We start from the raw sequence: 227217 nt of genomic DNA, 5'->3' as shown, positions 1-227217 counted from the left end.
ACCACGGCCCCATGGCCCAGACGTGCCCCGCCGCGCATTTTCGGCAGGACATAAGGCGCGTTGGTCATGCTTTCCATGCCACCGGCAACCATCACATCGGTATGGCCCAATGCAATCTGGTCAAAGCCGATCATCGCCGCCTTCATCCCTGAACCACACATTTTGTTCAGCGTCGTGGCGGGCACCTCTTCGCCCAGCCCCGCCGCGAAACCAGCCTGACGTGCCGGTGCCTGCCCCTGTCCCGCGGGCAACACACAGCCCATCAAGACCTCTTGCACCGTTTCGGTTTTGGCGTTGTCCAACGCAGCCTTGATCGCATGGCCACCAAGCGCGGAGGCGCTAAGCCCCTCAAACGCGCCCTGAAAGCCCCCCATCGGCGTGCGGGCCGCCCCGGCAATAACGACGTTTTTCATTTCGCTCTCCTTTGGTGCAGTTGCTCATCAGTTGGTAAGAAATTGAGCTTAGGTCTTGTACTATCGGTCAGGTATGCGGGATTTTTTTATGGAACTACAGATCAAAACAGAATCCGACGTGTGTATCGTCAGCATCCACGAAAGCCGGATTGATGCCGCCGTTGCCTTGGATTTCAAGGAGGCGGTGCGTCAGGGCACGCTGGATGCCCCTGCCGAGGTGGTACTGGATCTGACGCAGGTCGGGTTTGTTGATTCAAGCGGTTTGGGCGCGATTGTCGCGACAATGAAACATCTGGCCCCCGAACGCCGGTTGGTTCTGGCCGGGCTGACCCCGCCGGTGGAAAAGGTGTTTCGCCTGACGCGGATGGATTCGGTTTTCCAGATCCATCTAACCCTTGAAGATGCCCTGCGTGCGCAATGTGAGTGAGGCACCCCAGATGTCGCTGAAGGTTGCACAGGCCGATATGCTGGAGCCCTTTGATGTGAGGGTCACCAGCGGTCCGCTGGCCGTCCGCAAAGCCCTTGAATTGGTTTTTGACCGGCTTTCCCCGCTGACCCTGGATGTCGAGGAAACCAGCACGGTTGAATTGGTACTGGCGGAGGCGCTGAACAACATCGTTGAACACGCTTATCCACCAGCCGATGCCAGCGGGCCGGTGCATATCAATATACGGCACTGCAAGGATGGTCTGCATGTGCAACTGCGTGACCGGGGCCGTGCAATGCCGGATCACAAACTGCCCAAAGGTCAGCTTCATAGCTGTGACGTTGATTTCAGCGACCTGCCGGAAGGTGGCTTTGGCTGGTTCCTGATCAAGGACCTGTCCAGAGATGTGGAATATACCCGCCTCGACGGGGAAAACCGACTGAAGCTGCGGATTGCGGTGGCGTTTCGCCGCTGACAACAAATGCTCAGCAACAAATTTCGACAGGCTCCTGCGTGCGGCCCGCACCGTTAAAAGAGACATTTTGACAAGAAATGTCCCTGCCGCATTGCTGCCCCGAAGTTTCCCGAAATCGCCGCGATCAGATCATAAAGCGGCCATGCTCGGCTGGCATGAAGGAGCCTGTAGCTGCATATGGCTTCCCTTGGTACCGCGTTTAATAGCCCCCACCCAGTGCGCGGTGCCAAGGAACTTCCTCCCCAAAAATTAAGCAATACACCGGATCAAACGCCTGAAAGCGTTGGGTGCGCAAGGGTTGGGCGTTGGGCGCGAACTGCCTGATAAGAAAAGGCTTGGCATGTCAGATGGGTGCGAACGGTCATAGCCCCGGCGCGGCAAGCTGCGCAGCGCTAGTTCAGCTGGAAATGCAGCGGATAGGCACCATCGGTGAAGGGGCCAAATAAATCCGGGATATCGGGGTGTTCCACCGGTTCGCCGGAGTAATCCGCGACCAGATTCTGTTCGGACACATAAGCCACGTAATAGCTTTGATCGTTTTCAGCCAGAAGATGGTAAAACGGCTGATCCTTGACCGGGCGGCTTTCCTCTGGAATCGCCTCGTACCACTCGTCTGTATTGGCGAATTCAGGGTCAACGTCAAAAATCACCCCCCGAAAGGGATGTTTCTTGTGTCTGACCACTTGGCCCAGATGATATTTTGCGCGTGTGCGTAGCATAACTTGCAGCCCCTACCTTTCGTTAGTAACGGGTTCAAGGGGCTTTTGTCCAATCAAGTCACACTATTTAAAGGAAACAGACTGTTGACCCTTATTTTCACTGTGCTGGAAATTGTCGCGCCTGTGTTCCTGCTGGCCGGTATCGGGTTCGGTTGGGTTAAGCTGGGTTTTGAATACCGGCTGGAATTCGTTACCCGCCTGGCAATGACGCTGGCGGTGCCCTGCCTGATCTTTACAGCACTGGTCAACACCACGCTTGATCCGGCCGCCCTGACCACGCTGACGCTGGCCAGTCTGGTGGCCTATGGCGCAGTATCGGTTGGTGTGCTGGTGCTGATCCGGGTGCTGGGGATGAACCAGCGCACGTTTGCCGCTCCGATGATTTTTGGCAATACCGGCAACCTTGGCCTGCCGCTGGCGCTGTTCGCCTTTGGTGAGGTCGGGCTGGAATATGCGGTGGTTGTCTTTGCGGTTATGGCGATTCTGTCCTTTACCTTCGGCATCTGGCTGGTGGCGGGTGCCGGATCTTTTGGCAAAGTCCTGAAAGAACCGCTGGTCTGGGCCACAGCTGGTGGTGCGTTGTTTCTGTGGCAAGGTTGGGGGCTGCCCACCTTTCTGGACAATACCTTGGGGTTGATCGGGCAAATGGCGATTCCGCTGATGTTGATCACCCTTGGCGTTGCAGTGGCGCGCCTGTCCCCCAGTGGGATTGGCCGCGCAGTTATCCTGTCCGCCCTCAAACTGGTGATTTGCGTAGGTTGTGCATGGCTCGCCGCCGACTTCTTTGCGCTGGAAAAGACCGCCTTTGGCATTCTTGTTCTGCAAATCGCCACCCCGGTTGCGGTTACATCCTATATGCTGGCGGCGAAATACGGGGCGGATGCAGATTCTGTTGCGGGGCTTGTTGTGGTGTCGACCCTGATGTCGATCGGCGCATTGCCGCTGCTTTTGGCGGTTTTGTTGTAAAAATTGTGATGTGACGTGGCTGAGAAATAGGCTAAACTGCCCTCAAAATATAATAACGAAAGCGAGAGGCAGATGAGCAGAACCCTTCGCGCCCTGATACTTGTGTTGCTGGTTGGATCCTGCGGCGGTGGACAATCCTCTGCCCCGCGTAATCTGGACAATGCCTGCAGCCTTCTCAGAGAGCGCCCGCAATACCTGAAAGCGTTCCGAAAGGTGGAACGCAAATGGGGCGTCCCGATGCATGTGATGATGGCCACGATCCATCAGGAAAGCAAATTCGTCGCAGATGCCCGCACGCCGTTCCGCTATGTGGCGGGGGTGATTCCGATGGGCCGTCAATCCAGCGCTTATGGCTATTCGCAGGCTCTGGATGCTACATGGGACGAATACCGCGCGGATCAGAACCGCCGTTCAGCCAAGCGGAACCGGATCAATGATGCCACTGATTTTATGGGCTGGTACATGAACCAGACGCGGGATCGCAATGGTGTGTCCTTGTCAGATGCGCGCAACCAGTATCTGGCCTATCACGAGGGCCACACCGGTTTCCGCAAACAGACTTACAATCGTAAATCATGGCTGGTGGGCGTCGCGGGCAAGGTTGATGCCCGTTCGCAAATGTATCGCGCACAGTTGGCGGGGTGCCGCCTGCGTTAGCGGTTGGCTGTGCTGCCGGGGCTGCCCACGTTGAACAGACTGTTGGGCAGGTTGCCGCCCTTTTGCAGATCACCCAGTACCACGGTGGTCTGCGAGCCATTGCCGTCGTTGATCACCCATTGGCGCAGTTCAACCGGGTTGCCGGTGAATTTTAGCTGGATATTACCATACTGCGGGTTTTCCGGGTCCTGTGCCTTGACCACTGTTGCGGTGCCATCAAAGCTGTGGCCAGTGACCATATTCGCCTTACCCAGATCGACGTTACGCGCCAGAATGATCGACAACGGCGTGCGCGCCAAGGGATAGCTTTCGGCAGGCTGGTTTGATTTCTTGTCAAAGATCACAACCGTGTTGCTGCCCGCCACAACCAGCGCAGTTTCGGGTGGATTATATTCAAACCGTACCTTGCCGGGGCGTTTGATATAGATGGTGCCCGTGCTGATCGACCCGTCATCATTGATCTGGGTGAATTCACCCTTGGCGGTCTGCAATTTGTTCAGATAGGCTGAGATGTCATTTAACGGCAGCTTTTGCGCCGCGGCGGCCAGTGGGAGAGCCAGCGCCAAGCCAATGGACAGAACGGCGGTTGAGAGAATACGCATGATGGTTACCTGTTTGTCTGTGTTGCATCAGACATAGGGCGTCAGTCCATGATATGCGATATCATGCGGCGGTTTATTGCTAACAGGCTGTGATTTTTCAGTATTTTCAGGCCGGAACCTTCAGTTTCATCACCTCTTTGCGCAACAGCTGCGCCTCTTTCACCTCTTTCTTCATCTCTTTCCACACCTTCTTCAGCAGGCCCTGCGCCTTTGCTGTGCCCGCTTTTGCCCCCGTGACCTCTGTGATCCACGAGAAAATCATGCGCAGTACGCTTTGGAAGGTCCCGATGATGGAAAAGACCGTGCCCAGGATATCAAGCTCTTGGATCAGGTTTGTGATATAGACGAATATCTGGATCAACATTCGCACATAGCGCGCGAACAGCTTCTTCAGCGCCACGATAACCGCTTTCGGGTCCAGCGCTTTCTTGATCACGGCAATGATCCTTTTGCCCAAAAGCAAAGTCGTTTTCAAAAGGATGGGAAGGGCCGTGATCGTCGCTTCGACGACCTGACCGGCGCGCAGCACCTTGTCGACCACGGATTTTCCAACGGTCGCCGCAATTTCCTTGGCGACATTCACAACCTGCCTGATGAAGGACACCATGGATTTCAGATGTGAGGATACTTTTTTGAAAACGACTTTCCAAAGTTTGTGCAGTCGTTCCTGAAACTTCTCCGTTGCATCCAAAAACTTTTTGGTCGGGTCTTGGTCATCGGCCATGTGAATGTCCTTTCAGCCTGCCAGCATGGCCCTGGATGTGCTGCGCAGTGTCAGGAATAAAGTCACCCAAACCTTTAAAAGCGCAAAAAACTCCAGGGGTCTGACAAATAAGATTGTGCAAAATAGCGTTCAAAGAAATGATTCTACGGCCCGCGAAATAGCAGCCAGTGTGAAAACGCTAGCCGATTTTGCACAGATTGGTCCAGACATTTGCAGTCGTCTGTTGATCTGAACAGTGACCACCGGACGAAAAAACACCGCCGGGAGGGAGGGAGGGCCCGGCGGTGGCGGTGTGCATCTACAGGTCAGAGGAGGTAAGCCTTAGCCCTGTTCCGGCACCAGTATTTCGCGTTTGCCCACGTGGTTGGCCGGAGAAACAAGACCTTGTTCCTCCATCTGCTCGACCAATCGCGCGGCTTTGTTATATCCAATTGCCAGCTTGCGCTGGATGTAGGAGGTCGAACACTTGCGATCCTTGATCACAATCGCAACGGCAGTATCATACAGCGCATCTTCGCCATCGGTGTTGCCGCCAAGGCCAAGCACCGCATCAATGTTGGCCTCATTGTCATCGCTTGGGCCGTCGACAACCCCGCCGACATAATCCGGTTCGCCAAATTGCTTTAGGTGATTGACGATTTCCTCAACCTCTTCGTCGCTGACAAAAGGCCCGTGGCAGCGGGTGATTTTCGCACCACCCGCCATATAGAGCATATCGCCCATGCCCAGCAGTTGCTCAGCACCCATTTCGCCCAGAATGGTACGGCTGTCGATTTTAGAGGTCACCTGAAACGAGATCCGCGTGGGGAAGTTCGCTTTGATCGTACCGGTGATCACATCTACCGACGGACGCTGTGTGGCCATGATCAGGTGGATGCCCGAGGCTCGCGCCATCTGTGCCAGACGCTGAATGCAGGCTTCGATCTCTTTGCCCGCAACCATCATCAGGTCGGCCATTTCGTCAACAATCACGACGATATAGGGCAGTGCCTCTGGTGTGTTCTCTTCCGTCTCGAAAATCGGCTCCCCAGTGTCGTCGTCAAAGCCGGTCTGCACCGTACGGCTGAACATCTCACCCTTGGCCAGCGCATCGCGCACGCGGCCGTTATAGCCTTCGATGTTGCGCACACCCATTTTGGACATCTTGCGATAACGCTCTTCCATCTCGCCGACAGTCCACTTCAAGGCAACAACCGCCTTTTTGGGATCCGTCACAACGGGGGACAGCAGATGCGGAATGCCGTCATAGACTGACAGTTCCAACATCTTGGGGTCGATCATGATCAGGCGACATTCTTCCGGCGTCAGCTTGTAAAGCAGGCTCAGGATCATCGTGTTGATCGCCACGGATTTACCAGAACCTGTGGTCCCCGCAATCAGCAGGTGGGGCATCTTGGCAAGGTTGGCGACCACAGGATCACCGCCGATATCCTTGCCCAAGGCAAGCGGCAGACGTTGGTTACCATCGCCGAAATCACGTGAGGACAGGATTTCGCGCAGGACAACCTTTTCGCGGTTTTCATTGGGCAATTCGATGCCAATGACCGAACGTCCCGGCACAGTAGAAACACGCGCAGAGAGCGCCGCCATGGAACGTGCAATATCATCCGCTAGACCAATCACGCGACTGGCCTTAAGACCCGGTGCCGGTTCCAGTTCGTACATGGTGACCACAGGGCCGGGCCGCACGGCGACGATTTCACCCTTCACGCCATAGTCATCCAACACGCTTTCCAGCATCCGTGCATTTTCTTCCAGCGCTTCGTCGGACAGGTGCAGGCGCTGCACATCTTCTGGGTTTTCCAGCAAGTTTAGTGGCGGCAGTTCGAAACCGGGATGGGTATCCTCAAAGCTGAGCGCGGGCTGTGCCTCTGCGATGGCCTGTTTGGAGGGGGGCGTTGGTTTGCGGGTTGGTTGCTGCACAACCTTACGCGGTTCCGCAACTGGGATCGGGGGCACCACGGGTGCCGGTGCCTCCTGAAGTGGCAAGGGCTCCACCACAGGTTCGGCCGCTTCCGGTGCCGGCGCTGCAACAGGCATCGGAGCCACAGGAATTGGGGCTGACGGGGCCACAGTGTTGATCGACAGACGCGGCTCAACCCGTGGGGCTGGCGCGGTCAGGGGCGGTTCCGGTGGCAGTTGGCTACGTGGTGTGGTGTCGAGCAACAATGCATCCGGGCCGCGCCCGCGCCCTTTGGTCAGGGGGGCGGTGACCGGCGTATGCACAGCAGTGGCAGTGCGCACGCGGTTCTTGATCACATTGGCGATTTTCGACTTGATACGCTCTTCGCCGGGGGCCTCTTCAACAACGGCTTCGCTATAGGTTTCAACCAGTTCCGGTTCCGGCATGGCATCAGGGCGTTTGATCAGCCCGGGCATGCGGGCCAGCAAACCAGTTTTGGCCTCTGGCGCTTCGGCAGTGAAAACAGGTTCGGGGGATACTTCTGGCGCAGGCGGCGCGTTATATGCCGGTTGGTTGGCCTGCCACTCGGCAAGCTCTTCAGCCTCAAGCCGACGCTGCTCACGACGCTCTGACTGGCGCGCCTGTAGGGTCTGTGCAGCATGAACGGCACCGCTGGCACCGCGTCCGATCAGGTTCATGAACATCGCGTAGGCCATGATCACCCCCACCAAAAGGAAGCGCGCCAGACGCTGCAATTCAACCTTGGTGAACCCCAAGACAAACGCGCCAAGCGCTAGGATCGCTACGCCCATCAACAGCGACATCAGCTTGACCGTGAAAGAAGATCCAATCGGCAGGATCGTCAGGATCGCGCCCATGACGGTATCGCCAAAAAGCCCGCCCAGACCAAAGCTATGGGTTTGCAGCCATTCCGGCCCCGGTGCCAGGGTTGCCGCATAGATCGCGCCCAGAGCCACCGCAATCGGGGCAAAGATCAACCGGCCGACCGCGCGATCCTGCCCCCGGTGCAGTGCAAAACGTACCCCCCAGAACAACAGCACAATCGCCACGCCCCAAGCGCCCCAACCCACAATCATGAACAAAGGCGCCGCAATGGAAGCACCCATCCGGCCCATCCAGTTTTGCACCGGCGCATCGGTGGACACCATCCAGTTGGGATCATCCGGCGTGTAACTCAGGATCATCATCGCCGCCATGACGCCCAGCAGGATCAGCACCAGCCCCAGCAATTCCTTGCCACGTTTTTCGATGGCTTCTGCCATATTGCTGTCCAGCAATGGATCGCGTCCGCGTGTCTGATAAGCCATGCTTCGTCCCTCGTTCTTAATCGGCATAGAGACAATCGCGGATCAATTGCAGCCCGCGCTCTGTCTCTTCCTTGGGGGCCACAAGCGCCACCCGTATATACTTGTTACCGGGGTTCTCCCCGTCCGTGTCCTGGGCCAGATAGCCTCCCGGCAATACTTTCACGCCGGTTTCGCGCCACAGCTTCACCGCTGCGTCTTCGTCATTTTCCACCGGCAACCACAGGAAGAACCCGGCCTCGGGGCTGGCATATCCGGCCACATTGCCAAAGATGCGATCCGCCATGTCGAATTTTTCCTGATAGAGGGCGCGGTTCTCAATCACATGTGCCTCATCGTTCCATGCGGCAGCAGCAGCCTGCTGCAAGGGCAGCGGCAAAGGCGCACCCGCATAGTTTCGCAGCTGCTTGATCTCGCGCATGGTATCCGGGCCAGAGGCGGCAAAGCCTGACCGCAGCCCCGGCAGGTTTGATCGTTTGCTCAGCGAATGGAACATCACAATCCGGTTGCGGTCCGCACCCAGTTCATCGGCCACCTGCATCGCACCAACTGGCGGTGTATCGCGGTAAATCTCGGAATAACATTCGTCGGCAAAAATCTTGAAATCGTATTTTTCCGCCAGCGCAATCAGCGCCGTCCAATAGGCCCGGTCCGCCACCGCGCCCTGTGGGTTGGCAGGCGAACAGATATAGGCCGCCGTGGTGCGTTTCAGCGTCTCTTCCGGCACTGTGCTGAAATCAGGCAGATGGCCGGTTTCACGGGTCGCGTTCACCATCACCGGATCAGAGGCACCGGAAATAGCGCCAATCATATAGACTTGGTAAAACGGGTTCGGCATCAGGATCGCCGGTTTTTGCCCGTTCTTGGTTTCAGGGCACAGCGCAACAACTGCGTTATACAACCCTTCACGGGTGCCGTTCAGCGCCATCACTTCGGTGTCGCCGCTCATTTCGATGCCATAACGCTGTTTGATCCAACCGGCGATGGCGGCCTTGAGTTCGGGAGAGCCGTCATTGGGTGGATAGCTGTTAAATCCGGCAGCATTTTCAGTGATCACATCAGTGATCCACGCCGGAAACGCATGTTTCGGCTCGCCTATGGTCATTTGGATCAGGGGGCCACCACCCTTATGCACGTCCAGAAGGGCGCGCAGGCGCGGCCACACATGAGCCGGAAGGTTCGAAAACCGCTCTGGGTAAAACATCTACAACTGCCTCGGTTCGGGATCATTGGCGCCCCGTTACTTCCAAAGTACCGAAGCCCCCGCGCCCCGTCCAGAAAAACCGGACTGCTCCCAAGGGGTTGTGGCATTTAGGCCAAAGTCAGCACAGCGCCTCTTCGACGGCTGCCCCCAATCTGAGCAGCAGTTCTTCCATATCTGGTGGGCAGGACAGCATCAAACCACAAGAAGCCGTGTCTGTGGGCAGGGTAAGGCTGCTAAGCCCCATAAGATTACCAACACGCGTGTTGCGCAGCGCCAACAGGTTTTCGGAAAGATAATAGTCATGATCTTCCTCAAGCCTTGCCAAATTCGGCGGCAGGGTCGGTGCCGTTGGGGACAGCACCGCATCAAATCCGCTGACCGCTGCGTCATATCCCGCGCGCAAAGCGTCCAACTTGGCACAGGCAGCGATGTAATCAGCACCAGAATGCCCCCCGCCCAGACGAAAACGCATCAGGATCTCGTGGTACATGGCATCCGGGTTGGCCTCGATCACATCGCGCCATAACCCGTAAGCCTCTGTTGTGTATAGGCAACCGGAAAGCTCCATAGCTTCTGCGACTTCCGGCACCTCGATTTCCTCAATCACTGCCCCTGCCGCACGCAGCTTGCCCAATGCCGCGTCAAAACCCGCGCGCGGGGCGTCACGCAGATCGTCCATCACAACGGTTTTCAACACCGCAAACCGTCGCCCTTCCAGCCCGGCATTGCGCAAATCCGCAGCCGCAGTACCCTCAAGCGCGGCCAGCAACAGACCTGCATCCTCGACCGAGCGGCACAGCGGGCCAATTGTGTCGAACTTCATCGCCAAGGGTACAACCCCTTCAAGGGTCAAACGCCCGGATGTGGTTTTCAGCCCCACCAGATCATTCCACGCCGCCGGTATACGCACAGAACCGCCAGTGTCTGATCCAATCGCCGCCGCCGCCAGATGAAACGCCACCGAAGCCGCCGCGCCTGAGGAGGATCCCCCCGAAACCGCATCCGCATCATTTACACAGGGTGGTGTGGCGGTGCTGGGATTATGGCCAAGGCCGGAAAACGCCAGTTCGCTCATGTGGGTTTTGCCCAGACAGACCAGACCGGCAGCTGTGGCATTGGCCAGCACAACCGCATCGCGCTCCGGGACGCGCCCTTCCAGCAGTTTCGATCCCGCCTCGGTCGCTGTGCCAGCCGTATCAAACAGGTCTTTCCACGAAATCGGCACCCCATCCAAGGGCGACAGCCGGTGTCCGGTTGCGGCACGCTCCGCCGAGGCCGCCGCCTCGGCCAACGCCCGCTCGGCGGTGACCCGTGCGTAGATACGGTCCCGCAGGGGGTGGGCGTCAATCGCGTCCAGATAGGTTTGGGTCAGGGCAACCGGATCAATCTCGCCCGCGCCAATCCCACGTCCCAAATCCGCAGCGGTCATTGTCAGCCAATCTTGCACGGCACGTCCCCTTTTCCTGATTTTACGCGAAGGTAGCGACGCTTGCGCACATGGACAATCCCCGGCGGCCCGCCATATTGAGCAGTATGGATTTTGACACAGATATCGCAATCATCGGTGGCGGGCTGAACGGCACGACGCTTGCCTTGGCTTTGGCGCAGGCAGGACAACGGGTGAGCTTGATCGATGCCCAGCGGGCAACGGTTTGGGAAGACCCTGAATTTGACGGGCGGTCTTATGCTCTTGCGCTGACCTCGACCCGGCTGCTGGAGGCGGTTGGCGTTTGGGCAGATGTGGTGCAAAACGCACAGCCCATGCTGGAGATCAAGGTGACGGACGGGCGGGCCGGTGAAGGCCCCTCCCCGATGTTCATGCATTTCAACCACGCCGAAATCGAAGAGGGCCCGATGGGGTTCATGATAGAGGACCGGTATTTGCGGCAGGCCCTGCAAGCCGCTGTATCAGCGACCAAGGCGATTACGTTGCTGGATGGTGAAACCGTTGTGTCACAGGATACGGATGTGTCCGGCATCTCGCTGACGCTGGCCTCCGGCAAAACACTGCGGGCACGGCTGGCGATCGGAGCCGATGGGCGCAACACCGGCACGGGTGAACGCGCCGGGATCAAGCGGATCGGCTGGAGCTATGGTCAGACGGCGTTGGTCTGTGCAATCGAACACAGCCTGCCACATGATGGTGTTGCGCATCAGTTCTTTATGCCGCCGGGGCCGCTGGCGATCCTGCCTTTGACCGGCAATCGCTCCTCCATCGTGTGGAGCGAGACCGATGTGAACGCCAAGGCAATTCACGCGCTTTCGGATGACGCCTATCTTGACGTGCTACGCCCCCGTTTCGGAAGTTTTCTGGGTGAGGTGGCGCTGGCCGGTAAACGCTACTGCTATCCGCTGGGTCTGTCGCTGGCACATGAGATGGTCGCGCCACGTGTTGCTTTGGTGGGCGATGCGGCCCACGGCGTGCATCCGATTGCAGGCCAGGGCCTGAACGCAGGGTTGCGTGACATTGCCGCTTTGGCAGAGGTCATCGCAGATGCCGCGCGGCGCGGCGAAGACATCGGGTCGGACGCGGCGCTGGCCCGCTATCAGGAATGGCGGCGGTTTGACAACACCACATTGGCGCTGGCCACTGACAGCTTTAACCGGTTGTTTTCGAATGATAACCCGCTGGTGCGCATGGCGCGTGATATCGGCATGGCCGCGGTTAACGCCCTGCCCGGCCTGCGCCGCAGGTTCATCCGGGAGGCGGCAGGGCTGACCGGCGATCTACCACGGCTGATGCAGGGCAGACCGCTTTAATCCAGCACCCGCGCTTCGTCGATCAGCATCACGGGAATGCCGTTGCGGATCGGATAGGCAAGCCCGGCGGTTTTCGACACCAGCTCCTGACGCTCGGCATCGTAACTCAGCGTGGTCTGGCTGCGCGGGCAAATCAGCGCATCCAACATGCGACGATCAAATTTGACAGTTGTGTCAGTCATTGCATAAATCCTTCATCCAGCCCGCCGCGCAGCGAAAATTCAATCAGTGTGATCAGGGTCTCGCGCCGGGTCTCAAGCGAAGGGGCCTCAAGCAACGCCTGTTTCCCTTCCTGATCAAGATCCAGCATCATCGACAGCGAGTTGATCAACAATTCGTCGTCGGCCTCTTTCATCGTGTCCCAATCCGCCGAGAGCCCCTGCGCGTCGAAATAACGGCCCAGCAGATCTAGAAAAGCCTCGCGTTGGAAACCGGCATCTTGTTCATCACTGCCAAGATCACGTTCAAACCCATCCCAGCAGACGTCGCATTTGCGGTAAGGGCTGAACCCTTCGACTTCACTCACAACACGAAACCGCGACATGCCACCCAAGGTGATCATATAGCGCCCGTCTTCCGTTTCGGAAAACTGGGTAATGCGACCGGCACAGCCGATGGTTTGCAACCCGGTTCCCTTGCGCGCTGAAGTTTCATTCGGCTGGATCATGCCGATCAACCGCTCATCGGTCTTTAGTGCGTCTTCGATCATTTGAAGGTAGCGCGGCTCAAAGATATGCAGCGGCAACCTTGCGCGGGGCAGCAACAATGCACCGCCCAGCGGGAAGATCGATATGGTATCCGGTAGGTCAGTGTTCTTGTTCATACCAAAGGATCTAGCGCGGGGCACACATCAGGCAAATATCAAAGAGCTAAGCTTGCGCCGACCGTTCAAAACCGCCGGATCTTCCGGCTTGAGCGCGTCAAAGATCGTGAACAACTGGGTCTTCGCCGCCCCGTCATTCCACTCCCGATCCCGCCGAAACAGTTCCAGCAGATGATCAACCGCGCCCTGTGCATCCGCATTGGCATAAAGCGCCTGCGCCAGATCAAACCGCGCTTGCAGATCGTCGGGTGCCGCTTCAACGGCGGCGGTCAGGTCGGCCACCGGTCCGGCGTCCGCCGCCTGTCGCGCCAGTTGCAACTGGGCATGGGCCGCTTCCAGTTCAGGTGCCTTGGAAATCTCAATCGGGGCACCGTTCAACAGGGCCTCTGCCTGATCCAGCTCCCCCATCGCGATAAGGGCGCGAACCTGCCCACCGTAGGCTTTGGCATTGTTGGGGTCTTCGCCCAACACGGCAGCAAAGGTCTGTGCTGCATCTTCAGCCGCACCTTCGCCCAGCATTTCCTCTGCCGCATCAATCGCAGCGTCCAGCCCATCGTCAGGCGCTTCACCGCCAGAGGCTTTGATCACCCGGTCAATGAAATCCTTGATCTCTGACGGGGGCACCGCACCTTGGAAACCGTCAATCGGCTGGCCTTTGAAAAAGGCATAGACGGTTGGCAAGGACTGGATTTGCAGCTGTCCCATGATCATCTGCGCCTCGTCGGCGTTGACCTTGACCATTTTGACCGCACCTTTGGCGGCTTTCACAGCTTCTTCCAACTGTGGGCCAAGCGTTTTGCACGGGCCGCACCAAGGGGCCCAGAAATCAACGATGACCGGGGTATGCTGGGAGGCATCCACCACATCGGCCATAAAGCTGGCTTCGTCGCTGTCCTTGATCAGGTCGTCGTCGGTCACACCGGTTAGGTTCAGTTCCATGTCTTATTCCTCGCTTGGTCGCGTTTGAGGGTATATGGGCGCTTTGCTGCCGGAATCAAAGGCCAATCAAAGATCAAACGTGGCAAAGACCGGCGCGTGGTCGCTGGGTTGTTCCCAGCCGCGCACCGCGCGGCCAATATGACTGGAGTGCGCCGCATTCGAAATGTCGGGCGTGGCCCAGATATGATCAAGCCGGCGGCCCTTGTCAGCCGCATCCCAATCGCGGGCGCGATAAGACCACCAGGAATAGAGTTTACCCTCGGGGATGTCCTGCCGGGTGATATCAACCCATCTGCCAGCGTCCTGCGTTGCGCCAAGGGCCTCGACCTCAACAGGTGTGTGACTGACCACTTTGAGCAGTTTCTTGTGATCCCAAACATCATCTTCACGCGGGGCGATGTTCAGATCGCCAACAAGGATGGATTTCTCTGGTTTCTCTGCATGGAACCAGTCGCGCATTTCGGCGAGGTAATCCATTTTCTGACCAAACTTTTCATTGATGGCGCGGTCGGGTTTGTCACCACCCGCAGGCACATAGAAGTTATGGATCGTGGTGCCATTTTCCAATTGCGCAGCAATGTGGCGGGCATGACCCAATTGCGCGAAATCCTTGTCACCTACGTCTTGCAGCGGCAATTTCGACAGGATCGCAACGCCGTTATAGCCCTTTTGCCCACGTGCGACCATGTGAGTGTAGCCAGCTGCCTTGAACCCTTCGAGGGGGATTTTCTCAACTGGGCTTTTACATTCCTGCAGACACAGTACATCCGGCCCATGTTCGGCCAGCATCCGCAGGACAAGCGGCTCGCGCAGGCGAACCGAATTGATGTTCCAGGTGGCAAGCGTGAAAGGCATGGGGATCTCCGCAAATTGATTTAGGCGAACCTTACCGCGTGCCCGCCCCCGCCGCCACGAAGAAAGGCACGGCTGCCCAGCGGGCATGCCTGAAGCGCGGTAAAATTTGCCGTTTTATAAAGAAAAAATGGCCGGACGCTGAGGTCCGGCCAAGTTTAGCAGGCAGGTATGTGTCATTACCCGGACACAAACTTCGGGATCAATGCGGAGCGGAAACTCATGAAAAAAGCGCTCCGACTGATCAACCTCGGGTCGGGAAATTGGTTCCCGACTTATGTCATTAATCTGTAGCCACCCGATTCGGTGACCAGCAGACGGGCGTTTGAGGGATCCGGCTCGATCTTTTGACGCAGTCGATAAATGTGGGTTTCAAGGGTGTGGGTCGTAACACCGGCGTTGTAGCCCCAAACCTCATGCAGCAATACGTCGCGCGGCACCACGCCATCGGTTGATCGATACAGAAACTTCAGGATGTTGGTTTCTTTCTCAGTCAGCCGCACCTTTTTGTCGTCTTCGGTGATCAGCATCTTCATTGATGGTTTGAAAGTATATGGCCCCAGCTGGAAAATCGCATCTTCGGATTGTTCATGCTGGCGCAGTTGTGCGCGGATGCGGGCCAGCAGAACCGGGAATTTGAACGGCTTGGAGACGTAATCATTTGCGCCGGCATCAAGACCAAGGATGGTGTCAGCATCGCCATCATGCCCGGTCAGCATCATGATCGGGCTTTTCACACCTTGCTTGCGCATCAAACGGCATAATTCGCGCCCGTCCGTATCGGGCAGCCCCACATCAAGGATCACAAGATCATACAGGGCTTCCTTGGCGCGGGCCATGGCATCGGCACCGTTGCCAGCTTCGAATACATCAAAGTCCTCGGTCATGACCAGCTGCTCGCTCAACGCTTCACGCAAGTCTTCGTCATCATCCACCAGCAGAATCTTCTTGAGCTGTGCCATAGTCGGGCTCCTTATCCGTTGTCTTACAGATGTAGTTCCACAGCCCCTAGGACAAGGTTTCACCACCCTGTTTCACAGGCGCGTGTGCAAAACCGGTTGAAATGTTTCATTTCCGGCTTCACTGACATAGATATCCCTCAATCCATTCGCAAAGTTGTAACACCTTCATGAGTCTCGCCCCCGATATCACCGAACAACTTGCCCGCGCCCGCGCTGATCTTCGCATGGGTGTGCCGGTGGTGGTGACCGGTGTTGCACCGGCGCTTGTGATTGCCGCCGAAACCCTGTCACCGCAACGTCTGGCGGATATCCTTGCGCTCGACGGGGACCCGGTGCTGGCCATCACGGCCCGTCGTGCCGAGACGCTAAAGGCGCGGGTCTATGACGGTGATCTGGCGCGAATCGCCCTGCCAAAGAACGCCACGCTGGACTGGGTACAAAGCATCGCGGACCCGGCTGACGATCTGCGCACCCCCATGAAAGGCCCGTTTGCCTGCCTACGTTCCGGGGATGCCGCGTTACATCGCACGGCTTTGCTTTTGGCCAAAACGGCGCGGTTGTTGCCTGCGGTTGTGGTACTGGAAATGCCCGACGCGGTCGAATTCGGCAGGGCACATGCCCTGACCCAGATTGATCTGGCGCGGACCTCCGCCGAACTGTCGATCCGCAGCCCGCTGCACCCCGTGGTTCAGGCCCGCCTGCCTGTGGAAGTTTCGGAAGCCGGCAAGCTGCATATTTTCCGACCCGAAAACGGCGGTGAAGAACATTACGCGATGGAGATTGGTCGCCCTGACCGCAGCAAGCCGGTATTGGCGCGGCTGCATTCCGCCTGTTTTACCGGTGACGTGATGGGCAGTCTGAAATGTGATTGCGGCCCGCAGTTGCGCAGCGCCTTATTGCAGATGGGCACCGAGGGACAGGGTGTCCTGTTGTATCTAAGTCAGGAAGGGCGCGGGATCGGCTTGGCCAATAAGATGCGGGCCTACTCCTTGCAGGATCAGGGGTTTGATACGGTGGAGGCCAATCACCGGCTGGGTTTTGAGGATGACGAACGTGATTTCCGTCTCGGCTCTGACATCTTGAAATCGATGGGGTTTTCCACGGTGCGCCTGCTGACAAACAATCCGCGCAAGGTCGAAATGATGCAGGCCAGCGGAATCAAGGTTGCCGAACGTGTACCGCTGCGGGTGGGCGAGAATGTTCATAACGCCGGTTATCTGGCGATCAAGGCGGCCAAATCCGGGCATCTTTTGTGACGCGCATGGCGGGCGCGCTAGACATGGTATTGACCCCGAAAGGCTTGCGCTTTGGCGGGCGGATGTACCCCTGCACCATCGGCAAAGCCGGAATCACAAGCCACAAACGCGAAGGGGACGGGGCCACGCCACGCGGTGCTCACCGGATCGTGGGCATGTTGTTTCGCCCGGACCGGATCGTGCAACCGACAGATTGGGCGGTTCCAATTGGTCCGGGTGATCTGTGGTCGGATGATCCCAAAGACCACGCCTATAACACGCTGGTTCAGGCCCCCTATCCGCACAGCCACGAGGTATTGCGCCGCGCGGACCCGCTTTATGATCTCGTGTTGTTGACCGATTGGAACTGGCCGGATGCAGTGGCAGGGCGTGGATCGGCGATTTTCATTCACCAATGGCGCTGCCCGGGCTATCCCACCGAAGGCTGCATCGCCCTGCGCCGCGTGGATCTATATGCTATCGCGTGTAGAATCACCCGGCACACAAGGTTGATCGTCCCGTAGGGCGGGCTTCACATCGCTGTCCACCCCATTTCATCCAGTGACACGTTCACCAAAGATTGCCGACCCGACCCGTACATGGGTCGCACCCAGGGCAATTGCCCGTTCAAAATCGCTGCTCATGCCCATCGACAGCCCGGACAACCCGTTGCGGGCGGCGATCTTGGCAAGCAGGGCAAAATGCAAGCTTGGCTCTTCGCTCACCGGCGGGATACACATCAGCCCTTTGACAGGCAAATCCAGCGCCAGACATTCCTTGATAAAGGCATCTGCATCCGCTGGCAAAATTCCCGCCTTTTGCTCTTCTTCGCCGGTATTCACCTGCACAAAAAGGTCCGGGCATTGCCCCTCTTCCTGTGCAAGACGGGCAAGGGTGTTGGCGAGTTTCGGACGGTCCAGAGAATGGATGGCATCAAACAGACCGATGGCCTGCCGTGCCTTGTTGGTTTGCAAGGGTCCGATCAAATGCAGATCCACCGCGCCAAAACTGTCACGGAAGGCCGGCCATTTGCCTGCAGCTTCCTGCACTTTGTTTTCGCCAAAACAACGGTGACCCTCGGTCAGAACCGCCTCTACCCGCGCGTTTGGCTGCACCTTGCTGACCGCAATCAGAGTGACAGAACCGGCAGCGCGGCCCACATCTGATTCGGCTTTTGCAATGGCGGTCTGAATGTCGTGCAGGCTCATGCGTGGTATCCTCGGTTGTTGCGTTCGGGATAACATCGGCATGGCGCAAAAGAAAAGGGGCAGGCCAAAGGCCCACCCCAAATCGTTTGGTTGTTGTTCAACTTAGAAGTTGAAGCGAACACCCAGATCGGCGCGTGTGTCGCCGTTCAAACGCTTCGCAACACCACCACGGATGGATGTACCGCCACCCAGGTCGTGGTTGAAGTCAACACCGTAGCCTGTGTCGGAACCCATGTCCGCATCAGCAACGTAAACTTCTACGTTTGTTGCTGCGCCTACGTCAAAACGACCGGCCAGAACGATGTGATCGCCTGCTGTGCCGTTGTCTGCGTATGCCAGAGTGATGTTGGCTGGGCCGATGGAACCGCCAACAGATGCTGCGAACTCAGTGTCCGCTGCGTTGTCGGAGTCCTGTGCACCCAGAGCAACTGTCCAACCGGAGAACGTGTACGCAACGTGTGCTGCGATACGGTCGGATGTGTCAGAAGCAGAAACGTGTACGGACAGGTCGCCTGCGGAGTACATTACTTCAACACCGTTGGAACCAGCTGCGCCGTTGCCGCCGGAGGAGTATGCGTCGCCGCGGAAGTTGTACGCGGTGTAGTCATAGCCCAGACCGGTCAGACCCAGGTCGATTGGGTACATGCCAGGCATGAATTCCAGAGCGCCGAAGATGTTACCAACACCGACTTCCAGACCACCGGAACGTGCGAAGAAACGAACGCCGTTGATGCCTGTACCGGCAGGGGAGCCAGCGTTGTCTGTGTTGTTCTGCTGGATACGAGCACGTGCACCGAATGTGACGCCTGCGTCAGATTCTGCTGTTGCGTCGATCTGCAGGCGGAAACGTGAAGTCACGTCTGTGGAGTCGCCAGCGGCTGTGTCGTTATAGATGATACCAAAGCGACCGTAGCCGCCGAAAGTAACGTCTGCTGCTGCAACGCCGGCGGTCGCAACCAGAGCTGTTGTAGCGAAGAGAACTTTTTTCATGAGTTTACCCTCGGTTTATAATTCACATGCCCAAGCCGGGGAATCCGGAAAGGGTATGAAGGGTGTTTGCCCCCGATGCCCCTTCATTGGCAAGAAGCCAGAAACGCTTCGAGACATTGCCCTGCCCAATGGTGCAGCTTTGCCACAGTTTTGACATCGGCCCGGCACATCGGATCCCCGGATCGGCCCCGGACAGGGGTTTTCCTTGGGAATCGCCCCTCTACATATGCCTTGCTCAGGCGGCAGAGCTTGGGTAGACCATTGCAAAACAGGCAAAGGATCGCAGGCATGGCCCGTATAACCATATGCAAAATCGCCCTTATTACTGCCCTGGTGGCGGCACTTGGCGGCTGTGGTGCGCTGCGCAGCCTCGGCGGCGGTGCAGATGAGCCTTCTGCCAGTGTGAACAATCCGAACATCCCGAGCAATATTGAGACCAACACAGACAATACCATCTGGTCGATCTTCAATCGCAAGACCAGTGACAACACCATCGCGGTAAACAAATATCTCTGGTCCGCGTCGCTTGAAGTGCTGTCGTTCCTGCCGGTGCAATCGGTTGATCCTTTTACCGGTGTGATCGTCACCGGTTATGGCACACCGCCCGGTGGTGGCAGGGCTTACCGCGCAACTGTGCTGGTCGATGATCCCGCACTGGATGCACGTTCGTTGAATGTTGCGCTGCAAACCCGTGGCGGCCGCGCCGTCAGCAAGGCGACCGCCCGTGCTGTCGAAGATGCAATCTTAAGCCGCGCGCGCGAGCTGCGCATCGCGGATAACAAATTCTGAGCCCATACTCATTCACGCTATTTCACGCCGGGCCCTGTCGATAAACAGCCCGGCGTTTTCCATTCTAAAGGGCCGCAAGCCCCATTCGTAAAGGTCCAAACGATGTCCCGATACACCCCTGCCGAGATTGAAGCCCGCTGGCAGCAAGCCTGGGAAAAAGACGAAATCTTCAAGGCGGTTCGCTCTGCCGACAAGCCAAAGTATTACGTGCTTGAGATGTTCCCCTACCCATCTGGCCGCATCCATATGGGCCATGTGCGCAACTATACGATGGGCGATGTGATCGCGCGCTATAAACTGGCGACCGGGCATAGCGTACTGCATCCGATGGGCTGGGACGCCTTTGGCATGCCGGCGGAAAATGCCGCAATGGCGATTGGCGGCCACCCCAAGGATTGGACCTACGGCAATATTGCCGAGATGAAAAAACAGATGAAACCGCTGGGCCTGTCCATCGACTGGACCCGCGAATTTGCCACCTGTGATCCTGAGTACTACGGCCAGCAGCAGGCGCTGTTCATTGATTTCCTTGCCGAAGGCCTTGTGTATCGCAAGAACGCCATCGTGAACTGGGATCCGGTGGATATGACCGTGCTGGCCAATGAGCAGGTCGAGGCAGGGCGCGGCTGGCGCTCTGGTGCCTTGGTGGAACGGCGCGAGCTGACGCAGTGGTTCTTTAAAATCTCTGAACATTCCGAAGAGCTGCTTGACGCACTTGATTCGCTCGATAACTGGCCCGCCAAGGTCAAACTGATGCAGGCCAACTGGATCGGTAAATCGCGCGGGTTGCAATTTGCTTTCTCCACGGTGGATGCCCCCGAAGGCCATGACCGGATCGAAGTGTACACGACCCGCCCCGACACCTTGCTGGGCGCATCCTTTGTTGGTATTTCACCGGATCACCCGCTGGCCAAGCAGCTTGAGAAGGACAATCCCGAGCTTGCAGCCTTCTGTGCCGAATGTCGCAAAGGGGGCACCACGGAAGAAGCGATCGAAACCGCTGAGAAGCTGGGCTTTGACACTGGCATTACCGTGCGCCACCCCTTTGACACCGCACATGAATTGCCAGTCTATATCGCCAACTTCATTCTGATGGATTACGGCACGGGCGCGATTTTCGGCTGTCCGGCACATGATCCGCGCGACTTTGAATTTGCCACGAAATATGAATTGCCGATCATCTCGACCTATCTGCCCAGCGAAGAGAGCGCGGAAGAGCTGAGCGAGGCCTTTGTCCCCGCCAAGACCGACAAGGTGTTCTACAACCGCGGCTTTGCGGGCGAACAATGGCAAACCGGCAATGAGGCCATCGACGCCGCGATTCGCTTTTGCGAGGAAAACGGTGTTGGTCAGGGTGTCACCAAATTCCGTCTGCGCGACTGGGGCCTGTCGCGCCAGCGTTATTGGGGCTGTCCGATTCCTGTTGTGCATTGTGATGCCTGCGGTGTGGTGCCGGAAAAGAAAGAGAACCTGCCGATCGAGCTGCCCTATGACGTGAATTTCGACACGCCCGGCAACCCGCTGGACCGGCATCCAACATGGCGCGACTGCGCCTGCCCGTCTTGCGGCAAACCAGCCAAACGCGAAACCGATACGATGGACACATTTGTCGACTCGTCGTGGTACTTCGCCCGTTTCACCGCGCCCGACGCTGAAACACCGACAAACATGGAAGACGCCAAATATTGGATGAATGTCGATCAGTATATCGGTGGCATCGAACACGCGATTCTGCATTTGCTGTATTCACGCTTCTTTGCCCGTGCGATGCAGATCACCGGACATCTGCCGGAATCTGCGATTGAGCCGTTTGATGCGCTGTTTACCCAAGGCATGGTAACCCACGCGATCTATCAAACCCCCAAGCAGGACGGACGCCCGACCTACCACTACCCCGAAGAGGTTGAGCTGCGCGAGGGCAAGGCGTTCCTCAAGGAAGACGGGCGCGAGGTGGAGGTGATCCCCTCCGCCAAAATGTCCAAGTCAAAAAACAACGTCGTGGACCCGCTGAACATCATTTCAAACTACGGCGCGGATACCGCACGCTGGTTTGTGCTGTCCGATTCGCCCCCCGAACGGGACGTCGAATGGACCGCCTCGGGTGCAGAAGCCGCGTTCAAACACCTGAACCGGGTCTGGAACATCTGTGACCGGATCGGCGCGATGGACAAGGATGCGGCAGGGTCCGGCGACGAAGATCTGCTGCGCGCCATGCATAAAACCATCCATGATGTGACCATGGGTGTGGAATCCTTTGGGTTCAACGCTGCCATCGCCAAGCTTTATGCTTTCACCGCAACCTTGCAGAAATCCAAAGCGGGTTACGCGGCACAGCGCGAGGCGGTGATGACCCTGGCACAGCTGATGTCGCCGATGACACCCCATCTGGCAGAGGACATCTGGGCGCATCAGGGCGGCGAAGGGCTGATTGTCACGGCCCCATGGCCGCAGGCAGATGACAACATGCTGGTGGATGACACCGTCACCCTGCCGATCCAGATCAACGGCAAACGACGGGCAGAAATCAACGTACCGGCAGATATGTCGAAAGAAGAGGTTGAAAAAATCGCCCTCGCCCATGAAGCTGTTATTCGAACCCTTGATGGTGCGACGCCCAAAAAAGTGATCGTTGTGCCCGGACGGATTGTGAATGTTGTCGCTTAACCGCAGACTGATGCTACTTGCCCCGCTGGCCCTTGTGGCCTGTGGGTTTGAGCCGGTCTATGGTCCGGGCGGGTCCGGGGCCGCCCTGCAAAACCGCGTTGCGGTCGATCCGCCGGGCAGTCAGGACAGTTATCTTCTGGTACGCGAGCTTGAGAATCGTCTGGGCCGCAGCACCGATCCGGCTTTTGCCCTGTCGATGGTGATCAACACCTCGCAAGCGCAGCTGGCGATTGACCGCGAGGGCGACACTGGCAGGTTCAACCGCATTGCCAATGTGCAATACAGCCTGCGCAGTCTGGCAAATGGACAAATCCTGACCTCTGGCAAGGTCGAGAATTTTGTCGGCTATTCTGCAACCGGCACCACAGTCGAAACTCTGGCAGGTGAACAGAACTCTCAGGAACGGCTGATGACAATCATCGCAGACCAGATTGTCAGCCGCCTCTATGCCGCTGAAATAAACGTATGAAGCTCAGTCCGCGTGATGCTAACGCCTATTTCAAACGACCGGATGCCGATAAAACCGGCCTGTTGATCTTTGGCAGTGATGCCATGCGTGTGGCGCTGAAACGTCAGGAATTCCTAAAGGCCCTGTTGGGTGCGCAGGCCGAAGAAGAGATGCGCCTGACCCGTATTCCCGCCGCCGAACTGCGCCGTGAGCCTGCGATGTTGCTGGATGCGATCAAGGCCATCGGGTTTTTCCCCGGACCGCGTGCGGCATTGGTGGAAGACGCAAATGACAATGTCGCCAAGATATTGCTCGACACGTTGAAAGACTGGCAGCAGGGCGACGCACAGATTGTCGTAACCGGCGGCGACCTCAAGAAAACGTCAAAAATACGCAAGGCGTTTGAGGCGCATCCAAACGCCTATGCGCTGGCGATTTATGACAACCCGCCGGACCGCGCCGAAATTGAACGGATGCTGGCCGAGGCCAGGCTGACGCCGGACAATGACGCCATGGCGGCACTGGTTGATCTGGCCCGCGCCATTGATCCGGGCGATTTTCGCCAGACGCTGGAAAAGCTGTCGCTATACAAACTGAACGATAGCACCCCGCTTGGCGCAGATGACATTGCCGCCTGCGCCCCCACCTCAACCGAAGCGGATGTGGATGACATCCTGCATGTGGTGGCCGAGGCCCGCGCGCGTGACATCGGCCCGGTGATGAGCAAACTGCAGGCCCAAGGCGTCACCGCCGTCACCCTGACCATTATGGCGACCCGCCATTTCCGCACACTTTACCGTATCGCCGCCAACCCCGGTGCGCCGGTTTACGGGGTGCGCGACCGTGATCGCGTGACACGCCAGTCCAGCAGCTGGGGTGCGGCCAAACTTGAAACCGCCCTGTCTGTCCTGACCGATACCGACCTGACGCTGCGCTCTGCTGGGCAAAACGCCCCGGCGCTGGCATTGGTGGAACGTGCCTTTATCCGCCTTGCGATGCTGGGTGCTCAAAGAAACCGTTGAAAGGGAAATCCATGTATACTGTTGTTGGTGCCACCAAATCCCGCGCCTTTCGCGTCATGTGGATGCTTGAGGAGCTGAGCGAGGAGTATACCCAGATCGCCGCAGCCCCGCGGTCACCCGAGGCGAAAGAGTTTAATCCCACCGGCAAGATCCCCGCGCTGCTGGTCGGGGATGAGGTGCTGACCGACAGCGTTGCGATCATGACCTATCTTGGTGACAAACATGGCAAGCTGACCGCCCCCGCCGGCACCATCGCCCGCGCACGTCAAGACGCGATGACCTTTTGGCTGATCGATGAATTCGACGCGATCCTTTGGGCGGCAGCAAAACACAGCTTTGTTTTCCCCGAAGACCAACGCGTCCCCGCGATCAAGGACAGCCTGAAGGGCGAATTTACCCGCGCCGCTGATCTGCTTACCCGACATCTTCAGGGGCCGTTCCTGCTGGGTGATCAGATGACCCATGCGGATATTCTGGCGGTACATTGCATCAACTGGTCAATTGGCGCGGGATTCCCGCGGGTCAATGACGAATTGGGCCAATGGGCCGCGGCCATGCGCCATCGCGATGCCTTCAAAGCCGCGCAAGCCAAACAACCCACCTAGGGCCGGGGTTACCGCGCCGCTTCGGCCCATTCCGCCGCATGCTGCCCTGCCCAACGCCCTGTCGCAAGGCAGGCCGTGATCAGATAGCCGCCCGTCGGGGCCTCCCAATCCAGCATTTCGCCCGCAGCAAACACGCCGGGGATATCACGCAGCATCAACCCCTGATCGAGGGCTGCGAATGATATGCCTCCAGCTGTCGAAATCGCCTCGTCCATCGGGCGCAGCCCTGCGTTTTTGATTGGCAGTGCCTTTAGCAGCCGCGCCGTGGCCCGCAGCCGGTCCGGCAGGGGCCGCGCCATTTCCTGCACCACCGCAATTTGCGCCGGTGTCAGACGCAATGTCTTGCGCAGATGGTTGGACAGGCTTGCCTTGCCACGCGGCGCTTGCAGTTTGCTTGTGACCTGCGGCACGGTCATATCGGGCAGCATGTCAAGGAAAAGGTCATGCCCCTCGCGCACACCGCGCGACACGGAATAGATGCCACCGCCCTCAAGCCCTTGCGCGGATAGGGTTGCCTCGCCGCGCGAGTGATAAGGGCCCGCTTGCCATGCCACCCCTTTCAACGCCGTGCCTAGATGTTTTGTCATATGATCTGACCACGGCACCTGAACACCTGCGTTCGATCCCGCGAAAGGGGCAAGAGCCACGCCTTTTTCCGCCAGAATATCCGCCCATTTCCCTGTCGCGCCCAGCCGTGACCAGCTGGCACCGCCCATGGCCAGAACCGTCACATCGGCGGATAAGGTCTGCACACCCTCGGGCGTCTGGAACGCCAGTGCAGCGCCATCCCACCCCTGCCAAAGCCAGCGGGTGTTAACGGTCACGCCCAGATCGCCCAGCCGCCCCATCCACGCGCGCAGCAGGGGCGAGGCTTTCATCGCCTTGGGAAACACCCGACCCGTTGTGCCGGTAAACACCTCTTGATCCAGACCACGCGCCCAATCCTGCACCGCGTCTGATCCGAAACTTTCGATCATCGGTGTCAGCGGGCTGCGGGCTTCGGCGAAGACTTCCATAAAGGGCACAAAGGCTTCTTCCTTGGTCAGGTTCAACCCTGACTTCCCTGCCATCAGAAACTTGCGACCGACCGAGGGTTTCCCCTCGCAGATCGTCACGCGCAAACCCGCCTGCGCCATGACTTCGGCCGCCATCAACCCCGCAGGGCCTGCGCCAATCACCACAGCATGTTTCATGTATCGACCTTCGGCAAACCGCCCTTGATCTCGACAACCCGCTGAGGATAGGGGATTTCGATGCCCGCGTCTTTCAACGCATTCCAGATCAGGAACAACACGTCCGATGTGTATTTATTCGGCCCGTCGTCCAAGCCGTTGACCCAGAATTCCACTGCGAAATCAATCCCATTGTCGCCAAATCCACGCAGCTCGCAATCGGGGGGATAGGGCAGATCCAGCACTTCGGGATGTTTGGCCACTGCGGCTTCGATCAGCGACGGGACAAGGTTGATATCGGTATCATAGCTGACGGAAAACGGGGCCTCGTAGCGGTTGGCCGAACCACTGTCGGAATAGTTGACCACCCGTGTGGTGATGAAATCCTCATTCGGGACAACAATCCAGCGGCCATCGAAAGTTTCTAGAATCGCGGCGCGGGCCATCATCTTGACGATCTTGCCCTGCTCGCCACCGTCCAGTTCCACGTAATCGCCAACCGTCGCCTGCCCTTCGACCAGCAGGATCACACCGGAGATAAAATTCGACGCAATCTTTTGCAGGCCAAACCCAAGGCCAACACCAATCGCCCCGCCCAGAACCGCCAGCGCGCTTAGGTTGATGCCCATGATGTTCATCAGCAACAGGAAGGCGATGGCAAAGATCGAAAACTCTGCGGTCTTGATCAGCAATTGCCGGATCGAGGGGCGCATTTCCTCGTTTTTGGCAATCAACGCCGTGGTTTGGGTGTTCGACCACTGTCCCAACCAGAACAGCAGCGACCCTGCAATCAGGCCGCGCACCAGCGTCATCAGCGAGAAACGGATATTGCCGACACCCACAATGGTTTCGGTCAGCGCGGCGCTGGCGACATCCAACAGACCCAGCGCATAAACCGCCATAATCGGCAGCAGGATATAGCGGCCCAAAAGTTTGAGAAACGAATCCTTGATAATGTCACGCACCAGCGCACGGGCCGCCAAAAACAGGAACAGGCGTTTACCAAAAGCAATAACCGCACCGGAATCAAACAGTGAGCGCACGATGCCTTCGCCAATCCCGGTCAGCGCATAAGCCAGCAGCGGCGAGATCAACGCCAGGTAAGGCAGAATAAACCGGCGGGGCGTCGCGAACAGGTTCTCGCCCTCACCCGGATCAATCAACGCGTGCAACGCAGGTTTCAATTTGCGGGCGATCACCCCCGCCAGCAACCATGCCAGCACCAGCAGCGCGAATTGAGACCAAGCGGCAGGGCTTAACAGCCAGCTGAGGGCCAGCTCCCATCCCTGCACTGCGTAGCCATAAGCCTGCTGCACGATTTCCGGTTGGGAGGAGAGATCAAATTGCATGGTATCGCCTTGTTTTACGCACCTGTCGCGCAATGCTCTTGCCTGCCTTGGGCCCAAGGTTCAAGTTTTTTGCGATATACCGACGGTTTTGCCCGAAAAACCGCGCAAGTTGTGGCCCGGCGATGTCTTGACGCGGCTTGCCCCGGAGCAGAGAGTGGCGAAAAACAAAAAAGAGGCAATCGATGCGTATTCTCCTGACCCTTTCCGCCCTGCTGGTCCTTGCCGCTTGTGACGTGCCATTTGTGCCGCTGATCTAGGGGTTACACATCCGTTTAATTTCGGCAGCAATCTCCGGTTTGGCCGCAACGGTCAGGGCGCTGATCTCCTGTGCATGGGCAAGCAAATCCGCCCCATCAACAATCCGGTCGATCAACCCAAAGGTCAGCGCCTCTGGGGCTTCAATCTTTTGCCCGCCCATCAGGATCAGCTTGGTCCGCGCCGGGCCAATCAACGCCGCCATGCGTTTGGGATCAGAGGGCTGCGGCAGAAATCCCAGCTTCATCACCGGATAAAAGAACTTTGCACCCGGCACAGCGATACGCAGATCGCAGGCCAGCGCCATGCCCATGGCCCCGCCTGCCAAGGTGCCATTCAGCGCGGCGATGCTCAGCCCCGGTAAGGCGGCGATGGCCCCGGATAGGCGTTCCCAGACGTCAGAGGTTGCAAGCCCCGCCACTGCTTCTTCCAGATCAGCACCGGCGCTGAATACCTTACCGCGAGCGGTCAGGATCACAGCGCGGGCGGATCCGGCACTTTCCATAATCTCGGCCAGTTCGGTCAGCATCGCATGGGTCAGCGAATTGGCCTTGTCGGGCCGATTGATTGTTACCGTCCAGACATCCGCGTCCTTATGCAGCTCGATCACGTCAGGCCCACCGCACGGCGGATGCCTTCATCGCGCAGCGAGATTTCCTGGCCTTTGAAACCGTCTGCCTCAGGGCTGCACATCCACAGCAGGCATTTGGCAGGCCAGTCCGCAGGCACGTGATCCTCCCACGCCAGCTTGCTGACCGGGTTGATGCCCGATGCCTTGATCTCGCGCTGCATCTGGGTGGCGACCGTGCCCGGTGACAGGCCGATGGCGCGGATACCGTTTTCGGCCTCTTCCAGATCCACACATTTGGTCAGCATATGCACCGCCGCCTTGGACGCACAATAATGGCTCCATGCCTCTACCGGCCCATGCGCGGCACCGGATGAAATGGTCAGGATTGATCCACCCCCCTTGGCCTTCATCACCGGCAAGGCGGCATGCATGCCGTTGAACACGCCCTTGAGGTTAATGTCGATCACTTGCCCCCATGCATCAGGGTCAGCATCCCCCAGATGCGCCACAGGTTCGATCACACCGGCGTTGTTGATCAGCACGTCCAGACCGCCAAAGGTCTGCACGGTCTTTTCCACCGCCGCTGCCATATCGGCGTAATTGGCCACGTCACAGGGAATCGCGATGGCGGCTTTGCCGATCTCTGCGGTCAATTCTTTCAACGCCCCTTCGGAGCGGGCCAGCAAGGCCACATTCGCCCCTGCCTCGGCAAAAATCCGCGCGGCTTCGGCCCCAATGCCCCGGCTTGCGCCAGTGATCATGACGGTCTTGTTCTGCATATCCATGGTGCGGTATTTCCTTTATTGCCTGTGCAGCTTTTTGCAATTTCCTTGACCTATGTGGTAGTGTTCTGCCGAAGATTGGTCCACCCCCGACCACATGGCTTGACCTTGTCCAGCCTTTCAAAGACTTTGCGCAGACATTGCCAAAAGGAATTACCCATGTCCCGTTTCACGCCGATTGCACTTGGCCTCGCGCTGCCCTTTTCCCTTGCCACACAAGCCGCTTGGGCGGACCTGACACCGCAGGAAGTCTGGGGCGACTGGCGGGCCTATATGGAAGGCATGGGATATGAGATCACAGCAACCGAAACCGCCAATGGTGATGATCTGACGGTCAGTGATCTCAGCTTTAGCTTTGCCATCCCTGAAAGCGATGGGGCGATGTCGATGTCTTTGGGGTCCCTCGCCTTTAACCAGAACCGCGACGGCACGGTTGCAATTGTCATGCCCGACACGGTGCCAATCACCGTGACGGGCGAAGATGCGGCAAACGGCGGTGAACCTTTTACGGTAACGGTCAACTTTACCCAAAATGATCACGCAATCACGGTCAGTGGCGATCCCGAGGACATGACTTATCTTTACACCGCGCAAAACTTTGCGATGGACATGACCCGGATGAAGGTCGGTGACAAAGAAATGTCCGGTGACGACGCACGGATAAACTTTTCTGGCACCAACCTAAGCAGCACAACCTCCATGACCATCGGTGACATGCGCGGATATGATCAAAACGGCAGCATTGAAAGCATGGCGTTTGATCTGTTTGTAAACGACCCCGACAAGGCGGATGCCCAAGGCGCAATCAAGGGCACCATGGGCGGCGTCACCTTCACGGGTCAGGGTGAGCTGCCGCTTGAAGTGGCCAAAGGTGCCGATATGTCCACGCTGATGGCGGGGGGTTTTGATGCCACTGGTAGCCTGAGCTATGCATCGGGGAGTTCCGAATTTGACATCAAGGATCCGGAGAATGGCAACTATGTGATGAACACCACATCTCAGGGCGGCGATTTCGGCTTCAAGATGAGCGCAAACGGGCTGGCCTATGATGTGGCCCAGCGTGACGTGAACATTGGGGTCACCATGGAAATGATGCCCTTCCCGTTTGAGATCAAAATGGCCGAAAGTGGCTTCAACCTTGCCATGCCCGTCAGTAAATCCGACGAGGCACAGGATTTTGCATTCGGTCTGAACCTCAGCGATTTTACCATGTCCGATATCATCTGGAGCATGTTTGACCCCGCCGCACAATTGCCGCGCGATCCGGCGACAGTTGTATTGGATCTGACCGGCAAGGTAAAAATGCTGGTCGATTGGATGAACCCAGAGGCGGCGGCACAGATGACAGGCTCTCCCGGTGAGGTGAAAGCCGTGAACCTTGGCACATTGCTGGTCAGTGCCGCCGGTGCGAAACTGGAAGGTGCAGGCGACATCACCTTTGACGGGGCCGCTGGCGGTCTGGTGCCCGGTGCAGGCAATCCCATTGGGGATGTGGATCTTGCGCTGGCAGGAGGCAACACCTTGCTGGACAAACTGGTCGCAATGGGCTTGCTGCCGCAGGATCAGGCGATGGGTGCGCGGATGATGATGGGGCTGTTCACCGTGCCCGGTGATGCGCCCGACACGTTGAAATCCAAGATCGAATTTACCCCCGACGGTCAAATTCTGGCAAACGGGCAGCGCCTGCGTTAACCAGCGCGGTAGCTGCAAAACTTTGCATTTGCTACAGGGGCGCGGCATAGGCTGCGCCCTTTTTACATGCCTCCCTTGTCCTTTGAGGGGGCGCAGGTTACCTCCTTAGGCACAGGACCCAAACCGGAGCTTTCCCTTATGTCACTGCCCCTGGACGCGCTGACCAAATCGCTTTTGCAGGCCGCCACCAAAGCCGGTGCCGACAGCGCAGAAGCCAAGGCGGTGCAGGCGACATCGGTTTCTGTCGACGTGCGCGGCGGTGCGCTGGAGCAGGCGGAACGCGCGGAAGGTGTCGACATCGGCTTGCGGGTTTTTGTCGGGCAACGCGCGGCGACCGTGTCGGCCTCTGATACCTCAAGCCGCACCATTGAAGAGATGGCGGTGCGGGCGGTTGCCATGGCGCGCGAGGCCCCGGAAGATCCCTATGCCGGGTTGGCCACGCCGGACCAGCTGGCACAGACTTGGGACATCGACGCGCTGGAGCTTTATGACCCCACGCCCGAACCGTCGCCCGAAGACTTGCAAGACGATGCCGCCCGCGCAGAGGCAGCCGCCCTTGGCATCCAAGGGGTGACACAGGTGCAATCCGCCAGTGCGGCCTATGGCGCACAAGAGGTTTTCACCGCCATGAGCAACGGTTTTGAAGGCGGGTATTCGCGCACGGACCGTGGGCTTTCCTGTGTGGCCATTGCCGGCACTGGCACCGGGATGGAGCGTGATTATGATGGTGACGGGCGCATCTTTCAAAGTGACCTGCGCAGCGCCGAAGATATCGGGCAATCCGCCGGAAACCGTGCGGTGGAGCGGATGGATGCACGCAAACCGCCAACCGGTGCCTATCCGGTTTTGTTTGACGAACGCATTTCCTCCAGTCTGATCGGTCACTTGCTCTCTGCCGTAAACGGCAGCGCGGTGGCGCGGGGCGCCTCCTTTCTGCGGGATGCCATGGGCGAGGCCGTACTGCCCGACCACCTGTCCCTGATCGAAGACCCGCACCGTCCGCGCACCAGCGGCTCGCGGCCCTTTGATGCCGAAGGTCTGCCAACACAGAAACGGCTGATAGTGGAAAACGGTGTGCTGCAAGGCTGGACACTTGATCTGGCCAATGCCCGCAAACTGGGGCTGAAGGCCACCGGCAACGCGGCGCGTGGCACCTCCTCTGCGCCGGCCCCGACGAACTGGAATGTGGCCCTGACCCAAGGCAGCCAAACCCGGGCCGAGCTGATCCGCGAGATGGGCACCGGCCTGCTGGTCACCTCGATGATCGGATCAACCATCAACCCCAATACCGGTGATTATTCACGCGGGGCTGCCGGGTTCTGGATCGAGAACGGCGAAATCACACATACGATCAACGAATGCACCATCGCGGGCAATCTGCGTGACATGTTGCGGGTGATGGTCCCTGCCAATGACGCCCGCACCCACCTCAGCCGGGTAGTGCCCTCGCTGCTGGTCGAAGGGATGACACTTGCCGGCGCATGACCTGCCCTTGCTGATCGACGCCGCGCGCATGGCGGGACGGGTTGCGACCAGCTTCACCGGACCCACGGCGCAGCGTTGGGACAAGGCCGATGACGCGGGGCCGGTGACCGAGGCTGATCTGGCAGTCAACGCACAGCTTTTATCGACCCTGCGACTGGCGCGGCCCGACTATGGCTGGCTGTCAGAAGAAACCGAGGACAACGCCGACCGCCTGTCACAAGACCGCGTGTTCATCGTGGACCCAATTGATGGCACCCGCAGCTTTGTCGAAGGCTCCAACACCTGGGCGCATTCCATTGCAGTGGCGGAACACGGGGTGATCACAGCGGCAGTTGTTTACCTTCCACTAAGGAACAAGCTTTATGCAGCGGCCAAAGGCGGCGGGGCCACCTGTAACGGGGTGCCGATCGTGGCATCCGAAAAGGCGCAGCTTGAGACATCTTCGGTGCTGGTGGCAAAGCCCGCGATGCAGGGAGATCATTGGAAAACCAACATCTGCCCCGACTTCAAACGCAGCTTTCGCCCCTCACTCGCCTACCGTCTTGCCCTTGTCGGCGAAGGCCGGTTCGAGGCGATGCTCACCCTGCGCAAAAGCTGGGAATGGGACATCGCCGCCGGCGCGCTGATCGTTGCCGAAGCGGGCGGCATCGCCCTTGACCGAACCGGTGCATCCTTGCGGTTTAACAACCCCGACCCGCGCCTGAACGGTGTGGTGGCGGGGGGCACACCGGCCTGCGCCGCTTTGATCGACGCACTTGCGTGAGAACTCTCATCTGGGTACGCAGCTGTAACGCTTGCCCGCATTAACAAGGATCCTGATATGACCCAACGCTTGCACCTCGTCTTTGGTGGCGAACTGGTTAACCCCAGCGAAAACGTCTTTAAGAACGTCGATGACATTCATGTCGTCGGCATCTTCCCAAATTACGCCAGCGCTTTTGATGCTTGGAAAAATGAAGCGCAGCGCACCGTAGACAATGCGCATATGCGCTATTTCATCGCGCATTTGCACCGCCTGCGGGATGAAGAGGCTGCGGCATCCTCTACCGAAGAACTGGGCTAAACTCCTATGGCGCGGTCGTCTTTGGGGTTGACGGCCTACCGTGCGTTGACACGGCATTCCACAATGCTGCCCAAGGACACGCCGCTGCGTGCCCGCCCCAAAGGAGAGCTGGTCTGGATACATGCAGGTGAACCTGGCAATCTTCTGGCGGTACAGGATTTTGCAATGCGGTTGATTTCGTCGCGTGAAGGTTTGCATGTTCTGATCACCCTGCCAGAGCAGGCAGGGGCACAGCGCCCCCTGCCCGCCCGCGCCGACACCTCTTTGATTCAGATGAATGTGCCCGGCGAACACCCCGAGGTTGTAAGTGCCTTCCTCGACCATTGGCAGCCGGACAGCTGCATCTGGATCTGGGGAAACCTGCGGCCCAATCTTGTTCTAGAAGCGGCTGATCGGGGCTGTCCCATGTTCCTGATTGATGCGGATGCCCGTGGTTTTGACGGACGCCGTGACCGCTGGCTGCCCGCCTTGGCGCGCCGATTACTGTCGAAATTCGATGCGGTATTTGCAAGATCCGCCAATGATTACAAACGACTTAGCCGTCTAGACTTGCCTTCATCCCCCCTGAACCAGACCGGCCCCCTTCTGGCCGGAGGGCAGGTGTTGCCCTGTGTCGACAGTGACCTGAATGATCTTTCCGCCGCCGTGGGCGGGCGCCCCACATGGTTTGCCGCGGGTGTGACAGAACGGGAAATCGGTATGGTCCTTGGTGCCCATAAACAGGCGCTGCGCCTGTCGCACCGGTTGTTGCTGATCCTGCAACCGGATGTGCCCGAGAAAGTAAACGAGGTGTTAAGCCAAGCGGCAAGCCGTAACATTACCACCGCGCAATGGGACGACGGGCAGTTTCCCGATGACACCACACAATTGCTGATCTCCAGTGATGCCGCTGAACGAGGGCTGTTTTTCCGTCTGGCCTCTGTCTCCTTTCTGGGCGGCACGCTGATACAGGGACGCAGCGGCGGGTGTGATCCGTTGGAGGCCGCCGCCTTGGGCTCTGCCATCCTTTATGGTCCACGGTTGCGCCAATTCATGCCCTCCTATTCCCGTCTTGCCGCTGCCGGTGCTGCGCGGATCGTCAATGATGTGGATGCATTGGGCACCGCCGTATCGCGCCTTATTGCCCCCGATCAGGCCGCAACCATGGCCCATGCAGGCTGGGATGTGATCAGCCAGGGGGCCGAGTTGACCGACCGCATTATCGACCTGATACAGGATGCGCTGGACAGGGAGTTGAGTCGCACATGATCCGCCCTCCCGCCTTCTGGCACCTGTCCGACCCGGATTGGCGTGCAACCGCGTTACGCCCTCTTGGCGCGATCTATGCTGCCGCCACAGCCCGACGTCTGAAACAGGGGCCACACCATCAGCTGGATATTCCTGTGATCTGCATCGGGAACATCAATGCAGGTGGCACTGGCAAAACCCCTACAGTGATGGCCGTCGTTGAGCATTTACGCGGGCTGTTTCACGAACCACATATCGTTTCGCGCGGGTATGGCGGTACTTTGGAAGGACCGGTGCAGATTGACCCCACGCGCCACAAGGCAGCCGATGTAGGGGACGAGCCGCTGCTGCTGGCCGCCTTTGCAGAAGTATGGGTAGCGAAAGACCGCGCAGCCGGGGCCAGGGCAGCACAGGCGGCCGGGGCCAGCGTGGTCGTCTTGGATGACGGGTTTCAGAACCCCGCATTGGCCTATGATCTATCCGTGATTGTTGTGGATGCAGCGCGCGGATTTGGCAACGGCTTGTGCCTGCCCGCAGGGCCGCTGCGCGAACCGGCGGCAATCGGGCTGGCCCGCGCTGATCTGCTGCTGTCCATTGGTGAGGATGGCGCACAGGACAGTTTTGCCAGCCGCACAGCACGGCCCAGCGACCTGCCACATGCACGGGCCAAACTCGCCCCATTGCAAACCGGTATGGATTGGTCAGACAGCCGCGTTCTGGCTTTCGCCGGTATCGGTCACCCAGAGAAGTTCTTTGCCACCCTACGCGATCTAGGGGCACAGATTGTCCATGCAGAGGCGCTGGATGATCACCAGCCACTCACCTCGGCCTTGATGGCACGGTTGGAAGCGGATGCGGCGGCACGTGGCGCGCAGCTTGTGACCACAGAGAAGGATGCCGTGCGCCTGCCTGCCAGTTTCCGCAGCAAGGTGATCACCCTGCCGGTGCGGCTGGCGCTGGCAGAGGACAACCCGCTGTTCAAGGCGTTGGACGCGCTGCCCAAACCAGCATAACGCGGAAACTTTTAAAGCCTCCGGTCGTTTGCCTCAGTTGTCTTCGCCCAGTTTCGGGGCCGGGCGGTGCAACGCCAGTTCAGCATCAGAGAACCGGAAGGGCGAGCGTAACCCCGGCACACCATCCAATTCGATCTGCATGCCACGGGCAACCACTTGCGGATCAACCATCACATCATCCAGATTATTGATCGGACCGGCTGGCACATTATGCGCCTCGCAGGCGGCCAGCAAATCATCGCGGGTGCGTTGTGACGTGGCCCCCTCAATCCGGCGGTTCATTTCCGGGCGGTTCGCCACGCGGTCGGCGTTTTTGGCATATTCCGGCGCGGTCGCCATATCGTCCAGCCCCAGCAAACGGCACAGGCGCTGAAACTGCCCGTCATTGCCGGTGGCGATGATGATGTGCCCGTCTGAAGTTTCAAAGACCTCATAGGGTGTCAGGTTGGGGTGTGCATTGCCCATACGGGTCGGCGCAATCCCCGTGGTCATATAATTCATCGCCTGATTGCCCATTATTGCCACCGCGCAATCCAGCAGGGCCATATCGATATGTTGGCCACGCCCGGTCTGGCTGCGCTGATGCACAGCAGCCAGAATGGCAGTGGTGGCGTATATGCCGGTAAACACATCGGTGATCGCCATGCCGGATTTCTGCGGCTGGCGGTCCGGTTCGCCGGTGATCGACATCAGACCGGACATGCCCTGAATGATAAAATCGTATCCCGCACGGTGGGCATAAGGGCCAGTGTGGCCAAATCCAGTGATAGAGCAATAGATCAGCTGCGGAAACTCCTCGCGCAGGCTTTCATAATCCAACCCGTATTTCGCAAGTCCGCCGGTTTTGAAATTCTCAATCACGATATCCGCGTCGCGCAGCAGCTCTTTCAACTGCGCCTGACCTGCGTCGGTGCGAAAATCGATGGTCACGCTGGCCTTGCCGCGGTTTGTTGAATGGAAATAAGACGCCGAAACATCCTCATCCCGTGTCACAAAGGGAGGCCCCCATTGGCGCGTATCATCACCTGCGGGGCTTTCGACCTTGATCACTTCGCAGCCCAGATCGGACAGGGTTTGACCGGCCCAGGGGCCGGCCAGAACACGCGCCATCTCAACGACCTTCAGACCGGCAAGAGGGCCCGCGTTCCCATTGCCCATCAGCTGCCCAACTCTGCGTCGATCAGTTCCTTCATTTCGCCGTACGCCATGTTGGAATGTTTATTCCCGTTGATCAGAAAGCTGGGTGTAGAGGTGACATCATCACGGTTCTTGTTTTCCTCGAACCAGGCCACCAATGTCTGGGCTTTCTCCGCATCTTGCAGGCAGGCCTCAATGGTATCGTTGTCCATCCCCGCCAGCCGCGCAATCTTGCGCAGCTCGTCAACAATCGCGGCAGGCTCGCCCGCGCGGGCCCAGTTGGATTGACCTTTGTAGATCAAATCAACGATTCCAAAAAACCTCTCCTGACCGCCGCAACGCGCAATCATCGACGCCCACAGACCCGGACGGTCAAAATAGACTTCGCGGTAGACAAATTTGATCTTACCAGTGTCGATGAAATCAGCCTTAAGCTGTTTGAATGCGCCGCTATGGAAGGCCGCGCAATGCGGGCAGGTGAAGGAGGCATATTCAACAACAGTCACTGCCGCATCGGGGTTGCCAACGACCATCTCGGTGATGCTGGACGTATCGAAATCGCCCGAAGTTGTCTGCGCATTTGCGGCACCTGCCAGATTTGACAACTCTGTTGAGCCGCTGCCGCCGCCCATGTTGTTGGACAGCGCCCAGCCGCCAAGGCCAAGCACGGCAAAGCCACCAAGTATCATATTTCTGCGTTGCATCATGTCGTTCCTTTGCTGCTGTTCAGCGTTTTGTTTTGTTCAATATGTTCTCGCCCAGACGCGCAAGTGCATCGCGCAGACCTTGATCTGAAACGGGCTGTGCCGCCGCTGCCGCCATTTGTCGCAGGGCCGGATCGGGGGCAGCTTTTGCAGCCGGCTTCTTGGGGCTAAAGGCGACCTTGCCATCGGCAAACCCGGTAGAAGCTGTTTGCGTGATCCGCACACGGGCAATCGCGTTATAGCCATAGACCGCATTCACCTTGGCGCGCAGCTGTTCCTTTTGCATTTCCAGCATGGGCGCATTTGCCCCGTTGGTCAGCAAAGTCAGGGTCGCCCCCATACCGCCCCGGCCATAGCTGATTTCAACAGGCCGGGCGATGCCGGCAATGTCCTGACCGGCGATTTCGCCCCATTGGGTCAACAGCCGCGATTGGGCAAAACCACGCGTTTCCGACGCGCGCCGGATCTGCCCCGACAACAGGCTGTCGGTGCGTTTGAACCCTTTTGTACTGGTGCGCCTTGGCGGCATGGCTATGTTCCCTTTGGGCCCTATCTATACAATAGTCTGCCAGCGCTCCAGCACCAACCAAAGCAAGCATCGGAAGTCATAAACATTGCGTGATACGCCCGACATAAACACCCTGCCCGGTCTTTTGCTGCATTGGTACGATGTGCATGCCCGCGAAATGCCCTGGCGTGTGGGGCCTGCCCAACGCAAGGCCGGGATTTTGCCCGATCCCTATCGCATCTGGATGAGCGAAATCATGTTGCAGCAAACCACCGTTGCAACCGTGCGTGACTATTTCCAGCGGTTTGTGACCCGCTGGCCAACGGTGCGTGATCTGGCGGCGGCACAGGATGCCGATGTGATGGGCGAATGGGCTGGATTGGGGTATTATGCGCGTGCCCGCAATCTGCTGAAATGCGCCCGCGCAGTTGTGGATGAACATGGTGGCGTGTTCCCGGCAGATCATGACGCATTGCTGAAATTGCCCGGCATCGGGCCCTATACCGCTGCCGCCGTTTCCTCGATTGCATTTGATCTGCCCCACACTGTGCTGGACGGCAATGTCGAGCGGGTGATGGCGCGGCTTTATGATATTCACACCCCCCTGCCTGCAGCAAAACCTTTGCTGATGGCACAGGCGCAGGCGTTGACCCCTGCACAGCGCCCCGGCGACTATGCTCAGGCGGTGATGGATCTGGGTGCAACCATCTGTTCGCCGAAATCACCCGCTTGCGGGATTTGCCCGTGGCGCGATCCCTGTGCTGCACGCGACGCAGGAACGCAGAACCTGCTGCCCAAAAAGACACCGAAGAAACCCAAACCTGTGCGCCACGGCACAGTGTACCTAGCCCAACGGGATGATGGTGCGTGGATGTTAGAGACTCGGCCAGAGAAAGGACTGCTTGGCGGGATGTTGGGCTGGCCCGGTTCGGACTGGCTGGATATCAGCGAACCCTTGCCCGAGGGCACACCACCGCTGAAGGCCGATTGGCAAACCCTTGCAGGCGAAGTGCGCCATACATTCACGCATTTCCACCTGATCCTGACCGTTAAGTTGGCGAAAGTCCCTAATGACACCGCGGGCAGCTTCGTCACGCGCGCGCAGTTCCGCCCCTCGGACCTGCCCACAGTGATGCGCAAGGCATACGATTTGTCGCAGACCTAGGGCTGTGTCACCGCTTTGCCCGTTTGGCGATCTGCGATAAAGATAGCCAAGACACACCGTCAAAGGTCCAGCCATGTCACAACAACCCGCCCCGATTCCTCCGCGCGATCTGCGCCGACTATCCCGCGCCCTGCCGTTCTGGCTGTCGCTGGGTCTTATTCCGCTAACATGGATCTGCGCGGCGCATGGCGGCTGGAGCATCGCCCTATTGCCACTGGTCACCTGGTGCCTGTTTTCACTGTTGGATGCGGTGCTGGGGCTGAATCTTGATAATGCCGATCTGGAGGCAAGCGAAGAGGATCTGTTCTGGTATCGTTTGGTCACCCTGATTTGGGTCCCGGCGCAATTCCTGACACTCTTCGGCCTGATCTGGTATGTGCCGCAGGCGGAACATCTGAGCCTTTTTGAACGCATTGCCCTGTTCTTTGGCGTTGGCGTGATCACCGGCACCATCGGCATCAACTACAGCCATGAATTAATGCACCAGAAGAACCGGCTAGAGCGGTTTCTGGCAGATGTATTGCTCGCGATGGTGCTGTATTCGCATTTTCGTTCCGAACACCTGCTGGTGCATCACCGCTATGTCGGCACGCCCCGCGACCCGGTGACGGCGCGGTATAACGAAGGGTTTCACCGGTTTTATCCGCGCGTTTTGCGCCAGAGCTTTCACTCTGCCTTCAAGGCCGAGGCTGATATGCTGGCCCGCAAACGCCTTCCTTGGCATAACCGCAGCAACCCGTTCTGGAAATATTGGGGTATGCAAATTACCTTCCTCGCCCTTGCATTGATCCTTGGTGGCTGGCTTGGCGTGCTGCTGTTTCTGGTGCAGGCTGGGGTCGCAATCTGGCAGCTGGAGCTGGTCAATTACATCGAACATTACGGACTGACCCGCGAACATCTGGGGGATGGCAAATATGAACACGTCAAACCGCATCATTCGTGGAACGCGGCGCATAAGGCGTCAAACTGGCTGTTGATCAACCTGCAACGCCATTCTGATCATCACTATAAACCCGACCGCCGGTTTCCCGTGTTGCAGAATTACGGTGCGGATGAGGCACCGCAACTGCCCTTTGGCTATCCGGTGATGACAATGGCCGCGATGTTCCCGCCGCTATGGCGGCGCATCATGAACCCGCGGGTGCGCCAGTGGCGCCGAACCTACTATCCCGAGATCACTGACTGGAGCGCGTACAACAAGCGGCAAACGCCGATGCCGCGCTGACGCTCATGGTATCTTAACGCTTCCATGACACCTCTTTGGCGACAAAAGAAAGGTGTCAATTCATGCAAACGGGCGCGCATCAATCATCGAAGTATCAGCCCCATCAGACCTGTCTGATTGTAGAGGACAGCGAATTCGACCGCCAGAAACTGACACGGATCATGAATAAATCGCGCCAGCCCTTTCATATCGAAGCGGCGGCAACCTTGAAATCAGCGCGCCGCGCGATGGAAAAGGGACCGGTCTCCCTGATCCTGCTGGACAATAATCTGCCGGATGGATTGGGCGCGGATTTCGCTCTTGAACTGGCCCGTGATCCGAATTTTTCGGATATTCCGGTGATCATCGTCAGTGACTGGCCCTCGCCCTTTATGTGGGAAAAAGCATCCTCTGCCGGGGTGGCCTTTGTGTTAAGTAAAACAGAATTTGACGGGCGCTATGTGCAGGCGGTCCTGCAAAAGAACCGGTCAGATCTGGTAAATTGAGGTGCACCTATGCGCCTTGCCGCCATGCGCGATAGAATAGCCCCGATATCAACAACTCAACCAGAATCGCAATCCAGATACCCGGGCCGACGGATCCCCGCCAAAACTCATAGATCCCAAGCGCGGCCATCGCACCCATTGCGGTCATGACGGTCACCACCACCACCCGTTGCACGTCAGGTATCACGGCATCTCGCGCCATAAAACAAAGCACCGAAAATCCCAGAAACAACACGCCAGCACGTTTGGCTAAAATATCGCCAACCTCCGCTTGCTTCAGCGAAAACAACCAATAGATCAATTCGGGGAACATAATCAGGGTGAGGCAAAGCGTGCCAAAGATCGCGGCGGTTGCACGGCTTATTGTTCTAAAATCCATTGATTGACGCTCCACTGACCTTCCAACCATCACGCGGTTGTTGCACGGGGTCGATGTGGCTTTTTTACGCAGTTCAACCTGCTTGGGCGGCAAACAAAAAAGGCCCCGCCACAAGGGCGGGGCTAAGGTGAGTGCCTATCTAGGCAACCTTCATAAGGAAGGCCGCAGGCACCGGCGGTGTTCTAGGATGTTTCCGGGTTTCCCTTTGCCAAGGCATCCTTGCAGGGCCCGTGCGACCAAAGGGGTCGACAAGACAGGTTTCGCATAGCGCTTCCCGGAAACAACAATTCTCAGTTGGCCATTTCGGCCCTTATCTGCTGGCGCAGAAGGTCAATCGGCACACGTTTACCATCCTTCTTGAAGCACCAGTAGGTCCACCCGTTACAGCTGGGCGCTTTTTCGTAAGCAGCGCCAACCTGATGGATTGATCCTTTGATATCCGATCCGATCAATGTGCCGTCGGCACGGACCTTGGCCTTGTGACGCCCATTAAGGGAATAGAGTTCTTCACCCGGACGCAGCATGCCACGCTCAACCAGCTGACCAAAGGGCACCCGTGGCTCCGCACGTTTCGACGTCGTGGTTTGCAGCGCCTCGCGGTCAAACTTGCGCACTTTGCTCAGACGTTTCAGCGCAACCTTGCGATAGGCTTCCTCGCGTTCAATCCCGATGAAGTCGCGGCCCAGCATTTTCGCAACAGCCCCTGTGGTGCCTGTGCCAAAGAACGGATCAAGGATCACGTCACCCGGATTACTGGACCCGACCAGAATACGGTGCAGCAGGCTTTCGGGTTTTTGTGTTGGATGGGCCTTTTCGCCCTCTTCGTTCTTTAACCGTTCATGACCAGTGCAGATCGGCAGCACCCAATCGCTGCGCATCTGGATACCTTCGTTCAGGGCTTTCAACGCCTCGTAGTTAAAGGTGTATTTGGAGTTCTCGTCCTTACCGGCCCAGATCATCGTCTCATGAGCGTTGGTAAAGCGCTTGCCGCGAAAGTTCGGCATCGGGTTGGATTTGCGCCAGACCACATCGTTCAGGATCCAGAAACCGGCATCCTGCAGCGCTGCACCAACCCGGAAAATATTGTGATAGCTGCCAATGACCCAGATTGCGCCATTTGGTTTCAGCAGGCGACGGGCCGCTTTCAGCCAGGCACGGGTGAATTCATCATAGACCTTGAAGCTGGCGAATTGATCCCATTCATCGTCAACCGCATCCACCTTGGAATTGTCGGGGCGCATCAGATCGCCACGCAATTGCAGGTTATATGGAGGGTCCGCAAAGATCAGATCAACGCTCGCCTCCGGCAGGGCGTTCATCGCCTCGATACAGTCGCCATCAAGGATCGTGTTCAAAGGAAGCACCGCGGTGCTTTTTTCTATCGTCTTCATCAATTTTCTGCCTCTGGTCCCCGGCACATTTTGTGCTCGTTTGTTGAGATCAGGATGAGTCAAAGACGATTCGCGGTCAATTTGTTTTTTGAATCAATTGGTTAAGAAAAATTGTTGCTACAACATATTGTGTACGGGTTTGAACGAACGTCTATGGTGTGGGGTTACCCCAAGTTCTTGAAGCGCCTCTATGTGTCTTTTTGATCCATATCCCATGTTGGTTTCCCAGCCATAACCGGGGTGCTGTTGCGCAAGGGACAACATGACACAATCTCGACAAATTTTGGCCATAATTGAGGCAGCTGAAATGCTCTGCGAACGGCTGTCCCCCTTGATGATGGTCTGCGCGGGCAGGATCAGATCACGGGGCAACATATTCCCATCCACCAAAACATAGTCGGCCGGCGTCTTGAGCCCCTCAAGCGCGCGCATCATCGCCAGATGGCTGGCGCGCAGGATGTTGATCTCGTCGATTTCCGCAACCGTGGCATGGGCGATGCTGACCTCGGCCACTTCCATAATCTCTTCATACAGGCGTTCACGGGCTTTCTTGGTCAGCTTCTTTGAATCATTCAGCCCCTCGGGGATACATGCAGGATCTAAAATCACCGCCGCCGCCGTCACCGGTCCTGCCAAAGGGCCACGGCCCACCTCATCCACACCTGCAATGCGGGTGTAGCCCTGCGCCATGGCGGCGCGTTCAAATTCAAAATCCGGTTTCATACCCCCTCAAGACCGCAATCCTGCCCAAGGCTCAATATAAAAAAGGGAGGATGCCCGAACATCCTCCCCAGTCTTCCGGGTGAAGGGACACCCACCCGGATCACAGCGCGATGTTATCCTCGCGCCAAACGGAACCCGTGTTCACGCAAGCAGCGTGCCTCATATCCACGGCGGTCGCCGCGACGGGTGTTAAAGGTATAATTGCACTGGCGCGGCAGACGGTGTGTGTAGCTGTAGTTGCGTTGCAGACACCGGCTGGCGAACATGCGCACATGGCCACGATGGGTTTTTACCCGGCGCAGGCATTTCTGCGGCAAAAGCTTGCGGCTCACACGGTCGGGCAGCGGGCGCGGCTTGGGCTGGCCATACCGCGGCGGCTGATAGGCGGGCGCACCGTAGGTAGGCTTCTGGCGGATCGGCCTGTCATAGGTTGGCGCGCGATACTCCGGTTTTGACTGATGGTGGCTTGCCTGCTTTTTCTTGTCATTCCTGTCGTGGATGATCTTGCCCACAACAGCCAGCCCCACAATCGCGGCAATTGTATTGACGGTGCGGCGGTCACCTGCGGCGGCGGGCAGCGCGCCCAATATGGTCAACGCAATAGATGCGGCGGCTACGGTTGCGATAAACTTGCGATACATAACTGTGATCCTCTCTGTTGCGCGGTGCGGGACAGCCCGTGCTTTTGTGGGATCAGATTGGGTCGGGGCCTGTCAGACAGGCAATAACACCCCCCCGCTATCCGATAACAACGGGGCTGAGGGCGCGTGGTTATTGAATATCGCCGCGCAAAGGCTCAAGGATGGGGGCATGAAACAGTTTTCTCTTCCCCTCGCCCTCGGGCTGTTGATCGGCTGTGCTCTGCCCGCCCATGCGGCAGGCTGCTATGCTGATTACAAGGCCAAGCAGGATGACCCCTTGCGCCTGCATTACGGTGTCGCACAGGTCAACGGGCCCTGTGATGTCGGTTCAGCCGCCGCTGAACTAACCCCGCGTCTTGCCGCCCAAGGCTGGACGCTGCTCAATGTCATCTCCACTTTCGGCGACGACGGACTTGATCAAAGGAAAGACAGTGCCGGACAAAACTACCTCCGCTTCTGATCTGCGCCGCTTTGTCGGCTTTGGCATTGCCGCAATTGTCACCCTGCTGATCGTCGGGGCAATTGTGTTGTTCTGGGCTTTACCGGACGCAAACCTGTTCAATGCGCAGGTCGAACGCATTTTTGTCGAGAACGACGATTTGACCAGCGGTGCCACAATCAAACTGCTGGAGATCCTTGCGCAATCAGGCACCGCGTTTTCCGACACATTGGCCAGTTACCGCATGGTGATCTTTGTGCTGCTGGTGTTCGCTGCGGCAATGCTGGCCGCTGCGCTGGTATTTCTGATCATGTTGATCACCTTCAACCGCCGTATGGCCCAGATTGAACGGGTCGGCATTCAGGTGAATTCACTGTTGATCAGCCGCGAGGAAAACACCGTCTACCTGAACAACCTTGGTTTCAAGCTGACTGATGCCGCGATGGAAACCATGTCGGTGCTGGCCGAAGCACGGATGGATGATGATGTGATGTCCGGCTCTGAAATCGAAGGGGTTATTTCGGGTCGTCTGGCCGCTGACTGTGACGAAGCGGCGGGGGCGACACGCATCAAACGGTTGCGCGACACGCTGGGCAACCAGATCGTCAGCGAACTGTTGGTCAAGAACATCGCGCGGCGGGGATATATGCTGGCCATCGACAAGGATGTGATCAAGGTGATTTGACACAGGGCCTCTGGTCATTCTCCCCCGCCCGGGTCTAGGCTGCGCCAAACCCCGATCAAGGACATGTCAGATGCCAGCCCCGCAAAACCCGTTCAAGAAAGCCCTGTCCGAAGGGAAGGTACAATTCGGCTGCTGGCTTGGCCTTGCCGATACTTTCAGCGCAGAGCTGATGGGCACCACCGGATTCGATTGGTTGGTCATTGATGGCGAACATGCGCCCAATGATCTGCGCAGCATTCTTGCACAGTTACAGGTGCTGGAAGCCTCGAACAGCCATGCGGTTGTGCGCCTGCCGGTTGGTGAAACCTATATGATGAAACAGGTGCTCGACGCCGGGGCGCAAACCGTGCTGGTTCCGATGGTGGAAACTGCGGATCAGGCGCGCCAGCTGGTGCGTGATGTGACCTATCCGCCGCTTGGCGATCGCGGTGTCGGCTACGCGCTTGGCCGGGCCTCGCGGTTTTCGCAAATCACCGACTATGGCACCACGGCGGATGCGCAGATTTGTCTGCTGGTGCAGGTTGAAAACCTGAAAGGGCTTGCAGCCCTTGATGACATCCTTGCAATCGACGGGATTGACGGCGTGTTCATTGGTCCTGCAGATCTGGCCGCCGACATGGGGCATATGGGCAATGCGTTGCACGACGAGGTGCAGGCCACAATCATGGAGGCGCTGGCGCGTATCCGTGCGGCGGGCAAGGCCCCCGGTATCCTGTCGACCCATGACCCGATGACCGAGGCCGCGCTGGCCGCCGGTGCACAATTTGTCGCTGTGGGGGCGGATGTTTTGCTGCTGACACGCACCGCGCAGGCGCTGAGCGCAAAGTGGAAAGACCTTACATAATATGAACGCAGGTATCTTTTTGTTGGGGTTGGCCTATGTGCTGAGCCAATTTTTCCGCGCCTTTCTTGCGGTACTCTCCGAAATTCTGGAACGTGATCTGGGGGCTCTGCCGGACGATCTGGCGTTTGCGTCGGGACTGTGGTTCCTGACCTTCGCCGCCTGCCAAATCCCCATCGGGGCCGCGCTGGACAGCATCGGGCCACGGCGCACCGCGGGCTGGCTGCTGCTGGTCGGTGGTGCGGGCGGTGCAACGGTTTTTGCCCTTGCCAGTTCGCCCGTTCATATCAGCATCGCCATGGCCCTGATCGGGGTGGGCTGCGCACCAGTGCTGATGGCCTCCTACTATATATTTGCGCGGGAATACCCGCCTGCAACCTTTGCCATTCTCGCCTCTGTCATGGTTGGCGCGGGCAGTCTGGGCAACCTGGTTGCGGCCTATCCAACAGCCCTGGCTGCGGAAATTTTGGGCTGGCGCAACACACTTTGGGGGTTGGCGGGGCTGTCCGGTCTGGTTGCCCTTGGCACTTTGGTCTGGGTCAAGGATCCGCCACGTGTCACCGATGGGGTCAAGGGATCCATGTCCGAACTGCTGCGCATCCGGGCGCTTTGGCCGATTTATCTGCTGATCGGGGTCAGCTATGCCTTTCCCGGTGCGGTACGCGGGCTGTGGATCGGGCCCTATCTGGCGGATGTGTTCGGCACCGACACTGCGACCATCGGGCAGGCCAGCCTTTTGATGGGGATTGCGATGGTGCTGGGCGCGCTGGCCTATGGCTTTGTGGACAAGATCAGCCCCTCGCGCAAATGGATGATCGCAGGGGGCACCGCACTGGCTATATCAGCGGGGGCCGCTCTGGTCGCTCTGCCTGCCAGCAGCATTTCCTTCAGCGTGTTTTTGATGTGCGCCATTGGCTTTTTCGGGGCGGGCTATCCTGTGCTGATGGCTCATGGCCGCAGTTTCTTGCCCAGTCATCTGATCGGGCGCGGGGTGACCTTGCTGAACCTGTTCAGCATCGGCGGCGTGGGAATCGCGCAATTCCTGTCCGGCCGTGTCTACCGTGCAGCCCTGCCCGGGGATACCAGTGCCGCACCCTATGTCGCGGTTTTCGCCATGTTCCTGATTGCGCTTTCCATCGGTTTTACCGTCTATCTGTTCAGTAAAGACAACTCAGACTGAACGTCCCTTCATGCGGGCAGCGGCCAGCGTATAGCCGCCCGCACCACCATCAATGAAATGCACATGATCATCGGTCATGATCGAGGGCACGATACAGGTCATCATCGCCGTGTCCTGCGTGGCGGTGCCATAGTCGATATGACCCTGCGCCTTGGCCGCACTTAACACCGCCTCAATCTGCGTCTGGGTGGCCGGATCACAATCCAGCGTCATTTTCAGACCGTCATCCCGTTTGCGAAAATCCGCATTTTCTCCGACCATACGGGCATAGCGGCGGGCATCGAAACCGCCCAGTTTGATACCCGTGCGGATCAACAGCCAAGCCACAAAAGCCTCAAACAAAACCTTGCGCCGCGCACTGCCCAACGACCCGGAGCCATGGGTGGCATGCGCCTCAAGCGCCGCCCCCTCGGGCGGCCAGGCGGTCCCCGGTCCCTTGGCCGGTGCCGGGTGTCCCCCCCGTTCCAACCCCTGTGCAAGGGTGACAATGCGGTCATAGACCTGTGTGACAACTTCGTCGCTGGCCCCTGCAACCGGTGAAACAAGGATCGAGAGAATCGTGCCATTGCGCGCCGGCATCGGCGACCAGCGGCATGACAGCCCGGTCAGGTCCGGCTGGCTGCCCTGTGCCGCAGGGGGAATTGCATATGCCCCCGCCTTCATCTGCGCCTCCGCCCAGTTCACCCCCCCGCCATCGAACATGGCATAATCAACACCGTCAGAAACCTGAAACCGCGCCACACGCACATCCTGCCCGGCAGCCCGTACATCCGTGACCGGCACCAAGGCAACGCGCATTTCGATGCCAAATTCGGCCTGCGCCCAGACGGCGACCCGCGCCAGCGCTTCGCGCGCGGCAGCTTCATCCTGTGGTGGTACCGCAAATCCGGCACCATCCCCACCGAAGACAAAGGGAAATGCCGCCCCTTTCAACGCATTCATCATCGCAGAAATGACAGCCGCGCCCACCATATTTACGGTCTTATACTGGCCCGCCTGCACCAATCCTGTGGAATTGACGATGTCCGACACGCCAACAAACCAATCCTCTGGCAGAGGGATAAACCGATCCGTCTGCGTCAGCTGGTCAAACTCCCTGACACGGCTCAACTGATCGTAAAATGGGTCCCTTTGGGTCATGTGGCCTGCCTTCTTGATCGTCACAAGCATAACACGCGCCACGTTACACAAGCCAGTCCTGCCAAGCAGGGGTCTTTCCTCGGGTCGGCAAGCGGTGTATGTGCGCCGCACCACCCCTTATATAACGGAGAAATAAGATGGGTTATCGCGTCGCCGTCGTGGGCGCCACTGGCAATGTGGGCCGCGAAATGCTGAACATCCTGGCTGAACGCCAGTTCCCTGTGGACGAGATCGTGGCCTTGGCCAGCCGTCGTTCCCTGGGTACGGAAGTAAGCTTTGGCGAAAAGACGTTGACGTGCAAAGACCTGGACACTTTCGACTTCACGGGATGGGATATTGCGCTGTTCGCGGTTGGCTCGGATGCGACCAAGAAATATGCGCCCGGTGCCGCCAAGGCGGGCTGCGTGGTGATCGATAACTCCTCGCTTTACCGCTATGATTCCGACGTGCCGTTGATCGTACCTGAGGTGAACCCGCAAGCGGTTCATGATTATGCCAAAAAGAACATCATCGCGAATCCGAACTGTTCAACCGCGCAGATGGTTGTGGCGCTGAAGCCCCTGCACGACCGCGCCACGATCAAACGTGTGGTGGTCAGCACCTATCAATCGGTGTCCGGTTCTGGCAAGGAAGGTGCGGATGAACTCTGGGATCAGACCAAGTCGATCTATAACCCGACATCGGACGTGCCGCCGAAAAAATTCACCAAGCAGATCGCGTTTAACGTGATTCCGCATATCGATGTGTTCATGGAAGACGGATCCACCAAAGAAGAGTGGAAGATGGTCGCCGAGACGAAAAAGATCGTCGACAAGGACATCAAGGTCACCGCGACCTGTGTACGCGTGCCGGTATTCGTCGGTCACTCCGAAGCGATCAACATCGAATTCGAGGATCATCTGGACGAGGATGAGGCCCGCGACATCCTGCGCGAAGCGCCCGGCATCATGGTGATCGATAAACGCGAGGACGGCGGCTATGTCACGCCTGTTGAATGCGTCGGTGATTTTGCGACCTTCATCAGCCGCATCCGGCAGGACAGCACAATCGACAACGGTCTGAACCTGTGGTGCGTGTCCGACAACCTGCGCAAAGGTGCGGCATTGAACGCGGTGCAGATCGCCGAATTGCTGGGCCGTGAGGTTCTCAAGAAAGGGTAATTTCCCTTTCAACATCATGCCTTACCAGGCGCCCCTGCCCAGCGCGGGGGCGTTTTACTTTTCAGATGGCAAGGGACGCCATTCGGTATCGATCACGTCGCACTCCGACGTATCCACGTTCTGGATCACAGGGTTCCTTTTAAGCCACTTCTGGCCGTGCCGATGACCGGGCATCGCCGCGCCAAACCGTTTCACCAGCTTGCGGTATCGAAACCCAACCGTTGCCGTATTGCAGAGGTGCCGCCCGTCTTTCGCGCCATATATCGCCAGCCCCGTACCCTGCGGGCGCAGGGTATAGCCCCGTTTTCGCAAGACTTCCGTAAGCGACGCCCAGTCAGGTGCCGCTTCAAACAATACCGCCAAATGGTGTTTCTCTCGTTCTTTGTACGCAAAATCCGCCACCTTGCCCTTCACAGGGTCCACCGCAAAACACATGCCCAGATCACCGTGGGGATGATCCGGCATCGTCATACGAAACCGGCGCAGCAATGTGGGATAGGCAAAACCCAGCTCGGAGCCTTTGCACACACGGGTGCCGCAGGATCGTTTGTGCAGCGCGATGCCACCGCCCGCTGGACGCAGCGTGTACCCGTGCCGGGCCAGCCGTCGGTCAAGGTCATCCCAGCCCGTTGCCTCAGCCATATCGCGGGCGAGGAGCGCTTGAAGAGCAACGACAAGCGTTTCATCCGCCCGGTTTGACATCTTCGGATGAAGGCGGCGCTGAACTTCACGGGCCAGCAATTGCCGCACCAGATGGCCGATGGTCACATCCTGCCCCGCGGCAACAACACCTGCCTCACTTAGCAGTCTGGGTGGCAGTTTCAGGGTTACGGTTTCCAGTCTCATCGTCAAAGACTGAAAGCGAATCGGTTAATGCCGCGTTAAAACCGTTCTGCACGCAGCACGTCGCAATCACTGACCGAAACCACACCGATATGACGCTCCACCACCGCGAAAGCTCCCTCCAGCAGGTCATCCAGACGCTCTGGCCGGATAATGCAAACCACCTGCACCATACCAGATGCCCGGCTGACTTGGCCGGATCTGCTCCATGCCCCGGACCGGCCTGACCCGCCCAGCACCGGCAACACGGTATATCCGGTCACACCCGCCTTGCTCAACGCATCGGTCAGCCGCGATTGCATCACCGATTCAATGGTAATCTCTACCCGTTTTGCACGATGGGTTTGCATGGTTCAGCCTCCGGTCATGGCTTGGGACACCGCCACATAAAGCGGAATACCAAGGGTCAGGTTAAACGGGAAAGTCACGCCCAGCGACAGTGTCAGATACAGCGAGGGATTGGCCTCTGGCAGCGCCACGCGCATGGCCGCAGGCACCGCGATGTAAGAGGCTGAGGCGGATAACACCATCATCAGGGCCATGCCGCCGTTTGACAGCCCCAAGGCCAGGGCAAACCCCAGCCCGATGACCGATCCAATCAACGGCATCAGCACGCCAAAGGCCAGCACCGCAGGGCGCAAGATCTTGCCGCCTTCACGCAGGCCCCGCCCTGCGACCAACCCCATGTCCAGCAGGAACAGACACAATACACCTTTAAACGGTGACACAATGAAACTGGAGATTTCCGCCAGCCCGTCTTCACCCGTGGCCCAGCCGATGAAAAACGATCCCACCAGCAAGACGATGGAACCGTTCAACATGATCTCGCGCAGCAGGGCGCTGTCCATGCCTTTTGTGCCATCACCGCCACCTTTTGCGACCAGCCACAGCGCTGAAAGGATGGCAGGGGCCTCCATCGCGGCAGCAACCGCGACCATATAGCCCTCATAGGCCACGCCACGGCTGTCCAGAACCGAGGTCGCCGCCACAAAGGTCACAATTGAAATCGACCCGTAGTGGGCCGCGACCGCGGCCGCATCCAGTCGGCTCATCTGTGTCATCACCCGCAGCAGCGCAAAAGCAACCAATGGCAACAGCGCCGAGAGGACCACACCAGCCAGCAATGCCAACCCAAGGGTCGCGTCAATGCCATGGGCCGCCACGCTGACGCCGCCTTTAAAACCGATTGCAAACAGCAGATAGATCGACAGCCCCTTGGCCACCGCTTCAGGGATGCTGAGATCAGAGCGCGCCAATGACGCCGCAACCCCCAGCACGAAACACAGGATGATCGGCGAAATCAGATTCTGTCCCGCCAATGAAAGCAATTGATCCATCGTTACCCCGCCTTAAACGACGTGGAACTTTCCCGTTTCGGGGTTGTAATGTTCCAATCCGCCCTCGCCGATATCTGTCCACAACCCATGCAGGCTAAGCGTGCCTTCTTCCACCTTTGACGCAAGCCAAGGGAAGGTCATCAGATTTTCCAAAGAGGTAACCACCGCCTCTTTCTCGAACGCGCGGGTTTGTTCTTCGGTGTCTTGCATATCAGCAACCACCTCGAAGCGCGGGCGCAGAATGTCCATCCAGCGGCCAACAAAACTATCCTTGGCCTCCAGCTCGGGCGCATGACCCTTGCACATGTCGATACAGCCCTTGATGCCGCCACAGTTGGAATGGCCCAGGATCATCAGGTTGCTGACCTTCAACACCCGCACCGCATATTCCACCGCTGCGGATGTGCCGTGGTGATCACCGTCCGGTTCATAAGGCGGCACAAGATTCGCGATGTTACGGTGAATAAAGAACTCACCCTGATCCGCGCCAAAAATTGACGTCACATGAACACGGCTGTCACAGCAGGAAATCACCATGGCACGCGGGTGCTGCCCATCACTGGCAAGCCGTCGATACCAAGTTTTGTTATCGGCATATCCGGTTGCTTTCCAACCGTGATAGCGTTGCACCAGATAGTTAGGTAACGGTTTAACCCGATCCAGCATTCACATCATCCTTGTGTTCGTTCGCAACTGGTTATCCCAAACTTTCTAAAAGTTCGAGAGAAAAGACGTGGCCGCCTCAACCATTTCATCATCACTTGCGGGCAAAACCCCAGCAGCCGTGGGGGCTGAATTAGGGGTGAGTATAGATGCAGGTTCTGCAAATTAGACCGACAGAAAATGTAAGCGTTGATCAGGATCGGCTGGGCGCGCTTTATTCCCAGCTGGGCGCTGCCGGTGCCGAGGATGTCGTCTGCCGCGCGCTGGAAGAGCTGGCGCTGCGCATGTCGCATTGCGAAAAACTCTACCGCGAGGGGCATTGGGAGGAATTGCGCAAGAACACCCGCTCGCTGATCGCCATCGCTGATCAAATCGGCATGCTGGCGCTCAGTGATGTCGCGGGCACTGTCACCGACTGTATTGATCAGGGCAATGGTGTGGGTGTCGCCGCCACCCTGTCCCGGCTGATGCGGGTTGGCGATGGATCGCTATCGGCGGTTTGGGACATTCAGGATATCACCATCTGATGATCCCGCCCTGACCCATTGCGGGGACCTGTAAAAAGCGTAGGTTACGCGAAGCTGATTTCAGATACAGGTCCAACATGCCACTTTCTTTTGCCCCCTCCGGTACGGCCACCATTCCCCTGCATATCCTCGCCGAGGACCAGCTGGAGGCTTGGCTGGATACACAGCCCGATGCCACCCGAAACGCGCTGACATCCCAGGGTTTTACCGGTGCATTGGGGCAGACCGTCAGTCTTGCCGACCCGGATGGTGCGCCCGCGCTGGCTGTTGCGGGCTATGGCACAGCTGCCACGCGCCAGCGTGGCCGGTTTCACCTGGCCGCTGCCGCCCCCAAACTGCCCGAAGGCGACTATCACCTCGTCAGCGATCTGGACGCCGATGCCCTCTCTGCCGAAGCTCTGGGCTGGCTCCTCGCGAGCTACAGGTTCGACCGTTATCGCAAACAATCCCCGCTGCTGGCACGGCTGGTTGCCCCGCAGGGCATCGACGCCCCCCGGATCGAGGCACAGGCCAATGGGGAAGCCCTGGCCCGTGATCTGATCAATACACCTGCCAACGATATGGGGCCGCCCGATCTGGAACAGGCCGCCCGTGATCTGGCAGCGCAACATGGGGCCGACATCACTGTCATCACCGGCGACGACCTGCTGACACAGAATTTTCCACTGATCCATACCGTGGGCCGTGCTGCCGATCGCGCGCCGCGGCTGATCGATCTGCGTTGGGGCGATGCGGGTCCAAAGCTAACGCTGGTAGGTAAAGGGGTCTGTTTCGACACCGGCGGGCTGAACCTAAAACCCGGTGCCTCCATGGCATTGATGAAAAAGGACATGGGCGGGGCCGCTGCCGTTCTGGGGCTGGCCCATATGATCATGGCAACCGGGGCCACGGTTCAACTGCGCGTCCTGATCCCGGCGGTTGAAAACGCAGTTTCGGGCAATGCCTTCCGCCCCGGAGACATCCTGACTTCACGCAAGGGCCTGACGGTGGAAATCAACAATACCGATGCCGAAGGGCGGCTGGTGCTGGCCGACGCACTGGCCCTCGCGGATGAGGACGATCCCGATCAGATCGTCTCGATGGCCACGCTCACCGGGGCCGCCCGTGTGGCCGTAGGCCCCGACCTCGCCCCTTATTTCAGTGACAACCCCGCCTTTGTCACAGCCCTGGAAACGGCTGCTGCGCGGGTTCAGGACCCGGTCTGGCGGATGCCTTTCCATACCCCTTACGAGGCGATGATCGAACCGGGTATTGCCGATCTGGACAATGCGCCGAAAGGCGGATTTGCCGGGTGCATCACCGCCGCCCTGTTCCTGCGCCGCTTTGTGACCGAAAGCCCTTATGCGCATTTTGACATTTACGGCTGGCAACCCACCGATGCTCCCGCCCGTCCGAAAGGCGGCACTGGTCAGGCCACCCGTGCGCTGCTCGCAGCCCTGCCCGCGCTCCTGAAATCATGAGCGATCCGCGCCTGACCCCCGATCCGTCAATCATCACAACGGATCAGCCTGCGCAAATCACCCTGCCGGTGGTGGACCTTTGTCGCTCCCCTTCCGACCCACGCGACCGGCAGTTGCTGTTTGGCGATGCCCTGCGCCTACTCAACTCCTCCGCCGGCTGGTCCTATGTCCAATCGGAAAAAGACGGCTATTGCGGCTATATCCCTGCAGACAGCCACGGCCCCGCTGCCGCCCCGACCCATAAGGTCAGCGCTTCCGCGACCCATGCCTATACAGGCGGCGATTTCAAATCCCCCGACCAGATGCGCCTCAGCCATGGGGCCCGCGTCACCGTCATCGGCCAGGACGGGAAATTCGCGCAGACCGCCGCTGGCTTTATCCCCGCCCAACACCTGATGCCGATAGATCAATTCCGGAACGACCCGGCCACTATCGCCGCCCTCTACCTTGGCACGCCGTACCTCTGGGGCGGTAACAGCCGCGATGGCATCGACTGCTCCGGCCTTGTTCAGGCGGCGCTGCTGGCCTGCGCCATCCCTTGCCCCGGTGACAGCGACATGCAGATGGCCCTCGGACAGGAGGCCACGGCCCCCTATCAACGCAATGACCTGCTGTTCTGGAAAGGCCATGTGGCGCTGGTGACTGACAGCGACACCCTGATCCATGCCAACGCCAGCGCAATGGCCTGTACCTATGAGCCAATCACAAACGCCATTGCCCGCATCGCAACACAGGGCGACGGCCCTGTCACGGCACATCGCAGGCTCTAAACCCTCTTTCCCCTCTTTTTGGCCTTATATACTGTCCGCACCCTCGGCCGGGCACCGTCTTTGGCGTTTTGGAACCCACAGCACAGGGTCGGGACCCTAATCCAAATCCACCGCCCGGATCAGCTTGCGCTCCAACACACGCAGCACAGCACGCAATTCGCTGCCGCGTTTCAGCACCTGCCCGCCGGTCCCGATCACCGCGTAGATGCCCTGTTTGTTACGCAGTTTGGGACGTTTTTCGATACGGTAGAGCGGCACCTCGGCGGTGCGGCGAAACACTGAAAACACCGCCACATCCCGCTGATGGGAAATGCCGTAGTCACGCCATTCACCGGCGGCAACCATACGACCGTAAAGCGACAGGATCACCGACAGTTCGGTCCGGTGAAAGGCCACTTGTTCCAGCGGGCGCTCAAAAGGCGTGGCATTCGGCGGGAGATGCATTGTCATATCTCCACAGTTGCGCCCTTTGCCAAACAGATCAAGAGTAAGCCTTAATCAAATTTGTTGAAAGCGTTACAGGAAAATGCAAGTGTCCCGCTTTATGAAACATGAAAGCCTCCGCAGATGACCCCGCAAGAGCGCGCACGCAAATGTGCCGACCTGATGTTTGCCGCCGATTCCGCGTCTGCTGGGCTGGGCATGACAATCGCATCCGTTGGACCCGGACAGGCGGTGCTGCGGATGAAAGTGCGCGACGATATGTTGAACGGGCATCGCATCTGCCATGGTGGCTTTATCTTTGCACTGGCCGACAGCGCCTTTGCCTTCGCCTGCAACAGCTACAACCAACTGGTTGTCGCCCAGCAAAACCAAATCACCTATGTCGCCCCCGGCCAAGACGGCGAGATGCTGACGGCCAGCGCAACCGAGACCTCCCGCAGCGGGCGCTCTGGCATCTATGACGTCACTGTCACCGGCGAGGACGGACGAACCGTTGCATTATTTCGCGGCCTGTCACGCACAGTAAAAGGCCAACACTTCGACGAGGAAGGACCCTCCGCATGAAAGACCTGACCCCCGCCCGCAACACGTTGGATTCCATCGAAATCGCCAGCCGGGACGAAATTGCAGCCCTGCAACTGAAGCGCATGAAATGGTCTCTGCGCCACGCCTATGACAATGTGCCGTTTTATAAGAAAAGTTTTGATGATGCGGGTGTGCATCCCGACGATCTGAACGATCTGTCCGATCTGGCAAAGTTCCCTTTCACCGTCAAAACCGATCTGCGCGACAACTACCCGTTCAAAATGTTCGCCGTGCCGCGCGAACAGGTCGCCCGCATCCATGCCTCTTCGGGCACCACCGGCCAGCCAACCGTCGTGGGCTATACCCAGACCGATCTGGATAACTGGGGCTCCGTCGTGGCACGCTCCCTGCGGGCTGCCGGTCTGAAAGCCGGCGACATGCTGCACAACGCCTATGGCTATGGTCTGTTTACTGGTGGGTTGGGCATCCATCTGGGGGCGGACGCGCTTGGCCTGTCGACCTATCCCATTTCCGGCGGCATGACCCCGCGCCAGGTGCGGCTGATTGATGATTTCAAACCCAAGGGCATCACTGTCACGCCGTCCTATTCCCTATCCATTTTGGATGAATTCGCCGCCCAAGGGCTGGACCCGCGCGACTGCTCGCTTGAGGTGGGGATCTTCGGAGCGGAGCCCTGGACCAACGCCATGCGTCAGGAGATTGAGCAGGCATTCGACATGCATGCCGTTGATATCTATGGGCTGTCCGAAGTCATGGGGCCGGGCGTTTCTATGGAATGTGTCGAGACCAAAGATGGGCTGCACATCTGGGAAGATCACTTTTTCCCCGAGATCATCAACCCCGAAACAGGTGAACCCGTGGCCGAAGGCGAACAGGGCGAGCTGGTCTTTACCTCGCTTACGAAAGAGGCCTTTCCGATCATCCGCTACCGAACCCGCGACCTGACGCGGCTATTGCCCGGCACCGCACGTTCCATGCGGCGGATGGAAAAGGTGACGGGGCGCAGCGACGACATGATCATCCTGCGCGGCGTCAATGTCTTTCCCACCCAGATCGAAGAGGCTCTGATGGCGACCAAGGGCCTTGCCCCGCATTTCCAGATCGAATTGTCGCGCCCGGGCCGGATGGACCAGATGCAGGTGCTCTGCGAATGTGCTGATGCCAACATGAGTGACAAAGACCGTCAGGCAGCGGTCAAGACCTTATCGGCCCTGATCAAGCAAACTGTCGGGATCAGCGTCAAAATCGAGGTGGCCGATGCGGGCGGCGTCGCCCGATCAGAAGGCAAGGCCGTGCGGATCGTCGACAACCGTCCGAAGGATTAACCGCCATGGATGCCAAGTTGGGTTTATTGGGGCACGAACTGTAACCAGCCTACAGATCCTGCCAGAACCAGAAACCCAACAAACAATCCCAATGCGACAATCCAATGGACAAATGTCTTCATTCGTTTGCCCTCTGTAGGGAACCAGCTAAACTTTCGCAGCCATCCGAGGATGATATCCATGAACATAAGGGAAAAGAGGAAGTGACGGAAAAACAAATAGATAAACAGCCCGGCAAGAATGATGCCAGACAGGTTGCCAGCGGGTGAAATATCCCAGCTTTTGCTGCTCGTTGAACTGAGTATCAAACTTGTCATCCAAGTTGCCCTTTTCGACTGCGGCGATGTACTCCAACGATATCCTACACGAAGAAACCGGCACCGCAAAACTGCTGCGTCGCTTTCCCCGGTCCCGGTTCACAATTCTCTTTTCGCGTCTTGCTGACCTTAGCCGCAATCAATCGCAATGATAGTGTCAGTGTCATCCAGTTTGATGTTCAGCCGTGCGGGGTTGAAATCCAATGTCACCGGGTCGCCCAGACGATAGGTCCGTTTGGGATCTGGCAAGGACAGGTCAACCACCGCATCCTGCCCCACCAGATGCTGATAGGCCGCCGCATTGCAGGTGTCCGGCCCGCTGGCCGGTTGCGTTGTGCCGGCAGGTTTCGACATCGGTGCCCCGGTGCATCCTGCCGCCAAGAGAAGTGCCATCAAAGGGCCTGCGTAAGTAACTTTTTTCATTGGTTCTTTCCTTCTTTCAGGTCCCGTAACGGGCCATGAACATATCAACCGCACCATCAACCACGCGGGTGATCTCTGCCTCGGTCACTGATTTGCTGACACCAAAGATCAGCCTAGGCCAGATGTCAGTCTTGCATAAATCCCCGAACTGATCAGCGGCAAGATCATAGTCGTCAATTTTCAAAACGCCCCGCGCTTCGGCGCTTCTGAAATACTCCGCCATCTCCTGACGCATCATGGCAGGGCCGGAATTGTAAAAACTCTGGCCGATTTCCGGGAACCGGTCGGATTCGGCCACGCAGATACGAAAAATCTGCAATCCGAAGGTCGACGTGATGAACCGCAAGAAATGATGTGCCGCTTGCGTCAGCACCTCGCGCGGTGCGGCGTCCATGTCTATATAATCCATAGCTTCCTGTGCCTGACGGCCACATTCAGCGTTTGCAACTTCCATAAACAACAACCGCTTGTCCGGGAAATAGCTGTAGAGCGTTGCCTTTGAGACAGAGGCCACCCGGGCAATTTCATCCACGCTGGCCCCTTCGAATCCATCCGCCATGAACACAGTTCGCGCGCCTTCAAGCACCTGATCAAACTTGCGGCCTTTGCGGACCTGGGGGGCGTTAGGGGTCATGAATTCTCCGACATGTGAAACACGCAGCGTATAAACCGTTTCGTTCAGTTCCAAGCCTTAATCCTGCGTCAGCCCCTTGTAGCAGCGAAAATTTAACTTTAGAATGATTCTAAACAAGGGGACTCCCGATGCGTTTTGCCTTTAATAGAAAACGGTTTTCTGACCTGAGCGAACAAGAGGTCCTCGCCCTTGCGATCTCCTCCGAAGAAGATGACGCGCGTATTTATCGCGGCTATGCCGAAACTCTGCGGGCCGAGTTTCCCAGCTCTGCAGCGGTATTTGACGGCATGGCTGCCGAAGAGGACATTCACCGTCAACGGCTGATCGACCTGCATATAAAGCGCTTTGGCGAGGTGATACCCCTGATCCGGCGTGAACATGTCTCGGGGTACTACGCCCGCCGCCCGGTCTGGCTGATCGAAAACCTTGGGCTGGAACGTATCCGAACCGAGGCCACCGCCATGGAGCGCGACGCAGAACGGTTTTATCTGGCAGCCGCCGCAAGCACCAAAGACGCAGAAACGCGCAAGCTGCTGGGCGATCTGGCCGCCGCAGAAGCTGGCCATCAGAACACGGCAACCGACCTTTCCGCCCGACATCTGGACGCCGATAGCATCGTCGCCGAGGATGATCAGGAACGACGGCAGTTTCTGCTGACGTGGGTTCAGCCGGGGTTGGCCGGGTTGATGGACGGCTCTGTCTCTACCCTTGCGCCGATCTTTGCTACCGCATTTGCAACACAGGACACATGGACAACCTTCCTTGTCGGGCTGGCCGCCTCCGTGGGTGCCGGCATTTCGATGGGGTTTACTGAAGCCGCCTCTGATGACGGGTCCCTGTCGGGGCGTGGCTCTCCCTGGAAACGCGGCTTTGCCTCCGGCATCATGACCACCTTGGGGGGTTTGGGCCATGCGCTGCCCTATCTGATCCCGGATTTCTGGACCGCCACAACTGTGGCCTTTGTCGTGGTCTTTATCGAACTCTGGGCAATTGCCTGGATTCAGAACAAATACATGGAGACCCCGTTTTTCCGCGCCGCCTTGCAGGTTGTTCTGGGGGGTGCCCTTGTCTTTGCCACCGGGGTGCTGATCGGCTCGGGATAGGCTTGCAAGGGTGCGGATTGCTGGCTACTGCTAACCCATGCTCGCGATCTTTCTGAAAACCCTGCCGTTCTTTGCCTTGATCGGGTTGGGGTTTTGGGCTGGCCGAACGCGGTTCTTCAGCGCCGAGGCCACGGCGTATCTCACCAAATTCGTGTTCTATTTCGCTCTCTCCGCCATGCTGTTCCGGTTCTCGGCAAACCTGTCCCTGGCCGAGCTTTGGGACACACGCCTGTTTGCCGCCTATCTTTGGGGAACGGCCTTTGTTTATGGCATCGCCACCATCGCGGGGTTCCTGCGCGGTCTCGACATTCCCACCACCGCCATCGAGGCGCAATGTGCGGTGATCGGCAACACCGGATTTCTGGGTGTGCCGATGTTGACCTTACTATTGGGTCCAGAAGCAATTGGCCCCGTCTTATTGGCCTTGGCCATTGATCTGATTGTATTTTCCAGCCTCATTGTGATCCTGATCACCGGCTCACGGGACGGGCAGGTCAGCCTGCGCATGCTGCGCAACATCGCCTTGGGACTGGTGAAAAACCCGATGATCGTCGCGATCTCCCTTGGGTTTCTCTGGTCCGGACTGCAGATCCCGATCCCGGATCCGATGAACGATTTCCTTGCGATCCTTGGCGGGGCCGCCACTCCCGGCGCGCTGTTTGCCATCGGGGCCTCGCTGGCCCTCACCGCCCCTGACAAACTGCCTGTTGCCGGTTGGCTGACCTTTTGCAAACTGGTGCTGCACCCGCTGTTTGTCGGTTTTGCCGCCCTGTTCCTGTTTGGCGTTGATCCTTTCAAAGCGGGCGTCATCATCGCCGTGGCGGCCCTTCCCGTTGCCGGCAATGTCTATATGCTGGCCCAGCACTATGGTGTGGCACCGGTGCGGGTTTCAACCGCCATCCTTGTCTCGACCGCCATCAGTATTCTGACCGTCAGCCTTGTTATCGGCTGGATCACCACCGCCTGAACCGCATTTCCGCAAAGGACCATCCGATGAAAACCATATCCGAAAATGCCAGCTTTGGCGGCACTCAAGGCGTCTATTCCCATGCCTCGACCACCTGCAATTGCGAGATGACATTTGGTCTGTTCCTGCCCGCCGAAGCCCGCGATGGTCCGGTGCCGGTGTTGTGGTATCTCTCCGGCCTGACTTGCACCCATGAGAATGCGATGAACAAAGCTGGCGCACAGGCCTGGGCGGCGGAACATGGCATCGCGGTGGTCTTCCCCGACACCTCGCCGCGCGGTGAGGATGTGGCCGATGACGAGGCCTACGATCTGGGCAAGGGCGCGGGATTCTATGTAAACGCTACCCAAGACCCGTGGAAGCGGCACTTCCAGATGTGGGATTACATTGCCGAAGAGCTTCCCGGTTTTCTGGGTGAAAATTTCGCATTGGATATGGATCGCCAAGGCATTACCGGCCACTCCATGGGCGGGCATGGTGCCTTGACGCTGGCGATGAACCTGCCCGGACGGTTCCTGTCGGTTTCCGCCTTTGCGCCCATCGCCAACCCCACGGGCAGCGATTGGGGCCGCAAACAGCTGACCGCATATCTTGGCGAGGATGACGCCAAATGGGCCAAACATGACGCCAGCCTGTTGATGGCCGATGTCGGCTTTGACGGGCCTGTCCTGATTGATCAAGGGGCCGCTGACCAATTCCTTGACTTGCTAAAGCCCGAGGCATTGGCCGCCGCCCTCGCAACGAAACGCCAGAACGGCACCTTCCGTATGCAACCGGGATATGACCACAGCTATTTCTTTGTCTCCACCTTCATGGAAGACCACGTCGCCTTCCACGCTGAAGCGCTTTATGGGGGCTGAACCATGACTGCGCTCTACATCGACGCGGATGCCTGTCCGGTCAAAGCCGAAGCCGAACGTGTCGCCACCCGCCACAGGATCCGCATGTTTGTGGTGTCAAACGGCGGGCTGCGGCCCTCACAGAACCCCTTTGTGGAAACCGTGATTGTGCCTGATGGCCCTGATGTGGCGGACATGTGGATCGCCGAACGCTGTGGCACCGGCGATGTGGTGGTGACCGGCGACATTCCACTGGCGGCAAAATGTGTAGAGGCGGGTGCCAAGGTACTGAAGCACAATGGCGAGGCGCTGACGGCGGCGAATATCGGCAACGTGCTGGCAACCCGTGACCTGATGACGGACCTGCGGGCCGCTGACCCATTTCGCCAAGGCGGCGGCAAAAGTTTCACCAAGGCGGACCGCTCGCGGTTTCTGGATGCGCTGGAGCGTGAATTGCGCGCAGCAGCGCGATTGTGATCGTCTTCTTTATAAGAAAACAGCCGGAAACTTTGAAAATTTCCGCACCGATACGGAGATGACAAAATGACACCCCAAGCCGTGGTATTCGACATTGGCAACGTCCTTATCGAATGGCAACCGGAGCGCTTCTTCGACGGTATCATCGGCGCGGACCGTCGCCGTGCCATGTTCGCCGCCGTCGACCTTCATGCCATGAACGACCGTGTGGACAGCGGTGAAACCTTCCGCAATGTCATCACCGAAACCGCGCAGGCCACGCCGGAATGGCGCGATGAAATCATGCTCTGGCATGACCGATGGCTTGATATGGCATCGCCTGCGATTGACCATTCCGTCCGCCTGATGGCCGCGCTGCAATCACGCGGTGTGCCGGTGTTTTCCCTGACCAACTTTGGCATCCAGACCTATGATCTTGCCGCCACCCGCTATCCGTTCCTGCGTCAGTTCGACCGCGATTTTATCTCTGGCCATCTGGGCATCATCAAACCAAATCCCACCATCTATGCCACAGTTGAACAGACCAGCGGCATCCCCCCGCAAGCCCTGCTGTTCACCGATGATCGCGCCGAAAACATCACCGCTGCGGCCAAACGTGGCTGGCAAACCCATCATTTCACAGACCCGCAAGGCTGGGCCGACAGGCTGGTTACAGCGGGCCTGCTCACCAAGGACGACGCACAATGAGCATTCCCATGATCCCCTTCACCGAAGGCGAGGCCGTTCTGGACTGGATCGGCCTGACCGATGCACTTGCCAATGGCCACACCCTGCCGAAGGCAGAAATTGGCGATACGTTCCTTTACCGGGGCAAGGATACCCTGCTCAGCCGTGCCGCCTGGATTGACGGGTTGGGCATGGCCGTCAAAACCGCCACTGTCTTTCCCGATAATCCGGCCAAGGATGTGCCGATGATCAACGGCGGGTTGAACCTTTATGCCGACGGCGACGGCACGCTTGAGGCCATTGTCGATTTCCACCTTGTGACCAAATGGAAAACCGCTGGCGACAGCCTGCTTGCCGCCCGCCGCCTTGCCCGCCCTGACAGCCGCGAGATACTGATCGTGGGTGCGGGCAATCAGGGCCGCGCCCTGCATGCCGCCTATTCCGCGGCCTTTCCGCAGGCCCGATTCACCCTGTGGAACCGCAGCCGCGCCAATGCCGAAACGATGGCCAGCGAATTGCCCGGCATCACCATCGCGGAAGATCTCGAAACCGCCGTGACACAGGCCGACATCATCACCAGCGCCACAATGTCCACAGATCCGCTGATCAAAGGTGCATGGCTGCGCCCCGGTCAGCATGTGGATCTGATCGGTGCCTACCGCCCCGACATGCGCGAAGTGGATGACGCGGCACTGTTACGCGCCCGCGTATTTGTCGACAGTTTCGACACCACCATCGGCCATATCGGCGAAATCAACATCCCGCTGGAGGCCGGTGTCATCACGCGCGACAATCTGATTGCCGATTACTACAGCTTGGATGCTTTCAAACGCCAAAGTGATGACGAAATCACCCTGTTCAAGAACGGCGGCGGGGCGCATCTTGATCTGATGACATCGCGCTACATTCTGGACCGCTGGAACGCGCGGTGGTGATCCAGCAGGTCAGGCCGTCTGCAGACCCTCAAGGCGGCGTTCACGCACAGGCAAATGCACCACCGCGCTGAACGCCCCGATGCCGACACCAATCCACCAGACCGCCGTATAGCTACCGAAAGCGTCATACATCCGACCGCCCAGCCAGACGCCCAGAAAGCTGCCCATCTGGTGGCTGAAAAAGATGATGCCATAAAGCGTGCCCATATAACGCAACCCGTAAATATGCGCGATCAACCCAGAGGTCAGCGGCACCGTCGCCAGCCATAGCGAGCCCATGGCGACAGAGAATACAATCACCGTCACCGGCGTCATTGGCAGCAGGATAAACAGCCCCGCAACAACCGTGCGCGCCGCATAGATCCCCGCCAGCAGATACTTCTTCGAATACCGCTTGCCAGCCCAGCCCGCCGCCAGCGTTCCCGCGATATTCGCCAGCCCGATCAGGGATATCGCAACCGCACCAAGGGCCGATGTAGTAGTGATGCCAATGTTATGCAGCACCCCACCGGCAAGGATAGGGCCGCACATCTCGGTCACAAATGCCGGAAAATGCGCGGTGATGAACGCCAGCTGATAGCCGCAGGAAAAGAACCCCAGAAAGATCAGCGTATAAGACGGATCCTTGAAGGCTTTGGTCAAGATCTGGCCAAGGCTCTCTTCCAGTTCGGCCTTGCTGGCCATTGCCGGTGCCCGCATCAGCGGCAAGGTCAGGATCAACGACAGAATCACAGCGGCGAAGACAAGGAAGGTGTTTTGCCATGACAGAAATGTCAGCAGCCATTCCGCCACAGGGGCGCCGAATACCTGCCCGGCACTGCCCGCCGCCGTCACAATCGCCAGCGTCATCGAACGGTTCTCATCACTCGCCGCGCGGCCCACAACCGCCAAAATAACGCCAAACCCCGTGCCCGCGATGCCAAAACCCACCAGCCACGCATAGGCCTGATGTTCAATCGGCGTGGTCGAATTGGCCGATAGCACCAGCCCCACGGCATAGACAACCGCCCCGATGATGATCGCCCGCTTGTCTCCGATCTTTTCTGCCATCGCCCCGAAAATCGGCTGGCCAATCCCCCAAGCCAAATTCTGAATCGCAATCGCCAGCGAAAACTCGGCACGCAGCCAGTTGAATTCCTCGGCAATGGGGATCTGAAAAACACCAAAAGAGGCGCGCACCGCAAAGCTGACCATGATGATGATGCAGCTGACAATCAGAACGGGGGTAAACATTGGGGTGCGCTGCGGCATGGTCACTTCCTTGGGTTGGTCGCGCCACGTTAGACAAATGCCGTCTGCGGTCAAATCAACCCTTGTGATGGCAGGACCACCCATCGTGATGAGAACCGCTTTCCAAGCCGTTCAGATTTGCGCTATGGGGGGTGAATGACCAGCTTGCGCGAGACCTATGACAGCTTGATCGCCGCCGGCACGCTTCACGCCGACCCGGCGCAAGAGGCCGTGCTGCCCGAGTTTGATCGCATCCGCGATGCCCTGCTTGTCCCGGCGAAAAAGGGGCTGTTCCGCAAGGCCCCCGAGCCGCCGCAAGGCTTGTATCTCTGGGGTGGTGTAGGGCGCGGGAAATCCATGTTGATGGATATGTTTGTGGATCATCTGGAGGGTATCCCGGCGCGGCGGGTGCATTTCCATGCTTTCATGCAGGAAATCCACAGCGCCATGCATGAGGTGCGCAAAACCGGTGTGGACGATGCGATTGCCCCCGTTGCCGCAGATGTGGCCGCCTCTGTGCGCCTGTTGGCCTTTGATGAAATGCAGATCACCGACATCACCGATGCGATGATTGTGGGCCGGTTGTTTCAGGCCCTGTTCGCCGCCGGTGTGGTAGTGGTGACGACGTCAAACCGCCTGCCGGATGAGCTCTATAAGAATGGATTGAACCGCGATCTGTTTGTGCCCTTCATCGAATTGATCAAAGAGAAAATGGTCGTGCATGAACTGGCCAGCCCAAAGGACTACCGGCAGGACCGTCTGGCAGGCACGCAGGTCTATTTTTCCCCGGTGAACGCCGAGGCGCGCAGCGCGATGGATGCTGTCTGGAACGACCTCGCTGGCACGGAGGGGGCGCCACTGGTGCTGCGTGTCAAAGGACGCGATGTGGAAATTCCACATTATCACAATGGCATGGGCCGTGCGCGGTTTCACGATCTCTGCGGCACCGCTTTGGGGCCTGCGGATTATCTGGCGCTGGCTGATGCGGTGCGGGTGCTGCTGCTGGATGACATTCCCACCCTGGGACGCAGCAATTTCAACGAGGCCAAACGGTTCGTAACGCTGATTGATGCGCTTTATGAGGCAAAGGTGCGGCTGATCTGCTCTGCTGCGGCGCAGCCGGAAATGCTGTATCTTGAGGGCGAAGGCACCTTTGAATTTGAACGCACCGCCTCACGGCTGCGTGAAATGCAGGCCGAAGGCTGGGGCGATTAAGGCCAAAGGGCGAGAGCGGTCAACTTCCGATCAACGGAGTACTCTCGCGGGTCACCTCATCTTGCGGATGATACGGCGCGTTACCCATATATAACGTCCAGATCCCGCCAACGATAATCGCCATGCCGATCAGCACAAAAACGATCTGCGACACAGCGCGGCCATCGGCCGTTTCCGACGGTTCTCGGGCAAACTTTTCCTGTTGGTCCATCTTGCTCTTCCTCATGGATCATCAGCTGTCACACCGTGTTGGTGCGCCTGAAATTGCAAGAATCCTAACCGAAACCAGCCGTTTTGTGCAAAGAAACTGCGTAAAATTATCCGTTCTGACGCAAAACGGCACCAGCCAGATAAAGTGATCCACAAATCAATACCTTCGCCTGTGGATCAGAGGCCAGAATGTCCCGTAGGGCCGCCTCAACTGTCTCCGCTTCAAAGGCTTCGATCCCGACAGCACCTGCCGCAGCGGCAGTTTCCTTGGCCGATAATGTCGCCGCTTCACCCGGAATCGACACCGCATGCAGGCTTTGCACATGCGGCGCCAGCGGGCGCATGTAACCGGTGACATCCTTGGTATTCAACATACCGCAGATCAGATGTGTGGCACGGGCGGCCCCCTGCGCAAGAACCGCCGCAAGCGCATGACCCGCCGCCGCGTTATGCCCGCCATCCAGCCAAAGCTCCGCCGTGCCTGCAATCTCGACCAGGGGTCCGGTTTTCAACCGTTGCATCCGCGCGGGCCAATAGGCTTGCGTCACCGCCGCTTCGCAGGCTTCCGCATCTACGTCAAAGTGGCGCAGGGCCGCCAATGCAGCACCGGCATTTTGCACCTGATGCGCGCCCAGCAGATTGGGCATCGGCAGGTCCAGCAGGCCGCGTTCATCCTGATACACCATGCGTCCCGCTTCGATGCCCACATGCCACTGTTGCCCATAGGCCAGCAGCGGCGCACCCTTACGCGCGGCGGTGGCTTCGATCACTTCCAGCCCGGCCTCGTCCTGCGGGCCCACCACACAGGGCACCCCGCGTTTGATGATACCTGCCTTTTCACCCGCAATCTCTGCCAGCGTTTCGCCCAGATATTGCTGATGGTCCAGTGACACAGGCGTGATCACGCTCAGCGCCACCTTGTCGGTCACATTGGTCGCATCCAACCGCCCACCCAGCCCGACCTCAAGCAGGGTGAAATCAGCCGGGGTGCGGGCAAAGGCCAGCAGGGCCGCGGCGGTGGTGATCTCGAAATAGGTGATCATCTTGTCGTCATTGGCGACGTAACATTCATCCAGAAATGCCGTCAGCGCCTCTTCGTCAATCAGATCGCCGGCCAGCCTGATCCTTTCGTGAAACCGTGCCAGATGTGGCGAGGTATAGGCATGCACCGACTTGCCTGCCGCCTCCAGCCCGGCGCGGATCATCGCCTGCGTCGACCCCTTGCCATTGGTCCCAGCCAGATGAATGACCGGCGGCAACTTCTCCTGCGGATTGTCCAGAGCTTCAAGCAGGCGAAACATGCGATCCAGGGTCAAATCCATGACCTTGGGATGCAGGGCCATCATCCGCTCAAGGATGACATCCGATGTTTGCTGCGTCATTTCTTCTGGGCACTTTCGGCCGCTTCGCCATCGGATAGGGCATGATCCAACTCGCCCCCCTCCTGCGGCGCGGGCAGATCACCGCGCACGGCAGGTGGCAGACCCAGCAACATGCGGGTGATGTTGATCAATTCATCCCGCAATGCGTTGCGCGGTGTCACCCGATCCAACATCCCGTGATCCAGCAGATATTCCGCCCGCTGGAACCCATCAGGCAGTTTCTCGCGAATCGTCTGTTCAATCACCCGTGGCCCGGCAAAACAGATCAACGCATTGGGCTCCGCGATATGCACATCCCCCAGCATCGCGTAACTTGCCGTCACACCACCGGTGGTCGGATGGGTCAGCACCACGATATAAGGCAGATTCGCCTCTTTCAGCATTTGCACAGCTACAGTTGTTCGCGGCATTTGCATCAGCGACAGGATGCCTTCCTGCATGCGGGCACCACCCGCAGCGGAGAACAGGATCAACGGCCGCTTCAGTTTTACCGCCTCTTCAGCTGCGGCAATGATCGCATTGCCAACATACATGCCCATCGATCCCGCCATAAAAGAGAAATCCTGACAGGCCGCAACAATCGGCGTGCGCCCCATGTCACCGGTCGCAACCAGCATCGCTTCGGATTCGCCGGTGGCCTTCTGCGCCGCTTTCAGGCGGTCGGGATATTTCTTCTGGTCGCGAAAATGCAAGGGATCCGGGGTGGGTGCCGGCACCGGAACCTCGACAAAGACACCGCCGTCAAACAAAGACGTAAATCGCTCACGCGCACCAATCGGCATGTGATGCCCACAGTTGGTACAAACGTTCAGGTTGTCCGAAACCTCGCGGTGAAACAGCATGGTGCCGCATTCATCACATTTCGTCCACAGGTTGTCGGGAGTCTCCCGGCGCGAAAAGATCGAGTTGATCCGTGGGCGGACATAGTTGTTGATCCAGTTCATGCGGCGGTCCCTGATACCTTGGTTTGCACTCAGATAAGCGTGCCGCGACAATATTGCAATCAACGCCTGATGGCCACCCGCGCTGCAAGCCACAGCACCAACATCATTGCAAAATCCACGGGCAACCATGCGCGCAGCGCCGCGGTGTCATCCATGCCGAAGGGCGCAAGGTAAAGCGCCAGACCAGACAGGTCACCCGGCAGGGAAAGAACCGCCATAGCCGCCACATTGTTCCACAGATGCACAGCGATGGCAGGGCCAAGCGACCCGGACCGCGCCGTCAGATCCGCCATAAATATGCCGAAGACACCGGCCCAGACCACAATCAACAGGGCGTTCTCCCCTGCTGTCTCAGGCTGATAATGTGCAATCGCGAAGAGCACAGAGGGCAGCACCATCCACACCCATGGTGATCGAAACCGCGCCGCCAGCTGTTGCTGGACATAGCCGCGAAAGACAATCTCCTCGGCACTGACCTGAAGCAGGATAAAAACCAGCGAAGGCACCAGCAGGGTCAGCCACCGGCCAAGCGCCATATTGGGCACATATGGCTCCCCCATGTCCCAGGGCGGCAGCACAAGAACCAGCGCCAGAACCGACAGAACCGCAAGTGATACCAACCTGAAATCACGCCTTAACAGCGGCAGCGGGCCAAGCAGGCTGAGGAACGAGCGATCTTGTAACAGGCGCGCACTGATCCCCACACCCACAGCCATGAAAACAAAGCCGAACAGCAGAATATACATCGTTAGTGGCGTTGATCCGGTCATGATGTCAGTCAGAAACTGTGGGTCATTGGAGCCAAGCCCAAGCACCGTCTGAAAATAGATCTGGTTCAACGAGAGATAGACAAAACCGGCCACGATCAGGCCCACCCCGAAACGCCAGAACGCCGGATGTCGTCGTGCGGGGGCAATGAACCCCTCGTGCAGGCGATAGGCAGACATCACGGACCCTCGGGTGGCGATGCAGGGGGTGTCGGCGGGCGTAGGTCGCGGGGTATTTCCATGTTTGAGGCAATCAACAGTTCAGCAGCGCCGGTCAGATACCCCGCAACCGTGCGCAACAGGCTAAGCAGAACAACCCTGTCGCTTTCGATGACAGAGCGAAACTGCTCTGCTCCAATACGCAAAAACCTGACCTCTTGGGTGGCGATCAGGTCCAATTGGCGCGGCTCGTCCAGAATGACTGCCAGATCACCGATCAATCGTCCCGGCGTCACATCCGAGACATGGCGCATCTTCCCGTCGTCATCCACATTCCCCAATTCGGCCAGCCCCGACAAACACAGATAGACCGCATCCGCCCGTTCCCCGGCAGAGAATATCCGCTGCCCCGCCTCTGCCGTGTACCACTGCGCGGCAAAGGCCAGCAGACGCTGATTGCGCCGGTCAAGCGAGGCAAACAGATCGTTGCGCGAAATGATCCGCAGCTTGCGGCGCAAGTCATCCGACCCTGAATCCGCCTGATCAAGCTGATCTGCGGTTTCGACCCCGTCAATCTGGCCATTGTTAATCGCGACATGCATGTCGAAATCCTGCGGCGCGGCAAAGGTGTCGTTGATGTAAATCTGCGTGGTTTCTGGCAATAACACTCTCAGGCGGTCACGAATGCGGGCCTGTGCCTCTGCGTCTTTGCCAACCAGCAACTGGTTCAAAACCAGCACATCCGGGCGTTTGATCACAGCCCGACCAAAGGCCGCACGTTGCTGGAAAACGGCGGGCAAATTCGCCCCCCCAATCGCCGTGGGTACGTCAAACAGGTTTTGCGAAACCAGCCTTTTCAGATCATGTTCAGACAGGACATCCGTCACCACATCGCGCACTAGATCCGCCTGCAACCCGGCCATGGCGGAGAACCGGCCATAGATCAGATTCTCCAGAATTGTCAGCCGGGGCAGATAGTTATCCGGCGTGACCGGCACAAACATCTCTTTCGCCTGTTCACGCAGCTGGGCCCCTTTGGCTTTTCGGATGCGCAGAATCTCATGTTTGAAACTTTCGGGAAAGGCGGCCCCGATCTGCTCGGCGGTCAGCGCGAAAGGCACCGTCAACAGCAGCGCAAATTCCTCTGTCGACAGGGCCTGATCCCCCTTGTCGCGGCGGCGATGAGCAATATCCACCAGTTGTTCATACAGCTGCTCCTCGATGCCCAGCGCGACAAACAGTGGATGGTCGGTGCCATCCCGGCCAAAGGTGCGGTGCAACATCTCGACCAGTGTCTGCGAAATCGCAATGCCCTGTTCGGCCAACCCCTGATCAATGATCATCGCCAGAAACCCGTGCTCGGCGGCCAGACCCACCTGGCTGATGTCGCGGCGTGGAGCTGCAAACATCAGGTTGCCGCCCAACGGGACCGCCGGGTTGAACTTTTCGGGATCAAATCGATGGATTGCCTTGTCCAGCCCCTTTGCAACCAGCCGGCGATGCACCTCACCGCGCAAGGCAACGATACGGCGGGCCAGTTCCGGATGTTTCTCCACCTCCATGCGGGCATCCAGCATCCGTTCGAATATTTCATCCGCTGTGCCCAGCGCCTCGGTGATCTCATACCAAAACGCAAAAATATCCTCATGGGTGTCCAGATCCGCGATCTCGGGGTCCAGCCAATTGGCGCGGGTGCTGTCAGGGCTGTTGCCAGAACGGCGCGCCTCAACGGTGGCGCGATCCTTGTGGCCGGGGTCCCATAACATGGTCTTGGGACTGGTGCGCAGCGGCATCAACAGGTTGCTGCCAATGTCGCCCTGAAACAAATAGGGCTGCGCCTGCGCATAACCGATCCGCGCGGCTACCACCGCCTGATGCAGACCGGACAGGTCATGCCCAGCAATGGCAATCTGCCCGCGTGACGGGTTGATCTCGCGGGTCAGCACCTCGGACAGCAGCGTCCGTTCGGTCTGATTGGTGACCTCCAATGCAACTGTGCTGCCCGCCGGAATTTTCAGGGTAATATCGCGCAAAACCATGTCACCGCTGTCATTTCGAACAGAAACATTGGACAGTTCGATATCCCCGCGCAGATGCGGCATCTCCTCTGGGGTGCCTTCGAACAGGGCTGTGTCGATCATATTTGTCGGGGCAAAACGTTCGTTCACCACATCCCAACGCAGGGCCATATCCTGTGTCTGATTGTAATAGGCCAGCAATTCCTTCCACGGGTTGCTGAGGTCCTTATAGGCCGCAAGCGCCGCCACCAACGCGCCCACAGTGATCTCTCCCTTGATCGCCAGATAACCACCCACAGCATAAAAGAAAAACGGCGTCAGCTGGGTGATGAAGTTGTTGAGAAACTTCATAAAGAACTTCTTCTGGTAGATCCGGAAGCGGACCTCGAACAGCCGCCCCAAACGATCCGTGAACCCCGCCAGCCGATACCGCCACCCACCATTGGTGCGCAGATCCGTGATCCCTGCCGCTGTCTCGCCGATCTCTGAGGCGAAATGGCGCACCTCTTTGATACGTTCCTTGTTCAGCAGATTGATCTGGCGTTGCAGCATCGGGATCAGCCAGGCCTGCAAGGGGATCAGCGCCACACCAGCCAGCCCGAACCACACCGATTGCAGGAACAGGAACATCACAATGATCAACATCTGCCCTGCCTGAAACACCGGTTGTGCCACCGCATCCCCCATCAGCCCGCCCATCGGCTCGGCCTCAGAGGTCACCATCGACACCAATTCCCCTTGGCTGGTGTTCTGAAAATAACTGCGCGGAAACCGCATCATCCGGCTGATCAACTGATAGCGGAACCGGCGCAGCAACCGCTCGGCCAGCACACCTTTCATGGTGTTTAACCGCATCTTGAGCACGCCATGCACCAGCACCGCACCCAGATAGCCGAAACACAAAAGCATCAGAAACTGCACCTGACTGACCGGGGTGCCAAAAACCTCGATCATCCCGGACTCTGCCCCGATAGCATCATTGATGATACGTTTGGGCAGTTCCAATGTGGCGTAAAGAAACGGAAAGGTGAAAAGCGTAAAGGCCAGCAGGATCATCTGTTCGCGGCGCGAATACTTCCAGATAAAGGAAAAGATGCTGCGTTCCATAAAGGGGTCTTTCGCTGGGGCTTTCCAGTAACTAGGCCCGCCGCCGCGTCATTACAACATGACCACTTGGTCTTGCAGCACCGCCGCCACCCGACTATTCCGGTAAAAACGACTTTCAGGGAGCCAGGCCATGTCCACCAACCAACGTTTTGACAAATCCAAATTACCCAGCCGCCACGTCACCGAAGGGCCCGCACGCGCGCCGCACCGCTCGTATTACTACGCGATGGGCATGACGGATGTAGAGATTCACCAGCCTCTGGTCGGCGTGGCCACCTGCTGGAACGAGGCCGCCCCCTGTAACATCGCCCTCAACCGTCAGGCACAGGCCGTGAAGGTCGGCGTGAAACAGGAACAGGGATCACCGCGCGAATTCACCACCATCACCGTCACCGATGGCATCGCGATGGGCCATGAAGGCATGCGCTCTTCGCTGGCCTCGCGCGAGGCGATTGCCGATACGGTTGAACTGACCATGCGGGGCCACTGCTATGACGCGCTTGTCGGTCTTGCCGGATGTGACAAATCCCTGCCCGGCATGATGATGGCGATGATCCGTCTGAACGTGCCTTCCGTTTTCATGTACGGTGGTTCGATCCTGCCGGGCAAAGCGCCCGAAGGCGCGGATGTACCTGCCGCCTTTGCGGATCGCGACCTGACCGTGCAAGATATGTTCGAAGCGGTTGGCAACTGGCAGGGCGGCACCATGACCGAGGCCGAGCTGGAAATCCTTGAGCGCGTCGCCTGCCCTTCTGCCGGTGCCTGTGGTGGCCAGTTCACCGCCAACACCATGGCCTGCGTATCAGAGGCAATCGGCCTTGCGCTGCCCAACTCCTCCGGCGCACCTGCACCTTACAAATCGCGTGACGAATATGCCGTGGCCTCTGGTGCTGCGGTGATGAACCTGATCGAAAAGAACATCCGCGCGCGCGACATATGTACCCGCGAAGCCTTTGAAAACGCGGCCCGCATCGTCGCCTGCACCGGCGGCTCTACCAACGCAGGTCTGCACCTGCCCGCCATGGCGCATGAGGCTGGCATCGAATTCTTCCTTGAAGACGTCTGCGAAATCTTCCGCGACACACCGCATTTCGTCGATATGAAACCCGGCGGTGCCTACGTGGCAAAAGACCTTTATGAGGCAGGCGGTGTGCCTGTGGTGATGAAGGAACTGCGCAAGGCGGGTCTGATCCACCTCGATTGTCTGACCGCAACGGGCTATTCCATGGGCGAGGAACTTGACCGGATCGAGCGCGAGGCAGACGGCAAGGTCATTCACGCCATCGACAACCCGATCAGCAAAACCGGCGGCGTTGTGGGTCTGAAGGGTAACCTTGCCCCCGAAGGTGCCATCGTGAAAATCGCTGGCATGGCAGAGGACGACATTGTCTTTACCGGCCCTGCACTGGTGTTTGAATGCGAACAGGATGCCTTTGAAGCGGTGCAGAACCGCACCTATTCCGAAGGCGATGTTTTTGTGATCCGCAACGAAGGCCCACGTGGCGGCCCCGGCATGCGCGAAATGCTGGCGACCACGGCGGCGCTCTCCGGTCAGGGCATGGGCAAAAAGGTGGCGCTGATCACCGATGGTCGTTTCTCCGGCGCGACCCGCGGTTTCTGCGTTGGCCACGTTGGTCCAGAGGCCGCGATGGGTGGCCCCATCGGTCTGCTGAAAAATGGCGATATGATCACCCTGAACGCCATCGAAGGGTCAATCTCGGTTGATCTGTCGGACGACGAACTGGCCGCCCGCAAGGCGGCATGGTCCGGTCCGCGTGAAACCAACTATGCCTCCGGTGCCTTGTGGAAATACGCTCAGCTGGTTGGCCCGACCTATCTTGGTGCGGTCACACATCCCGGCGGCAAGGCGGAAACCCATGACTACATGGACCTGTAAAGGCGCCTTTGCGCTCCTTGCCCTGATCAGCCTCGCGGCCTGCGAGGACGGTCAGGGCGGAGCGTTCCTGCAAGGGTTGGACGGCAATAGCTCCAATAAACCCGTGGCCCTGTCTCAAGCCAAAATGGCCTTTGGGACCGTGACCTTGGTTGCACCAGAAGGTTTCTGCATCGACAAAAGCTCGCTTAAGCAGAATTTTGCGCTGATGGCGCGTTGCGAAAGCCTTGGCGCGCCTTCGGCAGGGACTGGCGCGCCGCTCGGCATCCTGACCGCCAGCTTTTCCGCCGCCAGCGCAACGATTCCAACACCCGGTGAAACCGCCGCGGCCCTGCGCCTCGACGCGATCACCGACCCGGTATCGAAAGACCACAGCGTGACCTTTCGCGCCAGTGGTTCTCCCCCCGCCCAAGGGCTCAGCAAGACACATTGGCGCGGCACCGCCCGTGTCGGCTCTCAGATGATGGCGCTGGCGTTTTATGGTCCAAACGGCGGACGGGCCGTTGGTGCCGAAGGGCGCAGCGTTCTGAACCGGGTGATCAACAGCCTTACGGACGGCTAATCGTTTCGCAATCCGCAACACCTGTGGTTTTTGCCGCGGATTGTTGCCAATCTGTTGAATGCACGGTGTCGTCCCGATAGAGTCCTTACAAAACAACACAATCCACCAAGGCTCGCACAAACATGTCCAAAATCTCTTTCAGTTTTCTGGACGGCAAGGTTTTCTCACGCAATTTCCAACGTTGGGCCAAAGCCGCGCGGCGGGCCTCCGAGACAGAGCTGCCGTTGCTGCGGCGTCAACGCACGCGGGCGCGCGCCCTGCGCACCCATCTGGACAAGCTGATCCACACAGCGGACGAACGGCTGGCCCTGCCGATGATCGGCTCCACCAGCTTTCCCAAACCGCATAACACCGATTGGGCCTGGCGGCCCGAGTTATGGCGCGGGCCACTGCCCACACCTGGGCTTTCGGCGGTGCAGACCAAATCAATGTTGGGGGATGAGGTCACCCTGTTTCACGACTGCGAATTTTCGGAACTGACCCTGCGCCAGCTGCGCAACCTGCGAGAGGCGGACCTGGCACCCTATGGTCTGCGGTTGGATGTTTTTCAATTCGACGGCTCGTTTTTATCGCTTGTTGTCGATCTGCCGGAGGATGGCACCAACGGATTGAAACGCACCCATCTGCTGCGCATGGATGCGATTGTCGAAATGGAAAAACCATTGGAGATCTTTGCCCGCCTCAACATCAAACACGGGCCGAACACCGAACAGATCGTACGCGAACTGCCGCTGAACGAAGAAAACCACAGGGTCGAGTTTGATCTGGCCTATTCCAACCTGAATGAAAAACGGGTTGAACGGGCGTGGATTGATCTGATCTTTGAGGGTCCACAAATGAATCAGGTGATCCTGCGGGATCTTACCTTCTCGCGCCGCCCGCGCGCGCATCTATAGGAAGGGCCGCACCCCATGTCACAGCTGCAACTGACCAAAACCAAAATGAAAGAAGGTGTCTGGCAAGGCATCATCACCGGCGGTGTGGACGAGGACAAACCGCGCATCGAGGTGACACATGAAAGCACCAAGATCACCGATTTTGTGATGACCCATAACCAAAGCGCGGATCACTGGACGCTGTCCGTTCCGATCCCGGCACAGGCGATTGCCGACGGGGTGCAGACGCTGATCATCCGCGACGTAGAAGCGAATGAGAAAATCGGCCACATCACCCTGATCGCGGGCGAGGCGCTGGCCGATGACATTCGCGCCGAGATGGACCTGCTGCGGGCGGAGCTGGACATGCTGAAAAGCGCCTTCCGCCGCCATTGCGTCGAAACCACCTAAGCCCTCAAACCTAAGCCGCCGCTTTGGCCTGCTTGCGCCAACCCGATGGGGTCTGGCCGGTCACCCGCGCAAACTCACGGTTAAAGTTCGATTTGGTCGCAAACCCTGCCTCAAGAGACACCTCAAGCACGGTTTTATCTGTCTCCAGCAACAGCCTGCGCGCCTCATCCACCCGGAAATCATTCACAAATTGCGACAGGTTCACACCGCGCAGCCGGTTGACCGCATTCGACACCCGTCGATCCGGCAAGCCCAGCCGCCGCGACAGTTTGCGCAGGCTCAGCTCTTCGTTGCGGTGCAGCCCCTCCTGCTCGAACAGCGCCGTCAGGCGGGCAATAATCTCGCTGTCTTCCTCTGTGGCTACCGGCGGTTCCGGCAGGGCATCCTCTGGCGCGGGCTCTGCCGCCGCACTCTGAGCAAAGGCGGCGGAGAGGCCAATCACAAGCACAAACCCGGTCTGCACAAAAGTGACAATCAGCGCCGCATGACGCCCCTCGTTCTGCACAAAATCATAGATCAGATAGATATCGGTCACACTGGACGCGACCAATGCCAGCCCGGTCAGCCGCATCGCGTATAACACCCCCGTTGCATCCGATATCCGCGACAGCGGCAGGGCATCACTACCGCCCCATGACAACCGCAACAGCAAGACACCAAACCCCAGATAGGTCAGCAGGATCGGCACATCGACCAGCATCGGCTGCACCAGCCAGATCAGCCAATTCACCGCAATCACCCCCAGCGGCCACAGGTTGCGCCGCGACAGCGTATCCGCCAGCGACAGATAGGCAAGATAGGCAAAGACCGGCAAACAGGGCGCCAGCAGCGCAATCAACGGCGCGACACCTTCAATGTCATACCCCCAACGCAGGCAAAGCAGCAGCGACTGCACCGTATAAAACGCCACCACCAGCGCAAACAAGCGATGCGCCGTCACCGTCATGTCGCGGGTGACCCACAGCCGGACAAGGACAAAACACAATGCAAAAGTAGCAAATAACGGCAAGGGCACAAAAAGCATGGCAGCGGATCATCCATCGGGTTTCACCCCCTGCATATCCTTGATCGTGATGCAGGACGACCTGAAACGCGTTTCAGGACGCCCGCAACGCCCCCTTTCCCTAGGTCCGGTGCATCACTTCCACTTTCGCCAAAAGGACCACGATCATGTTCAATGTCAAAACACTCGCCAGCACCGCCGCCATCTTTGCCGCTTTGGGTGCCGCTGCATGGGGAGGCTATGAAATCACCCGCCCGCCTTATGCGGGCACAACCGGTTTTACCTATGGGGCCGCTTTTGCTCCGGTGCGCGAGACAGAGGTGGATTTTCACATCTGGTATCCTGCTCAACCGGGCGGGCGTGCCGTCACCGTGGGGGGCAATGGCGTGTTCCACGGCACGCCGGCTGGCCGCGATGCGCCCCACGCCGGCGGCAAACATCCCTTGGTGGTGATGTCACATGGGGCAGGTGGCAATGCGGGACAATTCGGCTGGATCGCGGCGGCCTTGGCCAAGGCGGGATTTGTTGTGGTGCTGCCAAACCACCCCGGCACCACAACCGGCAATGCCTCTGCAGAAGCGGCGGTACGGGTCTGGGAGCGGCCCAAAGATGTATCAGCCGTTCTTGATGAAATCACCGGCCACCCCGACGCCTATCCTTTCATCGACACAACCCGCATCGCCAGCTTGGGGTTTTCAGCGGGCGGATATACCGCAATGGCCCTGTCCGGCGCGCGGGTGAACCCCGATCTGTTACAGCGTTTTTGTGACGAAACCGATCACGGCATGTCCGATTGCGCCTTCCTTGCGCATTTCGGGATTGATCTGCACAAATTTGATCTATCACCTGCCGCACAGGACCTGACCGATCCCCGCATCAAGGCGTCTGTGATTGTCGATCCGGGCATCGTCGAAACCATGACGCCGGAAAGCCTGCAACAGATCGAGACCCCGATGTTTGTGATCAATCTCGGGGCCGAAGAAACCGTGCCTCTTGGCGTTTATGCCAAAGAGGCCGCCGCGCTGATCCCGCAGGCGCGTTATGCAGCGGTGTCCGATGCGGTCCACTTCAGCTTTCTGGCACAGTGCAAAGCCAAGGGCGCTGCAATTTTGGAGGATGAAGGCGAGTTGGACGCCCTGTGCGACGACGCAGGGGGCCGCTCACGAGCAGAGATCCATGCGGAGTTAACCCAGATGATTGTCAGCAACCTGCAATCGGTATTTTAGGGGCAAGCAAGAAAGTAAAAAGGCGGCAAGGGTAACACCCTGCCGCCTTTTTTGTTTTTAGTATTAGATCACAAGGATCACTCTTTCGGCCCCAATGCGGACAATCCCTTGAGAATATCAATCGCATAGGCCAGTTGATAATCCTCTTCGCGCAGATCCGCCGCTTTCTCGGCCTTGGAACGGTCTTCAAGGATCTGTTTGACCTCATCCTCTGTCAGGCTGTCATTGTTCAGACTGCCCCGCAAATCCGCCTCAGAGCGGCGCGGGCGCAGAAGGCTTTCTTCCTCTTCATCCGCTTCCGGTTTCAAACGCGGCTGCTCCACGACGATGTCAGGGGATACGCCCAGCGCCTGAATCGACCGGCCTGACGGCGTGTAATACCGCGCCGTGGTCAAACGCATCGCGCCGTTGCCCCGCAGCGGCATCACCGTCTGAACAGATCCCTTGCCGAAACTCTTGGTCCCGACAACAATCGCGCGACGATGATCCTGCAAGGCACCGGCAACAATCTCAGATGCCGACGCGGACCCGCCATTGATCAGAACCACAATCGGCTTGCCTTGGCTCAGATCACCGGGGGTTGCGTTCACACGGTCGCCATCCGCCAGCTCGCGGCCACGGGTGCTGACGATCTCGCCCTCCTCAAGGAAGGCATCCGAAATCGCGATGGCCTGATTCAGCAACCCACCGGGATTGTTGCGCAGATCCAGCACGATACCGTTGATATTCTCGATACCACCCGCCGCTTCAACCTGCGCCTCAAGGCCCTCCTTCATCTTCGGATAGGTCTGTTCGTTAAAGGTGGTCAAACGCAGCACCGCCGTTTCGCCCACGGTGCGCGCTGTCGCCGCGGTCAACTGGATCGTGGCGCGGGTCAGCGTCACATCAAACGGCTCGGCTTCGCCCTCACGCACCACGGTAATGACAATTTCAGACCCCACCGGTCCACGCATCAATTCAACCGCATCATCCAGCACCAGACCCAACAGGGTCTCGCCATCCACATGGGTGATGAAATCGCCCGCTTCGATGCCCGCTTCATCGGCTGGCGTGCCGTCAATCGGCGACACCACTTTGACAAAGCCCTCTTCCTGCGTGACCTCAATACCCAGACCGCCGAACTCGCCACGCGTCTGTTCCCGCATCTTGGCCGCGTCCTTGGGCGACAGATAGCTGGAATGCGGATCAAGCGAGGTCAACATGCCGTTGATCGCCGCCTCGATCAGCTCGCTGCTATCAGTCTCTTCGACATATTGGGCGCGGATGCGTTCAAAAATATCGCCAAACAGGTCCAGCTGCTCATAGACATTCTCTGTCTTGGCACTTTCCTGCGCCAACAGCGGGGCCGCAATCTGGGTCGTGGCAATCACCCCCAGTACCGTGCCCCCAAGGGCCGCCATTACAAACTTCTTCATCTTAACTATCCATCCTCGTCCGTTCGGAACCATAATGCTGGATCCTGTGGCGTGTTTTCTTCTCTTACTTCTATATAGAGCGTTTCTGAACGCTCTGTGCCAGACCCTTCACGAAGGGGTGACAATTCTTCGCCGATTTCAGCGGTTGCACCCCCCATCAGCCCAATTGGTGTGCCTCCCGCAATCACCTGCCCTGCCTCACCGTAAACCACATCCAACCCCGCAATGACAAACAGCGTATTGGCCTGCGGTTCAAGAATCACCACATTGCCGAAATCCAGCAACCCGCCGATATAGCGGATCGTCGCGGCGGTCGGGCTGGTGACGATGGCGCCCGGACGCGTGGCAAGGATCAGACCGGGGCGTTTGACACCTGCCGCATCCGCTTCTCCCGCGCGTCGCAACACCAACCCTTGCGCCGGCAACGGCAGCTCCCCGATTTTCCCGTCCAACGTCACAGGGGCCGGTTCAACCTCATCCGTCACAATTTCGGACAAGCCGCTGGCAAACCCGTCCAGCGTTTCAGTCGAGGCGATCAGAATACCGGTGCGCACCGGGTCTGCGGTAAACCGCTTGGGCAAATCGGTACGCTCTGCCATTGCCTGATTAAGCGCAGTGCGGGCGGATTGCACTTCGGTCAACCCGGTCTGAAGCCGCTTGGCGGCATCGGTCTGCAAGGCCCGCAGGGTCTGCACATTTTCCAGATCCTGGCGCAGGGCATCCGCCCGCCGGTTCAACGCCGGTGTCAGCTCTGCCAATAACATGCCCGCCCGGGCGGTGCCGGTTGGCCCTTCGGGATGCAACAGGATGACGGGCGACGGCACCCCGCCCATGCTTTGCAATACTCCCAGCAGATCCGCCACTTCGCCATCGCGCGACGCCAGTTTGGCGGTCAACTGCGCCTCATTGATCGCCGCTTGACGCAGCCCGGCCCGCATCGCACCCAAGCCGGTTTCAAAGGCCTGTATGGTCTGGGTCAGGGCCCGCACCCTGTCGCGCGCGCCATCCGCCTGATCCAGCATACCCGATGCCGCTTCCAATGCGGATACCGCCGCGCGGGCCTGCTCCTCAATGGATTGCGCCGCCAGCGTGGCAGGCCAGAACAGCGTCAGAAGGAGGGCCAGATACTTCATTTGATCAAGGACACACCCGTCATTTCATCTGGCTGTTCCAACCCCATCAATTCCAACAGGGTCGGGGCCAGATCGGCCAACCGCCCGTCCCGCAAAACCGCGCCGTCAGGGCCACCAACCAATATAACCGGCACGGGATTAAGCGTATGCGCCGTATGCGGCCCGCCGGTTTCAGGGTCGATCATCACTTCGCAATTGCCGTGATCCGCGGTCACAATCATCGCGCCCCCCGCCTTTTCCAGCGCCTCCAGCGCACGCCCCAGCCCCGCATCCACCGCGGCGCATGCGGCCATCGCTGCTTTCAGATCACCGGTATGCCCGACCATATCGGGGTTGGCATAATTCACGACAATCAGATCATAACCTTCTTCAATCGCCGCGACCAAATGGTCACTCACCTCACCGCAGGACATCTCGGGTTGCAGATCATAAGTCGCGACATTGGGTGATTTCGGCATCTGGCGGGCTTCACCCTCAAACGCGACCTCCTCACCCCCGTTCAGGAAAAACGTCACATGGGGATATTTCTCTGTCTCGGCCAGACGGAACTGGCGCAACCCCTGTTTAGCCACCCAATCGCCCAAGGTATTGGCCAGCTCGGGCTTGTGATACATCGTGCTCATATAGGCCGCATGGGCCGTTGAATATTGCGCCATCCCCATCAGCGCCGCCCATTCAGGACGTGCACCAACTGCAAAACTGTCAAAGGCAGGATCGCCCAAGGCCGCCAAGATCTCGCGGGCGCGATCGGCACGGAAGTTCAGACAGAACAACCCATCACCATCCTGTGCGCCACCATATCCGCCCAGCACAGTGGCCTGAATAAACTCGTCATCCTCGCCCCGCGCATAGGCCTGATCCACCGCCCCCTGCGCCGTATTTTCGGGCAAACCTTCGCCGCGCAAAATCACCTGCACCGCTTTTTCCACCCGCTCCCAGCGGTTGTCGCGGTCCATGGCAAAATACCGCCCGGTGACCGTGACAACTTTAACACCCGCTGGCAGGGCCGCCTCCAACGCTTCGAAATACGCTTTGGCGGATCGCGGGGCCACATCGCGCCCGTCCGTCACCGCATGGATCACAAGCGGCACACCGGCATCATCCAGCGCACGCGCCGCCGCGATCATATGGCTCACATGCCCATGCACCCCGCCATCAGACACCACACCCATCAAATGGGCCGTGCCACCGCTTGCCTTCATCTTGCCAATAAACTCAAGCAAGGCTTCCTGCCGCGCAAATGTGCCTTCTTCAATCGCAAGGTCGATCTGCCCCAGATCCATCGCCACCACGCGCCCGGCACCAATATTGGTATGGCCCACTTCGGAATTGCCCATTTGCCCACGCGGCAGACCCACATCGGGCCCGAAGGTGGTCAATGTCGCATTGGGACATTCCCGCATGATCCGGTCCATTGTCGGCGTTTGCGCCAGCAAGGGGGCGTTGCCCTCGGACCGAGGGCTCAGACCCCACCCGTCCAGAATGCACAGAACCACAGGTTTAGGGATGTTCATTATTTTGCGCCTCAGCCGTTTTCCTTGCGCCTTTTACCCCCTTAGCTGCGTGGCGTGAACCGCTTATCCGAAGGTTGCGCAAGAACCGGATTGGCCGGGGCTGCGGCTTGTACAACAATCAGCGGGTTAAAGGAGTTCAGACATGCAATTCACCGCCCTGCCCACCGCCACCGTCAGCGCCCTGCAAAGCGACGCGACCGACGCTTATAACATGCCCTGCGAACGCAGCATCTCGGACGGGGCGGGCAATCCCTGCCGCCACTGCCTGTGCAACATACCCGAAGGTGCCCCCATGCTGATCCTTGCCCACCGGCCCTTTGACAGGCACCATGCCTATGCTGAAACAGGACCGATATTCCTCTGTGCATCCGATTGCCCCCGTGGCGGCGGAGGTGCAATGCCCGAGATCCTGACCACCTCACCCGATTATCTGCTCAAGGGATATTGCGCGCAGGACCGCATCGTCTATGGCACCGGCAAGATCGTCCCATCCGCCGATATCCCCACCTATGTCGAAGCTGTTTTTACCGATCCCAGCGTCGCCTACATCCATGTCCGCTCTGCCCGGAACAATTGTTATCAGTTGCGCATCGACCGGGGCTAACCAACCCTTGCCGCGCCAGCGCTGTTTGGGCATAACGAGGGGCAAGAAACAGCCTAAGCCAAGGACATCCCCATGAGCCAGCCCGCGCCAGAAACCAAGGTCGTGAACACCTACCGCATCGCCTGTGACGGCAGCGAAGGGGCGTTGGGCCATCCCCGTGTCTGGCTGCAAATCCCCAAAGACACCGGGTTTGTCGAATGCGGCTATTGCGATTGCAAATTCGTACATGCGGATTTTGAAGGCAAAGTTTAAGCGCTGAACTCATCTGCCTGCGGGTGGCGCGACGGCGGATGCGTTTATTGGCAAGATGAAGCCGGGGGTCGCGGATAACCTTGCTGGCAGCGCCTGTCGCTTCGTGGCATTAGGGGACATGCACCAGAGGAGATTTGCGCATGACATTCGGCAAAGGCCACCACCTGCATCTGATCGATGGTTCTGCATTTATCTTTCGCGCCTATCATGCCCTGCCGCCCCTGACGCGCAAGTCTGACGGCTTGCCCATCGGCGCGGTTGCCGGATTTTGCAACATGTTGCACCGCTACGTCGAAGGCAACACCGGCCCGGATGCCCCCACCCATGTGGCGGTGATTTTCGACAAGGGCAGCCATACCTTTCGCAACGAAATGTATGATCTGTACAAGGCCAACCGGGACGCAATGCCAGAGGATCTGCGCCCGCAGATACCCCTGACGCGCAGCGCAACCGAAGCTTTCAACATTGCCTGCAAAGAGAAAGAGGGCTTCGAGGCCGACGATATCATCGCCACCCTCGCCGTTCAGGCCCGCGCCGCCGGGGGGCGTTGCACGATCATTTCATCCGACAAGGACCTGATGCAGCTGGTCGGCGATGGCGTTGAAATGCTGGACGCGATGAAGAACAACCGCATCGACCGCGAGGGCGTATTCGCCAAATTCGGCGTCTATCCCGAACGGGTGGTTGATGTGCAGGCGCTGGCTGGCGATTCGGTGGACAATGTGCCCGGTGCCCCCGGTATCGGCATCAAAACCGCGGCACTTTTGATCAATGAATACGGCGATCTGGACGGGCTGCTGGAACGCGCCGGCGAGATCAAACAACCCAAACGCCGCCAAACCCTGATCGACAACGAGGAACAAATCCGCCTCTCCCGCCGTCTGGTGCAGCTGGATGAAAACACCCCGCTGGATTTCACCATTGATGACCTTGAGGTGCGCGACCCCGATCCTGAAACCCTGTTGGGTTTTCTTGCCGAGATGGAATTTCGCACCCTGACCAAACGCATTGCCGACCAGATGGGCAAAGAAGCACCGGTTATCGCCGATGCCCCCGCCGCGCCTGAGGCGCCGCTGGTTGCGGATATCCCGTTCGACGCTGAAAAATATGAACAGGTCAGCGATGCCGACGCCCTTCAGCGCTGGATTGATGCGATTTACGAGGTTGGCTATGTCGCCGTCGACACGGAAACCACCGGCCTGAATGAAATGACCGCCGAGCTTGTCGGCATATCACTGGCCACCGAAGCCGGTACCGCCTGTTACATCCCGTTAATTCATAAGGCCGGTGCCAGCGACGATCTGTTCGGCTCTGACGATCTGGCCGAAGGGCAGATGAAGGTCGAAGACGCGCTGCGCATGTTGACCCCGATGCTGGAGGATCCGACGATCCTGAAAATCGGCCAGAACATGAAATACGACGCCAAGATTTTTGCCCAAATCGGCATCACCGTTGCGCCCTTTGATGACACCATGCTGATGTCCTATGCACAGCACGCAGGGCTGCATAACCACGGCATGGACACCCTGTCGGAACGCTATCTGAACCACACACCGATCCCGATCAAACCCCTGCTGGGGTCAGGCAAATCGGCCATCACCTTTGACAAGGTGCCGCTGGACAAGGCGGTTCAATATGCGGCGGAGGATGCGGATATCACCCTGCGCCTCTGGCAATTCCTGAAACCACAGCTGCACAGCGCGCAGGTCACCAAAGTCTATGAAACGCTGGAGCGTCCGCTGGTGCCTGTCCTTGCGGCGATGGAACGTTCCGGAATCAAGGTGGACCGCGACACGCTCAGCCGGATGTCCAACGCCTTTGCCCAAAAAATGGCCGGGCTGGAAGACGAGATTTACGAGATTGCAGGCCGCAAGTTCAATGTCGGCTCTCCCAAACAATTGGGCGAAATCCTGTTTGATGAAATGGGGATCGAAGGCGGCAAAAAGGGTAAAACCGGGGCCTATGCCACCGGCGTTGATATCCTTGAGGACCTAGCCACCGAACATGAATTGCCCGCACGCGTGCTGGACTGGCGCCAGCTCAGCAAGCTGAAATCGACCTATACCGACGCGCTGCAAACCCATATCAATGCCGACACCGGTCGCGTGCACACCTCCTATTCCATTGCGGGAGCCTCTACCGGACGCCTTGCCTCAACCGATCCGAACCTGCAAAATATCCCGATCCGGTCAGAGGAAGGCCGCCGCATTCGCGAGGCCTTTATTGCAGAAGAAGGCAAGACATTGGTTGCCCTGGATTATTCCCAGATTGAGCTGCGCATCCTTGCCCATATCGCCGACATTCCTGCGCTCAAGGAAGCCTTTGCCCGTGGCGATGACATTCACGCCATGACCGCCTCTGAAATGTTCGATGTGCCGATGGACGAAATGACACCCGACATTCGCCGCCGTGCCAAGGCGATCAACTTTGGCGTGATTTATGGCATTTCCGGTTTCGGCCTCGCCCGCAACCTGCGTATTCCGCGCAGCGAAGCCCAAGGGTTCATCGACCGTTATTTCGAACGCTTCCCCGGCATCCGTACCTATATGGACGACACCAAGGCTTTTGCCAAAGAGCATGGTTTTGTGCAAACCCTGTTCGGGCGCAAAATCCACACGCCCAATATCACCGCCAAGGGACCACATGCCGGTTTCGCCGCCCGCGCCGCGATCAACGCGCCGATTCAGGGCACAGCTGCCGATGTCATCCGCCGCGCGATGATCCGCATGCCCGAGGCAATCAAGGATCTGCCCGCCACGATGTTGCTACAGGTCCACGACGAACTCTTGTTCGAGGTGGATCAGGGACATGAGGAGGCGCTGATTACAGCCGCCCGTGATGTCATGGAAAACGCCAATGATCCTGTGGTCAAGCTCGCCGTCAAGCTTACCGTTGACGCAGGACAAGGGGCCAATTGGGCAGAGGCGCATTAAACATCATGCTGCCGATTTTCTATTCCTTTCGGCGGTGCCCCTATGCAATGCGTGCCCGTCTGGCCATCGCCAGTTCTGGCATTCGGGTCGAGTTGCGCGAGATCCTGTTGCGCGACAAACCGCAGGCCTTCCTTGATACCTCGCCCAGCGGCACGGTCCCTTGTTTGTCAGTGCAGCCCGTGTCAGTGCAACCCGGCTTGGTCACGGACGCCCGTGTCATCGACGAAAGCCTCGACATCATGCTGTGGGCACTGAACCACGCCGATCCACAGGGGTGGCTGAACATGCCCCCGGACGGTCACGCCCTGATCGCCCGTGTGGACGGGGAGTTCAAAACCGCCCTTGATCGCACCAAATATGCCACACGCTACCCCGATGAAGACCCGCAGGAACACCGCGCCATCGCCGCCGGTTTCCTAGGCGAGCTGGACCAACAAATTGACGGATACATCTACGGCAAACCAACGCTTGCCGATTTCGCGACCTTGCCCTTCATCCGCCAGTTCGCCTTTATCGACAAGCCGTGGTTTGACGCGCAGCCATGGCCGAAGCTTCAGGCCTGGCTTACTGCATTTCTGGACTCTGCCGCCTTTGCTCAAATCATGTCAAAATACCCTCCTTGGCAATCCGGTGACGCGCCGCTCTATTTCCCGGAATAAACCACCGAGCGTTGACATGTCGTTAACGCAACACCGACGCACGCCGGGTTAACCCCTGCCCAAAACCGCAAAAGGTGCACCGCAGGGTGTATCGGGGGTGCACGGGGGGTGTACACATGGCACAGCCGATTCGCCCTTGAAAACAAGGGCGTTAACCAATTTCAGATTGAGGCTCTCTCTTGGTGGTCGGGTTAGCGGAGCATCCAGCCCAAACTCTCCTCGCTCGGCCCATTGGGAGAATATTCACCACTGATCCAACCAGCATATTCTGCCGCCCTGATCCGTTCAAACAGCCCGTCAAAATCCACCTCACCGGTTTCCGGTGCCCCACGATCCGGCGAGTCCCCGATCTGGATATGCCGGATCAGCGGCAGGTACTGATCAAACACCGCCACCGCATCACCATGGATCATCTGCGCATGATAGCTGTCGTATTGCAGCCCCACATTAGGCGCATCCACCGCCGCCAGCACCTCTGCAGCCAGAGCGTAATCGTTCAGGAAATACCCCGGCTGCGCCACCGCGTTCAGCGGCTCCAGCGTCAGGGTCAGCCCCTCGGGTGCTTCTGACGACGCCCATTTCAGATTGTCGATCAAGGTCTGTTTCGCCGCGTCCCCTTCGGCCACGCCGGTCATCACATGCACAAAAGGCACTTTCAATACCTCAGCATATCGAAAGACACGCTTCATATCATATTGAAAACGCTCCACCATTTCCGGCTGTGCCGCAAATCCGCGAGCGCCACCGGTGTAATTCGGCGGCGGCGCGTTGATCAGCACCAGCCGCTGACCGTTGGCAATCAGCGCACGTTGGATTTCCTTGGCTGCAATGTCATAGGGAAACAGCACTTCAACCGCTTCAAACCCCGCTGCGGCGGCGGCCACGAAACGCTCCAGAAAAGGCAGCTCGGGCCATAAGTGACTAAGGTTGGCGGCAAATTTCAGTGACATTCAGGCCTCTTGCGGCAATTCATCTGACGCTATGATGCCAAAGAATTCACCCTCTGACCACAGCCCAAACCAGCCGTCATGATGCACACCCAATTCAACCAGACGATAGAAGCTCTTGCGGTCAATCAGCGCCTCCAGATTGCGCCGGATCAGAACATAGGGGGCGGGCTCTCCGGTTTCGGGGTCACGCTCAACGCGGATCGGGTTGGATGGGCCCGCAATCGCAACATCACCTACATTACTGATAAAGCTAAGTTTTTGCGCATCACCCGCGCCATCCGCCTCAAAATCCACCGCCACAAACGGCGCATCCTCAACCGTGATACCAACCTTCTCAACCGGCGTGACAAGGAAATACTTGTCCCCTTCCCGCCACAGAATCGTAGAGAAAAGCTTCACCAGTTCGGGCCGACCAATCGGCGTGCCCTCATAGAACCAGGTGCCATCGCGCTTGATCTGCATGTCCAGATCACCGCAAAAGGGCGGGTTCCATTTCTCCAACGGCGGCAATCCGCGCGTTTTCGCCGCACGCGCAGCCTCTGCCAGTGTATTTGCAGTCGGGGTAACGGTTTTTTGTCCGCTCATTGCTTTTGCCATTTCCTGTGAAAGAGGTAGGTTAGACTAAACCGATATAATCCTTAGGAAGCAAATGTCATGACCCAAGCCGACGACATGGTGGCCCAGATTGAAACATTGGGCGAAAAGCTGGGCGAAGCCAAACGGTCCATCACCAACCGCTTTATCGGGCAGGAACGGGTGGTCGACCTGACGCTGACCGCGCTTTTATGCGGTGGACACGGCTTGCTGATCGGCCTGCCCGGTCTGGGGAAAACCCTTTTGGTCGAAACCCTTAGCACCGTGATGGGCTTGGACGGAAACCGTGTTCAGTTTACGCCGGATCTGATGCCTGCTGATATTCTGGGATCAGAAGTATTGGATACTGCCCCCGACGGCAGCCGCGCCTTTCGGTTTATTGAAGGGCCGGTGTTTTGCCAACTGTTGATGGCCGATGAAATCAACCGCGCCAGCCCGCGCACCCAATCGGCCCTGTTGCAGGCGATGCAGGAAAAGACCGTGACCGTTGCAGGGCAGGATCGCACCCTTGGCATTCCGTTCCACGTGCTGGCCACCCAGAACCCGATTGAGCAGGAAGGCACCTACCCCCTGCCAGAGGCGCAATTGGACCGCTTCCTTGTGCAGATCGACGTGGCCTATCCTGACCGCGATACAGAACGTGACATCCTGCTGGCGACCACAGGTGACACCGATGCGCAATCCACACAGGTCTTCACCGCGCAGGAGCTGCTGGACGCGCAGCGCCTGCTGCGGCGCATACCGGTGGGTGACTCTGTGGTAGAGCTGATCCTTGATCTGGTCCGCGCGTTCCGCCCCGAAGAAGACGGGGCCAGCGAGCGGGTGCGCAACACGGTTGCATGGGGCCCCGGCCCACGTGCGGCACAGGCGCTGATGCTGGCGGTCCGCGCACGCGCCCTGTTGCAGGGGCGACTGGCCCCCTCCGCCGAAGATGTGCTGGACATGGCACGCCCTGTATTGTCACACCGCATGGCGTTGAACTTTGCCGCGCGCGCCCGGGGTGACAGCCTGCAAGGGTTGATTGATGAAACCGCCATCAGCCTGACCGGAACGAAAGCAGCCGCGTGAATACCCCCGTCACTCTTCGCGCCACCGCCGAGGATCAGGCCGCCCGCCTGCCTGCGCTGCTGGCCCGTGCCGAACATCTGGCTGGGGCGGTTCTGCTGGGCGCACATGGGCGCAGGCGGTCAGGTGTAGGCGATGATTTCTGGCAATACCGCCCGGCACAGCACGGCGATAGCCGGCGGATGATCGACCATCGCCGTTCGGCCATGGGGGATCAGGAATTCGTACGCGAACGCGAATGGCAGATTGCGCAATCGGTGATGCTCTGGGTCGATCAGGGGGCCTCCATGCGGTATACCTCTGATAAGGGTCTGCCGGAAAAGGCGGATCGTGCCCGTGTGCTGGGCCTGGCCTTGGCCATCCTGCTCTTGCGTGGTGGCGAACGGGTCGGCCTGACCGGCACCCGGCTGCCCCCGCGCAGTGGCAATCCGCAGGTGCTGCGGCTGGCGGAAATCTTCTGTCAGGATGATGACACCGACTACAGCCCGCCGGAACATCGCGCCATGATCCCGCATGCCCGCGCGGTTTTCATATCCGATTTCATGGGCGATCTTGACGGGGTGCAAACCGCGCTGACCAAGGCGGCAGACAGGGGTGTGCGCGGGGTGATCTATCACCTGCTTGACCCTTCGGAAGAGCTGTTTCCCTTCACTGGCCGCACAATCTTCGAAAGTGTCGGCGGCACCTTGCGCCATGAAACCCTTAAGGCAAATGACCTCAAAGCGCGGTATTTGGAGCGTCTGGCGACCCGCAAGGCAGAGTTGCAGCGCCTCTGCACCCTGACCGGCTGGCAATACGGGCTGCACCACACCAATAACTCTGCGCAATCGGCACTCTTGTGGTTATATGGGGCGCTGGACGCCCGCGCAGGGGTGGCCGCGTGACGGTTCTGGGTAGCATCGGGTTTACCGCGCCGTGGCTGTTGCTGGCGCTTTTGGCGCTACCGATCCTCTGGCTGATCCTGCGCGCGGTACCGCCTGCCCCGATCCGCCGCCGCTTTCCTGGCGTGGCGCTGTTGCTCGGGCTGAATGATGATGAAACCGTGTCAGACCGCACGCCATGGTGGCTGTTGCTGCTGCGTATGCTGGCCGTGGCCGCGATCATTCTGGGACTGGCCGGACCGGTGCTGAACCCGCAGGCCGATCAGACGTCCGGGAACGGTCCCTTGCTGATCGTGCTGGATGGATCATGGGCAGGGGCAACGCGCTGGCCCGAACAAACCGCCGCGATAGAGGCACAGCTGATCCGCGCAAGCCGCGCCGAACGCACCGTTGGTTTCCTGACCCTGACCCGGCCCGATGCACCTGCATTCCAATCAGCGGATGTCTGGCGTTCCCGGTTGGCCGGTCTGGCCCCTGCTGCATGGCAGCCCTCCTCCGCCGATATCACCAAAGCTGTTGAGATCATGGAAGGTCTTGGCGGGTTTGACACACTCTGGTTCAGCGATTCGCTTGAATTTGAGGGGCGTGATGCGCTGTTGGACACGATGCAGGCACAGGGCGCGGTTGAGGTCTATCAGACGGCTGCCAATGTGCTGGCCATTGCACCTGCAACCTATGAGGACAGTGTGGTCAAACTCTCGCTGGCCCGCGCGATACCCGGCCCGGAACGGGCCGCGGTAATTCAGGCCGAAGGGCGTGACCCCGCTGGCAATGCGCGTATTCTGGCGACTGCCGAGGCGGTGTTTGAAAGCGGCGCAACCACGGCCCGTGCTGAACTGTCCCTGCCCGCAGAGCTGCGCGCGCGGATCACCGGATTTGCCATTACCGGACAACGCTCGGCTGGGGCAATCACGCTGGTCGATGACGCCCTGCGCCGCCGAGAGGTTGCCCTGATCGGCAGTGACAGTGACCGCGAAGGCCTGCAATTGTTGTCGCCGCTGCATTACATCGAACAGGCCTTGGCCCCGACCGCGGATCTGATTGACGGTTCCATTGCCGATGTGCTGCCTGCCAATCCTGATGTGATTGTGCTGGCCGATGTGGCGACCTTGGCCGATGCAGAAGCAACCCCGCTGCTGGAATGGATCGATCAGGGCGGTATGCTGGTGCGCTTTGCCGGTCCGCGAATTGCCGCCAGTGACATCAGCCGGTTTGACGAAGACCCGTTGATGCCTGTGCGCCTGCGTGCCGGGGGCCGCAGCGTGGGCGGCGCGATGAGTTGGGGCGAGCCGAAATCACTGGATACCTTCAAGGACACATCCCCGTTCTTTGGCCTGCCCATTCCCGATGATGTTGTTGTCTCAGCGCAGGTTGTGGCACAGCCCGATCCAACCTTGGCCGCACGTGTGATTGCGTCACTGAGCGATGGCACCCCATTGGTCACACGCAAAAATCTGGGGCAAGGGCAGATCATTCTGTTTCATGTCACCGCAACGGCGGAATGGTCGACGCTGCCGCTGTCCGGCTTGTTTGTGCAGATGCTTGAGCGGCTTGCCCTGTCGTCTGCTGCGGCCACGCCGGAAGCCGGTGATCTGGCTGGCAGCACATGGATACCACAGCTGGTCATGGACGGGTACGGTGCCTTGTCGGATGCGGGCAACCTTCCCGGTGTGGATGGTGGTGATCTGGTCAGCGCACCTGCCGGTCCTTCCCTGCGCCCCGGCATCTACAGCAGCGGCGAAAGACGGCTGGCACGGAATGTCTTTACTGCCGACAGCAGTCTGATCCCGGCGAGCTGGCCGCTGGACGTGCCGGTGCGTGGTCTTGCCGTGGCCCCTGAGCAACCGATCGCGGGATGGCTTCTAAGCTTGTCGATCCTGTTACTTTTGGCCGATATTGTTGCCTCTCTTGCCCTCTCGGGGCGGCTGTTGAACCGCAGCAATGCGGCGGTGGCTGTCCTGTTGGCGCTGCCTTTCCTTGGTGTCGCAAGCCCCGGACAGGCGCAAAACGATGCTGACAGTTTCGCCCTTGCCGCCACCACCGAGGTATCGCTGGCCCATGTCATCACCGGCAACCCGCAGGTTGATGAAATCGCGGCGGCGGGTTTGGAAGGGCTGTCCGATACGCTGTTCTTCCGCACCTCCATCGAACCCGCACCGGCAACCTCTGTTAATCTGGAAACCGATGAGCTGGCGTTTTTCCCGATCCTCTATTGGCCGGTCACACCCGATCAACCGCGCCCCTCTGCCGAGGCCTATGTCAAATTGAACGATTATCTGCGCTCTGGCGGATTGATCCTGTTTGACACCCGTGACGGCAATATCGCCGGTTTCGGCACCGCCAGCCCGAATGGTCGCAAGCTGCAAGACCTTGCCGCGCCTCTGGACATTCCACCGCTGGAACCCGTGCCCGATGATCATGTTTTGACACGCACCTTCTATCTGTTGCGTGATTTTCCCGGCCGCCACACCAGCCGCGACATCTGGGTCGAGGCCGCTCCGCCCAATGCCGAACAGATCGAGGGCATGCCGTTTCGCAATCTGAATGACGGTGTGACGCCCGTGGTGATTGGTGGCAACGACTGGGCCGCCGCCTGGGCCGTGCGCCCCGACGGTGCGCCACTTGTGCCCATCGGGCGCGGCTATGGCGGCGAACGCCAGCGCGAGCTGGCCAACCGGTTCGGGGTGAACCTGATCATGCATGTGCTTACAGGAAATTATAAGTCGGATCAGGTGCATGTGCCTGCTCTGCTGGAACGGTTGGGCCAATGACCGCAACACTTGTATATGATCCACTGATCCCGGTTTCCCTGCTGATTGTCGTGACCATCATCGCGCTGATTGGGCTGATCCTTGCGATTCTGCGCGGGCTGAACGGCTGGGCCTTGCGCGGGCTGGCAGCAGCGGTTGTTCTGGGTGCCTTGGCGAACCCGTCATATCAACAGGAAGACCGTGCACCGCTCAGCGATATTGTGCTGTTGGTCGAGGATGAAAGCGCCAGTCAGAAATTGGGCGGGCGGGCGGATCAAACCGCCGAAGCGGCGCAAGCGCTGGCGGCGCAGATCACGGCGCGCCCAAATACCGAAATCCGCCGGATTGCGGTGTCCGATGGTACCGGCGACGCAGGCACGCGGGTGATGACGGCCATCACCGATGCACTGGCCGAGGAACCGCAAGCACGGATCGCCGGCATTCTGGCGATCAGCGACGGGCGTGTGCATGACGCTGATCTGCCCGTCGATCTGCCCGCGCCGATGCATCTGTTGATGACAGGCAAAGACGCCGACTGGGACCGGCGTTTGACGGTCAGCAACGCGCCCGCCTTTGCGATCATCGGCGAGCCGGTCACCCTGACCCTGCGCATTGACGATCTGGGCAATGCCCCTGCGGGTGAGACGCTTGCCCCGCTGGATATCTCCATCGATGGCGAACCGGCACAGACGTTTCGTGTGCCAATTGGTCAGGATCTTGAGCTGCCCGTCACCCTGCCCCACGGCGGGCGCAATGTGATCCGCTTCTCCCTGCCCGAAGCAGAGGGGGAATTGACCGATCGCAACAATGCCGCGCTGATCCAGATGAACGGGGTGCGCGACCGGTTGCGCGTGCTGCTGGTCAGCGGGGAACCACACCCCGGCGGGCGCACATGGCGCAACCTGTTAAAATCGGACAGCTCTGTCGATCTGGTACATTTCACCATTCTGCGCCCCCCGGAAAAGCAGGACGGCGTGCCGGTGACAGAACTGTCGCTGATCGCTTTCCCCACACGCGAGCTGTTCATGGAAAAGATCGAGGATTTCGATCTGATCATCTTTGACCGCTATCAGCGGCGTGGCATCCTGCCCGCGCTTTATCTGGATAATGTCGCGAATTACGTGCGTCAGGGGGGGGCGGTTCTGGTCGCAGCCGGACCCGATTTCGCAAGTGCCGACAGCATCTACCGCTCCCCGCTGGGGTCGGTCATTCCGGCCACACCTACCGCACGCGTGCTGGAAGAACCCTACAGCCCGACAGTGACAGATCTGGGCCAGCGGCATCCGGTGACCACCAATCTGCCGGACAATGGCGATTGGGGCCGCTGGTTGCGCCAGATTGAAGTGGCCGAACCGCAGGGCAACGTGGTGATGGAAGGCATCGACGGGCGCCCCTTACTGGTGCTGAACCGCGTCGATGAAGGGCGCGTGGCACTGCTGGCCTCTGATCATGCATGGTTGTGGAGTCGCGGCTATGAAGGGGGCGGGCCGCAGTTGGAATTGCTGCGCCGTCTGGCCCATTGGATGATGAAAGAGCCCGAACTTGAGGAAGAGGCACTGGTTGCCACCGCCGAGGGGCAAAGCATGCGGATCACCCGCCGCACCCTTGGCGAAACAGTGCCGCCCGTGACGGTGACAACACCGGATGGTCGTACCGTTGAGGTGCCCTTGGATGAAGCAGCACCGGGCATATTTGAAGGGGCGTTTGAAGGGCCGGAAATGGGGCTTTACCGGCTTGATAATGGCGATCAGACCTCGGTGATCGGCCTTGGCCCTGCGGCACCGCGCGAATTCATCGAAACCATTGCCAGCGGTGAGACGCTGGCACCGCTGGTGACCTCCCTGCGGGGCGGTGTGGCGCGGCTTGAAGAAGGCTTGCCCCGATTGCGCAACGTGCGCCCGGGGCGCCCGGCAGCAGGGCGCGGCTGGCTGGGGATCACCCCGCGCGGGGCCTATGAAACCCGCGATATTCGCCAGACGGCGATCCTGCCGGGATGGCTGGTTTTACTGCTGTCCGCTGGTCTGATCACTGCCGCATGGCTGCGCGAGGGACGCCGCTAGGCGCAGGACAGGCCAAAGCAGTGACGGCACGGCCGCTCTGTCATTTGGAAACAACGGTAAGGGAAGGGGCCAGGCTAAAGCGCGCGCAGCAACAAACCACCGGCAAGGAAAGCCACGGCAAGCCCGGCCAGGACTTCCAGCACGGCCACCATTTTGGCCATCTTCGGCGAGCCGCTGAGGCTGGCCAGGATGCCACCGCTCAATCCGCTGGCCAGAAGGCCGACCAATATCGTGACCAACGCAGTCCCAAACGCCATGGCAAAGGCCCCCGCAATACCAAGACCCCCGATGCCCATCTGCCATGTGATGATCAGAACAAACAGCGCGCCGGTACAGGGGCGCACAGCAATCCCCGCGATCAACACCAAAGCCTCGCGCAGGTTTGACACGTTTTCCACCTGATCCAGCGAGGGGCCATGGACGTGACCACAGCTTGCGCAGTGGTGGTCATGACCTTCATGGGTATGATCATGCGTGTGACTGTGGTGGTCGTGGTCATGATCGTGAGCTTGGGGCCGCAGCGATAGTTTGCGCAGGCCCCGCCACATCAACCAAAGCCCGATCAGGGCAATGGCACCATAGCTGACCGGTGCCATAATCGCCTCGGTCAGATTAACCATCGCTTCCTGACCGATGTTCAACACCAGCACACCGGCATAGACCAGCACCACCGCAGTAACCGCCTGCCCCAAGGAGGCCGCCAGGGCAATCAGCGACAGGCGCAGCATTGGCACCTTACGGGCAAAACCATAGCCCCCAATCAACACCTTGCCGTGCCCCGGCCCCGCCGCATGGGCCAAACCATAGGCAAAGCATCCTGTCAGAACACCAATAACCGCCGCAGTTTCGCCAGAGCGTACAAGGCGCAGCGCGCGGGCAATGGCGTTTTGAAATTCGCGTTGCTGGCTGGCGGCCCAAAACCCCAGCTGATCAAAACCGCCCGCATACCAAAACCAGCCCAAGGCGACAAAAACCGCACAGGCCGCAAAACTTAAGATAAATCGCATGTCACCCGTACCGTGGTCGCCAGCAAGATCCCGATGTCGGGGGTATTTTCATCAGACATTTCATCCATCGCGGCCAGTTGATCACTCAGCTTCTGTATCTGTGCCTGAACGTCGGGGACGTCAAACGACTTTGCGCAGGCAGCGTTGCCTTCAATCCGCACAGGCAGGGTGACGTCATAGGCGCTGTAGTAAGTCGGATCATAGGGTTTGATCTCTATCGGGGCACCCGCCGCCTGATCCTGTATCACCTGCCGCACGTGGGTCGTGGTGATCCGCGCGTTTTCATAGACAGCGGTGGCCTGCATCGGCGCGGATAGCGTCAGGTTACGCCCATCCTGAGTGATCACCAGATCACCGTTGAATCCCTCTGTCCACTGCATGTCGAACCCTTGCAGGTCAGCCTGTTCCGCCTCGGTCAGGACACCGTCGAAATCCGGGTCAAGACCGCGGTCCTCGGTGATCAGCAGGGAATAGAATTCGTCATAAGCCCAGGTGACGCGCACCTCACGAAGCCGCCCTGTTTCGTCAAATTGCAGATCCAGCCCGGTATCCACAAAGATATGCGGATGCGCCGCAAGCGGCGCGGCTGACAACAGGGTAAAGGCAAAGGCAAGAACATGTCTCATGATGTCTCCGAAATAGGGCATTGCAGCGCCGTCAACAAGATCACCTTCACTGCATCCTGATCTGAACACTTGCCGATTGTCCCCGCGCGTCAACCACCGATATCCGTGAATAGCCCTGAACAAGCGGCGGGAGTTGCACATCGCGGCGGTTCAGCCCGGTCAGAACCGGCACGCCATCAACAAGAACCATCAGCGGAAAGACGCCAGCCGCCAGTTTCAGCGGCAGGCTGTCGCCCGTGGCCCGTAACACGGCACCATCAGGGGGGAAACGCACCTCGGGCGCGTTTGCAGCCTTGCGAAACACCGCATCGCGAGGGCGGAACCGTTGCAAGGGCAGTGGCAGGGCGGCTGTGCTGACAATCAGGGTTTCCGGTGGCGGTGCTTGCAGGGGTGCGGGTGTCGGGGTGAGACGGCCAAAGGCTTCGAACAACACAGGCGCGGCCAGCGCACCGCCAAAGGCCCCCGGTACCGGGGTGCCATCGGGCCGGCCCAGCCAAACACCAATCACATGCGCCCCGTCAAACCCCACTGCCCATGCGTCACGATGGCCGTAGGATGTGCCGGTCTTATAGGCAATATTGCGTGCATCAGCCGCACCTTTCGGTGGGGCGATACTGGCTAGGATATGCGACACCTGCCAGGCTGCCGCCCGCGAAAAGATGGGTTTTGGCGGCTCTGTCCCGCCGCGTTCCCAGATCAACGGATGTACCACACCGCCCTGCGCCAGCCCGCCATAAAGCTGCACCAGATCGTTCAGGGTCAGCCCCACACCACCCAGCGCCACGGCCAACCCCGCCTTGCCGGCAAGCTGTGGTTTCGCCCCACCTTTGCGCATCATCCCCATCAGCCGCGCTGGCCCCAGCTCCTGTGTCAACAGCACTGGCGGGATGTTCAGTGACAGTTGCAATGCCTCGCGCACCGTCACTTCACCGCGAAAGGCACCGTCAAAATTTTGCGGGGCGTAGCGGCCAAAGGCCACGGGGGAATCGTCGATCAATGTGTCGGGGTGCGCCAGCCCCTGATCAAATGCCATGGCATAGATGAACGGTTTCAGGGTTGATCCGGGAGAGCGCAGCGCGCGTGTCATATCGACAAAGCCCAAGGTGCTGCCCCTGCCGTCGTAAGCAGGTGAGCCGACCGAGGCCAAAACCTCCCCACTGCGGTGATCCGCCACAACAATCGCGGCAGAGACACCTGCCGCCTGTCCCTGTGCCGCGCGGGCGGCAAGGGATTCCATCTGCGCTTGCAAATGCGCATCCAGCGTCAGGTCATGGCGCAAGGCCACAGGGTTCTGCGCATGCAGATGATCCGTCAGATGCGGGGCAAGGCGCACGAGGGGCCGCATTTTTTGCGGGATTGCCGCCATGCGAAGCTGATCAGGGGCCATGACCCGTGCCAAAACCCGCGCACGGGCCGTTTCTGCGGCCTGTGGATGACGGTCAGGCCTGCGGGCTTCGGGCGCTTGCGGCAGGGCGACCAACAAAGCCGCCTCTGGCGTGGTCAGGCGCCGTGGCTCTTTGCCGAACCATGCCAGACTGCCCGCCCGCACCCCTTCCATCGCCCCGCCGTAAGGCGCATGGGCAAGGTAAAGCGTCAGGATTTCATCCTTGCCAAGCTCTTGTTCCAATGCCAGCGCCAGCCTGATCTGGCGCAGCTTGCCCGTCCACCGTCCGGTGCCGGAGTTTTCCAGCAGCCGCGCCACCTGCATGGTCAGGGTTGACCCGCCGGAAACAATACGTCCCGACAGCACCGCCTGCCCCGTGGCCCGCAGCAGTGCCAGCGGGTCAACGCCACTGTGATGGTAAAACCGCTTGTCCTCATATGCGATCAGCATCGACAGATAGGCAGGGTCCACCTGATCCAACCGCAGTGCCAATCGCACGCGACCATCCTCAACCGGGAACACCCGCACCAGACTGCCATGCCTGTCGCGCACCTCTACCGAGGTTTCGACCAATACGGGCGGCAGAACAGTTGCAGCGACCCAATGATCCAAACCATCGCGCAGGGCGGCAGCACCCCAAAGGGCCAACACCAGCACAAAGGGGACAAGCCGGCGGATCATGGCGTGACAGTCACCGATCCGGTTGCGGTATTGGCGCGGTATTCCGGGCGGTACATGTCTTCAACCGTGGCGGCGGGGTGATGATAAACCCCCGGTGTCACCGCCCGTACAACATAGGCCAGTTGAAACGGCTTGGCCTCGCGATGGTTCACTGCCGCGATAAAACGGTCACTGCGGAATTCGGCGTTTTCGCTCTCCTTCGTTTGCAGCCAGTCAAGTGCGCCAATCTCGCCACTGCGCAAGAGATTGGGGTTGTCGATCTCAAAGCCTGCCGGCAGTGGATCGTCAATAATCAGCCGCGCGCCAACCTCCTCAAAAGGGGTGACTTCCAGCACAACAACCAGCCGCGTGCCGGATTGGACCGCCCCGTCAACCAGCGCCCCTTCCATTGTGAAACTGCGACGGGTGATTTGATAGCCGTACCCACCCGCATCGGGGGCAACTTCTGGCACACCGTAGGCCGTCATCGTGACATCCATCGCAGTGGCGCTGATGTTCTCGATCTGCGAACTGCCACCGGTGCGCGCGCTCAGCCGTTCCACCACCGGACCGCTGGCATCCACGCCATCCACCCTGAGCTTCGCCACCACATCAGGTGCGTTTAGCGCATGGGCGGCCAGCACAACCTGCGCCGCTTCCTGCGTGGAAAGGCGGCTGGTGCCAGCATGTAAGCTGGTGGTCAGCGCCACGGGGTCAAGCGCGTCACTGCCCGCTTCGGCGCTGAGTTTCAGCACAGCAGCGGTGTCACGCAGGGGGGTGCCAAAATCATCGCGCCAGCGCTTGTGCGGGGTCTGGGCGTTCAGCATCACACCCGCCTTGCGGAACATCGTATCGGCGCGCAGCGGGTCGCCATAAGCGGCCAATGCCGCCCCCAGTTGGGCCAGCGCCAGTGGTGTGGCAAAATCCTGTGATTTGGTATCTGCGTAATACCGCAGATCCCCCATGCTGGCGGCACCGGCACGGGCCAGCACCAGCAGCGCATAGGCGATATCTTCACCCCCCTGATCAAAATCGGGGGCATAGCTGATCCGGTTGCGCAGATTGTCCATCGCCAGAGTATAGGCAAGGTAAGGCACCGCGTGGCCCTGCGCGCGCGCGCGGAACAGGAAATCGGTGACATAGGCATCCAGCCAGAATTCACCCGAGTCCGCCTGCCACAATCCAAAGGCCCCGTTGCTGGACTGACGGGTCAGGATCCGCGCAATGGCCTGCGTGATCTTGTCGTTGATCTGCGCCGGTTCACCCAGCCCCGCCGATTGCGCAACCGAACTGAGGTACAGCAAAGGCATCGCGCCGGAGGTGAGTTGTTCGGTGCAGCCATAGGGGTAGCGGTCAAGCTGTTGCAGCAAACCCGGCACGTCAAACCGCGCCAGCGGACCGGCGGTCAGGGTCGCCGTGCCCGTGCCCACGCGCAGACCGGCAAAGACATTGCTGTCAAAGGTGAAACTTTCACCCGCCCCCAGCGAGAATTGTCGCGTCAGCGCCACCTCTGGATCATTGTCACGCACCGGCATGTTCAACACCTTGCGCAGCTCGGTTCCATCCGGCGTGGTCAACACAACAGTGATCAGATGGTCACCAATTTCGCGCGCTGTGACGGGTATGTCCAACCGCGCGCTGGCGTTCTCATCCAGACGCACCGTGGCTGGCATATCGCCCAGTGCAACACCGGCATCCGCATGGATTTGCAGGGCAGCATCGCCCGCTGCGCCCGACGCATGAACCAGTTCCAGCAACAACCGGCTGCTGTCTTGCGGCGCAAGGAAACGTGGCAGAGACGCGGTGACGACAACGGGATCCTTGGCGACAATATCAACGGCCGCATTGCCCACGGCATCCGGCGACCAGGCAACGGCCATCAGCCGGATCGTGCCGTTGAAAGCGGGTTTGCTGATCTCAACCTTAGCGCGGCCATCCGCGCCAACCACAACGGGCCCTGTGAAAAACGCCATCAGCTTTTCGGTCGGTGGCGGCGATTGCACCTGCACGCTGACCGCCGCATCGCCGCCAGAGCGGACCGTGCCCAAGGCCCCGTTCATCCCGTCGATCAGCCGCCCATAGATATCGCGCAGCTCAACCCCCAGACGCCGCTGACCAAAGTAGTGATCATTCGGGTCTGGCGCGGTGAAACCGGTGAGATTCAGAATGCCCAGATCCACAGCGGCAAGGGTTACATAGGCGGTCTGCCCCTCGGCAATGCCTTCGACCAACACGCTGGCCGCCACCCTGCCCGCCTGCCCGTCAACCTGTTCCGGCACATCGAAACTGACGCTCAGTTTCTTATCAGCCGGGGCAACGGCGGCATGAACCAATCCCAATTGGCGGCTGGGGTTCATCCCCGCCGCGACATCCATACCGCGCAGCACAGAAGCGGTGACATAGGCACCCGTGCCCCAATCCGCCCCCACCGTCAAAGCCACCGTATTTTCGCCTGCTGTGACCGGCACAACACGGCGTTCAATCACGCGGTTGGACAAGACACTGATCATCGCCACACCTTCACCCTCGGCCACAAGACGCAGGGTAGCCGTATCGCCGGTTTCATAGGTTTCCGCGTCAAGCGACAGGTCCAGCCGGTCAGGCGTATCCGTCCCGCCATCCCCACCATACCAGCCAGAGGCAAATTCAACCGAGGAGGCCGCATAGGGGCCGCCGATACGTTCCACCACAAGTTCGTAACTGCCCCATTCAGTCGGGGCAGTGATACGCGTGGCGGCGGCACCTAATGTCACATCAGCTGTTGCAACACGGATGCGGCGGGTGACCGGCTCCCACCCCCAATTGCCGTAAAGCTGATACCATTGATAGCGTGTCTCGACCTTGTTCACGGTCCAGCGCACCGGCATGTCGGCGGCGGTGCCATCGGGGTTCACCGCGATCAGGTCGAAAGTGGCCTCAGCCGCTTCGGGCAGCACGTCCTCAAACGCAGGCTTGATCCCGATCATGGCTGACGCAGGTGTGACCGCCTTATCAATCCGGCGCTCAACCGGACGGCCTGATCCTTCGGCGACACGCAGTGTTACTGCGGCCCGCAATGGGGTTTGTGGCACCTCGCCCAGTTGCGGCAGACGCAGGGCCAATGTGGCGCGCCCCTGCGCATCTGTCGTGGCACCGGCAATCACCTGTGTCTGTCTGCGAAACCCCGTGTCGTGGCGGCCGAACCTGTAGCCGTCCCAACCGGCAATCTCACGTGTGGGCGCAAGCCGCACATCCCCCTCAACCTTCAGGTTCGCCCCCGGTGCACCAAACAGATAGCGCACATCGACACTGAGCGGCGGAGTTTGATCAAGGCGCAGTGGTGCATCGGGCAGGCCGATGTCAAAGTCGATCCGCTCTGGCAGGAAATCCTCAACCAGCACGGTCTGGCTGGCCAGTGCCGGGGCTTCAAGATCACTGTGAATATCCACCCGCCATGCCCCACGCGGCACATCCGCCCCCAGTGGCAGGGCAAAAACATGACCGCCCGCCTTGCTGTCGCGGCTCAGCTGGCGACTGTATTCAACACCGTCCGGGCGTTTCAGAATGGCCGTGACGGGCAAACCCTCTGAGGCGCGGGCCCGACCATCGCGGGTCAATACCGTGGCATAAATCACCTCTCCCACGCGGTAGGCCCCGCGATCCGTGGTGAGGAAAGTATCAATCGGCGGGGCGGGCGGGTGCCCTTCAACGCCCCTGTCGGACAGATCAAACGCCGGATCACTCAACGGCAAAAAGGCCACATCTGTGTCGCCCTCTTCTGCCATCAAAAGCGCAGGCCGCGCCGCACCGTTGCCGCGTGTCAGCCCCACTGGAAATTGTGCAAAACCCTCGGCATCCGTTGTCACAGTGCCCAACACCGCATTGGCGCGGCTGATCAGGCTGATCTTGATCCCCGCCGCCGCAGTTGCATCGCCAAGGCGGCGCACTGCAATGTGCATGCCATCCGTCCCGGCCCATGTCGAAAGACCCAGATCGGACAGCACAAACCACTGCAACGCGGCAGGGTTCTCGTAACGATCCTGCCCCGGCACCGCAGCGCTTAGCGTATAGATACCCGCTGGCTGACCTGCCAGCGCCTCGGCGAGGGGCAGTCGGGTGGTCATATCAACATTCAGCTCGTTCTGCACTGTGGCTTCACCGGTCCAGACCTCATTGGCCAACGCATCCGTGAAACGCTCATCCTCATTAGCGCTTAGCGGACGACCGAAATAGCTTTCGCGGATGGCACGCACCAGATTGCGGTCACTGACCCGGCGCAGGGACAGATCAAGCATGGTGGCATTCACAGTCTCGACTGGCAGAGCCGCCTCTGTGCTGCGCGGCAGAACATAGGCGCGGCCCGCAAATCGGACAGAAGAGGCGCGATCCCGCACGTAAAGTTGCAGGGTCACATCCTTTTGCAGCACCTCACCACTGGCCGCAGGCAATCCCGCGCGCAGGGTCACGGTGTAGCGTGCGCCATGTTCAACACCGTCAACACAAAGCTGGCTGTCGTCACTTTGCACTACCAGACCGCGCCCCTCGACTCGTACAAAGGGTTCGTAATCCACGCCTGCCTGCACCAATTGCTCGGAAAACTCGGCGCAGATGCGCGGGGCGGCAGCATTATTGTCAACGCGGTGTTCCGTGACGCGGAACCCGTATTTACCAATGGCCTCCTCAAGCGCGGCTTCCAGATCGTCGCGCGGGGTGATGTCCAGCGCCAGACGCAAGGCCGGTATCATGTCGCGGCCACGGTTGTTGACCTCAAGCGCTTGCGCCATCAGCCGCAGCGCCTCGACACGCAGCCCCGGTTGATCAGCCCGCAGATACCCGTTGATCGCGGCCTGCAACGCGGCACGGCGCAGCTTTCGGCGTTCGTTGTTGTTCCCGCCCCCGGCCCGCGCCAACGCCCGGCCCGCATAGGCGGTCCATAAATCCGCACGGTCGGATAAGGCCACGGCCTTGCCCGCCCAGCGGTGCGCCGCAGCGGTTTCTCCCGCCTGATCGGCACGGATCATTGCATCCATCAGATCTTCAAGCGTTTCACCGCTAAAGCTGTAGCTGGCAACGTTTGACGCAACCAAAGCACGGGCGGCGTTAAAATCATCTTCTGCCAGAAATCCCAAATCATCCTGTCGCGTGGCTTGTGCCCCTAGAACCCCGGGATCCGTCGCAACCTTTTGCGCCGAAACAGCCCCCGCATAGGGCTGGCGTTCACGGATTGCCGATTTGGGGAAACAGGCATTGTTGCGCGTATTAAACGTATAGGCGACGCAAGCGTCTTGGGCAGAACAGGCCCGGGCGCAAGCCGTTTGCGTGGTGTCAAAGAGGTTGGTCAAATCCTCGCCATAGAAATCCATATCGCGGGTTTGCAGATACCGGTGTTCGGGCAAGGCCCCCTCGGCCAATGCCGCTACTGCGCCAATTGTCAAAAGCGCCCACGCCAGTCCCGCCGCCCAAACCATCCGCATCGGAAATCTCCTTCTTTTTAATCCTCTCAGCCTGACATGCTGATGGGGGCGCGGGCAAGTCTTGGCCTCCGGGTTTAAGGCGTTGTTCACCCGTTTGCGCCAATCTACGCCGAAAGAAGGGTCCGATCGGAGCGCGGATGAGCCTTGCCAACAAATTAACAGAGGAACGGCGCAACCGGCTTGCAGCCGAGCGTATGCTTGAGCTGAAAAAGGCGGAACTCTTTGCCGCCAACCGGAAATTGGGCAAACATGCCCAGCAGCTGAGCGAAGAGATCGTCGAAACCCGCGCACAGGTGGCAACGATCCGGGGGGAAAACCAGCGGGTCAAATCAGACCTGAACGTCGCCAATGAAAAGATCGCAATTGCCGAGCGACGCCTCTGGCATTCCATCGAAACCATCAATGACGGCTTTGCCTTCTTTAATGCCGACAATGAAATGATCATGGCAAACCGTGCCTATCTGGCGATTTTCGAGGATCTTGAGGTCATCTGTCCGGGAGTGAATTACATCACCATCCTGCAAGTGTTGACGGATGAGGGGATCGTCAACACCGGTGATCTGTCCACCGCCGACTGGCGCCGGATGATGGCGGACCGCATCCAGCTGCCCGATCCAGAACCGATTGTGATCCAGCTTTGGAATGGCAGTTTTGTCAAACTGGTGGATCAACGCGGGCCCGAGGGTGACATGGTTTCGCTGGGTCTCGATATCACGGCAACCGTGAAATATGAGGAGCAGTTGAAGGAAGCCCGTTCTGTGGCGGAAAGCGCCAGCCGTGCCAAATCCGCCTTCCTTGCCAACATGAGCCACGAAATCCGCACCCCGATGAACGGTGTGATCGGCATGGCGGATCTGCTGGCAGAAAGTGATCTGGACGAAGAACAACAGCTGTTTGTCGAGACCATCAAAAACTCCGGCGAGGCCTTGTTGGTGATCATCAATGACGTGCTGGATTATTCCAAGATCGAAGCCCAGAAACTGGAGCTGCATCCACAGCCCTTTGATCTGGAACGGGCCATCATTGAGGTGTTGATGCTGTTGCAAACCTCGGCACAGAACAAAGGACTTCCACTGCTGCTGGATTACGACCTGTTCCTGCCGACGATGATGGTGGGCGACCCCGGTCGGGTGCGGCAGGTGATGACCAACCTGATTGGCAATGCGATCAAGTTCACCAGCAAGGGGCATGTGCTGATCCGGGTGACCGGCGTGCCCGATCCGGCACTTGGCACGCTGTCCCTGCATGTGGTGGTTGAAGATACCGGCATCGGGATACCGGATGATATGGTTGGCCATATTTTTGGGGAGTTCAATCAGGTCGAAAACGAACGTAATCGCCAATTTGACGGCACCGGGCTCGGGCTTGCCATCTCGCAACGGCTGGTCACCATGATGGGCGGCGAGATCTGGGTAACCTCGGAAGATGGGGTTGGGTCCTGCTTCGGCTTTCGTGTGGAAATGGGCCTGACCGACGAAGGGGCGATCCCGCGGTGGCACCCGCCAGAGGGGCTGCGCCATGCGCTGATCGTTGATGATGTGGACGTGAACCGCGCGATCTTACAGCGGCAATTGACCCAGCTTGGCCTCAAGGTCACGGCCTGCGCCAAGGTCAGCGATGCCGAAGCTGCGCTTGGCAACACCATCGACCTGTTGCTGGCCCATCAGGACGCTGCGCCGGCGCTGTTGTCTGTGTTGCAAGCGCGTGGCCTGACCCTGCCCGTCATCGTCCTAAGCCCGCATCCAAGCAAGGCAATCGAGGCTTTTGATGATCGGGTGAACGATATCCTGCTGCACCCACCGGCGCGCCAGAACCTGTTTGACACTTTGGGTGGGTTAACCTTTGCCACCCCTGCCATGGCAACGCAGCAGACCCCGACAGCGCAGCGGCGCATGCGCATCCTCGCCGCCGAGGACAACAAAACCAACCAGCTCGTTTTTCGCAAGATGATCAAGGATCTGAATGTCGACCTGACCTTCGCCGGGAATGGCGAAGAGGCATTGCGCCTGTTTCAGGACATTGCACCCGATCTGGTCTTTATGGATATCTCCATGCCCAAGATGGACGGCAAGGAGGCGACCAGCGCCATTCGCGCCTCAGAGGTCGGGACACCCACGCCGATCATTGCCCTGACCGCCCATGCGATGGACGGGGATGATGCGGGCATCTTGGCCGCCGGATTGGACAAATACCTGACAAAACCCCTGCGCAGAGCCTTGATCATGCAGGAAATAGAGGCCGCGCATGGCGGCAGGTTTGCCCCCTTACTGCCCGCTCAGGATGACGGATAGTCGCGCAGGAACACAGGTTTCTCCGGCGTCGAGATATCCGGCTGATAGGCATAACCGCCGGTGTCAAAATCCTTGATCGCCTCGGCATCGGTCAGCCGTTTCTGGATGATAAACCGCGCCATGGCACCACGCGCCTTTTTGGCGAAAAAGCTGACGATCTTGGGGCCTTTGCCGTCGCGTTTGTCTTCCATAAATTGTGGCGTGATGATCTTCAGCTTCAGCGCCTTGGGGGCAACAGCGCCGAAATATTCCTGACTGGCGCAGTTGATCAATACATCACTTCCAACCGCGGCACTTTGCGCGTTCAGCGCCTTGGACAGATCATCGCGCCAATAGTCATACAGATTGGCCCCGCGGCGCGTCTTTAACTTGCTGCCCATTTCCAGCCGATAAGGCTGGATCGCGTCCAATGGGCGCAACACCCCGTAAAGACCCGACAAAATCCGCAGATGATCCTGTGCCCAAGCCAGTTCATCCGCATCCAGACTGCCCGCTTCCAACCCCTGATAGGTATCCCCTGCAAAGGCCAGCGCGGCAGGGCGTGTGATCTGCGCTGACGGCTCTGCCTCAAACGCCTGAAACCGGTCCCGGTTCAGCCGCGCCAGATCGTCACTGAGATGCATAAGGTCTTTCAGCTTGCCCAGGGTCAGATTGCGGGCTGTGGTCGCCAGCCGTACCGCATCTTCCTGAAAATCAGGCTGCGTTACCTCTACATCCCGCGCATCCCAGTCCAGCTTTTTGGCAGGTGAAATCACAACCAGCATCTTGGTCCCCCATTTTGAATTGGTTCAGAGATAACGCCGTGGCACGAGACCACAAGGGGGGATCACCCCGCCTCGCGCAGTACGTCCAGAAACGCAGGGCCAAACCGTGACGCCCGGCGTTCGCCCAGCAGGCGTTCAATCGCGGTTTCATCCGCATTGCGCAGCTGTGCCACCTTGGCCAGAAGCGAGGCGGAACAGCTCAGCGGTTTGTCACCGCCCCCCTCGCCACGGGTCAGGTCGGCCTGTACCTGCAACAACTGGTCATAGACATTGCCTGCCTCACGCCCCGCCAGCTTGCGCCGTGTCGGATGCATGCCTGTAGCTTCACCGTTGATCACCTCAAGAAAAGCCAGCCCGTAGGTGTCCAGCTTTTTTGCCCCGATGCCGCTGATCCCGGCCATCCCGTCCAGATCTCGCGGGCGTTTTTCGGCCATCTCGATCAGGGTGCGGTCGGTAAAGATGATATAGGCGGGCACCCGTGCCGCCTCTGCCAGACCGCGCCGTTTGGCTTTCAGCGCCGAAAGCAGCGGCGCGTCTTCCTCGCTGACCATCTGTTTCACCGCAGGGCGGCGGCTGGCCCCTGCGGTTTTGATGGAATCGCGGCGCAGGCTGATCTTGGCCTCATCCCGCAGGATCGGCAGGGCAGCATCGGTCATGCGCAATGCACCGTGGCGTTCGGGGTCTGGGCGGATCAGGTCATGACCCATCATCTGACGAAACACTGCCTGCCACTGACGGCGGTCATATTCGCCACCCACACCAAAGGTCGGCAGGCTGGCGTGGCCCCGCGCTTTGACCTTATCTGTCTCAACTCCCAGTAGAATATCAATCAGATGCCCCGCACCAAACCACTCCTCTGTGCGCAGAATGGCCGACAACGCCTTGCGCACCGCCGTAGTCCCGTCAAACACATCCGCAGGCGTGTCGCATAGATCACAACGCCCGCAGGTCACCTCGGTCTCGTCAAAATATCCCAGCAGGCTTTTGCGCCGGCATTCTAGTGCTTCTGCCAAACCGAGCAGCGCGTTTAACCGCCCGTGATCCGCCGCACGGCGTTCGGGCGGGGCCAGCCCCTCGTCAATCTGGGTGCGGCGCAGGCGAATGTCATCAGGGCCATAAAGCGTCAGTGTTTCCGCCGGTGCCCCGTCACGGCCAGCGCGGCCAATCTCCTGATAATAGGCCTCGATACTCTTGGGCAAATCCGCATGGGCGACCCAGCGGATATCGGGTTTATCCACGCCCATCCCGAAAGCGACTGTGGCGCAAACGATCAGCCCATCCTCCTGCTGGAACCGGCGTTCAGCAATGCGGCGGTCGTCGGCCTCCATCCCGCCATGATAGTGGATTGCCTTTTGCCCCGCCTCGCGCAGTGCCCGTGCAATCCCTTCGGTCTTGGCGCGGGTGCCACAATAGACGATACCGGATTGTCCTTTGCGCGCGGCGGCAAAGTTCAGGATTTGGTCGCGTGGTTTGTTCTTCGCCTGAAACGCCAGATGAATATTGGGCCGGTCAAAACCACCCAGAAACGCCGTCGGATCAGTCCCGTCGAACAGTTTCTGCACAATTTCAGCACGGGTTTCCGCATCTGCGGTGGCGGTAAAGGCGGCCAGCGGCACATTCAGATGACGGCGCAGTTCACCGATGCGCAGGTAGTCGGGGCGAAAATCGTGACCCCATTGGCTGACGCAATGCGCCTCGTCCACCGCGATCATATTGACGCCCACACGTTTCAACATGCCGGTGACAGATCCGGCGGCAAGGCGTTCGGGTGCCATATACAGCAGTTTGAGCGTGCCTTCCTCCAGCCCTTGCCAAACCGCGTCTGTCTCTTCCTCGGTATTGCCAGAGGTCAGGGCACCGGCTCCCACGCCTGCTTCTTGCAAGGAACGCACCTGGTCGCGCATCAGGGCAATCAGAGGGGAAATCACCACTGTCACCCCGTCGCGCATCAGGGCAGGCAGTTGGAAACACAGGGATTTACCGCCACCCGTTGGCATGATGGCCAGCACGTTTTCACCGGCTGTGACCGCCTCGACAATCTCTTGCTGGCCGGGGCGGAACCCGTCAAAACCAAAGACATCACGTAATAGCGTGGCAGCGCCTGTCATGCGGGAACCCTGTATAATTTTCTGCTCTTTTTATGCAGAATCCCACACTAACAATCGATGAACAAGGCTTAAGACCAGTTGGCCTATCGCAGTTCGCGAAAACTTGAATCACACAACGCCGCCTGAAATCGGTGGTTTCAGCGCGTTGCGTGATGCTTTCTGAAACGGGTTTCCGTCAAAACGCTTTAGTAGAAGGCCGCCGCGTTGTTTACCAGAATGATCCGTGCCACGGCAACGCCGATCAGCAGCACCAGTGGAGCCAGATCAAGCCCGCCCATTTGCGGCAGAAAGGACCGCAGGCGGCTGTAAATCGGTTCAAGCAGGCGGTTCAAGCCATCCCAGATTTGCGCAACCAAAGGCTGGCGCAGGTTCAGCACCTGAAAATTGATCAGCCAAGACATGATGACATGTGCAATCACGATGAAATAGACGATGTTGAGCAACAGCATCAGAATTTGAAAAATCGAGGTCATGTCGCGCCCTTCCTGTGAACCACTGACGTTCAGTTAAGCCCGCCATCAAAAATCCGCAAGTGCGCAGCAGGGATCAGGGTGAATGCGCGCCCCTCTGCACCTGAAACCTCACAGTCTCCCTTGCGTGAAGGCGAAACGCCTGCTCTACCTGACGGCGGGTTCAACGGGGGCAGGACAATGGCAACAATCACGGCACGCAAACGTATCTGGGGCTGGTATTTTTTCGACTGGGCCAGCCAGCCCTATAATACGCTGATGTTGACCTTTATCTTTGGTCCCTACTTTGCCCAGACCGCTACCAATGCGCTGGTCGAAGGTGGCATGGCGGTCGATGCCGCCAAAGCGCAGGCGCAAGCCTATTGGGGCTATGGATTGACTGTTGCGGGTATTTGCATTGCGCTGCTTGCGCCGGTTTTAGGGGCTGTGGCGGACAGCACGGGCAAGCGGATGCCATGGATATGGCTGTTTTCGGTGCTTTACGTGATTGGCTCCGCTGCGCTGTGGTGGACGGCACCGCAAGGGTTTTCAGTTGTCTGGGCCTTGTTCTTTTTCGGCATCGGCCTGATCGGGATGGAGTTCGCCACGATCTTCACCAACTCCTACCTGCCAGAGCTGGACCCCGACCCGGCAGAACGCGGGCGCATTTCCGGGTCCGGTTGGGCCTTTGGCTATCTGGGCGGGCTTGTTGCGCTGATTGCCATGTTGCTGTTGTTTCAAGCTGGCGAGAACGGGAAGACCATGGCCGGGCTCTCTCCTCTGCTGGGGCTTGATCCCGAAACCAAGGCGGATACCCGCATTGTCGGCCCGCTTTCCGCGGTTTGGTACGCGCTCTTTATGATCCCGTTTTTCCTCTATATCCGTGACAACCCTTCCGCCCCCAAATCTGGCGTCAATCTGGGACAAGCCCTGCGCGATCTTATGCAAACCCTGCGCAATCTGCCGCGCCACCCCTCATTGATGGCCTATTTAGGCTCGTCGATGTTTTACCGCGATGCGCTGAACGGGATGTATACCTTTGGCGGGATTTACGCGCTGGGTGTGCTGAACTGGTCAATCCGCGATATCGGTATTTTCGGCATTCTGGCGGTGCTTTCTGGCGCTGTCTTTTGCTGGGTGGGGGGCCGGGTGGACCGGCGGATCGGTCCGATGCCAGTGATTGTGTTTTGCTGCGTCACCCTGATTGTAACCGCAATCCTGATCATATCGCTGACCCCGACATCGGTGATGTGGATCGCCGTGCCGGACGGATCTGCTGCACCTGACATCGCATTTTTCATCGCCGGTGCCTTGATCGGTGCGGCGGGTGGCGCGCTTCAGGCTTCCTCGCGCAACATGTTGACTTATCAAGGCAACCCGGAGCGCATGACCGAAGCCTTTGGCCTTTACGCCCTGTCCGGCAAAGCCACATCATTCCTGGCACCGGCGCTGATCGCCATCACCAGCGACATGACCGGCAGCCAAAGATTGGGCATTACACCGGTGGTAGGTCTGTTCATCATCGGGTTGATCCTGTTAGCATGGGTGAAACGAGATGGAGATTTTGCCAAATGACCCTTTCCCGCGTTCTGATCAGTGCCGCTCTGGCGGTTGTCCTTGCCTCTTGTGGTGGGGGTGGCCGTGACATCAGCGGGGCTAAACAAGTTTTGCCGACCATTGGCTCCTCTGGCGGTGCGCTTAGCAAGGTGCAGGCGAAAAAGCTGTTTGGCGCGAAATCCTTTGCCTCTTCGCAAAGCCCTGCCGCCTTTGGCAGCTATGCCAAGGGCTGTATGGCGGGAGGGGTACAGCTGCCCGAAACCGGCCCGACATGGCAGGCCATGCGTCTGTCACGCAACCGCAACTGGGCGCATCCTGAAACCGTCGATATGGTCAAGAAACTGTCAGCCTTTGCCGCGACCCAACCCGGTTGGGAAGGGCTGTATGTCGGGGATATGAGCCAGCCACGGGGTGGACCTATGCTGACCGGTCACCGCAGTCACCAGATCGGTCTGGATGCCGATATCTGGATGCTGCCACCCAAATCGCTGGGACTTACTCGCAAGCAGCGCGAAAATATTTCGTCAATTTCCATGCGTCGCTCCAAAGGGGCTTATGTCAACAGCTCCTGGACACGGGCGCATCATAACATCCTGAAAGCCGCGGCCAAAGATCCGCGCACCGCACGGATCTTTGTCTTTCCCGGTGCCAAGGTGCAGATGTGCAACGATGAAAAGGGCGACCGCAGCTATCTGCGGAAAATCCGTCCCTGGTATGGGCACCACTACCATTTCCACGTCCGCCTCAATTGCCCCAAAGGGGCACGGGGCTGTGTCAACCAAAAGCCGCCACCCGCCGGTGATGGTTGTGCAGACGCGCGTCAGTGGCAGGCGAATATCCTGAACCCGCCCAAACCGAAACCGAAAGACCCGAACGCCAAGCCCAAGCCGCCCCGCCGCGAGTTGGTGCTGGCGGACCTGCCGGCACAATGTAAGGCGGTACTGGACAACTGAGACGCCTCATTTGTGCTTTGATGGTGGTGCTATGGGGCACCACCTTGCCCGCCCGCGCGGAGCCTTCCCTGCGTCTGGTCTCCACAGTCACATGGGAATGGGACGCCGCGTGGTTTGGCGGGTTCTCCGGGCTGGAGTTGTCACAAGATGGCCGCTTGATGACCGTGCTGTCAGATCGCGGGACGCTGGCGGAGGTCACATTACTTCGGGAAAACGATGTGATTGTCGGGCTTGCCCCGCTATCGAACACCCTGTTGTTCGGTCAGGATGACCGCCCCCTAAAGCCCAATTCGCGCGATGTTGAAGGATTGGCGATGGCGCGGGATGGCACGGCCTATGCGTCATTCGAACTTGAGCATCGCGTTGCGCGTCTGAACATACAAACCGGTGTCACCAACGACCTACCGAGCCATCCCGATTTCGGGAAACTGGGCAAGAACACCGGACTGGAAGCCCTGGCGATCCACCCCGACGGGCGACTTTTTACCCTTTCAGAGGCGGCTGCGGATGCGACCGGCATGGTGCCACTCTATGCCTTTGACAAAGACCGCTGGCAGATCACCCACCGCGTGCCTTTGCCCGGTCCTTTCCGACCTGTAGGTGCCGATTTCGATGACCAAGGGCGGCTCTATCTTTTGGAGCGCACGGTGACGCCGCTGGGGTTTCGCACGCGGATCAGACGGTTGGATCTGAACGCCGAACCGATCAAAGCCAAGGTGTTGTTGACCAGTTTTCCAGCAGCCTTTGACAACCTCGAGGGATTAAGCGTCTGGCGGGATCAATCCGGTGCCACGCGGTTGACCCTGATCTCTGACGACAACTTTTTCCCACTGCAAACCACACAGATTGTCGAGTTTACTGTGCTGGAATGACTTGCACCGCGCGGCACTTCGGCCTAAAGCGCCCAAGTCTGCGATACCCGCAGGCCAAGTCGCCGCACCCTTGCACAAAACGGTTTTATATTATGACACGCAACACCCTCCCCGGCATTATTGCCATGGCCGCCATCGTTGTGGCCTCCAACGTCCTTGTTCAATTTCTCTATGGTCAATGGTTGACCTATGGCGCCTTCACCTATCCGCTGGCCTTTCTGGTCACCGATGTGATGAACCGCGTTTACGGCACCGCTGCGGCGCGCCGAGTGGTTCTTGTCGGCTTTGGTGTCGGGCTTGTCTGCTCGCTCATCGGGACGCAGATCATGGGCGAGTTCGGCCCGCTGGTCACTGTCCGTATCGCCATCGGATCGGGCCTTGCCTTCCTTGTCGCGCAGCTGCTGGATGTGTCGATCTTTGCGGCGCTGCGGGGCGGCACATGGTGGCGTGCCCCGCTGGTCAGCACCCTGATCGGGGGTACGCTGGATACCGCGCTGTTCTTCTCCGTCGCCTTTTCCGGCGCGCTTAGCTTTATCCACCCCGCCACCGATGTCAGCTGGGCTGCGGAAATGCTGCCACTGCTTGGATCAGGGCCGGTTGCGCCGCTTTGGGTTTCGCTGGCTGTGGCCGATTGGGCTGTGAAAATCGGCATTGCTTTACTGGCGCTGATCCCCTTCCGCTTCCTGACATCGCGGATGCTGCGCACAGGCTGATCCTGCGGGATAGTGACATTTAGAACAAAAAAGTTCTTTGCGTTTTGAAAAACCTGTGCAACGATTCAGGTGAGTTCAACAAATGCAAAGGAGGTGATCTAGTGTCAAGAAAGGTACTGGAGCGAGGTGTCGGAACAGCTTGGGAGGTATCCCGTTAGGGCAGCCCCTGACGGTTGATCAGCCCGAGTGGATTTCGGTCTAACCGATCCCCTCCTTAAGCCATTCATTTGGGCCGCTCCGGCATACGGGGCGGCCCATTTCGTATTTTGGGCCTGCCGCCCTGCCAATGTCAGCGCCGGTGGTGTTTTGACCTTCGCCGCACAGAATGCAACAAAGGCCCCATGTTACGCATCAACGACACCATCAGCATACAGGACTGGGAACTTTCCGAGCAGTTCATGCGCGCCTCCGGCCCGGGCGGGCAGAATGTGAACAAGGTTTCCTCGGCGGTGGAACTGCGGTTTGAGGCGGCGACCTCGCCTTCCTTGCCAGCCCCTGTAAAGACACGGCTGCGGCGGTTGGCAGGGCGGCGTTGGACCAATGAGGGCGCGATTGTCATTCAATGTGACGAAACCCGCAGTCAGGCCCGCAACCGTGACATTGCACGTGACCGGCTCGTCGCCCTGATCACGCAGGCGCTGACCCCGCCGAAACGGCGGATTGCCACGCGCCCGACGCTGGGGTCAAAAAAACGCCGGTTAAAGGCCAAGAAGGTGCGCGGCGATATCAAGGCGATGCGTGGCAAGGTCGATCCCGACAGCTAAGGCCGGGCGTTGCGCCGGTTCCTACACCCTGCGCAGAATGTAGATGTCCATGATCCAGCCGTGGCTTTCCCGTGCCTCTGCCCGCATTTTGACAATCCTCTCGCCAACCTCGGCCAAGGGCCCTTCACAGATGATTTGTTCTTTCATGCCGACATATCCGCCCCACCAGATATGCAGCCCTTCAGGCGACAGCGTCTGGAACGCGCAAGCGCCATCCAACATAATCGCCAGCGTGTCCACACCCGTCGGCCAGCCCTCATCACGCAATCGCCGTCCCGTGGTCACTACAAAAGGCGCGCCAATGTCGTTGATCGGAATTGCATGGGCCGCCGTCAGCGCCTGCAAGGATGTGATGCCCGGGATCACCGTTATCTGCGGTGCGGGATTCAGCCGCGCGGCAATCCGCAACGTACTGTCATAAAGCGATGGATCACCCCAGACCAGCAGCGCCACCTTACCCACAGGCGTGCCGCCCATCGCCTCCACCCAGGCCAGTGCAATTGCATCATGCCAATCGTCCACGCGTTGGCGGTAATCCGGTGTTGCCTCATCCCGCACGGGCAGATCGAATTCGACAATGCGGGTACTGGTATTCGTCAGAACCTCATCACAAATCGCGCGCCGCAGCTCTGCCAGATCGGCCTTGCCCTCCCCCTTGCGCGGGATCAGGATCATATCCTGGGCATTGATCGCACGCACCGCCTGAAGCGTCAGATGCTCAGGATTGCCGGTACCGATACCGATAAGGGTCAGCTGCATCATCCTACCCCGGTATCCGCGCAATGGCTTTGCTGCGCAGGCTGCCCAACACACGGGCATCGGCAAAGGTGCCATCCTCGGACGCAGCATAAAGGGAGATGAAATTCTGCAATTCCGCCAGATCATCGCGGGTCAGATCACCAAACAGATAGGCGACCTTGCCGCTTTCCCGAAAGGCAACCGTCTGGGCGCGGGTACAGCCTGACATACAGTCCACGCTTTCCACCTCGACCCCCTGCAACCCGTCACGCAGGAAGTCAACAAACCGCGTTTGCGGCGCGCAGGAGCGACAGACCGAAACCTTCATACCTCTGGCTCCGCCAGAGGGCCGTAAAAGATCAACGCAGGTGTTGTGCTGCTGGTCGTTTCCAGATGTGTGGCAAGGCTGGTGATGGTGTAACGGGTCAGTTTCTCGGCAGGGGTCGATACCGCCTCTGCCAACATTGCGGGGGTATCACCGGGCAACCCGTGTTCAACCAGCCGCGCGGCCAGCCCGGCAAAGGTACGTTTGCCCATATAGACCACCGTGGTGGCCGCCGGATCTGCAAGGGCGGCCATATTCACATCACTGGGCAGATCGCCGGTGACATCAGCACCGGTGATGAACTGCACGCGGCGCGCAGTCAGTCGGCGCGTCAGTGGCATGCCCGCTGCTGCCGCCGCTGCCGATGCAGAGGTCACGCCGGGGATGATCTCAAATTCGATACCGGCGGCCTTCAGCGCGGTGATCTCTTCCTCAAGTCGGCCGAACATGCCGCTGTCACCCGATTTCAGACGCACAACCCGCAGCCCCGCCTTGGCGTGATCCACCAGAACCTGCGAGACATGGTGCTGCTTGGGTGAAGCCCGCCCCGCCCTTTTGCCCACGCCAATCAGATCCGCCTCTGGCCCTGCATGTTCAAGGATCGGTCCGGCGCTCAGGTCGTCAAACAACACCACCTCGGCCTTTTGCAACCGGTCAACCGCCTTAACCGTCAGCAGATCAGGATCCCCCGGACCAGAGGACACAAAGGAGACAAAGCCGCTCATCCTTCTTCGCCGATCATGTGAAAGAACGTACCGGTTGCGCGGCCCCCGCCCTCAAACTTGCGGACGGATCCGGTTTCTGCGACCTCCAGATCATTGCTGTCACAGATTTTCGCCAGCGGCGCGTCGGGCTCATTCAGGATGGTGGCATAATGGAATTCATGCCCACGCAACTGCGCCAAAGCGTCAAAACCGGGGATCGGCGCGTTCAGGGTGGCCTTACGATAGCCAAGGTGGAATTTACGTTTCTCAAAAGAGGTTTCCAGCCCCAAAAGCCCTGTCATTTCATGACGTTGGCCTTCCTTATCAACCAGCCCGGCCCCCATCGCCATATAGCCCCCGCATTCACCATGCACCGGCTTGCTTTGCGCAAACGCCCGGATGCCTTCGCGAAAATTCGTGGCCGCCGCCAGTTTTCCTGCATGCAATTCGGGATACCCACCGGGCAGCCAACAGACATCCGCCGAAGGGTCCGGTGCCTCATCCGCCAGCGGCGAAAACGGTAGCACCTCTGCGCCAGCCACACGCCAGCCCGCCATAAGATGCGGATAGACGAAGGCAAAGGCCGCGTCCTGCGCCAAGGCGATACGCTGGCCCGGTGGGATGACCGTTGCGGGTGGCGGTGCATCTTGCAATGTCCCCGCAGCGGCGGCGCGCAGGGCATCAAGATCAACATGTTCGCTGACAAAGGCCGCAGCACCGGCAAGGATATCGGGCAGATTTTCCTGCTCACCGGCCTGCACCAACCCTAGGTGCCGTTCTGGCAGCTCAATCTCTTTGCGCCGCGGCAAGACGCCCAGGACGCGCACACCTACCGCTTCCATTCCGACCCGCACCAAAGCCTCATGACGGGGCGAGGCGACACGGTTCAACACCACACCGGCCAAGGTCACATCGGGGCGCATCATCTTGAACCCCAGCGCCGTTGCGGCCACCGATTGCGCCGCGCCGGACACATCCAGCACCAGCACCACAGGCCAGCCCATCAGCGCCGCAATATCCGCGCTTGCGCCATTGCCACAGGCCCCGGAGATCGCCACGCCGTCAAACAATCCCATCGAACCTTCGGCAAGGATCAGATCCGCACCGGTGGCATTGCCAACCAAACCGTCGATTGTCGGCCGCGCCATGGACCAACTATCAAGGTTGAAAGAAGCTCGACCAGAGGCAGCCGTATGAAACGCCGGATCAATATAGTCGGGGCCACTTTTGAACGGTTGCACCTCGACGCCCCGCGCACGAAACGCGGCCAAAAGGCCCAGCATCAGGGTGGTTTTACCGGTGCCCGAGGCGGGCGCGGAAATCATCAGGCCGGGGGGGATCATTCTGCGCTCTCCGGGAAACGGGGTTCGGTGCCGACGGGGCGGAAACGGCGGTCATAATCCCCTGCATAGAGCCTGCTTTCGCCAAAATCTTCTGCCCCGATCGCATGGCCGACAAGGATCAGCGCGGTGCGCTCCATCTCTGCCCCAATGGCGGTTTGCAGGGTTTCAAGCGTCGCCTTGACCACCCGTTGATCCGGCCAGCTGGCCCGCCAGACCACTGCCACAGGGCACTCCGCCCCGTAATGCGGTGTGAGGTCGGCCACCACTTTTTCCAACACATGCACCGACAGGTGAATCGCAAGGGTCGCGCCGGTCTTGGCAAAGTTTTCCAGCGCCTCACCTTCGGGCATCGCCGTGGCACGGCCAGAAGTTCGGGTGAGGACAACCGATTGTACCACACCGGGCAGGGTCAACTCAGCGTTCAGCGCCGCGGCGGCGGCAGCAAAGGACGGCACACCGGGCGTCACATCATAGGGAATATCAAGAGCACGAAGGCGGCGCAGCTGTTCACCCATGGCGGACCAGACCGACAGATCCCCGGAATGCAGCCGCGCAATGTCATGGCCCGCGCCGTGGGCGGCGCTAATCTCGTCAATGATCTCATCCAGCGACATCCGCGCGGTATTGACGATTTTCGCATCCTTAGGGCAATGCGCCAGCAGTGCCTCGGGCACCAGTGACCCGGCATAAAGGCAGACCGGACAGGCCGCAATCAGGTCGCGCCCGCGCAGGGTGATCAGGTCCGGCGCACCTGGGCCAGCGCCGATGAAATGGACGGTCATATTTGGTTTTCCTCAAGGTTCTGCGCGATGGCGGCGGTGGCTTTACCATCCCCCGAGACGACGCGCGGTGCAACCAGTCGCGCATTTGGACCGGCGGCAGCTAGGGCGGCGGCCTCGGCCAGAGATCCGGTACCGAACCTGTCCTGAATGCGTTGCGATTGGGTGGGGGTGATCATCTGTTGCAGGTCCGTCTGGGTGATGCCAAGGCCGGGAATGCCCATCAGGCCGGCCAGTTCCTGAAACACGATCTCGCGCGATTTCGCCGCCTCTGTCACCAGCGCATCAATCTTTGTTCCGCCCGCGCCCTCAAGCGCCAGACGCATCGCATCTTGCAGGCTGGCCAGATCAGCCGCCGCGCGAAAACCAAGACCCATAACCCTCATAGCGTCACACTCCACTGCACAACGGGGCGGGCGGGTTGCCAACCGCGCATGCCACCCAGTGGCCGCGCCTGCGCCAATTCAATCCGCAACAGGCTGCCGCCCTTTTCAGCGTGAAGGGTGGCAAGCAGGGTTTCGGTTTCCAGCGTCACACCATTGGCCACAAGGCGGGTCCCCTTGGGCAGGATCGCAAAAAGCTGTTCAAACAGGGCGGCCGTACCGCCGCCGCCAATGAATACGGCATCGGGGGGCGTCTGATTCTCAATTGTCTGCGAGGACGTCCCTTCGACAACTGTCATCCGGTGCGCCAGCCCGAAGTCACGGATGTTTCGCGCAATGTTTTTGACACGCTCGGGCCTCAGTTCAAAAGCTGTCGCACGCCCACCGGCAAGGCACCATTCCACCGAGATAGAGCCTGATCCAGCCCCAATATCCCACAGGGTTTCACCGGGTCGCGGGGCAAGTGCGGACAAGGTAAGCGCCCGCACCGGACGCTTGGTGATCTGCCCATCATGGGCAAAACTATCGTCTGGCAGGCCTGAGGCACGCGGCAGGCCCACATTGGCAGAAAGCGCAATGGCGACGGCCACAGGGGCGGCGATGGCATCAAGGTCAAAACCGGTAGCGGTGGTTTCGCGGATGCGCTGGTTTGCCCCCCCCATCCGTTCGCAGACATGCAGGGTTGCCGCGCCTGCCCCTTGTTCGGTCAGCCATTTCGCCAACGCGGCAGGGGCATCCCCGTCCCGCAGCAAGCAAATCATCTGTCCCTGCGGGGACAAAACCCCGCGCAGCTGTTCAAATGGGGCGGCATGCAGACCGTGACAGGTGAGCGTTTCCATCCGCCAGCCAAGATGACCTGCCACCAGCTGAAAGGTCGATGGCGCAGGCAGGACCGTCCATTCGCCGCGCGACAGATGCACCGACAGGCTGCCCCCCGCGCCGAACCAAAACGGATCACCAGAGGCAAGAACAACACAAGGTTTGCCCCGCGCGGCCAGCACCGAATCAACGCTAAACGGGATCGGCCAGGGCTGACCACGCCCCCCCGCATCAACCAATTCCAGATGGCGCAGCCCGCCAAAGATCAGTTCCGCCTGCGCAATCGCATCACGGCTTGCCGGCGGCAAGGCGCTTGCGCTATCGTCCGGCATTCCGATGATCGTCAGCCAAGGATTATCCATCATGCGCATCCTTTTGCTGGGGGGCACAACGGAGGCCAGCCAGATGGCCAAAACCCTCGCCGCAGAAGGATTGGATGCGGTGTTTTCCTATGCTGGACGGACGGCCAAACCGGTTGCCCAACCGCTGCGCACGCGGGTAGGCGGATTTGGTGGCGTGGCGGGTTTGACCACCTATCTGAGCGCCAAAAACATCACCCATGTCATTGATGCGACCCATCCCTTTGCGGCGGGAATGAGCCGGAACGCCCATGCCGCATGCAGGCGCGCAAATGTGCCGTTGATCCGTCTGGAACGGCCCGCCTGGGCACCGGCTGAGGGCGACAGATGGACGTCGCTGCCCAGCATCGAAGATGTGCCTGACGCCCTGCCTGACACACCGTCGCGCATTTTTCTGGCGATTGGCAAACAACAGATCGGGTTGTTCGCAGCCAAGCCACAGCATCACTACCTGTTGCGTCTGGTGGATCAGCCAGAGGCCGGTTTGCCGCTGCCTGATACGGCTGTTGTAATCGCGCGTGGACCGTTTGATATCGCGGGTGACGTGGCGCTGATGCGGGAACATCGGATCACCCATGTCGTTGCCAAAAACAGCGGTGGACAGGGTGCCCAGGCCAAGCTGGACGCGGCGCGAACTCTGGGCTTGCCGGTGCTGATGGCCCAGCGACCCGTCTTGCCCAGTGGCGATGTGGCCAGCACCGCCGAAGATGTATTGCACTGGCTGGCTCACGAGGCCGACCGGGGCGTATAGACGTAGCGTCCGACAAATCTGGTCGCGGAATTGCCGACGATGACAACCGTTTGCATATCTGCCATTTCCGGCGTCGCGTCGGCCAAGGTAACGGTCACCAACTTTTGCTCTGGCTTGCTGACCGCGCGGGCGAATGTGATCAGCCGGTCGGGGCCACATTCCTCGCGCAGCACTTCCAACGTTTTTTCAAAACCATGCGGGCGGGATTTGGAACGCGGGTTGTAAAACGCCATGGCAAAATCACCACGGGCGGCCATGCGCAACCGGTGTTCAATCACCTCCCATGGCTTGAGGTTATCGCTAAGATTAATGGCACAGAAATCATGACCAAGCGGCGCACCGGCAGCAGCGGCGGCGGCCAGCATGGCGGTGATACCGGGCAGGACGCGAATATCGGTTTCGGTAAATTCCGGATGCGCCACAACCGCCTCGAACACGGCTGAGGCCATGGCAAACACACCCGGATCACCAGAGGAGACAACCACAACACGCGCACCTTGCGCGGCCAGTTGCAAGGCATGTAGGGCGCGGTCCAGTTCGACACGGTTGTCGGTGGGGTGCAGGTTCAATCCGGCGCGCGGCGCGATACGGGCGACATAGGGAATATAGCCAATGATGTCTGTGGCTTGGGCCAGCGTTTCGGTGACCTCTGGCGTGACCAAGGCGTCATTCCCCGGCCCCAGACCGGCAATGGTTATCCAGCCCGTCATTCTGCGGCCTCTGGGCGGCGGCCCTGACCATGCACCAGCACAATCGCGAAATAGGGGCAGTCGTCCTCGGCCACATCAGCCAGTTTTGCGGTGCGTTGATCCGGCATCGTGCCCTTTTCAACCAGCCATGCATCGTCCAGCCGCCCTGCGGCGGCGAGGGCGCGTTTGACGGTTGGCAGGTTACGCCCGGTTTTCATCACCACCAAGGCATCAGAGCGTTTCATATGCTCGATCAGGTCAGCTTCGGGCAGGGTGCCCATCAATACGGTCATCACGTCGTCGCCCCAGGTGAAGGGCGTATCAAGCGCATTCCAGCAGCCCACCATGCCGGGGATCGCGGGCAACACCTCTACCTCCGCACGGCCTTGCAGGCGGGTGTGCAGGTGCATGAAAGAGCCATAGAAAAACGGATCACCCTCGCAGAGGACAACAACCTCTTCGGTCTTTGCCAATGCCTCCAGCCTGTCCGCCCAATCAACGTAAAAATCCACCATCAGCTGGCGATATTCCTCACTGTCAAAGCGCAATTCAGTGGTGACGGGGTATTCCATCGGGTATTCGGTTACATCATCGCGCAACATGCCGTTGACGATTCTACGGGCCTGACCCGCACGGCCTTTTTTGCGGAAATATGCCAGATGTTTGGCACCGCGAATGGCGCGGTCGGATTTCACACTCATCAACTCGGGGTCGCCGGGGCCAAGGCCCGCGCAAATGATCCTGCCCATGGTTATTCCACCCTGCTGGCAAGGGCGTTCACCGCGGCCACAGTAATGGCCGAACCACCCAGACGGCCCTGCACAATCATCGATGGGACGGGAAGGTCCTGCATCAACGCTTCTTTGGATTCAGCCGCCCCGATAAAGCCGACAGGACAGCCGATGATCGCAGCGGGCCGCGGGCAATCGGGGTCTTCCAGCATGTTGATCAGGTGGAACAGGGCAGTCGGGGCATTGCCGATGGCAACCACCGCGCCTTGCAAATGGGGACGCCAAAGTTCAAGCGCGGCGGCACTGCGCGTGTTGGACATTTCTGCCGCCATATCCGGTACACGCGGGTCGCGCAGTGTGCAGATCACCTCGTTCTCACGCGGCAGGCGTTTGCGGGTGATGCCCTCGCTGACCATATAAGCATCACACAGGATCGGCGCGCCATCTTCAAGGGCGGCACGGGCCTTGATCGCCATCTCGGGTGAAAACTGCACATGTTTCTCCAACCCGACCATGCCGGCGGCGTGGATCATGCGCACGGCGACGATTTCTTCTTCGGGCGTAAAGCGGGCAAGGTCCGCCTCGGAACGGATGGTGGCGAAAGACTGGCGGTAAATCTCGGCACCGTCGGTAATATAGCTATGGGGCATTCAGAGCGCCTTGATTATGTCAGTGGAAGTAAGAGCGGTTTGGCGGGGTGTATCCCCTGCCCGTCCGTTGCGGACAAGGTCAAAGCCACAGTTTGTCGCAGTCAGGGTTACCGCAGCGGGTTTGGGATGCGCACAGCCTTTGGCGCAACCGGATATATGAAGTGTCTGACCCGGTTTCAGATGTGGTGCCAACGCCCGCGCAAGGGGGCGGGTCGGTGCCAAGCCCTGCGTGCAGGCGGGCGCGCCGGTACAGGCGGTAATGCGCAACAACGGATCTGCGGGATCAGTGATCAGCCCGTCAAGCGGCGGCGGGGTATGGACGCCCTCGATCAGGATCATGCGCCAAGGTGTCAGGCGGATGTCCCCGAGCGTGGAAAAAGCCCCAGCCGTGACATGCCCAAACGCGATACCGGCAAGCATACCCTGTGATGTTGGGCCGGGCGCGGGCCCATAGGTTTGTGTTTGACGCACTGTGGTGAAACCGGCTGGCGGCGGCGTACCATCGCCCAGCAGCTTTGCCATGCGGTTATGTGTGCCACGGGTGTCCATGAACCACTGCGCCAGCGCGAGGGCCTCTTGGATGCTGTCTTGGGCTTTGACGGGTTTGCCTGTGTGCATTCCATCCGCAACAAGGATCAGGCCACCGGTTGCATCACGTTCCAGCCGGATGTCAGCGGGGGCGGATTGCAGCACGGGTTCGGGGCCTATGTCGATGGCGAACCCGAATTTATGCGGCAGCGCAGGTGCGTCAGGCTGGCCCAGTGCCTGCGTCAAAGCGGCAGCCTCGACAGGGGTTTCGCCAAAAGGCATCACGAGGATGTTCCGCCGGCTTTCAACTGTTTCAGATGGGTCGATCAACGATAGGTCGCGCAGGGCGTCGATCAAGGGGGCATGGGTGTCTGGCGTCACACCGCGCAGCTGGACATTGGCGCGGCTGGACAGATCAATAACTCCGTTGCCGTAGCGCTCAGAAAGGGCGGCGATGCCTTGGGTCTGCATGCGGTTGAGGCGGCCGTTGTAGGGGCGGATGCGCACAACCAGACCGTCCCCGGACATCATCGGGCGTAGGGCACCGGGACAATACCCCTTGATCTCGGGCGCAGGGGGTTTGGGCGCAGTCATTCGGCGGCGTCCATTGCAGCGCTGATCGAATTGCGCCGTGTCACCCAAAGCCCCGCATCGCGCAATGCGGCAAAGCGGTCTTGCATGGCCTTCAACGCCGCCGGATTTTCACGCTCCATAAAGGCCACCAGATCATCGCGTCCGAGGGTCGCGTCATAGTAAAGGTCAAACAAATGCGCGGGCACTTCGCGCGTCAGATGTGCGAAGGCGGCAAGGTTATCCAGGGTCGCGGCAATTTCGGCGGCCCCCCTGAACGCGTGGCGCATCATACCGCTGGCCCAATCGGGGTTTGCAGCACGGGCACGGACGACACGGGCGATTTCCTCTGCCATGGTACGGGCGCGGGGGGAGCCGATTTTTGTGGTATCAACGTGGTACATGGCGGGCTTGGATGCACCCAAATGCGCCATGGCAGCGGCAAAGCCACCCTCGTGACTGGCGTAATCGGAGGCAAGCAGCACATCGGATTCAGTGAGGTCCTGAATATGGGCAAAACTGTCTGCGTTTTGCAGCCGGTTTTCCAGCGCTGCGCGGTTCTGATGCGCCTCCCCTTTGGCATCAACAGACCATTCAGAGGCTTTCAGCCATGCTTCGCCCGCTGCGGTCCGTCCCTCTTGCGAATAATCCAGCATCGCGGCTTCCATGTTCATGCCGTAAAGGCCCGGTTTGGGGCCAAAGACGCGGGGGGTTTTTACCTTGTAAGGGTTCATATCCGCCGCCTCTTCCCGCTCTGACAGGGCAAGGGCACCGGCCTCAAACAGCTGCGAAAGCGCGGGGAAGACATCGCGGAACAGGCCGGAAATGCGCAAGGTCACGTCGATACGTGGGCGGTTGATCAGGGTTAGAGGCAAAACCTCAAAGCCGCTGACGCGCTCGCTGCCTGCGTCCCATTTTGGCGAAAGCCCCGCAAGGTGCATTGCCATGGCAACTTCTTCGCCTGCGGTGCGCATGGTGGCACTGCCCCAAAGGTCGACGACAAGGCCCTTGGGATAATCCCCTTCATCCTGCAAATGGCGGCGGATCAATTCCTCGGCCAGTTTGACACCCTGCGCATGGGCCGCACGGGTCGGCACGCTGCGCGGATCAACGGCATATAGGTTACGCCCTGTTGGCAGAACATCAGAGCGACCACGATAGGGTGAACCAGAGGGGCCAGAAGCGACACGTTCACCGTTCAGCGCGGTAAGCAACCCATCGGTTTCGCCCGCTCCAAGGCCATAGGTATGCAACCCGTCGCCGTATTGCGATTCCTTGATGTCACAGACAAAGCGGTCGATGCGGGTGATCGCTTCGGCCATGCAGGTGTCATCGGTGATGCCAAGGTCATCAGCCACACCGGCGGCGCGGGCCTCGTCCCGGATGGTGTCGATCAAGCGGTCGCGGCGGGCAGGGTCCAGACCGTCAGCCGTGGAATATTCATCCAGCAGGCGCTCCAGTTGCAGCAGACCATTCGGCGTTGCGCTGTCTTTCATCGGGGGTGGCAGATGGCCAAGGGTCACGGCACCGATGCGGCGTTTGGCTTGGGCCGCTTCTCCCGGATCATTGACGATAAACGGATAGATCACCGGCAGATCAGCGGTCAGCGCCTCGGGCCAGCAATCGTCGGACAGGGCCACGGATTTGCCCGGCAGCCATTCCAGCGTGCCATGAGCACCGATGTGAACCAGAGCGTGGATACCTTGGGATCGCAGCCAAAGATAGAAGGCCACATAGCTGTGGCGCGGGACACGGGCGAGATCGTGATAATCGGTTTCGCGTTGGTCAATCGCGCCGCGTTCGGGTTGCAGGGCCACAAGGGCATTGCCACAGGCTTGAGCCGGGAAATGAAAGGCCCCGTCTTTAAAAAGCGGGTCCGTGGTGGGATCGGGCCATGCGGTTTTCAGATCGGCCTGAAGCTGCTGCGGGAGGTGACCAAGTGCTGCCTCGTAGGCACTGACTGGCCATGCGATGGTGGTATGGGGCAGCGATTTGCCAAAGCCGGTCTGCGGGTGAACCGTGTAATCCGCCCCTGCAAGCGTCAGCAGCATATCCTCTGCCGAGGCCAGCGCATCAAGACCAACCGCATGGGCGATCTGATCTTCACGGCCCGGATAGGTGGACAGGACAAGCGCGATTTTTCGGTCGGTGGTGGGGGTTGTGGCAAGGCGATGCCAGCCCGCGATCCGGTCAACAACGGATTTGATCCGCGCGGCGTTGGCGCGGTGAGAAAAGCGGGAATATTGAAGATGCGGATCTTTCTTCTCGGGCGCTTTAAAGCTGACCACACCAGAGAAAATCCGCCCGTCGACCTCTGGTAGAACCACGTGCATAGCCAGATCGGTTGGGGAAAGGCCACGCTCGGAGGCGGCCCATTCCTTCTGGCGTGCGGTGGACAGGGCGACTTGGAAAACGGGGCAGCCGGGGGCGTCCAGTGGCGAAGTGCCGTCCGCGCCACGACCGGAAAATGCCGTAGCGTTGATGATCGCGGTTGGCGGGTGTTCCAAGAGGGCGGTCGCGAGAAAGGCGCGGCCTTCAGGGTTTTTCAAGGAAGGCACGAAGAGGCCCATGGCGTTAAAACCACGGGCGCGGATTTCCCGGATCAGGGCATCAACCGGTGCCGTATCGGCGGCGGTCAGATAACTGCGGTAAAAGGTGACAGCGATCAGCGGCAGTTCGTCAAATGTGGCGCGCGGACACTGTGAAAGGATGCCATGATCTGGATCGTAATACCCCGCCGTCGGAACGGTTTTGGTGCCGGTAACGGGGCCGGCGTAGAAACCGGCGGCAAGCGCCAGCTGTGCGAGAGCGGCCTGCGCGGCCACAGCCCCGCCAGCGTCACACAGATGCGAAAGACGGCGCAGGGTCGAAACCGGCAGAGTTGAATGTTGATCAAGCGCCGGATCTTCGCGGCCATCAGCTGGTAGAATGGCAAGCGCAATATCATTGCGCCGGGCAAAATCCTGCACCTGCATGATGCCGTAGGGCCAGTAGTTTTCACCGCCAATTAGGCGGATCAGGATGCCTTTTGCCCCGGTTAGGGTCTGTTCGACATAGTTATCGACGCTCGCCGGATGGCGCAGTGCCGTAAGGTTGCACAGGCGCAGCGTTGGCAGTTTGCCCTCTGTCCCGCCGCCGCGATGCCAGCCTGCCGCGAAAGCGCCAAGGTCACTGTCAGAGAACGACAGCACCACCAGATCAGCGGGGGTTTGGCCCGGATCGAATGGTGCCTCGCTATCCTCTAGCCCATGGCTTTCGCGGAAGACGACATGCATTTTATCACGCGCCCAGTGTGGCGCGAATGGCGGCGGTGTCGATGTGATCGTGTTCCGCAATCACTACCAGATGCCCCTGACGCGCATCGCTGCCCCAAGGGCGATCAAACTGCTGACGCACGCGGGCACCGACGGCTTGCACCAGCAGGCGCATGGGTTTGCCGGTAACGGCCACATAGCCTTTGACGCGCAGGATGTGCTGTTCGTTCGCCAGCTTTTCGATAGATGCAACCAATGCCTCTACGTCATCGACTTCCGGCATTGGCACAACGATGGTTTCAAAATCGTCATGTTCGTGATCATCGTGGCCGTCATGATGTGAGGGGCGCGCGTCAAGGTCGTCTTCGGCCTTTGCGTTCAGGCCAAGCACCACATTGGGGTCAATCACACCTTCACTCATCGACAGGATCGGGATGCTGCGCGGGCTTTCGGCTTCGATCACTTTGCGGGCAGCATCAAGGCCGGTTTCGCCAGCAAGATCGGCCTTGGACATCAGGATGATGTCGGCGCAGGAAATCTGATCTTCAAACACCTCGGACAGAGGTGTTTCATGGTCGATGCTGTCATCAGCCTTGCGCTGTTCATCAACCGCATGTTCGTCAGCGGCGAAGCGACCGGCGGCAACGGCTTCGGCATCGGCCAATGCGATCACGCCGTCAACGGTGATTTTGGAACGGATCGCAGGCCAGTCAAACGCCTTGAGCAGGGGTTTGGGCAGGGCCAGACCGGAGGTCTCGATCAGGATATGGTCGGGTTTGGTCGGCAGCGCCATCAGCGCCTCAATCGTCGGGATAAAGTCATCCGCCACGGTGCAACAGATACAGCCGTTTGCCAGCTCGACAATGTTCTCAGCAGGGCAATCAGGGATCGCACAGGACTTAAGGATATCGCCATCAACACCCACGGTACCGAATTCGTTGACCAGCACGGCCAGACGGCGGCCACCTGCGTTTTGCATCAGGTGGCGGATCAGCGTGGTTTTACCGGAACCAAGGAAGCCGGTAATCACGGTGACGGGGATTTTGGAAAGGTCGTTCATGTCAGTGCCTCCGAAGGCATATTGAAAGGGGGGACGCGGGCCAGGCTTTGTTTGCGAAACACAACGGGGCGTTCGCGCCAGGGGACCAGCCCGTCTTTGGATGCGGCATAAGCGGCGGCACCAGCGAGAATGTCAGGGGCGTTTTCATGGGTCATACGTCCGTAGACATAGGTCCATTTGCCCGGTTCCGACAGGGCCACAGCGGCCCCTTGAGAGCAGGCGGAAAGACAGGACACACCGACAATCTCAACGTCGTCGGGTGCCGCTTCCTGCGTCAGCGCCGCATGCAGTAAAGCGCCAGGGCGCGGCGCGTCTTCGTCAAGGGTTTCACCCGCGCGGCAGGTGGTGCAGACGTAAAGGGTTGCGGTCATCTGGCGGGCCTCATTCTACAGTGATCATCTGCAAGGCCGAAACGGGGGTGCCGTTTACCGCCAAGGGACGATGATCATTGGTGTTGAGGGTGACCCTGACTTCGACCTCGCCTTTCGGCAGCCCGGCAAGATGCATCCATGGGTTATAGAGGCGGCCCAGCTTTTCACCGTTGATATAGACATGCGCATGGCCTTCGCCGGTGACATTGGCGAGGCTGGCGCGTTCCGGTGAAAAGGTGAAATTCTCGGTCATCACATGCAGGTTGTACCCGGCCATCGGGTCCGGTGTGATCATCACCGACAGGCCGGGCGCATCTGCAGCGGGCACATCGACCGGGGTGTCATGCATCGCACTGTGATCCATGTTGCCGTGGTCCATACCGGCCAGATGCGTACCGTGGTCATGACCATCAAAGGTCACGCCATTGCCTGCGGCGATGGTAAAACCAATGCCACCGCCAAAGACCAGGCCGATGACAAAAAGCGAAAGGGAACGATTCATGCCCAGGCCCTACGCATTGGCCGTGGCATCAGCATGGGCACCTTCGCGTTGCCAGAAATAACCGGCGAAACTTCCCAGCAGCACCCATGCGGCAAGGCCGACGCCAAAGGCGCGGGCCGCGAAGAGTGCACCGATTTCAGTGGGAACAGGGCCGGTAAAGACATCCGGTTCCGGCGCGCCGATCAAATGAGGTGCCATCAAAAGAATCGCGGCAACACCCCATGCGGCCCAGTTGCGACCAAAGGCGATCAGCCAAAGCGCGACACCGGCTGTCACAACGGTTGCAAACCACCAGATCTGGCGGGCAGAGACATCTGCGGCGGCGACGCCGGGCACTTCAGGGGCCAGTGTAAAGCCAGGCGCGAAGTGAAATGCGACGAACCCGGCAACACCCCAAAGGATGCCGGAGCGCGCGTCGATCTGTGCGCCACGATCTTCGGCAATACCCATCAGGGCAACCATGATCAGCGCATAACCGGTATAGGTCAGCATGGTGAAAATCAGGCTGAGACCGTCACGCATGGCGTCGAAACCGGGCAAATCAGGGTGGGCCGACACGGCAGCAGCCCCGAAGTGAACCAGCTCGCCGGACTCATACAGTTCGGCATGCAGCAGAACCGGCTGGACAAAGATCAACTGAAGGATGCCAGCGATCAGCCCTGTAGCGGCACCAGCAAAAAGGGCGGAAATAATGAAACGAGAATACATTGGATGAACTCCTATGCTTGAAACTGCAGACAAACCGCGTTCAGTCGCGAACGACGAACACCGCTGCTGCCAAAGGGGCAGTTGGAAACACATGATTGTGAGGCGACGCCAAAATGCCAACAGGGCGCGTCGCATCGCGACACACCCAGGACAATGTTTCCGGCCCGGTTAAGGCAGTCTGCTTAGTGGCAGGGGAAGCCTGTGGCGTGACGCACATCATGGGCGGCATCATGCAGAGCGGCAGCCTGAACGTGGCCGGTCAGTGAAATAACTGCAAACCCCAGCGCCAAAGCGAAAAGGGCGGGCATCATGCGCAGCTTGCTGCGGGTCATTGTCTGTGTCGTCATGTCTTCTCTCCTTACCGTCACACCCGACGGTTATTAATTCACATTCGCCTGGCAGGTCTCCTGGCTCGCGGGTCGTGGCCGTTTCCCGCCTTCCCTGCCGTGGATCAGATCCGGTCGGCAAGTGGCATATCGGGTCGGGCTCACCGCTTACAGTCGCGGGGGCGGCTTCAGCTTGGGGCGGATGCCTTGACTGAATTCCCTGTTAGGTCCCGCATGAACAACGCCCATGCATCGGGACACCAAGCCCCTCAGACTTCGCATTTCACCTTTGCCAACGCAAGTCGGATTTACGACAGAATAGCATCCCAAAGCGCGCAATTGCTGGCATATCTGGTGATTAGCACACATAAACTGGCGCAGGAGCTGTTCGGTTGACGAATCTCTGAAATCCATCGGAGCATCCTTATGCCGCTGAACAAGACCACCCTTGCGATACTTTATTCGCTCATCGCCATTGTGTTTTTTGATGCCATGGGCCTGCTGATCAAATATCTGTCAGCCTCCTATACCGCCGCTGAATTATCCGCCTATCGCAACCTCTGCGGGTTGATCCCATCAGCTCTGGCGTTATGGGGATCAGCGGCGTGGCATCGCGAAGGGCGGTTCCTGAAGATCAGGCAATGGCGGTTGGCACTGCTGCGTGGTGTGATGCTGACCTTTGCGCAGCTGACGTTCTATATGTCGCTGGGGTTGCTCAGTTTTGCGACGGCCTCCACCATCACCTATGCCAATGCGCTGTTTCTGGTTGCGCTGGCCGTGCCGTTTCTGGGCGAAAAAGTTGGCATGATGCGCTGGAGTGCCGTGCTGATCGGGTTTGTAGGGGTTGTTCTGGTTGTCGGGCCAGGGCGGGATACATTCTCAAATGCGGCTTTGCTGCCCCTGTTTGCCGCATTTTGTTATGCCTTGGTTGGTGTCTCCGCACGGATGATGGATGAGGATGTGCCAACGGCACTGATCAATCTTTATGCTTCGATTATTGCGGCCGTTGGCGCTTTTGCGCTGGTGCCGCTGCTTGGCGGGTTCTCACCGCTGCGCGCGCCATCTGATCTGTTGGCGATTGCAGGCATGGGGGTGTTTGGCGGGTCCGCCGTCTTGCTGATGATCACCGCCTACCGGATGGCAGATCAAAGTGATCTGGCACCGTTCAGCTATTTCGGCATTCCCGTCGCCTTTGTCCTTGGCTGGGTGTTTTATGACGAAGCCCCCTGGTCGGAGTTGTTTCCCGGTGCATTGTTGATCATCCTTGGCGGGCTGATCATCATCTGGCGGGAACGCCGGCTGCGCGCCGGCTAAAGCCCGCCCCTAGACCTCCACCTCATGTGCCTCTTGTTCGCCCACACCGAACACCCGCTTGTAACGGGCGATTTCATCCGCGGGACCCATGGCTTTCCTCGGGTTGTCGGAAAGTTTGACGGTCGGATTGCCATTTGCCGACACCGCCTTGCAGACCAGTGAGAAAGGCGCAAGGGCATCATCCGGCACCAGTTTGCGGAAGTCGTTTGTCAGCAGCGTGCCCCAACCGAAAGAGACATTCACCTTATCGGCAAATTCGCGGTGCAGGGTCTTGATCTTATCCACATCCAGCCCGTCGCTAAAGATCACACGCTTTTGCGCCGGATCCTCGCCACGTGACTTCCACCAGTCGATGGCGATCTGCGCCGCAGTCGCGGGATCACCGCTGTCCACGCGGATGCCGGTCCAACCGGCCAGCCAGTCAGGGGCGTTTTCAAGGAACCCCTTGGTGCCATAGGTGTCGGGCAGGATGATGCGCAGGTTGCCTTCATGTTCATCATGCCAGTCCTGCAAAACATCATAGGGTGCCTTTGCAAGGGCGGCATCATCAGCGGCAAGGGCCGCATAAACCATTGGCAATTCATGCGCGTTGGTGCCGATCGCCTCTACCTCGCGGCTCATCGCGATTTTGCAATTTGATGTGCCGGTAAAAGCGCTGCCCAGACCTTCGCTCATCGCTTGCACGCACCAGTCCTGCCACAGATAGGAATGCCGGCGCCGGGTGCCGAAATCAGCAATCGACAGATCGGGGACCTCGCGCAATGTCTCTATTTTTTCCCAGACGCGGGTCATGGCCCGCGCGTAGAGCACTTGCAGTTCGAATTTGCCCATCGTGTCCAATACGGCGCGGCCACGCAGTTCCATCAGGATCGCCAGCGCGGGAATTTCCCACAACATGACCTCGTGCCATTTACCTTCAAACGTCAGTTCGTATTGATCGCCCTTGCGTTCCAGATGGTAGGGCGGCAGGCGCAACCCCTCGAACCATTCCATGAAATCAGGGCGGAACATCTGGCGTTTGCCGTAGAAGGTATTGCCGCGCAGCCAGGTGGATTCGCCCCGGCTGAGGCTGAGAGAGCGCACATGATCAAGCTGTTCGCGCAATTCGCCCTCGTCGATCAGTTTGGCCAGCGGCACGTGTTTGGACCGGTTGATCAGGCTGAAAGTAACCTGTGTATCAGGTTTATTGCGGAAAATAGACTGACACATCAACAGCTTATAGAAATCCGTATCGATCAGAGACCGCACAATCGGGTCGATCTTCCATTTGTGGTTCCAGACGCGGGAGGCGATATCGACCATGAGCGGTTCCTTTAGTGTTCAGGCCTTTGTGGCAAAACTGGCAAGGGAGGGGCAAGGGCGATTTCATTTACGCCATAAGCTTGCCAATATTGATCCCTATCACCGGTCGGGCATAGATGGAGACCCCCGTGACACCAATTGAGATCCTTACCCCCGTTATTCTACTGCTGGCTTTTGTCGGCTATGTCTTTTGCCTGTCGCGGATCTTGTGGGTGACGCTGGGGCTGACAGCCGCGATTGGGGCTTATTTCTTGCGTGGATATCCGTTTGAGGGGGCCAACCTGTTTTACTGGGGCGTGGCGGGCGGTGTCATATTCACCGCGTGGCTGGCCGCAATGGCGCTGCGGCGGGCAGAGCCGGTGACCAAGGCCCAGCTGCTGGCAAAGAAACCCAAACGCAAAAACGATCTGCCCGGTGTGGTGATTGACGGCACCAATGTGATGTTCTGGGATGGCGAAGCGGACCTGCGCACATTGCGGGCGGTCGTTGATAAACTGCGGGCGAAAAACTTGTCCCCTTTTGTCTTTCTTGATGCCTCGTCGCGCCATCATCTGGGGGATAAATCGCTGAACCAGAACGGCTTTGCCAAGGCGCTGGGGGTGACCCGCGATCAGATCATGGTCTGCCCTGCACAAACCGAAGCGGATGCGTTTTTGTTGAAATTCGCCAAGGAAAACAGCATGCCCGTTGTATCAAATGACCGTTTCGGGGATCGCGCGGCACAGGCCAAGGGGTTGAAGCTGATCAAAGGGGTGATCGCGGGCGGCAAGCCGGTATTGCAGGGGTTGTAACGCCGCCATCTCCCTTTGCCCAGTTTTCGCCAAATTTTAACGGTATGCTGCCCCAATCCGAAAGGGGCAGCCCATGACGTTATGCTATGATATCGACATTTCCTACCTGTATCCGCCAGAGGTTTTCGATGACCCTGCACAGGGGGCTTTGCTGCGCCGCAACGGTTTGCAGCCGCATTCCCGTGCCAACTATGTAGCAAAGTTTCGCGACCAGCGCACGGCGCAGGCGCTATGCGGGGCAGCGGATGAAGTAAGAGCGTTTTTCCGCGATTGCGGATTTGCATTTGCCCCGTCCGGTGTGACCTTACCGAAGGGCAAACTGGATCACAGGTTTCAGAACCATCTGACGGATGTTGCGGACCGTATGCGGGAAAATCTGGCTATCTATGATCTTTCCAAGCAGGATTTAAATGGGCTGGACATTGAGGCCTGCACAAGGGCGATCACCGCTGCGCAACCTGTTACACCCCCTGTACGCGAAGTGGCCCATCGCATCGGCAAAGGAAAGTCCAAGGTATTTTTGGCGTTCCTGTTGCGCCCTGCGCTTGCCCTGCCTGCACTGGTGCTTGCCATGATATTGACCCTTCAATTCATGACTGGCACGCAGCGCACGGTGGTCTCCTCAAACCTTATCGACGCCAATGTCACCCTTTTGATGCCCGCCGCACGGTAGGCTCAGGCGAGGGTGACACCCGCTGCCCTCATCCCGTCAACCGCCGCGGCCAGCGAACCGCCCATATCAATGGCGCGACACAGATCCTGCTGCACGGTCACCTCGAACCCCTGCCGTGCGGCATCAACCGCAGAATAGTTCACACAGAAATCCAATGCGAGGCCAACCATCGTCACCCCGGTGATGCCACGGGTGCGCAAGTACCCCTCAAGGCCGGTGGGTGTTTTATGGTCGTTCTCAAAGAAGGCGGAATAGCTGTCGATGGCCGGGTTATAGCCTTTGCGAATGATCAGATCGGCACGGTCCTGATGCAATTCGGTGTGAAACTTTGCCCCCATGCTGCCGATGATACAGTGGTCGGGCCATAACATCTGCGGGCCATAAGGCATGTCGATCAGATCCATCGGGGCCTTGCCCGCATGGGAGGATGCAAAAGAGGAATGGCCCGCCGGATGCCAGTCCTGCGTCAGGATCACCGCGTCAAACTCGTTCATCAGCGCATTGATGCCTTGCACGATGTCATCGCCACCTGCGACGGCCAAGGCACCACCCGGGCAAAAATCATTCTGGACGTCGATCACAACAAGGGCTTGCATGGTGTTTCCTTATGAGCAGAAGTGTCGCACCGGTTTTAACCCAGCGCCCCCTTGCAAAATAGCCCCTTTGGGGCCTATTTCAGCGCCCATGTACACAATTGCCGCCTTATATCACTTTACCCGCTTTCCCGACCCTGCCACGCTGAAACCTGCGTTGCTGGATCTTTGTCTGGCACAGGGCGTCAAAGGCACCTTGTTGTTGGCGGGTGAAGGGGTGAATGGCACGATTGCGGGGTCGCGCGCAGGCATTGACGCGGTGATCGCCCATCTGCGTGCCCTGCCCGGTTGCGCCGGGCTGGAATGGAAAGAGGCCACCAGCGAAACGCCGCCGTTTCCGCGCATGAAAGTGCGATTGAAGCGCGAGATCGTGACCATGGGGCAACCTGATGTCGACCCGGCCAGCAAGGTGGGCAACTATGTCGCCCCTTCCGATTGGAACGAGTTGATCAAAAGCCCGGATGTTGTGGTGATCGACACCCGCAACGATTACGAGGTGGAGATTGGCACGTTTGAAGGCGCGGTTGATCCGAAAACCAAGACCTTTGGCGAGTTTCCCGAATGGTGGGCGCAGAACAAGGATCGGTTTCACAACAAACGTGTGGCGATGTTCTGTACCGGTGGCATTCGCTGTGAAAAATCAACGAACTACCTGTTGGGCCAAGGGGTTGAGGATGTGTTTCACCTTAAAGGGGGTATCCTGAAGTATCTTGAGGAGGTGCCGCAGGAAGAAAGCACATGGCAGGGTGATTGCTTTGTCTTCGATGCGCGGGTCAGCGTCGGGCATGGTTTGGTCGAAGGGGAGCATGTGTTGTGCCACGGCTGCCGCCAGCCGATCCTTCCGGAAGATATGAAGCGCCCCCAGTTTGAGCAGGGTGTGAGTTGCCACAAGTGTTTTGATCAGACCACGGATTGGGACAAAGACCGCTTTCGCGAGCGGCAAAAACAGATCAAGCTGGCAGAGGCGCGGGCGCAGAAGTAGGGCGCGGGGCCCGTGGTTTGCTGCGCAGTAACAGCCACAGCATGATCGCGATGTTAAAGCCGTTCCAGATGATGCCATTGATAAAGGCCCATTGATAGGATCCGGTCCAGACATAGATCTGCCCGGACATCCAGCCGCCCAGCGCCATGCCCAGGATTGTCGCCATCAACACGAACCCCACCCGCGCACCCGCTTCTTTGGCGGGCATATATTCGCGCACGATCAGCGCATAACTGGGCACGATGCCGCCTTGGGATAAGCCAAAGACAAGGCTGACGATGTAAAGCGAGACCAGCCCGCCTGCGGGCAAGTAGAGGAAAAGCGCGAGGCATTGCAGGGTTGAGCCAATCAACAACGTGCGCACCCCGCCCAGACGATCCGCCAGCACACCCGAGACAATGCGCGATCCCACGCCACCCAGCAGCATCAGAGACAGCATTTCTGCACCGGCAGCAGGACCAAACCCCATATCCACACAGAGCGAAACGATATGAACCTGTGGCATCGACATGGCCACACAACAGGAGATCCCCGCAAACCCAAGAAGATAGGCCAGCACACGCGGGCTGACGCCTGAGGATTGGGCGTTCAGGGTCGAGGCCATTTGTGCAGCTTCGCGGGTCACATCCGAGGTGGAACGGCGCAAGAGCAGCGCCAAGGGGATGACGCCCGCAAAAGTTGCCACGGCAAGCACGGTATAGGCCGCCCGCCAGCCGTCGCTTGCCAGCACGCCGGCCAAAACCATCGGCCATATCGCACCTGACAGGTAGTTCCCGCTGGCCACCAGGGCGACGGCGATCCCGCGCCGGCGCACAAACCAATGCGAGATATCTGCAATCAACGGCCCAAAACCGACAGCCGACGCAAGACCCACAATCAGCTGAGCAATAGAAAGCACAACAATCGAATGGGACAGGATCGCGAGAACCAGCCCCGCAACAATGCCCAAGGCCGCAAGGATCAGAGACAGCGTCACGCCAAAGCGGTCCAGCGCGCTGCCAATGGCGAAATTGCCCAACGCGAAGCCGATCATGTTGAGCGTATAGGGCATGGAAGCCGCCGCGCGGCTTGCGCCAAACTCAGCCTCGACCGCAGGCATAATGACGATAACCGCCCACATCCCTGCATTGGCGATAACCGCGACCAGAACGGTCACACAAAGCCTGAACCATGAATATCTGCTGTCGGTTTCTATCTGATCTGTCACAGGTGGCCCCTTTCGAACGGCATCAAGCGCCATTCCGCGATGCCCTGCAAGGGCGAAGAGGAAATACAAGCAATTGAAACTGTTAAGCTCCCCTTAGCCCCCTGTCTGCTAACCCTGCATCTGGGTGAAAAAGGGTGATGAAGATGGGTGCGCAAGCAAATGCGGCACCAGTCATTATCAAACGGAAAAAGGTTGTTAAGGGCGGTGGGCATCACGGTGGTGCCTGGAAAGTCGCCTATGCGGACTTCGTGACTGCGATGATGGCCTTTTTCATGTTGATGTGGCTGCTGAACGCAACAACCGAACAGCAACGCAAGGGTATTGCAGATTACTTTTCGCCGACGATCCCGATCAATCGGGTTTCTGGCGGGGGCAGCGGTGCCTTTGGCGGAAGCAGCATTTTCTCGGAGGAGGCCCTGCCGCAAACCGGAACTGGCGGCATTTCGGCCGGCAATACGGAAGGGTCAGGTGCAGATGAAGCCGCAGGGGCCGAGGAAGAGCTGAAAGCCATCGAAGAGCTTTTGATGGGGCGCGGGGGCGAAACCATGGTGATGGAAAACGCCATGCGCCATATCGTAACACGGATCACCGATGAGGGATTGGTCATCGAACTTTTCGAACTGGAGGGCATCCCCCTGTTTGATCCGACCACCGATGAACCGACACAGCTGCTGCGCGATCTGACAACGCTTATTACCGCAACAGCCAAGGTTGTGACCAATAGCATCGCGATTGGCGGACATGTTGCCTCTGATCCGGTCGTGTTGGCCCAAAGCCCGGTCTGGGAGAAATCGGCGCAACGTGCGACTTCTGTACGTCGGTTGCTGGAAAATGCTGGCGTTGCGCCGAAACGGATCGAACGGGTTACCGGCCATGCGAACCGGAAACCGGTGCAGAAAAATACGATGGCCAAGCGCAACAACCGGATCGAAGTGATCCTGCTACGCAATACCTCCAGGTGACTCATAAGTAATGAAACGGACCACCCCAGGCATTTGCTCTGGGGTGGTCCGTTTCAAATAGGGATCATTTTATCTGTTAGGCCGGAGTTAAGTCAGCGCGGTTTATGAGTTGGTTCAAGAGCAATGATACAGCAAAAAGGCGTGTCTGATTTATGACCATTTCTTCTTCGCTTAATGCCGGGGTGGCGGGCCTGTTGGCGAATGCCACACGGTTGGCAACCATCTCGGACAATATCGCAAACTCTTCAACCTACGGCTACAAAAGGGTTAGTACGGATTTCCAATCCCTTGTTATCGGCTCTCGCGGTGGTGGCTATTCCGCCGGGGGCGTGCGGGCCGTCACCGAACGGCTGGTGGATCAGCGTGGATCAATTGTACCAACAAACAATGCAACCGATCTGGCGGTGCGGGGGGGTGGTTTTCTGCCCGTGACGAAAGCCACGAAGGTGCAGGTCGCCAACGGCGATACGCCGATGTTCCTTACCACAACGGGATCATTCCGAACCGACTCTGAGGGGTATTTACGCACGGCATCCGGTTTGGTCCTCATGGGCTGGCCAGCGCAGCCGGATGGCACAATCCCCAGCTTTCCACGCGATACGGCTGGCGGGCTGGAACCCGTACAAATCAACGTCAATCAGTTCTCGGGAGAGCCTACGACACGCATGACGCTTGGGCTGAACCTGCCTGCAACCTCGACGGATGCAGGCGGCGACGGTGATCCAAATGAATTGTCCGTTGAATATTACGGCAACCTTGGCACCTCGGAGAACATCAACGTGGTCTTTACCCCCACGGTTCCGGCAACCGGGTCATCGAACACTTGGACCCTTACCATGCGGGACGCGACTGATCCTGCTACAATTATCGGCGAGTACACACTTGAATTTTCCGACGACCGCACCTCCGGCGGCACGTTATTATCGGTGACCTCTACCGGTGCCGGAGGCGGTGCCTATGATCCGGCAACCGGTACGGTGATTGTCAACGTGCCCGGTGGACCGATCGAAATCGACATTGGCCAAATTGGTGAAAGCGATGGGATCACACAGCTGTCCGACAGTTTTGCCCCGCTGAATATTTCCAAGGACGGATCGCCGGTTGGCAATATGACATCGGTTGAAGTTGATCCGAATGGCTATGTCTATGCGTATTTTGATACGGGCGTCACCCGCGTCATTTATCAGGTACCTTTGGTGGATCTGCCAAATCCAAACGGCATGGTCGCATTGGATCAACAGATATACCAACCTTCGGTCGAAAGCGGCTCTTTCTTTCTATGGAACGCGAGTGATGGGCCGACGGGTGATGTCCTTTCTTTCGCGCTTGAGGAATCGACAACAGATGTGGCCGGCGAACTGACCGCGATGATCCAGACACAGCGCGCCTACAGCTCGAATGCCAAGGTTATTCAGACGGTTGACGAGATGCTTCAGGAAACCACCAACATCAAACGTTGATCTGAAACAGATTGACCAAAAGGGAACAGTGCCGTGACAATCTCTGGAGCTTTAACCAATGCCCTATCGGGCCTACGCGCCGCCGGGCGCGGGGCAGAGGTGGTATCCGCCAATATTTCAAACGCCCTGACGCCCGGCTATGGGCGACGGGTCTTAGCGTTATCAGCGATTGCAACGGGTGCATCGGGCGGCGTTCGCATTGACGGAATCCAACGTGTGGTTGACGCAAGCCTTGCCGCGGACAAACGCTTGGCCGGTGCGGACCAGCTGCACGCACAGGGTGCCGCCGATTTCTTTCATCGCACAGAGCAACTGCTTGGCACGCCGGATGATCCCACCTCGATCTCGGGACGGCTGGCGGGATTGGAACGGTCATTGATCACGGCGGCAAGCCGACCGGATGCCACCGAACGACTGGATATGGCCGTATCAGAAGCACAGGGGTTGGTCACAAGCCTGCGCCAAGCTTCAGCTGGCATTCAGGAGGCACGCGGTGCGGCGGATCGCACGATTTCCGAACAAGTGGACCGATTGAATGTGTCGTTGGAACAGATGGTTTCCCTCAATACCCTCATAACGGCCGAACTTGCACGGGGTCGCGACACCTCGGGGCTTGAAGATCAACGGCAGGGGTTGGTCGACAGCATCAGCAACATGGTTCCGGTGCGCGAGGTACCCCGCGACAACGGGCAGATCGCTCTGTACACGACCGGCGGGGCCGTATTGCTGGATGGCACAGCGGCGACATTGGCGTTTGACCGTTCCAATGTTGTGACGCCCTATATGTCGGTAGATATGGGCACATTGTCAGGCCTTACGCTGAATGGCACCCCCCTGCGTACCGGATCGGAGAACGGACCGATGCGGGGTGGCTCCATCGGTGCGCAATTCATGATACGGGATGAATTGGCCGTGACCGCACAAGAGCAGGTGGATGCAATTGCGCGTGATCTTGTCACGCGCTTCCAGGATTCAGCGGTGGATCCCAGTCTGGCAGCCACTGATCCGGGCCTGTTTACCGACAATGGTGGGGCTTTTGACCCGGCCGACGAGCGCGGGCTTTCTTCCCGGCTGGAGTTAAACGCAGCAGTCGATTCCGATCAGGGTGGTGCCAGCTGGCGATTGCGTGACGGTCTGAACACTGCAACCCCTGGCCCGGTTGGCAACCCAAGCCTGCTGCAAAACCTGAATGGTGCATTAAACGCTGCCCTCGTTCCGGGAAGCGGTGGCTTTTCTGGTGGTGCATTTACCCTTCCCGGTCTTGTTTCCGCCGTCACGTCAAGCATTGGCACATCGCGCAACATTGCTGAACAGGAACTCAGTTTCGCCTCTGCCCGGTTTACCGAACTTACAGAACGGCAGTTCGCGGAAGGTGTAGATACTGATGAAGAAATTCAACGCCTTATGATGATCGAACAATCCTACGCCGCCAATGCGCGGATGATCGAAGCCGTCGACGAGATGATGCAAACCATATTGAGGCTATAAAGTTATGCCAACGACAACTTTGGGTGACCTTTCGCAGTCCTATTCGATGCGGCTGCGCAATTTATCGTTACGACAGGATATTGACCGGCTGACCACAGAACTTGCGTCTGGACAGGTGGCCGACGTGCGGGATGTATTGGCAGGAAATTACAGTTATCTATCTGATATTGAACAACGTTCCAGCAATCTGCAAGGGTATGCTGTGGCTACCACCGAAGCCTCTCTTTTTGCCGGTGCGGTCCAAAATGCCTTGGGCGCAGTCGGGCAATTTGGCGCGGATCTATCCGCCAGCCTGCTGATTGCAGGAAACAGCGCCATCGGTGTGACCGGATCAAACACAGTGGCAGAGGCCAAGAATGCGTTAGAAGGGATGATCGGCGCGATCAATACAGATTCTGCCGGGCGATATTTATTTTCCGGCGCGGCGACAGATCAGCCGCCTTTGGCAGATGCAGAAACACTTTTGACCGCGATGCGCACGGCGCTTGCCGGTGCTGCAACGCCGGATGACCTGCTTGCGGATGCTGAAACATGGTTTGCCGATCCCGCCGGGTTTGAAGCAACAATGTATCAAGGGTCCTCCGACGCTATTGGGCCGTTCAACCTGTCCCAATCCAGCAAGGTTTCGCTGGACCTGCGTGCCATCGATCCGAAACTGCGCGAGGTTCTCAAACTGACTGCGGTCGCCGCATTGGCGACAGACCCCACTTTCGGCTTCACCGTTGAAAGCCAGTCAGAACTTTTCGACAAAACTGGTCAGGCCTTGATGGCAGGTCAGGAAGGCGTTATCGCGTTGCGCGCCAACGTTGGGTTTATTGAAGAACGTATTGATCAAGTGGCCAGCCGAAACGCGGCGGAACAGACGGCACTGGACTTCGCAAAAGTGGATCTGTTGAAAATCGACCCCTATGCGGCGGCAACACAGCTGCAAGAGGCGCAGTTCCAACTCCAAAGCCTGTATTCCGTCACCGTGCGCATGTCGCAGCTTTCGCTGGTGAACTTCCTGTGAGGTCGTTGGGCGCAGCAATCGTCGCTGTTTTGCTCTGCATGCAGATGGCTTGGGCCAGTCCGGTGCGGATTAAGGATCTTGTGGATTTTGACGGCGTGCGCGGCAATGACCTTGTCGGCTACGGTTTGGTTGTGGGGCTGGACGGCAGCGGTGATGGCCTGCGCAATGCCCCTTTTACCGAAGATATCATGACCAACATTCTGGAACGGCTTGGCGTCAATGTGACCGGGGAACAATTTCGCCCTAAAAACGTGGCGGCGGTATTGGTGACCGCAACGCTGCCCCCTTTTGCCCGAGCCGGTGGGCAGATTGATGTGACAGTTTCCGCAATTGGGGACGCCAAAAGCCTGATGGGTGGCACCCTTGTCATGACACCAATGAACGCCGCTGATGGTGAGATTTATGCGGTGGCGCAAGGGACCATCATCGCTGGTGGCGCAGTTGCAGAGGGGGATGCCGGTCAAGTGACGCAGGGTGTGCCGACGGCTGGATCCATCCCGTCCGGCGCACGGGTGGAGCGTGAAATTGGCTTCAATCTCAGCACCCTGAACGATCTGAGATTGGCCCTGCGCGAGGCCGACTTTACCACCGCCGGGCGGATTGAACAGGCGATAAACCGGAACTTTGGCAAAAGGGTTGCTTTGATGCTGGACAGTGGCACGGTGCAACTGGACGTGCCCGGTATGGGGATGCGATCAGTTGCACATGCGCTTGGGCGGATAGAAAACATTGAGGTGGAGCCGGAACGCAAGGCGCGTGTGGTCGTCGATCAGCGGTCCGGCACGATTGTCATGGGCGAAGATGTGCGCATCTCCCGCGTGGCTGTCAGCCAGGGCAACCTCACACTTCGCATTCAGGAACAGCCGCTGGTGGTGCAGCCCAACCCGTTTTCCGAAGGCGAATCCGTTGTTGTGCCCCGCACCAATGCAGCCATCGAAGAGGAAGCAGGAATTTCGCTGGCCGAGGTGCAGCCGGGGACGTCATTGGCTGAAGTCATTGCCGGTCTTAACGCCTTGGGCGTAGCACCGCGCGACATGATTGATATTCTGAAAAGCATCAAGGCTGCGGGTGCCCTGCATGCCGAATTTGTGGTGCATTAGCCCATCAGTTGATTATCTCCCGACGTTGATATCAGACGGGCCATGGCGGCAAATACATCAAGCCAAGTGGGGATTGACCGCTGACGTCCTTGGCAAAGCGGCCGTATCAGTGTCGCCCGCGTACCCGTGGCATCGCCTTCAGAATAGTTTGATCTGGCGCAGCAGAAGGGCGGTAAGCCCGGGCCAGACACCTGCATGGCGCACAAGCAAAACGGCACAAGCTGCGGTTTTGAGCAATTGCACCACGGCAAAACACTTGGCCAAAAGAAGTGCATCAGGTTGGGGAACGAACAGGATTGCGCTGGTGAAACCACCAACAGCAACAAGATCTGAAAGCAGCAGTAAATTCCGCTTTTTAATCATCTGTAAAAGCGCTTCTGTGGCCCCAAAAATCGATGGTGCGCAGGCCCCCAATACAACCCAAAGCAGAACGGCCTGAAAATCGGCACCTGCTAAATGAAACACCTTGGCCACATAGGGACCGACAGTAAGGGCAGCAATCCCTGCGCTGCCCCCGACCAGAAGAAACCCAAGGTTAAGCCGTGCAGCAATGGTGATAAACTTGGATTGGTTTCGTGATTGCCCCGCGGCAAGCAATGCAGGCATCGCGCGCGCGCCCAGCTGGGCCAATACCCCGGTGACCACAATGCCCAACCCGCGTGCCGCGATGTAAAGCAGCGCCTCAGTGCCGTTTAGTAAAATCGGTACCAGCAAAAGATCCGCATGGGCTGCCAATACTTGCAATGGCGGGACATAAGCCGATGGCTGCAATGGACATCTAGGCTTGCGTGCAAGTAGCACGACGATCAGCAACGTTACCAAATGGCTTAACACAAGGCTTGCCAAGAAAAGGCCCGGAGTTGCGCCACCAATCCGGTCAAGGACGATAGCAAGGGCCGTTGGCACAACCAGACGCATCGCTTGCAGAAACCGAGCCAACGGATGCGCCTTTGCGAAATGTTTTAGCAACACAAGAACCAGTGTCAGGGCAAGCAAACAGAGCATGGCGGCCGGTTGCCCCTGAAAGAAAGATATAAGCCCAAGGTGAAACAGCAGGGCGAACTGGACGCAGAGTAGGACCCACCCCAGCAACGCACCGGCCAAATCGTCTTGATCTGCGCGGGCCCGTGCGGGCGCGTTTGGTAACGCGCGTATCGATATCAAGGCGCTGAAACATTCTGCGAAAACGACAGTCCCGAGTGTAAGCGACAAAGCGGTGACAGGGAAAACCTGTGCCAAGGAAACTGCAAGCATGCTCCAACCCACAGCCAAAAGCGCAAGCATTTTTGCGGAACCTGTCATTTTGGTATCACTCGACACCGGCTTTGTGAAATCTTTGCCACCTGCACATGCTCCCCCAGCTGCGCGGCAAGCTAGCAACACCCCCCTTGCCCGGCGGTTAATGCCCGAACTGGATGTGACAGCGATTTAATTCAAAAATAGCTTCTCACCAAACTGCCGGCGATCAGGCTCCACCCGTCAGCCACAACGAAGAAGGCCAATTTGAAAGGCAAGGATACAATCGCTGGGGGCACCATCATCATGCCCATCGACATCAAAATAGCCGCAACCACCAGATCGATGATCAGGAAAGGCAGGAATATCAGGAAACCGACCTGAAAGGCGCGGGAGACTTCGGACAGCAGAAAACTGGGCACCAGTACCGACAACGGGGCGTCCGCTACAGGTTTGGCATTGATTGTATCCGGGCGCAGGTCAGCCATTGCGAAAAATGTTTCCGGGTCAAGACGTGCCGCCATAAAGGTGCGAAATGGCTCTAGGGTTCGCATAAAAGCAGTTTCAGCATCAATTTCTTCGTTGGTAAGTGGCCTGATGCCATTGTCCCAAGCCGCGGTAAAAACCGGTTCCATCACAAAATACGTCAGGAACAATGCCAGGCTGACAATCAACATATTGGGCGGAGATTGCTGCAACCCAATGGCTTGGCGCAGAATGGACAAGACCGTCACCAGAAATGGGAAACAGGTGATCATGATTGCCAGTCCGGGTGCAATGCTGAGAACCGTGATCAGCGCAAAAAGCTGAATCGTGCGTGCCGATAGAGAGCCGTCATCCCCTAGCGAAACAGAAAATTCCTGCGCTCCCGCCGCAGCAGGACAAAAGGTGGCGGTCAGTGCCAGGATCAGCAATATGGGGGTGGCGCGCATATGCGTCACAAGTCCGGCTGCAATTTCATAATTTCGGTCAGGCGCACAACCAGCTGGCCGTGCGGATCATCCTCTTTCTCCTCCAGCAGCCCACGGGCAATCAGCCGTTCACCAACATATAGTTCCACCGGATCGTCAACCCGCGTGTCCAAGGTCAAAAGCGCGTTTTCCTCCATCGCAACCAACTCTCGAATAAGGGGCCGTGCCTTGCCCACACAGACGCTGACCTCAATCGGAACCCCGGTAAACGGGTTGCCAGGGTCCGCGGCAGGATTTTTCTCCGATGCCGGTTCATCCATGTTTGTTCTCCTGTTCTACAGTGTGAAAAAAGGCAACCAGCCCGCTTGTTATGCCCTCAAGGACAGCATCAAGGTTTATCTCGCGCTCGGTTTGTCCTGCCCGCAAATAAACTTGGCCGGCGCTTAGCGCGGGTTCGGCGACAACGGTAAAGGGCACCGTTTCCTGTTCTTTCAAAAGCGCTTCAATGACGGGCTGCTTGTCGGGTGCAACCGCGACCTCAACCAGAGTGTCGCTTTGATCTTTGATAAGGGTTTCGAATTGCTCGATGATCTGCGGACCCAAACTTTGCGCCGCAACCTGTGGCAGCAGCTTTGTTACGATCGCAGACATCAAGGGTTTCATGCCAACGCTCAACTTGCTGAGCGCCTCGTGATAGGTGAAGGAAAGATCCTGCAAATTTTGCAGAAACTCCTCTGTCAGCTTGTTTTCCGCATCACCCTGCGCCTTCAGCGCATCCTCCCAACCGGCCTGGTATCCCGATTCAAAAGCATTGAGTTTGACGTCTTCAAATTCATCTTCTGCTTGCTCTGCCTGTTGCGTAGGAGACGCCGCACGACCGCTGAAACTTTCATAGAGGTGTGACACAGACATCAAACACTCTCCTCTTTATCCTCAAGCCAGCCGCGCAGGATCTCGACGGTTTCTTCTTGCCGTTCACCGATCATGTTGCGCAATCGGGCCACCGGTTCATCGCTGCTGTTTCCCCCCATCATCGGAAGGTCGGGCAGCCCGCCCAACTCTTCCGAAAACCCGTCGCCCATGTTCAGGGGGGGCAGGTCAAAAGCAGGGTCCGGCAGTTCGCCATCAAGCGCCGCGGCAGCTGGCGGGCCGTCTGCCTCGCCACGATCAGCCATTGGCGCTGGCAGGCCCGCCGGGGCGTCGGTGACCGGCCGCGACAACACGGGCCGCACAACAAAAAGCCCCAGAATAAGTGTGACCAGTGCGAGGATCGCCATTTGAATGGCTGACATCAGATCAAGGTCAAAGCGGCTGAGAAGAGAGGTTTCGGCAATCGTGCCAGTGGGTGGCACCGCGAGCAACGCCATTGATTTCAATGTGATTATGTCACCGCGGCTTTCGTCAAAACCGACTGCCGAAGATACTAATTCGCGCAGCGCCTGCATCTCTTCCTCGCTGCGCGGTTCAGGCACCTGTGCGCCAGTTGCATCTGTGACCAATGGCTCGTTCACCAAAACAGCAACCGTTACCCGTTTGATTGCACCCGGCGCACGCAGGATTTCACGTTCTGTTTCAGACACTTCATAGTTGACCCGCTCGCGTGTTTCACTGTTTTGCGACGACGAGCTATCGCCCCCTCCGCCGCCCTCCTGATCGGGCAGATTGCTTGCGACGGTCACGTCCCCACCGCCAGCATCCTTCGAGGTATTAGTGCGTTCCTCTGTGTCCGTGCTGATTGCGACCCGGTTTTCGGGGTCGAATGTATGTTCGCGGATCGATTCCGTTTCCGTGACCGTGTCAACGCTGACTTCGACCACCGCGTTGCCAAAGCCCACCCGCGCCTCAAGCAGACGTTGAACGCGGTCACGCAGGACCTGGGAAATATCGTCGCCGCCAATCGCCGGTGCGGCATCATCCGTTTGGCCAATCAAGGCCCCGTTTGCGTCGATGACCGCAACGTCATCCGGTGAAAGGCCAGCCACAGCAGAAGCAACGAGATAGCGCACCGCCTTGGCCTGCTGGCCCGTGACGCCGCCACCATTTGCGGTGATCGACACAGACGCCTTGGGTGTCACCCCTCGTTGAAAGGGGTTGGAGCCGGTCGAGGCGATATGGACCCGGGCCATCGCGATCTGGGGATTTGCAACAATTGTCCGGGCAAGCTCCCCCTCTTTTGCGCGCCAATAGGCGGCGTCAAACATTTGCGACGTCGTCCCGAAACCGGTAAGATTGTCGAGAAGTTCATACCCCCGATTGCTGTTTGCAGGCAGCCCTTCACTGGCAAGAGTCAGCCGCAGCTGGTCGCGTTCCTGAGAATCGACAAAGATGCTGCCACCCCGCACCTCAAAGGCGATTCCGCGTTGCTCCAGCGCCCGCACCACATCACCCGCTGCGCCGTTTTCCAGACCCGCGTAAAGCAATGTCATACCGGGTGCTGAGGCCATGCGGGACATGGTGATAACCGTAAAAAACATGGCCGCCGTCGCCAGAATAACGATGATCTGCCGGCGCAATTCGAGCTGCATCCAGACTTTTAGTAATTGCTGCACAATCGCCTCCGTCGCTCCCAACTTTCTGTCAGGACATGAGGCACAGATGAACGATCAGGCTTAACATTCGGTTAGTGCAATTCCGCCTATAAGAGGTGCAACGAAGGAATTGGATTTTAGATGTCAGACACTCCTACCGACGAAGAAGAGGCCCCGCCGAAAAAGTCGAAACTACCCCTGATTATAGGGTTGGTATTGGCATTGGTCGGCGGCGGTGGCGGCTTTTATGCCACCTTCAGCGGGATGATTCTTGGGGGGGACGACCACGTAAACGACGAAAAAGCCGAAATGCCACCTGCGGTGACAGGGCCAGATGTGGATTACGTCGCGGTTGACCAGTTGGTCATTTCGATGCGCGCCCCTTCCAACGCCAAACATCTGGTGTTTCGCGCCCATCTTGAGGTCGCGCCTGCGGCAAAAGAAGAGGTCGAGAAACTGCTGCCCCGGGTGGTTGACGTGCTGAACAGCTATCTTCGCGCATTGGAACCTGCGGATCTGGAGGATCCTTCGTCATTGACCCGTCTAAGAGCCCAGATGCTGCGAAGGGTTCAGGTTGTGACAGGTATCGGCAAGGTGAACGACCTGCTGATTATGGAATTTGTACTGAATTGAGAGGCTCGATATGGAACTGATCGCTGACATTTTCCTAGGCGCGGGTGCCATTGGTGCCGGGTTTTACTGCTTTGTTCTGGGCCGTAGGTTGAACCGGTTCAACGACCTTGAAAAAGGCGTTGGCGGGGCGGTTGCCGTCTTGTCGGCACAGGTGGATGACCTTGGAAAAACGCTGACTGCCGCTCAAGGCGCTGCAACGAAATCGGCGCAGACCCTCACGGATCTGGTGGAACGGGCCGAAGACACCGCGCGTTGTCTGGAGATGCAGATGGCATCCCTGCACGACTTACCCGGTACACCTGCTGCCGCAGCGAAAGAAGAGGCAAGTAAGGAAACCACGCCGGCACCTCCGGCAGCACCGCAGGATCCAAACCAGCCCATGTTTGTCAGACGACCCGCTTAAGCAGTCTGACAAATTCGAACCGCATTGGTGCCACTCATTGTCAGGAGACCGATATGAAGAAGAAAACCCGCAAATTTCGCCGAACCGGGCGGGGTGCCATCCTATTGCTCACCGTATTGCTTGTATCTTCTGCCATTTTGCGAGTCGGTTCCGGCACAGGTAAAGCCTTTGCTGAGGCGATGAAGCCCGCCCCGGTTGAAGCAGAGGTACAGAGCGAAGAAACAAAAAACGCGCCTCAAGGGATCGCGGATATATCCACGGATCGCGCCGAGGTTGGTAAACTGGTGAAAGCACTGCGTGCCCGCGAGGTTCGCGTTAAGGAACTGGAAAACCAGATCGCAATGCGCAGCAAAGCCTTGGCGGTGGCGGATCAGGAAATCACAAAACGATTGGCCGTTTTGGAGCAGGCCGAAGAGAACCTGCGCCAGACGATCGCCCTGGCAGATGGCGCGGCGGAGGACGATCTGACCCGTTTGACAACTGTCTATGAAAGCATGAAGCCAAAAGATGCGGCCAAGTTATTTGAAGCGATGGAGCCGAAATTCGCCGCCGGTTTTCTGGGGCGGATGCGCCCGGATGCAGCCGCAGCTATCATGGCAGGGCTCACGCCGGAACGCGCATATTCCATCAGCGCAATATTGGCAGGGCGCAACGCCACGGTGCCAAAAACCTGAAGATCACTGAGACTTTTTTAACGCCCCTCTGCGAGGGTACCCCATGGAATAGAATGTAATGGAGTTCCCATGATTGGTATCATCGGCATCATCACGATTTTCATCATGGTTTTCGGTGGGTATGTTGCCGCAGGCGGCAAGATGGGCATCATTATCAAGGCGTTACCTTTTGAAATGATGATGATCGGCGGCGCGGCTGTCGGTGCCTTTCTGCTTAGTAACGATGGTGCCGCAGTCAAGCATACCATCAAAGACGTCGGTAAGGTTTTCAAAGGCCCGAAATGGAAGCCGGATGATTACCGGGACCTTCTCTGCCTGCTTTTTGAATTGATCCGCCTCGCGCGCCAAAACCCGGTCGCGATTGAAGAACACATCGAAACGCCTGAGGAGTCTTCGATTTTCTCAAATTATCCAAAAATCATGACAGATAAAGAAGCTGTCGCCCTGATCTGTGATACGATGCGGTCTGCGTCAATGAACTATGACGACCCTCATCAGGTTGAGGAGGTCCTGGAAAAACGAATGGAGGCGAATGCACATCACGCGCTTCATTCCAGTCATGCCCTTCAGATGGTGGCGGATGCCCTGCCCGCGCTTGGCATTGTTGCCGCTGTTCTGGGTGTTATCAAAACCATGGCTTCGATTGACCAGCCGCCAGAGATCCTGGGCAAGATGATCGGCGGGGCTTTGGTCGGTACCTTTCTGGGTGTTTTCCTTGCCTATGCCATCATTGGCCCTTTTGCTGAAAAGGTAAAAGGTGTCACCGAAGATGAGTCAAACTTCTACAAATTGATCCGGGAGGTTTTGGTGGCAAACCTTCACAACCACGCGACCAACATCTGTATCGAAGTCGGACGTCAGAATACGCCGTCCCACAGGCGGCCAAGTTTTGCTGATTTAGAAGAGGCCTTAAAAGCACTCAAGCAAGAGGCTGCTTGATGCGTCACTTTCTTTTCATCGTGCTGTTGTTATGGCTTCCGCTCGCAGCGCAGGCACAACAGGCAATGGTTCGTTCAGGAGAACATGAAGGATACAGTAGACTGGTCGCTCCTCTGCCCGGCTCGTTGGATTGGAAAGTTATGCATGCCGGTCAGGATGTTACCTTCACTGTCTCTGGCTACGATAAGGGTTATGACGTAAGCACCGTCTACAACTTTATCTCACGAGGTCGGGTGCAAGACATCACCCCCCTCCCAAACGGTTTTGTCATCCGCTTGGGGTGTGACTGTCGGGTCGCGTCATTTATTGATAAAAAGCAGTATGTTGTCCTTGATATTACCTCGCCAGGTGTCAAACGGTCGGTCGCCTTTATCCCCATGAACACTGTCATCGATCAGACCCCGGAAACGGCAGATACGGCCGACCCACAAGCAATGGACGTGGCCCTGCCGCTTGCCCAGGTAAAACCGCAGAGCAGAATCAAACCCGTTGATTCGCCCACCCTTGCCCGTGCCCCCCTTTCCGAATCCGAACAGGAGTCGCTGGCAGAGGTGCAACGCCGTCTGACACGCGAGCTGAGCACTGCAACAACCCGCGGCCTGCTAACCCCCGCACCGGGTCCGCCGCTACCCCTTGGCCGACGGGCACAGGTTGACTTGAGCGCAATCACACTTCCCGACGCGCCGCCGCCGATACCAAAGCCGGTGCCACCGGATGATGTGGTTAACAACATGCGGGTTACTTCCAGCATGGATGTTCCCGGTATTGCCCTGAAGGCCGATGACGCTCAATCCCTCTCCGGGTTAACCTGTCCAGCGAATACCTCTCTGGATATCGTGAACTGGGCCGACAACCGACCCTTTCACCAACAAACCGGCGATCTTCGACGGGAATTATATCAGGAGTTTGACCACCTTAACCGGGAGGCGGCGCTGAAATTGGCAAAGCTGTACATTCACTATGGTTTTGGTGCGGAGGCCCGGCAAATTTTGCTCTTGGATGATGAATTGCGTCACTCTCAGAAAATGTTGTTGGATATCGCATCCATTTTTGAAACCGGTATTGCGCCGCCCGACAGCATGTTGCACGCACTGATGGATTGCGAAACCGATGTTGCGCTCTGGGCCATGCTTGCCCGTCAGGATCTTGGCGTTGAGCATACAGTTGATCCGCGTCCGGCTTTACTGTCGCTCAACAAGCTGCCGATACATCTTCGCAACTTTCTTGCACCTGCCCTTAGTCGACGATTGCTGGCACATGGTGATGCGGGTGCTGCCGCGACAGCCTTGCGCAGCTTGGAACGGCTGCCGGCAACACTGCCAAGTTCCGCGAAACTGGCCCAGGCAGAAATTGCGCTGGATGAAGGGCATGTGGAAAAGGCCACTGATGGCCTGGCGGATGTAGCTGATGACAACGCGGAGCACTCGCCCGAGGCGCTCGTTGCTTTAGTAGATACCCGGATCGCAGCGCGCCAACCAATTTCCCCCGAAACAGCAAATCTGGTCGAGGCTTACGCAAAGGAGCTTAGCCAAACCGAATTGGGTCCTGAGCTTAGGCGGGCACATGTTCTGGCACTTGCAAGGTCTGGTCAGTTTGACAACGCATTTGCGGGATCCAAAAAGCTGGATGTAGAGGATGCGACCAAATTACAAATGCGCCTATTTGAGGAGCTGACCGCATCAGCGGAAGATGTTGTATTTCTCGAATATGTATTGGAGCGGTCACCACAAGATTTCACCAAATTGCCTAAATTTCAAAAGGTGGCTCTTGCCGCGCGATTGTTCGATTTGGGATTTGCTGAACAGGCTCAAACCATCCTGTCTGACATCGCTGATCAGCCACGAAGTGACACACGGCAATTGCTTGCCGCGCGGATTGCGCTTGACCTGTCACAACCGATGCGCGCCCAAGCTGAACTAATTGAAATAGCGGGTGAAGAGGCGGATCTATTGCGCGCGAAGGCGAAACAAATGGCAGGTGCCCATGCAGAAGCACATGACCTTTACCGTTTGGCAAATAACGACGAAGCGGCGGTGCTGGCTGCGTGGCTGGCTGACGATTCTGAACGTTTTGCCCTTTCAGACAATACAATCTTCGGGCCGGTTCTGGCCTTATCAGATGCCGCGGTTGCGGTTCCTCCAGAGGTTGACGGTATGCTGGCACGTGGCGAGGCGGCATTAACCGAGAGCAGTGCCGCGCGGCAAACGCTTTTGGATCTATTGCAAGCCCCTGAGCTGAATGTTGATCTGACCGACGTCACCCAATGACATGACAATCCGGCAAAACCGCGTGGCAACCGCGTAAAAGTTACGCTTAGTAAAGGAAGCCTGAGTAGCGTCCTCCCATCACTGAAGGTGATTTGGAGCGATGCAGAATGCAAAAAAAACGACGACCTCTCTTCGGCTTGGCCTTTGTCATCGCAGCCCGGTTGATGCGGTTGCGGTTGGTATACTTGCACCTGCCTGGCCCGGCAGAAGTTTCGAAAAACCCCTCACAACCTGATCGTGTCGAGCCCGCGCGCCATGCCGGAAAAACGGCTTGGCCTTTGAAGGCCTCGCAAGGAGGTGCAGCGAAATCGATCAGCGGTTTCGTGAAACACCCCTTTCCAGGCAAGAGTGCATTGACCCATTTCTGGCCAACAGGCCCAAAACGACAGGTCGCAATTTCACTTATCACGCGGAGGGGTAGACATTGAAACCGCTTTCGGCGCAGGACCTGTTCAGCCCCACAATCCTGCTCGCTGTTGCGCTGATGGCGGTGATTGTGATGATGATCCTGCCGATGCCAGCTTGGGTCTTGGATGCTGGTCTGGCGCTTTCATTTGCACTGGCAATCCTAATCTTTACGGTCACACTGTTCATCGAACGACCCTTGGATTTTTCCGCCTTTCCTACGATCCTTCTGGCGTCGCTGATGTTGCGATTGTCCCTGAACGTATCCTCGACCAAGCTGATCATCGGCGAGGGGCACACCGGCACCAATGCTGCCGGAGATGTCATTGAAAGCTTTGCACAATTTGTGATGGGCGGATCTGTCTTTCTGGGGCTTGTGGTGTTCTGCGTTCTGTTGATTGTGAATTTTATGGTCATCAACAAGGGTGCCACACGTATGGCTGAGGTCGGCGCACGGTTTGCCCTGGACGGGATGCCGGGCAAGCAGATGGCGATCGACAGCGATATGGCGGCCGGGGCCATCACCCATGAACAGGCCAGAGACCGGCGCGAACGCGAACAGCTGGAAACAACCTTTTTCGGCTCGCTTGATGGTGCTTCTAAATTTGTCAAAGGGGATGCCATTGCGGGCTTGCTGATCACGCTGTTGAACCTTGTCGCCGGGTTGATCATGGGGATTGTCGTACACAACATGCCCCTTGGCGCGGCTTTCGAAACCTATGCCATTCTCACTGTGGGTGATGGTCTGGTCTCGCAGATTCCCGCGGTGATCATCTCGATTGCATCCGCCCTGCTGCTGGCGCGCGGAGGTGCCCAGGGGGCGACGGACCTTGCGGTGTTTAGCCAGCTGGGCAAACACCCGTCTGCCTTGGCCACCGTGGCCGTTCTGATGCTGGCATTTGGCATGTTTCCAGGGCTGCCCTTTATGCCCTTTATGATCGGGGGCCTGGGTCTGTCTGTCGCGGCATATATCACCTATCGCAACGCCAAACGGGCAAAGACAGAGATTCCCACCACTGATCCTGCCGACAGTTTACCGCCGGAAAAATCAATGGGTGATATATTGGAGCTGGACGATATCCATGTGGAATTTGCACCGGATCTGGTCAATATGGTTCTGGACCCCGGCACAGGATTGGATTCACGTATTTCAAAGATGCGCAATCATGTGGCCTCGGTTTTTGGACTTATTCTGCCAGAGATCCGGTTGACCGATAATTCTGCGCTGGGGCCAGGCACCTATGTGATCCGCATTCAAGGTGTCGAACAGGCCCGTGCAGAGTTAAACCCGGATCAGATTCTTGCCCTTGCCCCGGAAGACAGCAATGCCCTGCCAAACGGAACAGATACGACCGAACCGGTCTATGGTGCCCCCGCAAGATGGATCAATAGCAAGGATCAGGAAACAGCTGTACTTGCCGGTGTTACCCTTGTCACCCCAACGGAAATTCTTGCAACCCATCTGCTGGAGGTGGTCAAAAGCAATTTCAGCAGGTTGCTTAGCCTGAAATCCCTACGGCGTACATTGAACGAAATGTCCAATATTTCCAACCCGGTGCGGGCCGAGGCGAACCGTAAACTATTGGATGAAATGATCCCCGATAAGGTGCCGATTGATGTCCTGCACACGGTTTTGCGCCTCTTGCTTGATGAACAGGTCTCTATTCGTAACCTGCCGCTTATCCTTGAGGCTGTTGCCGAGGCGCGCGGCCAAAATGCCCAGCCGGAAGCCATCTGCGAACATGTGCGACAACGCCTTGGGTTTCAATTGGTGGCAGAGATGCGGCGGGCTGATGGGACCTTGCCCCTGATCCAGCTTGCCCCCGAGTGGGAGGATACATTCGCCACCTATCAGGTCGAAAGCGACCGCGGATTTGACATCGCCTTGCCGCCTGAATTGTTCAATCAACTGGCAGAACGCGCTTCAGAAAAATTAAATGATGCGGGGAACAATGGTATCTATCCCGCTTTGGTGACCAACACCCGGCGGCGGCGGTTTTTGCGAACGGTGATGCAGGCCAAGGGTATTTCAACACCTGTGCTGTCCTTTGAGGAAATCGGCCTTGATGCACGGCCCTCTCTGGTCGGGGTGATCGCGGCATGACACCCGCCCTGGCAGAGCTTTTGGACATCGCAAACCGGTATCTCTGGCATGGTCTCGCGGTTTTTCTACGGGTCGCTCCAATTGTCTCCATGCTGCCCGCATTTGGCGAGCGTACGGTGCCCGCGCGAGTCAAACTGGTGATCATATTGTGCTTTGTGCTTATCATCGCACCGGCTGTGCCCGGCTTTGCAATGCCCATGGGGTTTGACGCCTTGACCCTTTTGATTGGTACTGAAACCGTGGCCGGGCTGACGCTTGGCATTGGTATTCGGCTGTTTATTCTAGCGTTGCAAACTGCGGGTTCAATCGCAGCGCAATCCACATCCCTTTCCCAAATTCTTGGCGGCGCTGCCGCGGATCCACTGCCAGCCATGGGCTATATTCTGATCATCGGTGGGATCGCATTGGCGGTGATGTCTGGCCTTCATGTCAAGGCTGCCGCATTGGTCATCCTGTCATATGAAATGCTGCCGATGGGTCAATTTCCCGGTGCGCAGATTATTTCGGAATGGGGCGTGTCCAAGGTGGCAGAGGCCTTTGCCCTGTCATTTACGCTTGCGGCACCCTTTGTCATATTATCGGTCGTCTATAATCTGGCGCTTGGTGTCATCAACAAGGCGATGCCACAGCTTATGGTCGCCTTTGTCGGCGCGCCACTGATTACCGCCGGTGGTCTGCTGGTGCTTCTTCTTGCATCGTCATTCATGCTGGAACGCTGGCTGGAGGCATTGGATAACTATCTTGCCAACCCCTATTGGACACCAAGATGAGCGGGCAGGAAGACAACGCCTCAAAAACCTTTGACGCAACGCCGCAGAAACTACTGGAGGCGCGCAAGAAAGGGGATATTGCAAAATCAACCGACCTGTTGACCGCCGCATCTTATGCCGGGCTTTTGCTTGCCCTTCTTATGGCCGGGGCCAGCGGCATCCGTCAGGCGGGCACATCATTGATGGTCATGATCGATCAGGCCGGCACCCTTGCCCCATTGTTTTTCAGCGACGATGCGCGCGCACCTATGGCCGGTATGATATTGCCGATTGCCTTTGGTCTTGGCCCATTGTTTGCCTTACCTGCTGCCGCCGTCATTCTGGCCGTTTTTGCACAACGCGCCTGGGTTTTTGCACCCAGTAAACTCGCCCCGAAGCTCTCCCGCATTTCGATCCTGTCAAATGCCAAAAACAAATTTGGGCGGGACGGGTTATTTGAATGGCTCAAGAGCTTCACCAAATTGACGCTATATTCGGTTGTGCTTGCCCTCTTCATCAAAAGCCGTATAGCCGATATGATTGGAGTCCTGCAAACCTCTCCACATCTGGTTTTGCAACTGCTTGCGGAGCTTTGCATCACCTTTCTTTTTGTGACCGTCCTGATCTCCGGTGCCATTGGTGCGGTGGACGCAATGTATCAACATTTTGCTCACCTACGCAAAAACATGATGTCTCACAAAGAGATAGCCGACGAAACCAAGAATGCAGAAGGCGATCCTCATATGAAACAGGAGCGCCGGCAACGTGCCTTGTCGGTATCGCAGAACCAGATGATGGCCGATGTTCCGAAGGCGGATGTGGTGATCGTGAACCCGACCCATTATGCCGTGGCCCTGACCTGGAGCAGGCGGCCAAACGAGGCACCAATCTGTGTCGCCAAAGGCGTGGATGAAATTGCAAAAGCCATCCGCGAGGCCGCGCAAGAGGCAGCTGTGCCGATCCACAGCGATCCACCAACCGCCCGGTCTTTACATGCGACAACCGAAATTGGCGAGGAAATCGCTCCGGATTTCTATCGTGCGGTTGCTGCTGCAATCCGCTTTGCTGAATCCATGCGCCAGCGTGCGAAAGGAAAAGTATGACCGACTTGGAACAGCTGCTGATGGTCAGTACCGCGCAATACGATCACCAAAGGCAGGTCTTTGCCAAAGTTGTCGCTGAAGAGAGCGCATTGCGCCAGGAACTGCGGCGTCTCAAAAGCCTCGATCAAGCAACCGATATCGAGCGTGATTCTGTTTCCAGCATGCGGGCGATCGGGGCGGATGTGTTATGGCAAGGATGGCTCAGCCGTTCGCAATCAGCGCTTAATATGCAATTGGCCCGTGTTCTCGCGATCAAGGAACATGAACAGGGTAAAGTACGAAAAGCCTTTGGCAAGGTTGTCGCCTTACAAGAACTGATTGGGAGTGAAAGGAAAACGCAGCGCAACAAAGCGGCAAAGGCCAGGCTGCAGACGGCAATTGATCTGGCGCTGCAGAAGTCAAAAGTGACGGATCAATAATCCTGACGCGCGATTTCAAGGATCAACACATCTTTGATTACCTCAACCCCCATTTCTTTTTGCCCCACTTCCCGCAGCGCATTGCGCAACACACCCAGATTGTTTGCTTCGGTAAACGCCCCGTCAAAACCACCGATATTCGCATGATCAAACAGCACTTGCAGAAAGCTGTCGCGCAGCTTTGGCTCACGCCGGAATACCGCTTCCTTACTGCCGAGCGGCACTTCCAAGCTTAGCGCAAGAACCACAAGCGCCACCACGACGCGGTCCTTCACAATCGGAACAACAAATTGATTGTTCAACTTGACGTAATCCATTTCCGGGGCTGGATTGTCCGGGCCATGTGGCTCCTCTTGCACCTCCGCTTTTGCTGCCTTTTCTGCATCCGGCATTTCCTCTTCAACCACTTCGGGCACAGGGCGCAGAGCCATACCGGCCCCAACCCCCACACCCGAACCGATAAGCAAAAACACAATTGGCAGGATTTTCTTCAACATTTCATATTCCCTAGAAAGGCAGAACAGCGTCTAGAATTTGCTGACCATATCTTGGCTGCTGTACATCCGTGATCTGTCCCCGCCCGCCATAGGACACCCGCGCAGAAGCGATTTTGTCATAGGTAATTTCGTTCTGACGCGAGATATCTGCGGGTCGCACATAGCCAGTCACCAAAAGCTCGCGCAGTTCGAAGTTTACCCGCAACTCCTGCGAACCGGAGATCGACAGCACGCCATTCGGCAGTACGTCAACAACCGTCGCAGCCACCCTCAAGGTGAGTTTTTCCTTGCGTTTGACCGACCCGTCGCCGCCAGAGGATGACGATGTGTTGATCCCGATCAAACTGTCAGGATTGGCACCGGGAAACCGGTTTCCCAACCGCTGCGGAAAGCCAATAAACTCCGGCACGCCAAAATCTTCTGAACCTGAGCGGGAACGATCTGAGGCGTTAGAAATTTCGGCCTTTTCATCCACATCCACAACGACCGTCAGGATATCCCCGCGTTGCAAGGCCCGCCTGTCCCCCAAAAGAGACTGCCGCGTACCTGACCAAAGCGACGCCCGGTCGACCAAACGTTTTTCGTCAACTTTCAAGGGCAGGCCGGGATTGATCATGGCCGAATGCTCAACCGTTTCGATCGCCGGGTTAAAGGATGGCGGTTTTCCGATTTGGTTTGTGCTTGAACAGGCCGAAAGCAACATTGACACAAGCGTGATAGCGGTGAAAATCTTCATGGGGAGGCTCCTATTGGCTGACATTTATGCTGCCGTCAGGCTGCACTTGGCCAAAAACAGTGGCGCGGGAAGACAGGTTCATGACGCGGACACGGTCACCGATGGCACCGCGTTCAAGCGCACGCCCCTCGGTGACGATTTGCAAACCGCTTGTGGAAAAAGAGACTTTGACCAGCTGGTTCCGACGCACGATTGCAGGGGGGCCGATGTCGTCAATTCCAATCGGTCTGCCGGGATAAAGCGCAACGCGCGCCTCTTGCCCAACCACATCGGAAAGGCGCATGTAACCGCTGTTTTGCAAACCTGCGCGCAGCGTGACATCCGTTTCCAGAATGATCGCGGCGGCCCGAATTGTGCGGGTGGGCACCACGCCGTCAGCCCATGCCGGTAGCGCCAGCAACCCGGTCAAAAGGATCCAGCGCGCCATCACCGCACCTGCGTCGTTGCGCCCATCATCTGATCGGCGGCTGAAATAACCTTGGCGTTCATCTCATAGCCGCGTTGGGCCTCGATCAGCTCTGTGATTTCACGGACAGCGTCAACAGAGCTGTCCTCAAGATACCCCTGTCTGAGTGTGCCCAGACCATCAATGCCAGGCGTAGAGATTTGTGGCGGTCCAGAAGCTTCGGTTTCAGAAAACAGGTTACCGCCCAGCGCCTCAAGACCCTTGGCATTGGAAAACCCGGTCAAATTGAATTGACCCAGTAACTGCCCCGCCGCGTTTTCTTCGAAATAGGCGTACACCTCTCCGTCAAGGTTGATTGAAATGTTGCGAGCATCGTCCGGGATCACAATTTCTGGCGCAACCGGATAACCGTCCGAGGTAACGATCAGCCCCTCGCCCGTGCGCTTCAACCCGCCATCCCGGGTATAGGCCGTCTGGCCCGACGGCAGCGTCACCTCAAGAAACCCTTTACCGTTGATCGCAACATCCAGATCACCGCCCGTGGGTGAAAGCCCGCCTTGGGCAAGCTGTACCGAGATCGCAGCAGGGCGCACACCCAGCCCCAATTGGACACCGGTTGGCAATACCGTTCCATCCGAGGCATTGATCGCCCCGGCCCGCGACATTTGCTGGTAGTGTAGATCGGCAAATTCTGCCCGGCGGGCATTATAGCCGGTGGTGGACATGTTCGACAGGTTGTTCGAAATCGTTTCAACCCGCATTTGTTGCGCCATCATACCGGTGGCAGCTATTTTCAGGGCACGCATAAAACGCTCCTATTTCAGGTTAAGTCATCAAAGATTTCATCGCCGTTCGAATCCGTTCATCCTCGGTTTTCAAAAAGCTCTGGCCCAGCTCATAAGCGCGCTGCACCTCGATCATGCGGGCAATCTGTGCGATGGGATTCACATTGGAATTTTCGACAAAGCCTTGCAAAACTCTGGCTGTATCCGAGGGTTCAGTTCCCGCATCCACGCGAAACATCACGCCATCCTCACGGATCATTTCGCCCCCCTCCACCGGGCGGACCAGCCCAACTTGGCCCAGTGGATTACCATCAGCGCTAAGGGTACCGTCAGATGAGATGGCAATATCCGCACCCTGTGGCACAAAGATGGGCGCACCACCTGCATCCAGCACACGATACCCGTCATAGGTGACAAGATCACCTTCCGCCGAAGGTGAGAAGGCACCGGAACGCGTCAATCGCTCACCACCCGGCGTTTGCACGAGAAAGAAACCATCCCCCTCAATAGCAAGATCAAAGGTGCCGTTGGTTTGGGTCAATGCGCCCTGCACAAATGAGGTGTTGCGCACGTTGCCCTGCCCCATAGACAGGGAGGCACCCCGTTCCATCGGTTTGACATATTCGGAGAAAATCAGCCCCTCTGACCGGAAGCCGGTGGTCGCAGCATTGGCAATGTTATTTGCGACAATTTGCATTTCCCGTGCGAGCCCTGATTGGCGGCTTAACGTCGTGTATCCGGCATGCTCCATTCTATCCTCCGATCACAAGCGGGATGATGCGATCATGGAAAAACGACACCAAAGTCTGGGTCATGTATCCCATTGAAAGCCAGAAAATGGCACCAATCGCCGCCAGCTTTGGCACAAAGGTCAGCGTCATCTCCTGAATGGAGGTCAATGCCTGTATCAAGCCGATGGAAACACCAGCCAGCAGCGCCACCGTCAGGATCGGAAGTGAGATGATCAAGCCAACCCACAACCCCTGCCTGAGCGTGTCAAAGAACAGCACCTCATCCATCATCAGACAGGCATCCTCAGGATTTCCTGATAGGCCTCGACCACCTTGTTGCGCACGGTCACTGCGGTTTCGACCACCAGTTCCGTCTGCGCCAAGGCAGTTACCAGAGAATGAGGATCCGCATTGCCGATCATCGCGGCTTTGGCGGTTTCCTCTCCCTCGGCCAATGCTGTGGCGAAATCAAGCGCGACATTTTTCGCCGCGTTTAATACGCCCACATGTTCTTCTGGTTCTGTCGCGGGCCGTGCTGCCGCATATTTCTGTGCAACTGAAAGTCCTTTGATCTCCATTCTGGATCTCCTTTGCTGTGAATGATCTGCTCAGCCGGTTTTACCGTCTCAACAGGTCCATAAGTCCCGACGACATCTTTCGGGTCTGTTCAAAAACTTTGAGGTTTGCCTCGTAGCTGCGCTGCGCCTCGCGCGCGTCGGCCAGTTCAATCAACAGATCGACGTTTGATCCGTCGTAATGCCCTGTGTCATCCGCCATCGGATGGGTCGGGTCGTGAATTTTCTCCAGCTCGGACTTGTCCAATCGCACCCGCCCGGGCCTGACTTCACCGGCATCGGAACGTCCTGACACCTCTGTCTCGAAGGAGATTGTCTTGCGTCGATATCCCGGCGTATCCGCATTCGAGATGTTTTCGGACAGGTGGCGCAGCCGGGCCGCCTGTGCGCGCAAACCACTTGACGAGATACTAAGTGCATTAGAAAAATCGCTCATCTATCCAGGCCCCTCAGGTTGTGCGCAGGGTGCTGCGCAGCACGCCAATGGACGTCTTGTAAATGGCCAATGCACGATCATGCTGACGCTTGGCATCCACCGATTTCAGGATTTCCGTTTCAAGTGAAATTTGGTTGCCATTCGGGCTGGACTGCTCCCTTACATCCTGCACTTCAGGTAAACCGGCGCCATCCGTGCTGCCATGTAGATGCCGCGTCCGTGTTGCGCGTTGCGCGCCTGATGTATCCGCCGGCAAATAGGACGTTTTAAAGTCCGGCATTTCCCGCGCGCCATACCCCGGCGTATCCGCGTTTGCTACGTTCTGCGCCACCACGGCTTGCTGCTTTCCAGCATGGCGCGCCATGGCGGCGGACATGCGAAATATATCTAGGTTCTCAAACATCGGGGCTTCTCCCTCGACCGATTTCAATCAAGGCTTAACTCCGATTCCTTTAGAAAGGGTGAGCGCCTTTGGAAGGATTGTCATGGAATCGCCCACACAGATCAGCGGCCTGCGTGCCGAGATAGAGTCCCTTCACCCGGTGCGCCCGGTTGGTCGGGTAACACGGGTCAAGGCGGGTATCATCGAGATTGCAGGATTGGCATCAATTGCCCGGATTGGCGATTGGATCACGGTGCACCGGGAAGGCCAGCCTCCTTTGGGAAGCGAGGTTGTTCAGCTTCGCTGCGACACAATCATTGCCTTGCCAGAAGCAGTGCCCGATGGCGTTGCCCTCCAAAATCGCGCGGTCCTTTCGCATGAGGGTGTCATCGCACCTGCAGATACTTGGATGGGACGGATCGTTGATCCCTCTGGTCACCCGCTGGATGGCTTACCCCTGTTGCGCGGCCCACGGGTTCGGCCCTTGCGCTGCGCGCCGCCTGATGCGGCAAAACGGCGGGCGTTGGGTGCGCGGTTAAGCACCGGAATGGCCGTGACCAATACGTTGTTGCCCTTGGTAAAAGGCCAGCGGATGGGCCTTTTCGCCGGTTCTGGTGTGGGCAAAAGCAGCCTCTTGGGCCGTTTGGCCAGCCGTGTTGATGCGGACGTTGTCGTCATTGCATTGATTGGTGAGCGCGGTCGGGAATTACGCCATTTTGTCGAGGAAGTGATCGGTGAAGAAGGATTGAAACGCACGGTTGTCATTGCCGCAACATCCGACCAATCCGCGCTCAAACGCCGCCGCTGCGCCTGGACTGCGATGGCTGTCGCTGAACACTTCCGGGATCAGGGCAAAAATGTTTTGCTGCTTGCCGATTCGATTACCCGCTTTGCCGAAGCCCACCGCGAAGTTGCAGTCGCCGCTGGTGAGGCACCGGTACTGCGTGGCTACCCCCCCTCCACCTCACATATGATCATGTCCTTATGTGAACGCGCTGGTCCCGGGTTTGGCAATCAGGGGGATATCACCGCCCTGTTTTCTGTACTTGTTGCCGGTTCGGATATGGATGAACCGATTGCGGATATACTGCGCGGGGTACTGGATGGGCATATCGTGCTGGACCGCGCCATTGCAGAGGGCGGTCGTTACCCGGCGATTGACGTACTACAATCCGTTTCACGCAGCCTGCCCAATGCAGCCACTGTTTCTGAAAATGTCCTTCTGCACCAAACACGCCGTTTGCTGGGGCTTTATGACCGGAACTCGGTGATGATCCGGGCGGGTCTGTATACCCAAGGGGCCGACCCAGAGCTGGATCAGGCCATCGCCTTATGGTCAGATCTGGACGATTTCCTGGGTCAGGAGGCCCCACAAGACTGCACCCATAGCTTTCAACAACTGAACCTCATTCTACGCCGGGCCAAAGCTGCCGCCAAACCCTCACACCGGCCACAGGCCACAGCGGTCGAGGGCGGCTAGGGCAGTCTAGAACCCCTGCAACAACGTTAGAGCGATAGAGCCGCCAGACATCCCGCCGTTTACACCAATCTGGTCACGCACGATGAATTTGGTGACGGCCTCCTGCACCAAATCAGGGTCCTCAAACAGTGACAGATCATCGCTGCCAAAGACTGAAACAGCGCGGTCTTTGAAAACTCTCAGTTGCTGGTCAATGTCGATCGAGCCAATCGACTCTGGCAAATTCAGAGCTTTTTCGAACAGTTGACGCAAAGGTGGGTCGCCCATGATGGTGAACCATTTCGCATTTGTAGATTCATCCCCCGCAGCCAGCTGCGACAATTCCCGCTCTGCATAAAGTGCAACACGCATCGCGCTGTTTTGGTCGCCGGCCGCCACTTCAAAACTGTTGGATTGAAATCTGGCGATGATGTTTTCGGCAAAGCCAGCCTCGCCTACTTGTTTGTCCGCAACAGGGCCAAAACCAAAGGCGGCTGACAGTTTGCGATACCGTGTGTCAGACAAACGCATCGACAATGCATCATCGCTGTTTGTTCCCTCTTCCAGAATTTTCTGGATGAAGTACCGGTTATTGATGTCATCCTGAAGACCGAAGGCCCCCAGCGCGACGGTCAGCAAACGACGGTCGGAAACCAGTTCTTCAGCTGTTGTCACCTCAGAAATCTTATCCGCAAAATACTCTGTATCGCGCTGAATGACTGTAGATCTGTTAAATGCCTCGGCCTGCACCTCATAGGTGCGCTGCAAAAACCGCCAACCTGACAGGCCGTCCGCAGGAACAATAGGTTGAAACATCAGCTTGGCCGAACCGCCAAAAGGCGGTCTTCTCTGGGGATCATGCTGCGCAACGCCTTGAGCGCGCGATAGTGCTGTTCTTCAATGATTGCCGTGCTGGATTCTGCAAGAATGCGGCGGCTATCCCTATCCTGAAAAACCTGACTCAGATCTTCAATTTGACGCAAAAGGTCAGAGTGCGCCTTGCCCGGATCCCTGTCTCCCGACAGCACCAATTGGACGGCAAAACACAAGCGCCTTACAGGTGTGGTTGCTTCCTCTGGGTGGACCGCGTCACGCAAACGCAAAATATGCGCGTCCGGCGTCATAATGGACAGCCGACTGCGGCGGTCACCATTTTCGATCACTGCACCATTGATCAAAACACGTTCCTTCGGGCTGAGCTTAAGAACAAGCCCGCTCATCTGTCCAACCCCTGTGGTTTAAGTCCCCTCAGGACCGCTGTGTTTACTTCAAGCAGGGGAATGGCAGAGCCCTTCCTGCTGATGACCTTGCTGGTGTGATGATCCGTGAATTCCGCAAGATAGAAAAGCCGGGCTCGCAAGTCCTTTGGCAATTGATTTTCGGGAGAGGCAACATCGATTGCCAAAACACGCCAAAGGTTGCGGTTCTCGTGCAGAGCTTCGACCAGCGGGCCGAACTCACCTTGCTCAACGGCTTTCTTAAGTCGAAATGTGATGCGGGCAATCACATCGTATTCAATCCCGCGATTTGACCGAATGGGCGCAGATGTCGGGGCATAAGCATGCCGGGCTTTTAATGATGCGTTCACGTTAAACCTTACCTATTGCTGGATGGTATGCGGATACCGAGGGCGGGCCAGTCCCGCCCCCGATCCAATGGTTTAACGGAAGAGTGACAGGATGGTCTGCGGTGCCTGATTGGCAATCGACAGGGCCTGAACGCCCAGTTGCTGTTGTGTCTGCAAAGCTTGCAGACGGGCGGAGGCCGCCTCCATATCCGTATCGACCAAGGCACCAATGCCGGACTTCAGGGAGTCCGAGAGCTTGGAAACGAATACCCCCTGATCTTCAACACGGCTAGCTGCCGAACCGATTGTTGAGGCACCAGCCAGTGCAGTTGTCAGCATGACCTGAATTTCACCAAACGCAGTCGCCGCACTTGCCGCATCGGTGATTGCGGTCATGCCAGCCGTGTCAATGTTTGCTTCAAAATCCAGGTTTGCCACTGTGATCGTGTCAGTTGTTGCTGCCGCTGTGCCAACGCGGTTAACCGACGAAACAACTGTTAAACCGGCACCGGCAGTAGAAAGCAAGTTAACGCCGTTGAACTGCGATGCTTCGATCGTATCAGCGATTTGCGCTACCTTTTGCAGCATTTCAGCCTGAATTTTGGTGAAATCCGCCGTCTCACTGCCGCCGGAGACCGCCAACCCTTCCATTTCCTTCAGCGTCTCGACGATAGATTCCGCACCGGCAGACGCAACGCCAAGCGTCGCCTCGCCCACCGCCAAAGATTTCGATACAGCGTCAAAACCGGCAACATCGGCTTCCATTACTTTGGAAATCGCCCAGATCGCAGAGTTGTCCTTTGCAGAGCTGATTTCCTTACCCGTTGCAATTTCGTTTTGGGTATCGGAGAGATTTGAATTAATGGATTTCAATGTCTGCAAGGCAACCATTGCGCTGTTGTTCGTGATGATGCTCGACATAAGCATGTTCCTTCAGTCATAGACGCTTTGCGTCCGTTGTGTCCCACCCCCCCCTGGGGCTGGACGGAATGTCATTCTGAACTATGCATGCTTTTGTTCCAAAAGATGCGCCACCCGACCTCGGATGCACGCTCAGATTTGGCGCAGTTGTCTTAACGAACTCTGAATCAGGCCAAGCCAAGTCACAGGGTTTTTAATCAACTGCTCAAACCCGGTGTTCCACAGAACTGTCGATATCCAGCTGGATGTCATGACGTTTCCCGTCCGCACCATATGTCTCCAACGCACCTTTTACTTCGCGCAGGCGGGCCATACGGGCCGCCACGGCGCGAATGCCCTCAAGTGCACCATCCAGCAACAATTGGTTGCGCTTTACCTTCTTGTCCAGCATTTCCATCGTGGTCAAATCGGTTTGAGGCACTGCATTTACGGCTTCGATCAGCAACTCCTTGGATACCAGCAGCGCATTCAGTTTTTCCAGATCGCCCTTCAGCAGGGCCTCGCGCTCTGCGTCCAATAGGTCACTCAGTTCCTCAGTTGTGGTCGCATTACTATTCGCCGTCATCGTTTCTCTCCTTGAGTGCTTCATAAATCGATTCGCTTAGCCCAATCCCCCCGGCTTCAACCATGGCTTTGGCTTGTTCAGCGACAAGGAAAGAGGCAAACTGATCCTCGCCTGCCCCCCCACCGAACCCTTCAGGTGAGGCACCAAGCCCCGCTGATTTAAGCATTTCTGCAAGAAAGCCGGCCTCAAGCTGCTTTGCAGCTTGGCGCAGGGCCTTATCTTCATGCGGCTGCGGTACGGAGGTCGCAGCGGGGCGGATCGCGTCCATGGCGGAGTCCTTAAATTGCTGTCTACTTTGCCGAACATGCGCCGATTTCAGTAAACAACTGGTAAGGATGTTCGCGCATAACCGTCCCAATCGGAGAAGAAATCCCGGAGGACATCGTGCATTCCATTTTGACTCAAAGTCTGTTGCCGGCAAAAGGTGCAGGTCCTCATCCCGCTTCCGCCGGAGAGATCGAAAACGCAAAACCGCCAACCGACCGCAAGGCGCAGCCTGAACAAAAGGATCAAAGCTTTATCGCTATTTTTACTGGGCTTTCTACTGTGCCCAGCGACGAAAAGGTCAAGGCGTCCCCGATTGTCCCCACGGATACTGAGGGCGCGTTAGAAGCGGATGTAGCGGAAGGCCAGCCAATTCCTTCCGAAACGGAAAAACCACAAAAGTCAGAAAGCCCGGCTGTGCAGAAAGCCGAGTTTGCCACGGTGGGTAGAAATGAGCTGACACTGCAGGAAGCAAAATCTGTTGGAAACGGTGAGCTGCAAGTTACCCCGCCGCGCCCCGCAGATGTGCAGGTGCCAGCGGGAGCAATCCATGGAGCGAAACAGACGGTCGAACCACCGGTTGCAATAGCTAAAATATCAACAAAACCGCTACAGAGACACAATATGTTATCGGAGAAGGCTTCGGTTGATACACACGTTGAGCTTTCCCAGAAACCGTCACGCATGATCACATCCCAAGTGGCGCAGCATGCAGTTCAGGGAGAAAAATCTGCATCAGATCTGCCACCACCCCTGTCACCAAGAGGCTCTGCATCAGACCAATCATCACTGGCAGAGCTGCCGCGTTCCACTGCGCCTCACACCCCTGCCGCTCCGCAGAAGAGCGCGGCCCAAAACGCACTCACCTATCCTGTTGCGACGCTGGCGGCCTCTCAACCACACGCTCTGCAACCGATACCGGCCCCTGATCGCGCAATGCCAATCCCGCCCACCACTGTCACCACCGCGCCAGTGGCTCCTCTCACCGTGCAACTGCTCAACACAGTGCTGCCCCTCGCCGATAAGACGTCACGCAAAGCTCCTGCGGACCGGATCGCCACCTCTGACATTGCCATCCAGACCGTTCTATCGGTGAAACAAGCCGCTCCCGTGGCACCCGCCGTCAAGAACGTGCCAACTCCAGCCGCCCAATCCCTGTCTTTGCCCCTGTCTGCACTGGACCCGGGCAAGGCCACCACAAGCCTGATTGACGCGGAACCGCTTTACTCCATGCGGGCTGATATCTCATCCGCATCATCATTGCAGCATCCTCAGTCGCTGCCGCCAACGGCACCAATTGCGCAATATGTTGCCCGCCAAATCGCAGAAGCATTGCAAACGATGCCAAACCGACCGGTGGAAATCTCCCTGAATCCTGAAGAGCTTGGCCGGGTACGCCTTGCGCTGTCATCATCCGAGGCGGGGATTGTTGTCAACGTGCTGGCCGAACGTCAGGAAACCGTCGACCTTCTGCGCCGACATATTTCACATCTGGAATCCGCCTTTCAGGACATCGGGTATAGCGACATCGCCTTTTCATTTTCGGGCGGGGGACAGCAACAGGAAGAAACCGATGGAGAGGCGCATTCTTCTGCCGGCTCAAAGGGCAGCGTCACTTCAGATGAATCCGTCGTTGCAACGGCGCAAATTGCCTTAAATGCCAGTTTAGAAGCTGGCCTTGATATCCGGCTTTGAACAGGATCACACATGGACATCAATTCATCCCCCATTGCAAATGCCTCTGCCCCAGGTGCCACTGCCAGCAGCACACCGCAAACCCAGCAGGTTCTTTCCTCTGACTTTGAAACCTTTTTGAAAATGTTGACGGCACAAGCTCGGTTTCAGGACCCGCTTGAACCTATTGATTCCTCACAATATGCTGCGCAATTGGCTCAGTTTTCCATGGTCGAACAGCAGGTCCTGTCAAATGATCTGCTGACCTCTCTCGCATCGCAAATCGGGTCCGGCAACATGGCAGAGCTGGCAAGCTGGATTGGGATGGAGGCACGCACAACCGCCCCGGTTCTGTTTGATGGCAGCCCGATTGTGATCCACCCGAACCCGGCTGCCGCCTCTGACGAGGTCTACCTTGTCGTGCGCGACAGCACTGGTGAAGAAGTACAGCGCCTACAGCTGCCAGTCTCGGCCGAGCCGGTTGAATGGGCTGGGGTGTCAAGTGACGGCTCCGCCTTTCCTGTCGGGACCTACAGCTTTGACATTGAAAGTCACGCAAACGGCGACGTGATTTTGTCAGAGCCCACCGAAACCTATGGCCGCATTGTTGAAACCCGCCGGCAAGATGATGGGGGCACGGTCCTGATCCTTGAAGGTGGCAGCGCCATTCTGGCAAGTGATGTTGACGGTCTGCGCGAACCGCCGGTCTGATCCTGAGATCAGGACCCTAACGATCTTTCAATGCGAAACCAGCGTATGCGAATGGCATCACTGCACGGCGCCAACGGCCAAGTTCGAATTTGGCAAGCGGCCGCTGAACCGCTTTTGGATAGATCTGATCTGGCGTTTTACCCTGCACCAAATCGGCCAGCAGCCCACCACAATAGCTTCCCATCGCTACGCCATTGCCATGGTAACAAAGGCTGGCAAACAGCCCCGGACTGTCCGGCACTTGACCGACAAAAGGCATCCTGTTTCGGGCGATACAGACCATCCCGGACCAGCTGTTTGGCGTTTCGACCCCGCGCCATGCGGGGAACATCGCATCGAAATCCGCACGCGCCCGTTTGATTGCCTGCGCCTCTGAATCCGGCGTTGCCATCAACCCGCCACGCACACCGAACAGCATACGGTTGTCAGGCATCAGCCGGAAGTAATGCAACAAATGACGCGAATCATAGGACGCCTGTCCGCTGGTCCAGCCCTGCGCATGCAACTCTGCCGCATCCATAGGACGGGTGACGATAATGCTGGATTGTGTCGGCATATAGCGGCCTGCCAACCAATCGGGCAGATCTTCAGCTGAGTAGCCGTTTGTGGCCACAATAACCTTATCCGCCCGCAGTTTTCCGTGTGGCGTGGTCAATTCAAACCCAGTACCGGGGCGCGCGATGGCGGTCACTGGCGTATCATGGAAAATTCGCGCACCTGCGGCTTCGGCAGCTCCTGCCAAACCAGTGATATATTTGCGCGGATTGAGACCAAACCCGATTGGAACGGTGATGGCTCCCTCAAACCCCGCATTCATGCCCTCAGACGCCAATTCACTCTTGGGCGTCAAACGTGCCTCCACCCCGTAACTTTTTGCGTAATACTCCAGATCACCTTTCATGTTTTCAAAGTCGCTGGCGCGGTGCGCAAGTTGGGTTTCTCCGTTTGAGTGCCGGTCAACATCCATGCCAATACGGTCAATCAACCCTTCGACAAATTGGATCGAGGCCTTTTCCGCCTGCCGCCATTCATCGCGGCCCTGCCTGCCAAAGGTCTTGTCCAACTGTTGATTGTTCAGCATCCCGCCGCCCAAACAGCAAAAGCCGCCGTTGCGCCCGGAGGCACCCCAGCCAACGTAACGGCTTTCCAAAACCGCCACTGAAACCCCTGCTTGCGCCAGATGAAGCGCCGCTGAAATTCCGGTAAAGCCACCACCGATGATTGCCACATCACACCGATGGTCCGCGCCTAACGGGGGCCTTGACAGGATGTTACAGGTTTCATCCCACCAGCACCCTGCGCGCGGCGCGTCCGAATAGGCGAAATCGGGATAAATCCGCTTCATCAGCCAGTTGCGCGCTCTGCCGCCTGCGCATCGTTCTGGGCGCGAATTGCATTGCGTTTGGTCACCAGCGACGCCGTTACAACACCAACGGTCACGATCAGGATCATGATCGTCGACAATGCGTTGATCTCTGGCGAGACCCCAAGGCGCACAGCCGAGAATATCTTGATCGGCAGGGTTGTGGCCGATGGACCGGACGTAAAGGACGCAATTACAAGGTCATCCAGACTAAGCGTGAATGCCAGCAGCCAGCCGGAAATCACTGCAGGGGCGATGATGGGCAAGGTGACCAGCCGGAACGCCTCCCAAGGGGTTGAACCAAGGTCGAGCGCCGCCTCTTCCAACGAGCGATCGAAGGTAACCAACCGCGAGGAAACAACCACAGAAACATAACACATGGAAAACGTGGTGTGGGCCAGCACGATGGTCAATACACCCCGGTCCAATCCGATGCCGATGAACAGCAGCAGCAGCGACAGGCCGGTAATCACCTCTGGCATGACCAAGGGGGCGTAGATCATCCCGGAAAACAACGTCCGCCCCATAAAGCGCCCGCCACGCACCAGAACATAGGCCGCCATCGTCCCCAGAATTGTTGCAAAGGTTGAGGAAACCACCGCAACCTTCAGGGTCACCCATGCAGCATCCAGAAACGCCTCGTTCTGGAACAGGGTCCCGTACCATTTGGTTGAAAACCCTGCCCAGACCGTGACCAGTTTTGAGGCATTGAAGCTGTAGATCACCAACACCAGCATCGGCAGGTAAAGGAAAGCGAACCCCAGCGTCAGCGAGGTGACATTGAACCACGACAGACGCTTCATTGCTCGGCCTCCTGCTGTTTTTGCTGGTTCCGTTGGAACAGGACAATCGGCAGGATCAGGATCAACAGCAGGATAACAGCAACGGCAGAAGCCACCGGCCAATCGCGGTTGTTAAAGAACTCTTCCCACAAAACCTTGCCAATCATCAGCGTGCCCGACCCGCCTAACAACGATGGGATCACAAATTCGCCCAGCGCCGGGATGAACACGAGGAAGGACCCCGCAACGATGCCGTTCTTCGACAGGGGGATCGTCACCAGCCAGAACGCCTGTCTGCGGGTACACCCGAGATCCTGCGCCGCCTCATCCAGCGAGGAATCAAGCCGGTCAAGCGCGGCATAAATCGGCAGGATCATGAAGGGCAGATAGGTGTAAACAATGCCGATATAGACCGCTGTTGTTGTGTTCAGGATCACCAACGGTTCAGAGGTCACGCCCAGCCATAACAGCAGCTGGTTCAACAAACCCTCATTGCTGAGAATGCCCATCCAAGCATAGACGCGGATCAGAAAGGAGGTCCAGAAGGGCAGAATGACCAGCATCATCAGCGTGGCGCGCCATTCCTCCGGTGCCTTGGCCATCCCATAGGCGATGGGATAACCAACCAGCAGGGTCAAGACAGTCGAAACAAGGGCAATGCGAAGCGAACTGAGGTAAGCTTTCCAATAGAGGTCATCTTCGGTCAGGAAGACGAAGTTCTCAAAGTCCAGCTCGCGGATCAGCGCACCGATGCCGTCTTTCAGGTTTGGCGTATAAGGCGGGATCGCCAGCGCCGCGTCAGACAGCGAGATTTTCAGCACAATCAGAAACGGTGCAAAGAACAGCAGCAAAAGCCACAGATAGGGAATAAGGATCAGGGTACTGCGGCGCATCATTCAGGCCCGCCCGTTGTTTCTGAAGGATCGGGGCCAGCCCCGGACCCCGCAGCATTTAAGGCCAAAAAGAGGGTGAAGCGTGTCTGTTTCATTGGCCCAACATCACGCCCGCTGTGGCGCTCCATGAGATCCAGACAGGATCTTCCCAGGTGATATCACGCCGGGCGATGCGGCGGGTATTGGCGGTTTGCGCCTTGATCACCTGACCACCCGGCAATTCCACGTGATAGGTTGAAAGGTTGCCCAGATAGGCGATATCCAACACCTTGCCTTGCATGGCGTTTACCGCATCTTCGGGTTTTTCTGTCGAAATGCGGATCTTTTCGGGTCGGATCGCAAGATGCGCCTTCTGCCCTTCGCTGAACGCCTTTTGCGAGGTTGCCGTGATCGGGGCCTGACCCTCGCTCCAGGTCAAAGCGTATTCTTCGGTACCGGACGCGCGGGCCTGCCCCTCGATAATGTTCACATCACCAATGAAATCCGCAACATAAACCGAATTCGGATATTCATAGATCGCCGAAGGCGTTGCCACCTGAATTACGCGCCCTTCGTCCATCACGGCCACGCGGGAGGCGACGGTCATTGCCTCTTCCTGATCATGGGTGACAATCACAAATGTTGTGCCAGTGGTTTCCTGAATGTCCATCAGTTCAAACTGGGTTTCCTGCCGCAATTTCTTATCCAGAGCGCCAAGCGGTTCATCCAGCAACAACAGCTTCGGGGCCTTGGCCAAGGAACGCGCCAGCGCAACCCGTTGCCGTTGGCCACCAGAAATCTGATGTGGTTTGCGGTGGGCAAATTTCTCAAGCCGCACCAGCTTGAGCATCTCTTCCACCCGCGCTTCAATCTCTGCCTTGCTTTTCTTGTCGCGGCGCAGGCCAAAGGCGATGTTTTCCCAGACGCTGATATGCGGAAACAATGCGTAAGACTGAAACATCATATTCACCGCACGTTCATTTGGCGGTACGGGACCGATGTCTGCACCTGCAAGTTCGATCCGCCCTTCAGTGACAGTTTCAAACCCTGCCAGCATCCGCATCATCGTCGTCTTGCCGCAGCCAGACGGTCCAAGCAGAGCAAAGAACTCCTGTGCAAAAATATCCAGCGTCAAATCGTCAATGGCGGTGAATTCACCAAATTTTTTCGTGACATTCTGAAAGCGGATCAACGGCTTTTCGTCGGGATTGTCCCAAGGGGCAAAAACGGTCTGGCTCACGTTGCGGTCATCCCTGTTTGGTCAGATAAAAAAGGGGCGCGGCTGATCACAGCCACGCCCTGTTTGGACACCTTACGTACCGGACTTGATCTTGGTCCACATACGGGTCACGGCCCGCTGCACCTTCGGCCCGTAGGGCGAGGTAGTATAAAGGTTCTCAAGCGTTGCCGCATCAGGGTAGATCGCAACATCGCCGATCACATCCTCGACCAGAAACTCCTGTGAGGCCTTGTTGCCGTTGGCGTAATATACATAGTTAGACGCCGCCGCCATGTTCTGTGCATCCATGATGAAGTTCAGGAACTTATGTGCCCCGTCCGGGTTCGGTGCATCTACAGGAATTGCCATATTGTCGAACCACATCAGTGCACCTTCCTTGGGCGCATAATATTCGATTTCGACACCATTGTCGGCCTCTGCCGCGCGGTCACGCGCCTGCAGAATGTCACCGGACCAACCGATGGCCACGCAGATGTCACCATTGGCCAAAGCGTTGATATATTCAGAGCTATGGAATTTTTGCACAAATGGTGCGATCGCCGTCAAAACAGGCTCTGTCTTGGCAATCACATCGGGGTCCTGACTATCTGGGTCTTCACCGATATAGGCCAGTGTCGCCGGAATGATCTCGGCGGGCGCATCGAGGAAATGCACACCGCAGTCCGCCAGCTTCTCCATATTCGCGGGATCCAGAACCAAGGACAGTGAATCAACCGGTGCATCATCGCCCAGCGCTTCCTTGACCTTGTTTATGTTCACACCGATGCCGGTCGTGCCCCACATATAGTTGATCGCATAAGCCCCTTCGGGGTCATACTTCTTCAACCGGTCATTAATCGTGTCCCACATGTTGCCCATGTTCGACAGCTTGGCCGCATCCAGTTTCTGAAAGGCACCGGCAGTGATCTGGCGTTGCAGGAAGGTGCCCGATGGCACAACGACATCGTACCCCGATCCGCCAGCCAGTAATTTGGTCTCAAGCACTTCGTTGCTGTCAAAGACATCATAAATCAAATCAATGCCGGTCTCTGTCTCGAATTTCTCCAGCAAGGATTCGTCGATATAGTCAGACCAGTTGTAAACGCGGACTTCTTCGGCAACCGATGCACCTGCGGTCAGTGCGGCAACAACGGCGGTGCCCAAAATGCGGTATTTCATGCTATACTCCCTAAAGTGTGTCGGGTTGGTCCCGACATTGGTTTAATTTGATCAAGTTTTGCGTCTTGCGGCAAGTTACTTTATGCTTTCAAGCTGAATAGACTGGCACAAGCCGGGTCCTGATCGACAAAAAACAGGCGAAATTGAATGAATGTGGAAGTGATCACCCCGACGAACCCCTTTGTCGGGCCGGATACAGGCAAAATGCCGGCGCATCAGGCGGTTTATGAAAAGCTGCGTGTGATGATTCTATTTGGCGATCTGGCTCCGGGTCAGGCTGTCACCATACAGGGCCTGACCGACCAGCTGAGCGTGGGCATGACCCCGGTGCGCGAGGCCTTGAGACGCCTGATTGCCGAAGGGGCGCTGACCCACCAAGGTAACCGTCGCGTCAGTGTGCCGGTCTTGACACCGGATTGCGCAAACGAGCTTGGATTTATGCGTGCAACGCTGGAACCTGAATTGGCACGCCGTGCTGCGGTGCGGCTGACGCCAGCATCACTTGATGCAATTGCCGCCTGTGACGAAGATCTTAACCGCGCCATTGCTCAGGGAGATGTTGGCGGCTACCTGACCCATAATTACCGATTTCATGCGATGATCTATGAAGCGGCAAACGCGCCGATCATGGCCGCAACGGTGGATCGGCTTTGGTTGCGGTTTGGCCCGTCATTGCGCGTGGTTTGTGGCCGGTTCGGCACCAACAACCTACCGGACAAACATCAGGACCTGCTGGCCGCTTTGCGTCTGCGCGACGCCGAAGCAGCAGCAAAGGCCATGGCAGAGGACGTGGCCCAGGGCGTTGATCAAATTTTTTCCGCACTTCAAGATAGCTAGTTCTTTGTCTGAGCGATTGACTTTGCATAATTTGATCATATTCTGCCCTGCAATTGTTTTTCCCTCCGCAAAGGTCGATCCACATGTCCTCAGTCACCAACCATCTGCCCACCACCGAGTTGCAAGCACTTGATGCCGCGCATCATATGCACCCTTTCACGACCGGTGATGAATTGGCCTCCAAGGGCGCGCGTATCATTACCCGTGCCAAAGGCGTTTACCTGACAGACAGCGAAGGTAACGAAATTCTGGATGCCATGGCCGGCCTGTGGTGTGTGAACCTTGGCTATGGCCGCCCTGAAATGGGGCAGGTCGCAATGCGCCAGATGAATGAACTGCCTTATTACAACACGTTTTTCCAAACCAGCCACGTGCCAGCCATCGCATTGGCTGCAGAATTGGCCAAACTCGCGCCGGGCAATCTGAACCACGTCTTCTTTGCAGGATCGGGGTCAGAGGCAAACGACACGAACCTGCGCATGGTGCGCACCTATTGGGCCGAAAAAGGCCAGCCGGAAAAGTCCCATATCATCAGTCGCAAGAATGCCTATCACGGCTCTTCCGTCGGCTCCGGCTCGTTGGGTGGCATGACTTATATCCACGAACAAGGCGGCATGCCGATCCCGGGCATCCACCACATCGGACAGCCGGATTGGTGGTCCGAAGGGGGCGATCAGACACCAGAGGCATTTGGCCTTGCCCGCGCACAGGAGCTCGAGGCGAAAATTCTGGAACTCGGTGAAGAAAAGGTTGCCGCCTTTATTGGGGAGCCGGTGCAGGGCGCTGGCGGGGTGGTCATTCCGCCCGCTACCTATTGGCCCGAAATCCAGCGTATCTGTAAGAAATACAATGTTTTGCTGATCGCGGACGAAGTGATCTGCGGCTTTGGCCGGACCGGCAATTGGTTTGGTTCCGAAACAATGGGCATCCAGCCCGACATCATGACCATCGCCAAAGGGCTGTCCTCCGGCTATGCACCGATTGGTGGGTCGATTGTCTCTGATGAGATTGCTGAGGTGATCAACGCCTGTGAATTCAACCACGGGTACACGTATTCCGGCCATCCGGTCTGTGCTGCTGTGGCGATGGAAAATCTGCGGATCATGCAAGAAGAAGATATGCTGTCACATATCCGAAATGTTGCCATGCCCGCGTTGCATGCTGCCTTGACCGATCTGGGCGAACACCCGCTGGTTGGCGGCGTGAATGTTTCCGGTTTGATGGCATCGCTGCCCCTGACCCCACATAAAGAAAGCCGTGCGAAATTTGCCTCCGATGGGGGCACTGTCGGCTATATGTGCCGCGAGCATTGCTTTGCCAATAATCTGGTGATGCGCCATGTGGGCGACCGGATGATCATTTCCCCCCCCCTCGTTATTACCCCGGAAGAGATCGATATCTTTGCCCAACGCGCCAAACTGGCGCTGGATGCGACCTATAAGGATCTCCAGGATAAGGATATGCTGAAAGCCGCGTCATAGGGTGGGGCTAGCCCCGGCTTATTAAACGTGTCGGTTGCCTGCGGCGGGATCAACCTCGCCCTACAATGCGCGCAGGCGATCCAATATTGAAAGCGACGGAAAGCCATCGGGCACCAGCCCCTTGGCTTTCTGAAATCTGCGCACCGCGTTGATCGTCAGCGGCCCCATCTTGGCGTCAATCTTGACCGTATCAAACCCTGCTGCGGTCAGCCGCTCCTGCAACTCGATCCGCTCGGGTTTGCTCAGCGCCCGCAAGTGACGCGGCCAGCTGTGTTCAATGGCTTTGCCCCCCTTAATACGGTCGCTTAGATGCCCCACGCCTATCACATAAGCATCAGCGGTATTGTATTTCTCAAGCACCGCGAAATTTGCAAAAATCATAAATGCCGCCCCCTCTGCCCCTCCGGGCAACAGGATCGAGGCAGGACCGTCATCATCACTTAACCCACCTGTCACCGGCACAATCCCCATCTGTCCCCAATTACCGGGCAGTTTGGTGATATCGCGATCTGCAAGCGTATGGTCAAATCCTGCTGGCAAACGCACTTCAACGCCCCAGGGTTGCCCTTTGATCCAGCCAAAATGTTTCAGATAGGCCCCGGTCGAGGCCAAGGCGTCCCGCGGATCATCCTCCCAGATGTTGCGTTTGCCATCGCCGTCAAAATCCACCGCATGGGCGGCAAAAGACGAAGGCATGAATTGGGTATGCCCCATCGCACCCGCCCAACTGCCCCGCATCTGCGCCAATGTGGTATCGCCCTCTTGCAAGATGCGCAGTGCGTGAATCAATTCACCTTCAAAGAACTCAGCCCGCCGGGCATCAAAGGCCAATGTCGCCAGCCCGTTGATCACCGGGGCATTGCCGCGAAATGTACCGAACGCGCTTTCCAGACCCCAGATTGCAACAATTACTTCTTTCTCCACGCCATATTGCGCTTCGATCCGGCTCAAGGTGTCGTGCCATGTGCCAAGCACCTTGCGTCCGCTTTCAATCCGCAAATCGGACACAGCCGTGTCCAGATAGTCCCAGATCGCCTTAGTAAACTCTGCCTGATTACGGTCGCGTTTGATGATCGCCGGGTCATATGAAACCCCCTCAAGTGCCGCATCAAATGTCGCCGCATGGATCCCCTGCGCCAAAGCGCGGGCGCGAAACCCGACCACCCACTCCGCCAGACCTGCATCCGTTTGCGAAAGGGATACTTGGCCCTTCTCTGCCTGACGTTCCGCCGGTCTGATTGAGGTTTCCGGCCCGACGGCCCAAACTGGCGCGGCCAGAAAAACGGCGACCAATGCCAACATCGCACAACGATACATATTTCCACCTATCTGGAGTTACTGCTCCCGTGCAGCCTAGCTTGCCCGCTTTATTCGCAAAACCCCATTCAGCGCTCCGCGCGACGTTCCGCTCGCGCCAATGCTTCGGCCCGCAATATCTCTGTGTATTCCCGCAACAGCGGCACACGGCGCGGCCTGAAACTTTGCCCCGTCCGCATAAGTTCATCCATCCGGTCCAAGCGGAACACCCTGAAATCACGACGCAAATGGCACCATGCCATCAACATGTTCGTGTCCTGAAAATAAACCAGCCCCAGCGGATCGACCTCCCGCGTGGTCGCCACGCCAGCACCATCCGTATAGGCGAAACGCACGGTTTCCTCTTCCCAGGTCGCGGCACGTAAATCAGCCACGTCAATGCGCGGTGGGTCAGGCCGCACAAAGCGGCGGGCGTCCAGAATGGCGTGTTGCAAACGATGCGCCTGTCGCGGCGGCACCCGTGCGGTGATCTTGGCCAGCGCCGTTTTGGCCGCTTTCGCCAGCGCCGGATCACCAATCACTGTCACATCGCGCAGCCCCAGCACCAATGCCTCAAGCTCGTCATCCTCAAACCCCAAAGGCGGCAATGCGGCATCTTCAATCAAGGTGTAGCCAAAGCCCGCTTCGCCATCAATCACCGCACCCAGGCCGCGCAGCGCATCAATGTCGCGGTAGACCGTGCGCAAGGACGTGCTCATTTCATCCGCCAGCTGTGTCGCCCGGACCGGTGCGGGCAGCCGGCGCAGGGTTGTCATCAATTGGAACAGACGGTGGGTTCGGGTCATGTGATGATCATACCCTATGCTGACAGAAATTGACAGCATCGGATGCTAGAATGGGCCAACACAAAGCAAGGAAAAAAAATGATCACCCTTATCACTTTCGCCCCATCCTTTGGGCAACCTGCCGCCAGCCCGTTCTGCATTAAAGCGATCTGGTTGCTCAATATGTCGGGTCTCGCCTGGACCCGCGAAGATACCGCTGATCCGCGCAGCATGCCCAAGCAAAAGCTGCCAGCAATCCGTGTGAACGATCAAATCATCCCTGACAGCGAGAACATTCGCAGCTATCTGGAATCACAGGGTGCTGATTTTGACGCGGGATTGTCGGACATGGAAAAATCCACCTCGCGTGCGTTTATCCGAATGGCCGAGGAACACATGTATTTTCACGTTGTCATGGACCGTTGGGGGGATGATGACGTCTGGCCCATCATCCGCGACACCTATTTCGCCGCCATCCCCAAACTGCTGCGCGGGATGATCACCAATAAACTGCGCCAGACACTGATGCGCGGCATGCATGCGCAGGGCTTGGGGCGGTTCACGCCGCAGGAACGTCTGGACCGGCTGGAGGCCGATTTGCAGGCGATCACCACGCGGCTCTGGCATGGTCCGTTTCTGTTCGGAGACAGGCCAACAGCGGCAGATGCATCCGTTGCGGCAATGCTGGCCAATATGCGCGCAACACCGGGTAAAACCCTGATGAAAATGCGGATCGCCGAGGATGAGATCCTGTGCCGCTATATCGACCGCGCAAGCGACGCGATGAACCAGCCGGTCAGCGCCGCGTCCGCGACACTTTGCGCTTGATCTTATCCTTCTTGCGCTTGGCCTTATGGGATTTCCGGCGGGGGTTGCGCCCTGCCGGTGAACGGCTGCCCTGCTTGATTTTCTGATCTTCAAGTTCCAGCAGTTCAAGCGATATGCCGCCAGTGACCGGCACCGCTTCCGCCAGGCGCACTTTGACTCGCTGACCAAGGCTGATGACCATCCCGGTGTCAGAACCGCGCAGGGTCTGGGTTTCCGCATCGTGATGGAAGTATTCGCGCCCCAAGGCCCGCATCGGCAGCAGCCCGTCAGCACCGGTTTCATCAAGTTTCACAAAGACGCCAAACCGCGCGATGCCACTGATCCGGCCAGTAAACTCGTTGCCCACACGTTCAGATAGGTAAGAGGCAAGATAGCGATCTGTTGTGTCGCGTTCTGCCACCATTGACCGGCGTTCCGTGTCGGAAATATGCGCACCGGTTTGCTCAAGGCTCTCGAAATCCTCTGGGCGCAACCCGTCCTTGCCCCAGCCATGGGCGGTGATCAGTGCACGATGCACAATCAGGTCAGCGTAGCGGCGAATGGGCGAAGTGAAATGCGCATAGGACTTCAACGCCAGGCCAAAATGCCCGATATGGGCCGGGCCGTAGTAGGCCTGTGTCATGGACCGCAGCGTCGAGAGGTTGATCAGCTCTGCCTCATCCGTTCCGGCAGCGTCATTCAGCAGCTTGTTCAGATGCCGCGTTTGCAAGACCTGCCCCTTGGCCAGTGTAAAACCGGATGCCTGTGCCGTCTCGCGCAGGCTTTCGAGTTTGTCAGGCGAGGGTTCTTCATGGATGCGGAACAGCAGCGGAACCTTTTTGGCCAAAAGGGTTTCTGCGGCGGCGACATTGGCCAGCACCATGAACTCTTCAATCAACCGGTGCGCGTCCAGCCGGTCCTTGAAATTGATCGATTTGACAGTGCCATCTTCGTCCAGCTCCACACGCCGTTCCGGCAGATCCAGATCAAGCGGCTGGCGTTCAGCACGGGCTTTCTTCAAAGCAGCGTAGGCAGCATAAAGCGGCTCTAATACAGGCTCTAACAAGGGTTCTGTGCGCTGGTTTGGCCGCCCGTCAATGGCATCCTGCACCTCTTCGTAATGCAAGGACGCAGGCGAGCGCATCAGCCCGCGATGGAAACTGTGCGACAGTTTGTTGCCCTTGGCGTCCAGCACCATGCGTACGGCAATACAGGCGCGCGGCACCCCTTCATGCAACGAACAAAGGTCACCAGACAGGCGGTCAGGCAACATCGGCACCACACGGTCGGGAAAATAGGTAGAATTGCCGCGCTTGCGTGCCTCGCGGTCCAGCGCAGAGTCAGGCGCGACATAAGCCGCCACATCGGCAATCGCGACCCAGACAACATGGCCGCCCTCGTTCTTCGGATCGTCATCCGCATGAGCGTAGCAGGCATCATCGTGATCGCGCGCATCTGACGGATCAATCGTGATCAACGGCAGCTCTTGTAGATCTTCGCGCCCTTTCAGCCCCACAGGTTTTGCAGCATCCGCCTGCGCCACCACATCATCGGGAAATGCATCAGGGATACCATGCTGATGAATTGCGATCAGCGAAACAGCCTTGGGTGCAGAAGGGTCGCCCAAGCGGTCGGTAATCCGCGCCTTGGGCAGACCCATGCGGCCCTTCGGCCCGGCCTGCTCCGCCTCAACCAACTCACCGTCTTTGGCACCGTTGATGTCGCCCTCGCCCACCGTCCATTCCCGATCCGCGCCCTTGTCAATGGGCACGATCCGCCCACCTTCACTGCGTTTGCGAAAGATACCCAGCAGCTTTTTCGGGTTCGTCCCGATCCGACGGATCAATCGCCCTTCGTAGGCGTGGGTCTCATCCTTGACCAAGGTCAGCCGCGCCAAAATACGGTCACCTTCGCCCAGCGCGGGATCACCAGCTTTGGGGATCAACAGAACGTTTGGTTCTCGGGCCTCGCCGTGCCACTCCATCGGTTTGGCAAACAGATCGCCCTGACTGTCCGGCCCGGTGACCATCAATACAGAGACAGGCGGCAGGCGGTCAGGATCCTGATAGGATTTCTTGCGTTTTTCCAGATGCCCCTCTGCCTGCAACTCCTTAAGAAGCTGTTTCAGATCGATCCGCGCGGACCCTTTGATGCCAAACGCCTTTGCGATGTCACGTTTGGAGGTCAGGGTCGGGTTCTGTTCGATCCACTCAAGAATCTCGGCTTTGGAGGGTATTTTGTTCATACTGCCGCAAGTATCACGCGGCATGGCTCACGTCATGGGCAAATCGTCCATTGTATCGACATCACGCAGGGTCGCGATGCGGGCAATGCGATGATCCGGCAGGGTCACGATACTATCTGCCAGCGCATCTTTGCTGGACCAGCGCACATTTTTGAAGAACTGTGGTGGTTGGCGGTGCGGATGCTTCAGGCCAACCAACCAGAAACCGCCGTCAGGAGCGGGTCCAAACACCGCATCATGATTGCCCAACGCTGCAAACCCCTGCGCAATGTGAGTCCGGGTGATGTCAGGAATATCCGCACCGATCAGACAGGCCGGTCCAGGTTGAACCCGCCCCAACATCCGTGCCATCCGCGCACCCAGATCACCGGTACCTTGCGGCATACGGGAAAATCCGCGTGGCCAGACGCGGCTTTGCATCCCTTCACGGTCGGGGCTGACCGCCAGCACGATATCCCAACGCGGATCACGCAGGCGGCGCAGCAGGTGGCGCGTTTGATGGCGAAACCACCAGGCGGAAGCCGTCATGCCAATGTCACGCCCAAGCCGGGTTTTCACCCGACCGGGGCGCGGTTCCTTGACCATGATAATCAAGGTGCCTTTCATAGATCGCGCAGCATATCGCGGTGGGGAATGCCCGCATCATCATAAACCGGGCCGGTCGCCACAAACCCCAAGGCCTCGTAAAATCCAAGCGCATGGGTCTGCGCGCCCAGTTTCGCCTGTGCGGCTTTGCCCCGTGACACGTCCAGCGCCTTGCGGATCAAAGCGGCCCCCAGTCCGGTGCCGCGATGGGATTTCAACACACAAACACGGCCAATCTTGGCCAGCCCCTTGGCGATGTGAATCCGCGCCGTGCCAACCGGTATGTTGCCGTCAATCGCCAGTAGATGCAGGCAGCTGTCATCCAGATCGTCAATTTCATCCGCTTCGGACACGCCCTGTTCATCGATGAATACAATCCGGCGCAGGGTGCGACAGGCGCTGATGTCATCAGTCAGGGAAATCGTCACACTCATGCAAAGTAATCCTTGAGGATACGGCTATAGATCGCCTTCAGCTGGTGAATATGTTCAACCTTCACATGTTCGTCGACCTGATGCATCGATTGCCCCACAAGACCGAATTCAACCACCGGACAATGCGCTTTGACAAACCGCGCATCCGAAGTGCCGCCCGTGGTGGACAGCTCCGGCGTGACGCCAGTTTCTGCGGCGACGGCGTTTGCAACAAGGGTGGAAAGCGCGCCGGGAGGGGTGATAAAACTTTCGCCGGACACTTTGATGTTCATCGCAACCTCGACACCAAATTCGCTGCGAATTTTTGTCACCTTGCCCTCAAGCCATTGGGTCAGGGACTCCCCGGAATGGGTATCGTTAAAGCGGATGTTCACGGTACCCGAACAGGTTGCAGGGATCACATTTGTTGCAGCGTTTCCGGTATCCACCGTCACCACGGCCAGGGTAGATGGATCAAAATGTTCGGTGCCTGCATCCAACTCATGCGAGGCCAAACGATCCATCAACCGCATCATCGCGGGCAGCGGATTATTGGCGCGATGGGGGTAGGCCGAATGGCCTTGCGTGCCGACCACCTTGATCCACGCCGTCATCGATCCGCGCCGCCCGATCTTGATCATCTGACCCATTACATCGGGGCATGTCGGCTCACCAACAAGGCAGACATCCATACGCTCGCCGTTTTTCTCCATATGCTCAAGCAGGGCGGTGGTGCCGTCGATCGCGTCCCCTTCTTCATCTCCGGTGATAGCAATCACAATCGAACCATCGGGTGGCGTGTCGCGGACAAAATCCACCGCAGCCGCAGCAAAGGCCGCAACCCCGGATTTCATATCCGTGGTGCCACGCCCGTACATGATCCCGTCTTTGATTTCAGCGCCAAAGGGTGGCATCGACCAATCCGCAGCATCCCCAATGGGCACCACATCGGTATGGCCGTTGAAGCCGAAGGACCGCGTATTGCCTTTATTTCCCCAACGGGCAAACAGATTGCGAATACCGCCACGATCCGCCCAAGCGCAATCGAACCCGGCCTGTGTCAGCAGTTCCTCCAAGACCTCCAGCGCGCCTTCATTCGCCGGGGTCACAGAGGCGCAGCGGACCAATTGTGCAGTCAGGGCAACGGGATCAACGGAGGGCATGTACATTCCTTTTCAAACAATAGCCGGGCTTTTCAGGAGAAACCGGATAACCCCCTTCTTTTGTGGCGAAAAAGGCGCGGTGCCAAGGGGGCACCTGCAGGAAATGCTTAACAGCGGCCCAGCCACCTGTTAACATTAAGGCAATAATATGACCCGAGGCAGGGCATCAGCAGTACCGCAGTCATCCGAGCACCTGAAAACAGGGCCGATCCGATTGCACCACCACAAGACAGACAAGGGCAGAACCTGCCTGCGACCCTGTGCTGATCATTGTTCTCCGGGCCAAGGTGTGAGGCAGGACAATGGTAGCAGCATCAGAGCTTCCGATTAACACAGTGCGCGAGGGTACCACGGCGACCCAAATGGCACAGACCATCTTTGGCGAAGGCGTTACCGTAACCGGGGCCACATATTATGGCGACCGCGACAGCGCTGGTATCTATACAGGCGGGGATGCGGTGGCACCAGGCGTGACCCCCGGGGACACCGGCATTATCATGTCGACCGGGAACGCGCAGGATTTCACCAACTCCTCTGGTCAGGCCAACCAAAATACCAACACCTCGACAAATACTTCCGGGACAAACAACCACGGTCAATACAACGCGGCGGCTGGCGCACGGACCTATGACGCCTCAACGCTGGATGTAGACTTCATCCCTGACACAAACATCATGACGATGCAGTTTGTCTTTTCTTCCGAGGAATACCCCGAATTTGAAAATTCGATCTATCAGGATTTCGTAGGCGTCTGGATCAACGGCAGCTTGGTCCCGATGGATGTCGGGAATGGCGATGTTGATCCCGGCAACGTCAATACTGCCAACAACATCAACATGTACGTCAACAACCAGAATGACGATTTCAACACAGAGATGGACGGGTTCACCATCACCTTGACCTTGACGATGAACGTCAACGCCGGGGTAACGAACTCCATGCGCATCGCAATCGCGGATGTGGCGGATACCAATTACGATTCAAACCTGCTGATCGCTGGCGATTCTGTGCAGACAGGTCTGGTGGCCTTGTCGGACAACATTGACCTGTTCCCAGACGGGGACAAGGTGATCGATGTTCTGGCCAATGATATCAACAACGGGCCCGGCACGCTGACCATCACTCACATCAACGGCGTTCAGGTGGTGGCAGGTGACACGATCACCCTGCCCACCGGTCAAACTGTTGAATTAAACGCTGACGGAACATTCACGGTCACCGGCGATGGTGACGTCGAAAATTTCAACTTCACCTATACAATTGACAATGGCATCAACACCGATGTGGGTTTTGTAAACGCCACCGGTGTGCCCTGTTTCGTTGCCGGCACAATGATCGCCACACCTGATGGAGAACGCCCCGCCGAAACCCTTGTGCCCGGTGATCTTGTGTTGACCCAGGACGACGGCCCCCAACCGTTGCGCTGGATCGGGACACGGGAAGTTGCAGCAACCGGCGACTTTGCCCCGATCCATATCCGCGCCAACACCTTTGGGGTGCACCGCGATCTGCTGGTGTCACCTCTGCACCGCGTATTGATCCGCGACAATCTGGCAGAGCTGTTGTTTGGTGAGGCCGAGGTGTTGATCGCCGCACGTGATCTGGTCAATGACCGCTCTGTCCGGCGCCGTGCCGGGGGAGAGGTGACCTACGTGCACCTGCTGTTTGATCGTCATCAAGTTGTGTTTTCAGAAGGTCTGGAAACAGAAAGCTTCCTGCCCGGCCCCCAAACCACCAAGAGTTTCGAGCGCGAAGTCGTCGACGAGATTTGTGCGATTTTCCCGGAAATCGACCCCGAAACCGGCCAAGGCTATTCCCCCGCAGCGCGTCGCACCCTGAAACGCTACGAGGCGGACCTGCTGCGCGCCACAAAGGTGGCTTGATATGACCTGGCTGGCACTGTGTGATCATACCGACCGCCGCCTGTCCTTGCGGGGACTGGGCACCGATAAAAAAGATCGGCCGCAGCTCGCGGATAACCCCAGCACATTGTTGACCCAAGGCAGCATCATGTTCGAAACACGCCTGTCAGCAGATGGGCGTCCTCAGGTTCTGTTTGGGTATAAGAACACGTTTCCCTCCCTGCGCAGCCTGACCTTTCAGGCCATACCCGGTGGCGGGATCGCCATGGTTCAGGTGCAGAACGACGAAATTTCCCACGCCGCCATTCAACACACTGAAGCCGGGCGTACAGACGTTGTGCGCATCACCTATTCCTGGGACAGCACGGTAAACTGGGGTCGGATGACATTGGAGATGCCCGAGGAAACCGAAGTCACAAGTGTCTACATCGACAATCCACGCGCCTTGTCGTTGGATGACATCCGTGACCTGATGTTGGGGCGCAACAATCAAACTTTCGCCTCTGATATGATCTTTGCCGCACTGTCAGACCAGATTGAACCAATTGGCCCAATGCCAACTTTGCTACCTTCCACACCATTGGCAGCGCCGCGGGGCTATAAACCGGCCTCGGAAATGCGGCGCGGTGATACGGTGATCACCCGCGATGACGGCGTTGTTCCAGTGCTGCAACGCCTGCAACGCACAGTGCCGGCGCGGGGCAGTTTCCGCCCGATCCGCCTGCGCGCACCCTACTTCGGATTGCAGCAGGACGTTATTGTCGCCCCTGATCAACGGCTGATCATCGACGGACCCGAGGTGGAATATCTGTTCAGTCAGGAAGCCGTGCTGGTCCCCGCCCGCCATCTGGTCAACGGCTTTGCCGCGCTGACCGAACCATGTGGGCCGATGATCACCTATAATCAGCTGCTGCTGCCGCGGCACGAAACCCTACTTGCGGCGGGCACATTCGTCGAAAGCATCTATATCGGACGTATACGCAGACAGGCACATCATCTGCAAAGCAGCCTGCTGCACAGCTTTGACCGCACGCTCTTACCCGAACACCCGCGTCCGGCCCATCACGTCCTGCGCTGGTACGACGCCATTCATCTCGCGCGCCGTCGGGCAGCCTAGGGTCTGGCCCTAGTCGAAAAACGGGGTCATCTGCGCGATGATCACCGAATTTTCATCCAGCGCGCGCTGCATCAACGCGCGTTCTTCATCGTCGATTTCGTGACCTTCTTCTTCACGCTCGGCCAATGTGCCATAGCCTGTCACATCCAGTGGGTTGGTATCGGCTTGCTTCAGAATCGCAACCGTCTCGCGCACGGCCTCTGCTTCATCCACGCCGGACGCAAAGCACATCAGCGCAGCACCGGTCGCCTTCTCCGGCAGGCCGTCACCCTCCTTGCGGCCAATCTGGACCAGCAGGGTAAACACCTGTTGGCGCGATTTCTTCTCGGCTTTCTTAGGGTCGGACATGACAGGGGCCACCTTTTTCGTTTGATAGGCAGCCCTAGCGTGATCTGCCGGAATTGAAAAGGAAGTGTCGCAAAGTTCCAGACCTGAGTTGTGTTCCCGGGCGCGCAGAACGTAATACCATACCTTCCCGCAGCTAAAGCAGGATTGAAAGGTTGATCACTTCCAAAGGTATGCAGCATCCAAAATCCGTGACCCTCTATGAGGTGTATCCATATATTCGCCTTACGGTTTCGCATCACAACCGCACAGAGCAATCGCGGAACGCGGCGTTGAACTGGATCATGCAACACTCAATCGACGGATCGTCTGTGGCGACAGGATGAAAGCATGTTGGCAGTTAAGCAATGAAACAACTTTGAACATTGCCTAAGAGGTGGGGTTTAACGATACCGGGGTCAAAACACCGCTTGAAGCCGGCAACTTAACTTTGCGGGCAAGAGTAAATACGTGATTTACGCTGTCCAAAGCAGGTTGGTAACTTCTACTAAACAAATCATCAGATATTCGAGTTTGTTGGAAACAGGGCGTACGAATAATTTGGATTCCAGAACTCACTCAATTCCCAAGCCTTCCCCTGACGAACGACTGGGTCTGGAGCGGTTCTTAAATCAAGGATCGAATTGCCGACGCATAAAGACGGCCAATCAAACCAAATCTGGCAGGAGAAACCATGAGCAAACATCAAGTCGGCCTTATTGGACTTGGGTCCATGGGCATGGGTATGGCCAAGAATATCCTCAATGCAGGGTTCTCTCTAAAGGGATACGATATTTTTGAACCTGCCAAATCAGCACTTGCGACTGCCGGTGGGACCGCCACAAACAGCGTTGCAGAGGCCGCTCTTGATGTTGATATTTTCCTGCTCATGGTCGTGAATGCGGCTCAGGCTGAAGATGTCATTTTTGGATCCGGGAACGCAGTCACAGCACTGAAACCGGGCGCGACCGTGATGCTCTGTTCGACCGTTGCGCCCTCAGATGCAAAGGCCCTTGGCGAACGTGTGCTTGCCGCAGGTCTTGAGTTCCTCGATGCACCTGTCTCTGGAGGCAAGGTTGGTGCGGAAACCGGAACACTGACCTTAATGTGCTCTGGCTCCGACGCTTCTTTCGAGGCTGCGGACGGTGTGCTCAAGGCGATTTCAAAGGTCGTGCACAAACTTGGTACAGAGCCTGGACTGGGGGCCACCTACAAGGTCGTGCATCAGCTGGCGGCCGGTGTGCATCTTGTTGCAGCGGCTGAGCTGATGGCACTGGGAGCCAAGGCAGGTTGCGATTCCAGTAAACTCTTCGAAATTGTATCGCAGTCAGCAGGAGCCAGCTGGATGATGACGGATCGTGTTCCCCATATTCTCGACGATGACTTTGCGCCACGCTCAATGGTGGATATTTTTATCAAGGATCTCGGTCTTGTCTTGCAAACCGGGAAAGAAAATACCGTTCCACTTCCCCTTTCGGCTGCGGCGCATCAAATGCTGCTCGCGGCCTCTGGAATGGGACACGGTAAGCTGGACGATTCTGCAGTTGTCAAAGCCTATGAAGCAATGACTGGCGTGTCGGTTGCATCGTCACGGTCCTAGGGCGAAACCCAGCTGGAATATGGTGCAGTGGACGAAACTTTATCCGTCAGTTTTATAGTCAAAATACTGCTCGCATCCCAGTGAGCCGAGCAGGCGAAGTTTGCGGGATTCATGCTCCTTGGCTTCTTCGCCAATCCAGTTTGCAAAGGCTTTCACAGCCCTGCGGTTGAGATGTCGAGGCGGGCAGCAAAGCCAATATGTTGGGAAACAAAGGGCCCCTAGGTGCGGTGCAAGTGGCACGAGGCTTCCTGATTGCAACTCAGGCATGGCCAAAGTTGCCGTTTCCAAGACCACACCCAAACGGTCCACGGCAGCACGAATTGACATCGACGACCTGTCAAAGTGAAGCCCATGGCTGCTATCGACCGAGTCAATGTTTTGCCGTTCCAGCCATTCCTGCCAGGTTACCTGTGCTTTGACGGTATGGATCAGCCGCGCACTCCCGAGAGTTACGCTCAACCCGACAAGAGCAGCATCTTGCGCAAATTTCGGATGACAAAACGGCATCACTTGATCCGTGATCAGCGGCGTTGCGTTAACGCCTTTTGGCGGTTCAAGCCCATATCTGACTTCGAGATCGACATTTTCCTTATCGAAATCGGTCAGCTCTGATGTTGCATCCACGCGGATATCAAAATCCGGATGAGCTTCTACAAACCCGCCAATGCGCGGGGACAGCCATCGAACGCCAAAACTGGGAGCAACCCGGATGACCAAAGATCGGTACTCTTGCTTGCGTGACACCCGTGACCGGGCATTTCGGATTAATCCAAGTGCCTGAGTTGAGGAGGCGTAAAACAACTCTCCAGCTTCTGTTAACACCAGCCGTCGCTTGACCCGGCGAAACAGAGCAACACCAATGGCTTCTTCCAATGACTTGATCTGTTGGCTGACCGCGGACGGCGACACCCTCAACTCTTCGGCAGCAAGATTTAGCCGTGACAACCTTGCGACTGCTTCGAAAAATTGGATTGTATTCAAATTCAATGGCCTCACGCGAGTCTACCCTTCCTGTGAAGATATTTTCGCCTCGGCGATATCAAGATCGTTTAGCTCTGCTTCACATTAGATCAGCAGATCATGTTTGAAAACTGCTCTCGGATTCGGCCTAATCCAGCAACATCAGATAATTCATGGGAGGAACCAAAGTGAAACTCAAGACACTAGGATTGGCAGCCGCAACTGCTTTAATATTGAGCCTGCCTGCGATGGCAGAAGAGCTCGTTATTGGTACCAACGGCAAGCCAGGCAACCCACGCGTGACCGGCGCAGAAATGTTCGGTGCATTGCTTGAACAGGCTTCGGGTGGGAAGTTCACCGTGAAGGTCGCTCATTCTGCAACGCTGGGCGATGATCGTCAGATGCTTAAATCCGTGCGTCTTGGTACGATGCATATGACTGTGAATTCGGACGGCCCGGTTGCAGAAATTGTGCCCGATCTAAACGCCTTTGGCTTACCTTACCTGTTCACCAGCCTGCCACAGGCATGGGCCGTTTTAGACGGCGAGATTGGTGACAGCATCGCCGCGAAACTCGACGAGAAAGGGTATGTCGTTCTCTCATGGTGGGACAATGGGCTGCGTAAAATTACCCATACCTCAAAACCCATCACCCATCCTGATGACATCAAAGGGATGAAGATCCGTACACCGCAAAGCCAGGTTACAATTGACGCTTTCACCGCACTCGGGGCAAACCCGGCCCCCTTGGCATTCTCTGAACTGCCAGCTGCACTTCAGTCTGGCGTTTTCGAGGGGCAGGAAAACCCGTTGGCGAACATCTATTCATCCAAGCTGCACGAGCTGACGCCGTACATTGCAAAGTCCAACCACAAATACGAAATGGCACCCATCCTTGCATCCAAACGCTGGTGGTCAAAGCTGTCTGACGAAGACAAGGCAATGATCCAGGACGCGATGGATGCGGCGACGTGGTACAACCGTGGTGTCTTTTTGATCGCGGACTCCGAGCTGGAGCAGAAACTGATCGAAGAAGGTGCGAAGCTGAACGAAGTTGATGTCGACGCCTTCAAAGCCGCGACCGCAGGCGTTTACGAAAAGTGGGAAGGCGAAATCGGTGATATTGTACCCCGCATCCAAGAAGCCGCTAACGCTGCTGCTGGCAACTGATCGCTACGATGATGCGCGATATCATCATAGCGCCTCCCGCAGCAGGGCCTTTAGGCCCTGCTGTTATGGTGGTCGATACGGCGGTTAGGGCTGCCTGCGCAGCAATTTTATGGGTCACTTTCGTCACCATGTTTCTGCCGACCTTATTCAATGCCGTCCTTCGCTATACGACGAATGCAAGCCTTGTGTGGTCAGTCGAAGCGGTTCAATTGACATTTCCTTGGTTCATCATGGCAGGAGCTGTCCTGGCCGCTCAACATCAACGACATATTGGTGTGGAGGTGCTCGTCGCACTGATGCCAAAGCGGTTGGCCCGCTTCATCACAATACCGGTGCAGGTGCTGATCGTATTGGCGAGCCTGACCTTGTGCTACGTTTATTTGGGATTTGGCATGTTTGAAGGCGGAATGGGATTTGCCGCCGGTGACGTGGCCTTTACCTCACTCGGAATCCCTCAATCCTATTCATACCTCGCTATTTTGTTCGGATATTTTTTCCTGGGATTAACAGCGCTTGCCACGATCTATCGACTGGCGGCAGGCAGTGACGTTCACAGCGACGACGAACAGATTTCGATCAGCTAACCTTTCTGGGAGGGAACATTCATGTCATCGACCGCTGCGATTGTCTTTGTCGCACTTCTGTTACTGGCGACCCCCGTGGCGCACGCGCTGCTTATTGCCAGCGGGATTGCCATGATTTCGGATGACCCGATCTTCCTGTTCGAGGCTATTCTGAACGTCTACAAACCCACGGCCAGTTTCCCGATGTTGGCGATCCCTTTCTTCATCCTTGCTGGCGACCTGATGATGTCGGGCCGCTTTGGTGAATACCTTGTCACTTTTTCCAAAATCCTTGTCGGGTGGATGAAAGGTGGGCTGGCACAGGTCAGTGTTGTCGGCTCATTGTTTTTTGGGGGTGTTTCTGGATCTGCTGTTGCCGATGCTTCCGCCATGGGCAACGCGTTGATCCCGGTCCAAAAGAAGCAAGGCTATCCAGAGGGTTTCTCGGCAGCCGTCAATGCGTCTTCCTCAACCATTTCCGTTCTGATCCCGCCATCAATCCCCCTGATACTTTACGGGCTGGTCACGGAAACCTCGATCCCCAAGCTGTTCTTGGCAGGATTTGTGCCGGGTATCATGCTAACAGTGATGATCTTCGTAGTCTGCTTTGCGATCGCCCGGATCCGCGACCTGCCGAGGTCTCCGGTAGAAGAGCACAACCGCATTGTTGGAAGCGAATTTTTCGATAAACGTGACCTGTTGATGATTGTTGTGGCCACGGGTGCGCTGATTGCCTTGACCGTCAATGGCATCCTTTCGGCTGGTCTGGCATTCCTGCTGGGCATCACCATTGCCGCGATACACACCACATTCGTTTCACGCCGTTTTAGCTGGCGCAAGGTACCCACAGATCTATATCGGGCAATTCCAGCTTTGCTGATGCCTGTCATGGTCGTGGTGCTGGCCAGAGGTGGCGTCGTCACCCCGACCGAGATCAGCGTGATTGCAGTAGCCTATGCCTTGATTGTCGGCCTCCTGATTTATCGCGATTTGACGCCTGCCACTATTTTACGCTGTGTTCTTACGACTGGGATGATGACCGGGGTTATTATGCTGGTGATCATGGGATCAAGTACGCTGCAATGGATCCTCTCGTTTGAAAGCGTGCCAGAAAACCTTGCGGAATTCATGCTTGAAACGCTGAAGTCACCCTGGGCTGTGATACTTGGCATGAACCTACTCATGATCCTGATTGGGACATTTCTTGATCTGCCCGCTGCGGTTCTGCTTCTGGCACCGATATTCATCGGGGTGGCTGCAAAAATCGGCATGGAACCTATCCAGCTTGGTGTGATGATGGTCGTGAACCTCGCCATCGGGCTTTACACACCGCCGGTTGGCACAACGCTGTTTGTGTCTGTCGCCATTGAACGTGTTCCCATGGGCAAGGTCGTGATGCAATTGCTGCCCTTCTATCTGGTCGCAATTCTTGTGCTGATGTTGGTCAGCTTTGTACCCGGCCTGACCACGATCTTCCTCTGAAATCCCATGCAAGCAAACACCCAACCATTGAGGGCCCAAATGGCTATTACTGCGACGACACATCTCTCAAATATCTCACTGGAGGAACGCGCGCGGCGCATCCGCGTGCATGGTCTGAAAATGGCCCGCGTCGTCGGCAAAGCCTATGTCGGACAGGTGCTGGCAATGGCTGATGTCTTATCTGTGCTGTACTTCCATGCTTTGAACTATCGTTCGGAAGACCCGGAATGGGATGGCAGAGATCGGTTTTTCCTGTCGCATGGCCACATGGGCATTGCCCTTTATGGGGCACTCATTGAGGCGGGTATTTTGCCAGAAGATGAGCTTGAAACCTATGGCCAGGACGACAGTCGTTTCCCGATTTCCATCCAGCCAGCCTATACGCCGGGCATTGAAATTGCGAGCGGCACACTGGGTCACGGGCTTGGCATCGCGGTTGGGTCTGCGCTGACTTTACGCCGTCGTGGCAAGCCTTCGTTCATGTATTGTATGACGTCCGATGGCGAAATCAATGAAGGCTCTACCTGGGAGGCCGCCCTAAACGCAGGCAATCACAAACTCAAAAACCTGATTGTGGTGATGGACAATAACGACATGCAGAATGACGGGCCATCCTCGGAGGTCATGAACCTGGAACCCATTCAGGATAAATGGGCGGCCTTTGGGTTCGAAGTCTGGCGCGTGGATGGGAATAACATTCCGTCCCTGTGCCAAGCATTTGATGAGGCAAGGAATTCCAAGGCTGACAAGCCACGCATCATCATCTGTGACAATCAGATGGGCAAAGGTGTCTCCTTTGTCGAACACCGTGAAAAGCAGGTTCATTTTATGCCTTGGTCCGCCGCAGATCTTGAACGGGCTCTGGCAGAATTGGGAGACAGCAAATGAGACCAGCAAGAACTCAATCCCGGTACGAGGCGCGTGTTCCCGGTTCCGGTTTATCGACCCAATCAATGCTTGAATTTGAATCCGAAGGGGGATTGCCCATGCAATCGGCCCCGTTTGGCAATGCCTTGTGCAAAGTTGCGCGAGAGAACCCGGATGTGATGGCAGTTTCAGCCGATCTATCCAACGTCACTGACATCTCTCCGTTTATCAAGGAATTCCCTGACCGCTATGTTCAGGTCGGCATTTGCGAACAGGCGCTGGCAACCGTTTCGGCAGGCATGGCGCGCGAGGGAGATACGGTTTTTGCCTCAACTTATTGCGCCTTTGCGGCGCGACGGGCGTATGACTTCATCTATCAGGCAATTGCTGAAGAACAGCTAAACGTCAAAATCATCGGCGCGGTTCCGGGCCTTAGCACCGGATATGGGCCAACGCATATGGCCCCCGAAGACATCATGATCTTCCGGGGCATCCCTGATATGACCATTATCGACCCCTGTGATGGGCTGGACACAGAACAGGCTACCTACGCCATCGCCGAATACAAAGGTCCGGTATATATGCGTATCCCACGCGTTCAGGCCCCGGTGATACTCGACCAATTCGACTACGAATTCGAGCTTGGCAAAGCCAAAATGCTTCAGGACGGCAAGGATGTTCTGTTCATTTCGACTGGTCTGATGACCACCCGTTGCATCCTTGCGGCACGCCAACTCGCCAAGGACGGCGTAGAGTGCGCAATTCTGCATGTTCCCACCCTCAAGCCGCTGGATACCAAAACCATCGTTGAGGCCTGCCGCAAAACAGGGCGTCTTGTTGTGGTTGCCGAAAACCACACCATTCAGGGTGGTCTGGGAGAAGCAACGGCCATGGCATTGATCTCACAAGGAGTCATGCCGTCGGGATTCCGACAAATCGCCATTCCGGATGAATTCACCGATGCAGGCACACTTCCGACACTTCACAATCGATATGGCCTGTCGGTTCCCGAAGTCTGCAATTCTGTCAGATCCTGGCTGAAATAGCCGGTCAAAACGTCCCCGAGATAGAAAGAACGAGTATGACCACAGATGAAAATTCACGTTCAAACGTTAGCCTGAAAGAACGTGCCACTCGCATCCGCCGCTATGCCCTGCGCATGGGCGAAGTTCAGGGACAAGGGTACATTGCCCAGGCTCTGGGTTTGGCGGATGTCTTGGCGGTGATATATTTTCACGCCGCCAGAATGCGGCCCGAAGACCCGGAATGGGAAGGCCGAGACCGAGTGTACCTATCGATGGGACACTATGCGATTGCACTATACGCGGCCCTAATCGAGGCCGGAATTCTGCCCGAAAACGAATTGGAAACCTATGGCAGCGACGACAGCCGGATGCCAATGTCGGGCATGGCGGCCTACACACCGGGCATGGAGATTACGGGCGGATCGCTGGGTCACGGGCTGGGCATCGCTGTAGGCGGTGCGATGGGCCTGAAGCGCAAGAAATCTGACAGTTGGATCATCAATATGTTGTCCGACGGCGAGCTTGACGAGGGTTCAACCTGGGAAGCGGCAATGGCGGCAACCCATCACAAGCTCGATAACCTGATCGCTGTGGTCGATAACAACAACCAGCAGGCCGACGGCGCATCACAGGAGATGCTGGGAACAGAGCCGATCCACGAAAAATTCGCCGCCTTTGGCTGGCACGTACAGCGCGTCGACGGCAACGATATCGACGCCGTCGTTGCAGCATTCGACGGTGCCAAGGCGGGAGAAATAGCTAAACCGCATGTCATTATCTGCGACACCAAAATGGCCTGTGGCGTGCCGTTTCTCGAAGCGCGGGAGAAAAACCATTTCTTGCGTGTTGAGCCCCAAGAGTGGGCCGAGGCCATCAAAATTATCGACGAAGGACGCATTTCATGAGCGCTCAAAGATTTGGAAAATATGACCCTCGCCCTCCTGTTCCCGCAGGTCACCGTCTGAAAACTTCCGCCATGATCGCTTCATTGGCTGCCGACGGCATGCCAGTGATTGCCGCCCCTTTTGGACAGGCTCTTAACGAATTGGCTCAATCTAACGACAAGATTGTCGGTCTTAGTGCGGATCTGGCGAAATACACAGATATCCACGTTTTCCGTGATAAATATCCAGACCGTTTCTATCAAATGGGCATGGCCGAACAGGTTCTGGTGTCAGCAGCGGCGGGATTGGCCCGCGAGGGGTTTCAATCCTGGGCGACGACCTATGCCGTCTTTGCTGCCCGTCGCGCCTATGACTTCATTTGCATGGCAATCGCCGAAGAGAACCTGGACGTTAAAATCATTGGCGGCCTGCCCGGTTTGACCACAGGCTATGGCCCCAGCCATCAGGCGACAGAAGATCTCGCAATCTTTCGCGGCATGCCCAATATGACGATCCTCGACCCTTGTTGTGCAACGGATATCATGCAGGCAACCAAGGCACTGTCCGCCTACAAAGGGCCTGCCTACATGCGACTGCTGCGTGGTAATGTACCCGATGTACTGGGCGAATACGGGTATCAGTTCGAACTTGGCAAGGCCAAGATGATCCGGGACGGTGTGGATGTTCTCTATATCTCGACGGGTCTTATGACCATGCGGGTTCTGGAGGCAGCCAAAAAGCTGGCAAAAGACGGCGTAGATTGTGCTGTGCTGCATGTACCTACGATCAAGCCGTTTGACGCAGCAACAATTGCCGAAGCCGCCGGGAAGACAGGACGCCTGGTCATCACGGCGGAGAACCACACGATTATTGGTGGACTTGGCGAGGCAGTCGCAGCCGAGCTTATGCGGCGCGGTGTGCACCCCACTTTCCGCCAAATCGCCTGCCCGGATGAGTTTCTGGATGCTGGTGCCTTGCCGACCCTGCACGAGCGATATGGTTTGTCGGAAGATGCAGTCATTCGTCAAACGAAAAACTGGCTCAGCGAATAATCTGGAAAGTATCAAATGACAAAAATAGTATTTCTTGACCGCGAAACCATTGGTCCTGGTGTCATACTCAATCGGCCTCAGACGGATCACGAGTGGGTAGAGTATCAGGCGACAGCGGAAGCGCAGGTGTTAGAGCGGGCGAAAGACGCCGATGTGATCATAACCAACAAAGTGCCCATCGGCGAAACCACTCTTGCGGGCCTGCCCAACTTGAAAATGATCGCCATCGCTGCAACCGGTTATGACGTTGTGGATGTAGCGGCATGTTCCAATCGCGGTATCATCGTGTCAAACGTGCGCGGCTATGCCATCAACACCGTTCCCGAACACGCCTTTGCACTGATCTTCGCCTTACAACGCAACATCGTGGGATACCGACAGGATGTGATTGACGGTGCATGGCAAAAATCCGGTCAGTTCTGTTTCTTTACCCATCCCATTCGTGACCTGTCCGGGGCGCGACTTGGCATACTCGGCGAAGGCGTAATCGGGCAGTCGGTGGCACGGATAGGCCGGGCGCTTGGGATGGATGTTGTGTTTGCCTCGCATAAGGGTGTCGAGGGTCTCGGGCCACTTTACACACCTTGGGATGAGGTCATGGAGACCAGCGATGTTCTGACCCTGCATGCTCCGCTAATGCCCGCCACACGCAATATGATCTCAACCCCGGAATTTGAGGCCATGAAGCGGAAACCCATCATTATCAATACGTCGCGTGGGGGGCTTGTAGATGAAGCCGCCATGGTTGATGCGCTGGATCGCGGATTGATTTCCGGCATCGGTTTTGATGTGCTGACTTCAGAACCCCCTCAACCTGACAATCCGATTTTGCAAATCCTTGATCGCCCTAATGTGATCGTCACCCCGCATGTCGCCTGGGCATCAACTGAAGCGCGGCAAACGCTTTGGGATCAGGTAGCGCACCATATTGATAATTTCCTGACCGGGCAGCCCTCCAATGTTGTCGGCTGAAGAAAAACTGCGCTCCCTGTTTAACGCTGCACTTGAAGCGGCGGACCCAAAGCGGATCCTTGCCAGACATCTGCCCGCAAGACCCAGTGGCCGCACAATCGTTTTGGGTGCGGGCAAAGCATCAGCCGCGATGGCAGCGGCGGTCGAGGCACATTGGGATGGCCCTTTGGAAGGGTTGATCATTACACGCTATGGCCACTGTTGCCCAACCCGGCACCTGCGTATTGTCGAGGCGGCGCATCCGGTACCAGATGAAGCGGGACGCAAAGCCACGGCAGAACTGATGGCACTAGCCCAATCCGCCGGGCCTAACGATCTGGTGTTGTGTCTTATCTCGGGTGGCGGATCGTCACTGCTTAGCGCCGCTCCCACGGGGATCACATTCGAAGAAAAACAATCCATCAACAAGGCGCTTTTAAAATCCGGGGCACCGATTGCAGAGATCAACTGTGTCCGCAAACATCTGTCCGACATAAAAGGGGGCAAACTTGCGGCGCTGGCAGCACCGGCAAAGGTGGTCACCCTGTTGATCTCGGATGTGCCCGGAGATGACCTGGCCACTATCGCATCGGGCCCGACCGTGGCCGATTTGTCCACGCGTCAAGACGCTTTGGCAGTACTCAAACGCTATGACGTGACTGTTTCCAATACCATTCTGCGACATTTGGAAAACGCAGCATGCGAAACTCCAAAAGCGGAGGATCAGATATTCGCAAACTGCGAAACGAGAATGATCGCCACGCCGCAAATATCACTGGAAGCTGCCGCAGCCAGGGCCATGGAGATGGGGTTAACCGCCCATATCCTGAGCGACCGGATCGAAGGTGAGGCGCGGGATACGGCAAAGGCTTTGGGCGCAATCGCACTGCAGGTGGCACAACATGGCCAGCCTTTCAGCAAACCGTGCGTTCTGCTTTCTGGCGGAGAGACCACTGTGACCGTACGGGGGTCCGGGCGCGGCGGCCGCAATGTAGAGTTCTTGTTGGCCCTCGCCCACGTTCTTGAAGGTGCACCTGGGATCTATGCCCTTTCCTGTGACACTGATGGTGTCGACGGGCTGGAGGAAATTGCTGGTGCCGTGATCGGCCCACAGACTTTGAAGAACGCCGGAGATCGGGGGATGAACACACGCGCCATGCTGGACAATAATGATGGCCACAGCTTGTTCGAAGCACTTGAGGCTCAGGTTATCACTGGTCCCACTTTGACCAATGTAAACGATTTTCGTGCGATCCTTATTGAGTGAGTTCGTATTCCCAGGACGGTGTCATGGCATTATTGCACAAACCGGGTTTGGTAGGCTCCGGCGCGCCGAGACCGGGCGCAATCCCGCTGTCACGCTGGATGTTCCACAACCCAATTCAAATCCACGCCCTCTCCTGACCACATGCGATTTCACTCGCACGACACAAGATAATGACCCTGTCACGGCACACTGCAGGCTCTACCGCCCCCTTTTGGCCCAATATACTGTCCACACCCTCGACCGGTCACTGCGGTCATATTCCCCTCCACCGCCACATCAATATGTCGCAAGATTTGAAACAATCCGTTGCTCACAAAGAAAAGGCCGTACGCAACAGGATCAGTCAGGATCGCCCGCAGGCATGTTTTACAAGCTAACATACATCATGCGCCCCGGCCCTCCTGTCGCGACCAGGCCCGTGGAGTCAGCGCTGGTAAATCACCGGGAACCAATCTTCGCGCAGGATCTGGCCCGGCGTCATGTTGTGGCCCGGAAACGGTGGCGAAGTCGGACCGGGGCGCTCGACATAACGCGCGTCATCACCCACAAGGCGCAATGAAAACGCACGGCGGCGCGTGTCGGTCGTATTGCCCCGTGCGCCATGCAATGTGCCGTAGTTGAAGGCCACTGCGTCGCCCGGCTCCATTTCCCATTCGCGGATTGCCATACCCTCGGCGTCCGGGTCCGGCACTGGCATATATTCATCGTCATTCGGATAGAAACTGGTCTCTGCCAACCAGCGGGTGGGCAACACCGGTTTCTCCCACGCATGGCTTCCTGCCACACACCGCAGGCTGGCTCCCTTAACTGTATCCATCGGCGACCAGAAACTGACGTTCTGCATCCCATCGACAAAGTAATAAGGGCCATCCTGATGCCACGGTGTTGGCTTGGATGTTCCCGGCTCTTTGACAAGCACATGATCGTGGAATACCTGCACACGCTTTGATTGCATCAGATCAGCGGCCACTTCGCCCGCGTCGGAGTTTCGGATCACATGTTCGAATTCACTGATACGGTTCCAGTTGCAATAATCATCAAAAAACCGCCCGCCTTCGCCTTCTTTGAGGTTCTCGGCGGCATAGGGGCCGGGTTCATCCATATTGCGTTCAATACCCGCGCGGATCGTCTCGACATGATCGGCAAACAGCCCTTTGATCAACACAACGCCATCGCGCTGGAAGGTATTGATATCGTCTTGAGTGACAAGTGGGTGCATGTGTTCGTCCTCCGTATTGGGAACAGGCATAAGTAACAAAATATTTAACTTCTAATAATATTTACTCATACTATTATTAGGCCAATGCTATACCTTACTCTTCGTCAATATGAATACATTGTCGGCGTTGCCGACACAGGCAGCCTGACCAAAGCTGCTGCGCAACTGAATGTCTCGCAACCCTCGCTTTCGGTTGCGATCACACGGGTCGAACAGCACCTCAAAGGCACGATTTTCCTGCGCGGAAAAGGGTCTGCAATTGAGATTACCCCTTTCGGACACCGTCTGATCGCCAAGGCGCGGAGTCTCTTGGCGTTAGGGGCTGAGATTGAACAGGATCACGACGTGGCGCAGACATGGGTGCTGGGTTGTTTTGCAGATATCGCGCCATGGTACATGGCCCCCGTACTCAAGAAACTTGGTGACCGTTTTCCAGCGCTGACATTTGTAGGGCGCGAAGGGCGCTTTGCTGATCTGGGGCGCGATCTGGCGGAAGGGAAGATAGATTTTGCGATTTCCTATGATGTCGGATTCGAGGGAAATTTCACGCGGCGCAAACTGGTTGATATCGCGCCAGTGGCCTTTGTCGCCACGGACCATCCTTTAGCGCAGGCAAACACGCTGGAACTCTCTGACCTAAAAGATATGCCCCTGATCCTGTTCAACGAGGATCTGTCGGAAGGGTTCATGCGGGATTTGTTTACGCGAATAAATCTGACACCTGTGATTCAGCAAAAGGTGGCATCACTGGAAATGATGCGCTCTCTTGCGGCAAATGGTGTGGGCGTTGGCATCAGCTATTCCTGCCCACCCGGGCACCTGAGCTACGATGGCAAACCTCTTGTGACGCTGCCAATTGCCACGCCAGAGGCCAGAACAGAAATTGCCCTGATCTGGTCAGGCTTGCGAGCAGATTCCCCTGATTTCGACGCCATCCTTGATGCGCTTACACCTCCAGTGGTTGATGCTGTAAGCTCTGAGTGAGCGGGCCTCAGGCGCATTCGTCAAGGATTTGATCCAGAACAGCGATGATCATCTCGGCATCCTCTGCCTCAATTGTCAGCGGAGGTCGGATTTTGAGGATATTGTCTTTTGGCCCCTCACTGCCGATCAGAATGCGATGGTCGCGCATGCGGTTCTTGACGTAGGCGCAAATCTCCGTCGCTTCGGCTCCATCAGGCCGGATCAGCTCCACCCCCAGAAACAACCCCATTCCCCGCACGTCGCCCACGCAGCCATGCTTGGCTTCCAGCATTCTAAGACCGGCCATCAATTGACCGCCGATCAGCCGTGCGTTTTCCTGCAAGCCTTCGTCGTCCACGATCTGCAAAACCTCGCGACCTATCCGGCATGACAGGGTCGATCCCCCGAAGGTCGAGAAAAACTCGATTCCATTGTCAAAGCTCTCTGCGATTTCCTTGGTTGTGACGAGCACCCCCATCGGATGCCCGTTGCCAATCGGTTTGCCCAGGACAACGATGTCGGGCCGCACCTCCTGGTGTTCAAACCCGAAATAGTATTCACCCAAACGTCCAAGCCCCGTCTGAACTTCGTCCGCGATACAGATGCCACCTGCGGCGCGGATCTTGGCGTAGACCGCTGACAAATACCCTCTTGGCGGTATAATCTGACCACCAACCGAAGGGAAGGTTTCTGCGATGAACCCTGCAACCCCCTGTCCTTTTTGGTGAAGGGAAGCGATCGCCGGATCGACAAGATCCGCGAATTTCTGCGCTCGGTCAGGGTCATCACGCCGGAAGGTTCCACGGTAATCATCTGCAACCTCAACCAGTTCGACCCAATCGGCCTGCCCCACGCCATTCGGCTTGTTGAACTTGTAGGCGGAGATATCGACAGCACCTGTGGTATTCCCGTGATAGCCATGGTCGGGCGTGATCATGCCCTTGGCACCGGTGTGGGCGCGCGCCAGCCGCAGGGCCAGCTCGTTCGCTTCGGACCCGGAATTCACGAAAAAACACACCTGCAAATGATCAGGCATCTTCGACAGGATTTTGTCGGCAAACGCGGTCTGCGCAGGATGCAGATAGCGGGTGTTGGAGTTGATCTGCTTGAGTTGATCCGCCGCTACGGCCTGAATGCGCGGATGGGCATGGCCCACATGTGGTACATTGTTATATGCATCCAAATAGGGACGGCCCCATTCGTCAAATAGGTGATGCCTCCAGCCACGTACCAACATCACCGGGTCATCATAGGTCAGGCTCAGATTGCCACCGAAATGCGCATCCCGGCCCTGCCTGATCCCTGCCTTGTCGGTCGGGAAATAGCGCAGCTTCTCGTCGGGCAGATTCAGCATTGCCGCCGGATTGGGGCAGATCGCGCGCCACAGATACATCTCGTCGGGATCACCCACACCCGGCCAATCGGCCTCAATCCCTTCGGTGGTCAGCGCCAGTTGGAAATGCACGTGCGGTGCCCACCCACCGTTCATCGAAGGATCGCCGAGACGGCAGAACTCTTCGCCTTTTTCAATCATCTGTCCTACCTTCAGGCGGTCCAGAAACTCAGGGTCGAGATGACCATAGAGGGTGAAAAACGGATCGCCTGCCGGGGTCTCGTGGCGCAAAATGATCACCCCGCCATAGTCCAGATGCCCCGCGCGATATTCTGCGATGAACACCTCGCCGCGCAGGGGTGCAAACATGGGCGTGCCCGCAGGCGCAAATACATCTACGGCCAGATGCACCGTGCGGCGATCGCTGGCCTTCCATGGCCCTTTGCGAAAGGCGGGTTCCGCATAGATCAGACGCGGTTCATGATAGTAGCCGAGCCACATGCGCCCCTGATCCTCGAACTCCTCTCCCACTCTTGCGGCTTCCTCCAGCGGCAAGTGAAACGGGTTCTGCGGCCAGGTTGATTCCTCAACAGACAGAGACCCCAGTGGCGCATTCGACAGGTCACACCCCATCAGGGGCGAGAAATTTCCGCGTTCCTGTTCAAGCCATGCCGCCACCCGGTCGGCCCCATCAACCACCGGCAGACCACAAGCCGCCCGCGACCTTGCCGACAGCAAACCACCATGCAGAGAGCATTCTTCCAGAAACCGCCAGGCCGGTGCCTGCGAAATGGTGACATAGGGGTCATCGGGATTTTCAATGGCCATCAATGTGGAGTTCACCACGCTCACCGCCAGCCGCATGCGTAAGAGCGGCCAGATCATGTCGACCTCTTCCACTGTGAGCGGGTTGGCATGATGATAGCCGGCGACCAAGGCGGCAAGGGCGGCTTCAGGGCTCGGGTGATCCAGCACGATGTAAGCTGCAGCAATCGCCAGGTCGCAGATCCGAGGGGCCGCACACATGTCGCCCAGATCGATCAGGCCGGAGACGCGGCGCGGCGCGTTCAAGGTGCCTTCGATCAGGATGTTATAGTCATTGGCATCGTTGTGGATCGCCTGACGCGGCAACCTCTCCAGCGCCGGTTTCAGCACCGCAAATTGGCGATGAATGTCCTCTATCATCTGACGTCGGGCCGGATCGGCAATGCAGCCGGTTTGATCTTTGATCCAACCCGCGCGCATCAGGTCCCATTTGAAATCACGCTCCAGCCCGTCATGCTGGAAATCAGCCAAAGCCAGCGCCGCACCACCGAGCACCTGCCCGACCTCATGGATCAGCCCATCACTTTTCGGTGCCACATGTGCATAACATTGCCCCGGCAGTTGACTTAGAACCCAGGCAAGACGCTCTGCACCTGTCTCGTCTTTCAGGGAAACCAGCGGCCCGCTCTGCACCGCACGTACAACAACCGGACAAGGCAACTGCGGCTGTCTTGCGGTGATATGCTCGAATGCCTTGACCTGCATGTCCACCAACCACGTTTCGCAGCCCGCGCGCATGACCTTGAGAATGTATCCCTTGCCATCATCGGCTTTTGCCAGAAAGTTAAGATCATATTCACCATCCAGCTGGCTCAGCTGTGCAGTAATGCCCCAATGTTGCTCTAACGCCGTCCGCCAATGCTGGATGTTCCGCATGAAATTGTCCCTGGTTTTTGAAATGCTGAAATGCGGGCCGCCTAGAGTTGCGTGCGCAGTTTGTACCCCGGTAAAAACAACAGCCTGACCTTTGTGACCGCTGCGGCATTGTCCCAAGTCACCCTGTCAATTGCAAACAAGGCACTAAGAGGTGCGACCCCCAACACTTCCGCGTCCCCTTGATCAGCCTGCACCGCCGAGAAGGAAATATCCCCGTGTGTGTAAGGCGCATGTTCTATCAACCATTCATTGGCGCTCAGCACGTCGAATGGTTCTGCCGCCGCGTCCGGGACGATGGCCGTGTTGATCCACCTGTCCTCAACGGCATAGGCCGCATCATCGGCCAAGTGCAAAGCCCGCACATGCAACAGCTTGTCTTGGGCTCTGGTCTTCATCGTGCCGCTGACACTGACAGGTGGCACAGCAATTCTGCGCGTGATCAGTTGATAGCCATATTTCGCGCCGTGTTCCTCGACCTCGTGACGGATCACCGCGATATCTATCGTTGCCTTGGCAACAGGTTGCGCTGCGACGCGTGTCCCGGCCTTGCGTCTGCGGTCCAGCAAACCACTTTCAGCCAAGGACCGCAGCGCCCGGTTCACTGTGGATCTTGCGCAGCCGAACTCGATTGCCAGATCAGCCTCATTGGGGATCAGCTCACCCGGCGGCCATTCACGGGCATGGATACGGCGCAAGACTTCGCTCTGCACGCTTTGCCAGTTCCGAAACGTGGGTGTGTTCACAAGGCGTCTCTCAATGCGTCGATTGCGCGTTTGTAGGCAGCGACAATATCCGCCCGTTGTACATGCTGGCCGTGCTGTACCATATGGCGTCCTGCCGACCAAACATCTTTCACCAATCCGTCATCTCCTGCGAAAATCCAGGCATCAAGTGCCGTGTCACCCTGCCTGCCCCACATGTGTTCAGAGCCTGTGTCGAGGGCCAGAAAATCAGCCCAACACCCGGCTTCGATACGGCCCGTTTCACGTCCCGATGCCTGCGCGCCACCTTGCAGCATCCCGTCATACATCCGGCGGCCGGTCGACTTGTCCGGTGATGCCAATGCCGCGCGCGTGCCATCACGCAGGCGCTGTGAATAATCCAGCGTGCGCAACTCCTCACTCAACGAGATGCGGATGTTGCTGTCCGACCCAATGGCAAATGCGCCACCGTGATCCACCCAGCGCACCGCGTCGAATATCCCATCCCCTAGACTACTTTCGGTGATCGGACACAGACCGGCAACCGCGCCGGAACGGGCCAGTGCAATCGTCTCATTGGGCGTCATCTGAGTGCAGTGGATCAGGCACCAGCGTTGATCCAGTTGCAAGTTATCTAGCGCCCAGGTCACAGGCCGTGCCCCCCAGTGTTCCTCTACCTCAGCGACCTCTGCACGTTGTTCGGCCAAGTGCATATGGATCGGCCCGGCAGGAAATGCCGTGCTGTACCCTCTCAGATCTTCAATTCCGACCGCGCGCAACGAATGGGGCGCAACACCGATATTACTGTCAGCAGACGCCTGTTTGATACTGACCTCCGCCGCACCGTGAAGGACCTGAAACTGCTCGAAGGTGTTGCCAAACCGGACTTGCCCTGCGGTCAGCGCGCGCTGATCACAACCGCCGAACTGATAATGCACCGGCAACAGGCACAGCCCCATGCCAGTCTGATCCGATGCAGCAACAATACACGCAGAGGTTTCCGCGATATTGTCATAGGCAACGCCGCCGGGTTGGTGATGCAAATAGTGGAATTCAACCGAGGCACCATAGCCTGCCTCAAGCATCTCCATCTGCACAAAAGCAGTGATCGCTTCAATATGGTCAGGCGTCAGGCGGTCGAGAAACCGAAACATCAGCTGCCGCCACGTCCAGAAGCTGTCACTTGTATCAGGGCCACGCCCCTCTGTCAGACCGGCCATCGCCCGCTGAAACGCATGGCTGTGCACATTCACCGGCGCGGGCAACAGCATTGAAACTTGCGTGGCCTGATCTGGTACGGGCGCACCGCTTTGCACCTCCTTGATGCGGCCCTGCCCATCAATCTCGACAATCACCTTTTTCGCCCAACCGCTGGGCAATAAGGCTGTCTCGGCCCAAATCCTCTGCATGGCTCACTCCGCTTGACATATTATTATGTACGCGCATAAAAACATTAAGCGCACTAATTTACAAGTGAGTCGACCATGCTTCTAACGAACGCCACAATCGTGACGCTTCACGAGGACAAGGACTACGGTCTGATCGAAGAGGGTGCGATTGCCCTTGATGAAGAGCGTATCGCCTGGGTCGGCCCGGCGGCGGATACCCCCGACATCTACAGTACCGCCCAAACGCACGATTTAGGCGGGCGGCTTGTGACGCCTGCGCTGATCGACTGCCACACACATATTGTTTTTGGCGGCAACCGCGCGACGGAATTCGAACTGCGGTTGAATGGTGCAAGCTATGAAGAAGTTGCACGCGCGGGTGGCGGTATTGTTTCAACTGTCAAAGCGACACGCGCTGCTTCCGAGGAGGCATTGCTGGCAGATGCCCTTACCCGCGTCGATGCGCTGATTGCCGAAGGAGTCACGCTGATTGAGGTCAAGTCAGGCTACGGTCTGAATCAAGATACAGAGCTGAAGATGTTGCGCGTTGCACGGAAAATCGCGCAGATGCGCCCGGTGGACATCCGCACCAGTTTCCTTGGTGCCCATGCTGTTCCGCCCGAATTCAAAGGTGAACCGGATGCCTATATTGACGATGTTTGCATCCCAACGCTGCGCGCGGCACATGCCGAAGGTTTGGTCGATGTGGTAGACGGGTTTTGCGAAGGCATCGCCTTTGACACAGCGCAAATTGCCCGCGTCTTTGACGTGGCGGTCGAACTCGACCTGCCGGTCAAGCTGCACGCAGAGCAGCTGTCAAACATCGGCGGCACACAATTGGCCGCAAAATACGGCGCGCTGAGTGCGGACCATGTGGAATATGCTACTGACGCCGATGCACAGGCTTTGGCTGCTTCCAGCACGGTTGCAGTTGTGCTGCCTGGCGCGTTCTACACGCTGCGCGAAACGCAGGCGCCGCCAGTCCACTCCTTCCGCGCCCACCACGTGCCGATGGCACTGGCGACCGATTGCAACCCCGGTTCATCCCCTCTGGCCTCGCCCTTGCTTGCCATGAACATGGCCTGCACCCTGTTTCGGATGACTCCGCTGGAAGCATTGCTTGGCATGACAGCCCATGCAGCGGCGGCTTTGGGTGATACAAACCGGGGCCGCATCGCCGTAGGCGCACAAGCTGATCTGTGCGTCTGGGATGCTGAGCATCCATCCGAACTTGCCTATCGCATCGGGTTTAACCCACTTCACAATCGCATCTTCAAGGGGTCGCTATGACAATCACACTCACGCCGGGTGCGGCAACACTGGCGCAGCTTCATGACATCTGGGCCAATGGTCATGCTGTCGTCCTCGACCCCTCCTCTCACGCGGGGATCGCTGCTGCACAGGCATTGGTGACAAAGGCTGCGAATGGAGAAACGGCGGTCTACGGCGTCAACACCGGCTTTGGCAAACTCGCCAGCGTCAAGATCGCCGCCAAAGACGTGGCAACACTACAGCGCAACCTGATCCTGTCCCACTGCTGTGGCGTGGGTGACGCTCTGGACGAGGCAACGACACGGCTGATGATGGTGCTGAAGCTGCTGTCGCTTGGGCGCGGTGCCTCTGGTGTTGCCATGACCACTGTCGAGATCATTCAGGATATGCTTGGAAAAGGTGTCACACCTGTGATCCCCAGCCAAGGTTCGGTGGGTGCCTCTGGTGATCTGGCACCGCTCGCCCATATGGCTGCGGCGATGATCGGAGAAGGTGAAGCCACCTATGAAGGGACGCGCATGCCAGCACGTGAGGCGCTGGCCAAAGCAGGGATCACACCCATCGTGCTGGGCGCAAAAGAGGGGCTGGCCCTGATCAACGGCACGCAATTCTCCACGGCTTGTGCGCTCGTTGGCCTCTGGGGCGCATGGCGCAATGCCGCGACTTGTGTGCTGACCTGCGCGCTGTCGACCGATGCAATCATGGGGTCCACCGCACCGTTGCAGGACGCCATACACACCCTGCGCGGTCATGCCGGTCAGATCGCGGTGGCCCGCGCCCAGCGCGCACTTATGGATGGATCGCAGATCCGTGAAAGCCATGTCGATGGCGACACCCGCGTGCAGGACCCCTACTGCATCCGCTGCCAGCCACAGGTGACAGGTGCCGCAATGGATTTGCTGCATTTCGCGGCCCGCACGCTTGAGATCGAGGCAAATGCCGTCACAGATAATCCGTTGGTGTTGGTAGATGACGATCTGATCGTTTCGGGCGGGAATTTCCACGCGGAACCGGTTGGTTTTGCCGCTGACCAGATCGCCGTTGCAATTTCTGAGATTGGCGCAATTGCACAGCGGCGCGTTGCCTTGATGGTTGATCCGACCCTCAGCTTTGATCTGCCGCCCTTCCTGACGCCCGATCCCGGTTTGAATTCCGGCCTGATGATCGCCGAGGTCACCACGGCCGCCCTGATGAGCGAGAACAAGCACCTCGCCAATCCCTGCACCACGGACAGCACGCCAACCTCCGCCAATCAAGAGGACCACGTCAGCATGGCCGCCCATGCCGCGCGCCGTCTGTTGCGGATGAACGCGAACCTGAATGTAATCCTTGGCGTTGAGGCGATGTGCGCCGCACAAGGCATTGAGTTCCGCGCACCTTTGCAGACCAGTGCGCCACTTAAAGCTGCAATGGCCGCTTTGCGTGCAGAGGTTCCCGCGATTGCCGAGGATCGCTATATGGCTCCGTCGATCGAAGCGGCTGCGGCGCTGGTTGTCTCAGGCAGATTGTCGGATGCGGTTGACCTGCCCGCCTATGTCAAAGGACAGGCAGTATGACCCCAGTGACGGTCAGGCAAGGCAGCGGCCCGATTGTCCTTGGCCTGCCGCATACAGGGACTTATGTGCCTGATGACATCGCGGCCAAGCTGAACGACAACGGGCGCAAGCTGACCGATACCGATTGGCACATTGATCGCCTTTACGACGGGCTGCTGGCGGATTCGACCAGCGTTACGGCCAACTTCCATCGCTATGTGATTGACGCAAACCGTGACCCCTCTGGCGCAAGCCTTTATCCCGGTCAGAACACCACGACGCTGGTGCCGCTGACGGATTTTGATGGCAAGGATATCTGGGATACGCCGCCAAGCGAAGCCGACACCGAAGACCGCCGCCGCAAGTTTCACGCGGCCTATCACGCGGCCCTCAAGGAAGAACTGATGCGGGTGAAGGCGATCCACGGTATCGCGATCTTGTATGACTGCCACTCGATCCGCAGCAAAATTCCCTTCCTGTTCGATGGCACCCTGCCCGATTTCAACATTGGCACGAACCTTGGCGCGACCTGCGGCCGTGTCATTGAAACCGCCACCTATGGCCTTTGCCGCGCCGAGGATGGTTACACCACTGTCCTGAACGGCCGTTTCAAAGGCGGCTGGACGACACGCCGTTATGGCAAGCCCGAACAGGGCATCCACGCCATCCAGATGGAACTCGCCCAATCCACCTATCTCAGCGATGAAGCCCCGCCCTGGAGCTATGACGAGATCAAAGCCACCCGCCTGCGCCGCCCTCTCTCGCGGCTTCTGGGCAAACTTGCACATATCGCCATCAACGGAGATCTGACATGAATATTTCCCGCCACAACCTGCGCGACGTTTACCCGCCGACAGGCTCTGAGATCACGGCCAAAAGCTGGCTGACCGAGGCACCAATGCGGATGCTGATGAACAACCTGCACCCTGATGTGGCCGAGAACCCGCATGAGCTGGTTGTCTATGGCGGTATTGGCCGCGCGGCGCGGACATGGGAAGATTTTGACGCCATCGTCGCCGCTCTTAAAGAGCTTGAGGACACCCAGACGCTGCTTGTGCAATCGGGTAAACCCGTGGGCGTATTCAACACCCATAAGGATGCGCCGCGTGTGTTGATCGCCAACTCCAACCTTGTGCCACATTGGGCCAATTGGGATCACTTCAACGAATTGGATAAAAAGGGCCTGGCAATGTATGGCCAGATGACCGCCGGTTCGTGGATTTACATCGGCACGCAAGGCATCGTGCAAGGCACCTATGAGACCTTTATGGAAGCAGGCCGCCAGCACTATGAGGGCAACCTCAAGGGCCGTTGGATTTTGACAGGTGGTCTGGGTGGGATGGGTGGTGCCCAACCGCTGGCCGCTGTGATGGCCGGCGCATGTTGTCTGGCGGTTGAATGTGATGAGACCCGCGCCGATTTCCGTCTGCGCACACGGTATGTCGATGAGAAAACCCATGATCTGGACGAAGCACTCGCCATGATCGACAAATGGACGGCCAATGGCGAAGCCAAGTCCGTGGCGCTGATCGGCAATGCCGCAGATGTCTTCCCCGAGCTGGTCAAGCGCGGTGTGAAGCCCGATATGGTCACCGACCAGACCTCTGCACACGATCCGGTCCACGGCTATCTGCCGCAAGGCTGGACCGTCGCCGAATGGCGCGCCAAACAGGAAAGCGATCCCAAAGGGGTGGAGCGAGCTGCCCGCGCCAGCATGAAGGTGCAGGTCGCCGCGATGGTGGATTTCTGGAATGCAGGTGTGCCAACGCTGGATTATGGCAACAACATCCGTCAGGTGGCCCAGGAAGAAGGGCTTGAAAACGCCTTTGCCTTTCCGGGCTTTGTGCCCGCCTATATCCGTCCGCTTTTCTGCCGTGGTGTAGGGCCGTTCCGTTGGTGCGCACTGTCCGGTGATCCGGAGGATATCTACAAGACGGACGCCAAGGTCAAAGAACTGATTGACGATCCGCATCTGCACAACTGGCTGGATATGGCGCGCGAGCGGATTGCATTTCAAGGCCTGCCGGCACGCATTTGCTGGGTCGGTCTGGGCCTGCGCGACAAGCTGGGGCTGGCCTTCAACGAGATGGTACGTACGGGAGAGCTTTCCGCGCCTGTTGTGATTGGCCGCGACCATCTGGACTCTGGATCAGTTGCTTCGCCAAACCGCGAAACGGAGGCTATGAAAGACGGCTCTGACGCGGTGTCCGACTGGCCGCTGCTTAACGCGATGTTAAATGTGGCGGGCGGTGCAACATGGGTATCGCTGCACCATGGCGGCGGCGTCGGCATGGGGTTCAGCCAGCATTCTGGTATGGTGATCTGCTGTGACGGGACCGAGGACGCAGACCGCCGGATCGCCAATGTCCTGTGGAACGATCCTGCGACGGGCGTGATGCGTCACGCAGATGCGGGTTATGAAATTGCTCTGGACTGTGCACGGAAAAAAGGGCTGAACTTGCCCGGCATTCTGGGGAAATAGCTATGTTCTTGAAAAACGCCTGGTACGTCGCTGCTTGGGATCACGAGATCACCCGCGACTTGCGGCAGATCATAGTGCTTGGTGAAAAGATATGTGTATTTCGCTCTGAAGCTGGTGAGTTGGTCGCCCTCGAAGACGCCTGTCCGCATCGCAAGCTGCCACTGTCAAAGGGCCGCATTAAGGGTGATACGGTCGAATGTGGCTATCACGGCCTGACTTTCAATTGTGTTGGCCAATGCGTCTGGGCTCCCGGCTCAGCCGGCATTCCGTCCAATGCCAAGGTCCACGCCTACCCCCTGCACGAGAAATATGGGCTGGTATGGATCTGGATGGGGAACCCGGCGCTTGCCGATCCTGTCGATATTTTCGAGATCGAGAATTACGACGACCCGGCATGGGGCATAAATCGCGGTGATGCGATGGAGCTTGATTGCAACTATCTGCTGATGTGTGACAACCTGCTGGACCCGACGCATGTCGCATGGGTGCATCAAAGCAGCTTTGCCGCCGATGCCACCAAAGATACGCCTCTGAGGATCAAGAAAACCGACGAGGGCGTGATCGTGCATCGCTGGATGATGGATCATGAACCGGCCCCCTTCTACAAAAAGGTGGTGGAGTTCGAGGGCAATTGTGATCGCCTTCAGCATTACGAAGTACGCTACCCCTCTCATGCGCTGATCAAGGCTGTTTTTACACCCGCAGGCACCGGGGGACCGGACGGCCCGTTACATGAAAACACCTTCATCATGGACAGCTACAACTTCATGACGCCCACCGATGAAGGGCGCACGCGCTACTACTGGTTCCAGCTACGCAATATCAGACCTGATGACGACGACCTTTCCAAGATGATGTCGGAAGACGTTCAACACGCCTTTGAGGAGGACAGGGATGTCCTTAATGAGGTGCAAAAAGGCATGAGCAACAAGACCTCACCACACATCGACCTGTCAATTGACGGCGGACAACTGCGGTTCCGCCGCCAGTTGCAGGCCATGATCAATGAAGAACAGCAAGTTGATAAACAAATGGCCGAATAGCGGTATTTACCGCTGTTGGCAGGCCAAGCCGGCGATGTTTGTATCGACCTCACCGCCCAGGCCGGTGGCCCGTTAAGTGTGATGGACAGTAAGAACCTGTTTCTTGCCTCGGGCACGAAGTGCTCCTGAAAAGCGCGTTCTTCTTCACGGTTTGAGGACGCCAAAGCATGGTTGGATTTGGGGTTCTTGTTTCTGCCGCGTTTCACGCTGATGACCATCAGTGCTATTGACGGCAATCTATGGACTTGCACGCCAGCACAAGGCGCTTTGGAAGCTCCCCTACTGCACACCAGAATTGGCAGGAAATGAATGAAGCGAGCAATGACAATCGCTCACTTCAGGTTCCGGCAAACTAGCCAACCACGTTGAACTCTGGCCCGTAAGGATATCCGGTGATGTTCTCGTTACCATCTTCGGTGATGACAAGAATATCATGCTCGCGGTAGCCCCCTGCACCGGGCTGACCTTCGGGTATGGTCAGCATCGGCTCCATAGAGATCACCATGCCCGGCTCAAGTACCGTGTCGATATCCTCGCGCAGTTCGAGCCCCGCCTCACGGCCATAATAGTGCGACAACACACCGAAGGAATGGCCGTAACCAAAGCTCCGGTACTGCAGCAGATCACGCTCTGCGAAGAAATCGTTGATCTTATGCGTCACCTCAGCGCAGGACGCGCCCGGCTTCAACAGGCTGATGCCCAGTTCATGCGCGGCGACGTTGGCTTCCCATATTTTCAGACTTGCTGCATCGACCTCCTCGACAAACAACGTCCGCTCAAGGGCGGTGTAGTAACCTGAAATCATCGGAAAAGTGTTGAGGCTCAGGATGTCACCGCGTTCCAATTGGCGGCAGGTGACCGGGTTGTGAGCGCCATCGGTATTGATGCCGGACTGGAACCAGACCCAGGTATCACGGATTTCGGACTCAGGAAAACGCCGCGCAATCTCAAGCTCCATTGCATCACGGCCCGCCATTGCAACGTCGATTTCACGCGCGCCTGCTTTGATGGCATCCTTGATCGCATATCCACCGACGTCCGCAGTTGCAGCGCCTGCACGGATCAATTCGATCTCGGCCGCAGATTTGTGCATGCGCAGTCGCATCGTCGTGGGCGCAATGTCCTTCTTTGCGGATGGGGCAAGGAATTCATCCAGCAACGCCAGTTGCGTGTAGGAAATGTGATCACCTTCAAAGCCAATGACCTTGCCTGAACCGGTCGCAGATTGGATCGCACGCCAGTAATTGTTCCGCTGCCAGTCAGTGTAAGTGATGTTATCGCCGTAACCGCGCCGCCAAGGCTGCGCGGCGTCGATGCCGGCACTGAATGTCACGGTTTCGGTAGCTGTTACAACCTGTGCGTATGGGCGACCAAACGCGCAATAGAGGAAACCTGAATAATAGGCGACGTTGTGCATTGAGGTAAGCACACAGGCGTCGATCCCCATTTCTGCCATCTGAGCACGCAGTTTGCTCAGGCGGGCTTCATATTCTGAATCGGGAAACGGAAGGGTCTTCTGACCCTGGTGAAAGCGGTAGTGTTGTGGACGTTCCATCAAACCAACTCCTATCAAGCGTTTGAGTGATGGAGACTTCTCCTCATCGCCCAAACGGCAAAGCAAGATCCCGGCGTTCAGGATGGTGAAAGGGGCATGCAAAAAATTGCTGGCGACGCCATCGCCGACCCTTGCCCCGCTGGTTACACTCCGACAAGAAATCTGGATAACACCATCACGCCACTCCATGTCGTTTTTGGCATCTAACGAATAGGGTTTTCAGGGAAATCCACGCAATTCACCTTTCCCTGAAGGGACTCCACGTCACTTAGAAACTTTCTGCTGCGCTTTGTTTGCGGCAAGTGCGTCGGACAAATCAGCTTCGGTAGGAAACCCGATAAGGATTCCGGCCTTGGCTTCGTTCAGGTCCACACCACGTTTTTCTATCTCAGCATCGGACATGGTTGTGCGCTGACTGATCCTGCGGGTCCACTGAAAGAAAAGCGCCTGCAGGCGATCGCATTCCTGCGCATAGTCGGGATTGTCGCCAAGGTCGTGGAACTCATCCGGGTCAGAGCGCAGATCGAACAACATCGGCCTGAAGCCTTCGGCAAAAACGTATTTCCATCTTCCGTCGAACAGCATCGTCAGCTTGGCATCGGCCACGCTCACCCCGAGCCTTCGGCGGGCTTGCCGGAAAGAATAATCGTATTCCGAGATGACGAAATCGTGCAGGCTTTCGCAGTTGCCCTGCATCAATGGGCGCAGGGATTTGCCTTCGATGATATGGGGGACCTCTGCGCCGCCGAAATAGTCAAGGATCGTGGGCACCACATCAATGGCTTCGACCAAGGCCTCAGACACTGTGCCACGCGTTGCATCAGCCTCGCGGCTGGGATCAACCACGATGAGCGGGATACGGGCGGAAGGGTCGTGAAACAGCTCTTTTTCGCCCATCCAGTGATCGCCCAGATAGTCGCCATGATCGGAGGTGAAGACAATCATCGTATCATCCGTCAGCCCCTGCGCCTTCAGAAAGGCCATCAATTCGCCCATCTGATCATCGATCTGCTTGATCAGGCCCATATAGGCACCGATGACCTTTGTGCGGGTTGTCTCATTGGTGAAGGCTTTGGAGACGCGTTCTTCCATGAAAGCGCCGAAAACAGGATGCGGGTCGTCCTTTTCCACATCACTGCGCAGTACGGGACTATGCGTTTCAGGCGGGTACATGTCGTGATAGGGCGCGGGCACGATATAGGGCCAATGCGGCTTGATATAGCTCAGGTGGAGGCACCAGGGGGTGTCACCAGCCTCGCGGATGAAATCCATCGCGCGGCGGGTGATATAAGGGGTTTCGCTATCTTCGTCGGCAACTCGTGCCTTAAGGTCGGAATTGTCGAGGAACCAACCGCTGAGGATATTACCGTCTGCGTCCTCGCCGCTGTTGGCGACGCTGTCCCAGGGGTTTTCATCCGCCCAGCCGCGATCCTTCATATACTGATCGTAGTTCTTGTTGCGCCGGCCGTATTTGCCATCTGGATGCAGCCCATCATCTCGTTCATAGGGCTCGAACCCACACTCGGAGACCAGAGCACCAATGGTGCTGTCCGGCGCAAGTCCAAGGCGTTTCATGCCCTCGGCGTCAGCCGCCATATGGGTCTTGCCGCAAAGGGCGGTGCGCACGCCAAGCGGGCGCAGATGGTCGCCCAGTGTCATTTCTCCCACTTTCAGTGGAATGCTGTTCCACGTCGACCCATGCGAACTGACATAGCGGCCAGTGTAAAATGACATCCGGCTGGGGCCACAGATGGTCGATTGCACATAGGCCCGATCAAACCGCACGCCGCGTTTCGCCAATGCGTCGATATGCGGTGTCTCGATACCCGCGTGGCCAGCACAAGACAGGTAATCCCACCGAAGCTGGTCGCACATGATGAAAAGTACATTTTTTGTCATGAGATATCCGGGAAAGGAAGAAACGTAAGATCAGAGGAATGGCCGGGGCGAAGGGTGCCCCGGCCAACCAGATTAACCTCTGGCTTGCTCTGGGATTTCCACACCCAGCTCAGTAAGTGCGCGCAGGGCACCGGGGTGTAGCGGCAGGTTAATATCTTTCACAGCGGCGGCGGGCGTGACCGCCTTCAACCATGGAGAGCTTTCACCGGCCTCTTCGACCCCGGCATAGAATGCCTTGGTCATCTGATAGATCATCTCTTCGTCGGCGTTTTCGTTGGACACGATACCCACGGTTACACCCAAGGTGGTCACATCCGTTTCATTCAGCTGGTTCTCACCGTAAACGCCAGCAGGCAGCGTCGCGGCGCGAAAGCCCGGACGGCCCACCAGCTTTTGTACAGCTTCGGTTTCCAGCTTATCTGCCGGAATGCCCAAGAAACGGATCTGGTTCGTCACTGCGATCTGGGTCAAGGCCGGGCTGGGCGCGTTGGTGGGGTTGCAATAGACGTCAAGATTGCCGTCCTGGAATGCGGCCGCCGCTGCGTCCCAACCCAGCTTGACCGCTTCATAATCAGTGCCTTCCTCAAGACCCGCAACAGCTTTGAACAGACGCTGCATTGTGGCATAGGCCGCACCGCCGGGAGGGCCCAGGAAGACGCGTTTGCCTTTGATCTGGTCCATGGAGGTGATGCCGGACGCGCCATAAACCGCGATGTGATAAACACCCATCGGGAAATTCAGCACGGTGCGCAGCTTTTTGACGAGCTCGGGGGCTTCGTCAATTTTGGCGTACATCGCCGCCTTGTTGCGCATCAGCGCATGAATGGCAGGGGAGGACATGCAGAAATCGCTGCGGCCCATGGCCACCTCAAGAACGTGGCGTGTGGCGGCACCTGTTGCATTCAGCTGGATTTCATAATCCGGCAATGCACCGTTCACGATGTTGGCGAATGTCGTCATCACAAGGTTGGGGCTGGTGCCCGGCCCAAGAGTGGACATACGCAACAGTTCCTTGGCAAAGGCCGCGCGTGGCAGCGCCGCAAAAGCCGCCGCACCAGCAGCAGTGCCCAACAGGGATCGGCGTGTCAGAGTAGTATCAGTCATGGGTAGTTCCTCCTCAGTATCAGGTATTTTCGGGTTTTAAAAAGATTCCAAACCGGACTGCACTCCACAGCGCAGCAGTGGCTGCGACGGCAATCCACGAAACGGACGGTCCAAAGAACAGAAGTGCAAAGGCAAGTGCCAAGCCAATGGGCGCATAGCGGGCCTTACCCTTGCCGGGATAGCAGGCACGCGAGATGTGCAATACGGCCAGAGTCACGAACAGGATGGACTGTGCGGATTCGATCAGCGGGTATCCCGTACCCAACAGCATCGCGGGCTGATAGATAAAGGCGAAGGGGATCACAAAACCGGGCAGGGCCAGCCGCGAGGCTTCCACTGCCGTGCGCATCGCGCCCGCTCCGGCGATGGGTGCCGCTGCAAAAGCAGCAAGTGCGACCGGTGGGGTGACGGCAGACAACACGCCGAAATACAGCACGAACATATGGGTGTGGATGATCGGCACGCCGAGCTTTTGCAGCGCCGGTCCCATCACAAGCACGATGATCAAATAGGCGGGCACCGTCGGCATCCCCATGCCCAACAGCAGGCAGGCCAAGGCCATCAGCAGCAAAGACACCACCAATTGCCCATCGGCATAGCTGGCCACTAGAGAGGCAAACCGCAGACCGACACCGGTCAGGTTCAGTATGCCGATGATGATACCCACGGCACCAACAATGACCACCAACTGCGCGGATATCATGCCAGCCGACCGGATGAACTTGAGCCAGGATTGCAGGTCCGTCAGCAGGCTGGGTTTCAGTGCAAAACCAAACACCACAGCGAAAGCAACGCCGATAAACCCAGCGTAGGCCGGGGAGGACCCCCCAACCATGGCCACAACAATTGCGGTGAGGGACAGCATGAAGACAATGATCTGCGCAACTTCACGCCAACCAAAGCTCAACTTGGGCTGAACTGACGCATCAAGATCCATGTCGCGTGCGGCACTGGCCGTCGCCATGAACAGACCGGCGTAATACAGGATCGCAGGGACAGCAGCGGCAACACAAATCGTCAGATAGGGTTCGCCTGTGATATCGGCCATGATGAAGGCAACAGCCCCCATAATGGGAGGGGTGATCTGCCCGCCGCTTGAGGCCGCTGCTTCAACAGCACCTGCAAAATGTGCCTTGAACCCACGCTTCTTGATCAATGGGATCGTGATAACGCCGGTGCCCACGACATTGGCAACGGCACTTCCAGAGATCGTACCAAACAAGCCACTGGCAATAGTTGCCGCAGCCGCAGGACCGGAATGCACTCTGCCCGTCGCAGCAAGCGCCAGTTTCACAAGCACCTTGTCGATTGTCAGGAACTCCAGAATTGCGCCAAAGATGATGAAGATGAGGATGGTCGAAACAACGGTTGCCATGGGACGCCCGAACACGCCGTCAAAAGAATACCAAAGAACCTGGATCAGCTCCTCCGATGTCATCCCGGCATGGCGCATAAAGCCCGGCGCAAACTGCCCGAAGGCACCATAGATAAGAACGAACGCCGCAACACCCGCCATGACAATGCCAACCGATCGCCGCGTCAGATCAATCACGGCGATCAACCCAAGCGTGCCCAGCCAGATGTCTGTGGAGGTCAGAAAATAAAGTCCGGTCTCGATTTCAGCGGCGGCGCGGAAATACTGATAGACTGCAACGCTCAGCAAACCCGCCGTCACCAGCGCAAGAAATTTTCCCGCAGGGCTGTCGCTGCTCTCGATCTGCGCAAGCAGGATCAGCAGACCACCAACCAACAACATGCCGACCCGGAGGTAGGATTCACTGAAAACGCCAAATACGGACACGTAAAAAACAACGGCAATCACCAGACCGGACAACGCCAGGTTCAATCCAGTGACTGATTTTGACAGCACGTTTTGCATTGTTCCCCCTCCCCTTCAGAGCGCGGTCTCGAATTTTCTACCCGGTCACCTCACTTCTGCACTTATAGCTAGACAGAAAAGCAAATCCGGTCGAACATGCGTTTCACTAGGTGGAATGCGATGACCAAGTTAAACCGCTCTGTTGAGCGCAGCATGAAAATACTCGAGGTCGTTTCTGGTAGTGGTGTGACTTCATTGGCTTTTTTGGCAGAACAAACCGGTCTGCCCAAACCTACGATTATGCGAATCTGCGCGACTTTGGTCAGTCAAAGGTGGCTGACGCAAAGTCGAAATGACAGCCGGTACAGAATCGGATCACGATTTCCGCGCTTGGGAGCTGCTCCGGATTCGATAGATGCATTGGTCGAAGCCGGCAGTTCAGAAATTATTCGCCTCTCCGAACTCACGGGATTGGGGGTGGACCTTGCAGCAGCAATCGGAAACGGACGTGTTGAGATCGTCGACACAACCCGAAAATTTTCTGAACACGGGATCTTTCCTGATTGTATCGGCTTTCGGCCATCACCCTTTCGCTCTGCTCTGGGAAGCGCATTTCTGGCGGCACTCGACGCTGACGAAAGGGCGGATGTCTCTGCCAAGCTGGCCCTGAACACCAAGGGCCAAGAACGCAAAGCCGCTTTAAGCCTACCTGAAAAGCTCAAGGAGATACGGGCAAGAGGGTTTGCCACGCGCGAATATGGGTATTGGGGCCGCGGGGTAGACTATGGCGGCATCCCGAGTGCCATTAGTGTTGCCATTCGCGCCAGCAGTCGCGTCGTAGGGGCGCTCAGTCTGGTCTGGCTTGCCGAAAGACAAAGCGTGGACGATGTTGCCACAGCCCATCTTGAGCGGCTTACCTTGGCTGGAGAGGTTATAGGGCGGCATTTTACCTCAGGCTCGGACATTTGAGCGACATACCATTTTACTCTTGAGTGAGGACTGTTTTCGGGAAACTGCGCTGCGGCGTCTCGCGCATCCGTCAGGCTCCGCTATCCCTCGTGATGCCCGGGGCTGTGGTGGGATTCATCAAGGATCACGACGCTTTCCGCTTTGCCGTGACAGGCGTAGCCGTGTGCGGAAGAACAAAGGGCGTGCCTGCATTCGGCGCTTGGTTTGCCCTGATCTGGCAGCCATATGCGTGGCTGAGGGTGGCATCTGTCAACACATCCGCAGGGCTGCCGGTTGCAAGAACCATACCCTCACACATCATGGTCACTGCATCCGCGTAAAGCGCCGTGAGATTAAGGTCGTGCATCACGGCGACAACACCGCCGCCACCCTGGGCAAAATCGCGCATGATCTCCATGACCTCCAACTGATGACCGATGTCGAGGCTCGAAACAGGTTCATCAAGCAGCAGCCACCGGGGCTTGCCGTTTTGCACAGGCTGCCAAACCTGCGACAGAACTCGGGCGAGTTGCACGCGCTGTTGTTCGCCACCTGACAGTTCTTGATAAAAACGGTCGGCGTAATGATACAGCCCGACGCGGTTGAGGGCAGCCTTGGCCAGATATTCCCCATCCCCACTTGTCCCTTGATGCAGGCCGATGCGTACGACCTCAATGGCTGTGAAAGGGAAGGCAAGGCTGCTGGCCTGCGGCAGCACCGCGCGTCTTGCGGCGAGTTCCCAAGGCCGCAGGGTGGTGATGTCATCCGCGTTCAAACAGACGATACCGCTGGATTCTACGTCCCCGGTCAAAGCGCGCATCAGCGTGGTTTTACCCGACCCGTTTGGGCCAACGATAGCAGTCACTGCTCCGGGTCTGGCTGTGAAAGTGACCCCATGCAAAATCGTATTCTGGCCCATCGTGACCGTGATGTTTTCAGCCTTCAACATCTTACAAATCCATCAATCCGCGACGACGCAGAAGAATCCACAGGAAAACGGGGGCACCAAGTGTTGCAGTTACGATGCCAATGGGAAGTTCAGCAGGGGCAACAATGACGCGCGAGATAATATCCGCCAGCAGAAGCAGAATGGCACCCAGCAGAGCGGAATTGAACAACAGACCGCGATGGTCCGGGCCTGTCCAAAGTCGCAGCAGATGTGGCACAACAATGCCAATGAAACCGATGCCGCCGGAAACGGCAACTGCGGCACCTGTAGCTGCTGCAACCGTCAGGATCGCAGTGTTTTTCAAACGTTGCACCGGGATGCCGATGTGATGCGCGGTAGCCTCCCCCAGAGCTAGTCCGTTCAAACCCGCACCAAGCGTCAATGCCATGCCACAAGCGATCAGAATCAGCGGCGCGGCAACCATAACTTTAAACCAGCTTGCACCAGCCAAGGAGCCCAGCCCCCAAAACGTCAGATCACGCAACTGGTTGTCATCAGCCGCATAGACCAACAGCCCGGATGCAGCGCCCGCGAGGGCTGCCAGTGCGATGCCGGCCAACAACATGGTTGCCACAGATGTACGTCCGCCACGGGTTGCCACGCGGTAAAGAACAAGCGTTGACCCCCACCCCCCCAGAAAGGCGGCAACCGGCAATAGATAGGTGCCAAAGAACAAAGCCACAGATGCAGGCAACAGCCCACCAAGCACAATTGCGATGATTGCCCCCAAACCAGCCCCCGCGCTAACGCCGACCAAACCGGGGTCTGCCAATGGATTGCGGAACAACCCCTGCATGACGGCCCCCGACATTGCCAAAGCAGCCCCTACAAGAATCCCCATCAACAGGCGTGGCACACGAATGTCCCACAAGACAACGGCCTCTGTGCGGGTCAATGCCTGCCCCTGTGCCAGCTTGGCCAGCGCAGACCAAAGCGAAGTGCCCGATGCACCTGTCGCCAGTGCTGCAAGGCTTACCAGAACCAGCAGCATCACCAACCACAGATGCGCCATTCGGGCCAGTTGTACACGATCAAGGCGCGGTGGCACACGCGACAAGGCTGCGAACATATCACCCTCCATAAAGGGCACGGTTCAGATCAAGGACAGCCTGCGCCGTGCGCGGTCCGAACCCCAACAGGTAGAGACCGTTCATCCGTACGATGGACTGATTTTCCGCAGCAGGCGTTGGCAACAATGCCGGCATGGCAAACAATTCGGCATCCTCGACAGCGTGATCGCCCGAGCGATCCATCATCAAAACCACATCAGGCGCCGCAGCCACAACCGCCTCGTCTGTCACCGGCTTATACCCATCAAACCCTTGCATCGCGTTCACACCGCCAGCCATCGTGATGATCCCCGCTGCCGATGTGCCTTTGCCCGCAGCCAGAATACGCCCGCCCTGGGTGCTCAGAATGAACATCACTTTTTTGGCTGTCGCATCTGTTGCAATCTGGGCTGCAACAGCATCAAACTGCGCTTCGATCCCCGCGGCCAATACGCTGGCTTTATCCGCCACACCAAGGGCGTCACCTACGGCCAGCACTTTGGCGATAACGCCATCCGCATCATAAGCATCGGGAATGGTAACAAAGGGGATCGCTACCGCCTCTAGCGCAGCAATCGTTTCAGGTGGCCCGGCACCTTCCTCGGACAGGATAAGTGCGGGAGAAACAGATAAAACGCCTTCGGCAGACAGCGCGCGCATATAGCCCACATCGGGCAGATCATTTGCGGCCTCAGGATAGGTCGATGTGGTATCGCGGGCAACCAAGCGGTGATCTTGGTCCAACGCATAGACGATCTCTGTTACGGAGCCACCGATCGACAGCACATCCGCTGCTGTATTTTCTGCATTTTCTGCGGGAGCACGTTGCGAGGAAGAAACCCAGGCTGTCCCGCTGGCCAAAAAAGCGGTGAGCAGCGTGATGAACAAAGCTTTGCCAGCCGGTTTCCGCTGTTTAAGGGTCACGCGAATGCCTCCTGCTCAAGCGGGGTCAGACTCTCGACAATGGCCTTCCATTCCGCCCGGCTGTCCCGGCCCTCTTTACCAATTCCAAAGGTCTGCAGGATCAGGCCGCCATCCTTGTCAAATGCCTCGACCGATATCGCAGGACCACGCTGTGTCGGCTTTTCAACGGCCCAAACCTCTGCAATGTGATCCAGCCGCAAATGCAGGTTGAACCCCGGATCAAGCACGTTTTGCCATGGCCCCATGGGGCGCAAGGTCTGGATCGGGCCGGAGTGAATCTGGATGCATCCACGGTTGCCCACAAAGATCATGATCTCGATGCCAGCCTGCTGAACCTTACCCAGCATCTCGTCAACGCTTTCAACCGCCAACTGCCGCACAAAAGGGGCCCCGGCGATGCGGTAGGCACCAAGGCGGTTCATCTTGAGTTTCGAACACAGGCGCAAAAACTGATGGGTGTCGGTAAGCCGTGCCCATTCCTTTCGCAGAACATCCGTTTTCTCCGGATTGCACTTCGCAGCTTCAACCGGCGTACGGGGTGCACCAGTGAAAGTTTGGCTTTGATCATCTATGATCATAGATGGCTGAATACGCTCCCATGCCGCCAGATCAGATCCTTCCCGCAAGAATATCTTGTGCACAGCGTCACCTGCTGCATCAAAAACCTGCAAGGATCGCTGGACCCCATTGTCCGTCGGCTTCTCAACGGCAAAGGCGTGCTGCCAGTGGCTGGGGAACATTCGCGTATCAATGTCTCGGCCAAGCATCATGCACGCATGTGCACCGGAATGATAATCCTCAAAGACACCAACCTTTTCATGCACGCAGGCAGGTACGCGCGTCAGGGCCATGACCTCGCCCAACTGCTGGGCTGATTGCATGACATCATCGGGGTGTGCCTTGATACGGGTCGCGGTTTCACCAACATAAGCGGCCAGCAACGCCGCCTCACTTAGCCCGTGTTGATCTGCAAAATCACGGTCCCGCAAGCCGGGGCTTTCTGCGCGCAATGCGCGGATATCTTGTGGCGTTAATTGCGTCATGTCGCACCTCGTTCTGTAATGGTTTTGAGAGAGGTTGCTGACAAACAGAGGTTTGTTCGCTGCCAAAGACGCTGATCGCATCATTCTTGACAAATTTAGTCAGATTATTTACGCAACGCAAGTGGCCAGTGTAATCAGCCGCAACAGCATGTAAATTCAAAGACGCGCAAGCCCTTCGCAAGCACATACGTCAGTTAGCTTCTTAGGGGACCTATGACCTTTTCCACTCTGCGCGGCGCGTTGCGCACCAGCACTGTCTGTGTGTTCGCCCTGTCTCTCACTTCGCCTGCATCTGCCCAAAACAATGAGAAACTGTCGCTGGGCACGATTTTATTGGGCGAAAGCAAACGCGAAATACAAACGGATACCGCCACTGCCGTTACCGAAATTGATCAAGAAGAGATCAACGATCGCCAACCCGGTACAATTGCAGAGCTGATTGATTCAGCACCCGGCGTTAATCTTGTGAACGGTTCTACGCCACAAGGGTCAGGGATCAATATTCGCGGTTACGGCGCAAACTCGACTTTTGGGTCAGACCAAAAGGTCGCGGTAATCGTCGATGGTGCATCTGTGGGGGCCGAAGAGCTTTACCGCATCGGTACACAGCTTTTCACAGATCCGTTTCTGTACAAATCGGCTGAAGTGATCCGCGGCACGGTGGGTAGTTTTGAGTATGGCTCCGGCATCGTCGGTGGTGTGGTTAAGCTGGAAACCAAAGATGCCTCTGATTTTACTGGTGGCGCGGTAGGCTTTGTCGGAACACAAACCTTTGAATTTTCCAGCAATGGGAATGGCATCACCAGTTCAACCAATTTTGCGTGGCAGCCAACCGAACAAGCCGAGTTTTTGCTTAATTACACACGGCGCGATCAGGACGCCCAAAGCGATGGTAGCGGCAATCTTATCGGGAACTCTGCATTCACCCTACCGTCGTTCTTGTTGAAAGGGAAATATACTTTCGGCCAGAACCGAGACCAGTCGTTGGCCTTTTCCTATTCGGAATCCTCTACGGATGAAAAGGATGTGCCTTACGACACTTTCCTGACCTCTCAGGGATCTTTCGGCAATGTGGACCGCAGGGTTGATTCTCGCACTGCGGCGCTGACCTATCGTTACAATCCTGCCAGCGACCTGATCGATCTGGACGTCGTCCTGTCCTATGCGGATCAGGAAATCGAACAGTCCTACGTGCCTGGCAGCTCTACCTGTGAAATCAATCCTGCCTCCTGTGCAGGCTTTTTACGCGGGCGCCCTTTCCCTGCTCAAGGGTTTGGCACCGTTAACGCCGATCATCGCTATGAAACAACAAAGTTGACTGCGAAAAACACCAGCCTGTTTGCAACCGGCAGTATCTCTCATGAATTGCGAACTGGCGTTGAATTGATACGCAAAGAGCGTCGAGATGCGAATTCAGCCCCCGGCGGCGTGGACAACAGGGTCGCCATCTTTGCGGTGGATCAGATGCGCATTGGTGATGCTTGGACGGTGACCCCGGCGTTGCGCTATGAGCATTCAAAGGTTACCGGCTCAACGGCACCAAATGACGGCACATTCAAGAATGATGCACTGATGGGCGGCATCTCTGTGCGGTATGCTTTTGCCAATGGCTTTGCGGTATTCGGCAGCGCCGCCCACACGGAAAACCTGCCAATTATTGATGACTTGGGCAGTGCCGTATTGATGACCCGACCTGAAAAGTCTCAGACATTTGAGGTCGGTGCCTCTTACGAAGGAAGTGATGTCTTTCAGTCGGGCGATAGCTTTTCCATCAAGGGCAATCTTTACAAGACCGATCTTCGCGATATCACATCCTACACGGTATCAGGGTCCACATCGGTCTATGCTGATCGTATTGAAACCGAAGGGTTCGAGCTTGAAGCCTCTTACGCAATGGAGTCCGGGCTTTACTTTGACCTCAACACCAACCTATCGCGCGGGACCGAATTTCAACCGGGCGACGCCACAACGGCCTGGCGCGGTGTTGCGGCGGACAATCTGCAATTCACCGTTGGTAAAAAGTTTGGCGACGAATTGGACCTCAGCTGGGAAGTTGTTGCGGACAAACGGTTTGATGACGGCGTAAATGTTGTTCCCGGCTTTGGCGTCCACAATCTGCGCGCAACTTACAAGCCACAACACGGTGTGCTGGAAGGGACAGAGATCCGGGTCGGCGTTGAAAACGTCTTTGACAAACAATACACCCGTCGTCTGTCCACACGCCCCGCATCGGGCCGCAGCCTGAAGGTGTCCCTGGCTGCCACGTTTTAAGAAGAAAAGGGTGCATTGACCTCTCGGTTGGTGCACCCTTCCTGACTTGGCCTTATAACCTGCAGGAAATCAACAGATTGGCTCGGCGCATTTGGTTGTCGCGAATACGCCCATAAGACCGACACCACTCCCGTTGAATAATCCTGCCCGGCGGCAGCGCCACCTAAAGTCCGACAGAAAACTTATAATACTACTTTTGAAGAGCCTCGGCTCAGGAGCGCCCGCGAAAGGCGTGGATTGCGGCGATCAGGACGCAGGCACCAACAACACCGGCAAACAACTGTCCGATCCAGCCGCCCAGTGAAGATCCGAAAACAAAGCCAAGGATGGCGTTGAACAGCATTGCGCCAACGATCCCCATAAAGATGTTCAACAACAACCCGTGGTCGCGGTTCATGATCTTTTCGGCAATCCAGCCTGCAAGTGCGCCTACAATCAAAGCCGCAAACCAACCAAGACCTGTCATATTGTTCTCCTTCACCCAATTAGAAGAAGAACTATGCA

At 57.9% G+C, this 227217-nt stretch carries 220 protein-coding genes, 1 pseudogene and 1 riboswitch (1 of these 222 cut by a window edge); of the genes and pseudogenes, 102 read left to right on the top strand and 119 right to left on the bottom strand.

Annotated features, from left to right (window positions below; genetic code table 11):
- Positions 1 to 413 carry the start of a thiolase family protein gene (locus QQL78_RS17265; protein ID WP_284375211.1) on the bottom strand. Its footprint begins 760 nt before the window's first position, so only the first 413 of its 1173 coding nucleotides appear in the window; it begins with the start codon at positions 411 to 413; its stop codon lies off the left edge, out of view.
- Positions 414 to 501: 88 nt separating this feature from the next.
- Here QQL78_RS17265 and QQL78_RS17260 point away from each other — a divergent pair, with 88 nt between their 5' ends.
- Positions 502 to 840, top strand: coding sequence for an STAS domain-containing protein (locus QQL78_RS17260; protein WP_284375208.1), 339 nt, complete (start codon positions 502 to 504; stop codon positions 838 to 840).
- 10 nt (positions 841 to 850) lie between these two features.
- Positions 851 to 1315, top strand: coding sequence for an ATP-binding protein (locus tag QQL78_RS17255; protein WP_284375206.1), 465 nt, complete (start codon positions 851 to 853; stop codon positions 1313 to 1315).
- A gap of 392 nt (positions 1316 to 1707) precedes the next feature.
- On the opposite strand, the gene hspQ is transcribed toward QQL78_RS17255, so the two are convergent.
- Positions 1708 to 2034, bottom strand: coding sequence for a heat shock protein HspQ (hspQ, locus tag QQL78_RS17250; protein ID WP_284375204.1), 327 nt, complete (start codon positions 2032 to 2034; stop codon positions 1708 to 1710).
- A gap of 84 nt (positions 2035 to 2118) precedes the next feature.
- On the opposite strand from hspQ, the gene QQL78_RS17245 reads away from it, so the two are divergent.
- A complete protein-coding gene (locus tag QQL78_RS17245) occupies positions 2119 to 3000 on the top strand; it encodes an AEC family transporter (RefSeq protein ID WP_284375202.1) in 882 nt (293 codons plus the stop codon).
- Between the two features lie 72 nt (positions 3001 to 3072).
- The gene (locus QQL78_RS17240) at positions 3073 to 3657 is read left to right on the top strand and encodes a transglycosylase SLT domain-containing protein (RefSeq protein WP_284375201.1); all 585 of its coding nucleotides are present in this window, start codon (positions 3073 to 3075) and stop codon (positions 3655 to 3657) included.
- Here the strand turns inward: QQL78_RS17240 and QQL78_RS17235 are convergent.
- The 5 genes from QQL78_RS17235 to QQL78_RS17215 all read right to left on the bottom strand — a co-directional run bounded on the left by QQL78_RS17235 (position 3654) and on the right by QQL78_RS17215 (position 10862).
- Positions 3654 to 4259, bottom strand: a complete 606-nt coding sequence (locus QQL78_RS17235; RefSeq protein ID WP_284375200.1) for a LolA family protein — start codon at positions 4257 to 4259, stop codon at positions 3654 to 3656. The genes QQL78_RS17240 and QQL78_RS17235 overlap by 4 nt on opposite strands.
- Positions 4260 to 4365: 106 nt before the next feature.
- Entirely contained in the window at positions 4366 to 4983 is a 618-nt protein-coding gene (locus QQL78_RS17230) for a hypothetical protein (protein ID WP_284375199.1), read from the bottom strand.
- 321 nt (positions 4984 to 5304) lie between these two features.
- Positions 5305 to 8214, bottom strand: coding sequence for a DNA translocase FtsK (locus QQL78_RS17225; protein ID WP_284375197.1), 2910 nt, complete (start codon positions 8212 to 8214; stop codon positions 5305 to 5307).
- A 16-nt stretch (positions 8215 to 8230) separates the two neighbouring features.
- A complete protein-coding gene (locus tag QQL78_RS17220) occupies positions 8231 to 9415 on the bottom strand; it encodes an aminotransferase class I/II-fold pyridoxal phosphate-dependent enzyme (RefSeq protein WP_284375195.1) in 1185 nt (394 codons plus the stop codon).
- 118 nt (positions 9416 to 9533) lie between these two features.
- Positions 9534 to 10862, bottom strand: coding sequence for an amidase (locus tag QQL78_RS17215; RefSeq protein ID WP_284375193.1), 1329 nt, complete (start codon positions 10860 to 10862; stop codon positions 9534 to 9536).
- 86 nt (positions 10863 to 10948) lie between these two features.
- Here QQL78_RS17215 and QQL78_RS17210 point away from each other — a divergent pair, with 86 nt between their 5' ends.
- Positions 10949 to 12175 carry an FAD-dependent monooxygenase gene (locus QQL78_RS17210; protein WP_284375191.1) on the top strand — a complete coding sequence of 409 codons (1227 nt, stop codon included), beginning with the start codon at positions 10949 to 10951 and terminating at the stop codon, positions 12173 to 12175.
- Here QQL78_RS17210 and QQL78_RS17205 read toward each other — a convergent pair.
- From QQL78_RS17205 to QQL78_RS17185, 5 genes are all read right to left on the bottom strand, one after another.
- Positions 12172 to 12357 carry a Trm112 family protein gene (locus QQL78_RS17205; protein ID WP_284375189.1) on the bottom strand — a complete coding sequence of 62 codons (186 nt, stop codon included), beginning with the start codon at positions 12355 to 12357 and terminating at the stop codon, positions 12172 to 12174. The two genes, QQL78_RS17210 and QQL78_RS17205, sit on opposite strands and share 4 nt — an antisense overlap.
- Positions 12354 to 12998: an LON peptidase substrate-binding domain-containing protein gene (locus QQL78_RS17200; protein ID WP_284375187.1), complete on the bottom strand. Its 645-nt coding sequence runs from the start codon at positions 12996 to 12998 to the stop codon at positions 12354 to 12356. Before QQL78_RS17200 ends, QQL78_RS17205 begins: the two co-directional genes overlap by 4 nt.
- Before the next feature lie 27 nt (positions 12999 to 13025).
- Positions 13026 to 13937, bottom strand: coding sequence for a thioredoxin family protein (locus QQL78_RS17195; RefSeq protein ID WP_284375185.1), 912 nt, complete (start codon positions 13935 to 13937; stop codon positions 13026 to 13028).
- Positions 13938 to 14003: 66 nt separating this feature from the next.
- Complete coding sequence (locus QQL78_RS17190; RefSeq protein ID WP_284375183.1) at positions 14004 to 14792, bottom strand: exodeoxyribonuclease III; 789 nt, start codon at positions 14790 to 14792, stop codon at positions 14004 to 14006.
- Between the two features lie 272 nt (positions 14793 to 15064).
- A complete protein-coding gene (locus QQL78_RS17185; RefSeq protein ID WP_284375181.1) occupies positions 15065 to 15751 on the bottom strand; it encodes a response regulator transcription factor in 687 nt (228 codons plus the stop codon).
- A gap of 167 nt (positions 15752 to 15918) precedes the next feature.
- On the opposite strand from QQL78_RS17185, the gene ribA reads away from it, so the two are divergent.
- Both ribA and QQL78_RS17175 read left to right on the top strand, forming a co-directional pair.
- Positions 15919 to 17007, top strand: a complete 1089-nt coding sequence (gene ribA, locus QQL78_RS17180) for a GTP cyclohydrolase II (RefSeq protein WP_284375179.1) — start codon at positions 15919 to 15921, stop codon at positions 17005 to 17007.
- 23 nt (positions 17008 to 17030) lie between these two features.
- A complete protein-coding gene (locus QQL78_RS17175; protein WP_284375177.1) occupies positions 17031 to 17510 on the top strand; it encodes a L,D-transpeptidase family protein in 480 nt (159 codons plus the stop codon).
- A gap of 30 nt (positions 17511 to 17540) precedes the next feature.
- Here QQL78_RS17175 and QQL78_RS17170 read toward each other — a convergent pair whose 3' ends face one another.
- Both QQL78_RS17170 and QQL78_RS17165 read right to left on the bottom strand, forming a co-directional pair.
- Positions 17541 to 18194: a YggS family pyridoxal phosphate-dependent enzyme gene (locus QQL78_RS17170; RefSeq protein WP_284375175.1), complete on the bottom strand. Its 654-nt coding sequence runs from the start codon at positions 18192 to 18194 to the stop codon at positions 17541 to 17543.
- Between the two features lie 102 nt (positions 18195 to 18296).
- The gene (locus QQL78_RS17165; protein WP_284375173.1) at positions 18297 to 19184 is read right to left on the bottom strand and encodes a porin; all 888 of its coding nucleotides are present in this window, start codon (positions 19182 to 19184) and stop codon (positions 18297 to 18299) included.
- A gap of 288 nt (positions 19185 to 19472) precedes the next feature.
- On the opposite strand from QQL78_RS17165, the gene QQL78_RS17160 reads away from it, so the two are divergent.
- The 5 genes from QQL78_RS17160 (at position 19473) to QQL78_RS17140 (ending at position 24712) form a co-directional block, all read left to right on the top strand.
- Positions 19473 to 19973 carry a DUF3576 domain-containing protein gene (locus QQL78_RS17160; protein ID WP_284375172.1) on the top strand — a complete coding sequence of 167 codons (501 nt, stop codon included), beginning with the start codon at positions 19473 to 19475 and terminating at the stop codon, positions 19971 to 19973.
- Positions 19974 to 20075: 102 nt separating this feature from the next.
- Positions 20076 to 22637: a leucine--tRNA ligase gene (gene leuS, locus QQL78_RS17155; RefSeq protein WP_284375170.1), complete on the top strand. Its 2562-nt coding sequence runs from the start codon at positions 20076 to 20078 to the stop codon at positions 22635 to 22637.
- Positions 22624 to 23106 carry an LPS assembly lipoprotein LptE gene (gene lptE / locus QQL78_RS17150; RefSeq protein ID WP_284375168.1) on the top strand — a complete coding sequence of 161 codons (483 nt, stop codon included), beginning with the start codon at positions 22624 to 22626 and terminating at the stop codon, positions 23104 to 23106. Before leuS ends, lptE begins: the two co-directional genes overlap by 14 nt.
- Positions 23103 to 24107, top strand: coding sequence for a DNA polymerase III subunit delta (gene holA, locus QQL78_RS17145; protein ID WP_284375166.1), 1005 nt, complete (start codon positions 23103 to 23105; stop codon positions 24105 to 24107). The genes lptE and holA overlap by 4 nt, the downstream gene beginning before the upstream one ends.
- Positions 24108 to 24118: 11 nt before the next feature.
- Complete coding sequence (locus QQL78_RS17140) at positions 24119 to 24712, top strand: glutathione S-transferase family protein (RefSeq protein ID WP_284375164.1); 594 nt, start codon at positions 24119 to 24121, stop codon at positions 24710 to 24712.
- 8 nt (positions 24713 to 24720) lie between these two features.
- Here QQL78_RS17140 and QQL78_RS17135 read toward each other — a convergent pair whose 3' ends face one another.
- The 4 genes from QQL78_RS17135 to QQL78_RS17120 form a co-directional block, all read right to left on the bottom strand.
- Complete coding sequence (locus QQL78_RS17135; protein ID WP_284375162.1) at positions 24721 to 25905, bottom strand: TIGR03862 family flavoprotein; 1185 nt, start codon at positions 25903 to 25905, stop codon at positions 24721 to 24723.
- Entirely contained in the window at positions 25902 to 27233 is a 1332-nt protein-coding gene (locus QQL78_RS17130; RefSeq protein ID WP_284375161.1) for a mechanosensitive ion channel family protein, read from the bottom strand. Before QQL78_RS17130 ends, QQL78_RS17135 begins: the two co-directional genes overlap by 4 nt.
- Positions 27234 to 27486: 253 nt before the next feature.
- A complete protein-coding gene (locus QQL78_RS17125; RefSeq protein WP_284375159.1) occupies positions 27487 to 28098 on the bottom strand; it encodes an enoyl-CoA hydratase/isomerase family protein in 612 nt (203 codons plus the stop codon).
- Complete coding sequence (locus tag QQL78_RS17120) at positions 28095 to 28844, bottom strand: SDR family oxidoreductase (protein WP_284375157.1); 750 nt, start codon at positions 28842 to 28844, stop codon at positions 28095 to 28097. Before QQL78_RS17120 ends, QQL78_RS17125 begins: the two co-directional genes overlap by 4 nt.
- Positions 28845 to 29000: 156 nt before the next feature.
- Here QQL78_RS17120 and QQL78_RS17115 point away from each other — a divergent pair, with 156 nt between their 5' ends.
- The 6 genes from QQL78_RS17115 (at position 29001) to lpxK (ending at position 35321) form a co-directional block, all read left to right on the top strand.
- Positions 29001 to 30533, top strand: a complete 1533-nt coding sequence (locus QQL78_RS17115) for a DUF2125 domain-containing protein (protein WP_284375155.1) — start codon at positions 29001 to 29003, stop codon at positions 30531 to 30533.
- A gap of 138 nt (positions 30534 to 30671) precedes the next feature.
- Positions 30672 to 32018 carry a TldD/PmbA family protein gene (locus QQL78_RS17110; RefSeq protein WP_284375153.1) on the top strand — a complete coding sequence of 449 codons (1347 nt, stop codon included), beginning with the start codon at positions 30672 to 30674 and terminating at the stop codon, positions 32016 to 32018.
- Complete coding sequence (locus QQL78_RS17105; RefSeq protein ID WP_284375152.1) at positions 32005 to 32781, top strand: 3'(2'),5'-bisphosphate nucleotidase CysQ; 777 nt, start codon at positions 32005 to 32007, stop codon at positions 32779 to 32781. The genes QQL78_RS17110 and QQL78_RS17105 overlap by 14 nt, the downstream gene beginning before the upstream one ends.
- A gap of 57 nt (positions 32782 to 32838) precedes the next feature.
- Complete coding sequence (locus QQL78_RS17100; RefSeq protein ID WP_284375150.1) at positions 32839 to 33081, top strand: DUF4170 domain-containing protein; 243 nt, start codon at positions 32839 to 32841, stop codon at positions 33079 to 33081.
- A 6-nt stretch (positions 33082 to 33087) separates the two neighbouring features.
- Positions 33088 to 34329, top strand: coding sequence for a 3-deoxy-D-manno-octulosonic acid transferase (locus QQL78_RS17095; RefSeq protein WP_284375148.1), 1242 nt, complete (start codon positions 33088 to 33090; stop codon positions 34327 to 34329).
- Positions 34326 to 35321 (top strand): tetraacyldisaccharide 4'-kinase, encoded by a 996-nt coding sequence (gene lpxK, locus QQL78_RS17090; RefSeq protein WP_284375146.1) that lies wholly within the window; start codon positions 34326 to 34328, stop codon positions 35319 to 35321. Before QQL78_RS17095 ends, lpxK begins: the two co-directional genes overlap by 4 nt.
- A 33-nt stretch (positions 35322 to 35354) precedes the next feature.
- On the opposite strand, the gene QQL78_RS17085 is transcribed toward lpxK, so the two are convergent.
- From QQL78_RS17085 to QQL78_RS17075, 3 genes are read right to left on the bottom strand one after another with little or no spacing between them, the layout of a single operon-like run.
- Positions 35355 to 36479 (bottom strand): CaiB/BaiF CoA transferase family protein, encoded by a 1125-nt coding sequence (locus tag QQL78_RS17085; protein ID WP_284375144.1) that lies wholly within the window; start codon positions 36477 to 36479, stop codon positions 35355 to 35357.
- Positions 36479 to 37162, bottom strand: a complete 684-nt coding sequence (locus tag QQL78_RS17080; protein ID WP_431358330.1) for a DsbA family protein — start codon at positions 37160 to 37162, stop codon at positions 36479 to 36481. The genes QQL78_RS17085 and QQL78_RS17080 overlap by 1 nt, the downstream gene beginning before the upstream one ends.
- A 22-nt stretch (positions 37163 to 37184) precedes the next feature.
- Positions 37185 to 37691, bottom strand: a complete 507-nt coding sequence (locus QQL78_RS17075; protein ID WP_284375143.1) for a DUF721 domain-containing protein — start codon at positions 37689 to 37691, stop codon at positions 37185 to 37187.
- Positions 37692 to 37776: 85 nt separating this feature from the next.
- Between QQL78_RS17075 and mutY the strand changes: the two genes are divergently transcribed.
- The 3 genes from mutY (at position 37777) to QQL78_RS17060 (ending at position 40545) form a co-directional block, all read left to right on the top strand.
- On the top strand, positions 37777 to 38835 hold the full coding sequence (mutY, locus tag QQL78_RS17070; protein ID WP_284375141.1) for an A/G-specific adenine glycosylase: 1059 nt from the start codon (positions 37777 to 37779) through the stop codon (positions 38833 to 38835).
- A gap of 73 nt (positions 38836 to 38908) precedes the next feature.
- Positions 38909 to 40060, top strand: a complete 1152-nt coding sequence (locus tag QQL78_RS17065; protein ID WP_284375139.1) for an alkane 1-monooxygenase — start codon at positions 38909 to 38911, stop codon at positions 40058 to 40060.
- Positions 40061 to 40122: 62 nt separating this feature from the next.
- On the top strand, positions 40123 to 40545 hold the full coding sequence (locus tag QQL78_RS17060) for a response regulator (RefSeq protein ID WP_284375137.1): 423 nt from the start codon (positions 40123 to 40125) through the stop codon (positions 40543 to 40545).
- Positions 40546 to 40552: 7 nt separating this feature from the next.
- Here the strand turns inward: QQL78_RS17060 and QQL78_RS17055 are convergent, their stop codons facing one another.
- From QQL78_RS17055 to QQL78_RS17040, 4 genes are all read right to left on the bottom strand, one after another.
- Entirely contained in the window at positions 40553 to 40924 is a 372-nt protein-coding gene (locus QQL78_RS17055; RefSeq protein WP_284375135.1) for a hypothetical protein, read from the bottom strand.
- Between the two features lie 290 nt (positions 40925 to 41214).
- Positions 41215 to 42315: a site-specific DNA-methyltransferase gene (locus tag QQL78_RS17050; protein WP_284375133.1), complete on the bottom strand. Its 1101-nt coding sequence runs from the start codon at positions 42313 to 42315 to the stop codon at positions 41215 to 41217.
- A gap of 117 nt (positions 42316 to 42432) precedes the next feature.
- Positions 42433 to 43038, bottom strand: a complete 606-nt coding sequence (gene rnhB, locus QQL78_RS17045; RefSeq protein ID WP_284375131.1) for a ribonuclease HII — start codon at positions 43036 to 43038, stop codon at positions 42433 to 42435.
- 113 nt (positions 43039 to 43151) lie between these two features.
- Positions 43152 to 43679: a hypothetical protein gene (locus QQL78_RS17040; RefSeq protein ID WP_284375130.1), complete on the bottom strand. Its 528-nt coding sequence runs from the start codon at positions 43677 to 43679 to the stop codon at positions 43152 to 43154.
- A 169-nt stretch (positions 43680 to 43848) separates the two neighbouring features.
- On the opposite strand from QQL78_RS17040, the gene QQL78_RS17035 reads away from it, so the two are divergent.
- The 4 genes from QQL78_RS17035 to QQL78_RS17020 all read left to right on the top strand — a co-directional run bounded on the left by QQL78_RS17035 (position 43849) and on the right by QQL78_RS17020 (position 46824).
- The gene (locus QQL78_RS17035; RefSeq protein WP_284375128.1) at positions 43849 to 44139 is read left to right on the top strand and encodes a hypothetical protein; all 291 of its coding nucleotides are present in this window, start codon (positions 43849 to 43851) and stop codon (positions 44137 to 44139) included.
- Positions 44111 to 44803 carry a winged helix-turn-helix domain-containing protein gene (locus tag QQL78_RS17030; protein WP_284375126.1) on the top strand — a complete coding sequence of 231 codons (693 nt, stop codon included), beginning with the start codon at positions 44111 to 44113 and terminating at the stop codon, positions 44801 to 44803. The genes QQL78_RS17035 and QQL78_RS17030 overlap by 29 nt, the downstream gene beginning before the upstream one ends.
- Positions 44804 to 44873: 70 nt before the next feature.
- Complete coding sequence (locus QQL78_RS17025) at positions 44874 to 45647, top strand: HpcH/HpaI aldolase/citrate lyase family protein (RefSeq protein ID WP_284375124.1); 774 nt, start codon at positions 44874 to 44876, stop codon at positions 45645 to 45647.
- Position 45648: 1 nt separating this feature from the next.
- A complete protein-coding gene (locus tag QQL78_RS17020; protein WP_284375122.1) occupies positions 45649 to 46824 on the top strand; it encodes an MFS transporter in 1176 nt (391 codons plus the stop codon).
- On the opposite strand, the gene QQL78_RS17015 is transcribed toward QQL78_RS17020, so the two are convergent.
- Positions 46816 to 47964: a DUF3095 domain-containing protein gene (locus QQL78_RS17015; RefSeq protein WP_284375120.1), complete on the bottom strand. Its 1149-nt coding sequence runs from the start codon at positions 47962 to 47964 to the stop codon at positions 46816 to 46818. The genes QQL78_RS17020 and QQL78_RS17015 overlap by 9 nt on opposite strands.
- Positions 47965 to 48101: 137 nt before the next feature.
- On the opposite strand from QQL78_RS17015, the gene QQL78_RS17010 reads away from it, so the two are divergent.
- Entirely contained in the window at positions 48102 to 49124 is a 1023-nt protein-coding gene (locus QQL78_RS17010; protein ID WP_284375118.1) for an aspartate-semialdehyde dehydrogenase, read from the top strand.
- 54 nt (positions 49125 to 49178) lie between these two features.
- Here the strand turns inward: QQL78_RS17010 and QQL78_RS17005 are convergent, their stop codons facing one another.
- From QQL78_RS17005 to QQL78_RS16990, 4 genes are read right to left on the bottom strand one after another with little or no spacing between them, the layout of a single operon-like run.
- A complete protein-coding gene (locus QQL78_RS17005) occupies positions 49179 to 49970 on the bottom strand; it encodes a hypothetical protein (RefSeq protein WP_284375116.1) in 792 nt (263 codons plus the stop codon).
- Positions 49971 to 50005: 35 nt separating this feature from the next.
- Positions 50006 to 50317, bottom strand: coding sequence for a P-II family nitrogen regulator (locus QQL78_RS17000; protein WP_284375114.1), 312 nt, complete (start codon positions 50315 to 50317; stop codon positions 50006 to 50008).
- A 3-nt stretch (positions 50318 to 50320) separates the two neighbouring features.
- Entirely contained in the window at positions 50321 to 51304 is a 984-nt protein-coding gene (locus QQL78_RS16995) for a sodium-dependent bicarbonate transport family permease (protein WP_284375113.1), read from the bottom strand.
- Between the two features lie 12 nt (positions 51305 to 51316).
- On the bottom strand, positions 51317 to 51967 hold the full coding sequence (locus QQL78_RS16990; protein WP_284375632.1) for a carbonic anhydrase: 651 nt from the start codon (positions 51965 to 51967) through the stop codon (positions 51317 to 51319).
- Between the two features lie 149 nt (positions 51968 to 52116).
- Here QQL78_RS16990 and QQL78_RS16985 point away from each other — a divergent pair, with 149 nt between their 5' ends.
- The 3 genes from QQL78_RS16985 (at position 52117) to QQL78_RS16975 (ending at position 54724) form a co-directional block, all read left to right on the top strand.
- The gene (locus QQL78_RS16985; RefSeq protein ID WP_284375111.1) at positions 52117 to 52494 is read left to right on the top strand and encodes a hypothetical protein; all 378 of its coding nucleotides are present in this window, start codon (positions 52117 to 52119) and stop codon (positions 52492 to 52494) included.
- A 77-nt stretch (positions 52495 to 52571) separates the two neighbouring features.
- The gene (locus QQL78_RS16980; RefSeq protein WP_284375109.1) at positions 52572 to 53954 is read left to right on the top strand and encodes a leucyl aminopeptidase family protein; all 1383 of its coding nucleotides are present in this window, start codon (positions 52572 to 52574) and stop codon (positions 53952 to 53954) included.
- Positions 53951 to 54724, top strand: coding sequence for a C40 family peptidase (locus tag QQL78_RS16975; protein ID WP_284375107.1), 774 nt, complete (start codon positions 53951 to 53953; stop codon positions 54722 to 54724). Before QQL78_RS16980 ends, QQL78_RS16975 begins: the two co-directional genes overlap by 4 nt.
- A 96-nt stretch (positions 54725 to 54820) precedes the next feature.
- On the opposite strand, the gene QQL78_RS16970 is transcribed toward QQL78_RS16975, so the two are convergent.
- A complete protein-coding gene (locus QQL78_RS16970) occupies positions 54821 to 55174 on the bottom strand; it encodes a DUF2794 domain-containing protein (RefSeq protein WP_284375105.1) in 354 nt (117 codons plus the stop codon).
- A gap of 117 nt (positions 55175 to 55291) precedes the next feature.
- Between QQL78_RS16970 and paaI the strand changes: the two genes are divergently transcribed.
- On the top strand, positions 55292 to 55732 hold the full coding sequence (gene paaI, locus QQL78_RS16965; RefSeq protein WP_284375102.1) for a hydroxyphenylacetyl-CoA thioesterase PaaI: 441 nt from the start codon (positions 55292 to 55294) through the stop codon (positions 55730 to 55732).
- Positions 55729 to 57039, top strand: coding sequence for a phenylacetate--CoA ligase PaaK (gene paaK / locus QQL78_RS16960; protein ID WP_284375100.1), 1311 nt, complete (start codon positions 55729 to 55731; stop codon positions 57037 to 57039). The genes paaI and paaK overlap by 4 nt, the downstream gene beginning before the upstream one ends.
- Positions 57040 to 57062: 23 nt before the next feature.
- Here the strand turns inward: paaK and QQL78_RS16955 are convergent, their stop codons facing one another.
- The 3 genes from QQL78_RS16955 to QQL78_RS16945 all read right to left on the bottom strand — a co-directional run bounded on the left by QQL78_RS16955 (position 57063) and on the right by QQL78_RS16945 (position 58413).
- On the bottom strand, positions 57063 to 57356 hold the full coding sequence (locus QQL78_RS16955) for a hypothetical protein (protein WP_284375098.1): 294 nt from the start codon (positions 57354 to 57356) through the stop codon (positions 57063 to 57065).
- Between the two features lie 129 nt (positions 57357 to 57485).
- On the bottom strand, positions 57486 to 57779 hold the full coding sequence (locus QQL78_RS16950) for an I78 family peptidase inhibitor (protein ID WP_284375096.1): 294 nt from the start codon (positions 57777 to 57779) through the stop codon (positions 57486 to 57488).
- 16 nt (positions 57780 to 57795) lie between these two features.
- Positions 57796 to 58413, bottom strand: coding sequence for a TetR/AcrR family transcriptional regulator (locus tag QQL78_RS16945; protein ID WP_284375631.1), 618 nt, complete (start codon positions 58411 to 58413; stop codon positions 57796 to 57798).
- A gap of 128 nt (positions 58414 to 58541) precedes the next feature.
- On the opposite strand from QQL78_RS16945, the gene mbfA reads away from it, so the two are divergent.
- From mbfA to QQL78_RS16915, 6 genes are all read left to right on the top strand, one after another.
- Positions 58542 to 59516, top strand: coding sequence for an iron exporter MbfA (gene mbfA, locus QQL78_RS16940; RefSeq protein ID WP_284375094.1), 975 nt, complete (start codon positions 58542 to 58544; stop codon positions 59514 to 59516).
- A gap of 37 nt (positions 59517 to 59553) precedes the next feature.
- Entirely contained in the window at positions 59554 to 60483 is a 930-nt protein-coding gene (locus tag QQL78_RS16935) for an AEC family transporter (protein WP_284375092.1), read from the top strand.
- A 26-nt stretch (positions 60484 to 60509) separates the two neighbouring features.
- The gene (gene fghA, locus QQL78_RS16930) at positions 60510 to 61343 is read left to right on the top strand and encodes an S-formylglutathione hydrolase (RefSeq protein ID WP_284375090.1); all 834 of its coding nucleotides are present in this window, start codon (positions 60510 to 60512) and stop codon (positions 61341 to 61343) included.
- A 3-nt stretch (positions 61344 to 61346) separates the two neighbouring features.
- On the top strand, positions 61347 to 61799 hold the full coding sequence (locus QQL78_RS16925) for a YaiI/YqxD family protein (RefSeq protein WP_284375088.1): 453 nt from the start codon (positions 61347 to 61349) through the stop codon (positions 61797 to 61799).
- A gap of 66 nt (positions 61800 to 61865) precedes the next feature.
- Positions 61866 to 62486: an HAD family hydrolase gene (locus tag QQL78_RS16920; RefSeq protein ID WP_284375086.1), complete on the top strand. Its 621-nt coding sequence runs from the start codon at positions 61866 to 61868 to the stop codon at positions 62484 to 62486.
- Entirely contained in the window at positions 62483 to 63400 is a 918-nt protein-coding gene (locus QQL78_RS16915; protein WP_284375085.1) for an ornithine cyclodeaminase family protein, read from the top strand. Before QQL78_RS16920 ends, QQL78_RS16915 begins: the two co-directional genes overlap by 4 nt.
- Before the next feature lie 9 nt (positions 63401 to 63409).
- Here the strand turns inward: QQL78_RS16915 and QQL78_RS16910 are convergent, their stop codons facing one another.
- The gene (locus tag QQL78_RS16910; protein ID WP_284375084.1) at positions 63410 to 64651 is read right to left on the bottom strand and encodes an MFS transporter; all 1242 of its coding nucleotides are present in this window, start codon (positions 64649 to 64651) and stop codon (positions 63410 to 63412) included.
- Between the two features lie 135 nt (positions 64652 to 64786).
- On the opposite strand from QQL78_RS16910, the gene zapE reads away from it, so the two are divergent.
- Positions 64787 to 65845, top strand: a complete 1059-nt coding sequence (zapE, locus tag QQL78_RS16905) for a cell division protein ZapE (protein ID WP_284375083.1) — start codon at positions 64787 to 64789, stop codon at positions 65843 to 65845.
- A gap of 19 nt (positions 65846 to 65864) precedes the next feature.
- Here the strand turns inward: zapE and QQL78_RS16900 are convergent, their stop codons facing one another.
- The 5 genes from QQL78_RS16900 to QQL78_RS16880 form a co-directional block, all read right to left on the bottom strand.
- Positions 65865 to 66056: a hypothetical protein gene (locus QQL78_RS16900; protein WP_284375082.1), complete on the bottom strand. Its 192-nt coding sequence runs from the start codon at positions 66054 to 66056 to the stop codon at positions 65865 to 65867.
- Between the two features lie 106 nt (positions 66057 to 66162).
- Positions 66163 to 67437 carry a bifunctional folylpolyglutamate synthase/dihydrofolate synthase gene (locus tag QQL78_RS16895; RefSeq protein ID WP_284375081.1) on the bottom strand — a complete coding sequence of 425 codons (1275 nt, stop codon included), beginning with the start codon at positions 67435 to 67437 and terminating at the stop codon, positions 66163 to 66165.
- Positions 67434 to 68381 (bottom strand): acetyl-CoA carboxylase, carboxyltransferase subunit beta, encoded by a 948-nt coding sequence (accD, locus tag QQL78_RS16890; protein WP_284375079.1) that lies wholly within the window; start codon positions 68379 to 68381, stop codon positions 67434 to 67436. Before accD ends, QQL78_RS16895 begins: the two co-directional genes overlap by 4 nt.
- A 59-nt stretch (positions 68382 to 68440) precedes the next feature.
- Positions 68441 to 69328, bottom strand: coding sequence for a CPBP family intramembrane glutamic endopeptidase (locus tag QQL78_RS16885; RefSeq protein WP_284375077.1), 888 nt, complete (start codon positions 69326 to 69328; stop codon positions 68441 to 68443).
- Complete coding sequence (locus tag QQL78_RS16880; protein WP_284375076.1) at positions 69328 to 72432, bottom strand: ABC transporter transmembrane domain-containing protein; 3105 nt, start codon at positions 72430 to 72432, stop codon at positions 69328 to 69330. Before QQL78_RS16880 ends, QQL78_RS16885 begins: the two co-directional genes overlap by 1 nt.
- A 130-nt stretch (positions 72433 to 72562) precedes the next feature.
- Here QQL78_RS16880 and ilvD point away from each other — a divergent pair, with 130 nt between their 5' ends.
- From ilvD to QQL78_RS16860, 4 genes are all read left to right on the top strand, one after another.
- Positions 72563 to 74329 carry a dihydroxy-acid dehydratase gene (gene ilvD / locus QQL78_RS16875; protein ID WP_284375073.1) on the top strand — a complete coding sequence of 589 codons (1767 nt, stop codon included), beginning with the start codon at positions 72563 to 72565 and terminating at the stop codon, positions 74327 to 74329.
- Positions 74310 to 74888, top strand: coding sequence for a hypothetical protein (locus tag QQL78_RS16870; protein WP_284375071.1), 579 nt, complete (start codon positions 74310 to 74312; stop codon positions 74886 to 74888). Before ilvD ends, QQL78_RS16870 begins: the two co-directional genes overlap by 20 nt.
- Before the next feature lie 122 nt (positions 74889 to 75010).
- Positions 75011 to 75784, top strand: a complete 774-nt coding sequence (locus QQL78_RS16865; RefSeq protein ID WP_284375069.1) for a DUF6478 family protein — start codon at positions 75011 to 75013, stop codon at positions 75782 to 75784.
- A gap of 15 nt (positions 75785 to 75799) precedes the next feature.
- A complete protein-coding gene (locus tag QQL78_RS16860; RefSeq protein WP_284375068.1) occupies positions 75800 to 76174 on the top strand; it encodes a hypothetical protein in 375 nt (124 codons plus the stop codon).
- Between the two features lie 10 nt (positions 76175 to 76184).
- On the opposite strand, the gene QQL78_RS16855 is transcribed toward QQL78_RS16860, so the two are convergent.
- Positions 76185 to 77198, bottom strand: a complete 1014-nt coding sequence (locus QQL78_RS16855) for a helix-turn-helix domain-containing protein (protein WP_284375067.1) — start codon at positions 77196 to 77198, stop codon at positions 76185 to 76187.
- Positions 77199 to 77344: 146 nt separating this feature from the next.
- On the opposite strand from QQL78_RS16855, the gene QQL78_RS16850 reads away from it, so the two are divergent.
- A complete protein-coding gene (locus QQL78_RS16850) occupies positions 77345 to 78403 on the top strand; it encodes an alpha/beta hydrolase family protein (protein ID WP_284375065.1) in 1059 nt (352 codons plus the stop codon).
- A 77-nt stretch (positions 78404 to 78480) separates the two neighbouring features.
- Here QQL78_RS16850 and QQL78_RS16845 read toward each other — a convergent pair whose 3' ends face one another.
- The 3 genes from QQL78_RS16845 to gpmI are packed head-to-tail and all read right to left on the bottom strand — an operon-like array spanning position 78481 to position 82465.
- Positions 78481 to 79818: a S41 family peptidase gene (locus QQL78_RS16845; RefSeq protein WP_284375063.1), complete on the bottom strand. Its 1338-nt coding sequence runs from the start codon at positions 79816 to 79818 to the stop codon at positions 78481 to 78483.
- Between the two features lie 5 nt (positions 79819 to 79823).
- Positions 79824 to 80951, bottom strand: coding sequence for a murein hydrolase activator EnvC family protein (locus QQL78_RS16840; protein WP_284375061.1), 1128 nt, complete (start codon positions 80949 to 80951; stop codon positions 79824 to 79826).
- Positions 80948 to 82465 (bottom strand): 2,3-bisphosphoglycerate-independent phosphoglycerate mutase, encoded by a 1518-nt coding sequence (gene gpmI, locus QQL78_RS16835; RefSeq protein ID WP_284375059.1) that lies wholly within the window; start codon positions 82463 to 82465, stop codon positions 80948 to 80950. Before gpmI ends, QQL78_RS16840 begins: the two co-directional genes overlap by 4 nt.
- A 142-nt stretch (positions 82466 to 82607) precedes the next feature.
- On the opposite strand from gpmI, the gene QQL78_RS16830 reads away from it, so the two are divergent.
- The 4 genes from QQL78_RS16830 (at position 82608) to QQL78_RS16815 (ending at position 86913) form a co-directional block, all read left to right on the top strand.
- Positions 82608 to 83069 (top strand): DUF1203 domain-containing protein, encoded by a 462-nt coding sequence (locus QQL78_RS16830; RefSeq protein ID WP_284375058.1) that lies wholly within the window; start codon positions 82608 to 82610, stop codon positions 83067 to 83069.
- A gap of 72 nt (positions 83070 to 83141) precedes the next feature.
- Positions 83142 to 83321, top strand: coding sequence for a zinc-finger domain-containing protein (locus QQL78_RS16825; protein WP_025043144.1), 180 nt, complete (start codon positions 83142 to 83144; stop codon positions 83319 to 83321).
- A gap of 140 nt (positions 83322 to 83461) precedes the next feature.
- Complete coding sequence (gene polA, locus QQL78_RS16820) at positions 83462 to 86254, top strand: DNA polymerase I (RefSeq protein ID WP_284375054.1); 2793 nt, start codon at positions 83462 to 83464, stop codon at positions 86252 to 86254.
- Between the two features lie 5 nt (positions 86255 to 86259).
- Positions 86260 to 86913 carry a glutathione S-transferase gene (locus QQL78_RS16815; RefSeq protein WP_284375052.1) on the top strand — a complete coding sequence of 218 codons (654 nt, stop codon included), beginning with the start codon at positions 86260 to 86262 and terminating at the stop codon, positions 86911 to 86913.
- Positions 86914 to 87104: 191 nt separating this feature from the next.
- On the opposite strand, the gene QQL78_RS16810 is transcribed toward QQL78_RS16815, so the two are convergent.
- Together QQL78_RS16810 and QQL78_RS16805 are read right to left on the bottom strand one after the other, a co-directional pair.
- Complete coding sequence (locus QQL78_RS16810) at positions 87105 to 87863, bottom strand: hydroxypyruvate isomerase family protein (RefSeq protein WP_284375050.1); 759 nt, start codon at positions 87861 to 87863, stop codon at positions 87105 to 87107.
- The gene (locus tag QQL78_RS16805) at positions 87864 to 88448 is read right to left on the bottom strand and encodes a DUF1285 domain-containing protein (protein WP_284375048.1); all 585 of its coding nucleotides are present in this window, start codon (positions 88446 to 88448) and stop codon (positions 87864 to 87866) included.
- A gap of 69 nt (positions 88449 to 88517) precedes the next feature.
- Between QQL78_RS16805 and QQL78_RS16800 the strand changes: the two genes are divergently transcribed.
- From QQL78_RS16800 to QQL78_RS16785, 4 genes are read left to right on the top strand one after another with little or no spacing between them, the layout of a single operon-like run.
- Positions 88518 to 89525, top strand: a complete 1008-nt coding sequence (locus tag QQL78_RS16800; protein WP_284375046.1) for an AAA family ATPase — start codon at positions 88518 to 88520, stop codon at positions 89523 to 89525.
- Positions 89522 to 90406: a DUF58 domain-containing protein gene (locus QQL78_RS16795; RefSeq protein ID WP_284375044.1), complete on the top strand. Its 885-nt coding sequence runs from the start codon at positions 89522 to 89524 to the stop codon at positions 90404 to 90406. The genes QQL78_RS16800 and QQL78_RS16795 overlap by 4 nt, the downstream gene beginning before the upstream one ends.
- A complete protein-coding gene (locus QQL78_RS16790; protein ID WP_284375042.1) occupies positions 90403 to 93174 on the top strand; it encodes a DUF4159 domain-containing protein in 2772 nt (923 codons plus the stop codon). Before QQL78_RS16795 ends, QQL78_RS16790 begins: the two co-directional genes overlap by 4 nt.
- Positions 93171 to 95213, top strand: a complete 2043-nt coding sequence (locus QQL78_RS16785) for a hypothetical protein (protein WP_284375040.1) — start codon at positions 93171 to 93173, stop codon at positions 95211 to 95213. The genes QQL78_RS16790 and QQL78_RS16785 overlap by 4 nt, the downstream gene beginning before the upstream one ends.
- 74 nt (positions 95214 to 95287) lie before the next feature.
- Here the strand turns inward: QQL78_RS16785 and QQL78_RS16780 are convergent, their stop codons facing one another.
- Genes QQL78_RS16780 through QQL78_RS16765 form a run of 4 tightly spaced genes read right to left on the bottom strand, consistent with a single transcriptional unit; the run spans position 95288 to position 104343 of the window.
- Entirely contained in the window at positions 95288 to 96220 is a 933-nt protein-coding gene (locus QQL78_RS16780; protein WP_284375038.1) for a nickel/cobalt transporter, read from the bottom strand.
- Positions 96205 to 96846, bottom strand: a complete 642-nt coding sequence (locus QQL78_RS16775) for a DUF1007 family protein (protein ID WP_284375036.1) — start codon at positions 96844 to 96846, stop codon at positions 96205 to 96207. Before QQL78_RS16775 ends, QQL78_RS16780 begins: the two co-directional genes overlap by 16 nt.
- Before the next feature lie 46 nt (positions 96847 to 96892).
- Complete coding sequence (gene pbpC / locus QQL78_RS16770; protein WP_284375034.1) at positions 96893 to 98911, bottom strand: penicillin-binding protein 1C; 2019 nt, start codon at positions 98909 to 98911, stop codon at positions 96893 to 96895.
- On the bottom strand, positions 98908 to 104343 hold the full coding sequence (locus QQL78_RS16765; RefSeq protein ID WP_284375032.1) for an alpha-2-macroglobulin family protein: 5436 nt from the start codon (positions 104341 to 104343) through the stop codon (positions 98908 to 98910). Before QQL78_RS16765 ends, pbpC begins: the two co-directional genes overlap by 4 nt.
- Before the next feature lie 137 nt (positions 104344 to 104480).
- On the opposite strand from QQL78_RS16765, the gene QQL78_RS16760 reads away from it, so the two are divergent.
- Positions 104481 to 106634, top strand: coding sequence for a response regulator (locus QQL78_RS16760; protein ID WP_284375030.1), 2154 nt, complete (start codon positions 104481 to 104483; stop codon positions 106632 to 106634).
- Here QQL78_RS16760 and yaaA read toward each other — a convergent pair.
- The 3 genes from yaaA to QQL78_RS16745 all read right to left on the bottom strand — a co-directional run bounded on the left by yaaA (position 106619) and on the right by QQL78_RS16745 (position 109979).
- On the bottom strand, positions 106619 to 107398 hold the full coding sequence (gene yaaA, locus QQL78_RS16755; RefSeq protein ID WP_284375029.1) for a peroxide stress protein YaaA: 780 nt from the start codon (positions 107396 to 107398) through the stop codon (positions 106619 to 106621). The two genes, QQL78_RS16760 and yaaA, sit on opposite strands and share 16 nt — an antisense overlap.
- A gap of 62 nt (positions 107399 to 107460) precedes the next feature.
- Positions 107461 to 109506, bottom strand: a complete 2046-nt coding sequence (recQ, locus tag QQL78_RS16750) for a DNA helicase RecQ (RefSeq protein WP_284375027.1) — start codon at positions 109504 to 109506, stop codon at positions 107461 to 107463.
- A 185-nt stretch (positions 109507 to 109691) separates the two neighbouring features.
- Positions 109692 to 109979 carry a YggT family protein gene (locus tag QQL78_RS16745; RefSeq protein WP_284375025.1) on the bottom strand — a complete coding sequence of 96 codons (288 nt, stop codon included), beginning with the start codon at positions 109977 to 109979 and terminating at the stop codon, positions 109692 to 109694.
- A gap of 177 nt (positions 109980 to 110156) precedes the next feature.
- Here QQL78_RS16745 and QQL78_RS16740 point away from each other — a divergent pair, with 177 nt between their 5' ends.
- From QQL78_RS16740 to arfB, 5 genes are all read left to right on the top strand, one after another.
- Positions 110157 to 111530 carry an MFS transporter gene (locus tag QQL78_RS16740; RefSeq protein ID WP_284375023.1) on the top strand — a complete coding sequence of 458 codons (1374 nt, stop codon included), beginning with the start codon at positions 110157 to 110159 and terminating at the stop codon, positions 111528 to 111530.
- Positions 111527 to 112465 carry a penicillin-insensitive murein endopeptidase gene (gene mepA, locus QQL78_RS16735; RefSeq protein WP_284375021.1) on the top strand — a complete coding sequence of 313 codons (939 nt, stop codon included), beginning with the start codon at positions 111527 to 111529 and terminating at the stop codon, positions 112463 to 112465. The genes QQL78_RS16740 and mepA overlap by 4 nt, the downstream gene beginning before the upstream one ends.
- 20 nt (positions 112466 to 112485) lie before the next feature.
- Entirely contained in the window at positions 112486 to 113337 is an 852-nt protein-coding gene (locus tag QQL78_RS16730; protein ID WP_284375020.1) for an esterase-like activity of phytase family protein, read from the top strand.
- Between the two features lie 92 nt (positions 113338 to 113429).
- A complete protein-coding gene (locus QQL78_RS16725; protein WP_284375018.1) occupies positions 113430 to 114050 on the top strand; it encodes a queuosine precursor transporter in 621 nt (206 codons plus the stop codon).
- Positions 114051 to 114391: 341 nt separating this feature from the next.
- The gene (arfB, locus tag QQL78_RS16720; RefSeq protein ID WP_284375016.1) at positions 114392 to 114814 is read left to right on the top strand and encodes an alternative ribosome rescue aminoacyl-tRNA hydrolase ArfB; all 423 of its coding nucleotides are present in this window, start codon (positions 114392 to 114394) and stop codon (positions 114812 to 114814) included.
- 21 nt (positions 114815 to 114835) lie between these two features.
- Here arfB and cobF read toward each other — a convergent pair whose 3' ends face one another.
- The 7 genes from cobF to cbiE are packed head-to-tail and all read right to left on the bottom strand — an operon-like array spanning position 114836 to position 120267.
- Positions 114836 to 115576 (bottom strand): precorrin-6A synthase (deacetylating), encoded by a 741-nt coding sequence (gene cobF, locus QQL78_RS16715; RefSeq protein ID WP_284375014.1) that lies wholly within the window; start codon positions 115574 to 115576, stop codon positions 114836 to 114838.
- 1 nt (position 115577) lies between these two features.
- Complete coding sequence (locus tag QQL78_RS16710; protein WP_284375012.1) at positions 115578 to 115880, bottom strand: DUF1636 family protein; 303 nt, start codon at positions 115878 to 115880, stop codon at positions 115578 to 115580.
- Positions 115877 to 116602: a uroporphyrinogen-III C-methyltransferase gene (gene cobA, locus QQL78_RS16705; RefSeq protein ID WP_284375010.1), complete on the bottom strand. Its 726-nt coding sequence runs from the start codon at positions 116600 to 116602 to the stop codon at positions 115877 to 115879. The genes QQL78_RS16710 and cobA overlap by 4 nt, the downstream gene beginning before the upstream one ends.
- Positions 116599 to 117924, bottom strand: a complete 1326-nt coding sequence (locus QQL78_RS16700; protein WP_284375008.1) for a cobyrinic acid a,c-diamide synthase CobB — start codon at positions 117922 to 117924, stop codon at positions 116599 to 116601. The genes cobA and QQL78_RS16700 overlap by 4 nt, the downstream gene beginning before the upstream one ends.
- Positions 117921 to 118706 carry a precorrin-4 C(11)-methyltransferase gene (gene cobM, locus QQL78_RS16695; protein ID WP_284375006.1) on the bottom strand — a complete coding sequence of 262 codons (786 nt, stop codon included), beginning with the start codon at positions 118704 to 118706 and terminating at the stop codon, positions 117921 to 117923. Before cobM ends, QQL78_RS16700 begins: the two co-directional genes overlap by 4 nt.
- Positions 118703 to 119089 carry a cobalamin biosynthesis protein gene (locus QQL78_RS16690; RefSeq protein ID WP_284375004.1) on the bottom strand — a complete coding sequence of 129 codons (387 nt, stop codon included), beginning with the start codon at positions 119087 to 119089 and terminating at the stop codon, positions 118703 to 118705. The genes cobM and QQL78_RS16690 overlap by 4 nt, the downstream gene beginning before the upstream one ends.
- Positions 119086 to 120267: a precorrin-6y C5,15-methyltransferase (decarboxylating) subunit CbiE gene (gene cbiE, locus QQL78_RS16685; RefSeq protein WP_284375002.1), complete on the bottom strand. Its 1182-nt coding sequence runs from the start codon at positions 120265 to 120267 to the stop codon at positions 119086 to 119088. The genes QQL78_RS16690 and cbiE overlap by 4 nt, the downstream gene beginning before the upstream one ends.
- Position 120268: 1 nt before the next feature.
- On the opposite strand from cbiE, the gene QQL78_RS16680 reads away from it, so the two are divergent.
- Entirely contained in the window at positions 120269 to 121015 is a 747-nt protein-coding gene (locus tag QQL78_RS16680; RefSeq protein WP_284375000.1) for a cobalt-precorrin-6A reductase, read from the top strand.
- Here the strand turns inward: QQL78_RS16680 and cobJ are convergent.
- The 10 genes from cobJ to QQL78_RS16630 all read right to left on the bottom strand — a co-directional run bounded on the left by cobJ (position 120991) and on the right by QQL78_RS16630 (position 130425).
- Positions 120991 to 121725, bottom strand: coding sequence for a precorrin-3B C(17)-methyltransferase (gene cobJ / locus QQL78_RS16675; protein ID WP_284374998.1), 735 nt, complete (start codon positions 121723 to 121725; stop codon positions 120991 to 120993). The genes QQL78_RS16680 and cobJ overlap by 25 nt on opposite strands.
- Positions 121722 to 122453 (bottom strand): precorrin-2 C(20)-methyltransferase, encoded by a 732-nt coding sequence (cobI, locus tag QQL78_RS16670; RefSeq protein ID WP_284374996.1) that lies wholly within the window; start codon positions 122451 to 122453, stop codon positions 121722 to 121724. Before cobI ends, cobJ begins: the two co-directional genes overlap by 4 nt.
- Before the next feature lie 2 nt (positions 122454 to 122455).
- Positions 122456 to 123085, bottom strand: a complete 630-nt coding sequence (locus QQL78_RS16665) for a precorrin-8X methylmutase (RefSeq protein ID WP_284374995.1) — start codon at positions 123083 to 123085, stop codon at positions 122456 to 122458.
- Positions 123086 to 124207, bottom strand: a complete 1122-nt coding sequence (locus tag QQL78_RS16660) for a precorrin-3B synthase (RefSeq protein ID WP_284374994.1) — start codon at positions 124205 to 124207, stop codon at positions 123086 to 123088.
- The gene (gene cobN / locus QQL78_RS16655; protein WP_284374993.1) at positions 124204 to 127458 is read right to left on the bottom strand and encodes a cobaltochelatase subunit CobN; all 3255 of its coding nucleotides are present in this window, start codon (positions 127456 to 127458) and stop codon (positions 124204 to 124206) included. Before cobN ends, QQL78_RS16660 begins: the two co-directional genes overlap by 4 nt.
- Before the next feature lie 4 nt (positions 127459 to 127462).
- Positions 127463 to 128497 carry a cobalamin biosynthesis protein CobW gene (gene cobW / locus QQL78_RS16650; RefSeq protein WP_284374991.1) on the bottom strand — a complete coding sequence of 345 codons (1035 nt, stop codon included), beginning with the start codon at positions 128495 to 128497 and terminating at the stop codon, positions 127463 to 127465.
- Positions 128494 to 128868 carry a DUF1636 family protein gene (locus tag QQL78_RS16645; protein ID WP_284374989.1) on the bottom strand — a complete coding sequence of 125 codons (375 nt, stop codon included), beginning with the start codon at positions 128866 to 128868 and terminating at the stop codon, positions 128494 to 128496. The genes cobW and QQL78_RS16645 overlap by 4 nt, the downstream gene beginning before the upstream one ends.
- Positions 128869 to 128878: 10 nt before the next feature.
- Entirely contained in the window at positions 128879 to 129370 is a 492-nt protein-coding gene (locus QQL78_RS16640) for a hypothetical protein (RefSeq protein ID WP_284374988.1), read from the bottom strand.
- 9 nt (positions 129371 to 129379) lie between these two features.
- Positions 129380 to 130078, bottom strand: coding sequence for a CbtA family protein (locus QQL78_RS16635; protein ID WP_284374986.1), 699 nt, complete (start codon positions 130076 to 130078; stop codon positions 129380 to 129382).
- Between the two features lie 182 nt (positions 130079 to 130260).
- A complete protein-coding gene (locus tag QQL78_RS16630) occupies positions 130261 to 130425 on the bottom strand; it encodes a CbtB domain-containing protein (protein WP_284374984.1) in 165 nt (54 codons plus the stop codon).
- Between the two features lie 33 nt (positions 130426 to 130458).
- A riboswitch (cobalamin riboswitch) is annotated at positions 130459 to 130684 on the bottom strand.
- Positions 130685 to 130830: 146 nt separating this feature from the next.
- Between QQL78_RS16630 and QQL78_RS16625 the strand changes: the two genes are divergently transcribed.
- Positions 130831 to 131718: a DMT family transporter gene (locus tag QQL78_RS16625; RefSeq protein ID WP_284374982.1), complete on the top strand. Its 888-nt coding sequence runs from the start codon at positions 130831 to 130833 to the stop codon at positions 131716 to 131718.
- A 9-nt stretch (positions 131719 to 131727) separates the two neighbouring features.
- Here QQL78_RS16625 and pncB read toward each other — a convergent pair whose 3' ends face one another.
- Positions 131728 to 133020: a nicotinate phosphoribosyltransferase gene (gene pncB, locus QQL78_RS16620; protein ID WP_284374980.1), complete on the bottom strand. Its 1293-nt coding sequence runs from the start codon at positions 133018 to 133020 to the stop codon at positions 131728 to 131730.
- Between the two features lie 128 nt (positions 133021 to 133148).
- Between pncB and QQL78_RS16615 the strand changes: the two genes are divergently transcribed.
- The gene (locus QQL78_RS16615) at positions 133149 to 133811 is read left to right on the top strand and encodes an NYN domain-containing protein (RefSeq protein ID WP_284374979.1); all 663 of its coding nucleotides are present in this window, start codon (positions 133149 to 133151) and stop codon (positions 133809 to 133811) included.
- Positions 133812 to 133884: 73 nt separating this feature from the next.
- Entirely contained in the window at positions 133885 to 134484 is a 600-nt protein-coding gene (locus QQL78_RS16610) for a hypothetical protein (RefSeq protein WP_284374977.1), read from the top strand.
- Positions 134485 to 134486: 2 nt separating this feature from the next.
- Here QQL78_RS16610 and pncA read toward each other — a convergent pair whose 3' ends face one another.
- The gene (gene pncA, locus QQL78_RS16605) at positions 134487 to 135080 is read right to left on the bottom strand and encodes a bifunctional nicotinamidase/pyrazinamidase (RefSeq protein WP_284374975.1); all 594 of its coding nucleotides are present in this window, start codon (positions 135078 to 135080) and stop codon (positions 134487 to 134489) included.
- 88 nt (positions 135081 to 135168) lie between these two features.
- Here pncA and trhO point away from each other — a divergent pair, with 88 nt between their 5' ends.
- A complete protein-coding gene (trhO, locus tag QQL78_RS16600; RefSeq protein ID WP_284374973.1) occupies positions 135169 to 136059 on the top strand; it encodes an oxygen-dependent tRNA uridine(34) hydroxylase TrhO in 891 nt (296 codons plus the stop codon).
- Here the strand turns inward: trhO and QQL78_RS16595 are convergent.
- Entirely contained in the window at positions 136028 to 137266 is a 1239-nt protein-coding gene (locus tag QQL78_RS16595) for an MFS transporter (protein ID WP_284374971.1), read from the bottom strand. The two genes, trhO and QQL78_RS16595, sit on opposite strands and share 32 nt — an antisense overlap.
- A gap of 143 nt (positions 137267 to 137409) precedes the next feature.
- On the opposite strand from QQL78_RS16595, the gene QQL78_RS16590 reads away from it, so the two are divergent.
- The 5 genes from QQL78_RS16590 to QQL78_RS16570 all read left to right on the top strand — a co-directional run bounded on the left by QQL78_RS16590 (position 137410) and on the right by QQL78_RS16570 (position 143285).
- A complete protein-coding gene (locus QQL78_RS16590) occupies positions 137410 to 138228 on the top strand; it encodes an OmpA/MotB family protein (protein WP_284374969.1) in 819 nt (272 codons plus the stop codon).
- 152 nt (positions 138229 to 138380) lie between these two features.
- On the top strand, positions 138381 to 139688 hold the full coding sequence (locus QQL78_RS16585) for a flagellar hook protein FlgE (protein ID WP_284374967.1): 1308 nt from the start codon (positions 138381 to 138383) through the stop codon (positions 139686 to 139688).
- A gap of 33 nt (positions 139689 to 139721) precedes the next feature.
- Positions 139722 to 141176, top strand: coding sequence for a flagellar hook-associated protein FlgK (gene flgK, locus QQL78_RS16580; RefSeq protein WP_284374965.1), 1455 nt, complete (start codon positions 139722 to 139724; stop codon positions 141174 to 141176).
- A gap of 4 nt (positions 141177 to 141180) precedes the next feature.
- Positions 141181 to 142185 carry a flagellin gene (locus QQL78_RS16575; protein WP_284374963.1) on the top strand — a complete coding sequence of 335 codons (1005 nt, stop codon included), beginning with the start codon at positions 141181 to 141183 and terminating at the stop codon, positions 142183 to 142185.
- A 38-nt stretch (positions 142186 to 142223) separates the two neighbouring features.
- Positions 142224 to 143285 carry a flagellar basal body P-ring protein FlgI gene (locus tag QQL78_RS16570; RefSeq protein ID WP_284375629.1) on the top strand — a complete coding sequence of 354 codons (1062 nt, stop codon included), beginning with the start codon at positions 142224 to 142226 and terminating at the stop codon, positions 143283 to 143285.
- Between the two features lie 138 nt (positions 143286 to 143423).
- Here QQL78_RS16570 and QQL78_RS16565 read toward each other — a convergent pair whose 3' ends face one another.
- The 5 genes from QQL78_RS16565 to fliF form a co-directional block, all read right to left on the bottom strand.
- Positions 143424 to 144224, bottom strand: a complete 801-nt coding sequence (locus QQL78_RS16565; protein WP_284374961.1) for a hypothetical protein — start codon at positions 144222 to 144224, stop codon at positions 143424 to 143426.
- Between the two features lie 494 nt (positions 144225 to 144718).
- Positions 144719 to 145453, bottom strand: a complete 735-nt coding sequence (gene fliP / locus QQL78_RS16560) for a flagellar type III secretion system pore protein FliP (protein ID WP_284374959.1) — start codon at positions 145451 to 145453, stop codon at positions 144719 to 144721.
- Between the two features lie 5 nt (positions 145454 to 145458).
- Positions 145459 to 145752 (bottom strand): FliM/FliN family flagellar motor switch protein, encoded by a 294-nt coding sequence (locus QQL78_RS16555; RefSeq protein ID WP_284374958.1) that lies wholly within the window; start codon positions 145750 to 145752, stop codon positions 145459 to 145461.
- Positions 145745 to 146344 carry a FliH/SctL family protein gene (locus QQL78_RS16550; RefSeq protein WP_284374956.1) on the bottom strand — a complete coding sequence of 200 codons (600 nt, stop codon included), beginning with the start codon at positions 146342 to 146344 and terminating at the stop codon, positions 145745 to 145747. Before QQL78_RS16550 ends, QQL78_RS16555 begins: the two co-directional genes overlap by 8 nt.
- Positions 146344 to 147981 carry a flagellar basal-body MS-ring/collar protein FliF gene (gene fliF, locus QQL78_RS16545; RefSeq protein ID WP_284374954.1) on the bottom strand — a complete coding sequence of 546 codons (1638 nt, stop codon included), beginning with the start codon at positions 147979 to 147981 and terminating at the stop codon, positions 146344 to 146346. The genes QQL78_RS16550 and fliF overlap by 1 nt, the downstream gene beginning before the upstream one ends.
- A 120-nt stretch (positions 147982 to 148101) precedes the next feature.
- Here fliF and QQL78_RS16540 point away from each other — a divergent pair, with 120 nt between their 5' ends.
- The 9 genes from QQL78_RS16540 (at position 148102) to QQL78_RS16500 (ending at position 157656) form a co-directional block, all read left to right on the top strand.
- Entirely contained in the window at positions 148102 to 148593 is a 492-nt protein-coding gene (locus tag QQL78_RS16540) for a flagellar basal body-associated FliL family protein (RefSeq protein WP_284374952.1), read from the top strand.
- Between the two features lie 10 nt (positions 148594 to 148603).
- Positions 148604 to 148996 carry a hypothetical protein gene (locus QQL78_RS16535; protein ID WP_284374951.1) on the top strand — a complete coding sequence of 131 codons (393 nt, stop codon included), beginning with the start codon at positions 148604 to 148606 and terminating at the stop codon, positions 148994 to 148996.
- 53 nt (positions 148997 to 149049) lie between these two features.
- Complete coding sequence (locus QQL78_RS16530) at positions 149050 to 149670, top strand: MotE family protein (RefSeq protein WP_284374949.1); 621 nt, start codon at positions 149050 to 149052, stop codon at positions 149668 to 149670.
- 69 nt (positions 149671 to 149739) lie between these two features.
- Positions 149740 to 150609 carry a flagellar motor stator protein MotA gene (gene motA / locus QQL78_RS16525; protein WP_284374947.1) on the top strand — a complete coding sequence of 290 codons (870 nt, stop codon included), beginning with the start codon at positions 149740 to 149742 and terminating at the stop codon, positions 150607 to 150609.
- Positions 150609 to 152876: a hypothetical protein gene (locus tag QQL78_RS16520; RefSeq protein ID WP_284374945.1), complete on the top strand. Its 2268-nt coding sequence runs from the start codon at positions 150609 to 150611 to the stop codon at positions 152874 to 152876. Before motA ends, QQL78_RS16520 begins: the two co-directional genes overlap by 1 nt.
- A gap of 484 nt (positions 152877 to 153360) precedes the next feature.
- Entirely contained in the window at positions 153361 to 155385 is a 2025-nt protein-coding gene (gene flhA, locus QQL78_RS16515) for a flagellar biosynthesis protein FlhA (RefSeq protein WP_386258939.1), read from the top strand.
- Positions 155382 to 156155 (top strand): flagellar biosynthetic protein FliR, encoded by a 774-nt coding sequence (locus tag QQL78_RS16510; protein WP_284374942.1) that lies wholly within the window; start codon positions 155382 to 155384, stop codon positions 156153 to 156155. Before flhA ends, QQL78_RS16510 begins: the two co-directional genes overlap by 4 nt.
- Positions 156152 to 157237 (top strand): EscU/YscU/HrcU family type III secretion system export apparatus switch protein, encoded by a 1086-nt coding sequence (locus QQL78_RS16505; RefSeq protein ID WP_284374940.1) that lies wholly within the window; start codon positions 156152 to 156154, stop codon positions 157235 to 157237. Before QQL78_RS16510 ends, QQL78_RS16505 begins: the two co-directional genes overlap by 4 nt.
- Entirely contained in the window at positions 157234 to 157656 is a 423-nt protein-coding gene (locus QQL78_RS16500) for a hypothetical protein (protein ID WP_284374938.1), read from the top strand. The genes QQL78_RS16505 and QQL78_RS16500 overlap by 4 nt, the downstream gene beginning before the upstream one ends.
- Here QQL78_RS16500 and QQL78_RS16495 read toward each other — a convergent pair.
- From QQL78_RS16495 to QQL78_RS16455, 9 genes and pseudogenes are all read right to left on the bottom strand, one after another.
- Positions 157650 to 158153 (bottom strand): flagellar basal body-associated protein FliL, encoded by a 504-nt coding sequence (locus tag QQL78_RS16495; protein ID WP_284374936.1) that lies wholly within the window; start codon positions 158151 to 158153, stop codon positions 157650 to 157652. The genes QQL78_RS16500 and QQL78_RS16495 overlap by 7 nt on opposite strands.
- Positions 158154 to 158163: 10 nt before the next feature.
- Positions 158164 to 158889 (bottom strand): flagellar basal body L-ring protein FlgH, encoded by a 726-nt coding sequence (gene flgH / locus QQL78_RS16490; protein ID WP_284374932.1) that lies wholly within the window; start codon positions 158887 to 158889, stop codon positions 158164 to 158166.
- 10 nt (positions 158890 to 158899) lie between these two features.
- Positions 158900 to 159316 (bottom strand): flagellar basal body P-ring formation chaperone FlgA, encoded by a 417-nt coding sequence (flgA, locus tag QQL78_RS16485; RefSeq protein WP_284374931.1) that lies wholly within the window; start codon positions 159314 to 159316, stop codon positions 158900 to 158902.
- The gene (gene flgG, locus QQL78_RS16480; RefSeq protein ID WP_284374929.1) at positions 159316 to 160101 is read right to left on the bottom strand and encodes a flagellar basal-body rod protein FlgG; all 786 of its coding nucleotides are present in this window, start codon (positions 160099 to 160101) and stop codon (positions 159316 to 159318) included. Before flgG ends, flgA begins: the two co-directional genes overlap by 1 nt.
- A gap of 19 nt (positions 160102 to 160120) precedes the next feature.
- Positions 160121 to 160774 (bottom strand): annotated as a pseudogene (locus tag QQL78_RS16475) (flagellar hook-basal body complex protein); the annotation flags it as partial.
- Positions 160775 to 160832: 58 nt separating this feature from the next.
- Entirely contained in the window at positions 160833 to 161102 is a 270-nt protein-coding gene (locus tag QQL78_RS16470) for a flagellar biosynthetic protein FliQ (protein WP_284374925.1), read from the bottom strand.
- On the bottom strand, positions 161102 to 161389 hold the full coding sequence (gene fliE / locus QQL78_RS16465) for a flagellar hook-basal body complex protein FliE (RefSeq protein ID WP_284374924.1): 288 nt from the start codon (positions 161387 to 161389) through the stop codon (positions 161102 to 161104). The genes QQL78_RS16470 and fliE overlap by 1 nt, the downstream gene beginning before the upstream one ends.
- A 40-nt stretch (positions 161390 to 161429) precedes the next feature.
- On the bottom strand, positions 161430 to 161822 hold the full coding sequence (gene flgC / locus QQL78_RS16460; RefSeq protein ID WP_284374923.1) for a flagellar basal body rod protein FlgC: 393 nt from the start codon (positions 161820 to 161822) through the stop codon (positions 161430 to 161432).
- 13 nt (positions 161823 to 161835) lie between these two features.
- Positions 161836 to 162225, bottom strand: a complete 390-nt coding sequence (locus QQL78_RS16455; protein ID WP_284374922.1) for a FlgB family protein — start codon at positions 162223 to 162225, stop codon at positions 161836 to 161838.
- An 82-nt stretch (positions 162226 to 162307) separates the two neighbouring features.
- Here QQL78_RS16455 and QQL78_RS16450 point away from each other — a divergent pair, with 82 nt between their 5' ends.
- The gene (locus tag QQL78_RS16450) at positions 162308 to 163684 is read left to right on the top strand and encodes a FliI/YscN family ATPase (protein WP_284374921.1); all 1377 of its coding nucleotides are present in this window, start codon (positions 162308 to 162310) and stop codon (positions 163682 to 163684) included.
- Positions 163685 to 163690: 6 nt separating this feature from the next.
- Here the strand turns inward: QQL78_RS16450 and QQL78_RS16445 are convergent, their stop codons facing one another.
- From QQL78_RS16445 to QQL78_RS16420, 6 genes are all read right to left on the bottom strand, one after another.
- Positions 163691 to 164479 carry a DUF1217 domain-containing protein gene (locus QQL78_RS16445; RefSeq protein WP_284374920.1) on the bottom strand — a complete coding sequence of 263 codons (789 nt, stop codon included), beginning with the start codon at positions 164477 to 164479 and terminating at the stop codon, positions 163691 to 163693.
- Positions 164479 to 164883 (bottom strand): flagellar biosynthesis repressor FlbT, encoded by a 405-nt coding sequence (flbT, locus tag QQL78_RS16440; RefSeq protein ID WP_284374918.1) that lies wholly within the window; start codon positions 164881 to 164883, stop codon positions 164479 to 164481. Before flbT ends, QQL78_RS16445 begins: the two co-directional genes overlap by 1 nt.
- Positions 164880 to 165251, bottom strand: a complete 372-nt coding sequence (flaF, locus tag QQL78_RS16435) for a flagellar biosynthesis regulator FlaF (RefSeq protein WP_284374916.1) — start codon at positions 165249 to 165251, stop codon at positions 164880 to 164882. Before flaF ends, flbT begins: the two co-directional genes overlap by 4 nt.
- Positions 165252 to 165323: 72 nt before the next feature.
- Positions 165324 to 166151: a flagellin N-terminal helical domain-containing protein gene (locus tag QQL78_RS16430; RefSeq protein WP_284374914.1), complete on the bottom strand. Its 828-nt coding sequence runs from the start codon at positions 166149 to 166151 to the stop codon at positions 165324 to 165326.
- 205 nt (positions 166152 to 166356) lie between these two features.
- Entirely contained in the window at positions 166357 to 166716 is a 360-nt protein-coding gene (locus tag QQL78_RS16425) for a flagellar biosynthesis protein FlgN (RefSeq protein ID WP_284374912.1), read from the bottom strand.
- Positions 166703 to 166984, bottom strand: a complete 282-nt coding sequence (locus QQL78_RS16420; protein ID WP_284374910.1) for a rod-binding protein — start codon at positions 166982 to 166984, stop codon at positions 166703 to 166705. The genes QQL78_RS16425 and QQL78_RS16420 overlap by 14 nt, the downstream gene beginning before the upstream one ends.
- A 680-nt stretch (positions 166985 to 167664) precedes the next feature.
- Between QQL78_RS16420 and QQL78_RS16415 the strand changes: the two genes are divergently transcribed.
- The gene (locus QQL78_RS16415) at positions 167665 to 168675 is read left to right on the top strand and encodes a flagellar hook-length control protein FliK (protein WP_284374909.1); all 1011 of its coding nucleotides are present in this window, start codon (positions 167665 to 167667) and stop codon (positions 168673 to 168675) included.
- 12 nt (positions 168676 to 168687) lie between these two features.
- On the top strand, positions 168688 to 169365 hold the full coding sequence (locus QQL78_RS16410; protein WP_284374907.1) for a flagellar hook capping FlgD N-terminal domain-containing protein: 678 nt from the start codon (positions 168688 to 168690) through the stop codon (positions 169363 to 169365).
- Between the two features lie 16 nt (positions 169366 to 169381).
- On the opposite strand, the gene QQL78_RS16405 is transcribed toward QQL78_RS16410, so the two are convergent.
- The 5 genes from QQL78_RS16405 to QQL78_RS16385 form a co-directional block, all read right to left on the bottom strand.
- The gene (locus QQL78_RS16405) at positions 169382 to 170710 is read right to left on the bottom strand and encodes an NAD(P)/FAD-dependent oxidoreductase (protein WP_284374905.1); all 1329 of its coding nucleotides are present in this window, start codon (positions 170708 to 170710) and stop codon (positions 169382 to 169384) included.
- Positions 170710 to 171531, bottom strand: a complete 822-nt coding sequence (locus QQL78_RS16400; protein WP_284374902.1) for an ABC transporter permease — start codon at positions 171529 to 171531, stop codon at positions 170710 to 170712. The genes QQL78_RS16405 and QQL78_RS16400 overlap by 1 nt, the downstream gene beginning before the upstream one ends.
- The gene (locus tag QQL78_RS16395; RefSeq protein WP_284375627.1) at positions 171528 to 172403 is read right to left on the bottom strand and encodes an ABC transporter permease subunit; all 876 of its coding nucleotides are present in this window, start codon (positions 172401 to 172403) and stop codon (positions 171528 to 171530) included. Before QQL78_RS16395 ends, QQL78_RS16400 begins: the two co-directional genes overlap by 4 nt.
- Before the next feature lie 91 nt (positions 172404 to 172494).
- Positions 172495 to 173622: an ABC transporter ATP-binding protein gene (locus tag QQL78_RS16390; protein ID WP_284374900.1), complete on the bottom strand. Its 1128-nt coding sequence runs from the start codon at positions 173620 to 173622 to the stop codon at positions 172495 to 172497.
- Positions 173623 to 173694: 72 nt separating this feature from the next.
- Complete coding sequence (locus QQL78_RS16385) at positions 173695 to 174780, bottom strand: polyamine ABC transporter substrate-binding protein (protein WP_284374898.1); 1086 nt, start codon at positions 174778 to 174780, stop codon at positions 173695 to 173697.
- Between the two features lie 147 nt (positions 174781 to 174927).
- On the opposite strand from QQL78_RS16385, the gene QQL78_RS16380 reads away from it, so the two are divergent.
- Entirely contained in the window at positions 174928 to 175617 is a 690-nt protein-coding gene (locus QQL78_RS16380; RefSeq protein WP_284374897.1) for a GntR family transcriptional regulator, read from the top strand.
- A gap of 83 nt (positions 175618 to 175700) precedes the next feature.
- Complete coding sequence (locus tag QQL78_RS16375) at positions 175701 to 177098, top strand: aspartate aminotransferase family protein (RefSeq protein ID WP_284374894.1); 1398 nt, start codon at positions 175701 to 175703, stop codon at positions 177096 to 177098.
- A gap of 60 nt (positions 177099 to 177158) precedes the next feature.
- Here the strand turns inward: QQL78_RS16375 and QQL78_RS16370 are convergent, their stop codons facing one another.
- Positions 177159 to 178415, bottom strand: coding sequence for a lytic murein transglycosylase (locus QQL78_RS16370; RefSeq protein ID WP_284374892.1), 1257 nt, complete (start codon positions 178413 to 178415; stop codon positions 177159 to 177161).
- Positions 178416 to 178483: 68 nt separating this feature from the next.
- The gene (locus QQL78_RS16365) at positions 178484 to 179200 is read right to left on the bottom strand and encodes a helix-turn-helix transcriptional regulator (protein ID WP_284374890.1); all 717 of its coding nucleotides are present in this window, start codon (positions 179198 to 179200) and stop codon (positions 178484 to 178486) included.
- A 78-nt stretch (positions 179201 to 179278) separates the two neighbouring features.
- Between QQL78_RS16365 and QQL78_RS16360 the strand changes: the two genes are divergently transcribed.
- Positions 179279 to 180007: a glutathione S-transferase family protein gene (locus QQL78_RS16360; protein WP_284374888.1), complete on the top strand. Its 729-nt coding sequence runs from the start codon at positions 179279 to 179281 to the stop codon at positions 180005 to 180007.
- On the opposite strand, the gene rnr is transcribed toward QQL78_RS16360, so the two are convergent.
- Genes rnr through dapE form a run of 4 tightly spaced genes read right to left on the bottom strand, consistent with a single transcriptional unit; the run spans position 179976 to position 184392 of the window.
- Complete coding sequence (gene rnr / locus QQL78_RS16355; RefSeq protein WP_284374886.1) at positions 179976 to 182231, bottom strand: ribonuclease R; 2256 nt, start codon at positions 182229 to 182231, stop codon at positions 179976 to 179978. The genes QQL78_RS16360 and rnr overlap by 32 nt on opposite strands.
- Before the next feature lie 27 nt (positions 182232 to 182258).
- Positions 182259 to 182837, bottom strand: a complete 579-nt coding sequence (locus tag QQL78_RS16350; protein WP_284374884.1) for a TIGR04282 family arsenosugar biosynthesis glycosyltransferase — start codon at positions 182835 to 182837, stop codon at positions 182259 to 182261.
- A complete protein-coding gene (locus QQL78_RS16345; RefSeq protein ID WP_284374882.1) occupies positions 182834 to 183250 on the bottom strand; it encodes a GNAT family N-acetyltransferase in 417 nt (138 codons plus the stop codon). The genes QQL78_RS16350 and QQL78_RS16345 overlap by 4 nt, the downstream gene beginning before the upstream one ends.
- Entirely contained in the window at positions 183247 to 184392 is a 1146-nt protein-coding gene (gene dapE, locus QQL78_RS16340) for a succinyl-diaminopimelate desuccinylase (protein WP_284374880.1), read from the bottom strand. Before dapE ends, QQL78_RS16345 begins: the two co-directional genes overlap by 4 nt.
- Before the next feature lie 302 nt (positions 184393 to 184694).
- Between dapE and QQL78_RS16335 the strand changes: the two genes are divergently transcribed.
- Positions 184695 to 186275: a Hint domain-containing protein gene (locus QQL78_RS16335; protein ID WP_284374878.1), complete on the top strand. Its 1581-nt coding sequence runs from the start codon at positions 184695 to 184697 to the stop codon at positions 186273 to 186275.
- A gap of 1 nt (position 186276) precedes the next feature.
- Positions 186277 to 187371 (top strand): Hint domain-containing protein, encoded by a 1095-nt coding sequence (locus tag QQL78_RS16330; protein WP_284374876.1) that lies wholly within the window; start codon positions 186277 to 186279, stop codon positions 187369 to 187371.
- 9 nt (positions 187372 to 187380) lie between these two features.
- Here QQL78_RS16330 and QQL78_RS16325 read toward each other — a convergent pair whose 3' ends face one another.
- Entirely contained in the window at positions 187381 to 187719 is a 339-nt protein-coding gene (locus tag QQL78_RS16325; RefSeq protein ID WP_284374874.1) for a DUF8846 family protein, read from the bottom strand.
- Between the two features lie 670 nt (positions 187720 to 188389).
- Here QQL78_RS16325 and ltnD point away from each other — a divergent pair.
- Complete coding sequence (ltnD, locus tag QQL78_RS16320) at positions 188390 to 189295, top strand: L-threonate dehydrogenase (protein ID WP_284374873.1); 906 nt, start codon at positions 188390 to 188392, stop codon at positions 189293 to 189295.
- A 39-nt stretch (positions 189296 to 189334) separates the two neighbouring features.
- Here ltnD and QQL78_RS16315 read toward each other — a convergent pair whose 3' ends face one another.
- Positions 189335 to 190276, bottom strand: coding sequence for a LysR substrate-binding domain-containing protein (locus QQL78_RS16315; protein ID WP_284374872.1), 942 nt, complete (start codon positions 190274 to 190276; stop codon positions 189335 to 189337).
- A gap of 167 nt (positions 190277 to 190443) precedes the next feature.
- Here QQL78_RS16315 and QQL78_RS16310 point away from each other — a divergent pair, with 167 nt between their 5' ends.
- The 9 genes from QQL78_RS16310 (at position 190444) to QQL78_RS16270 (ending at position 199515) form a co-directional block, all read left to right on the top strand.
- Entirely contained in the window at positions 190444 to 191424 is a 981-nt protein-coding gene (locus QQL78_RS16310) for a TRAP transporter substrate-binding protein (protein ID WP_284374871.1), read from the top strand.
- An 8-nt stretch (positions 191425 to 191432) separates the two neighbouring features.
- Positions 191433 to 192008, top strand: a complete 576-nt coding sequence (locus QQL78_RS16305; protein WP_284374870.1) for a TRAP transporter small permease — start codon at positions 191433 to 191435, stop codon at positions 192006 to 192008.
- Between the two features lie 21 nt (positions 192009 to 192029).
- The gene (locus QQL78_RS16300; RefSeq protein ID WP_284374869.1) at positions 192030 to 193469 is read left to right on the top strand and encodes a TRAP transporter large permease; all 1440 of its coding nucleotides are present in this window, start codon (positions 192030 to 192032) and stop codon (positions 193467 to 193469) included.
- Between the two features lie 39 nt (positions 193470 to 193508).
- Positions 193509 to 194357 (top strand): transketolase, encoded by an 849-nt coding sequence (locus tag QQL78_RS16295; protein WP_284374868.1) that lies wholly within the window; start codon positions 193509 to 193511, stop codon positions 194355 to 194357.
- A 98-nt stretch (positions 194358 to 194455) separates the two neighbouring features.
- Positions 194456 to 195382, top strand: coding sequence for a transketolase family protein (locus tag QQL78_RS16290; protein WP_284374867.1), 927 nt, complete (start codon positions 194456 to 194458; stop codon positions 195380 to 195382).
- Positions 195383 to 195417: 35 nt separating this feature from the next.
- Positions 195418 to 196266, top strand: a complete 849-nt coding sequence (locus tag QQL78_RS16285) for a transketolase (RefSeq protein ID WP_284374866.1) — start codon at positions 195418 to 195420, stop codon at positions 196264 to 196266.
- Positions 196263 to 197297: a transketolase family protein gene (locus QQL78_RS16280; protein WP_284374865.1), complete on the top strand. Its 1035-nt coding sequence runs from the start codon at positions 196263 to 196265 to the stop codon at positions 197295 to 197297. Before QQL78_RS16285 ends, QQL78_RS16280 begins: the two co-directional genes overlap by 4 nt.
- Before the next feature lie 15 nt (positions 197298 to 197312).
- The gene (locus QQL78_RS16275) at positions 197313 to 198269 is read left to right on the top strand and encodes a D-2-hydroxyacid dehydrogenase (protein ID WP_284374864.1); all 957 of its coding nucleotides are present in this window, start codon (positions 197313 to 197315) and stop codon (positions 198267 to 198269) included.
- Entirely contained in the window at positions 198256 to 199515 is a 1260-nt protein-coding gene (locus QQL78_RS16270; RefSeq protein ID WP_284374863.1) for a glycerate kinase type-2 family protein, read from the top strand. Before QQL78_RS16275 ends, QQL78_RS16270 begins: the two co-directional genes overlap by 14 nt.
- 424 nt (positions 199516 to 199939) lie before the next feature.
- On the opposite strand, the gene QQL78_RS16265 is transcribed toward QQL78_RS16270, so the two are convergent.
- Positions 199940 to 200734, bottom strand: coding sequence for a phytanoyl-CoA dioxygenase family protein (locus QQL78_RS16265; protein ID WP_284374862.1), 795 nt, complete (start codon positions 200732 to 200734; stop codon positions 199940 to 199942).
- Between the two features lie 84 nt (positions 200735 to 200818).
- Here QQL78_RS16265 and QQL78_RS16260 point away from each other — a divergent pair, with 84 nt between their 5' ends.
- Entirely contained in the window at positions 200819 to 201718 is a 900-nt protein-coding gene (locus QQL78_RS16260; RefSeq protein ID WP_284374861.1) for a LysR family transcriptional regulator, read from the top strand.
- Between the two features lie 7 nt (positions 201719 to 201725).
- Here the strand turns inward: QQL78_RS16260 and QQL78_RS16255 are convergent, their stop codons facing one another.
- The 3 genes from QQL78_RS16255 to QQL78_RS16245 are packed head-to-tail and all read right to left on the bottom strand — an operon-like array spanning position 201726 to position 206841.
- The gene (locus tag QQL78_RS16255; RefSeq protein WP_284374860.1) at positions 201726 to 204731 is read right to left on the bottom strand and encodes an aminotransferase class III-fold pyridoxal phosphate-dependent enzyme; all 3006 of its coding nucleotides are present in this window, start codon (positions 204729 to 204731) and stop codon (positions 201726 to 201728) included.
- A 41-nt stretch (positions 204732 to 204772) separates the two neighbouring features.
- Positions 204773 to 205474 (bottom strand): histidine utilization transcriptional repressor HutC, encoded by a 702-nt coding sequence (gene hutC, locus QQL78_RS16250; RefSeq protein ID WP_284374859.1) that lies wholly within the window; start codon positions 205472 to 205474, stop codon positions 204773 to 204775.
- Entirely contained in the window at positions 205471 to 206841 is a 1371-nt protein-coding gene (locus QQL78_RS16245) for a formimidoylglutamate deiminase (protein WP_284374858.1), read from the bottom strand. Before QQL78_RS16245 ends, hutC begins: the two co-directional genes overlap by 4 nt.
- A gap of 75 nt (positions 206842 to 206916) precedes the next feature.
- Here QQL78_RS16245 and hutI point away from each other — a divergent pair, with 75 nt between their 5' ends.
- From hutI to QQL78_RS16220, 5 genes are read left to right on the top strand one after another with little or no spacing between them, the layout of a single operon-like run.
- Complete coding sequence (gene hutI / locus QQL78_RS16240; RefSeq protein ID WP_284374857.1) at positions 206917 to 208110, top strand: imidazolonepropionase; 1194 nt, start codon at positions 206917 to 206919, stop codon at positions 208108 to 208110.
- The gene (hutH, locus tag QQL78_RS16235; protein WP_284374856.1) at positions 208107 to 209648 is read left to right on the top strand and encodes a histidine ammonia-lyase; all 1542 of its coding nucleotides are present in this window, start codon (positions 208107 to 208109) and stop codon (positions 209646 to 209648) included. Before hutI ends, hutH begins: the two co-directional genes overlap by 4 nt.
- Positions 209645 to 210442 carry an N-formylglutamate deformylase gene (gene hutG / locus QQL78_RS16230; RefSeq protein ID WP_284374855.1) on the top strand — a complete coding sequence of 266 codons (798 nt, stop codon included), beginning with the start codon at positions 209645 to 209647 and terminating at the stop codon, positions 210440 to 210442. The genes hutH and hutG overlap by 4 nt, the downstream gene beginning before the upstream one ends.
- Positions 210439 to 212109, top strand: a complete 1671-nt coding sequence (hutU, locus tag QQL78_RS16225; RefSeq protein ID WP_284374854.1) for a urocanate hydratase — start codon at positions 210439 to 210441, stop codon at positions 212107 to 212109. Before hutG ends, hutU begins: the two co-directional genes overlap by 4 nt.
- 2 nt (positions 212110 to 212111) lie before the next feature.
- Entirely contained in the window at positions 212112 to 213152 is a 1041-nt protein-coding gene (locus QQL78_RS16220) for an aromatic ring-hydroxylating dioxygenase subunit alpha (RefSeq protein WP_284374853.1), read from the top strand.
- Between the two features lie 352 nt (positions 213153 to 213504).
- On the opposite strand, the gene QQL78_RS16215 is transcribed toward QQL78_RS16220, so the two are convergent.
- The 4 genes from QQL78_RS16215 to QQL78_RS16200 all read right to left on the bottom strand — a co-directional run bounded on the left by QQL78_RS16215 (position 213505) and on the right by QQL78_RS16200 (position 219589).
- Positions 213505 to 214707: an aminopeptidase P family protein gene (locus QQL78_RS16215; RefSeq protein ID WP_284374852.1), complete on the bottom strand. Its 1203-nt coding sequence runs from the start codon at positions 214705 to 214707 to the stop codon at positions 213505 to 213507.
- Positions 214708 to 214971: 264 nt separating this feature from the next.
- Positions 214972 to 216606 carry an alkaline phosphatase family protein gene (locus tag QQL78_RS16210; RefSeq protein ID WP_284374851.1) on the bottom strand — a complete coding sequence of 545 codons (1635 nt, stop codon included), beginning with the start codon at positions 216604 to 216606 and terminating at the stop codon, positions 214972 to 214974.
- Positions 216607 to 216678: 72 nt separating this feature from the next.
- Entirely contained in the window at positions 216679 to 217710 is a 1032-nt protein-coding gene (locus tag QQL78_RS16205; protein ID WP_284374850.1) for a TAXI family TRAP transporter solute-binding subunit, read from the bottom strand.
- Positions 217711 to 217729: 19 nt separating this feature from the next.
- Positions 217730 to 219589, bottom strand: coding sequence for a TRAP transporter permease (locus QQL78_RS16200; RefSeq protein ID WP_284374849.1), 1860 nt, complete (start codon positions 219587 to 219589; stop codon positions 217730 to 217732).
- Positions 219590 to 219709: 120 nt separating this feature from the next.
- Between QQL78_RS16200 and QQL78_RS16195 the strand changes: the two genes are divergently transcribed.
- Positions 219710 to 220498: an IclR family transcriptional regulator gene (locus QQL78_RS16195; RefSeq protein ID WP_284374848.1), complete on the top strand. Its 789-nt coding sequence runs from the start codon at positions 219710 to 219712 to the stop codon at positions 220496 to 220498.
- A 124-nt stretch (positions 220499 to 220622) separates the two neighbouring features.
- Here the strand turns inward: QQL78_RS16195 and QQL78_RS16190 are convergent, their stop codons facing one another.
- The 4 genes from QQL78_RS16190 to QQL78_RS16175 are packed head-to-tail and all read right to left on the bottom strand — an operon-like array spanning position 220623 to position 224442.
- The gene (locus QQL78_RS16190) at positions 220623 to 221426 is read right to left on the bottom strand and encodes a heme ABC transporter ATP-binding protein (protein WP_284374847.1); all 804 of its coding nucleotides are present in this window, start codon (positions 221424 to 221426) and stop codon (positions 220623 to 220625) included.
- A 1-nt stretch (position 221427) separates the two neighbouring features.
- Positions 221428 to 222495, bottom strand: coding sequence for a FecCD family ABC transporter permease (locus QQL78_RS16185; RefSeq protein ID WP_284374846.1), 1068 nt, complete (start codon positions 222493 to 222495; stop codon positions 221428 to 221430).
- A 1-nt stretch (position 222496) separates the two neighbouring features.
- Complete coding sequence (locus tag QQL78_RS16180; protein ID WP_284374845.1) at positions 222497 to 223399, bottom strand: heme/hemin ABC transporter substrate-binding protein; 903 nt, start codon at positions 223397 to 223399, stop codon at positions 222497 to 222499.
- Entirely contained in the window at positions 223396 to 224442 is a 1047-nt protein-coding gene (locus tag QQL78_RS16175; protein ID WP_284374844.1) for a hemin-degrading factor, read from the bottom strand. The genes QQL78_RS16180 and QQL78_RS16175 overlap by 4 nt, the downstream gene beginning before the upstream one ends.
- 213 nt (positions 224443 to 224655) lie before the next feature.
- Here QQL78_RS16175 and QQL78_RS16170 point away from each other — a divergent pair, with 213 nt between their 5' ends.
- The gene (locus tag QQL78_RS16170; RefSeq protein WP_284374843.1) at positions 224656 to 226713 is read left to right on the top strand and encodes a TonB-dependent receptor domain-containing protein; all 2058 of its coding nucleotides are present in this window, start codon (positions 224656 to 224658) and stop codon (positions 226711 to 226713) included.
- 211 nt (positions 226714 to 226924) lie between these two features.
- On the opposite strand, the gene QQL78_RS16165 is transcribed toward QQL78_RS16170, so the two are convergent.
- The gene (locus QQL78_RS16165; RefSeq protein WP_284374842.1) at positions 226925 to 227179 is read right to left on the bottom strand and encodes a GlsB/YeaQ/YmgE family stress response membrane protein; all 255 of its coding nucleotides are present in this window, start codon (positions 227177 to 227179) and stop codon (positions 226925 to 226927) included.
- Positions 227180 to 227217 lie beyond the last annotated feature (38 nt).

This window comes from Sulfitobacter pacificus (assembly GCF_030159975.1).
GTDB classification, from domain to species: Bacteria; Pseudomonadota; Alphaproteobacteria; order Rhodobacterales; family Rhodobacteraceae; genus Sulfitobacter; species Sulfitobacter pacificus.
Note: the sequence above shows the minus strand (reverse complement) of the source record. Positions and strands in the feature narration are given on the sequence as shown.

Excerpts from the sequence above, each read along its gene's own strand:
- hutU (WP_284374854.1), top strand. The coding sequence starts at position 210,439 with ATGAATATTTCCCGCCACAACCTGCGCGACGTTTACCCGCCGACAGGC.
- QQL78_RS16405 (WP_284374905.1), bottom strand. The coding sequence starts at position 170,710 with ATGAAGCGGATTTATCCCGATTTCGCCTATTCGGACGCGCCGCGCGCA.
- flgH (WP_284374932.1), bottom strand. The coding sequence starts at position 158,889 with ATGAAGATTTTCACCGCTATCACGCTTGTGTCAATGTTGCTTTCGGCC.
- flbT (WP_284374918.1), bottom strand. The coding sequence starts at position 164,883 with ATGAGCGGGCTTGTTCTTAAGCTCAGCCCGAAGGAACGTGTTTTGATC.
- QQL78_RS17080 (WP_431358330.1), bottom strand. The coding sequence starts at position 37,162 with ATGCAACGCAGAAATATGATACTTGGTGGCTTTGCCGTGCTTGGCCTT.
- QQL78_RS16865 (WP_284375069.1), top strand. The coding sequence starts at position 75,011 with ATGTCCAAAATCTCTTTCAGTTTTCTGGACGGCAAGGTTTTCTCACGC.
- QQL78_RS16430 (WP_284374914.1), bottom strand. The coding sequence starts at position 166,151 with ATGTCGAGCATCATCACGAACAACAGCGCAATGGTTGCCTTGCAGACA.
- fliE (WP_284374924.1), bottom strand. The coding sequence starts at position 161,389 with ATGGAGATCAAAGGACTTTCAGTTGCACAGAAATATGCGGCAGCACGG.
- hutI (WP_284374857.1), top strand. The coding sequence starts at position 206,917 with ATGCTTCTAACGAACGCCACAATCGTGACGCTTCACGAGGACAAGGAC.
- QQL78_RS16625 (WP_284374982.1), top strand. The coding sequence starts at position 130,831 with ATGCCGCTGAACAAGACCACCCTTGCGATACTTTATTCGCTCATCGCC.
- QQL78_RS16210 (WP_284374851.1), bottom strand. The coding sequence starts at position 216,606 with ATGACAAAAAATGTACTTTTCATCATGTGCGACCAGCTTCGGTGGGAT.
- lptE (WP_284375168.1), top strand. The coding sequence starts at position 22,624 with ATGTTGTCGCTTAACCGCAGACTGATGCTACTTGCCCCGCTGGCCCTT.
- cobN (WP_284374993.1), bottom strand. The coding sequence starts at position 127,458 with ATGCATGTCGTCTTCCGCGAAAGCCATGGGCTAGAGGATAGCGAGGCA.
- motA (WP_284374947.1), top strand. The coding sequence starts at position 149,740 with ATGATTGGTATCATCGGCATCATCACGATTTTCATCATGGTTTTCGGT.
- QQL78_RS17085 (WP_284375144.1), bottom strand. The coding sequence starts at position 36,479 with ATGGGCAATGGGAACGCGGGCCCTCTTGCCGGTCTGAAGGTCGTTGAG.
- QQL78_RS16805 (WP_284375048.1), bottom strand. The coding sequence starts at position 88,448 with ATGAGCGGACAAAAAACCGTTACCCCGACTGCAAATACACTGGCAGAG.
- yaaA (WP_284375029.1), bottom strand. The coding sequence starts at position 107,398 with ATGCTGGTTGTGATTTCACCTGCCAAAAAGCTGGACTGGGATGCGCGG.
- cobI (WP_284374996.1), bottom strand. The coding sequence starts at position 122,453 with ATGGGCAGGATCATTTGCGCGGGCCTTGGCCCCGGCGACCCCGAGTTG.
- QQL78_RS16785 (WP_284375040.1), top strand. The coding sequence starts at position 93,171 with ATGACCGCAACACTTGTATATGATCCACTGATCCCGGTTTCCCTGCTG.
- QQL78_RS17135 (WP_284375162.1), bottom strand. The coding sequence starts at position 25,905 with ATGAAACATGCTGTGGTGATTGGCGCAGGCCCTGCGGGGTTGATGGCG.
- QQL78_RS17130 (WP_284375161.1), bottom strand. The coding sequence starts at position 27,233 with ATGCAATTTGATCTCTCCTCCCAACCGGAAATCGTGCAGCAGGCTTAT.
- QQL78_RS17165 (WP_284375173.1), bottom strand. The coding sequence starts at position 19,184 with ATGAAAAAAGTTCTCTTCGCTACAACAGCTCTGGTTGCGACCGCCGGC.
- QQL78_RS17120 (WP_284375157.1), bottom strand. The coding sequence starts at position 28,844 with ATGGATATGCAGAACAAGACCGTCATGATCACTGGCGCAAGCCGGGGC.
- QQL78_RS16985 (WP_284375111.1), top strand. The coding sequence starts at position 52,117 with ATGCAGGTTCTGCAAATTAGACCGACAGAAAATGTAAGCGTTGATCAG.
- QQL78_RS16470 (WP_284374925.1), bottom strand. The coding sequence starts at position 161,102 with ATGATGGATGAGGTGCTGTTCTTTGACACGCTCAGGCAGGGGTTGTGG.
- QQL78_RS16740 (WP_284375023.1), top strand. The coding sequence starts at position 110,157 with ATGGCAACAATCACGGCACGCAAACGTATCTGGGGCTGGTATTTTTTC.
- QQL78_RS16855 (WP_284375067.1), bottom strand. The coding sequence starts at position 77,198 with ATGCTTTTTGTGCCCTTGCCGTTATTTGCTACTTTTGCATTGTGTTTT.
- QQL78_RS16260 (WP_284374861.1), top strand. The coding sequence starts at position 200,819 with ATGCTATACCTTACTCTTCGTCAATATGAATACATTGTCGGCGTTGCC.
- recQ (WP_284375027.1), bottom strand. The coding sequence starts at position 109,506 with ATGACAGGCGCTGCCACGCTATTACGTGATGTCTTTGGTTTTGACGGG.
- QQL78_RS16880 (WP_284375076.1), bottom strand. The coding sequence starts at position 72,432 with ATGGAACGCAGCATCTTTTCCTTTATCTGGAAGTATTCGCGCCGCGAA.
- QQL78_RS17235 (WP_284375200.1), bottom strand. The coding sequence starts at position 4,259 with ATGCGTATTCTCTCAACCGCCGTTCTGTCCATTGGCTTGGCGCTGGCT.
- QQL78_RS17075 (WP_284375143.1), bottom strand. The coding sequence starts at position 37,691 with ATGCCGCCAAGGCGCACCAGTACAAAAGGGTTCAAACGCACCGACAGC.
- QQL78_RS17205 (WP_284375189.1), bottom strand. The coding sequence starts at position 12,357 with ATGACTGACACAACTGTCAAATTTGATCGTCGCATGTTGGATGCGCTG.
- QQL78_RS17190 (WP_284375183.1), bottom strand. The coding sequence starts at position 14,792 with ATGCCTTTCACGCTTGCCACCTGGAACATCAATTCGGTTCGCCTGCGC.
- QQL78_RS16305 (WP_284374870.1), top strand. The coding sequence starts at position 191,433 with ATGATGCGCGATATCATCATAGCGCCTCCCGCAGCAGGGCCTTTAGGC.
- QQL78_RS17100 (WP_284375150.1), top strand. The coding sequence starts at position 32,839 with ATGACCCAACGCTTGCACCTCGTCTTTGGTGGCGAACTGGTTAACCCC.
- QQL78_RS16270 (WP_284374863.1), top strand. The coding sequence starts at position 198,256 with ATGTTGTCGGCTGAAGAAAAACTGCGCTCCCTGTTTAACGCTGCACTT.
- QQL78_RS16325 (WP_284374874.1), bottom strand. The coding sequence starts at position 187,719 with ATGTCCGACCCTAAGAAAGCCGAGAAGAAATCGCGCCAACAGGTGTTT.
- QQL78_RS16335 (WP_284374878.1), top strand. The coding sequence starts at position 184,695 with ATGGTAGCAGCATCAGAGCTTCCGATTAACACAGTGCGCGAGGGTACC.
- zapE (WP_284375083.1), top strand. The coding sequence starts at position 64,787 with ATGACCAGCTTGCGCGAGACCTATGACAGCTTGATCGCCGCCGGCACG.
- mepA (WP_284375021.1), top strand. The coding sequence starts at position 111,527 with ATGACCCTTTCCCGCGTTCTGATCAGTGCCGCTCTGGCGGTTGTCCTT.
- QQL78_RS16665 (WP_284374995.1), bottom strand. The coding sequence starts at position 123,085 with ATGCCCCATAGCTATATTACCGACGGTGCCGAGATTTACCGCCAGTCT.
- flgA (WP_284374931.1), bottom strand. The coding sequence starts at position 159,316 with ATGGCGCGCTGGATCCTTTTGACCGGGTTGCTGGCGCTACCGGCATGG.
- QQL78_RS16585 (WP_284374967.1), top strand. The coding sequence starts at position 138,381 with ATGACCATTTCTTCTTCGCTTAATGCCGGGGTGGCGGGCCTGTTGGCG.
- QQL78_RS16815 (WP_284375052.1), top strand. The coding sequence starts at position 86,260 with ATGCTGCCGATTTTCTATTCCTTTCGGCGGTGCCCCTATGCAATGCGT.
- QQL78_RS16830 (WP_284375058.1), top strand. The coding sequence starts at position 82,608 with ATGCAATTCACCGCCCTGCCCACCGCCACCGTCAGCGCCCTGCAAAGC.
- QQL78_RS17010 (WP_284375118.1), top strand. The coding sequence starts at position 48,102 with ATGGGTTATCGCGTCGCCGTCGTGGGCGCCACTGGCAATGTGGGCCGC.
- QQL78_RS16510 (WP_284374942.1), top strand. The coding sequence starts at position 155,382 with ATGACACCCGCCCTGGCAGAGCTTTTGGACATCGCAAACCGGTATCTC.
- paaK (WP_284375100.1), top strand. The coding sequence starts at position 55,729 with ATGAAAGACCTGACCCCCGCCCGCAACACGTTGGATTCCATCGAAATC.
- QQL78_RS17110 (WP_284375153.1), top strand. The coding sequence starts at position 30,672 with ATGTCACTGCCCCTGGACGCGCTGACCAAATCGCTTTTGCAGGCCGCC.
- QQL78_RS16765 (WP_284375032.1), bottom strand. The coding sequence starts at position 104,343 with ATGCGGATGGTTTGGGCGGCGGGACTGGCGTGGGCGCTTTTGACAATT.
- QQL78_RS16935 (WP_284375092.1), top strand. The coding sequence starts at position 59,554 with ATGCTCGCGATCTTTCTGAAAACCCTGCCGTTCTTTGCCTTGATCGGG.
- QQL78_RS17230 (WP_284375199.1), bottom strand. The coding sequence starts at position 4,983 with ATGGCCGATGACCAAGACCCGACCAAAAAGTTTTTGGATGCAACGGAG.
- QQL78_RS17040 (WP_284375130.1), bottom strand. The coding sequence starts at position 43,679 with ATGTATCGCAAGTTTATCGCAACCGTAGCCGCCGCATCTATTGCGTTG.
- QQL78_RS17195 (WP_284375185.1), bottom strand. The coding sequence starts at position 13,937 with ATGGAACTGAACCTAACCGGTGTGACCGACGACGACCTGATCAAGGAC.
- ribA (WP_284375179.1), top strand. The coding sequence starts at position 15,919 with ATGAGTCTCGCCCCCGATATCACCGAACAACTTGCCCGCGCCCGCGCT.
- QQL78_RS17055 (WP_284375135.1), bottom strand. The coding sequence starts at position 40,924 with ATGGATTTTAGAACAATAAGCCGTGCAACCGCCGCGATCTTTGGCACG.
- QQL78_RS16640 (WP_284374988.1), bottom strand. The coding sequence starts at position 129,370 with ATGAATCGTTCCCTTTCGCTTTTTGTCATCGGCCTGGTCTTTGGCGGT.
- QQL78_RS16915 (WP_284375085.1), top strand. The coding sequence starts at position 62,483 with ATGAGCATTCCCATGATCCCCTTCACCGAAGGCGAGGCCGTTCTGGAC.
- QQL78_RS16730 (WP_284375020.1), top strand. The coding sequence starts at position 112,486 with ATGGTGGTGCTATGGGGCACCACCTTGCCCGCCCGCGCGGAGCCTTCC.
- QQL78_RS16400 (WP_284374902.1), bottom strand. The coding sequence starts at position 171,531 with ATGAAGCGTCTGTCGTGGTTCAATGTCACCTCGCTGACGCTGGGGTTC.
- QQL78_RS16380 (WP_284374897.1), top strand. The coding sequence starts at position 174,928 with ATGAATGTGGAAGTGATCACCCCGACGAACCCCTTTGTCGGGCCGGAT.
- QQL78_RS16780 (WP_284375038.1), bottom strand. The coding sequence starts at position 96,220 with ATGCGATTTATCTTAAGTTTTGCGGCCTGTGCGGTTTTTGTCGCCTTG.
- QQL78_RS16275 (WP_284374864.1), top strand. The coding sequence starts at position 197,313 with ATGACAAAAATAGTATTTCTTGACCGCGAAACCATTGGTCCTGGTGTC.
- QQL78_RS16540 (WP_284374952.1), top strand. The coding sequence starts at position 148,102 with ATGTCAGACACTCCTACCGACGAAGAAGAGGCCCCGCCGAAAAAGTCG.
- QQL78_RS16495 (WP_284374936.1), bottom strand. The coding sequence starts at position 158,153 with ATGTTGAAGAAAATCCTGCCAATTGTGTTTTTGCTTATCGGTTCGGGT.
- QQL78_RS16215 (WP_284374852.1), bottom strand. The coding sequence starts at position 214,707 with ATGGAACGTCCACAACACTACCGCTTTCACCAGGGTCAGAAGACCCTT.
- QQL78_RS16255 (WP_284374860.1), bottom strand. The coding sequence starts at position 204,731 with ATGCGGAACATCCAGCATTGGCGGACGGCGTTAGAGCAACATTGGGGC.
- QQL78_RS16575 (WP_284374963.1), top strand. The coding sequence starts at position 141,181 with ATGCCAACGACAACTTTGGGTGACCTTTCGCAGTCCTATTCGATGCGG.
- QQL78_RS16520 (WP_284374945.1), top strand. The coding sequence starts at position 150,609 with ATGCGTCACTTTCTTTTCATCGTGCTGTTGTTATGGCTTCCGCTCGCA.
- QQL78_RS16195 (WP_284374848.1), top strand. The coding sequence starts at position 219,710 with ATGACCAAGTTAAACCGCTCTGTTGAGCGCAGCATGAAAATACTCGAG.
- hspQ (WP_284375204.1), bottom strand. The coding sequence starts at position 2,034 with ATGCTACGCACACGCGCAAAATATCATCTGGGCCAAGTGGTCAGACAC.
- QQL78_RS16220 (WP_284374853.1), top strand. The coding sequence starts at position 212,112 with ATGTTCTTGAAAAACGCCTGGTACGTCGCTGCTTGGGATCACGAGATC.
- QQL78_RS16265 (WP_284374862.1), bottom strand. The coding sequence starts at position 200,734 with ATGCACCCACTTGTCACTCAAGACGATATCAATACCTTCCAGCGCGAT.
- rnhB (WP_284375131.1), bottom strand. The coding sequence starts at position 43,038 with ATGAAACCGGATTTTGAATTTGAACGCGCCGCCATGGCGCAGGGCTAC.
- fghA (WP_284375090.1), top strand. The coding sequence starts at position 60,510 with ATGAAAACCATATCCGAAAATGCCAGCTTTGGCGGCACTCAAGGCGTC.
- QQL78_RS17095 (WP_284375148.1), top strand. The coding sequence starts at position 33,088 with ATGGCGCGGTCGTCTTTGGGGTTGACGGCCTACCGTGCGTTGACACGG.
- QQL78_RS17140 (WP_284375164.1), top strand. The coding sequence starts at position 24,119 with ATGTATACTGTTGTTGGTGCCACCAAATCCCGCGCCTTTCGCGTCATG.
- dapE (WP_284374880.1), bottom strand. The coding sequence starts at position 184,392 with ATGCCCTCCGTTGATCCCGTTGCCCTGACTGCACAATTGGTCCGCTGC.
- cobJ (WP_284374998.1), bottom strand. The coding sequence starts at position 121,725 with ATGACGGGCTGGATAACCATTGCCGGTCTGGGGCCGGGGAATGACGCC.
- holA (WP_284375166.1), top strand. The coding sequence starts at position 23,103 with ATGAAGCTCAGTCCGCGTGATGCTAACGCCTATTTCAAACGACCGGAT.
- QQL78_RS16345 (WP_284374882.1), bottom strand. The coding sequence starts at position 183,250 with ATGAGTGTGACGATTTCCCTGACTGATGACATCAGCGCCTGTCGCACC.
- QQL78_RS16995 (WP_284375113.1), bottom strand. The coding sequence starts at position 51,304 with ATGGATCAATTGCTTTCATTGGCGGGACAGAATCTGATTTCGCCGATC.
- pbpC (WP_284375034.1), bottom strand. The coding sequence starts at position 98,911 with ATGATCCGCCGGCTTGTCCCCTTTGTGCTGGTGTTGGCCCTTTGGGGT.
- leuS (WP_284375170.1), top strand. The coding sequence starts at position 20,076 with ATGTCCCGATACACCCCTGCCGAGATTGAAGCCCGCTGGCAGCAAGCC.
- mbfA (WP_284375094.1), top strand. The coding sequence starts at position 58,542 with ATGCGTTTTGCCTTTAATAGAAAACGGTTTTCTGACCTGAGCGAACAA.
- ltnD (WP_284374873.1), top strand. The coding sequence starts at position 188,390 with ATGAGCAAACATCAAGTCGGCCTTATTGGACTTGGGTCCATGGGCATG.
- QQL78_RS16370 (WP_284374892.1), bottom strand. The coding sequence starts at position 178,415 with ATGTATCGTTGTGCGATGTTGGCATTGGTCGCCGTTTTTCTGGCCGCG.
- QQL78_RS16360 (WP_284374888.1), top strand. The coding sequence starts at position 179,279 with ATGATCACCCTTATCACTTTCGCCCCATCCTTTGGGCAACCTGCCGCC.
- QQL78_RS17255 (WP_284375206.1), top strand. The coding sequence starts at position 851 with ATGTCGCTGAAGGTTGCACAGGCCGATATGCTGGAGCCCTTTGATGTG.
- QQL78_RS16800 (WP_284375046.1), top strand. The coding sequence starts at position 88,518 with ATGACCCAAGCCGACGACATGGTGGCCCAGATTGAAACATTGGGCGAA.
- QQL78_RS16810 (WP_284375050.1), bottom strand. The coding sequence starts at position 87,863 with ATGTCACTGAAATTTGCCGCCAACCTTAGTCACTTATGGCCCGAGCTG.
- QQL78_RS16455 (WP_284374922.1), bottom strand. The coding sequence starts at position 162,225 with ATGTTTGAGAACCTAGATATATTTCGCATGTCCGCCGCCATGGCGCGC.
- ilvD (WP_284375073.1), top strand. The coding sequence starts at position 72,563 with ATGTCCACCAACCAACGTTTTGACAAATCCAAATTACCCAGCCGCCAC.
- trhO (WP_284374973.1), top strand. The coding sequence starts at position 135,169 with ATGTACACAATTGCCGCCTTATATCACTTTACCCGCTTTCCCGACCCT.
- QQL78_RS16330 (WP_284374876.1), top strand. The coding sequence starts at position 186,277 with ATGACCTGGCTGGCACTGTGTGATCATACCGACCGCCGCCTGTCCTTG.
- paaI (WP_284375102.1), top strand. The coding sequence starts at position 55,292 with ATGACCCCGCAAGAGCGCGCACGCAAATGTGCCGACCTGATGTTTGCC.
- cobM (WP_284375006.1), bottom strand. The coding sequence starts at position 118,706 with ATGACCGTCCATTTCATCGGCGCTGGCCCAGGTGCGCCGGACCTGATC.
- QQL78_RS16680 (WP_284375000.1), top strand. The coding sequence starts at position 120,269 with ATGCGCATCCTTTTGCTGGGGGGCACAACGGAGGCCAGCCAGATGGCC.
- QQL78_RS16375 (WP_284374894.1), top strand. The coding sequence starts at position 175,701 with ATGTCCTCAGTCACCAACCATCTGCCCACCACCGAGTTGCAAGCACTT.
- QQL78_RS16700 (WP_284375008.1), bottom strand. The coding sequence starts at position 117,924 with ATGATCCCCCCCGGCCTGATGATTTCCGCGCCCGCCTCGGGCACCGGT.
- QQL78_RS16870 (WP_284375071.1), top strand. The coding sequence starts at position 74,310 with ATGACTACATGGACCTGTAAAGGCGCCTTTGCGCTCCTTGCCCTGATC.
- QQL78_RS17115 (WP_284375155.1), top strand. The coding sequence starts at position 29,001 with ATGTCCCGTTTCACGCCGATTGCACTTGGCCTCGCGCTGCCCTTTTCC.
- QQL78_RS16690 (WP_284375004.1), bottom strand. The coding sequence starts at position 119,089 with ATGAGGGTTATGGGTCTTGGTTTTCGCGCGGCGGCTGATCTGGCCAGC.
- arfB (WP_284375016.1), top strand. The coding sequence starts at position 114,392 with ATGTTACGCATCAACGACACCATCAGCATACAGGACTGGGAACTTTCC.
- QQL78_RS16205 (WP_284374850.1), bottom strand. The coding sequence starts at position 217,710 with ATGACTGATACTACTCTGACACGCCGATCCCTGTTGGGCACTGCTGCT.
- QQL78_RS16285 (WP_284374866.1), top strand. The coding sequence starts at position 195,418 with ATGACCACAGATGAAAATTCACGTTCAAACGTTAGCCTGAAAGAACGT.
- QQL78_RS16845 (WP_284375063.1), bottom strand. The coding sequence starts at position 79,818 with ATGAAGAAGTTTGTAATGGCGGCCCTTGGGGGCACGGTACTGGGGGTG.
- QQL78_RS16920 (WP_284375086.1), top strand. The coding sequence starts at position 61,866 with ATGACACCCCAAGCCGTGGTATTCGACATTGGCAACGTCCTTATCGAA.
- cbiE (WP_284375002.1), bottom strand. The coding sequence starts at position 120,267 with ATGGATAATCCTTGGCTGACGATCATCGGAATGCCGGACGATAGCGCA.
- QQL78_RS16725 (WP_284375018.1), top strand. The coding sequence starts at position 113,430 with ATGACACGCAACACCCTCCCCGGCATTATTGCCATGGCCGCCATCGTT.
- QQL78_RS16975 (WP_284375107.1), top strand. The coding sequence starts at position 53,951 with ATGAGCGATCCGCGCCTGACCCCCGATCCGTCAATCATCACAACGGAT.
- QQL78_RS16900 (WP_284375082.1), bottom strand. The coding sequence starts at position 66,056 with ATGGACCAACAGGAAAAGTTTGCCCGAGAACCGTCGGAAACGGCCGAT.
- QQL78_RS16535 (WP_284374951.1), top strand. The coding sequence starts at position 148,604 with ATGGAACTGATCGCTGACATTTTCCTAGGCGCGGGTGCCATTGGTGCC.
- QQL78_RS16505 (WP_284374940.1), top strand. The coding sequence starts at position 156,152 with ATGAGCGGGCAGGAAGACAACGCCTCAAAAACCTTTGACGCAACGCCG.
- QQL78_RS16445 (WP_284374920.1), bottom strand. The coding sequence starts at position 164,479 with ATGTTTCAACCTATTGTTCCTGCGGACGGCCTGTCAGGTTGGCGGTTT.
- QQL78_RS16500 (WP_284374938.1), top strand. The coding sequence starts at position 157,234 with ATGACCGACTTGGAACAGCTGCTGATGGTCAGTACCGCGCAATACGAT.
- QQL78_RS16350 (WP_284374884.1), bottom strand. The coding sequence starts at position 182,837 with ATGAAAGGCACCTTGATTATCATGGTCAAGGAACCGCGCCCCGGTCGG.
- cobW (WP_284374991.1), bottom strand. The coding sequence starts at position 128,497 with ATGAACGACCTTTCCAAAATCCCCGTCACCGTGATTACCGGCTTCCTT.
- QQL78_RS17065 (WP_284375139.1), top strand. The coding sequence starts at position 38,909 with ATGTCACAACAACCCGCCCCGATTCCTCCGCGCGATCTGCGCCGACTA.
- accD (WP_284375079.1), bottom strand. The coding sequence starts at position 68,381 with ATGAACTGGATCAACAACTATGTCCGCCCACGGATCAACTCGATCTTT.
- QQL78_RS17170 (WP_284375175.1), bottom strand. The coding sequence starts at position 18,194 with ATGAGCCTGCACGACATTCAGACCGCCATTGCAAAAGCCGAATCAGAT.
- QQL78_RS16895 (WP_284375081.1), bottom strand. The coding sequence starts at position 67,437 with ATGACGCAGCAAACATCGGATGTCATCCTTGAGCGGATGATGGCCCTG.
- QQL78_RS16760 (WP_284375030.1), top strand. The coding sequence starts at position 104,481 with ATGAGCCTTGCCAACAAATTAACAGAGGAACGGCGCAACCGGCTTGCA.
- polA (WP_284375054.1), top strand. The coding sequence starts at position 83,462 with ATGACATTCGGCAAAGGCCACCACCTGCATCTGATCGATGGTTCTGCA.
- QQL78_RS17220 (WP_284375195.1), bottom strand. The coding sequence starts at position 9,415 with ATGTTTTACCCAGAGCGGTTTTCGAACCTTCCGGCTCATGTGTGGCCG.
- QQL78_RS16775 (WP_284375036.1), bottom strand. The coding sequence starts at position 96,846 with ATGAGACATGTTCTTGCCTTTGCCTTTACCCTGTTGTCAGCCGCGCCG.
- QQL78_RS16550 (WP_284374956.1), bottom strand. The coding sequence starts at position 146,344 with ATGTCTGTGTCACACCTCTATGAAAGTTTCAGCGGTCGTGCGGCGTCT.
- QQL78_RS16745 (WP_284375025.1), bottom strand. The coding sequence starts at position 109,979 with ATGACCTCGATTTTTCAAATTCTGATGCTGTTGCTCAACATCGTCTAT.
- rnr (WP_284374886.1), bottom strand. The coding sequence starts at position 182,231 with ATGAACAAAATACCCTCCAAAGCCGAGATTCTTGAGTGGATCGAACAG.
- QQL78_RS16245 (WP_284374858.1), bottom strand. The coding sequence starts at position 206,841 with ATGCAGAGGATTTGGGCCGAGACAGCCTTATTGCCCAGCGGTTGGGCG.
- QQL78_RS16590 (WP_284374969.1), top strand. The coding sequence starts at position 137,410 with ATGGGTGCGCAAGCAAATGCGGCACCAGTCATTATCAAACGGAAAAAG.
- QQL78_RS17005 (WP_284375116.1), bottom strand. The coding sequence starts at position 49,970 with ATGAGACTGGAAACCGTAACCCTGAAACTGCCACCCAGACTGCTAAGT.
- fliP (WP_284374959.1), bottom strand. The coding sequence starts at position 145,453 with ATGCGCGCCACCCCCATATTGCTGATCCTGGCACTGACCGCCACCTTT.
- QQL78_RS17260 (WP_284375208.1), top strand. The coding sequence starts at position 502 with ATGGAACTACAGATCAAAACAGAATCCGACGTGTGTATCGTCAGCATC.
- QQL78_RS16635 (WP_284374986.1), bottom strand. The coding sequence starts at position 130,078 with ATGTATTCTCGTTTCATTATTTCCGCCCTTTTTGCTGGTGCCGCTACA.
- QQL78_RS16910 (WP_284375084.1), bottom strand. The coding sequence starts at position 64,651 with ATGCCGCAGCGCACCCCAATGTTTACCCCCGTTCTGATTGTCAGCTGC.
- QQL78_RS16395 (WP_284375627.1), bottom strand. The coding sequence starts at position 172,403 with ATGCGCCGCAGTACCCTGATCCTTATTCCCTATCTGTGGCTTTTGCTG.
- QQL78_RS16420 (WP_284374910.1), bottom strand. The coding sequence starts at position 166,984 with ATGGACGCGATCCGCCCCGCTGCGACCTCCGTACCGCAGCCGCATGAA.
- QQL78_RS17020 (WP_284375122.1), top strand. The coding sequence starts at position 45,649 with ATGAACGCAGGTATCTTTTTGTTGGGGTTGGCCTATGTGCTGAGCCAA.
- QQL78_RS16410 (WP_284374907.1), top strand. The coding sequence starts at position 168,688 with ATGGACATCAATTCATCCCCCATTGCAAATGCCTCTGCCCCAGGTGCC.
- QQL78_RS17185 (WP_284375181.1), bottom strand. The coding sequence starts at position 15,751 with ATGGCACAGCTCAAGAAGATTCTGCTGGTGGATGATGACGAAGACTTG.
- QQL78_RS16660 (WP_284374994.1), bottom strand. The coding sequence starts at position 124,207 with ATGACTGCGCCCAAACCCCCTGCGCCCGAGATCAAGGGGTATTGTCCC.
- hutH (WP_284374856.1), top strand. The coding sequence starts at position 208,107 with ATGACAATCACACTCACGCCGGGTGCGGCAACACTGGCGCAGCTTCAT.
- QQL78_RS16630 (WP_284374984.1), bottom strand. The coding sequence starts at position 130,425 with ATGACGACACAGACAATGACCCGCAGCAAGCTGCGCATGATGCCCGCC.
- QQL78_RS16970 (WP_284375105.1), bottom strand. The coding sequence starts at position 55,174 with ATGACAATGCATCTCCCGCCGAATGCCACGCCTTTTGAGCGCCCGCTG.
- QQL78_RS16530 (WP_284374949.1), top strand. The coding sequence starts at position 149,050 with ATGAAGAAGAAAACCCGCAAATTTCGCCGAACCGGGCGGGGTGCCATC.
- QQL78_RS17240 (WP_284375201.1), top strand. The coding sequence starts at position 3,073 with ATGAGCAGAACCCTTCGCGCCCTGATACTTGTGTTGCTGGTTGGATCC.
- QQL78_RS16925 (WP_284375088.1), top strand. The coding sequence starts at position 61,347 with ATGACTGCGCTCTACATCGACGCGGATGCCTGTCCGGTCAAAGCCGAA.
- pncA (WP_284374975.1), bottom strand. The coding sequence starts at position 135,080 with ATGCAAGCCCTTGTTGTGATCGACGTCCAGAATGATTTTTGCCCGGGT.
- QQL78_RS16415 (WP_284374909.1), top strand. The coding sequence starts at position 167,665 with ATGATCACATCCCAAGTGGCGCAGCATGCAGTTCAGGGAGAAAAATCT.
- QQL78_RS17025 (WP_284375124.1), top strand. The coding sequence starts at position 44,874 with ATGCCAGCCCCGCAAAACCCGTTCAAGAAAGCCCTGTCCGAAGGGAAG.
- QQL78_RS16710 (WP_284375012.1), bottom strand. The coding sequence starts at position 115,880 with ATGAAGGTTTCGGTCTGTCGCTCCTGCGCGCCGCAAACGCGGTTTGTT.
- QQL78_RS16980 (WP_284375109.1), top strand. The coding sequence starts at position 52,572 with ATGCCACTTTCTTTTGCCCCCTCCGGTACGGCCACCATTCCCCTGCAT.
- QQL78_RS16570 (WP_284375629.1), top strand. The coding sequence starts at position 142,224 with ATGCAGATGGCTTGGGCCAGTCCGGTGCGGATTAAGGATCTTGTGGAT.
- flgC (WP_284374923.1), bottom strand. The coding sequence starts at position 161,822 with ATGAGCGATTTTTCTAATGCACTTAGTATCTCGTCAAGTGGTTTGCGC.
- QQL78_RS16280 (WP_284374865.1), top strand. The coding sequence starts at position 196,263 with ATGAGCGCTCAAAGATTTGGAAAATATGACCCTCGCCCTCCTGTTCCC.
- QQL78_RS16295 (WP_284374868.1), top strand. The coding sequence starts at position 193,509 with ATGGCTATTACTGCGACGACACATCTCTCAAATATCTCACTGGAGGAA.
- QQL78_RS16365 (WP_284374890.1), bottom strand. The coding sequence starts at position 179,200 with ATGACCCGAACCCACCGTCTGTTCCAATTGATGACAACCCTGCGCCGG.
- QQL78_RS16945 (WP_284375631.1), bottom strand. The coding sequence starts at position 58,413 with ATGACCCCTAACGCCCCCCAGGTCCGCAAAGGCCGCAAGTTTGATCAG.
- QQL78_RS17050 (WP_284375133.1), bottom strand. The coding sequence starts at position 42,315 with ATGAAGACGATAGAAAAAAGCACCGCGGTGCTTCCTTTGAACACGATC.
- pncB (WP_284374980.1), bottom strand. The coding sequence starts at position 133,020 with ATGGTCGATATCGCCTCCCGCGTCTGGAACCACAAATGGAAGATCGAC.
- QQL78_RS16955 (WP_284375098.1), bottom strand. The coding sequence starts at position 57,356 with ATGACAAGTTTGATACTCAGTTCAACGAGCAGCAAAAGCTGGGATATT.
- QQL78_RS17015 (WP_284375120.1), bottom strand. The coding sequence starts at position 47,964 with ATGACCCAAAGGGACCCATTTTACGATCAGTTGAGCCGTGTCAGGGAG.
- QQL78_RS17160 (WP_284375172.1), top strand. The coding sequence starts at position 19,473 with ATGGCCCGTATAACCATATGCAAAATCGCCCTTATTACTGCCCTGGTG.
- QQL78_RS16825 (WP_025043144.1), top strand. The coding sequence starts at position 83,142 with ATGAGCCAGCCCGCGCCAGAAACCAAGGTCGTGAACACCTACCGCATC.
- cobA (WP_284375010.1), bottom strand. The coding sequence starts at position 116,602 with ATGAGCGGCTTTGTCTCCTTTGTGTCCTCTGGTCCGGGGGATCCTGAT.
- QQL78_RS16175 (WP_284374844.1), bottom strand. The coding sequence starts at position 224,442 with ATGACGCAATTAACGCCACAAGATATCCGCGCATTGCGCGCAGAAAGC.
- QQL78_RS16185 (WP_284374846.1), bottom strand. The coding sequence starts at position 222,495 with ATGTTCGCAGCCTTGTCGCGTGTGCCACCGCGCCTTGATCGTGTACAA.
- QQL78_RS16645 (WP_284374989.1), bottom strand. The coding sequence starts at position 128,868 with ATGACCGCAACCCTTTACGTCTGCACCACCTGCCGCGCGGGTGAAACC.
- QQL78_RS16190 (WP_284374847.1), bottom strand. The coding sequence starts at position 221,426 with ATGTTGAAGGCTGAAAACATCACGGTCACGATGGGCCAGAATACGATT.
- QQL78_RS17225 (WP_284375197.1), bottom strand. The coding sequence starts at position 8,214 with ATGGCTTATCAGACACGCGGACGCGATCCATTGCTGGACAGCAATATG.
- QQL78_RS16840 (WP_284375061.1), bottom strand. The coding sequence starts at position 80,951 with ATGAAGTATCTGGCCCTCCTTCTGACGCTGTTCTGGCCTGCCACGCTG.
- QQL78_RS17210 (WP_284375191.1), top strand. The coding sequence starts at position 10,949 with ATGGATTTTGACACAGATATCGCAATCATCGGTGGCGGGCTGAACGGC.
- lpxK (WP_284375146.1), top strand. The coding sequence starts at position 34,326 with ATGATCCGCCCTCCCGCCTTCTGGCACCTGTCCGACCCGGATTGGCGT.
- QQL78_RS16170 (WP_284374843.1), top strand. The coding sequence starts at position 224,656 with ATGACCTTTTCCACTCTGCGCGGCGCGTTGCGCACCAGCACTGTCTGT.
- QQL78_RS16165 (WP_284374842.1), bottom strand. The coding sequence starts at position 227,179 with ATGACAGGTCTTGGTTGGTTTGCGGCTTTGATTGTAGGCGCACTTGCA.
- QQL78_RS16950 (WP_284375096.1), bottom strand. The coding sequence starts at position 57,779 with ATGAAAAAAGTTACTTACGCAGGCCCTTTGATGGCACTTCTCTTGGCG.
- QQL78_RS17175 (WP_284375177.1), top strand. The coding sequence starts at position 17,031 with ATGGTATTGACCCCGAAAGGCTTGCGCTTTGGCGGGCGGATGTACCCC.
- QQL78_RS17060 (WP_284375137.1), top strand. The coding sequence starts at position 40,123 with ATGCAAACGGGCGCGCATCAATCATCGAAGTATCAGCCCCATCAGACC.
- cobF (WP_284375014.1), bottom strand. The coding sequence starts at position 115,576 with ATGATGCAGCTGACCCTTATCGGTATCGGTACCGGCAATCCTGAGCAT.
- QQL78_RS16860 (WP_284375068.1), top strand. The coding sequence starts at position 75,800 with ATGTCACAGCTGCAACTGACCAAAACCAAAATGAAAGAAGGTGTCTGG.
- QQL78_RS16200 (WP_284374849.1), bottom strand. The coding sequence starts at position 219,589 with ATGCAAAACGTGCTGTCAAAATCAGTCACTGGATTGAACCTGGCGTTG.
- flhA (WP_386258939.1), top strand. The coding sequence starts at position 153,361 with ATGGCGGTGATTGTGATGATGATCCTGCCGATGCCAGCTTGGGTCTTG.
- gpmI (WP_284375059.1), bottom strand. The coding sequence starts at position 82,465 with ATGAACATCCCTAAACCTGTGGTTCTGTGCATTCTGGACGGGTGGGGT.
- QQL78_RS16450 (WP_284374921.1), top strand. The coding sequence starts at position 162,308 with ATGGAATCGCCCACACAGATCAGCGGCCTGCGTGCCGAGATAGAGTCC.
- QQL78_RS16885 (WP_284375077.1), bottom strand. The coding sequence starts at position 69,328 with ATGTCTGCCTATCGCCTGCACGAGGGGTTCATTGCCCCCGCACGACGA.
- QQL78_RS17200 (WP_284375187.1), bottom strand. The coding sequence starts at position 12,998 with ATGAACAAGAACACTGACCTACCGGATACCATATCGATCTTCCCGCTG.
- QQL78_RS16300 (WP_284374869.1), top strand. The coding sequence starts at position 192,030 with ATGTCATCGACCGCTGCGATTGTCTTTGTCGCACTTCTGTTACTGGCG.
- QQL78_RS16385 (WP_284374898.1), bottom strand. The coding sequence starts at position 174,780 with ATGAAATACCGCATTTTGGGCACCGCCGTTGTTGCCGCACTGACCGCA.
- QQL78_RS16555 (WP_284374958.1), bottom strand. The coding sequence starts at position 145,752 with ATGGATGAACCGGCATCGGAGAAAAATCCTGCCGCGGACCCTGGCAAC.
- QQL78_RS17000 (WP_284375114.1), bottom strand. The coding sequence starts at position 50,317 with ATGCAAACCCATCGTGCAAAACGGGTAGAGATTACCATTGAATCGGTG.
- flgG (WP_284374929.1), bottom strand. The coding sequence starts at position 160,101 with ATGCGTGCCCTGAAAATAGCTGCCACCGGTATGATGGCGCAACAAATG.
- QQL78_RS16610 (WP_284374977.1), top strand. The coding sequence starts at position 133,885 with ATGACGTTATGCTATGATATCGACATTTCCTACCTGTATCCGCCAGAG.
- QQL78_RS16850 (WP_284375065.1), top strand. The coding sequence starts at position 77,345 with ATGTTCAATGTCAAAACACTCGCCAGCACCGCCGCCATCTTTGCCGCT.
- QQL78_RS17035 (WP_284375128.1), top strand. The coding sequence starts at position 43,849 with ATGAAACAGTTTTCTCTTCCCCTCGCCCTCGGGCTGTTGATCGGCTGT.
- QQL78_RS16290 (WP_284374867.1), top strand. The coding sequence starts at position 194,456 with ATGCAATCGGCCCCGTTTGGCAATGCCTTGTGCAAAGTTGCGCGAGAG.
- hutG (WP_284374855.1), top strand. The coding sequence starts at position 209,645 with ATGACCCCAGTGACGGTCAGGCAAGGCAGCGGCCCGATTGTCCTTGGC.
- QQL78_RS16425 (WP_284374912.1), bottom strand. The coding sequence starts at position 166,716 with ATGACGGCGAATAGTAATGCGACCACAACTGAGGAACTGAGTGACCTA.